Source organism: Pseudomonas sp. HY7a-MNA-CIBAN-0227 (genome assembly GCF_040310325.1).
Lineage (GTDB): Bacteria > Pseudomonadota > Gammaproteobacteria > Pseudomonadales > Pseudomonadaceae > Aquipseudomonas.
Window position 1 is genome coordinate 1 of sequence record NZ_JBEOPT010000009.1, and the last position, 226,313, is coordinate 226,313.

Sequence of the window (226,313 nt, forward strand, 5' to 3'; positions counted from 1 at the left end):
GGGTGATGACGGGATCGAACCGCCGACCCTCTGCTTGTAAGGCAGATGCTCTCCCAGCTGAGCTAATCACCCTTCACTTTCGGTGTGGCGCGCATTCTACGGAGCGACCCAAACTCTGGCAAGCACTTTCTTAAATATTTTTTTCAGGCCTTCCAATGGCTTAGGCGGGGTTGGCCTACGGCGCTACGCGGGGAATAATGCCCCCCTTTGTATAAAGGAGAGACTCACCCCATGTGGTTCAAAAACCTGCTTATCTATCGCCTGACCCAAGATCTGCCTGTTGATGCCGAGGCGTTGGAAACTGCACTGGCCACCAAACTGGCGCGTTCCTGTGCAAGCCAGGAGTTGACCACTTACGGCTTCGTCGCCCCGTTCGGCAAAGGCGAAGACGCGCCATTGGTACACGTCAGCGGTGACTTCCTGCTGATCGCTGCGCGCAAGGAAGAACGTATCCTGCCGGGTAGCGTGGTGCGTGATGCGCTGAAGGAAAAGGTCGAAGAGATCGAAGCCGAGCAAATGCGCAAGGTCTATAAAAAAGAACGCGACCAGATCAAGGATGAAATCATCCAGGCCTTCCTGCCCCGCGCCTTTATCCGTCGTTCGTCGACCTTCGCCGCCATCGCGCCGAAACAGGGCCTGATCCTGGTCAACTCGGCCAGCCCAAAGCGTGCCGAAGACCTGCTGTCCACCCTGCGTGAAGTGATCGGCACCCTGCCGGTACGTCCGCTGACCGTGAAAATGGCCCCGACCGCCACTATGACCGACTGGGTCACCACGCAAAAGCCAGCCGATGACTTCTTCGTCCTCGACGAATGCGAGTTGCGCGACACCCACGAAGACGGCGGCATCGTGCGCTGCAAGCGCCAGGACCTGACCGGCGAAGAAATCCAGCTGCACCTGAGCACCGGCAAGGTGGTGACGCAACTGTCCCTGGCCTGGCAGGACAAGCTGTCCTTCATGCTGGATGACAAGATGGTGGTCAAGCGCCTGAAGTTCGAAGACCTGCTGCAAGACCAGGCAGAACAGGACGGCGGCGACGAAGCCCTGGGCCAGCAGGACGCAAGCTTTGCCTTGATGATGCTGACGTTTGGCGACTTCCTGCCGGCGTTGGTTGAGGCTTTGGGCGGCGAAGAAACCCCGCAGGGGATCTAAAAATGCTGATAGCTAGGGGGCAGGTTCGGTTGAGTACATATCCGTTGCTGCGGTAACGGCGGCTTAGGGTTACGCCCTTACGGCGTGTCACTTTGCAAAAGCGGCAAAGTGACGGATATGTACCCATACCCAACCCACCCCAAAACATATAGATACCTATAGCTATCGCAAGCAAGCCACACACATTCGATCGGATTACCGCCTCGGATTTTCTGTCACTCGACAAACCGCTCTCCAATAACAAGGACCACCCCATGCGCGCACTCACCGCTTTAAGCCGCTTCGTCGGCAACACCTTCGCCTACTGGGTGCTGATTTTTGCCGTGGTCGCGTTCCTGCAACCAAGCTGGTTTATCGACCTGAAGAGCGCCATCGTCCCACTGCTGGGGCTGGTGATGTTCGGCATGGGGCTGACCCTCAAACTTGAAGACTTCGCCGAGGTCGCCCGTCACCCGTGGCGTGTAGCGCTTGGCGTGGTCGCGCATTTTGTGATCATGCCCGGCGTGGCGTGGTTGCTGTGCCAGGCCTTCCAGCTACCGCCGGAAATTGCCGTCGGCGTGATCCTGGTGGGTTGCTGCCCCAGCGGCACCTCGTCCAATGTCATGACCTGGCTGGCCCGTGGCGACCTGGCGCTGTCAGTGGCCATCGCCGCCGTCACCACCCTCCTCGCCCCGCTGCTCACCCCGGCGCTGATCTGGCTGCTGGCCTCGGCCTGGCTGCCGGTGTCGTTCATGGAGTTGTTCTGGTCTATCCTGCAGGTGGTGTTGCTGCCCATCGTGCTCGGTGTGCTGGCGCAACGGTTGCTGGGCGATCGGGTGCGCCATGCCGTGGACGTGTTGCCGCTGGTGTCGGTAGTCAGCATCGTGATCATCGTCGCCGCCGTGGTGGCCGCAAGCCAGGCGAAGATTGCCGAGTCAGGCCTGCTGATCATGGCCGTGGTGATGCTGCACAACAGCTTCGGTTACCTGCTGGGTTATTTCACCGGCCGCGTGTTCAAGCTACCGCTGGCACAACGCAAGTCGTTGGCGCTGGAAGTAGGCATGCAGAATTCAGGGCTGGGCGCCGCCTTGGCGAGTGCGCACTTTTCGCCGTTGGCGGCGGTGCCAAGCGCGCTGTTCAGCGTCTGGCACAACATTTCCGGGGCGTTGCTGTCGACGTATTTCCGCCGGATGAGCGAGAAGGAAGATCGCGAACTGTTGGCGCAACAGCAGACCGACTGACGGTTGAAACTTGATCACACGATCAAGTTTCGGCACTCTATCGAGCTTCGCGGGGACGACCTCGCGGCTCGATCAAGGTACTCACTGGGGACGACCCCTTCTATCGATGGAGGTTTTCATGTCCTGGATCATTCTGTTTTTTGCAGGTCTCTTTGAAGTCGGCTGGGCCGTTGGCCTGAAATACACCGACGGCTTCAGCAAACCCATGCCAACAGCCCTGACGATTGCCGCCATGGCTGTCAGCCTGGGCTTGTTGGGATTGGCCATGAAAGAACTGCCGCTGGGCACCGCCTATGCCATCTGGACCGGAGTCGGTGCAGTGGGCACGGTGATTGCCGGGATTATCCTGTTTGGGGAATCCATGGCGCTGTTCAGGCTGGCCAGTGTGGCATTGATTATTGCCGGGCTAGTGGGGCTCAAGATCAGCGCTTGAACCCCGGATCGTTCCCGCGAAAGCGGGAGCGATCAACCTACCTGACACTCCCCCGCAACTGCCCCACCAACTCCTGCAATGCTTGCGGCGTCGCCGTCTCCAGCGTCACTGGCGGCCCTGCCACCAGCGTCACTCGCGACCACAACCGACGGAACATCCCCTTGGCCGGGTCACGGCTGAAGAAGCTTCCCCACAACCCCTGCAAAGCCAACGGAATCACCGGCACCGGCGTCTCCTCAAGAATCCGCGTCAACCCGCCCTTGAACTCATTGATCTGGCCATCGCCCGTCAACTTGCCTTCCGGGAAGATGCACACCAGTTCGCCATCCTTGAGGTACTGGGCAATCCGCTGGAACGCCTTGTCGTAGATCTGGATATCCTCATGCCGCGCGGCAATCGGAATCGCCCCGGCAGTGCGGAAGATAAAGTTCAGCACCGGCAAACGGTAGATCTTGTAGTACGTGACAAAGCGAATCGGCCGACGCACCGCGCCGCCAATCAACAATGCATCGACAAACGACACATGGTTGCACACCAGTAGCGCCGCACCTTCGTCGGGAATCAGTTCCAGGTTGCGATGTTCAACGCGGTACATGGAATGGCTGAGCAGCCAGATCATGAAACGCATGGAGAACTCGGGAACGATCTTGAAGATGTAAGTATTGACCGCGATGTTGAGCAGCGACACCACCAGGAACAACTCGGGGATCGACAGCTTGGCCACGCTCAGCAGCAGGATCGAGACAATTGCCGAGACCACCATGAACAGCGCATTGAGAATGTTGTTGGCCGCGATTACCCGCGCCCGCTCTTTTTCGACGGTGCGCGACTGGATCAGCGCATACAGCGGCACGATGTAGAACCCGCCAAACACACCAAGGCCGAGGATATCGATCAACACCCACCAGGCTTGACCATAGCTGAGCATAGCGATCCAGTCGTTGGCCTGGACGTTCTGCGGGAAACCGCCGGAATGCCACCACAGCAGCAGGCCAAACACCGTAAGACCAAAGGAGCCAAAGGGCACCAGGCCGATTTCCACTTTACGCCCGGAGAGTTTCTCGCAGAGCATCGAACCTAGCGCGATACCTACCGAGAATACGGTCAGGATCAGCGTGACCACGGTCTCATCGCCGTACAGCCACTCCTTGGCATAGGCCGGGATCTGCGTCAGATAGATCGCACCGACAAACCAGAACCACGAGTTGCCGACAATCGAACGGGACACAGCCGGCGTTTGCCCCAGGCCCAGGCGCAAGGTGGCCCAGGATTGGCTGAAGATATTCCAGTTCAGGCGCATCTCAGGGCTGGCGGCGGCTGCGCGAGGAATGCTACGGCTGGCCAGGTAGCCCAACACCGCAACGCCGACGATGGCGGTAGACACTACCGGCGCGTAATGGCTGGAGGACATCATGATCCCTGCGCCGATGGTCCCCGCCAGAATCGCCAGGAATGTGCCCATCTCCACCAGGCCATTGCCACCCACCAACTCATCTTCATGCAACGCCTGGGGCATGATCGAGTACTTCACCGGGCCGAACAGCGCCGAATGAGTGCCCATGGCAAACAGCGCCAACAGCATCAGTTCAAGGTGGTTGAACATAAAGCCGACGGCGCCCACGGCCATAATCACGATCTCGCCGAGCTTGATCATGCGGATCAGCGCGTCCTTGTTGAACTTCTCGCCAAATTGCCCGGCCAGGGCCGAGAACAGGAAGAACGGCAGGATAAACAGCAAGGCGCAGAGGTTGACCCAGATCGAGCGGTCGCCCTCGATGGTCAGCTTGTAGAGAATCGCCAGGATCAACGATTGCTTGAAGATGTTGTCGTTGAATGCACCCAGGGACTGGGTAATGAAAAATGGCAAAAAACGCCGTTTGCGCAGCAAGGTAAATTGCGAGGGGTGACTCATCGTCCATGTTCCTGCGTGGCCTGAAGGCTGTTGTTGATCTGACGCTTGGGACTTTGCACTTGAGAGCCAGGCCACGACTTTACCTAATCCTGATTACTTATTCCCTCGTCCCGCAATGCACGGTGAAACAAAAAGCTCACCTTTCCAGGCCCCCTGCACCGTGCGCTTGGCGACGATCAGCCACATCAGGGCCAGGGCAGCCACCAACACACAACCGAAGACGCTGAAAAAACCCAGGTGCAAGGTGCCTGCCAGCTTCAAGGTGGTTAGGGCATAGACCCCCAGCGGAAAGGTGAAACCCCACCAGCCCAGGTTGAACGGGATACCGGCCCGCAGGTAGCGCAAGGTGATCAGCACCGCGATCAGCATCCACCACAACCCCAGGCCCCACAGGGTAATACCAGCGATCAGGCCCAGGCCTTCAGCAATCTCGCCGATACCTGGGAAGCCGTTGGCGGCAAAGATTGCCGGGGCGTCGTTGCCCAGCAGCAACATGCCAAGGGCACCGGTGCCGATGGGACCGAGGGCCAGCCAGCTCGACGCAGCCATGTTGGCGTGAGGCAGTTTATGCAAGGCCATGCGCAACATCAGGATGGTCAGAATGCTGAACGCCACCGGTAGGGAAAACGCCCACAGCACGTAGCTGGTCACCAGCATAACCAGTTGCGAATGGGCGTCGACCAAGTGCGGTGCCAGCAGGCCACCGCTGGCGGCGGCGACTTCGGCGGCAACCACCGGCAACAGCCAGACCGCAGTCATCTGGTCGATGCTGTGTTCCTGGCGAGTGAACATCATGTAGGGAATCAGCACCCCGCACGCCAGGGACATTGCCACGTCCAGCCACCACAGCACTTCGGCCAATTGCACCACGCCCTCGCCCCAGCGTGGCAGGCCAAACAGCAGAAAACCGTTGATGATGGTCGCCAGGCCCATGGGAATGGTGCCGAAGAACATCGAGACCGTGGAATGGCCGAAAATCCGCCGCGCCTCATGGAAAAACATCACCCAGCGTGCGGCGTACAGGCCACTGAACAAAACAAACAGAAAGATCGTGAGCAGCCACAGCGCCTCGGCGATGGCATGCAACCCAGGCAGGTTGACCGGCACTTGCGCCAAGGCCAGCGCCAACACCCCGGTGCCCATGGTGGCGGCAAACCAGTTGGGGGTGAACTGGCGAATGACTTCCCGAGGACGGGCCAGGTGGCTGAACGGTTTGTAACCGGTGGTGATGCTGTTGGGGCAGGTCATGGGTAATCCTCTTCCTCGTATCAGGTTGAGGCCATGGTAGAAGCCGATCGAATATCTATAAAACGGGTAATATCTCTAACTGTTATCTGTTTTACCAATACAAGGCTATTCGCTGCCCTCGGATTCGATCACTAGAATTCGCGCCGCCCCCTGCGGATGGGCCACATGCTCGGTGCCGATGCTGGCGTAGAAGATGTCGCCGACTTCAAGTGACACCCTTTTTTCTGTACCGTTTTCGCGATAGTGCATCTGCACCTGACCATCCAGCACCACAAACACCTCCTCGCCATCGTTGATGTGCCAGCGATAAGGCTGATCGGTCCAGTGCAAGCGGGTAGTGATGCCGTTCATCCTGGCGATGTCCAGTGCCTCCCAGGCACGGCTACCGGTGAAGTCCTTGCTGCGGATGATCTTCATGCTTGAATCTCGATTCTGGGTTGCACGGAGCGCGGATTATTACCGATCAACCGCCCGACGTCGCCCTGGCCTTGGCAGAGTCCTGCATCATCAAACCGACCAAGGCACTGAGCGCCAACACGATCAGCACGAGCCCATAACCATCAGTGGTGGCTATCAGGCCAAAGGTGCGAGTGAGGTGGCCCGCCAACAGCGACGGCAAGCAGAACGCCAGGTAGCTCAGCACGTAGAACGCCGATATCAAGCCGGCACGCTCGTGAGGCAATGCCAACGGTACGACGCTGCGCAATGCGCCGAGGAAGCCCGCGCCAAACCCGCTGCCGGCGACCAGAGTGGCGAAGAAAAACAGCGGCAGGCTGGCGCTGTGGACCGCCGCGAGAATCAGCGCCACGCCCACGGCGAGCAAGCTCGCTCCCAGCCGCAGGACTTTGTCCGCCGGGCGATTGCGCAAGCTGAAAATCATCACCGCGCCGCTCAACGTCAACACTGCCACCAGGCCGCCGCCGATCAGATTGGAGGTCGAACCAGTCGCCGCCCGCACCAGCGAAGGCGCCAGGGACAGATAAAAGCCACTCATAGCCCACACCGCGATATCCACCGGCAGCGAGAGCCACAAGGCTCGTCGCGCCTGGGGCGGTACATGCAAGGTCGGCCACAGGGATGCCAGCGCACCGGGTATGCGACTCACTGTTTCCGGCAGGCGCCAGACATACAGGCACTGCAACGCCAACAGGGCGAACAGCGTCCAATAGATCAACTGTGTGGGCAGCGGCGCGAACTCCACCAACAAACTGCTGCCCATGGCGCCACACGCCATGCCCAATAGCGGCGCAACGCTGTTGACCAGCGGGCCCCGCTGACGGTCAGTGTCGAGCAACGCTGCACCCAACACCGCCGTGGCCATGCCGGTGGCGAAACCTTGCAGCGTGCGGGCGGCAATCAGCCAGGCAACACTGTCGGCATTGATAAACAGCAACATCGCCAGCATATCCAGGACCAGCGCGACAAAGATCACTGGCTTGCGCCCCAGGTGATCCGACAGCGAACCGACGGTCAACAGAGCCGCCAGCAAGCTCAGGGCATACACGCCGAAGATCAGGGTGAGCACGCCAGCGGAAAAATGCAGGTCTTCCTGGTAGAGGTGATACAACGGCGTCGGCGCGCTGGAGGCGGCGAGAAATGTCAGCAAGGTGATTGCCAGGAACACCAGGCTGCAACGATGAGAAGTGACAATTGCCATGAGCACGCTCCGCTAAAGCTAATATTTTGCTTTTGTGGAGTGTGCTACTCCGTCGCCCTTAAAGCAAATTCTTTGTGTTAAGGTTTTAAGCATGGCTATAAAAGAAGGCCTCCGCCCGGGGGGCCGCAGTGCCCGGGTACAAGAGTCGGTTCATTCGGCGGTGCGTCAATTGCTGCAAGAGCAGGATCGCGCCAGCGTGACCGTACCGCAAATCGCTACTCGTGCGGGAGTGACGCCGTCGACGATTTACCGACGCTGGGGCGACCTGTCCGCCCTCCTCGCCGACGTCGCCCTGGCCCGCATGCGCCCAGACAGCACACCTGCCAACACCGGCAGCCTGCGTGGCGATTTACGAGCGTGGGCCGAGCAATACCTGGACGAGATGAATTCGCAGCCGGGGCGCAACATGATGCGTGATGTGCAGTGCAGCCAGACGCCGGGGTATTGCGTGAGCATTCTGGGTGGGCAGTTGCAGGCTATCCTTGATCGTTATCAGGGCAGCAGTGACGTATTGCCCAGCGTGGACCGGCTGATTAACCTGCTGGCGGCACCGACGGTATTTCGGATTTTGTTCTCCTCCGTGCCGTTGCAGCTTGAGGAGTTGCACGAGTTGATCGAGATCGTGTTGCGAGGGTAACCCCATAAAAAACGGCCTCATCTAGAGGCCGTTTTGCTATCCCACATCACTGTCACGTGCGCATCCCACGCCCACTCACCAGCAACCGCGCACAGCCCAGATACAGCACCACGGTCGCTACGAGCATGAAGGTGATCGCCACACCGATCTTGATATCCGAAACCCCAAGAATCCCGTAGCGAAACGCGTTGACCATATGCAACACCGGGTTGGCCAACGACACCGTCTGCCAGAACGGCGGCAGCAGGGTAATCGAGTAAAACACGCCGCCTAGGTAAGTCAGTGGCGTTAGCACAAAGGTCGGGATAATGGAGATGTCATCAAAGTTGCGCGCAAATACCGCATTGATGAAGCCCAGCAGCGAGAAGATCGTCGCCGTCAGTACCACCACCAAAATGGTAACGCCCAGGTGATGCACCTGCAGATCGGTAAAGAACAGCGACAGCAGGGTCACGATCACCCCGACCATCAAACCGCGTAGCACGCCGCCCACGGTGTAGCCAATCAGAATGGTGTGGGGCGAGACCGGCGAGACCATCAATTCCTCAATGGAGCGCTGGAACTTGCTGCCGAAGAAACTGGAGACCACATTGCCGTAAGAGTTGGTGATCACCGACATCATGATCAGCCCCGGCACGATGTATTCCATGTAGGTGAAACCACCCATATCACCGATCTGCCGGCCGATCAGGTTACCGAAGATCACGAAGTACAAAACCATGGTGATCGCCGGCGGCAGCAGGGTTTGCGGCCAGATCCGGGTAAAGCGCTTCACTTCGCGGTAGACGATGGTATTGAGGGCAACAAGGTTGGGTTGCAGTTCGGAGTTCATACCGCCACCTTCGCCAGATTTTTCTCCACCAGGGACACAAACAACTCCTCAAGGCGATTGGTTTTATTGCGCAGGCTCAGCACTTCGATGTTCTGGGTAGCCAGTTGGCCGAACAACGCGGTGATGCCCACGGCTTTATCCACCTGGACTTCCAGGGTGTGGCTGTCCACCAGGCGATTGGGGTAGCCGATCAACAGCGGTGGCACCGTCATGTCGTACTTCAGGTCCAGCAGAAAAGTCTCGACATGCAGCTGGCCGAGCAACTGACGCATGCTAGTGTTTTCGACAATGGTGCCGTGGTCGATGATGCCGATGTTGCGGCACAACTGCTCAGCCTCTTCCAGGTAATGGGTGGTGAGGATGATGGTGATACCTTTCTCGTTCAGCTCGGTGAGGAAGGTCCACATCGAGCGACGCAGCTCGATGTCTACCCCCGCCGTCGGTTCGTCGAGGATCAGCAGGCGCGGTTCGTGGACCAGGGCGCGGGCGATCATCAGGCGGCGCTTCATGCCGCCGGACAAAGAGCGTGAAGGTACGTCGCGCTTGTCCCACAGGCCCAGTTGCGTCAGGTACTGCTCGGCGCGCTCCTTGGCAATTTTCGGTGGGATACCGTAGTAGCCAGCCTGGGTCACGACGATATCGAAGGTCTTTTCAAACTGGTTGAAGTTGAACTCCTGGGGCACCACGCCAATGCAGCGCTTGAGCGCGGCCGGGGATTTATCCAGGTCGTGGCCAAAGATATTCACCGTGCCACTGGTCTTGTTCACCAGTGTCGAGAGAATGCCGATGGTGGTGGATTTGCCGGCGCCGTTGGGGCCGAGCAAGGCGAAGAAGTCACCTTCGGCGACATCCAGATCGATACCACTCAGGGCCTGGAAACCGTTGCCGTAGGTTTTGGTTAGCTGCCGGATGGACAGAGCGGAACTCATATCGGATTACGCACCAAGAAGAAGGAAGTTACTTATTAAATAAGGACGGGCGGCCGACAATACAACGGCGGCGCATGACAGCCATGGTGCGTGCCTGCGCCGCACAAGTACAGTCACCTGTATTAATAGTCAGTATTAAGTCAACGCGGTCATAACCGCTTTTTGATAGGCCGGACGCTGGCAAAGACGCTGGTACCAGGCCTCTAGATTGGGCATTGCGGGCCGCTCGATAGGCATCTCGAACCAGGCGTAAATAAAGCTGCCCAAGGGGATATCGCCCATGCCGATCTCGGCACCCGACAGGTAGGGTTGCGTGGCCAGGGCCTGGTCCACCGCCTGCAATACGTCGATGCAGGCTTGGCGCCCGGCGTGGATGCTGTCCCAGTTTTGCTTTCCGGCTGGGGTACGCAACACGCCCCAGAATACGATCTTGAACGGTTCAGCGAAGGTGGACGTGGTCCAGTCCATCCATTTTTCGGCGTTGGCTCGCGCTTGCAGATCGCCGGGGTACCAGTTCGAATCCGCAGCATGGCGCGCGGCCAGATAACGCACGATGGTGTTGGATTCCCACAACACAAAATCGCCATCTTCGATCATCGGCACCCGGCCATTCGGATTCAACGCCCGGTATTGCGGCGTATCGACCACACCAAAAGCCCCGCCCGCATCAATTGCCTCATAGTCCAGGCCGAGTTCCTCGGCGCACCACAGTGCCTTCCTGACATTTGACGAATTTTTACGACCCCAGATTTTCAGCATGACCGCCCCTGACTTGATGAACATGGTGGATGAATGCCGAGGCAGCATACGCCGGTTCACGCCTTGCTCAAATCGCTCTGCATATCCCCCAGCAGCATCGGCATTTGCTCGCCAAACAGGTGTGGGTAACACTTCTCCAGATGAGCGAAGAAAAATTTCTCGGGCACATCGGCAAATTGCCCGTGGTCCACCACGTACTCCATGGAGCGTTGGCCCTTACGGTTGAACGGGTGGAAAACACTGTCGTTGATACCGTCGAAATCCAGCGGCGGCACGTCGAACAATTCACACAGTTGCTGGTTGAACGCCGGCGTGGCCTTGACCCAGCGCCCCTGCAAATACAACTCGGTGTAGCCGTGCATGGCGAACACGTCGCTTCTGAGCAATTCGATCAAACGCGGCGTCGACAGGTGATTGCGCACGTCGGCCAGGCCGATGCGCGACGGTATGCCGCAATGCCTGGCGCAGGCAGCAAGCAGGGTGGCCTTGGGCACGCAATAGCTTTGGCCGGCAGCCAAGGCGTAACTGCCACTCAGGGTTTGCGGATCGCGGCTGAAGGTGTAAGGGTTGTAGCGCACCGCCTCGCGGACGGCGTAATAAAGACTGACTGCCTGGTCACAGGGGTCAGCACTCGAACCGCGGTGTTTTTCGGCGAACTCCACCACCGCTGGGTGGTCACTATCGATGAAGCGGCTGGGACTCAAGTACGCATTCATGGGGTTAATCTCCGAGGCAAGCCTGGAGTCTAACCACAGGTCCGGCCCTGGGATAACGACGATTCGGCCAAATGTCGGCGCCTGATACCCATGCATTAACAACATGGCCCGGCACACCACGTAACACCCTGATCACCCGTTTGTTCGGATGCCGACTAAGCTCTGAGGTGATTTCGCCCCTGGTTTCACGGAGGATTGAATATGCTGTTGTTGTGGATACTGGTTCTGGTGGTCGGCATTGCCTACCTGGCACACCGCCGCACCGCGCCCCTGCCCGCCCTGGGTGTGGTCGCCGTCTACCTGTTGGCCATGGGCGCCTTCAGCCATGCGCCGGGCTGGTTGCTGCTGGTCTTCTGGGTGCTGATCGCCGTCGTGGCCGCTCCCCTGCTGCTGCCGGACCTGCGCCGCAAGTACTTCACCGCGCCGCTGTTCAACTGGTTTCAGAAAGTTCTGCCGCCAATGTCCGAGACCGAGCGCGACGCCATCGACGCCGGCACTGTGTGGTGGGATGGCGAACTGTTCAGCGGTCGCCCCGACTGGGACAAACTGCTGGCCTACCCCAAGGTGCAGTTGACCGAAGAAGAGCAGGCCTTTATCGACGGCCCTACCGAAGAACTTTGCGCCATGGTCAGCGACTGGGAAATCGGCCAGGCCATGGACTTGCCGCCCGCCGCCTGGGAGCACATCAAGCAGCACGGCTTTTTTGCCCTGATCATCCCCAAGGAATTTGGCGGCAAGGGCTTCTCGGCCTACGCCCACTCCCAGGTCGCCATGAAGCTGGCGACCCGTAGCGGCGACCTCGCCTCCACCGTGATGGTCCCCAACTCACTGGGCCCGGCCGAACTGCTGCTGCATTACGGCACCGATGAACAACGCAACCACTACCTGCCGCGCCTGGCCCGTGGCGATGATATTCCGTGCTTCGCCCTTACCGGCCCGCTGGCCGGCTCCGATGCCGGCGCCATGCCCGACACCGGCGTCATCTGCAAAGGTGAATGGGAAGGCCAGGAAACACTGGGCCTGCGCCTAAATTGGGAAAAACGCTACATTACCCTCGGCCCGGTCGCCACCTTGCTGGGCCTGGCCTTCAAGGCCTACGACCCGGATCACCTGCTGGGCGATGAAGAAGACCTGGGCATCAGCCTCGCGCTGATCCCCACCGAAACTCCCGGCGTAGAGATTGGCCGCCGTCATCTGCCGCTGGGTGCGGCATTCATGAACGGGCCTAACTCCGGCAAGGATGTATTCATCCCGCTGGAATTTCTTATCGGCGGCCAGGAAATGCTCGGCAAGGGCTGGATGATGCTGATGAATTGCCTGTCGGTGGGCCGTTCGATTTCCCTGCCGGCTGTCGGCACTGGCGCAGCCAAGTTCACCAGCCTGGTGACTGGCCAATACGCCCAAGTGCGGGAACAGTTCAACGTACCACTGTCGGCCTTTGAAGGTATCCAGGAAGCCCTGGCCCGTATCGGCGGCAACGCCTGGCTGATGGACAGTGCGCGCATGCTCACCGCCAACGCGGTAGACCTGGGCGAAAAACCCTCGGTGCTGTCGGCAATCCTCAAGTACCACCTGACCGAACGCGGTCGCGAGTGCATCAGCCACGCCATGGACGTACACGGTGGCAAGGGCATCATCATGGGCCCCAACAACTACCTGGGCCGCAGCTGGCAAGGCGCGCCGATCTTCATCACCGTGGAAGGCGCAAATATTCTGTCACGTAACCTGATGATCTTTGGCCAGGGGGCCATTCGTTGCCATCCATTCGTGCTCAAGGAGATGGCCTTGGCCGGTCGAGAAGACCATGACCAGGCGCTGAAAGAGTTCGATGGCCTGTTGCTGCAACACATCGGTTTTGCCGTGAGTAACGCTGCCAGTACCCTGGTGCTGAACCTGGGCTTCGGGCATTTCGAAAAAGCGCCTGGCAACCGTTTGAGCCAAGGCTATTTCCGCGCCCTCAATCGTCAGGCAGCTGCGTTTGCCCTGCTGGCGGACCTGAGCATGATGCTGCTGGGCGGCGAACTTAAACGCCGCGAACGCCTGTCGGCGCGCCTTGGGGATGTGCTCAGTCATATGTACCTGGCATCGGCGGCGCTCAAGCGTTACCACGACCTCGACTCACCCGATCATCTGCGTCCGTTGTTCGCCTGGGCCATGGAAGAAAGCCTCGGCCATTCGGAGCGGGCACTGGATGAACTGCTGACCAACTTCCCGAACAAGGTGCTGGGTTGCCTGCTGCGGGTGATCGTGTTCCCGTTCGGTCGTCGCCACAAGGGTCCGTCCGACGCTCTGGATGCCGAAGTCGCCGCTGTGATTGGCCGTGCCAAGGGCGATCCAACCCTGGAAGAATTGCTGGCTGGCTGCTATCGCCCGCAATCGGCCGAGGACCCGGTGGGCGCGCTGCAACATGCCTACGACCTGCTGGCCGTCAGCCATCCATTGCAGAAAAAACTCCACTTAGCCCTCAAGAGCGGCCAGCTCAAGCCAGCCGCCGGGGAACATGCCATCGACGCCGCGCTGCAAGCCGGCGTGCTGCAACCGGCCGAAGCGCAGACCCTGCGTGACGCCGAAGCGGCACGACGCAAGGTGATCGACGTGGATGACTTCAGCAAGGAAGAGCTGGCCCAGACGGAAGGAAAAGTCCGCTGAGTCCAACGGTCATATAAAAGCGGGCGCTAGAGCTATATACTCTCGCGCCCGTTTTGCTCTTGAGGACTTATCTCGTGTCCAACGTCGTTGCCGATCATCTCGCCTTGCTCGACCACCTGCGCAGCATCCTGGTTGCCGTCGGTGAAGCCGAACAGGTTCCCGAGGAAAGCCACGCGCTGTTCCTGGAGCGTTTCGACGAACTGCGCGCCCTGCTGCCCATCGACCCGATCGAAAGCCAATACCTGGGCCAGGACATGATGAGCCAGGTCATCCTGCGCTACCCGCAAATTGCCCATCTGGTACCGCGTGACCTGCTGTGGTTCTTCGGCGGTGATTGCCTGCACTTCATGCCGGACGACGAACTGGACCTGTACCAGGCCCTGGAAGAGCGTCGCTTCGAAGCTGAGCAGAATGACGAACCGTTTGACTGGAACCAGGAAAAGCAGTTGTTGGCCATGTCCAATGACCAGCCCAAGCACTGATTAGCGATCAACTGTAGGAGCGAGCACGCTCGCTCCACAATTAACGTAACGTCGGCTCCCTCGCCATGCACTCCACCAGATAATCAATAAACACCCGCAACTTCGGCGGTAGATACCGCGTGGGTGAATGCAGCAACCACGCATCGCCGTGGTACGACGCAATAAAATCCCAGTCCGGTAATACCTGCACCAGCGCCCCCTCGTCTAAGACATGGCGCGCCGTGAAATACGGCAAGCTGCCAATCCCCACATGCTGCAACACCGCATCCAGCCGCACCCCCGTGTGATTGGCCGCATAACGCCCGCGCACGCCGATCGTCACTGCCTTGCCACCCTGGCGGAATTTCCAGCGTGCATCCCCCGGCGTTTCGCCCAGATAGATGCAGCTGTGCTCCAGCAAATCATGGGGATGCCTTGGTATGCCGTGTTGCGCCAGGTACTGCGGCGTAGCGCAAAGCAGATGCTCGATAGGCAACAACTGCCGCCCCACCAACCCCGGCGGCGGGCTATCGGTGATGCGGATGCTCAGGTCGACGTTATCGTCGATCAAGTCCACATGCCGATCTTCCAGGATCAACTGTACATCCACCTTGGGATAACGCCGTAGAAACTCCGGCATATGCGGATGCACCACAAACCGCTCACTGCCTTGGGCACGCCGACCCGCACCAGCCCTTCGGCTTCATGGGTGTACTGGCCGCTGATTTGCATCACCGAGCGCGCCGCGTTGAGCATTTCCCGGCAACGCTTGAACACCTCCTCACCGCCCTCGCTCAGGCGCAGCTTGCGAGTGGTGCGTTGCAGCAGGCGAGTAGCCAGGGCCTTTTCCAGACGCGAGATGCTGCGACTCACCGCCGACGGTGAAACCGCCATCTGCCGGGCCGCCTCGGAGAAGCTGCCGGTTTCCACCACTTTTACGAAAGTCGCCATTTCACCCAACAACGGCAAAGGAAGATTGATGCTCATGACGCACAGATCCATTGAAATCTGAATGGATTATCACCTATCAACGCACTACCTATACTACCGAGCAGAACCTTGATGCGGATGTAGACAATGACCCAGCGCCTGTTTTTCACCCATGACCACCTGATTGCTGACGTTGAAGTGCTGGCGTGCACGCCTCACGAAGAGCAGTTTGCCGTGGTCCTGCAGTCGACGATCTTCCATCCCCTGGGTGGCGGCCAACCCTTCGACACCGGTTGGCTGGGTAACAGTACCGTGCTGAAGGTGGCACAAGAGGCGGATCGCATCGTGCATTACGTCGATCAGCCGGTCGCCCTCGGCCCCTTACAGGCGCGCGTCAATGAAGAGCGGCGCGCCTGCACACGCACCTGCACTCGGCCGGGCATTTGATCGGCAATGTCGGTGAGACCTTGGGCTGGATGCCGATCAAGGCCCATCACTGGCCGGGCGAAGGGAAGATCACGTTTATACGGGGAGAATCAGCGCAAGCCATGGATGCCGACACCATTGAAAACCAGGCCAATCAGTGGATCGCCGCCGACTTGCCACGCCATATGGGGCTCGAAGACGGCACCCGTGAAGTCGGCTTCGGCGACCTGCCGGCTTACGCCTGCGGCGGTACTCACGTGCAGGCCCTGAGAGAAGTGGGCAAGGTGACAATCCTCGCCCTGGCCGAGAAAAAAGGCGTGCTGTCGGTGCGCTACAGCATTGACTGAACCGCTTCCTGTCAACGACAGGCAACAGCGCCGAGGACCGACGGAGGGCTGCGGTACATCCAGGCGCACCATGAACCCTTACCTATAAAAAACGCACAAACAAAAACGCCGCTCATTACTGAGCGGCGTTTTTGTTAAATATGGAGCGGGAAACGAGACTCGAACTCGCGACCCCGACCTTGGCAAGGTCGTGCTCTACCAACTGAGCTATTCCCGCAATGGCGTCCCCTAGGGGACTCGAACCCCTGTTACCGCCGTGAAAGGGCGGTGTCCTAGGCCACTAGACGAAGGGGACACGCGTACAACATTCACTACTCAACTGCGCTTTGCTGTGTGCTTTACGCTGTAAGTGGCGCGCATTGTATGGATGGACTTGGATGTCGTCAACCCCCAAGGATAAATTTATTTAAATCAATGACTTCGCGGCCCTATACCGGCCCTGTCGGGCATTTTTGCCGCCCAGGGTTTGGCGCCTATATTCTGGCGCCCGACAAGACGCTATAGTTCGCACCAACAAATGATGGCAATGTGCATCCATACAGGCACCACTTACTTATATAGAGGAAAGGACTGACTCAGCTCGTCGATCACTCCTATCCGCCACATGCACCAATCACTACACTTCAACACACATCCAATAAAGAGGTCACACCGGTGACACCACTCATGATCACCCTGCTGGTAATAGCCGGGATCGTAATACTGATCGCCATTGGCTACATGAACCACGTGGTGGAAAACAACAAGCTGGAAAAGGCCCGGACCCAGATCGAGCTCAATGACCGTCTGCGGCGCTGTGGCGAAATCACCGAGACCTTTCCTGGCCAATTGATGACCCCGGCGCTCAAGCTGTTACTGACCCGCCTGGAACTGAACGCCAATCAACGCCTGCTGCACCTGAGTAAATCCAGCGCCGCCCTCAAGGCACGCATTGCGGAACTGAACGCGCTGGTGGCTCAGGGCGAATCGATTCCGGTGAATAACCCGCCAGGGCCGATTCAGACCGAGGCCAAGGCCAAGGACGTGCGCTTCCTGCTGGAAGCTCTGCACGGCCAAGTCACGCGCGCAGCCCAGGACGGCTTTTTGCCGACCAATGAGGCCAAGCACTGGATCAAGGAAATTCGCCACATCCTGGTGCTGCTGCACATTGAGTTCTTCAACAACCTCGGCCAGCAGGCCTTGCAACAGGCCCAACCGGGTCAGGCGCGCTTGGCGTTTGAACGCGGAGTCCAGTATCTGCGCAAGCAGCCTGAGCCTGCCATCTACAGCCAACAACTGCAGTCCCTGGAAAAGCAACTGGCCCGCGCCAACTCTATGGTGCTGACCAACATCCAGCCCGCCGAAGATGAGGTCAATGAGTTGACCGAAGGCTTGAAAGTCGTGGATGCCGATGCAGACTGGAAGAAGAAGGCGATTTACGACTGACACCCTCCCTGATCGCTGTGCCCGCGCAGCGATCAAAGGCGGAAGTGCCCGACCATCCCCTTGAGTTCTGCCCCCAAGTGCGCCAGCTCAATGCTCGACGCGGCATTGCCCTGCATGCTCAATGCCGATTGATCGGCACTGGCACGAATGCTGGTGACGCTGCGATTGATCTCTTCGGCCACCGAGCTTTGCTCCTCAGCCGCCGCCGCGATCTGTTGGTTCATCTGCTGAATCAACGACACCGCTGCCGCAATACTGCCCAGGGCACTTTCCGTTTCGAGGGCGTCGCTCACGGCCAGCTTGACCAACTCACCGCTCTGCTTGATTTGCTGCACCGAAGACTGCGCCGCGCTGCGTAATGTACTTACCAGCCGCTCGATTTCTTCGGTCGATTGCTGGGTCCGCTTGGCCAACGCCCGAACCTCATCGGCCACTACTGCAAATCCGCGCCCTTGCTCGCCTGCCCGTGCAGCTTCGATGGCCGCATTGAGCGCCAGCAAATTAGTTTGTTCGGCCACGCTTTTGATCACACCCAGCACAGTGCCGATGTTCTGGATTTCTGCACTCAAGCTCTCGATGCTGGTACTTGCGGACGTCGCAGAATTGGCCAGCAGCTCGATGCGCTGCAGACTCTGGCGCACCACTCGCTGACCACTGTCAACCTTATCGTCGGCTGTCTGCGCCGCCTGGGCCGCCTCCTCGGCGTTGCGCGCGACGTCGTGCACCGTGGCAGTCATTTGGTTCATCGCCGTGGCGACTTGTTCGGTTTCTTCTTTCTGGCTGCTGACTTCGATATTGGTCTGCTCGGTCACGCTGGACAGCGAATGGGCAGAACTGGCCAATTGCTCGATACCGGCCTGCAAGCCGCTGACCATGCTGCTCAAACCATTGCCCATCTGCTGCATCGCTAGCATGAGCTGGCCGATCTCATCGCGGCGGCTCACTTCCATGCGACCGCTGAGATCCCCTGCGGCAATTTGCTGGGCGACGGCGATCACGCTGCGCAACGGCGCGACGATCAACCGGGTGATCACCCACGCGGCAATCAGCCCCACCAGCAAGGCCAGGGCCGAAGAACCGATGATCAGCAACGCGCTTTTCTTTAGTTGCCCCTGCATCGATTGATCTTCGGCGTCGTAGGCCTGGTTGACCCGTGATACCACCTGGTCGGCGCGCTCATGCAGTTGCTGGTACACCACTTTTTCCTGGGTCAGCAGGACGGTGTATTCCCCGAGTTTTTCGCTGAAGGCGGCGATATGCCCAGCCACTTCATTGAGCACCGTTTGATAACCGGGGTCCTTGACCGTGGTTTTCAGTTGCTCGGCCTGGGCCAAGGCCTGGTCGGCCTGCTCGATCTTACCTTGCCCGGCATTCTCCTCATCGCCCTTGCGGCTTTGATCCAGGCGCACATGCGCTTCGTTCATGGCTTGCAACATCAAGCGCGAGACCTGGCCGACTTGACCCGCCTGCTCGATAAAATCGGCGCCCTCCTTGCCCTGGCTTTCCTTTAGGCCATAAGCGCCATCATCGGCCAGCCCGGCCTGCAGCACATCGAGGTTATTGGAGACGCTGGAGACGGACCAACTGGCCATTTCCAGCGCCAGGTCCTTGGCCTGGGTCAGTTCGACAAACTCGTCAAACGCCTTGCGATAGGCACCCAGAGCCTGCTCCACGTCAGTCATTACCGGCACATTGGCGGCAGACTGCTCCTTGAGAATCTGCGCCTGGGCCAACAACGCATCGACGCTTTCATGCAAGGCGTCAACGGACTTGGGGTCGGCGTGCAGTGCGTAGTCCTGCTCGATCAGGCGCACCTTCAACAGGCCACTGTTGAGCGAGGACATGGCCTTAAGGCCTTCGAACCGCTGCCCGATGGTTTGCAGGGACCACACCCCAATGGCAGCCACCAAGGCCGTCAGCAGCAGCACCAAGGCAAACCCCAGGCCCAGTTTCCTTGCCATACCGAGGTTGGCAAAACGTCGTTGCACGGCCGAAATCATTGCACTGAATCCTCTTGGAGTGGCGAATGCCATCAAGCCCACTGTCCATACAGCGAGATTCGCAACGAGAGGCCCCGGTGCACAAGACGTTGGCGCCGGAATAATGGCAAAAAGCTACATTCCCGTCGTTTTCAGAATGGTGGAGGTCGATCCTGCAGGGCCCATGGCCTTGAACAGCGCCAGGGCACATTGATCAGAAGCATAGGCCACATTGATGCGCAGCCAGTCGCTGTTTTCTCCCGTCGGGCTGAACAACGTCCCTGGTGAAAGCAACACCCTTAATTTGCGGGCCCGCGCCTCCAGCATGGACCTGTCGCTTGTGCCCGGCCTGGCCCAGAGGAACATCCCTCCCGCCGGCACGGCAAAGACCTCCCACTCCTCATCCTCCAGCACCTGCAAGGTCATCGCCATTCCCGTGCCCAATCGTCGACGCAGGCGCTGTAGCCACTTGCGGTAGGTACCATTGGCCAGAAGGCTGGCCACCACCGCCTCGGCGAACCGCGAGGTGCCGATGCCGGTCAGGGTTTTGACCTTGAGCAGTTGAACAATGATCGCCGCGCTGGCGGTGAGATACCCCACCCGCAGGGCGCTGCTCAGGGTCTTGGAAAAACTTGAGACATAGATGACCCGGCCCTCATGAGGCAACGCCGAGAGCCGGGTGCAGCTGGCATGTTGCAGATCGCCGTAGACATCCTCCTCAATGATGAAGAAGTCCCGAACATGGGCCAGATGCAGCAAGCGCTCAGCTACTGCCTGGGAAAGGCTGGTACCGGTCGGGTTGTGATAAAGGCTGGTGATGAACAGGCACTTGGGACGATGATCAAGCAACAACGCTTCCAGTGCCGGGATATCCGGGCCGCTGCGGGTCCTGGGGACCTCCAGCAGTTTGACGCCATGGAACGCCAGCATGCGATACAGGTTGCCGTGTCCCGGTTTTTCAATCACCACGGTGTCGCCAGCCTTGAGCAGCGTGCGTATCAACAGATCCTGGGCATGGCTGGCGCCGTGGGTGGTCAGGATGCGGTCGGCGCTGGTGACCACCTGAATGTGAGCCAGACGCTTGAGCAGTTGTTCACGCAACGCCGGCAAGCCGAGGGGCGTGCTGTAGTTGAACACCCCGGCGGTGTCGGTGCGAGCGACTTCACGAATCGCATAACTGATGTCATCGCTCTCGCGCCAGGTGTCGGGCAGCCAGCCGCATCCCAGTTTCAGCTCACCCAGTTGGTTATCGGTAAAGCGCCCCCAACCCAGCTCCGCCCCCTCATACCATTGGCTCTCGCCCCTGAGGCTGCCGGCGGCAGGTTGCTGGGCGACGAAAAACCCGAACCGTGCCTTGAGGCCAGCAACCCTTCGGCCACCATTCGTTCGAATGCCTCGACCACGCTGGATTGGCTGAGCAGGTTGTCATGAGCCAGCTTCCGTATGGAGGGCAAGCGTGTCCCGGGGCTCACTGCGCTCTCGCGAATCCACACGGCCACCGCACTGACGATTTGCTGCACTACTGGTACAAGGGCTTGTCGATCGATCCCTAAATCCATGAGCCACTCACTTCACTGTTTGTCATTCAACCCAAAACAGTTAAGCACAGAAGCTTGCGAGCGCCCCATCCAGCGACTCATTAACACTTTGATTTTATTGAATTATTTATCTATCGAAACACATCTTGACGAGGCATCTTGCCATCTACGGAAAAGTCTCACAGCACCCTAAATGACGTTCTGAGCAGCAAGCGCCATCTGATTCCTAAATGGCAGTCGCACCACCGTCGACTGCGAGCGCCTGACCTGTGGTGAACGCAGCACCGTCGCTGCACAAATAGAGGACCGCACTGGCGATTTCCTCGACCGTACCGATACGCCCGACCGGATGCATGGCCGCCGCAAACTCGGCTTTTCTCGGGTCGGCTTCATAGGCGCGGCGAAACATGTCAGTGTCAATCACTGCCGGGCACACGGCATTGACGCGAATTTTCTTCTTCGCATACTCAATCGCTGCCGATTTGGTCAGCCCAATCACCGCGTGCTTGGAAGCTGCATAGATACTCATCTTTGGCGCCGCACCCAACCCGGCAACCGAGGCCGTGTTGACGATCGCCCCGCCGCCCTGGGCCAAGAGCAGAGGTAACTGGTATTTCATGCACAACCACACGCCCTTGACGTTGACGTTCATGATGGCATCGAACTCATCCAGGCTGCCGTCGGCCAGCTTGCCTTTTTCAATCTCGATACCGGCGTTGTTGAAGGCGTAATCCAACCGACCATAGGTAGCCATAGCCTGCTGCATAAGCTGCTGCACGTCAGCTTCCAGGGTGACGTTGCAACGCACGAAGACCGCTTCGCCTCCGGCCTGGTGGATCAGCGCGACCGTGCCCTCGCCGCCCGCCGCGTCCAGATCGGCGACCACCACTTTCAAGCCTTCTGCGGCAAAAGCCAGGGCCGTAGCGCGGCCTATACCCGCAGCCGCACCGGTCACAAGGGCGACCTGGCCGGAAAATATCATGCTCATGGTGATGTCCTTAGATGAATACCTGTTGGCCCAGTCTAGTCAGTGGCAGCAACCGCGCGTCAGCACTATCAGAAGGCCGGTTATGTACTCATGAGTGGTAGTGATAAGCCAGCATGGATCACTATCAGCGCAGTGTATCTACGGCCATTCGCACCCTCGGCACCGCTTGCCCCTCAGGCCGAGAGGGTCTATCAATCAAGGTTCATTTATTGAGAGTCCCTGCCATGACTGCCCAGACCAACCGCCAATTTCTGCTCGCCAAACGTCCGGTCGGCGCGGCCACCCGGGAAACCTTTACTTACCAGGAAGTGCCGGTGGGTACTCCTGTGGACGGCCAGGTTCTGGTGCGCAATGAATACCTGTCCCTCGACCCGGCCATGCGCGGCTGGATGAACGAAGGCAAATCCTACATTCCACCGGTAGGCATCGGCGAAGTAATGCGGGCACTGGGCGTCGGCAAGGTCATCGCCTCGAACAATCCGAAATTCGCCGTCGGGGACTACGTCAACGGCGCCTTGGGTGTACAGGATTACTTCCTGGGAGAGCCCCGTGGTTTCTACAAGGTCGACCCAAAACTGGCACCGCTGCCACGTTATCTGTCAGCGTTGGGCATGACCGGCATGACCGCCTACTTCGCCCTGCTCGACACCGGTGCGCCCAAGGCCGGGGAGACCGTGGTCATTTCCGGTGCGGCCGGTGCGGTCGGCAGCATTGCCGGGCAAATCGCCAAGATCAAAGGTTGCCGCGTGGTGGGGATTGCCGGCGGTGCAGACAAGTGCAAATTCCTGGTGGATGAACTGGGCTTCGACGCCGCCATCGACTACAAAAACGAAGACGTCCACGCCGGACTCAAACGCGAATGCCCGAAAGGTGTGGACGTGTACTTCGACAACGTCGGCGGCGACATTCTCGACGCAGTACTGAGCCGCCTGGCGTTGAAAGCACGGGTGGTGATCTGTGGCGCCATCAGCCAGTACAACAATAAAGAGGCCGTGAAAGGGCCAGCCAACTACCTGTCATTGCTAGTCAATCGGGCGCGTATGGAAGGTTTTGTGGTGATGGATCATGCGGCGAACTTTGCCGCCGCTGGGCAGGAGATGGCCGGCTGGATGGCGCAGGGCAAGCTCAAGAGCAAGGAAGATATCGTCGAAGGGCTGGAGACGTTCCCTGAAACGTTGATGAAATTGTTCAACGGGGAGAACTTTGGGAAGTTGGTGCTGAAGGTCAACTGATACACCGCCCCAACCCTGTGGGCATGGTCAGTGTGGGAGCTTGACTTGTCGGATCGCCGCATCGCGGCGATAGCATCGCCTAGGTGTTACTGAAAGACCGGGTCGCCTGCATCGCGGGCAAGCCCGGCTCCCACATTGACCGAGCCCTCCTTGAGATCGAGTGAATCAGGCGATCTCGGCCACCACCGCCGCCAGGGCCTTGGCTGGGTCGGCCGCCTGGCTGATTGGGCGACCGATCACCAGGTAATCGGAGCCGGCATCCAGCGCCTGACGTGGGGTCAGGATACGGCGCTGGTCGTCCTGGGCGCTGCCCGCTGGGCGAATCCCTGGAGTGACCAATTGCAGCGATGGGTGGGCGGCTTTCAACGCCTGGGCTTCCAGTGCCGAGCAAACCAGACCGTCCAGACCCGCTTTTTGTGCCAATGCAGCCAGGCGCAGCACTTGCTCCTGTGGCTCGATATCCAGGCCGATCCCGGCCAGGTCTTCACGCTCCATGCTGGTCAGTACGGTCACGCCGATCAACAGCGGCTTGGGACCGCTGCGCTGATCCAGCACTTCACGGCAGGCGGCCATCATGCGCAGGCCGCCGGAGCAGTGCACATTGACCATCCACACACCCATTTCGGCGGCGGCCTTGACCGCCATGGCGGTGGTGTTGGGGATGTCGTGGAATTTAAGGTCCAGGAACACCTCAAAACCTTTGTCACGCAGAGTACCGACGATTTCCGCGGCGCAACTGGTGAACAGTTCCTTGCCGACCTTGACCCGGCAAAGCTTGGGGTCCAACTGGTCAGCCAGCTTCAGTGCGGCGTCACGGGTGGGGTAATCCAGGGCGACGATGATAGGAGTCTGGCAGACGGACATTGGAATGGGCTCTCAGGCAAGTCGAAATCGGCGCGGATTGTAGCGCAAGTAGCGCCTTTGCGGGATCCGATGATCGGTAAATCCTCAGGTTGCGCGCATTGATGGGCAATATTATCGGTCGTCGGGAATATATTTCAAAGCTGATACATTCATGACATGCCTGCAACACCCCCGCAGCTTAGCCTCCCTCGCAAGACCCGAAAGTCCAGCACTTCCAGCCATCGGGCTGGGCGCCTATGCTGAACGCAACAACCTAGCCGCCGTCTCTGCGCGTGGCGGCCAACCAGGCAGATGATCGCACCATGCATACCCCTTCCGTTCTGCTGAATAACGAGCAAAAAGGCGCGGTTCCCGCTGATGAAAAACGCTGGAACACCCGCGCGCTGATCGTCGACGACGATGTGCCGATCCGCGAACTGCTGATCGATTACCTGGCGCGCTTCAATATTCTCGCCAGCGGCGTGACCGACGGCACTGCCATGCGCCAGGCCATGCAAGCCGAAACCTTCGACGTGGTGGTACTCGACCTGATGCTGCCCGGCGAAGACGGCTTGTCGCTGTGCCGCTGGCTGCGGGCCGAGTCAGACATCCCGATCCTAATGCTCACCGCCCGTTGTGAACCCACCGACCGCATCATCGGCCTGGAACTGGGGGCCGACGATTACATGTCCAAGCCCTTCGAACCCCGGGAGCTGGTGGCGCGCATCCAGACCATCCTGCGCCGGGTACGCGATGACCGCACTGAACAGCGGGCCAATATCCGTTTCGACAACTGGCGACTCAACAGCGTGCTGCGCCAACTGGTGGCCGATGACGGCCTGGTGGTGCCGCTGTCCAACGCCGAGTTTCGCTTGCTGTGGGTATTCATCGAACGCCCGCGCCGGGTATTGAGCCGCGAGCAACTGCTGGATGCGGCCCGTGGTCGCTCCATCGAAGCCTTTGATCGCAGCATCGACCTGCTAGTCTCGCGCTTGCGGCAAAAACTGGGCGATGACCCCAAAGCCCCGCAATTGATCAAGACCGTGCGCGGCGAAGGCTACCTGTTCGACGCCCGGGATATCGGCTGATGCGCAACGCCTTCAACACCCTGTTCGGCCGGTTGTTCGGTGTGTTGCTGGTGGCCATCGTACTGGCCCATGTGCTCGCCATCTTCTGGTTTCACCACTATGGCCAGCCTCCGCCGCCGCCAGAGTCAGCCGAGGTGACGCTGGAACAAGCAGACGGCACGACGCCAACCCTGCTGCGCAAGCACCCTACGCGTCCCTGGTTCGGCGGCCCGCTGGTGCCGCTGACCTTTCAGTTTATCTCTCTGATCATCGCGGCCTGGTACGGCGCCAAGCTGCTCAGCCGGCCGATCCAGCGCTTGAGCGCGGCGGCCGAGCGCTTGAGCCTTGATCTGAACAGCCCGCCACTGAGCGAATCCGGCCCTCGGGAAGCCCGACAAGCGGCGTCGACGTTTAACATGATGCAAAAACGTATCCGCGAGCAGGTCAGCCAACGGGCACGCATGCTTGGCGCCGTCTCCCACGACCTGCGCACCCCGCTATCACGGCTCAAGCTGCGCCTGGAACAGGTCGAGGACACAAAGTTGCAGGGCCAGATGCGCCAGGACCTGAACGACATGATCGGCATGCTCGACGCCACCCTCAGCTACCTGCACGAACAACGCACCGGCGAAAGCCGACAGTGGCTGGACGTCCAGGCGCTGGTGCAGTCGCTCAGCGAAAACGCCCAGGACCAGGGCTCGGACGTTCAATGCAGCGGTGAATCCGTGCCGTTGCAGGTGCAGCCGATGGCCCTGCGCTCATGCCTGAATAATCTGCTGGATAACGCGCTGCGCTATGCCGGCACTGCCCGCATCGAGCTGACGGACAGTCCCCAGGCGCTGGTGATCAGAGTGATCGACCATGGGCCGGGAATTGCCACTGACAAGCGCGAAGCAGTGTTTGAACCGTTTTATCGCCTGGAAGGCTCGCGCAACCGCAACTCCGGCGGCGTAGGGCTGGGGATGACCATCGCCAAGGAAGCGGTGGAGCGGCTCGGTGGAAAGCTGGGCCTGGAAGAGACGCCAGGCGGTGGGCTGACGGCGGTGATGTGGTTGCCCCGCGCCTGATCATTCACCATCAGGCTGACCAAGCTTGTCTTCCCGCCGCGCCTGAGCCTGCGTCGTACTCCAATCGGTCAATAGGCTATAAGCCACCGCCAACAACGTCGGCCCGATAAACAAACCGATAAAGCCGAACGCAATCAACCCGCCGAACACCCCCAGCAGCACGATCACCAATGGCAGGTTGCCGCCGCGGCTGATCAGGTACGGCTTAAGCACGTTGTCGACGCCGCTGATGATAAAAGTGCCCCAAACACCGAGGAATACCGCGTAGGTGTAATCGCCCTTCCAGGCCAGCCAGGCCGTGGCCGGAATCCACACCAGCGGCGGGCCCATGGGGATCAGGCTGAGCAGGAAGGTGACGACCCCCAGCACCAGCGCCCCGGGTACACCTGCGATCATGAAGCCGATCAGTGCCAGCACCGCCTGAGCCGCAGCGGTGCCGATCACGCCGTTGACCACCCGCTGCACCGTACCCGCCACCAATTCGATGTAGTAACCGGCGCGGTCGCCGATCAGGCGCTCCAGCAAGCGATGGATGAACATTGCCAGCCGTGGCCCATCGCGGTAGAAAAAGAACACGAACACCAGGCTCAGGGTCAGCTCCAGTATCCCGCCGCCAATCTGCGCACTGCGGGCCAGCAGCCAGTTGCCGACCTGCCCCAGGTACGGTTTGAGGGTCACCATCAAGGCAGCGCCCTGCTGGTCGATGCTGTCCCACAGGCCCACCAGCCGCTCGCCGACAAAGGGAAGTGAGCCCAGCCAGGTTGGCGCTTCGGGCAAGCCGTCGACCTGGATGTCCTTGATAAGCACCACGGCATCACGCACATGGTCGGCCAGGTTGAATCCCAGCCAAACCAGAGGCACAGCGACCAGCAGCATCCAGCCCAGCGTCAGGACCCCGGCAGCCAGGGATTCTCGGCCCTTCAGCCAGCGGGTCAGCAGGCGCATCAACGGCCAACTGGCAAAGGCCAGCACCGCGCCCCAGAACAGCGCCGACCAGAACGGCGCCATCACCCAGAAGCTGGCACCAAACAGCACCAGGAGCAGGATCTGCACCAGCAGGCGATCGTTGTTGAGCATGTGGTTTCTCGAAAAGAAGTCTGTAAGAGGAGAGCTTAGGCGAACGGCGCGGGTCCGTTCGCCCTGAAACGGTCAGCGCAGCAATTGCAGGTGCAGGCCCTTGGCCTCGGCGGTCCCGGTTTCCATCCGCGCGGCACGCACGCCCTTGTCGATCAAGCCCTGACGCCAGGCTTCGGCATTGGGGCCTGTCAGACTGACCCGCAAGGTGGCGTCCAGGTTCAATCCACGGGAAATCAAGGTCAGCCACGTGGCGTCAAGATCGGCCCCCAGAGCGGGAAAGTCCAGCTCGCCCGTACTTTTAAGCTCGCGCAACAAGGTTGCCGAGGTCGGCAGCAAATCTCCCAATGGCGCACTGGCGTCGAGTTGCTCGACATGCAGATAGGCCCGACGATTGCCACGGGTGATGCCATACAGCGCCACCAGGGAGTTGTCCTGGGGGGCCGCCAGGCGTAGCAGCAGATATTCCTGCTGGCTGTCGGCGCCGACCAGCTTCGCATTGCCGAAGACCTCATTGGCCCACAGGCTGCTTTCCCCGCAATCACGTGCCTGGCACCAAAACAGCAACTGCGCGCCCTGCTCCTGCAACGCTTCGCGCGTCGCGGTGAAGGCGGCACTGGAGGTGTGTTCGGCGGGCAACTCATAAGTGATGGCGGTGGCCTGGCCGCGAGCAGTGGCCTGGCCTTCGTAGCGCAACTGGCCGCTGATCTTGCGGATCGAACCCATCGGGTAGATGCGTTCCTTCTCTTGCGCCGGGCGGTAATCGACGATCTGTGCATCGGCCTGACGGGCCACGGCTGGCAAATCCTGGCTTCCTGGCAAGTCGGCAGCGAACACCAGCGGGCTGAAACAGCACAGACCCAAAATACGGATAAATCCTTTCGGCATACTCATCGGCTCAGCAAGCCCTGGCCATTCGGGGTCGCTGCGGTGTTGAAATCGTTCATGGTTGACTCCCTTTCAATCCGCCCAGCCTCGGCAGTTGCCCCCGCCAAGTCAAGGCATGGTGAAGAACCGATTGAAACAGTCTGCAACAAGGGCAGCTCCGGATGCGTCGTTCAAGTGCAAATGATGGCCTCCGGGCAACCGCGCCACATTGAACGGAAGCTGGGAAAACAGTTCGGGATGTTTCGCCAGCATGCCGTCTTCGGCGACCACCAACTGTGTAGGACAGGCGACTCTGCGCACGAACGCCATGGCCTGTTCTTCCGTCAGGCGCATCGGCGAAGCCAGGGTCAAGCGGCTGTCGCTGCGCCAGGTATAACCACCCGGCACCGGCATCAGCCCCCGCTGGGCCAGGAGTTCTGCGGCTTCACGGCTGACCGCCACCACGCCTTTCATCCGCGCTTCGATGGCACGATCAAGGGTGCTGTACACCGGTTTGCGCTTGTCTTGCAGGTTCAACTGCGCCTGCAACGCCATTCCCAGGCGCTCGGCGGCATTCTCGCCGGTGGCGGTCGGCGGGATCACGCCGTCGATCAACCCCAGGTGCGTCACACGCTCGGGCAAGGCGCCGGCCAACACCAGGGAAACGATGGCGCCAAGGGAGTGGCCAAGTAATGCAAAACGTTTCCAGCCCAGTTGTTCGGCCACTTGCAGCACATCGTGGACATAGTCCCACAAGGCATAACCGGCCCCCGCCGGCCGATGGGCCGAGTGACCGTGGCCGGCCATGTCCAGGGCAATGATGCGCAAGCCACTGAGTTGGGGGGCCAGGCGGGCGAAGCTGTTGGCGTTGTCCAGCCAGCCATGCAGGGCGATAACCGGCAGACCGTCTTCAGGCCCGAACAAATGCGCGGCCAGCTCAATATGCGGCAGGCTGAGGCGAACCTCTTCGACGGGTGTGGTCATGCGCAACTGCGCTCGCGTTGGCGGGTTTCCCAGCGGGCAAACAGGTTCTTGATCAAGGTCGCGGTGTCCTGGGGGCGCTCAAGGGGAAACATGTGGCCGCCGGGCATGGTCAGCATCTCGCCCATGGGCAGACGTGCCACACCACTGGCATGGTGGCGCATGACTACCCGGCTCTGCCGGCCGCGCACCACCGCCAGCGGCACTTTTAATTGCCGGGTCTGCCCGGGACTGGTGTGGGGCACTCCGCGGTAGATGCTGATCTCGGTAGCGGGGTCAAAACACAGGCGCAGGCGGTCGCCCACCTGGTGCAAACCATGTTGCAGATAGGCTTCCAGGCATTCAGGGTCAAAGCCGCGAAACAGGGTCTTGCCGGAAAAGTAACTGCGGGCGGCGTCGAGGTCGGCGAACTCTTCGCGCCGACCCAGGGTACGACCGGCCGGAGTCAAGCGGTCGATAAAGCCAAAACGCTTGGCCGCGCGAATTACCCAGCGGTCGGCCAGGGTCAGCACCGGCGAGTCCAGCATCACCACCCCGCGATACAGCTGCGGGCAGCGCATGGCGGCGTGCAGGTGCAGCACGCCACCCAGGGAGTGGCCCACGCCCCACACAGGCTCCGGTTGCTGTTCGAGGTGGTGGATCAACTCGTCCACCAGGTTCTGCCAGTTGTCGTCCACCGGAAACCTGGGGTCATGACCGTGCTGCGGCAAATGTGCGACGACGTACTCCGGGGCCAGGGCGGCAAACAACTTGCCGTAGGTCGCCGAAGGAAAGCCATTGGCGTGAGCAAAAAACACGTGCTGCGACATACCGGTTCCATCACTAAAAACAGAGGTTGATTGTCACCATGCGCGGCACCGACAGCAATGACTGTAACTGCCAGGAATGATGACACTCATGCTACGCCTATCGAGCCGGCGGACTCTCGCCCAAAGGCACCACCGCCATCGTCAGGCGCGATACACAACTGGTCTTGCCTTCATCGCTGGTCAGGCGAATGTCCCAGACATGGGTAGTGCGACCGATATGGATAGCCTTGGCCACCGCCGTGACACGCCCGGAACGCAGGCCCCGCAGGTGGTTGGCGTTGATTTCCAGGCCCACGCAATAGAACTTGCTGGCGTCGATGCACAGGTAGCTGGCCATGGAGCCCACGGTTTCCGCCAGCACCACCGAGGCACCGCCGTGCAGCAGGCCATAAGGCTGATGGGTGCGGTGATCGATCACCATGCTGGCGGTCAGGGATTGATCGTCAAACGCTTCGAAGCGAATATCCAGCACTTCACCGATGGTGTTTTTCTGGATGCCATTCAATTGCTCGATATTGGGAAGGGTGCGCCACAGGCTCATTAACGTGTCCTTATTGATTTTATGAGTGCTCAATCCTGCCACAGCACCGCCTCGGAACGCTCGCTCCAGGCCTGGAACTGTGACCCGTACTTTGATTCGATCACATTGCGCTTGATCTTCAGGGTGGGGGTCAGAAAACCGTTTTCCACTGCCCAACTGTCTTTCACCACCACCAGTCGATGCAAGCGCTCATGTTTATCCAGGACTTGGTTGACCTCCTCCAGCAGGCGCTCCAGGCTGCCTTGCAAGGCATGACGTGCAGCACCGGCCGCCTCTTGCACGCCCACCGCCGATAACACACACAGACCCATCGGGGCAGCCATACCATCACCCACGACGCACACCTGCTCGATCCGCCCATGCTCCGCCAGGCGGTTTTCAATGGGCGCTGGCGCCACGTATTTGCCCTTGCTGGTCTTGAATATTTCCTTGAGGCGCCCGGTGAGCCGCAAACGGCCTTCACCATCCTGCTCGCCCTTGTCGCTAGTACGCAGGAAACCGTCCTCGGTAATCGTCTCGGCCGTTTTGACCGGGTCCTTGAAGTAACCGAGCATGGTCGCACCGCTGCGCACCTGGACTTCCCCGGCGGGATCAATGCGCACCTCAACCTGCGGACACGGCAGGCCAATCCAGCCGATTTTCTGTTGGCCGGGACGACAGACATGGGAGTAGCCGCAGCCTTCGGTCATGCCGTAGACCTCCAGTACATCCAGGCCCAGGCGCCGGTACCAGCGCAGCAACGCCTCGGGCACCGGTGCTGCCCCGCAAAGCGCGACACGCACCGCGTCCAGCCCCAGCCCGACGAGCACCTTGTGGCCCACGTGCTTGCCGATAAACGGTAGGCTCAACAACCGCTCCAGGCGCTTTTCCGGGATTTTGCTGTAGACGCCCATCTGGAATTTGGTCCAGATCCGTGGCACACCGAATAAAGCCGTCGGCCGGGCCCGCTGCAGATCCGTAAGAAAAGTGTCGAGGCTTTCGGCGAAAAATACCGTCTGCCCGGTGTAGATCGAGGCCATCTCGACAAACATTCGCTCTGCCACATGGCACAGCGGCAAGTAGGACAGCAGGCGATCGCCCTCCCCCAGGCCGAACAATTGGGTACCGCGCACGGCGGCAAATCCCAGCGCGGCAAAACTGTGCATCACGCCCTTGGGCAGCCCAGTGGTGCCGGAGGTGTAGATAATGGTGGCCAAATCAGACGCCGCAGGCGCCGGGTCGTCCTGGATCGGTGAACAGCCCTGCAGGTCGGCCCAGGTGTAATCAAAGTCACCCTCGGGGCACAACGGCAGACTGATGGTGGGCAAGCCAGCCTTGAAGCCGCAGGCCATGGCCGGCCAGTCGTCCAGTTTGCCGATAAACGCCAGGGCCGCCTCGGAATGCTCCAGGACATGGGCGACGGAATCAGCAGTGAGGTTGGGATACAGCGGCACCGAAACATGCCCGGCCATCCAGATCGCCAGGTCGGCGATGATCCAGTGGGCGCAGTTTTTCGAGATCAGGGCAATATGCGAACCCTGGGGCAGTTCACGCGAACGCAACCAGTGCGCGGCGCAGCGGGCCTGATGGCCGACCTCGCCCCAGGTGAGGGTCTGCACTTGACCGCCGCCGATGGGCTGGACCAGAAACCGTTGGCGCGGATGGCGCGCTTCACGTTCGAAGAAGACCTGCAGCGGCAAACGAAAAGCGACAGACATGGGACGCGCTCCTGTGTGTTCCGACGATAGCCAACCAAGCACTTGCTTGGTTGACTATATATCACACACAAATGGAGCGCGATGGGTCAGGGATTCTTGACGCTATTGAGGCTCATCAACCCCGCCAACGGGAAATCCCCTTCCAGCTCCGCCAGGCTCGCGGTGCTCATGGGATGCGGCTGGCGCAGGTGCCCATGTTGCAAGAAGCTGATCAAACTCCCCACCAACGGCTGGTGACTGACCAACAGCACATTGTCATCGGTGTCGAGCTTATCCAGCACCTGAAGCGGACTGCAATCGGGGGTCAACCAGGGCTCCGTGCGTACTCCCGGCTCAAATCCCAACGCCTCACGCACCAATTGCGCCGTCTGCTGCGCCCGTACATAAGGGCTGGCAATGATGGCTTTGATCGGTTGGCCGATCAGATGGGCCGCACTGCGCAATACTTCTTCGCGGCCATGGGCGGTCAGGTTGCGCTCGGCATCACTGCGGGCATGACTCTCGGCTTCACCGTGACGCAATACCCACACTTTCATAGCTTCGGTTCCTCATCACGCACTGGATGCGGTGCCGGCGGCACGCTGTGGGCAGCTTCGCCTTCCGGAGCACGGGGGGTTGGCCAATCGGCGAACGGCCAAGGCTTCTGCTCGCTGTGGAAGCTGCCGAAACGGCCGATCTGCGCCAGAAACTGGCTGAGGCTGTCGCCAACGTTCATCAGGCTCAGGTTCGGGGCGCCATAGACCAGGCGGTAGATCAGTTGCACCACCACCAGCGCGCCCAGGAGGAACTGCGCTACTTGCCACACCAGGGCAAACACCAGCATCCACAGGATGCGCAGGACAATGGATTCATATTTGGGTGCTGTTTTCGGATCGTTCATCGCGCGTTCCTCAGTTGAAACCACTGGTGGAAATAAAATCGACATCGGTTTTCGGCTCGGCGCGCATCAGCAGCTCGATGACCTGGTTCAAGGTGCGCCCTTCGAACAGAATCGCATGCAAACCGGCGACCAACGGCATATAGACACCAACTTCCTGGGCCTTGGCTTTCAGCACTTTCAGGGTGTTGACCCCTTCGGCCACTTCACCCAGGCGCGTTACCGCGTCTTCCAGGCTCAAACCCTGGCCCAGGGCGAAGCCGACCTGATAGTTGCGGCTTTTCGGCGACGAGCAGGTGACGATCAGGTCACCCACGCCGGCCAACCCCAGGAATGTCATCGGGTTGGCACCCTGATTGACCGCAAAACGGGTCATTTCCGCCAGAGCACGGGTAATCAGCATGCTCTTGGTGTTTTCCCCCATGCCCAGCGCCACGGCCATACCGGCAATAATCGCGTAGACGTTTTTCAGCGCCCCGCCCAACTCCACGCCAAAACGATCGGCACTGGCGTAGACGCGAAAGGTGCGGCCATGCAGCACTTTCTGGACCCGCTCACACAGTTCCTCGTCCTCGCTGGCGACCACCGTTGCGGTCAGCGCGTGCTCGGCTACTTCCCGCGCCAGATTCGGCCCGGACAGCACACCGATACGCGCTTGAGGGGCGATCTCTTCGAGGATTTCGCTCATCAGCTTGAAGGTGTGGGCCTCAATGCCTTTGGTCAGGCTGACCAGCAGCTTGCCGGCCAGGCGCTCGGCGTGGGGCGCCAGCACCGAACGCAAGGCGCTGGACGGCAGGGCGATGAAGCATAAGTCGCACGCGTCCAGAGTCGCCAGCAGGTCGGTGACCGGCGTGACAGCGGGATGAATCTTGATGCCTTTGAGGTAACGAGGGTTTTCCCGGTTAACTCGAATGGCCTCGGCCTGCTCGGGATCACGCATCCACTGACGTACCTGATGACCGTTTTCAGCCAGCAGATTAGCCACGGCGGTACCAAAACTTCCGCCTCCCAGGACCGCAATAGGGCGCTGTTCAGTCATATGCAATCCGTTAATCCATACCAGTGGCGATGACGGCATTATACGGGCCGACCTGCTGGCGGCCAGCCCCCGTGTGATTTCCCGCGCTTGTCGGAAAAAGACCGAGTGAGGCACTGTAATTGCGATGGCAGCGACTGGCAAAAGCCCCCGCCTCAGTTAACATGGGCGGCTATTCGTAATTATCAAGGCCGTGCCGTGTATTTGGGCCCTCCTCCTCGCTCATCCTTCTTTCTGGCGCTGTTGTTCAGCACCCCGCTGCTTGCCGACGATCTTTTCCTCGACAGCCAACCGCTGCCGCAAGTCCTGACCGCCACCCGGCTCAAGCAGTCGGCTGCTGCCGTACCTGGCAGCATGACGGTGCTCGACAGCGAACTGATCAAGGCCAGCGGCGCGCGGGACATCGCCGAGCTGCTGCGGCTGGTACCGGGAATGATGGTCGGCTACACCACGGGCAACCAGGCCGCCGTCAACTATCACGGCACCAATGCCAGTGAAGCGCGGCGCATGCAGGTGCTCATCGACGGCCGCTCGGTGTACCGCGCTGGCCTGGCCACCGTGGACTGGAGCGACATCCCGGTGGCCATGGAGGATATCGAACGCATCGAAGTGTTCCGTGGGCCCAACACAGTCAGCTACGGCGCCAACGCGCTGATGGCAGTGGTCAACATCCTCACCCGCTCACCGGCCAACAGCCAGGGCACGCGGATGAAAGTCATCCGGGGCGAGCGCGGGATCAACGACTGGTACGCCAGCCAGGGCATGGGCTGGGAAACCGGCGACCTGCGACTTTCACTGTCCGGGCAACAGGACGATGGTTTTGACAGCGACCGTGTCGGCGCCGACCGCCGCGACAGCAGGCGCCTGAGTCGCTTCAGCCTGGCTGTCAGCCAGACCTTGAACCAGCAACAAAGCATCGATTGGCAATTGAGCGCCAAGGAAGGGACCAACCAGCGCCCCTACACCTACACACCCGTGTTTGACGGGATTACCGAAAACGGCACCAATTCCGACGTCACTGCCAAGGACTATGCCGGCTCGTTGCGCTGGAATTTCGATTTCAATCCCGACCACAGCCTGTATATCCAGGGCTCGGCCCAGCAATGGGATCGCCGGCAAATCTGGAAAGCCTGCGATGCCAAAGTCTCGTTCAGCCCCGAACTGACGCAACTGTGGCAGCTCAATCCCAACTATGCCGAGAAGTTGGCGCGGCATATGGACGCATTCAGCCAGAATGGCGCGCCACCGGGCAGTGCGGCCGAACAGGCCCTGGGCAACCAAGTCCTGGGTCAATGGGAAAACGGCGGCAAAGACAGCGTCTGCGGCAACATCGACCAAAGCACCAAGGAAAGCCGCTACGACCTGGAGCTGCAAGACACCCTGAGCCTGTCCGACAGCCTGCGCCTGGTCAGTGGCCTGAATTACCGCTATGACCGCGCCGACTCCGACACCTACTTTAACGGCACCCTCGACGACACCACCTGGCGCCTGTTCGGCCACCTGGAGTGGCGCGCCAGCGAGCACTGGTTGCTGCAGGGCGGCGCGATGTACGAAAACACCCACCTGAGCGGCAACTCACTGACGCCAAGGGTCGCGGTCAACTACCTGATCAACCCGCGCCACGGCTTGCGCGCCGTGTACTCCGAAGCCATCCGCTCGCCGGACATGTTCGAGAACAACGTCAACTGGAGCTACCGAGTCACCAACCTCAGTTCCCCTGCCTATGGGCAGACCTCAGGCCAGTACTTCGTCAAGACACGCGGCCCGGGTAATCTCGACAAGGAGTTGATGCGCTCCCGTGAGCTGGGCTACAACGGCTTTTTCGCCGACATCGGGCTAAACCTCGATGTGAAGCTGTTCTATGACGAAATCACCGGCATGATCAGCGAACCGTTGCGCAACAATCAGTACATTGCCAGCAACACCAACAGCTCGCGTTTTATCGGTACTGAAACTCAGCTCGACTGGCACGTAAGCACTGCCGACCGCCTACGGCTGACCTATGCTTACGTCGACGCCAGCGCCAGCAACCCGCTCGACCAGCAACAAACAGCCCGCAACAGCGGCTCGGCCGGCTGGATGCGTGAGTGGGGCGCCGGCTGGTCCAGTGCGTTGTTCTATTATGGCGACGATGCACTCAACCAATATCGCTTCCAACGGGTCGACATGCGGGTGGCCAAACGCATTGCCCTGGGCAAAGCCAACCTGGAGCTGGCCGGCATGTTGCAACAACGGCTCGATAACCAGCCCACCACCTGGCCCAACAATAACTACGACCAGCGCCACGTGCTCTACTTCAGTGCGGAGTTAGAGTTCTAGCATGAACCATGCTCAGTCACGGATGACCGCCCCCTTTTCCTCAAGTTTCTGGAGGCGTTGCCTGCTGCTTGTCAGTCTGATGTTTGCTGCCCCCGCCTGGACCGCCGAGATCCTGCTGATCGCCGCCGAAGATGGGCCCGGCGTACAGGCATTCGCCCAGGCACTCAGCCAGCAGCGCCCCGAGGACAAGGTCGACTTCAAGCCACTGAAAGACCTGCCAGCTCCCGGCCAGTTGCCCGCCAGCACCCGCCTTATCCTGCTGGACTTGCAAAGCCTGGACTGGCGTTTGCAGGACGCCCAGGGACCGCCGACTCTGGTGCTGCGCATCAGCCGCCTGCAAGCCCGACAACGCCTGGGCAATGTCCTGCCAAACAAGATCAGCCTGCTGTGGAGCGATCCACCGCTGGACCGGCAATTGCACTTGATCGCCAACATCCTGCCCCAGGCCCGGCGCATTGGTGTGCTGTATGGCAACGACAGCGAGTTCCTGCTGCGTGAACTGCGCCAGTACGCCAGCCCGCTGGGCCTGGAAATCGTCCCCCAGCACTGGGACGACATTAACGACAGCCGGCCGCTGCAAGCCTTGTTCAAAAACAGCGATGTGTTGCTGGGGCTGGACGATCCGCAGCTGTACAACCCAAAAACCGTGAAAAACCTGCTCTTGAGCAGCTACGCCAGGCAGTTGCCGCTGATCGGGCCCAACGCCGGCTTCGTTAGGGCCGGCAGCCTGGCCAGCACCTACAGCGACCAGAACGACTGGCTAAACGTCCTCGACCGCTTGCTGGACCATGCACCGTCCCGTTGGCCGCGATCGCTGTACCCGGAACACTTCAAAGTCGTGGGCAACGCGCAGGTGGCGCGCTCGCTGGGGATCGAACAGGTGAACGAAACCAACGTTGCGACCCGATTGGCCGAAGGAGAAAAACGCCCATGACGTTGCGTCGACGTTGGGACATCAACACCCGCACCCAGCTCATCACCCTGGGCCCGGCCCTGTTGCTGACGTTGCTGTTGATCAGCTTCTTCACCTTCGTGCGGATTCAGGACCTGCGCCAGGAACTGGATCACACCGGCCAACTGATCGCCAACCAACTGGCTCCGGCCACCGAGTACGGGGTGATCTCCGGCAACAACGACGTACTGGAAAGCCTGTTGCGGGCGACCCTGGCCACACCTCATGTGCGCTTCCTGGAAATCCAGGACAGCACAGAAAACATCCTGATCTACGTCGAACAACCCTCGGAAAAACACGACCGTTCGCTGACGGTGAAAGTGTTCCAGGCGCCAATACGGCTGCAACATATCCAACTGGGCAATGATTTTTTCCAGGACAGCACCGCGCAGCCCAAGGCACCACGCGCTGACTATCTGGGCCGCGTGATCGTCGGCATGTCCAACGATGCCTTCAGCCAGCGTCAACAGGAAATCCTCTTCAAGGCAGGGATTCTCGCGTTGTTCGCTTTGCTCTTCACCTTCCTGCTGGCGCGGCGCCTGGCTGCCAGCCTGTCGCAACCGATCAGTGCCATGGGCAACGCGGTCAAGGCCATCCAGCAAGGGGACTACAAAACCCCGCTGCCCATTGTCGATGACTCCGAGCTGGGCGACCTGTCGCGCCACATCAACAACCTTGCCGAAGGCCTGCACCAGGCCAGCCGTGAACAGCAGCAGGCCATGGCCCAGTTGATCCAGACGCGCGAAGAGGCCGAGCGGGCCAACAATGCCAAATCCGATTTCCTGGCAATGATGAGCCACGAACTGCGCACGCCGATGAACGGTGTGCTGGGCATGCTGCAACTGCTCGAAACCACCACCATGACCGAAGAGCAGACCGAGTACGCCGCCCTGGCTTGCGAGTCCACAGAGCACCTGCTTAAAGTCATCAATGACATCCTCGACTTCTCGCGCATCGAGCGCGCAGCCCTGGAGCTGGAGCACATTCCGTTCAATCTGGTGGAGTTGATCAACAGCTGCGCCCAGGCCTTCCAGCACAACGCCGTGCAGCGCGGCCTGTTGCTGGAGTTACGAATTGCGCCTGGCATGGATGCATTGCGCGTGCAGGGCGACCCGACGCGCATCCGGCAGATTCTGGTAAACCTGATCGGTAATGCGCTGAAGTTCACCGAGCACGGCACCGTCACCGTCGAGCCCCACTGGCAAAACCTGGACCATGAACTGCTGTGGTTCACCTGCACCGTGCGCGACAGCGGGATTGGCATCTCGGCGGAGCGCCTGGAGCTGATGTTCGACGCCTTTCAGCAAGCGGACAGTTCCATTTCAAGACGTTACGGCGGTACCGGCCTGGGCCTGCCTATTGCCCGCACCCTCGCCGAACGGATGGGCGGCACCTTGCGGGCCCAAAGCGAAGAAGGCCAAGGTTCGGTGTTCACCCTTGAAATCCCCTTGGCGATCTACCAACAGAGCCTGCCGGTCATCGCGCCGAATGCCGAAGGCAAAGCCAGTGCGGGCGGCGGGCGCAATGTCCTGCTGGTGGAGGATAACCCCGTCAACCGCACGGTGGTCGAAGCCATGCTGCGCAGCCTGGGGTTTGAGGTCAGTATCGCCACTGATGGCGCCGAGGCGATTCGCAGTGCCGAGAGCCTGATTTTTACTGCGATCCTGATGGACTGCCGGCTGCCGGTGATCGACGGTTACGAGGCCACCCGGCAGATTCGCCAATTGCCCGGATGCGCCGACCTGCCCATCATCGCCCTGACCGCCAACGCCTTGCAGGGTGATCGGGAAGCCTGTTTGGCCGCGGGAATGAACGATTACCTGTCCAAGCCGTTCAAACGCACGGATTTACAGCAAATCTTACAACGGTGGGTTCATTAGATCGGCATCGTCAGCCAACTGCGACTGGCGTGAAAGGCGAAAGTGCGGCAGTCTTAGGCACCCGAACGGGCCCGTAAACCGGCCCGGTTTAAAATTTCAGTGCACAAGTGTACATTCATGACCTTGACGCTGTGACTTTCACTACAACGCAATAGTCTATGTGTAGGCTGCCGATGTGAGGCATGAACGCTTCAGTCGGTCGGGAAGATTTGCCCTACCCTGCCGCATGGGACTATTGAGGAGCTCGCATGACCAAACAAAACGCCTTTACTCGGGAAGACCTGCTGCGCTGCGGTCGCGGTGAGCTATTCGGCCCAGGTAACGCGCAACTGCCCGCCCCGAACATGTTGATGGTGGATCGCATCACCCATATCAGCGAAGAAGGTGGCAAGTACGGCAAAGGTGAATTGGTCGCCGAGCTGGATATCACCCCTGACCTGTGGTTTTTCGCCTGCCATTTCGAAGGCGATCCGGTCATGCCAGGTTGCCTGGGCCTCGACGCCATGTGGCAGTTGGTCGGGTTTTACCTCGGCTGGCAAGGTCTGCCGGGCCGTGGTCGCGCCTTGGGTTCGGGCGAAGTGAAGTTCTTTGGTCAGGTCTTGCCGACCGCCAAGAAGGTCACATACAACATTCACATCAAGCGCGTCCTCAAGGGCAAGCTGAACCTGGCTATTGCCGATGGTTCGGTGACTGTCGACGGTCGCGAGATTTATACTGCCGAAGGCCTTCGGGTCGGCGTATTTACTTCCACTGACAACTTTTAAGGGTTATCCGCATGCGCCGCGTCGTTATCACTGGTCTGGGCATCGTTTCGTGCCTGGGCAATGACAAAGAGACCGTCTCCGCTAACCTGCGTGCAAGTCGCCCTGGCATCCGTTTCAACCCGGAATATGCCGAAATGGGTCTGCGTAGCCAGGTTTCCGGCTCCATCGACCTGCCCCTCGAAGAGCTGATCGATCGCAAGATCTATCGCTTCGTCGGCCACGCCGCCGCCTATGCCTATCTGGCCATGAGGGATGCGATCACCGACTCCGGTCTGACCGACGAGCAGGTTTCCAACCCGCGCACCGGTCTGATCGCAGGTTCCGGTGGCGCATCGACCTTGAACCAGATGGAAGCGCTGGACATCCTGCGCGAGAAAGGCGTCAAGCGCGTTGGCCCGTACCGCGTCACGCGGACCATGGGCAGCACCGTTTCCGCCTGTCTGGCCACGCCGTTCAAGATCAAGGGCGTGAACTACTCGATCTCCTCCGCTTGTGCCACCAGTGCTCACTGCATTGGTAACGCGGTCGAGCAGATCCAGTTGGGCAAGCAGGACATCGTGTTCGCCGGCGGCGGTGAAGAAGAACATTGGAGCCAGTCGTTCCTGTTCGACGCCATGGGCGCCCTGTCCACCCAGTACAACGATACCCCGCAAAAGGCCTCCCGTGCCTATGACGCCAAGCGTGACGGTTTCGTCATCGCCGGCGGCGGCGGCATGGTGGTGGTCGAGGAGCTGGAACACGCTCTGGCCCGTGGCGCGAAGATCTACGCGGAAATCGTCGGTTACGGCGCTACTTCCGATGGCTACGACATGGTTGCGCCAAGCGGCGAAGGCGCCATCCGCTGCATGCAGATGGCCATGGCTACCGTTGACGGCCCGATCGACTACCTGAACACCCACGGCACCTCGACTCCAGTCGGCGACGCCAAGGAAATGGAAGGCGTACGTGCAGTGTTCGGCGACAAGGCTCCCGCCATCAGCTCTACCAAGAGCTTGTCGGGTCACTCCCTGGGCGCCGCCGGCGTTCACGAAGCGATCTACTGCCTGCTGATGATGGAAGGCAACTTCATGGCAGGTTCTGCCAACATCGAGGAACTGGACCCGGAAGTGGCTGACATGCCGATCCTGACCAAGACCCGTGAAAATGCAACCATCAACACCGTGATGAGCAACAGCTTCGGCTTCGGTGGCACCAACGCCACACTGGTGCTGAAACGCTGGCAGGGCAAGTAAGCCCCGCAGCTTGATCATATGAAAACGCCCCGACTGATTCGGGGCGTTTTTTATTGTGGTAAATGAATCACACCGAAAACCGCGCCACCATCGTATTAAGATCCACCGCCAACCTCGACAACTCCTGACTCGCCTCGCTGGTCTGATTGGCCCCCGCCGACGTCTGCTGCGCCAAGTCGCGGATGTTCATCAAATTGCGATCCACCTCCCGCGCCACCGCCGCCTGCTGCTCCGAGGCACTGGCGATTACCAGATTGCGCTCGTTGATCAGGGTAAACACCGAGGCAATCTCCTCCAGTGCCATGCCCGCCGACTTGGCAATATCCAGGGTTGAACGTGCCCGGCTGTTGCTCTGCTGCATGGAGCTGACGGCCTGATCGGTGCCCTGTTGAATCCCGCTGATCATCTGCTCGATTTCCTGGGTCGACTGCTGGGTGCGATGGGCCAGCGCCCGCACTTCATCGGCCACCACGGCAAACCCGCGCCCGGCATCCCCGGCCCGCGCCGCTTCGATGGCGGCGTTGAGCGCCAGCAGGTTGGTCTGTTCGGCAATCGAACGGATCACGTCCAACACCTTGCTGATGCCATAGACCTTTTGCGCCAGATCCTCGACCTGCGTGGCGTTGGCGGCTACGTCGTCAGCCAGGGACTCAATGGACAGCACGGTCTGATGCACCTGTTCGCGCCCCTGCTGGGCAATGCGATCAGACTCGCGGGACGCTTGGGAAGTCGCCACCGCATTGCTCGCCACCTCCTCCACCGCCGCCGTCATCTGGTTGACCGCAGTGGCCGCCTGTTCGATTTCCTGGCTTTGCTGATGCAGGCCACGGGTTGCGTCTTCAGGGACACAACTGAGCTCTTCGGAGGCGCACGCCAACTGATTGGATGAGTCCAAGATGCGCCGGATGGTTTCCCGCAGGTTCTCCTGCATGCTCTTGAGCGCCTGTTGCAAGCGCGCCGGCTCGCCCTTGCCGCTGACGGTAATCTCAGCTGTGAGATCGCCACTGGCTACGCCCTGGGCGACTTTCAACGACTGGGAGAGTGGCAGCACAATACTGCGAGTCAACAACAACGCCAGGCCGATCGTGATCAGGGTCGTCGCGGCAATCATGCCGATCACCCAGCCTCAGGATTGGCTGAACATGTGCTGGGCCAAAGTCGCCGCCTGATTGGCGTTAACCTTGTTGAGATTGACCAGTTCGCGCAGGGTGCCGGCCATTTCATCGGCCACGTGATTCATCTCACCATTGGCGACCTTGATCGCATCTTCCAACTGGTTTTGTCGGGAAAACGCCATGACTTGCTCTTGGCGTTGCAGGTATTGCTGCTGCTCGGTTTTAAAGCGGTCGAACAGCACCGTCTCTTCGGGCAGAACAATCAACCCTTGATACAGCGACTGAGCGGCGTGCAGGCCGTTTTTAATGTCGATGATTTTCTGTTCATTTTGCGCCAGCACCAGGGGGTCGCGATTGATCAGCAGGCGCAAGGTCAAGGCCCGCACCCGCAGCAGGTCCTGACTCATGTCCCCGACAGCCATCACACTGGGCAGCCAGTTGGTTTCCACCTGACTCGACTGTTCACGCATATTGGCCATCTGCTGCAAGGCGAGTCCGCCCAGGGCAAACACCATCAACGCCAGCAAACCAAACCTCAGACCTGCCCGGGGGGCGATATTCAGACTTCTGATACTCATCATTGGCTCCTTCCAAAAGCGCTGCATCTACCTGCAGCGGGTTGCTCTTGAAAGGTATCGGCGCCTTGTGAACTTTGCGTAAGACGAAAACGCGATATCAAAACGCATTAGCCGCTCGCGGCCAATGCTGTGGCGACTCAGCGGACGGTAAAGCTCTTTTGCGTCAGCAGGCGGTCACCCTGGAACACCATGAAACGCCATTCTCCCGGCACCACTTCGTGGCTCTCGGTGAACTCGTAGGCCATCACATCCTGAGGTGCACCGGGCACCAGTTTCTGCGTGACTTCAAACTTGTCATGGAGAACACCGTCGGGCGTACGGATGCCGGGGGTGAAGTAGAGCAGGGTCAGCGGCGTGTCTTCAGCCACTTTGCCGACCAACTGATAGCGCAGGCCGAACTTGGTGCCCAGCTTGGCGGGGACCACTTCGCTGGATTGGATCTGTTCGTTGCTGCGGCGCAACACGCGCTCCCCCGATTGCAGCGCGGCTTTTGGGCCGTCAAACACGCCGTATTCCACCGGGCCTTCGATACGGACTTCGGCACTGGCCAGGCTGCTGATCATCATCAGCGCCGCCAGGGCGCTTGTACGGGTGAAATGCATGGTGCGCTCCTTGATTAAGATGGCGGGAGCTTATGACACGGGTGTGACGGGAAGATGACCAAGGAGCTGTCAGCCTCGCTAAGGCTCGACAGCTCCCACATTGGGCAAAATCGCCAGGAAGTTATCTCGGGCGACCTTTCTCGCAACGTCTTCAGGCAGTGCATCAAGAAACGGATCAAAGCTGCGCATCTTCTTACCCAGTTTGCTGAAGCGCCCTACCACGTCGGAACCCAGCATGAAGCGCTCCGGGAAGCGCTCCACCAGCTTTACCCACTCTGGACGTGGCTTTCCCGCGCCATCCAGCAAGTAAGGCGTGAGCACGCTCCAGGATAGGTCAATGTACAGATTGGGATACGCCTCCAGCATCCGAGTCAGGGTCGGCAGGAGGAACTCCAACTGCGTCTGGTGGCGATGGATCTCCATGCTGGTGCCAGCGTGGGCCCAGATAAACCGTGTATGGGGGTGATTGCGCAGCGGTTCTTCCATTTCCGCCAGGTACAGCGGATTGCGCTCACGTTTGGAAGTGATATTGGAATGCAGCATCACTGGCAGATCATTTTCGGCGGCCAAATGATAAATCCGAGTCATGGCTTCGTTGTTGGCCCGTGGGGTATCGCCCGATGTCAGGGCGGTCAGGTCATCGTGGCGAGTGAAGACTTCCCCAATGCCCTGCCACAGGCCGGGATTGAGGTCGAGCATGCGCTGGATATGGGAGGCGGAATTCTTGTCGTTGGGGTTGAACCCTGTAAGGAACGGGTGGAAATACTGGCGTTGTTCGGGTGTCAGTTTATTCACTGCCGCCGCGACGATTACATCCGTGGCGCTGTACCAGTAGGCATCGGCGTCGTCACCAGCGTAGTAGCGCGGACGTTTGGGCTCGTCTTCGTGCCATTTCTTTGCCACTGGGACGCCGGAAATCATCACATGCTCAATACGATTCTCAGCCATGGCCTTGAGCAACTTGTCCATGCCTGCCGTCTCCTGGAAGAAGTCGACGTAATGCAGGTGCGCGTCGCTGTAGCTGTAGTCGCGCGCTTGGGTGGCAACGCTGATGGTGGCCAGCAACAGGGCAATACTCAAGCGGGTCCAGGGCACGGGAAAACCTCGATAAGGACGAATACAGGTAGACCCCTGGCCGCCCGTCCGGGTTCAGCGACAAAAAAGCAGGGAACACCCGGGTGCCAGCATGCTCTATAACTGCATGACCTTCATCCTGCCACCTAATGAGGTTCGCCATGCCTGTTACCGTGAATACCGAATCCGACAAAGGCTTTCGCCACAGCATCGAGATTGCTGATGGCAATGAAAAGCATGAGTTGTTTACCGACCTGCCCAAGAGCCTGGGCGGCGAAGACTCCGCGCCCTCCCCTCATGACTACTTCGACGCGGCCCTCGGCGCCTGCAAGGCCTTGACCCTCAAGCTCTATGCGCAGAAAAAGGACATCCCGCTGACCGGCGTCACCGTCGAAGTCACCCATGACAGCAGCGAAGAGCAAAAGGGCAAATACAAACTCAACGTCAAGCTGACCCTCAAGGGCGTGCTGACCGACGACCAACGCGACGAACTGCATCGCGTAGCCGATCGCTGCCCGGTACACAAGCTGATGACCACTACCGACGTCATCATCGAGACCAAGCTCTCGGAAGGTGCCTTCAGCCAATAGAGCCAACATCCCATCGAGCGGGTTATGCTCAGCCTCATCAACCCCGCTCAGATTGGGATGTACCATGACCACTGTGACCGTGATTCGCCCTCGCGCCGAGGATGTCGAGGGCCAACCGATCCTGCGCCCGCTGCCTTCAAGGCAATGCCGTAGCGTCGGTCCTTTCGTGTTCTTTGACCATATGCTGGAAACCCGCTACGCACCGGGCAGCGGCATGAATATTCGGCAGCATCCCCATATTGGTCTCTCCACCCTCACCTACCTGTTTGAAGGCGAACTCCTGCACAAGGACAGCCTGGGTTCCGATCAAGTGGTCAAGGCCGGAGATGTCAGCTGGATGACTGCCGGCAGCGCCATTGCCCACGTTGAGCGCACGCCAGAAGCCCTCAAGGCCAGAGGTTTCAGCCTGCATGGGCTACAAGTGTGGCTGGCCTCTCCCAAGGAACACGAACAAGGGCCGGGGCATTACAGCCATCACTCGGCCGCCAGCCTGCCCATGAGTGACAACCTTGGGGTAAAGATCCGCCTGATTGCTGGCAGCGGCTTCTGCCTGGAGTCGCCGGTGCCGGTGTTGTCGCCAACCCTGTACGCTGAGGTGCAGATGCAGACGGCCACGACCTTGCTGATCCCCCACGAGCATGAGGAGCGGGCGGTGTATGTGCTGGAGGGTGAGGCGCAGCTTGATGGCGAGGCCTTGGAGGTCCATAGCCTGGTGATTTTACCGGCAGGCGAAACAATGGCGCTGTTTGCCGAAACTGCTTGCCATCTCGTGGTATTCGGTGGCGCGCCGCTGGATGGGCCGAGGCGAATCAATTGGAATTTTGTCGCCAGTGATCCGGCGCTGATCGAACAGGCTCGGCAGCGCTGGGCGGCCGGGGATTGGCCGACGGTGCCGGGGGAAAGTGAGCGGATTGAGTTGCCTGGGAACAAGGCTTGAAAAATTTGTGGCTGCTGGTGGGCTGGGTACATATCCGTTATTTCGGTAACGGACATGTACTCAATCGCCCCCTAAAACCTGCCCTCCAGCTATCAGCAACCTCAACAGATGTGTAGATACCTGTACCGCGATAAGGCCAACGATCAGCCCTTGAACACTTCATCCAGCAAGTTATGCATCGACAAAAACGCGCGGCCAGCCGTCTTGGCGTCATACATCATCTTGCCCGGCACATTCGCATCGGGATCGGTAAAGGAATGCACCGCCCCACCGTAGCTCAGCAGTTGCCAATCCACACCCGCAGCGTTCATTTCATCTTCAAACGCCGGCAGTTGCTCTTTGGGCACCAAAGGATCGGATGCACCATGCATTACCAGTACCGAGCCCTTGATGTTCTTCGCATCGGCTGGATTCGGCGTGTCGAGGGTGCCGTGGAACGAAACGGCGGCCTTCAACGACGCGCCGGTACGGGCCAGCTCCAGGGAGCAACACCCACCAAAGCAGAAACCAAACGTCGCCAGCCTTGAGGTATCTACCGCCACTTGCGCCTGCCCTTGCAACTGCTCAAGGGCCGCCTGCATACGCTTGTTCAGCAATGCCCGGTCATTTTTCAACGGCATCATCGCTGCACCGGCTTCATCGCCGTTTGAAGGGCGAACGCTTTGCCCGTACAGGTCTGCGATCAGCACCACATAGCCCTTGCCGGCCACGGTCTTGGCGATCTCCTCGGCACCCGCACTGACACCCATCCAGTTCGGTGCCATCAACAGGCCCGGCAGCGGCCCCTTGTGGCTGGCATCAAAGGCCAGACGGCTTTCATAAGACTGGCCATCAATCTGATAGACCACGGAACGCACGGTGACTTGGCTCATCATTTACTCCGGTTGGTAGGCACTAGAACGAAAAACCCCGCCGAAGCGGGGTTTTCTAACAACGGTGTTAAACCGACAGTTCAACCAACAGCTTGTTCAGTCGGCGCACATAGGCGGCCGGATCTTTCAAGCCGTCCCCAGCAGCCAGGGCTGCCTGGTCGAAGAGGATGTGCGACAGGTCGCCAAAACGTTCTTCGCTCTGCTCGGCATCGAGCTTCTCGATCAGCGGGTGCGCCGGGTTAAATTCGAAGATCGGCTTGGAATCCGGAACCTTCTGACCGCTGGCTTCCAGGATCTGACGCATCTGCATGCCCAGGTCCTGCTCGCCAATGGCCAGGATCGCCGGGGAATCGGTCAACCGGTGGGAAACCCGCACTTCGCTGACAGCATCGCCCAGGGCGGTCTTGATCCGCTCAACCAGACCTTCTTTGGTCTTGGCAACTTCCTCGGCGGCCTTCTTGTCTTCTTCCGAATCCAGGTTGCCCAAGTCCAGGTCGCCACGGGCCACGTCGACAAAGCTCTTGCCGTCGAAATCGCTGAGGTAGCTCATCAGCCACTCGTCGATACGGTCGGTGAGCAGCAGCACTTCGATGCCTTTCTTGCGGAAGACTTCCAGATGCGGGCTGTTCTTGACCTGGGCGTAGGTTTCACCGCTCAGGTAGTAAATCTTGTCCTGACCTTCCTTGGCGCGTGCCAAGTACTCGGTCAAGGAAACATTCTGCTCGCCGTCATCGCCCTGGGTGGAAGCAAAACGCAGCAGGCCGGCAATTTTTTCCTTGTTGGCAAAATCCTCTGCCGGGCCTTCTTTCATGACCTGGCCGAAGTTTTTCCAGAAGCCCTGGTATTGCTCAGGCTCGTTCTTCGCCAGTTTTTCCAGCATGTCGAGTACGCGCTTGGTCAGCGCCGACTTCATGGAGTCGATGATCGGGTCTTTCTGCAGGATTTCCCGCGACACGTTCAGCGACAGATCGTTGGAGTCGACCACGCCTTTGATAAAGCGCAGGTACAGCGGCAGGAAGGATTCCGCCTGATCCATGACGAACACGCGCTGCACGTACAGCTTCAGGCCTTTGGGCGCTTCGCGTTGGTACAGGTCAAACGGAGCTCGGGCCGGTACGTAGAGCAACGAGCTGTATTCCAGCTTGCCTTCGACCTTGTTGTGGCTCCAGCTCAGCGGGTTCTCGTAGTCATGAGCGATGTGCTTGTAGAACTCCTGGTATTCCTCGTCTTTGACTTCGGTACGAGAACGGGTCCACAGGGCACTGGCGCGGTTAACGACCTCCCACTCCTGGGCAGGAGCGTCGTCACCTTCGGCCGCTGCTTGTTCTTTCGGCAACTCGATCGGCAGGGCGATGTGGTCGGAGTACTTCTTGATGATGTTGCGCAGACGCCAGCCATCGGCGAACTCGTCTTCAGCGGACTTCAGGTGCAGGACGATGCGGGTCCCACGGTCAGCCTTGTCGACGGTGGCGATTTCAAACTCGCCCTCGCCCTTGGAAGACCAGTGCACGCCTTCGCTCGCCGCAAGGCCAGCACGGCGGCTGAACACTTCGACCTGGTCAGCAACGATGAAGGCCGAGTAGAAGCCCACGCCGAACTGGCCAATCAGGTGCGAGTCTTTCTTCTGGTCGCCCGACAGGTTCTTCATGAAATCAGCGGTGCCGGATTTGGCGATGGTCCCCAGATGGGTGATCGCATCGTCGCGGCTCATGCCAATACCGTTGTCTTCGAGGGTGACGGTTTTCGCGTCCTTGTCGTAGCTCACACGGATTTTCAGTTCCGCGCCGCCTTCCAGCAACTCTGGCTTGGACAGGGCTTCGAAACGTAATTTGTCGACAGCGTCAGAGGCGTTCGAGATCAATTCGCGAAGGAAAATTTCCTTGTTGGAATACAGCGAATGGATCATGAGGTGCAGCAGTTGCTTCACCTCGGTCTGGAAGCCCAGGGTTTCCTTTTGAGTTTCCACACTCATGGTCATCAAACTCCAACTTGGATGGCAGTGGCCGCGCCCTTGAGGGTTGGCGGCGGGTTGTCATCAAAGTTGGGGGCTAAGAGCAGGATTTCAAGGGCAGTCATGCTCCTGGATCTTGAAATGGGCCCGGGCGGTGGCGATGGGTTCGGCTTGGGTACTTTGCCAAGCGGTAATCGCCACATTGGCCACCCGTCGACCCTGGCGCCACACCTGGCATTTGGCGTAGGTGTCGCGAAACTGCCCGGCACGCAGGTAATCGAGAGAAAAATCGATGATTTTCGGTATGTTTTTTTCAAGGCAGGGCGCACCGGTAAACACCAGTAAATGCAGCGCCGCCGACAGCTCCATAAAGCCTGCGATCACGCCGCCATGGATCGCCGGCAATATCGGGTTACCAATGTTGTCCTTGTTGGCGGGCATGCGGAACAACAACTCGTCCCCCAAGCGGGTGCATTCGATGCCGATCAGTTTGGCGTAGGGAATCAGGTTGAGCAGCGCCTCGTAGTCGCCGCGCTTGTAGGCCTGTTCCATCCGAGTCCTGAATTGGTAGGTCATGCCTGTTCTCCCTTGATGGTGCTACCAAGGCCTTGAGTGCCCTTGAGCCGCTTGCCCATGCGCATATAGGTGCCCACCACATGGGCAATCGGTTGCTGCGGGTCACCCTGATAGGCAAAGCCACGGGTGAAGATCACGTCGGTGGTCACCCGGTAACATTGGGCAAAGCCGAAAACCGGTTGGTGGGGCTCAGCCGGGTGCATGTAGTCGATGCGCAAGTCCAGGGTCGGACACACCTCGAACTCCGCAAGAACGCACAAAGTGGCCATGCCACAGGCCGTGTCCATCAAGGATGTGAGGGCACCACCATGGATCACACCGGTTTGTGGGTCCCCGACAATGTGCGCGCTGTACGGCAGGAGCAGGGTCATGCCGTCCGCGCTGGCGTCATGAACCTCGATACCCAGCACCTGACAATGGCGCAAGGCTGAAACAAAGCGTACCGCACGCTCTAAAATAGGGTTGTCGGTCATTCGATAGAGACTCTTATTAGTGTTGATCCGGCGGAGTTTTTCTCCCCGAAGAAAGTTCCTTTGCGACGCGGCTTATATATCTGTGGGATTAAAGGAACTAATACGTACACCTTAGGCTCGAAAGGCCAGTAGATATCTTCACTAAGGAGAAACACCCATGCGCAAGACTTTAGCTGTTTCCTTGATGTTGGCCGCTGCCCTTGGCCTCGCTGCCTGCGATAAAAAATCCGAGGACAAAGCTCAGGATGCCAACCAACATGCTGAACAAGCTCAAGAAAAAATGAGCGAAGCTCAGAATAAAGTGAACGACGCTGCAAAAGAAAACGCTGAAGCCGCCAAAGCCAAAGCTGAATCTGACGCAGCAGCGGCCAAAGAAAGTGCTCCTGCTACGCCTGCAACCGGTTCTTGAGTCTGACGACTTGAATGCCGTGGTTTGAAAAGCCATGTTGCAAAAGAAAGCCCGCCTTAGAGCGGGCTTTACTTTGCCTGGTGCTTTTTTCTCAGAGGAGAAAAGTACGAAAGGTCGGACTAAGCATCAGTAATAGCGAACAGAGTAAACCGACGAACCAGACCAGGCTGCGCTGCCACGCCAGATCGGCCCAATAGCACAGTAAATAAACCACTCGCGCGACCACAAAGATGATCGCTAGCCAGTCAATCAGGTAGCCCTGGGTCTGAGTGGTATGGGCCATCAACACCCCCATCGCAAACAACATGAACGCTTCAAAGCTGTTTTGATGAGCGGCCACTGCCCGTGCACCAAACCCGGTCAATTGCGCCTGCTGACGACGCGGTTCGCGATTGTCGTAACCGCCCTGCTCTTTCATGGCCCTGGCCACGGGCACGCGCGCCACGAAGATCAGCAGCGCGCTGATAAAAACACACCAGAACGGAATACTCACAACGTCGCCTCCTTGGAAGATTCAGGCAAGGGTGCCTCTGTAGGGGTATAGACCATGACTTCCAATACGTCGGAATGAAATTCCCGGCGGTACAGCACCAACACCACTCCAGTGCTCATCAGCATGAACAGCCACGGACTGACGAACCACGCCAGCATGGTCATGCCGAAGTAATAGGAGCGCAGGCCAAAGTTGAACTGGTTAGCCGCCATCGAAATCACCCGAGCAGCCCTCAAGGCAAACGCCTTGCGCTCCTGCTCGGAGACATACCGCTCGCCGACCATGGGGGCCGAACCGATCAGGATCGCCGCAAAGTTGTACTGGCGCATGCACCAACTAAAGGTGAAGAAGGCGTAGACAAACACCAGGGCCAGGCACAACAGTTTGATCTCCGACATGCCCTGGGACGCTTGCTGGATGATGGGAATATCCGCCAGCAACGAGACCGCTCGCTCCGATGCGCCAAGCACGGTCAGGATACCGGCGAGGATAATCAGGGTGCTGGAAGCAAAAAACGAGGCGTTGCGCTCAAGGTTGCCGATCACGCTGGCGTCGGCGATACGATTGTCCCGCAACAGCATGCGGCGCATCCAGTCTTCGCGATACAGGTGCAGGACACTGGCCAGACACGCCGTATCACGGGCTTTCCAACTGGCGTAACGAGTATAACCACCCCAGCAAATGGCAAACCAGAGCGCGGCAAGCAGATGGATCAAGTTGGCTTCGACAAACGACATGCGGGTCCTTGTAAGGCATTGGCGAAAAGTGCCTTGTGCCTGTTCGACGTTAGCTCACGGAAAAAGACACTGCCTGACGCCCATAAAAAATGCCCCGGATCGTTTGATACGGGGCATTTCGATTTCAGCGTGTAACAAAGCGTTTTAGGCGATGGCTTCGCTGCGCTTGCCCAGCAGACGGTCAATCACCACCGCTACCACCAGGGTCATCACCGACGGCACCAGCCACGCCAGGCCCTGCTCACTCAGCGGCAGATTGGCAAGTTGCGACGGCAGCCAGTTCGCCAGCCCGGCACCTTTCAAAGCGTCGATGGTGCCGAAGATGAACGATACCAGCATCACTGGGCCGACAATCCGGCCCTGCTCCTGCCAGAAGCCCTTGCAGAAGCTCAGCGCGACCAAGACGATGCACGGCGGGTAGATCGCGGTCAGGACCGGAATCGAGAAGGCAATCAGATTAGTCAGGCCCAGGTTCGACACCAGCAGCGAAAACGCGGCAAGGATGACCACCAGGGTTTTGTAGGACAGCGGCAGTACACGGCTGAAATACTCCGCGCAGGCACAGGTCAGGCCTACTGCAGTCACCAGGCACGCCAGGGAAATCAGCACCGCAAGGAAGCCGCTGCCCAGGGAACCGAAGGTATGTTGAACGTAGGCGTGCAACACCGCGGCACCGTTGGCGGCACCAGCAGCCACTTCATGGCTGCCCGAACCGAGGCGGAACAGGCTGATGTACACCAACGCCAGGCCCACGCCGGCAATCAGCCCGGCAATGATCGCGTAACGGGTAATCAACTGTGGCGACTCGACGCCACGGGAACGAATGGCGTTGACGATAACGATGCCAAACACCAGGGCGCCCAGGGTATCCATGGTCAGGTAACCATTGATAAAGCCCTGGGAGAACGGCGCGGCGGCGTACTCAGGCGTGGCGATACCGACATCTCCGGCGGGCAAGGCAAAGGCTGCGATGCCCAGTGCCGCGAGGGCGATGATCTTCAGCGGCGCCAGGAAACGGCCAACGGTGTCCAGCAGACGCCCTGGATACAGGGAGATGAAGAACACCAGCAGGAAATACACCGAGCTATAGAGGAACAACGCCAGCGGGCTTTCACCGGTCAGTGGCGCCAGGCCGACTTCGAAGGACACCGTCGCGGTACGTGGCGTGGCGAACAAAGGACCCACTGCCAGGTAGCACGCCGCGGCCAGGATGCCACCGGCGACCTTGCCGATGGGGCTGCTCAACGCGTCCATAGCACCACCGACCTTGGCCAGGGCGATGACGGTAACCACTGGCAGTCCTACTGCGGTAATCAGGAAGCCCAGCGCCGCCATCCAGACATGAGGCCCGGACTGCAAACCAACGATAGGCGGAAAGATGATGTTACCGGCGCCCACGAACAAGGCAAAAGTCATAAAGCCCAACGCCAGGATGTCCTGGCTTTTCAACACTTTCATTTGAGGAAATACCACACTACTGAATCGGAATTTAGAGAGGGGCTTCCCTATGGATGAGGGAAATGCTATCAGCCCGGATGGGGACCGACCGGTCTAGCGCGGAACTTCCTTGTGGGGAGCGGACGCATAAAGAGGCAGCTAGCCTAACGAATTTGTCTGACAAACGCACTATTGCAGGGCGAACTGTCCGATAAGCGACATTTATATGTCGCATCCGTATATCTAAATATTGAAATGCACAAAGGCCACCCGAAGGCGGCCTTTGCGTGGTGAAGCGTCAGTTAAGCGCGAGGCTTACTTGACAGCCCAACCGGTCAGCTCGGACAAAGCCTTGCCGATGTCTGCCAGCGAACGCACGGTTTTCACGCCTGCGTCTTCCAGGGCAGCAAACTTCTCGTCTGCTGTGCCCTTGCCGCCAGAGATGATTGCGCCAGCATGGCCCATGCGCTTGCCTGCAGGGGCAGTCACACCAGCAATGTAGGAAACAACCGGCTTGGTCACGTGTGCCTTGATGTAGGCCGCCGCTTCTTCTTCAGCCGAACCGCCGATCTCACCGATCATGACGATCGCTTCGGTCTGCGGGTCTTCCTGGAACAACTTCAGGATGTCGATGAAGTTGGAGCCCGGGATCGGGTCACCGCCGATGCCGACGCAAGTCGACTGACCGAAACCGGCGTCAGTGGTCTGCTTAACAGCTTCGTAGGTCAGGGTGCCGGAACGGGAAACGATACCGACTTTGCCTGGCAAGTGAATGTGACCGGGCATGATGCCGATCTTGCATTCGCCTGGAGTGATCACGCCAGGGCAGTTAGGGCCGATCAGGACCACGCCCAGTTCGTCGCACTTAACTTTAGCGTCGAGCATGTCCAGGGTAGGAATGCCTTCAGTGATGCAAACGATCAGCTTGATGCCGCCGAACGCTGCTTCAAGGATGGAATCCTTGCAGAAAGGAGCTGGAACGTAGATGACGCTAGCGGTGGCGCCAGTGACTTCTACGGCTTCTTTCACAGTGTTGAAAACAGGCAGGTCCAGGTGAGTGGTGCCGCCTTTGCCTGGAGTTACGCCGCCAACCATCTTGGTGCCGTACTCGATGGCTTGCTGGGTGTGGAAACTACCTTGCGAACCGGTAATACCCTGGCAGATAACTTTGGTGTCTTTATTGATCAGGACGCTCATTATTTGCCCTCCGCAGCTTTGACAACTTGTTGAGCAGCGTCGGTCAGGCTGGTAGCAGCGATGATGTTCAAACCGCTTTCTGCCAGTACTTTAGCGCCCAGTTCAGCGTTGTTGCCTTCAAGGCGAACAACAACCGGGATTTTAACGCCGACTTCTTTCACTGCACCAATGATGCCTTCGGCAATCATGTCGCAACGAACGATGCCGCCGAAGATGTTGACCAATACTGCAGCGACGTTGGAGTCGGACAGGATGATCTTGAACGCTTCGGTAACGCGTTCCTTGGTAGCACCGCCGCCCACGTCGAGGAAGTTGGCTGGTTTGCCGCCATGCAGATTGACGATGTCCATGGTACCCATGGCCAGGCCAGCACCGTTGACCATGCAACCGATGTTACCTTCCAGGGCTACGTAGTTCAGCTCGAACTTGGCAGCGTGCGCTTCACGCGGATCGTCTTGCGACGGATCGTGGAAAGTCTTCAGCTTAGGCTGACGGTACATGGCGTTGGCGTCGATGTTGATCTTGGCATCGAGGCAATGCAGATCGCCGTCAGCCTTGATCACCAGCGGGTTCACTTCCAGCAGGGCCAGGTCGTGATCCTTGAACAGCTTGGCCAGACCTACGAAGATCTTGGCGAACTGAGCAACTTGCTTACCTTCCAAACCCAACTGGAATGCCAGCTCGCGACCCTGGAATGGCTGAGCGCCAACCAGTGGATCGATAGTGGCCTTCAGAATTTTTTCTGGGGTTTCGTGAGCGATCTTCTCGATGTCCACGCCACCTTCGGTGGAAGCCATGAACACGATGCGACGGCTCGAACGGTCAACGACAGCGCCCAGGTACAGCTCTTTAGCGATATCAGTGCACGATTCAACCAGGATCTTGGTGACTGGCTGGCCATTGGCATCAGTCTGGTAAGTCACCAGACGCTTGCCCAACCACTGTTGAGCGAAGGCCTTGGCGTCTTCTTTGCTGCGAACCAGCTTCACGCCGCCCGCTTTACCGCGACCACCAGCGTGGACCTGGGCTTTGACAACCCACTCGGTGCCGCCGATTTTGTCGCAAGCTTCTGCTGCTGCTTCCGGGGTGTCTACTGCGTAACCCTTGGATACTGGCAGGCCGTACTCAGCGAACAGCTGCTTACCCTGATACTCATGAAGATTCATGCTTATTACCGTCTTCGTTAGGTACTGCGCATTCGGTGCTGCACTAGTGTTAGTGCCGCACCACCTGTGACTGCTGCTTGCACAACTTCGCAGCCCTTAGGCTTGCAAAGCTGCGCAAGACTGCGTCCAGCGGATATTCCGCGGTGAGTCTTGCGCACAAGGCTCACGACGGGCAACCGCCGTGGTTTCTTATTATCTTGCTTAGCGCTTCTTCTTGTTGGCGATGTGGATGGCATGGCCATTCACTGCCAACGCAGCTTCGTGCAGCGCTTCGGACAGGGTCGGATGGGAGAAGACCATCATACCGATATCCTCGGCGCTGGTGCCGAATTCCATACCGATTGCGCCCTGCTGAACCAGTTCTGCTGCGCCTGGACCAATCACGTGGACGCCCAATACGCGGTCAGTCTTGGCATCAGCGATGACTTTGACGAAACCACCGGTGTCGTTGGCTGCCATGGCACGGCCAGAAGCGGCAAACGGGAAAGTGCCGACGTTAACTTCAACGCCTTCAGCTTTCAACTGCTGTTCGTTCTTGCCGACCCATGCAATTTCTGGATGGGTGTAGATAACCGACGGGATCAGGTCGTAGTTCATCTGGGTCTTGTGACCCTTGATGCGCTCGACAACCATGATGCCCTCTTCGGAAGCCTTGTGCGCCAGCATCATGCCGCGAACCACGTCGCCAATGGCGAAAACGCCCGGTACGGTGGTGGCGCAATGATCGTCAACGTGCACAAAACCGCGCTCGTCGAGGTTCACGCCGCTGTCGGCAGCCAGCAGATCAGTGGTCACCGGACGGCGACCAACGGCTACGATCAGCTTGTCGAAAGTGATGGTCTGTTCGCCATTCTTGTCGGTGTAGGTCACAACGACTTCTTCGCCATTGACCTTGGAACCGGTCACGCGTGCGCCCAGCTTGATGTCCAGACCTTGTTTGGTCAGGGTCTTCAAGGCTTCTTTGGACACTGCGCTGTCGGCAGCCAGCAGGAACGTGTCCAGGGCTTCCAGGACGGTCACTTGCGAGCCCAGACGCGACCAGACCGAACCCAGTTCCAGACCGATCACGCCAGCGCCGATCACGCCCAGACGTTTTGGAACCGATTGGAATTCCAGGGCGCCGGTCGAATCAACGATCACGTTCTGGTCAACTGGAGCGGGTGGAATGTCGATTGGACGCGAACCTGGAGCCAGGATCACGTTCTCGGCTTCGATGATTTCGACCGAACCGTCAGGCTTGGTGATTTCAACTTTCTTGCCGGCCAGCAGTTTGCCGTGACCTTGCAGGGAAGTGACGCCATTGGCCTTGAACAAGGTTGCAACGCCGGAAGTCAGGCCTTTAACAATGTTGGCCTTGCGGCCGACCATTGCGGGTACGTCCATGGTCACGCCAGCGTGGTTGATGCCGTGGATGGCAAAACCGACTTGGGCTTCATGGAATTTCCAGGAGCTGTCCAGCAGCGCCTTGGAAGGAATGCAACCGACGTTCAGGCAAGTACCGCCCAGGGCCAGTTTGCCTTCCTTGTCGGTGTATTTTTCGATGCAAGCAGTCGAGAGGCCCAGTTGCGCGGCCTTGATGGCGGCAACATAGCCGCCAGGGCCTGCACCAATCACTACAACGTCAAATTTCTGAGACATGAAAATAGATCCTCTATTTAGCTTCAAGCTTCAAGCGATAAGCTGCAAGCCAAGCTGCTTTTTCTTGCAGCTTACAGCTTGCAACTTGCAACTTGACGCTGCTTCTATCAAATATCCAGGAGCAGACGAGCCGGGTCTTCCAGCAGGTTCTTGATGGTCACCAAGAAAGTCACGGCTTCTTTACCATCGATCAGGCGGTGATCGTAGGACAGCGCCAAGTACATCATCGGACGGATGACCACTTGACCGTTGATCGCCATAGGACGCTGCAGAATGTTGTGCATGCCCAGGATTGCAGCTTGTGGCGGGTTGACGATCGGGGTCGACATCATCGAACCGAAAGTACCACCGTTGGTGATGGTGAAGGTACCACCGGTCATCTCATCGATGGTCAGCTTGCCGTCACGAGCCTTCTTGCCGAAGGTGGCGATGCCGCCTTCGATTTCAGCCAGGCTCATCAGTTCGGCGTTACGCAGAACCGGCACCACCAGGCCACGCTCGCTGGAGACGGCAACACCGACGTCAGCGTAGCCGTGGTAAACGATGTCGGCGCCGTCGATGGAAGCGTTGACTGCCGGGAAGCGTTTCAGCGCTTCGGTAGCCGCTTTTACGAAGAACGACATGAAGCCCAGGCGCACACCGTTATGGCTCTTCTCAAAGAGATCCTTGTACTTCGAACGCAATGCCATGACTTCGGTCATGTCGACTTCGTTGAAGGTAGTCAGCATCGCCATATTCGACTGGGCTTCAACCAGACGCTTGGCCACGGTGGCACGTACGCGGGTCATCGGCACGCGCTTCTCGGTGCGATCGCCTGCGGCGAACACAGGAGCGGCAGCAGCAGGTGCTGCAGCCTTGGCAGGCGCGGTAGCCGGTGCGGCTTTCTTGGCAGCAACAGCAGCGACTACGTCTTCCTTGGTCACACGACCGCCTTTGCCAGTACCGGCAACGGAAGCGATATTGATGCCGTTTTCTTCAGCCAGCTTGCGAGCAGCCGGTGCAGCAACAGGATCGTCTTCGCCAGCGTCGGCTGGAGCAGCAGCTTGTGCGGCAGCCGGAGCAGCAGCGGCTGGAGCGGCAGCAGCGCTACCCTCTTCGATCGAGCCCAGTACCTGGTTGGACAGAACGGTGTCGCCTTCATTGGCAACGATAGCGCCCAGGACGCCGTCGGCTTCGGCCAACACTTCCAGCACAACCTTGTCGGTTTCGATGTCAACGATCAAGTCGTCACGCTTGACAGCGTCACCTGGTTTCTTGTGCCAGGTGGCAACGGTGCCATCGGCAACCGATTCCGGGAATGACGGGGCTTTGATTTCGATAGCCATTATCTGTGGGTCCTTAAAATTCGGTTTCAGTCAGCGCGAAGGCGTTAAACAGTGAAAGCATCTTGCAGCAGTTTTGCCTGCTGCTCGGCGTGCATCGATGCATAACCACAAGCAGGTGCAGCAGAAGCGTCACGGCCCGCGTACTCAAGTACGAGCGACTTGTCGTGACCGCCAATGATGCGGCGCATGTGATGCTGGCTGCAGTACCAAGCACCCTGGTTCATCGGCTCTTCCTGACACCAAACGATATGTTTGAGGTTGGAGTAACGAGCCAGGACTTCAATCAAGTCGTCCTCAGGGAATGGGTACAGCTGCTCAAGACGCACGATGGCGATGTCGTCACGACCTTCGGCACGGCGTTTTTCCAGCAGGTCGTAGTAGACCTTGCCGCTCGCCAGTACGATACGCGTGACCTTTTTCGGGTCATGGGCATCGATTTCCGGAATAACGGTCTGGAACGAACCTTCGGCCAGATCTTCCAGGGTCGAGATGGCCAATTTATGACGCAACAGCGACTTTGGAGTCAGGACTACCAGTGGTTTACGCAGGGGACGAATCACCTGGCGTCGCAGCAAGTGGTAGATCTGAGCCGGCGTAGTCGGTACACACACCTGAATGTTGTGCTCGGCGCACATCTGCAGGTAACGCTCCAGGCGAGCCGAAGAGTGCTCCGGACCCTGACCCTCATAACCGTGCGGCAGCAGCATGGTCAGACCGCAGAGACGGCCCCATTTGTGCTCGCCGCTGGTGATGAACTGGTCGATAACCACCTGGGCACCGTTGGCGAAATCGCCGAACTGGGCTTCCCAGATCACCAGCGCCTCAGGCGTGGTGGTCGAGTAACCATATTCGAACGCCAGTACCGCTTCTTCGGACAGGAACGAATCGTACAGATCGAAACGTGGTTGGCCCTTGTACAGGTTTTGCAACGGGATGTAGGTGCCCGCGTCTTTCTGGTTGTGCAACACCGCGTGACGGTGCGAGAACGTACCACGGCCGATGTCCTGGCCGGTCATGCGAATCGGGTGACCTTCAAACGCCAGGGTCGCGTATGCCATGGTTTCGGCATAACCCCAGTTGATCGGCAGGCCACCGGCTTGCATTTTCTGACGGTCTTCGTAGATCTTCGATACTTGACGCTGAACTACAAAGCCATCCGGGATTTCCAGCAGCTTGGCGGACAATTCCTGCAAGGTCTTCAGATCAAACGTGGTGTCGTGACGCGCAGTCCAGGCGTGACCCAGGTACGGACGCCAGTCAACGAACAGCTCTTTGTTCGGTTCCTTGACCAGGCTTTTTACAACATGCAGACCGTTGTCCAGCGCGTTGCGGTACTCGTCGATTTTGCCTTGAACACGCGCATCATCTACCACACCGGCCAGGGTCAGGCGCTCGGCGTACAGCTCACGGGTGGTGCGTTGTTTGGCGATTTGCTGGTACATCAACGGCTGGGTGCCGCTCGGCTCATCTGCTTCGTTGTGACCGCGACGGCGGTAGCAAACCAGGTCGATTACCACGTCACGCTTGAACTGCATGCGGTAGTCGATGGCCAACTGGGTCACGAACAATACGGCTTCCGGATCATCACCATTTACATGGAGGATCGGCGCCTGGATCATTTTCGCAACATCAGTGGCGTACTCGGTGGAACGCGAGTCTTCCGGGTTGCTGATGGTGAAGCCAACCTGGTTGTTGATGACGATGTGAACGGTACCGCCAGTCTTGAAGCCGCGGGTCTGCGACATCTGGAAGGTTTCCATGACCACGCCTTGACCGGCGAATGCCGCATCACCGTGGATGGAAATAGGCAGAACCTTTTCACCGGTCGGATCGTTACGACGATCCTGACGGGCACGCACAGAACCCTCGACCACTGGCGAAACAATTTCCAGGTGGGAGGGGTTGAACGCCATGGCCAGGTGGACTTCGCCGCCTGTGGTCATCACGTTGGACGAGAAGCCCTGGTGGTATTTAACGTCACCGGAACCCAGCTCGACCTTCTTCTTGCCTTCGAACTCATCGAACAGATCGCGCGGATTCTTGCCGAAAGTGTTAACCAACACGTTCAGACGACCACGGTGGGCCATGCCGATGACGATTTCCTTGGTGCCGTAGGAACCGGAACGCTGGATCAACTCGTCGAGCATCGGAATCAGGCTCTCGCCGCCTTCCAAACCGAAACGCTTGGTACCCGGGTATTTGGTACCCAGGTATTTTTCCAGACCTTCAGCTGCAGTGACGCGCTCAAGCAGGTGGCTCTTGAGGTCGGAGGAGATCACCGGACGGCTGCGCACGCTTTCCAGACGCTGCTGGAACCAGTGGCGCTGTTCGGTATCGACGATATGCGTAAACTCAGCGCCAATGGTGCGGCAATATGTCTGCTGCAACGCTTCGTGAATTTCGCGTAGGCTCGCTTCCTCCTTGCCGAGGAACAGGTCGCCGGCACGGAAGGTCGTATCAAGATCGGCATTGGTCAAGCCGTAATGATTGATCGACAGGTCTGCAGGTGCAGGACGCTGCCACAGCCCCAGCGGGTCAAGCTGGGCTGCTTGGTGGCCACGCATACGGTAGGCCTGGATCAGTCGCAGTACTTCAACTTGCTTCTTTTCATGCTCACTGCTCACGCTTGCGGCGGAAACCGGCTGGGCGCGGCGCTGGTTCTTTGCCAGCAGCACGAAATGATCGCGAATCGTCGAGTGCGATACATCGGTGGCAGCGTTGCCGTCAGCGGGCAACGTCTGAAATTTGGTGCGCCATTCTTCTGGCACAGCGTTAGGGTCGTGCAGGTAGAGCTCATAAAGCTCTTCCACATAGGCAGCGTTACCACCTGAAAGATAGCCGCTGTTCCACATGCGCTGCATCACGCTTTCTTGCATGCTTGGTCACCCTCGGTTAGGGGACACCACCGGCGAAGACACCGAGCCTGCTTGCAAAGTCCGAGTGCAGCGACCAAAACAAGCCACTTAGGATCACGCTGATAGTCCGGGTACCAACCCGGATGCCCCTGCTTGTCTCATTTCTTCAAAATAAGAGCCGCGCTTTGTAAGTCGCTGCTCAGGTTAAGACTACGGCGCCGGTTGAAGCCTGCGCCGTAGCATCTACGGGCACAACGGTTCTGCTTTTACTACAACGTCAGTTACACGCCGCTTTGCAGCAACATGCTACGTACGTGACCAATGGCCTTAGTCGGGTTCAGGCCTTTAGGACATACGTTGACGCAGTTCATGATCCCGCGGCAGCGGAATACGCTGAACGGGTCATCCAGTGAAGCCAGACGCTCGGACGTTTGGGTGTCACGGCTATCTGCCAGGAAGCGATACGCTTGCAGCAGTGCAGCCGGACCCAGGAACTTGTCCGGGTTCCACCAGAAGGACGGGCAGGAAGTCGAGCAGCAAGCGCACAGGATGCACTCGTACAGACCGTCCAGCTTCTCGCGTTCTTGCGGGGTCTGCAGACGCTCGATGGCCGGAGCCGGCGTGTCGTTCTGCAGGAATGGCTTAACCTTCTCGTATTGCTTGTAGAAGATGCTCATATCGACGACCAGGTCACGGATTACCGGCAAACCTGGCAGTGGACGAACGATCAGCTTGTTGCCTTTGACGACAGCGGACAGCGGCGTGATGCACGCCAGGCCGTTTTTGCCGTTGATGTTCATGCCGTCGGAACCGCAGACACCTTCACGGCAAGAGCGACGATAGGAGAAACCTTCGTCCTGCTCTTTGACCAGCGCCAGCACGTCCAGCACCATCAGGTCTTTACCATCGGTATTGACCTGGAATTCCTGCATGAACGGCGCAGCGTCCTGATCAGGGTTGTAGCGATAAACACTGACTTTCAACATGGCGGCCACCCTTAATAAGTCCGAATCATTGGTTCAAACGTAGGGACTGTTTTTGGCGAGAAGTTCACGGCACGCTTGGTTACGCGCTTGTCACCCGGGAAGTACAGGGTGTGGCATAGCCAGTTAACGTCGTCGCGCTCTTCGAAGTCTTCACGGGCGTGAGCGCCGCGGGACTCTTTGCGAACTTCTGCGGCGATGGCAGTTGCTTCAGCCACTTCCAGCAGGTTCTGCAATTCAAGGGCTTCGATACGAGCGGTGTTGAACGCCTGACTCTTGTCGTTGATCTTGACGTTGGCGATACGGCCACGCAGATCAGCGAGCTGGGCGATACCCTTCTGCATGTATTCGCCGGTACGGAACACACCGAAGTAGTTCTGCATGCAGCTTTGCAGCTCTTTACGCAGGGTAGCAACGTCTTCACCGTCAGTGCGCGAGTTCAGGCCATCGAGACGTGCCAGGGCAGCGTCGATGTCGGACTGGCGAGCACGTGTGTAATCGACGCCTTCCTTGAGAGTCTGCTCCAGGAACAGGCCGGCAGCACGACCGAACACCACCAGGTCGAGCAGCGAGTTGCCACCCAGACGGTTGGCGCCGTGAACCGATACGCACGCCACTTCACCTACGGCGAACAGACCAGGAATGATCTGATCAACGCCATCGGCGTCCTGGGTGATCGCCTGGCCGTGAATGTTGGTGGCAACACCGCCCATCATATAGTGGCAGGTTGGAACAACCGGGATCGGCGCAACAGCCGGATCGACGTGGGCGAAGGTTTTGGACAGCTCCATGATGCCCGGCAGACGGCTGTGCAGTACTTCTTCACCGAGGTGATCGAGTTTCAACATCACGTGGTCGCCATCAGGACCACAGCCGTTGCCGGCGATGATCTCTTTAACCATGGAACGGGCTACAACGTCACGACCGGCAAGGTCCTTGGCGTTAGGAGCATAACGCTCCATGAAGCGCTCGCCGTTCTTGTTGATCAGGTAACCACCTTCACCACGGCAACCTTCGGTCACCAGTACACCGGCGCCGGCGATGCCAGTCGGGTGGAACTGCCACATTTCGATGTCTTGTACCGGAACGCCTGCACGCAGGGCCATGCCGATACCGTCACCGGTGTTGATCAGGGCGTTGGTGGTGGACGAGTAGATCCGGCCTGCACCGCCGGTCGCCAATACGGTGGCGTTGGCGCGTACATAGGAGGTTTCGCCGGTTTCGATGCAGATGACGATCATGCCGACAAAGGCACCATCTTCGTTCTTCACCAGGTCGACGCCGTAGTATTCGTTGAGGAATACGGTGCCTGCCTTCAGGTTGGCTTGATACAGGGTGTGCAACAGCGCGTGACCGGTACGGTCGGCTGCAGCGCAGGTACGGGCGGCCTGGCCACCTTTACCGAAATCTTTCGACTGACCGCCGAACGGACGCTGGTAGATGCGGCCCTGTTCGGTACGGGAGAACGGCAGACCCATGTGCTCCAGTTCGAAGACCGCTTCCGGGCCTACGGAACACATGTATTCGATAGCGTCCTGGTCACCGATATAGTCGGAACCCTTGACGGTATCGTACATGTGCCAGCGCCAGTCATCGTTTGGATCGGCGGAGGCGATGGCGCAGGTGATGCCACCCTGGGCCGAAACGGTATGGGAACGGGTCGGGAACACCTTGGTGATCACGGCAGTCTTGTGACCGCCCTGGGCCAGTTGCAGCGCAGCACGCATGCCGGCACCGCCGCCACCAATGATGATGGCATCGAATGAAAGTGTATTAACTGTGTTAGCCATGAATCAGATACCCCAAAGAATCTGCACACCCCAGACGAAGTAAGCGAACATCGCGACGCCGCATACTGCCTGGAAGAGGAAACGTACTGCAGTCGCGGACTTGCCCAGCGCCATCGGCGTCAGGTAGTCGGTCGCGATGGTCCACATGCCGACCCAGGCGTGAGCGCCCAGGGCCACAAGGGCCAGCAGACTGAAGATACGCATCCCGCTGTGGGAGAACAGGCCGTGCCATTGGGCATAGTCGATACCCGGATTGGCAACGAGATATCCGATCAGGAAGATGAAATAAGCCGCGAGAACGACCGCAGACACACGCTGCGCCATCCAGTCATAGAGGCCCGAACGCGACAGGTTCGTAACGCTGGTTACCATATCCAAACTCCCGCCAGAACGATCATCACCAAGGAAATGGCGATAACGATTTTCGAGCCCAGCTTGCCGCCTTCCAGCGTCTCACCGATACCCATGTCCATGATCAAGTGGCGAACACCGGCCACCAGGTGATACAGCAAAGCGGACAGGAGGCCCCACGCCACGAACTTGGCCAGCGGACTGGTCATACATGCCTTCACCTCGGCGTATCCCTCTTCCGAACCCAGGGATTTGCTCAATGCATAAAGCATGATGCCCAGGCCGAGAAACAGGATGATGCCGGAAACACGGTGCAGGAATGACGTCACGCCGGTGATGGGGAGTTTGATGGTCCTTAGGTCTAGGTTTACAGGTCGTTGGCTATTCACGGCTTTTTTTCACACTGAAGAGCCCCTAACAATCAGGGCAAAGTTGTTGGGGGGAGCACTGGTCAGGTAAGCACCACCCAGGGAGTGCGACCCCCAATGAAAACAAGCCCAAAAGCCCTTGGCGGTCGGTGGTCGAGTATAGACAGTTAGGCAACTAATGACAACGCGCGCACCTCACCCTAATAGCTGATTGCGCTGTTGGGATAAAAGGCGTAAACGGCAGGTAATTTCGAGGAAAAAGTACGGTTAAAGCCTTCTGGAGCAAGACTTTAGGCAAATTGACATTCGAATTTATCTCACTATAGTGGTGCGGGCCCTGCGTGGGGGGTCTGTCTGATGATTTGAAGCATAAATAGGAGGCCACATGGCTGACAAAAAAGCGCAGTTGATCATCGAGGGCGCAGCCCCCGTCGAGCTGCCCATTTTAACCGGCACCGTTGGTCCTGATGTTATCGACGTACGGGGCCTGACGGCCACGGGCCGTTTTACATTCGACCCAGGCTTCATGTCGACCGCTTCTTGCGAGTCGAAGATCACCTATATTGATGGTGATAATGGCATCCTGCTACATCGGGGCTACCCGATCGAACAGTTGGCCGAGAAGTCGGACTACCTGGAAACCTGCTACCTGCTGCTAAATGGCGAATTGCCAACAGCCGAGCAGAAAGCCCAGTTCGTCAGCACCGTGAAGAATCACACCATGGTGCATGAGCAGTTGAAGACATTCTTCAATGGCTTTCGCCGCGACGCCCACCCGATGGCCGTCATGTGCGGCGTGGTTGGCGCCCTGTCGGCCTTCTACCACGACTCCCTGGACATCAATAACCCGCAGCATCGCGAAATTTCCGCGATCCGCCTGGTTGCCAAGATGCCGACCCTCGCAGCGATGGTTTACAAGTACTCCATGGGCCAACCCATGATGTACCCGCGCAACGACCTGACGTACGCGGAAAACTTCCTGCACATGATGTTCAATACCCCGTGCGAGATCAAACCGATCAGCCCGGTGCTGGCCAAGGCAATGGACCGGATCTTTATCCTCCACGCCGACCACGAACAGAACGCCTCGACTTCTACCGTGCGCCTGGCGGGCTCTTCGGGTGCCAACCCGTTCGCCTGTATCGCTGCCGGTATCGCCGCACTGTGGGGCCCTGCCCACGGCGGCGCGAACGAAGCCGTATTGAGCATGCTCGATGAAATCGGCGATGTGTCGAACATCGACAAGTTCATCGCCAAGGCCAAGGACAAGAACGATCCGTTCAAGTTGATGGGCTTCGGTCACCGGGTCTACAAGAACCGCGACCCGCGCGCCACTGTGATGAAGAAGACCTGCGACGAAGTACTGAAGGAACTGGGGATCAACAACGATCCGCAACTCCAACTGGCCATGCGCCTGGAAGAGATCGCCCTGACCGACCCGTACTTCATCGAACGCTCGCTGTACCCGAACGTCGACTTCTACTCCGGGATCATCCTCAAGGCCATCGGCATTCCAACCAGCATGTTCACCGTGATCTTCGCCCTGGCGCGGACCGTGGGCTGGATCTCCCACTGGAAAGAAATGCTCTCCAGCCCGTACAAGATTGGCCGTCCGCGCCAGCTGTACACCGGCTACGAGCAGCGTGATATCTCCAAGCTGGAAGACCGCAAATAAGCAGTGTCTTGCGATAACCGCTTAGCTGCACCGAATACGGCCTCCTCTTGGAGGCCGTATTTTTTTGTGCAGGATTTGTGTTGGGGAACAATTGTGGCGAGGGGGCTTGCCCCCGTTGGGCTGCGCAGCAGCCCTAAAACAGGCGCAGTGTTATCCCTGAAAACCGCAACCTTCCTTCTGGGGCCGCTTCGCAGTCCTGCGGGGGCAAGCCCCCTCGCCACAAAAAGCCCGGCTACCACAAATTGACCACCCATAAAAAATGCCCCGATCTCTCGACCGGGGCATTTTTATGGGTGCAGCTTATGTAGCTGTCTTTCGACAACCCTTAGTGAGAAACCGCCCCACTCGCCCCCAGACCGGTCTGCGAACGCACAAACTGCGGGTAGAATAGCGCCCGCTCTTTTTCCGCTGCCGCCGACTTGTCGGTGATGGAGAAGAACCAGATCCCGACGAACGCAATGATCATCGAGAACAGTGCTGGATACTCGTAAGGGAAGATGGCTTTTTCATGGTGCAGGATCGAGACCCAGATGGTTGGACCAAGGACCATCAGGCCAACGGCACTGATCAGACCCAACCAGCCACCAATCATCGCACCGCGAGTGGTGAGATTTTTCCAGTACATGGAAAGCAGCAACACCGGGAAGTTACAGCTGGCAGCAATGGAGAACGCCAGACCGACCATGAACGCGATGTTCTGGCTTTCGAACAGGATGCCCAGGCCAATAGCCAGCACCGCCAGGGCGATGGTGGTGATCTTCGAGACGCGAATTTCATCCTTCTCGTTGGCCTTGCCTTTCTTGATCACGCTGGCATACAGGTCATGGGACACCGCCGAAGCACCGGCCAGGGTCAAACCGGCAACCACCGCGAGAATGGTGGCGAAGGCCACGGCTGAGATAAAGCCCAGGAAGATGCTGCCACCCACCGCGTTGGCCAGATGCACCGCCGCCATGTTGTTGCCGCCCAACAAGGCACCTGCCGCATCCTTGAAGGCCGGGTTGGTGCTGACCAGCAGAATCGCGCCGAAGCCGATGATAAAGGTCAGGATGTAGAAGTAGCCGATAAAGCCAGTGGCATACAGCACGCTCTTGCGAGCTTCCTTGGCATCGCTCACGGTGAAGAAGCGCATCAGAATGTGAGGCAGGCCAGCGGTACCGAACATCAGTGCCAGACCGAGGGAGAATGCCGAAATCGGATCTTTCACCAGGCCGCCCGGGCTCATGATCGCTTCACCTTTAGGGTGAACCTTGATCGCCTCAGCAAACAGCATGTTGAAGTCGAAGTTGACGTGTTTCATTACCATCAGCGCCATGAACGAGGCACCGGACAGCAGCAACACCGCCTTGATGATCTGCACCCAAGTGGTCGCCAACATGCCGCCGAACAGCACGTACATGCACATCAGGATACCCACCAGGATCACCGCCACATGGTAATCAAGGCCGAACAGCAGCTGAATCAGCTTGCCGGCGCCAACCATCTGCGCGATCAGGTAGAACGCCACCACTACCAGGGAGCCGCAAGCCGACAGGCTGCGGATCTGGGCTTGCCCGAGGCGATAGGACGCCACGTCGGCAAAGGTGTATTTACCCAGGTTACGCAGGCGCTCGGCGATCAGGAACAGAATGATCGGCCAGCCCACCAGGAAGCCGATCGAGTAGATCAGGCCGTCGTAGCCGGAGGTGAACACCAGCGCGGAAATCCCCAGGAAAGACGCCGCCGACATGTAGTCGCCGGCAATCGCCAAACCGTTCTGGAACCCGGTGATCTTGCCGCCAGCCGCATAGTAGTCAGCCGCCGACTTGTTACGCTTGGACGCCCAGTAAGTAATGCACAACGTCGCGCCAACAAAGGCTACGAACATCAGGATCGCTGCAACGTTCAGCGGTTGTTTATGCACTTCACCAGTCAACGCTTCCGCCGCCCAAACAGCAGGAGCAAAGACCGAAGCGCCGAATACAGCCAATAGACGACGGATCATTGCGCAGCCTCCTTGAGAATCGCATTGTTCAGCTCGTCGAATTCGCCGTTGGCGCGTCGTACATAGATGGCGGTGAGGACGAAAGCTGAAACAATCAGCCCGACCCCGATCGGGATTCCCCAGGTAATGGACGAACCGGGGCTGATCTTGCCCCCCAGTATTTGTGGCCCATAGGCAATCAACAGGATGAATCCAGAGTACAGCCCAAGCATGATCGCCGAGAGAATCCAGGCGAACTTTTCCCTTTTACTAACCAGCTCCTTGAAGCGCGGGCTGTTTTGAATCGAGAGGTAAATGCTGTCGTTCATTGTTTTTATCCTCGCAGCACAGATTATTGTTGGAACGTATCTACTTTATGCAGCTGCGGGACAGGTTCCAGACGACCTTAGTATTAGAACGACTTGGACTTTGTCGCCAACTTTGCCACCATTAAATATCGGGCTGCAAAGCCAGAAACAACAAAACCCGCCTGACGAAAACGCCAGACGGGCTTGCAGAGTGCGAACTAGACGCCTTGCTTGATTACGGAGCGGTCCACTCAGCAACACGCTCAGGGTGCTTGGCGACCCAATCCTTGGCCGCTGCATCAGGCTTGGCGCCCTCTTGGATGGCCAGCATCACTTCGCCGATTTCATCCTTGGAGGCCCACTGGAATTTTTTCAGGAAGGCCACGACTTCAGGCGCTTTCTTCTCCAGGCCCTTGCTGCCGATGCTGTTCACAGTTTCGGCAGCACCATAAATCCCTTTTGGATCGTCAAGGAAACGCAGTTTCCACTTGGCGAACATCCAGTGTGGCACCCAGCCGGTGACCGCAATGGACTCCTGCTTGTCTTCGGCACGGGTCAGTTCGGCGATCATGGCGGCGCCGGAGCTGGCTTGCAGCTTGTAGTCCAGGCCATAGGCCTTGATGGCTTCGTCGGTCTTGAGCATCACGCCTGAACCGGCATCGATGCCGACGATCTTGTTCTTGAAGGTAGTGTCATCCTTGAGGTCGGCAATGGACTTGGCCTTGACATACTCCGGCACGATCAAGCCAATCTTGGCGTCCTTGAAGTTGGGGCCGTAGTCGACCACTTTGTCCTTGTTTTTAGCCCAGTATTCACCGTGGGTCACCGGCAGCCAGGCCGAGAGCATGGCGTCGAGTTTGCCGGTGGCCACGCCTTGCCACATGATCCCGGTGGCGACCGCTTGCAGTTTCACGTCATAACCGAGCTTTTGCTTGATCACTTCTGCCGCCACGTGGGTGGTAGCGACACTGTCCGACCAGCCATCCACATAGCCGATGCTCAGGGTTTTGCTGTCGGCGCTGGCCAGTGTGGAGTTCATCGCAAGCACCAGTGCGGCACCTGCGCCCAAGAGTCGTCGCATCTTCATCGTTACTTCCCCGAAAGTGCTGCGCCCGACGGATGCCGAGCGACGTCAACCTATTGTTATGTGGTGCACCGCGCCCCCTTCACGCGCATCGATCATGCTGTCGCGACATCAGTGGAGTGCTGACACTTCGATCATCAACCTGCTGCCACGAGCGACCTGCTCTGACTGCGACCTCAGGTAAGCAGGAAACGACATCACATCGCCAGCAGGTCGAGTTATAGGACACCTGGTAACAATCCCGCCCGAACTTTGCATGTCAAAATTATGCAGCCCCACTGGCGCCGACCAAATACGGGTAAGATGCGCGGCTTTGCCCCCAGACGGCCAGACCATGCCCGCGACCGCCCGCTTCCCTGCCCTGCCCTATTTATTCGCCTTGCTGCTGGGCCTCTTTGCCCTCGGTGGCTATTGGTACGGCCTCGGCCAACCGGTGCTGCTGCCGGATGTCGCCAGCGCCAGTCACAAGTTACAATGTGCGTCCTATACACCGTTCGACAAAGACCAATCACCCTTCGACCAGCCGTTCAAACTGCGTCCTGAGCGCATGGACGCCGACCTCGCGCTGCTGTCCACCCGCTTTGAATGCATTCGCACCTACTCGATGACCGGCCTTGAAGCCCTGCCGGATCTGGCGCGCAAGCACGGCTTGAAGCTGATGATCGGCGCCTGGGTCAACAGCAACCCGGTGGATACCGCCAAGGAAGTCGACCTGCTGATTGCCTCCGCCAATGCCAACGCCGACGTCGTCACGTCGGTGATCGTCGGTAACGAAACCCTGCTGCGTAAGGAAATCACCGCCACCCAGCTGGTGAAGCTGATCCAGCGGGTCAAGAGCCAGATCAAGCAGCCCGTCACCTACGCCGATGTGTGGGAGTTCTGGCTACAACACCCGCAAATCGCTCCAGCGGTAGATTTCCTGACCATTCACTTGCTGCCGTACTGGGAAGATGACCCGGCGGGGATCGACCAGGCACTCCGGCATGTCGGCGATATCCGCCAGACCTTCGGCAACCGCTTCGCCCCCAAGGACGTGATGATCGGCGAGACCGGTTGGCCGAGCGAAGGCCGCCAGCGCGAAACCGCCGTGCCTAGCCGAGTCAACGAAGCCAAGTTCATCCGCGGCTTTGTTGCCATGGCCGAATCGAATGGCTGGCACTACAACCTGATCGAAGCCTTTGACCAGCCATGGAAGCGCGCCAGCGAAGGTGCGGTGGGCGGTTACTGGGGTTTGTTTGATGCCGATCGCCAGGACAAGGGCGTGCTGGCCGGGCCGGTCACCAATGTGCCGTACTGGCCGATGTGGCTGGGCGTTGGCGGGATAATCCTGTTGGGCACACTGGTGTTGGGCGGGCGCGTTCGCAGCACACGCGCCGCCCTGCTGTTGCCGTTGCTGGGCGCGGTGGCGGCTTGCTCGATGGGTAGCTGGAGCGAGTTGACCCGTGTCACCGCGCGTTTTACTGATGAATGGATCTGGGCTGCGTTGCTGGTGGCCTTGAACCTGCTGGTGCTGGCCCATGCAGCCCTGGCCCTGAGCACACGTGAAGGTTGGCGCGCACGCAGTTTCAACTGGCTGGAACAGCGCGCCGGCTGGCTGGTGGCGCTGGCTGGCTTTGCCGGTGCGGTAATGATGCTGGCGCTGGTGTTTGACCCGCGCTATCGCAGCTTCCCGAGCGCGGCATTGCTGCTGCCGGCACTGGTGTATCTGGTGCGTCCGGTCACTGGGCCGCGTCGGGAGATTGCCTTGCTCGCGTTCATCATCGGTGCCGGCATTGCGCCGCAGCTGTATCGCGAAGGCTTGATGAACCAGCAGGCCCTGGGTTGGGCGCTGGTGAGTGTATTGATGGTCGCGGCGTTGTGGCGTTGCTTGCGGGTTCGCAAATAAGGCTTCTGTGGCGAGGGGGCTTGCCCCCTCGCCACAGGTTACTCGGCGGCCCGCGGCGCCCTGACCAAGCGCAATCCGGCAATAACTACGGCGAACACTGCAAACGTGGTGTTGTACAACGCCAACGCCGCAAACCCGAACACCAATCCCAGCACCGCCAAGCCCCACCCGGCACGCCCCGGCACAAAAAACGCCAGCACCGACGTTACCAGCGCCGCCCAGCCCATCACTTTGAAGTGAATCATCAGGCCCAGGTTCGAGCGCACCTGGCATTCCCAGCGGCTGGCCTCATCAGCGCAAATGCCGACCCACTGCCCGTCCTCCATAAAGCCGTAACGAGCCCCATAACAGGCGGCCAGCCATAACGGTAGGGCAATAAGCAGCAGAATCAGCGGCAAGCGGCGGGACATGGGGCACTCCGATAGGCGAAAACGGCGCCCAGCTTAATCGCCCGGTAGCGGTTGGCAAGGCTTGTACGCAGATAAGTGTTCAACAAAACGTGCCAAAGTGTATCGTCTAGCTACTATTATTCTGACTCTCGCTGTTTTTACCGACTTTTTGTGCCGACGGCTGGCACTTCGGTGGCAACGCCGTGGTCATAGCCTGCGAACTTCATTCAGCACGTTTCCTCTTAGGGATTAAGTCATGCTCCGTTCCTTACGCTGTGCGGCCCTGTTGGGCGGCCTTTTTTTAAGTGCGTCAGCACTGGCGGTCGATGTCGACCCCGCCAGCTATGGCTACCCTTTGACCAACCCGTTCGAAGCGACCATCGCCACCACGCCCCCTCATCTTCGACCTGAACTGCCGACCGATGACGAGATCGATCAGTCTGACTACAGCCTGACGATGCGCCCGGAACGTGAATTCAGCCTGCCCGACAACTTCTGGGCGGTAAAGAAACTCACCTACCGCATGGCCAAGCAAGACCATGCCGCGCCGCTGATTTTCCTGATCTCCGGCACTGGTGCGCGCTACGACAGCACCATCAACGAATACCTGAAAAAGCTCTATTACAAGGCCGGTTACCATGTGGTCCAGTTGTCGTCGCCCACCAGCTTCGACTTCATCAGCGCTGCGTCGCGCTTCGCCACACCGGGCATCACCAGTGAAGACGCTGAGGACATGTACCGGGTAATGCAAGCCGTGCGCGCGCAACACCCGCGCCTGCCGGTCACCGAGTACTACCTCACCGGCTACAGCCTGGGGGCCCTGGACGCAGCATTCGTCAGTAAGCTGGACGAGACCCGGCGCAGCTTCAATTTCAAGAAAGTGCTGCTGCTCAACCCTCCGGTCAACCTCTACACCTCGGTCACCAACCTCGACAAGCTGGTGCAAACCGAGGTCAAGGGCATCAACAACAGCACCACGTTCTATGAACTGGTGCTGAACAAGCTGACCCGCTACTTCCAGCAAAAGGGCTACATTGACCTCAACGACGCCCTGCTTTACGACTTCCAGAACTCCAAGCAGCACCTGTCCAACGAACAAATGGCGATGCTGATCGGCACCACGTTCCGCTTTTCGGCGGCCGACATTGCCTTTACCTCAGACCTGATCAACCGCCGCGGCCTGATCATCCCACCGAAATACCCAATCACCGAAGGCACCAGCCTCACGCCGTTCCTCAAGCGTGCGCTGCAATGCGACTTCGACTGCTACCTGACCGAACAAGTGATCCCGATGTGGCGCGCCCGTTCCGATGGCGGCAGCCTGTTGCAGTTGATCGACCAGGTCAGCCTCTACGCCCTCAAGGATTACCTGCGCGACAGCCCGAAAATTGCGGTCATGCACAACGCCGATGATGTAATCCTCGGCCCTGGCGACCTCGGCTTCCTGCGTAAAACCTTCGGCGATCGCTTGACCGTCTACCCACTGGGCGGCCACTGCGGCAACCTCAATTACCGCGTCAACGCCGACGCTATGCTGGAGTTCTTCCGTGGCTAAATATCTCCTGCTTATTGCTGCGTTACTCTGCACAGGCGCCGCCAATGCCGATAACAGCAAGGCCCACACACCCACCATGGTCGATGAAGACGGCTTCAAGGAACCGCTGAGCAAGCTCAAGTTCAACCCTGGCCTGGACCAGCGTGAATTCGAACGCTCGACGCTGAACGCCCTCAACGTCTACGACCCGATGGAGTCGTGGAACCGTCGGGTGTACCACTTCAACTACCGCTTCGACCAATGGGTGTTCCTGCCGGTGGTCGACGGTTACCGCTATGTCACCCCAAGTTTCCTGCGTACTGGCGTCAGCAATTTCTTCAACAACCTGGGTGACGTACCCAACCTGATGAACAGCCTGCTGCAGCTCAAGGGCCATCGCTCCCTGGAGACCACCGGGCGCCTGCTGCTCAACACCACCCTCGGCATCGCCGGCCTGTGGGACCCTGCCACCGCCATGGGCCTGCCGCGCCAGAGCGAAGACTTCGGCCAGACCCTGGGTTTCTATGGCGTGCCGGGCGGTGCCTATGTGGTGCTGCCAATTTTCGGCCCGTCGAACCTGCGGGACACCGGCGGTCTGCTGGTGGACTACAGCGCCGAATCCCAGATCAACTTCCTCAATGTGTCCAAGGTCAGCGAAAACCATCCGGAAATCTGGGCCCTGCGCGCCGTCGACAAGCGCTACCAGACCAGCTTCCGCTACGGTCAGATGAACTCGCCGTTTGAGTATGAGAAGGTGCGCTACGTGTACACCGAGTCGCGCAAGTTGCAGATTGCCGAGTAACGGCAAGCGCGCACAAAAAAGGCCATTCGATTGAATGGCCTTTTTTATTGCGGCGAAGTCCTAGGCTTTCACTGCTTTCCAGGTCTTGCCGACAACGCTGACAACACCCAACACCACCGCCCCGGCAATAATCCCCGCCACCGCATTGAGCAAGGTCGGCATCAACCAGGCCAAACCGCCGGTGCTCTGGCTGACGGTTTCAATCCAGTGATGCACCACCGGCACACCATGGGTGAGGATGCCGCCGCCGACCATGAACATTGCAGCCGTGCCGATCACCGACAGGCTTTTCATCATGTAGGGCGCGGCGCGCAAAATTGCCCCGCCAATACTGCGGGCCACCTGGCCGGGCTTTTGGGTGAGCCACAGGCCTAGGTCGTCGAGCTTGACGATGCCGGCTACCAGCCCATACACGCCGACAGTCATGACGAGGGCGATGCCCGACAAGACGATGACTTGCTGCATCAGCGGCGCATCGGCCACGGTGCCCAGGGTGATGGCAATGATTTCTGCCGAGAGGATAAAGTCAGTGCGGATTGCGCCCTTGATCTTGTCCTTCTCAAAGGCCACCAGATCAGTGGCCGGATCGGCGACGGCCTGCACCAGTTGTGCATGTTCGGCGTGGTCTTCAGCCTTGCTGTGGAGGAACTTGTGGGCCAGTTTCTCAAAGCCTTCGAAACACAGGTAAGCGCCACCGAGCATCAATAGCGGCGTGACGGCCCAAGGCACGAAGGCGCTGATGAGCAACGCAGTAGGCACCAGGATCAGTTTGTTGACAAACGAGCCCTTGGCTACCGCCCATACCACCGGAATTTCGCGCTCGGCGCGTACACCGGAAACTTGCTGGGCGTTAAGGGCCAAGTCATCGCCCAATACGCCAGCAGTTTTCTTGGCGGCCATTTTTGTCATCAGCGCGACGTCGTCGAGAACGGCGGCGATGTCGTCTATCAGTACTAGTAAGCTGCTTCCTGCCATGAATCAGGCGTCCTTAATGTGGGATAGTGGCGAGCATAGCGCGGCGCAAGGCATTGCGGGCACATTCTTGAGGCTCGCGGATAGCCGGTGCTACCATGCGCAACCGCCTGTCTTGGCAAGGAAACTCCTGGTCTATGAGCACCATTCGCGAGCGCAACAAAGAACTGATCCTGCGGGCTGCCAGCGAGGAGTTTGCCGACAAGGGGTTCGCCGCAACCAAAACCAGTGACATAGCCGCCAAAGCCGGCCTGCCCAAACCCAACGTCTATTACTACTTCAAGTCCAAGGACAACCTCTACCGCGAGGTGCTCGAAAGCATCATCGAGCCGATCCTTGCCGCCTCCACGCCATTCAATCCCGACTGCGACCCCAAGGAAGTGTTGACGGCGTACATCCGCTCGAAAATCTGTATCTCGCGCGACCTGCCCTTCGCCTCCAAGGTCTTCGCCAGCGAAATCATGCACGGCGCGCCACACCTGAGCCCCGACCTGGTGGAACAGCTCAACGCCCAGGCCAAACACAACATCGCGTGCATCCAGACCTGGGTAGATCGCGGACAGATCGCCGCCATCGACCCCAACCACCTGATGTTCAGCATCTGGGCCGCGACGCAGACGTATGCCGACTTCGACTGGCAAATCTCGGTGGTGACCGGAAAAGAAAAGCTGGACGAAGCCGACTATGAAGCGGCAGCCCAGACGATTATTCGGTTGGTGCTCAAGGGCTGTGAGCCCGACTGATGGACCGCAGCGCCTGCGCCAGTCGCGAGTAAGTCGAATCGTCGCACCGCCGCTCCCACATTTTTGATCTGTGAACACATTCAACATGTGGGAGCGGCGGTGCGACTTGCTCGCGATGGGGCCCTTCCAGTCACCTCAAGTCAGGCTGACACCCCCGCATCCGCCAGCAATCCTACCCCCTCGATCGCACTGATTGCACACTGCTCATCGATGTCCGAAGTATCCCCGCTGATCCCAATCGCCCCCAGCACCACCCCATCCCGATCCTTGATCAACACCCCTCCCGGCGCCGGCACCACGCTGCCCTGCCCCAGGCTGTTCAACGCTGCAATAAACGCTGGCCGCTGCTGCGCATCCAACGCCAACAACCGCGAGCCCTTGCCCAGGGCAATCGCCCCCCAGGCCTTGCCGATGGCGATCTGTGGGCGCAGCAGGCTCGCACCGTCTTCGCGCTGCAGGGTGATCAAGTGCCCGCCGCTGTCGAGCACCGCGATGGTCAGTGGTGCAGCGGCAATGGTGCGGCCTGCGGCGATGGCCTGGCTGGCCAGGTTGACTGCGACTTTCAAGGTTAAAGCGCTCATGGGTGCCGTCCTTATCTTGTTATTGGGAAAGCCGTGGGGCTCTGAATGATCAGAAGCCGGACAAAACAAATAGAACACAATAGATTAGTTTTTTGTATACAATATTTACAAACATACGCACCACGCGTCGAAATAACCCCGTCTAAAAGGCTTCCGACGAACGTAAAGGTCAACGAATAAAATGGATTGACCTGCGCCGCTCGCCGTGAATACACTTTGACTAAACACCACTTGTATACAATTACAAAACGCAAGAGGCACCAAAACAATGAGCAAAATGAGAGCAATCGAAGCCGCCGTTCTGGTGATGCGTCGCGAAGGGGTCGACACGGCCTTCGGCATCCCGGGCGCCGCGATCAACCCGCTGTATTCAGCCTTGCAGAAGCTCGGCGGCATCGATCACGTCCTTGCTCGCCACGTTGAAGGCGCCTCGCACATGGCCGAGGGTTACACCCGCACCAAGGCGGGCAACATTGGTGTGTGCATCGGCACTTCGGGGCCGGCCGGTACTGATATGGTCACTGGGTTGTACAGCGCCTGGGCCGACTCGATCCCGATACTCTGTATCACCGGCCAAGCCCCGCGTGCACGGATGCACAAGGAAGACTTCCAGGCCGTGGACATCACCAGCATCGTCAAGCCGGTAACCAAGTGGGCGACCATGGTGATGGAACCCGGCCAGGTGCCCTACGCCTTCCAGAAAGCCTTCTATGAAATGCGTTCCGGCCGCCCAGGCCCGGTGCTGATCGACTTGCCGTTCGACGTTCAAATGGCCGAGATCGAATTCGACATCGACGCCTACCAGCCGCTGCCCCTGTCCAAGCCATTGGCGACCCGCATCCAGGTGGAAAAAGCCCTGGCCCTGCTGGATCAGGCTGAGCGCCCATTGCTGGTCAGCGGTGGCGGCGTGATCAACGCCGACGCCAGCGACCTGCTGGTGGAGTTCGCCGAATTGACCGGCATTCCGGTGATCCCAACCCTGATGGGCTGGGGCACCATCCCCGACGATCACCCGCTGATGGTCGGCATGGTCGGGCTGCAAACTTCCCACCGCTACGGCAACGCAACGATGTTGAAATCGGACGTGGTGCTGGGCATCGGCAACCGCTGGGCCAACCGCCACACCGGTTCGGTGGAGGTGTACACCGAGGGCCGCAAATTCATTCACGTCGATATCGAGCCCATGCAAATCGGCCGTGTATTCACCCCGGACCTGGGCATCGTTTCCGACGCCGGCTGCGCCCTGACCCTATTTATTGAAGTGGCCCGCGAGTGGAAAGCCGCCGGCAAGCTCAAGGACCGCAGCGCCTGGCTCCACGATTGCCAGCAGCGCAAAGCCACCCTGCACCGCAAGACTCACTTCGACAACGTGCCAGTCAAGCCGCAACGGGTGTACGAAGAAATGAACCAGGTGTTCGGCAAAGACACTTGCTACGTCAGCACCATCGGCCTGTCGCAGATTGCCGGCGCGCAGTTCCTGCATGTCTACAAGCCTCGGCACTGGATCAACTGTGGCCAGGCAGGCCCGTTGGGCTGGACCATTCCGGCAGCGCTCGGCGTGGTCAAGGCTGATCCGACCCGCAAGGTCGTGGCACTGTCCGGCGACTATGATTTCCAGTTCATGATCGAGGAGCTGGCGGTGGGCGCGCAGTTCAAACTGCCGTACATCCACGTAGTCGTGAACAACTCCTACCTGGGACTGATTCGCCAGGCCCAGCGCGGTTTCGAAATGGACTACTGCGTGCAGCTGTCCTTCGACAACCTCAACGCACCGGAACTCAACGGTTATGGCGTCGACCACGTGGCTGTCGCCGAAGGCCTGGGTTGCAAGGCCCTGCGGGTATTCGAACCAGATCAGATCCAGCCGGCCTTGCGCCGCGCCCAGGAAATGATCGAAGAATTCAAAGTGCCGGTGATCGTTGAGATTATTCTGGAGCGGGTGACCAATATTTCCATGGGCACCGAGATCAACGCCGTCAATGAATTCGAAGACCTGGCGCTGGTGGGCAATGACGCGCCCACCGCGATTTCGCTGCTCGATTAATGATTGTTCGTTCCCGCGTAATCCGCGGGAACGATGACGCTTTTGAGGAAACCACCATGCCGCGTTTTGCTGCCAACCTGTCCATGCTGTTCACTGAACAGGACTTCCTTGCCCGCTTCAAAGCGGCTGCCGACGCCGGCTTCAGTGGCGTGGAATACTTGTTCCCCTACGAATTCAGCTCCGCCGAAATCAAGGCGCAACTGGATGCCAATGGCCTGACCCAAGTGCTGTTCAATCTGCCGGCCGGTGACTGGGCCAAGGGCGATCGGGGCATTGCCTGCGATCCGGGTCGGGTCGAGGAATTCCGCGCCGGTGTGAGGCTGGCCATCGCCTACGCCCAAGTGCTGGGCAACACCCAGATCAACTGCCTGGCGGGGATTCGTCCACAAGGTGTCGATGAGGTCACGCTGGAAACAACCTTCGTCGCCAACCTCAAATACGCCGCCGACAGGCTGCAAGCGGTGGGCATCAAGCTGGTGATGGAAGCCATCAACACTCGCGATATTCCCGGCTTCTACCTCAACAACACGGCGCAAGCCTTGTCGATTCGCGAGCAGGTGGGCAGCGCCAACCTGTTCCTGCAATACGACATCTATCACATGCAAATCATGGAAGGCGACCTGGCCCGGACCATGGCCGCGCACCTGGGCGAAATCAACCATATCCAGCTGGCAGACAACCCTGGGCGCAATGAACCGGGCACCGGTGAGATCAACTACCGGTTCCTGTTTGAACATTTGGATCGCATTGGTTATCAGGGGTGGGTGGGCTGTGAGTACAAGCCGTTGACCACTACCGAAGCGGGTTTGGGTTGGCTGAAAAGCCACAATGCCATCTAACTGATCGTTCCCGCCCTCCGCATGGGAACAATCAACATCGAATAAAAAGAGGATTTCTTCATGGCTAAAATCGGATTTATCGGCACCGGCATCATGGGTCAGCCCATGGCCGCAAACCTGCAAAAGGCAGGTCATCAACTGTTCCTTTCCGAGCACTTCGGCAAAGCGCCAGAAGAACTGATCGCCGCGGGTGCCGTGGCCCTGGCCAACCCGCAGCAAGTGGCCCAGGAAGCTGAATTCATCATCGTCATGGTGCCCGACACCCCGCAGGTCGACGACGTGTTGTTCCGCGCCGACGGGGTGGCCGCAGGTTTGGGGCCGAACAAAGTCGTCATCGACATGAGCTCGATTTCGCCAACGGCCACCAAGGCCTTCGCCGCAAAAATCAACGAGACCGGCGCGCAATACCTCGACGCCCCAGTGTCCGGCGGTGAAGTCGGTGCCAAGGCCGGCACCTTGAGCATCATGGTCGGTGGCGAGCCACAAACCTTTGAACGGGCCTTGCCGCTGTTCCAGAGCATGGGCAAGAACATCACCTTGGTAGGCAGCAATGGCGACGGCCAGACCGCCAAGGTGGCCAACCAGATCATCGTTGCCCTAAACATCCAGGCGGTGGCCGAAGCGTTGTTGTTCGCCTCGAAAAACGGCGCCGACCCGGCCAAGGTGCGTGAAGCGCTGATGGGCGGGTTTGCCTCCTCGAAGATTCTGGAAGTGCATGGCGAGCGGATGATCAAGGGCACCTTTGATCCGGGCTTTCGCATCAGCCTGCACCAGAAGGATCTGAACCTGGCCCTGGCCGGTGCGAAAGAGTTGGGGATCAACCTGCCCAACACCGCTGGCACCCAGCAAGTGTTCAGCACCTGCGCGGCCATTGGCGGTAGCAACTGGGACCATTCGGCGCTGATCAAGGGGCTGGAGCATATGGCGAATTTTTCGATTCGTGAGTAGGCGCTAGCTTGCTCGCGATGGCCGTCAACGATGACGCTGGGTGCCTGAATAAACCCGGCGTCCTCAGGTTTTTCGCGAGCAAGAACTAGGCGTCCCCCTCGCGCCTACAGGTGGTCGTGTTTGCGCCTGAAGTTTGTGCACCCCTAATAACAAAAATTCCCGGGAGCCCGCTTATGTCGGTCGATCCGCAACACCTGCTTCGCGAGCTGTTTGCCACAGCCATCGACGCTGCCCACCCCCAGCAAGTCCTCGAACCTCATCTGCCCGCCGACCGCACCGGCCGCATCATTGTCATCGGCGCGGGCAAGGCTGCCGCCGCCATGGCCCAGGTTGTCGAAAATTGCTGGCAAGGTGAAGTCTCAGGCCTGGTGGTCACCCGCTACGGCCACGGCGCACCCTGCAAAAAAATCAAAGTAGTCGAAGCCGCCCACCCAGTGCCGGACGCCGCCGGCCAAGCCGTCGCCAAGCGCGTGCTGGAACTGATCAGCAACCTGGAGGAAGACGACCGCGTCATCTTTCTGTTGTCCGGCGGAGGCTCTGCTTTGCTGGCCCTGCCCGCCGCGGGTATCACCCTGGCCGACAAGCAATCGATCAACAAGGCCCTGCTCAAATCCGGCGCCACCATTGGCGAGATGAATTGCGTGCGCAAGCACCTCTCGGCGATCAAGGGCGGGCGCCTGGCCAAGGCATGCTGGCCGGCGACGATCTATACCTACGCGATTTCCGATGTGCCGGGCGAGCAGGCCACGGTCATTGCTTCCGGCCCCACAGTCGGCGACCCAAGCACCTCGCAACAGGCCCTGGCGATCCTCAAGCGCTACCAGATTGAAGCCCCCGTCTCGGTGCGCAGTTGGCTGCAAAACCCCGAGTCGGAAACCGTCAAACCCGGCGATCCGTGTCTGGCCCGCAGCCATTTCCAACTGATCGCCCGCCCGCAACAATCCCTGGAGGCGGTGGCGGTAAAAGTACGCCAGGCCGGGTTCAGCCCACTGATCCTCGGCGACCTGGAAGGCGAAGCGCGGGACGTGGCCAAAGTCCACGCCGGTATCGCCCGGCAAATCGTCCAGCACGGCCAGCCGCTGGCGGCGCCGTGCGTGATTCTTTCCGGCGGCGAAACCACCGTCACCGTGCGCGGCAATGGCCGTGGCGGGCGCAACGCCGAATTCCTCCTGAGCCTGACCGACAGCCTCAAGGGCCTGCCCGGTGTCTACGCCCTGGCCGGTGACACCGATGGCATCGACGGTTCCGAAGACAATGCCGGGGCGATCATGACCCCCTGCAGCTACGCCCGTGCCGAAGCCCTGGGCCTGAGCGCCAGCGATGAGCTGGACAACAACAATGGCTACGGTTACTTCGCCGCGCTCGACGGGCTGATCATCACCGAGCCGACCCGCACCAACGTCAACGATTTTCGCGCCATTGTGATCCTTGAAAGCCCTGACAGAGAGTCTCCTGACCATGACGCCTGACAAGAAGGTCAAAATCCTCGCCACCCTGGGGCCGGCTACCCACGGCATCGATGACATCCGCGAGTTGGTGGAAGCTGGGGTCAACATCTTTCGCCTGAACTTCAGCCACGGCGATCACGCCGATCATGCCCTGCGCTACCAGTGGATTCGCGAGGTGGAGAAACAACTCAACTATCCCCTCGGCATCCTCATGGACCTGCAAGGACCGAAGCTGCGAGTCGGGCGTTTTGCCGAGGGCAAGGTGCAGTTGATTCGTGGCCAGGCCCTGCGCCTTGATCTGGACAGTACTCCCGGCGATCAACGTCGGGTCAACCTGCCCCACCCGGAAATCATCGCGGCCCTGGAGCCCGGCATGGACCTGTTGCTGGATGACGGCAAGCTGCGTTTACGGGTGATCACCAAGTACGCCGATGCCATCGACACCACCGTGCTCAACGGTGGCGAACTGTCGGACCGCAAAGGCGTGAACGTGCCACAAGCCTTGCTGGAACTGAGCCCGCTGACCGCCAAGGACCGCCGCGACTTGAGCTTCGGCCTGGAGTTGGGGGTGGACTGGGTGGCGCTGTCCTTTGTGCAGCGTCCGGAAGACATCCGCGAAGCCCGTGAACTGATCGGCGACAAGGCCTTCCTGATGGCCAAGATCGAGAAGCCCTCGGCAGTGCAGCGCTTGCAGGAAATCGCCGAACTGAGCGACGCGATCATGGTCGCCAGAGGGGATCTGGGGGTGGAGGTGCCGGCTGAGAGTGTGCCGCAGATCCAGAAAGACATCATCACCACCTGCCGCCAACTGGGTAAGCCCGTGGTGGTGGCCACGCAGATGCTCGAATCCATGCGTTTCTCACCAGCGCCGACCCGCGCCGAAGTCACCGACGTGGCCAACGCCGTGGCCGAGGGCGCTGATGCGGTGATGTTGTCGGCAGAAACCGCCTCCGGTGAATACCCGCTGGAAGCGGTGCAGATGATGAGCAAGATCATCCGCCAGGTGGAAAACGGCCCGGATTACCAGACGCAACTGGACGTCAGCCGGCCCAAGGCCGACGCCACGGTATCGGACGCCATCAGCTGCGCGATCCGCCGTATCAGCAGCATCCTGCCGGTGGCGGTGCTGGTGAACTACAGCGAGTCCGGCACCTCCAGCCTGCGGGCGGCTCGGGAGCGGCCATCGGTACCCATCCTCAACCTGACACCAAACCTGTCAACGGCGCGGCGCTTGAGCCTGGCCTGGGGCGTGCATTCGGTGGTCAACGATCGGCTGCGGCAGGTGGATGAGGTGTGTTCCACGGCACTGGAGATTGCCCAGGCACAAGGGATGGCGAAGCGTGGGGATACGTTGGTGATTACCGCGGGGGTGCCGTTTGGGCAGCCGGGGTCGACCAACTCGCTGCGTATAGAGACGTTGATCTAATCACCCTGTGGAGAGGCTTTCCCTGTGGCGAGCGGGCTTGCCCGCGCTGGGGTGCGCAGCGGCCCAAGAACCTGACACTGAGTTCTGCCTGAAAGAACCCAGCGAATTCTTTGGGGTTGCTACGCAACCCAACGCGGGCAAGCCCGCTCGCCACAATAAGCCCGCTCACCACAGGTTCAGTGCCCTCTTCTAGATTAATACTGATGTCCAACCATCCTCAACACTGTTCCGACTGGGCCGAAGCCCTGCTCAACGGCTTCAGCCAGATCTTCCTCCAGCGCCACCCACTGTGTGGCTTGCTGTGCCTGCTGGCGATCCTGTCGGGCGCCCCGAGCCTGCTCGGCGGCGCGTTGCTGGGCGGTGTCGCGGGCCTGCTGACGGCCCAGCGCCGGGGCTATCCCAAGGCCGAACGCCAAGCCGGACTCTACAGCTATAACGGCGTGCTGCTGGGTTTACTGATCAGCCAGCATTTCGTCTGGTCAGCCCTGTTGCCGCCGTTGATTCTGGCCTGTGGCGGCCTCAGTGCGATCCTCACCCGGCAATGGCTCAAGCGCGCGGCGAATCCCGATGACCTGCCGGCCTACACCGCACCCTTTGTTGGGCTGGGCTGGCTGTTGCTAGGCACTACTGCGCCAACGACTGTTGCATGGAGTGAACCCGACACTTGGGCATTGCTCAGTGCACCGTTTACAGGACTTGCGCAAATTATCCTGCTGGATCAACCCCTGGCTGGTCTGTTAATCCTGCTCGGTCTATTGCTCGCCAATCGTCGCGTCGCGCTGTGGGCATTGATCGGCGCCAGCGCTGGCGTGGTACTCGCCCTGTTGCTGGACGAATCCGCCAGCGCCCTGCTTGGCCTGCACAGCTATAACCCGGCGCTAGCGGCTTTAGCATTGAGCCAGCAGCGTCGCCAACCCTGGCTGCCACTGATGGGTATCCTCCTGGCAATCGTCCTCACCCCAGGCTTTGCGGCCCTGAATCTGCCCCCCCTGACCGCGCCATTTATCCTCGCCTGCTGGCTGGTGCACGCCAGTCGCAGGGTTATACAAAGGGCCAGCGTGGACAGCCCGTTCGAATCCCCCTAGGCTTCGCTGAATATTGATTCAGGCGACCTCCATGGACAGCAACAACAACTGGCGTCAGCGGCTCTACGTCATGGTTTTCCAAAGCGACACCGCAGCCGGGCGCCGTTTCGACAGCATCCTGCTGCTGATCATCCTGGCAAGCCTGGTGGTCATAATCCTCGACAGCATCGACGAGGTGCACCAAAACTACGCGAGCGTGCTGGCCTACATTGAATGGGGCTTCACCATCATCTTCGCCATCGAGTATGTGTTGCGGCTGTATTGCTCCCCCAAGCCGTTGCGCTATGCCTTCAGCTTCTACGGGCTGGTGGACTTGCTGGCCATCGTCCCCGGCATCCTCGCCCTGTATTACAGCGACGCCCAGTTCCTGCTGATCATCCGCATCATCCGCATGCTGCGCATCTTCCGGGTGCTCAAGCTCAGCCCCTACCTCATGCAAGCCAATTACCTGATGTCGGCGCTGCGCGGCAGCAAGCAGAAAATCGTGGTATTTCTGCTCAGCGTCTGCACCCTGGTGACAGTATTTGGCACCTTGATGTACGTGATCGAAGGGCCAGAGCATGGTTTTACCAGCATCCCCAAGGGCATCTATTGGGCGATCGTCACCCTGACCACCGTGGGCTTTGGCGACATCGTGCCCAAGACGCCGTTGGGCCAGGTGATTTCGTCGCTGGTAATGATCACCGGTTATTCGATCATCGCCGTGCCCACCGGGATTTTCACCGCGGAACTTGCCAACGCCATGCGCGGCGAACAGCTGCAACAGGACTGCCCGGTGTGCAAGAAAAGCAGCCATGAACCCAACGCGGCGTTTTGCTCACGCTGCGGCAATAGCCTTTTCAAAAAAATGGAATAAGCAAAGTTCTTTTTAATCTTTAAGCGTCTATGCCGCCCCGGCTATAGTCGCTGGCATATTGCCCTTACTTAACAAGTCGACTTCACCCTACAACAAGGAATGAGCAGTGAAAAAACTCGTTAGCGCCTCCCTTCTGGCCGCCGGCCTCGCACTGGCTGGCGTCGTCCAGGCTGCACCGACCACCCTGCTCAACGTCTCCTACGACGTGATGCGCGATTTCTACAAGGACTACAACGCTGCCTTCCAGAAACATTGGGAAGCCGAGCACAAGGAAAAGATTACCCTGCAGATGTCCTTCGGCGGCTCCAGCAAACAGGCGCGCTCAGTGATCGACGGCCTGCCGGCTGACGTCATCACCATGAATATGGCCACCGACATCAACGCCCTCGCAGACCACGGCAAACTGGTGCCGGACAACTGGGTCACCCGCCTGCCGAACAACAGCGCGCCGTTCACCTCCGCCACCGTGTTTATCGTGCGCAAGGGCAACCCCAAGGCCCTGAAAGATTGGCCGGACCTGCTCAAGGATGGCGTGCAAGTGATCGTGCCCAACCCGAAAACCTCCGGCAACGGCCGCTACACCTACCTGTCGGCCTGGGGTTACGTGCTGAAAAACGGCGGTGACGAGAACAAGGCCAAGGCCTTTGTCGGCAAGCTGTTCAAACAAGCGCCAGTGCTCGACACCGGCGGCCGTGCAGCCACCACCACCTTCATGACCAACCAGATCGGCGACGTGCTGGTGACCTTTGAAAACGAAGCGGAAATGATCGCCCGTGAATTCGGCCGTGATCAGTTCGAAGTGATCTACCCAAGCGTCTCCGCCGAAGCCGAGCCGCCAGTGTCGGTGGTCGACAAAGTCGTCGACAAGAAAGGCACTCGCGCCGCTGCCGAGGAATACCTGAAGTACCTGTGGTCGCCAGAAGGCCAGGAAATCGCCGCCAACAACTACCTGCGTCCACGTGACCCGGCAGTGCTGGCCAAGTACACCGACCGCTTCCCGAAAGTCGACTTTTTGTCGGTTGAGAAGACCTTCGGCAACTGGCGCGATGTGCAGAAAACCCACTTCAATGATGGTGGGGTGTTTGATCAGATCTACACCGGGCAGTAATCCGCTCTAACTGAAGAAATACAGACAAGTGTGGGAGCTGGCTTGCCAGCTCCCACACTTCTTCTGCGCCAGGCAGTTACATCGGCGGCGTCACGCCATCCTTGCCTGCCGAAACAGCCTGCGCGGTAATGGTTGCGTCTACCCCCTGTGACGCAAACAACACCACCTTGACCCCCGCCTTCAACAAACTCCGATCACCCGGTTCCAGGTTGACGGTCGGCACATCATCCGGCACGACGATCTTCTGCTCACTGCCCTTGTATTTGACGGTCAACGTCCGGCCTTCATGGCCGTCGACTTCCTGTTTTTGCAGTTGCAACTAAATGTATCATTGACATTCGGCCCGAAAGTTAACGTTTCAGTCATTAATACCCGGCATGAGTGTTATCACCGTAAACAGCCTACTCCCGCCTGAGCCTTGTCTTTATTCTCGCACGCCACTTTCCTTCGCTTTTATGAGAACGCCATGAACGCTACTTCGCAAAGTACAAACACCATGACCCGAGGCATGGTGATGCTGTTTGCGTTCTGTTGCGGCGCCATCGTCGCCAACATCTACTACGCACAACCGATCATCGAGCTGATCGCCCCGGACATCGGCCTGACGCCGGCCATGGCCAGCCTGATCGTGTCCCTGACCCAAGTCGGTTACGCCTTGGGCCTGTTCTTTCTGGTTCCCCTGGGCGACCTGCTGGAAAACCGCCGGCTGATGATCATCACCACCGTGGTGGCCATTGCCAGCCTGCTGGGCGCGGCGTTCACCGAACAGCCGAACCTGTTCCTGCTGGTGTCGCTGCTGATCGGCTTCAGCTCCGTGTCGGTGCAAATCCTGATTCCATTGGCCGCACACCTGGCGCCGGCCGAGTCCCGTGGCCGGGTAGTCGGTAGCATTATGGGCGGCCTGCTGTTGGGCATTTTGCTGGCACGGCCGGTGTCCAGCGTGGTGGCCGATCACTTCGGCTGGCGCGCGATGTTCATCGTGGCCGCCGCACTGATGGCCGCCATCAGCGTCGTGCTGCTGTTGACCGTGCCCAAGCGCCAACCGGATCACTCTGCCAGCTATGGCCAGTTGCTGCGCTCCCTGGGCACCTTGCTGCGCCAGCAACCGCTGCTACGTCAGCGGGCGTTCTACCAGGGGTGCATGTTTGCCACGTTCAGCCTGTTCTGGACCGCAGTGCCCCTGGAACTCTCACGCAACCACGGCCTGACCCAAAGCCAGATCGCCCTGTTCGCCCTGGTCGGTGCCCTGGGCGCCATCGCCGCCCCCATCAGCGGCCGCCTGGCGGATGCCGGCCACACCCACCGGGCCTCGCTGCTGGCGATGGTGTTTGCCGCGTTGAGCTTCCTGCCAGCCTTCGTACACCCGATCTACAGCGTGATTGGCTTGGCGGTGACGGGTGTGGTCCTGGACTTCTGCGTGCAGATGAACATGGTCCTCGGCCAACGCGCCATCTACGCCCTCGACGCCAACAGCCGCAGCCGCCTGAATGCGCTGTACATGACCAGCATCTTCATCGGCGGCGCCTTCGGCTCGGCGATTGCCAGCAGCGTGTATGAACATGGCGGCTGGCTGGGGGTGGTGCTGGTGGGCAGTGCGTTCCCGCTGGTAGCGCTGTTGCGGTTTTTGAGTGCCTCCAGGCAAGGGGTTGTAGCGGCGGCGTAAGCCCTTACAACCGAACCAACTTCTCCAACGCCGCATCCGCCAGAAATGACGAGCGGCTTTTGACCTTATGCTCACGCACATACCGGTCAATGCGCTGGATGACATAACCGGGCAAGGTCACGTTGACCTTCTCGGTCTTGCCCAGATAAGGCGTGATATCCAACTCCAGCATCCCCCAGCCCATCCCCGCGTATTGCTCATTGCTGTGGTGCGCGGCAACCGACGTCGGCATGGGAATGGCCCGGCCTTCTGCGGCGATCTCTTGCAGCATGATGTGCGCCACTTCAATTGCGGCGTTGTAAGCCTCTTCAAAACTGTCCCCGGCCGTTACCGCACCTGGGATATCGGGGATCTGAATACCGGTGGCGATATGATCGTCGCCCCATTCGATACAGATTGGGTATTGCATGAAAAACCTCCTGAAAAACCGACCTAAAACGAAAACAACCCGGCGCGCTTCCTGATACTCCTGACGGTACCCAAGGGAAGATCCTTCTTGGGATGGGGCACCGGTATCGTGTACGGGCTATAGCGGCGGGTGAAAACATGATGACTGCCCGTGACCCGATCCAGCACCCAGCCTGCCTCTTGCAACTCCTTTATCAATAGCCTGCTTTGCACCACAGCCTCCTTGCTTCCGGCCGAATAAAAGTAACCCTAGAGTTACTTTTACTCAAGCACAGAAATCATCAGACCGACTGGCGGCTGTTTTACTGATTGTTAAAATGGCGCTGATAAAGGAGGGACGATTTATTTAAAACTGGAGTTGGCCGGCAGGTTTAGAATTGAGGCGTGCGGCTAAACCACCCGTCCATCCCACCCGACCGTCACGTGGCGCGGCAACTCACTTCGATGCTGCAACAACCAGGCATCCAGGGTATGCCCCACATGGGTCAATACCCCCAGTTGCGCACCCACTTCATCAATGCACTGCAACGCCAGCGTCAGATCATTGTGATTACGCGGCGCCAGGGGTTGCGGCGGCATGGAGCAGTCGAGCACCAGCACATCCAGGGGCGCACGCTGTAGCCAGGCGCTAGTGGCGGGTGGCAAGCCAACAGTGTCGGTCAGATAGGCGATGCGGCGGCCTTCCCCTTCAAGCAGATAACCAAGGGTCGGTTTGGAGTGTTGCAGCGGCAACGCGGTGACGGTCAGCTCACCAAACTGGCGGGTTTCGAACTCGGCAAACGGCTGGCTGAAATCGAGGATGCCGGGGTGTTTGTAGAGATCGGACAGGCCTTGCGAATCCATCGGCCCATGCACCGGAATCACCAGACCCTGGCCCCAGCGCAGATGCAGCAGGCCTTGGGCGTGATCGGCATGGTAATGCGTCTGGAAAATCCCGTTGAAGCTGCGTGGCGGGAAGCGTTCGGTGAGGTCGGGCAAACCGCTGTCGATCAGCCAACGCTGGTCACCGCATTCGATCAGCGCGCTGCACGGCCGGCGACGCAGGCTTTCATCGCTGCCGGCAAGACCGCAGGCGGCGCATTCGCAGCCATAAACCGGGACTTGGCGGGCGTCGCCGGTGCCCAGCAGGGTCAGGCGCATGCGGGCTGTCCGTCGAGGCAGCCCAGCAGGCGCTCGACCGTGTGGTCCAACTGGCCGGAATTATCGAGCAGGAACACCCCCGGTGCAGCGATCAAGCCCTCACTGAATCGGGTATTACGCGCCAGCCGCTCGTCAATGTCGGCCAGGGATTCGCGCCCCCGCGCCAGTAAACGCTGGCGCAACACCGCTTGATCAACCGTCAGCAACACCACCAGCAGCGTCGGATAACGTAGCCGGGTTTGCGCCAGATGAGCACGAGAGCCGTTGACCAGCACGTCCTCCCCCGCCGTCAGCCAATCGTCGATCTCCCGTGGGATGCCGTAAGACAAACCGTTGGCGTGCCAACTGAGGGCAAACGCGCCCTCGGCTTCAAGGGCAGTGAACTGTTCAGGGCTGACGCCTTGGGCGGCTTCACCCACGGCTTCTGCCGAGCGGGTGATGACGCGGCGCACGATGCGGCAGCCGCGTTCGGCCAACCGCGTTCGCGCGGCATCCAGCAGGCTGTCCTTGCCCGAACCCGATGGTCCGATGAGATAGATCAACCTGCCTGCCATCAAAACACCCTCTTCGCTTGTCGCCAGACTTGTTGGACCACTGGCAGCCCGTCTTGCGTCCTGGCTTGCACCAGGTCTGCCCGCAGGCCAATGGCAATTTCGCCGCGATCGCTCAAGCCTGCCGCTCGTGCAGGCGCCAGGCTGATCATCTTGACCGCCTGGGGCAGATCGCAGTCGTTGTCCAGCGCGGCCAGTGCAAAGGCCGCTTGCAGCAGACTGGCCGGGTAGTAGTCACTGGAAAGTATATCCAGCAATCCCTCGGCGGCCAGGCCAGCGGCGGCCACATTACCCGAGTGGGAACCGCCGCGCACAATGTTCGGTGCGCCCATCAGCACCTTCATGCCCACTTGCTGGCAGCCACGAGCCGCTTCCAGGGTGGTGGGGAATTCAGCGATGGTCATGCCGTAGCGTGCCGATTCCTCGACATGGGCCAGCGTGGCGTCGTCATGGCTGGCCACCGACAGGCCGCGAGCCAGGCAATGCTCGACGATGGCGGCGCGGTAGCGGTCGCTGTACTCCCGTGAGTTGGCCATTTGCAGGATGATGAAGGCGTCCATCGTCTCGTCGTTCAAATGGTACTTGCCCATGTAGTACTCACGGTACTTGGATTGCAGCACGAACTGGCGCTGGCCCGGCGAGTGGTCCATCACCGACACCAGTTGCACCAGCGGGTTTTCCACCAGGTCGCGGAACACACTCAACGTATCGGGATGGCACAGCTCGCAGCGCAGGTGCAGCCGGTGTTCGGCGCGGGTCAGGCCGGCGCTTTCAGCCGAGGCAATGGCGTCGAGCATCGCCGGCAGTTTCTGCATGCGGTTGCCCTTGGGATTGACGTCGCCGATGGACACCGCGTCGAATACCGTGGTGATGCCGGCGGCGATGATCTGCGCGTCGTGGCTGAGCACCGCCGAGGTGGATGGCCAGTCCACGCCGGGACGCGGGGTCATGTGTTTTTCCAGGTTATCGGTGTGCAATTCCACCAGCCCCGGCAACAGGAAATCGCCATTCAAATCCTGGGCCTGAGGCAACTGGCTGCGGCCTTCGGCGATGTCGACAATCACCCCGTCACGCAGCACCAGGGAGCCGAGGAACACCCGGTCAGCGCTGACCAAGCGAGCATTGCTGAGGATCTGTTCAGCGAGCATGGGCGTATTCCTCTTCGGCGACGGCGGTGGGGGTCATATCGAAATGACGGTCGGCCACTGCTTCACGGGCGGCGCGGTCATGGAAGATGCCGATCAGCGCAGCGCCGCCAGCCTTGGCTTCATTCATCAGTTCCAGCACCACCTGGCGATTGCTGTCGTCCAGGGACGCGGTGGGTTCGTCCAGCAGCATCACTGGCCACTCCACCATGAAGCCGCGAGCGATGTTGACCCGCTGCTGCTCGCCACCGGAGAAGGTGCCCGGTGCCAGCTGCCACAGGCGCTCGGGGATGTTCAGGCGAGTGAGCAATAACTCGGCACGCGAGCGCGCCAACGACGTGGACCAGCCACGGGCCAGGGCTGGCTCCATCACCACATCCAGGCACGCCACCCGAGGGATCACCCGCAAGAACTGGCTGACGTAGCCGAGGGTCTGCTGGCGCACCTGGAGAATGTCCCGAGGTGCGGCGCCCACCAGCTCCAGCCACGCACCGGCATGCTGCACACGGATGCTGCCGCCAGCCGGCAGGTAGTTGCCGTACAAGGTGCGCAGCAAGGTGCTTTTACCGGCGCCGGACTGGCCGTGCAGCACCAGGCATTCGCCACTCTTTACGCTGAAATTCACCCCGCGCAGCACGTTGAGGACCACGCCGTTTTGCTGGTGCAAAGTGAAGGTTTTCGAGAGGTCACGGACCTCGATCAAGGCGTTCATCATGGCTGCAGTACCGAAGACACCAGCAGTTGAGAGTAAGGGTGCTGCGGATCATCAAGGATCTGGTCCGTCAGCCCGGTTTCCACCACCCGTGAGCGGCGCATCACCATCAAGCGGTCGGCCAGCAGACGCGCCACCGCCAGGTCGTGGGTGACAATCACCACCGCCAGGTCCAGCTCGCGCACCAGGCCACGCAGCAGGTCGAGCAAGCGCGCCTGCACAGAAACGTCGAGGCCGCCGGTGGGTTCGTCCATAAACACCAGCCGCGGGCTCGAAACGAGGTTGCGGGCGATTTGCAGGCGCTGTTGCATACCGCCGGAAAACGTTCGGGGTAAATCGTCGATGCGCAGCGGGTCGATTTCAACCTGGCTCAGCCAGTCGAGGCCGGCGCCTCTCAGTTGCTGGTAATTGCGCACGCCTTGGGCCATCAGACGCTCGCCGATGTTGGCGCCAGCCGAGACGCCCATGCGCAGGCCGTCCCGTGGATTTTGTTCGACGAAGCCCCATTCGGTACGCAGCAAAGTGCGCCGCTCAGCTTCACTGGCGCTGTACAAGTCGAGCCATTCGCCGCCCTTGCCGCGGCTCTCTTTTAAGCGATAGGCAATGCTCCCGGCCTGCGGCGGCAAGCGCCCGCTGAGCAGCGAGAGCAAGGTGGATTTGCCCGAGCCGGACTCGCCGACAATCCCCAGCACTTCGCCGGGATACAGGTCGAAGCTCACGCCCTGGCAGCCCTTTTGCGGGCCATACAGCAGCGACAAATCGCGCACTTGCAACAGGGGTTCGACAGGTTGTGGTTTCATCATGGGTTGATTCATTGGTTGCTCTCCTTGACCCGTTGGGCGCAGTACCAGGTGTCGGAACAGACAAAACTCTGGGTACCGGCGTCGTCGAGAATCAGCTCATCGAGGAAGGAATCGCGGCTGGCGCAAATGGCGCAGCACTGCTCCCACTTCTGCACCTCAAACGGGTGATCCTCAAAGTCGAGGCTGGTGACTTGGGTGTACGGCGGCACCGCGTACAAACGCTTTTCCCGACCTGCGCCAAACAGCATCAGCGCCGGGCTCATGTCGAGTTTCGGGTTGTCGAATTTGGGGATCGGAGACGGGTCCATCACGTAGCGTTCGTCGACCATCACCGGGTAGGCGTAGCTGGTGGCGATATGGCCGAAGGTGGCGATATCCTCGTAGAGTTTTACGTGCATCACCCCGTAATCGTTGAGGGCATGCATGGTACGGGTCTCTGTTTCCGAGGGTTCGATAAAGCGTAGCGGCTCCGGAATCGGCACCTGATAAACCATGATCTGGTCGGCCTGCAACGGGGTTTCCGGGATGCGGTGGCGGGTCTGGATCACCGTCGCGTCCGGCGTGCTTTCGGTGGTGGCGACGCCAGCGGTACGGGCGAAAAAGCGGCGAATGGAGACAGCGTTGGTGGTGTCATCGGCGCCTTGGTCGATGACCTTAAGCACGTCGTCAGCACCCAAGATCGCGGCGGTCAATTGCATGCCGCCGGTGCCCCAGCCATAAGGCAACGGCATCTCGCGCCCGCCGAATGGCACCTGGTAACCGGGGATCGCCACGGCCTTGAGCAAGGCGCGGCGGATCATGCGTTTGGTCTGTTCGTCGAGGTAGGCGAAGTTGTACGCCGGGTCACGCACGGGTGTCTGGGTCAGGTCATTCATGGCGGGTGCCCTCGGCCGGTTGGCGCAGTTTGCGGATCAATTCCAGCTCGGACTGGAAGTCCACGTAGTGAGGCAATTTGAGGTGCGAGACAAAACCTGCGGCCTCGACGTTGTCGCAGTGGGCCAGCACAAACTCTTCGCGCTGCGCCGGTGAGACGATTTCTTCGTTGAACTCCTCGGCCCGCAACGAGCGGTCCACCAGCGCCATGCCCATGGCCTTGCGCTCGGCGTGACCGAAAGCCAAACCGTAGCCGCGGGTGAACTGCGCCAGCTCCGTGGCCGAGCCAACGAACTGATTGACCATCTCGCACTCGGTCACTTCGATGCTGCCCAGGCAGATGGCGAAACCCAGCTCTTCGGGCTCGATCCACACCTCCACGTCGCCGATGCGAATTTCCCCGGCAAACGGGTGATTACGGCCGTAACCGCGTTGGGTCGAGTAACCCAGGGCCAGCAGAAAACCTTCGTCGCCACGGGCCAGGGCCTGCAGGCGTTGGGCCCGATTGGCCGGGTATTCCAGTGGGTCGCGGGTGATGTCGGCGACGGTGCCTTCGTTGTCGGACTCGTTTTTGATCAGGCCTTCTTTCGCCAACAATCCCAGCACTCGCGGGCAAGGTTCCAGGCTCGCGCCAGGAGTGGTCTGCGGCCCCGGATACTCACCTTCGGCCAGCAATGCGAAGTCCAGCAGGCGATGGGTGTAGTCAAACGTCGGACCCAATAATTGACCGCCGGGCACATCCTTGAACGTCGCCGACAAGCGCCGACTGAGTTGCATCGCCGAGGTATCAATCGCCAGGCTCGGGCTGAAGCGTGGCAACGTGGTGCGGTAGGCCCGCAGCAGGAAGATCGCTTCCACCAGATCCCCCGCCGCTTGCTTGATCGCCAGCGCGGCCAGTTCTTCGTCGTACAGTGAGCCTTCGCTCATCACCCGAGCCACGGCCAGGGGCAGTTGCTGGCGGATCTGCTCGACGCCAAGTTCGGTAATAGTGGTATCGCCCCGGCGTTTTTTCGCCAGCAGGCGGTGGGCATTGTCGATGGCCTGTTCGCCACCTTTGACGGCTACGTACATCAGGCAAGCTCCTCTGCGATTCGGGTGCTGCGGGGCAGGCCGATCAGGTGGTGACCGGCGGCGAACAGCACGTCCAGGCCACGGGGGAAGGCCTCGCGACGCTGGCGTTCCAGCCAGAAGCCGTGGGGCAGCGGCAGGCTGACCCGGCGCTGGCTCTTGATCCCCGGACCGCGCCAATTCAGCGGGCGACCGGCCTCCAGTTCGGGCAACTGGACCAGCAGCGTGCAGGACTGGTCGGGGTAGCGATCATTACCGTGATCAAAACCGCTCAGGTCCAGCAGCTCCTGGGCATCGAGCAAGGCAAACGATGCTTCTTCCCGGCGCGCAGTCAGCGGGCAACCGCAATGGAACGCTAGGTTGGCGCGAATCAGCGGCGTGTCGAAGGACGGCGCCAGCCACAGCGGCGTGTCCACATCCAATAAAGCCAGGCACAAGGCGTAAGTAGCGGGCGCCAGGCCGTCGAGGCTCGGTGCGGTGGATAAGGCCTGGATCATGCCCGGTTCGGCCAGGGCCTTGAGCGCCCCACGAAAACCCTGCTGGGCATCCAACACAGGATCAACAAACGCCGGTTGCAACAGTTGGGCATTCATCAGCTTTCTCCTCGGACCAGGGTGAAGAACTCCACCTTGGTGGCAGCGGTTTCTGCCTCTTTCTGCGCCCGACGTGTGGCCTGGGCATTGGCTAAAGAGGTGATCAATTCACTGAGCCAAAGGCTCGGCTGCGCACCCTGCAAATGCGCGTCGGCCAGGGCCGCCAACTCGGCGTGGAGCTTGTCGCGCCCCGCCAGATAGCTGTAGCCGGTACGGCCATCGGCCAGGCGCACCACGCAGCGGGTCACGCTCATTTCGCCGACGTTGAATGGCGCGCCATTGCCACCCATGCGGCCACGCACCAGGGTCATGCCGACTTCGGGAGCGCGGATCAGTTGGTAGTCCACATCACGCAAGGCGTCTTCGTGAGGTTGCAGTTCACAGAGGCGCGCGCGGGCGAGCACGCCGATCCAGTATTGTCGCTTGGACGGGTTCATCTGGGTCTCCATCAGGTCACTACCTGGTACTGGAAGCGATCCGAACGGCTGGTGGACTGCGCAAGCTCCACCGGGTGGCCGTCGCGATCGCGGGAAAGGGTGAACACACTCAGCGCGGGTAAATGCCGAGGCATCATCAGCAGCGCGGCTTCGTCGCGGCTGGGCAAACGGGCACCGATCAGACTCAGGGTGCGGGTCAGCGGCAGGTCGCGTTCACGCAAGTAATGGCGCAGGGAGCCGCCGACGTAGTCCGCCAGCAGCGGTGCGCGGCTGGCGCAGTAGCGATGGCGGATCAGGCTGACGGGCTGGTGATCGAGCTTGCGCAGGGTTTGCAACTCGATCATCGGCGCCATCTCGGCGATGCCCAGATGCTCGGCTTCTTCGCGGCTGGCGAAGCAATAGCGACGCTTGAGCAGCACCGCTTCCACGCCCAAGCCTTGGGCCGACAGTGACTGGCTGTAAGCGGTGTCGGCGCCCATCGGGTAAATCAGCGGCCGCTCCAGCACCTGGGTGCCTTTGCCTTGGCGGCGCAACAGGCTGCCTTCGAACACCAGTTCATCAATGGCGCGGCGCAGGGTGTGACGGTTGACGCCGAAGCGTTCGGCCAACTGCACCTCGGCGGGCAGGAAGTCGCCGGCCAGGTAGTCACTCAGCTCGCGGCGCAGGATGTCTGCGAGTTCGCGGTACACCGGTTCATCTTGTCTAGACAACTGCATGGTTAAAAAAAGCGCCCAAGGGCACCCCTCCGGAGTCAGATGAACCGCTTGCGCAGGCGTTGGGAAAGGACGTCGATCATGCTCACCACCACGATGATCACCAGCAGCACCGCGCAGGTCTGCACGAACTGGAAGGCGCGGATATTTTCCCAGAGGATCACGCCGATCCCGCCAGCACCGACCATCCCCACCACCGTCGCCGAGCGCACGTTGGCTTCAAAGCGGTAGAGCGCGTAGGACACCCACAGCGGCATCACTTGCGGGATCACGCCATAGATCACCTCTTGCAAGGCACTGGCACCGGTAGCCCGAACGCCTTCCACCGGACCTGGGTCGATGGCTTCGACGGCTTCGGCAAACAGCTTGGCGAGAACGCCGGTGGTGCTGATCCACAAGGCCAGAACACCGGCAAAAGGACCGAGGCCGACCGCCACCACAAACAACATGGCGAAGACCATTTCATTGATCGAGCGGAAGGCGTCCATCACCCGGCGCAGCGGCTGGTGAATCCACCATGGCGTGATGTTGTCGGCGCAGAGAATACCCAGCGGCACCGAGCAGACAATCGCCAGCACCGTGCCCCATAGGGCAATTTGCACGGTGACGATCATCTCCTTGAGGTAAGAGCGCCATTCATGGAAGTCCGGCGGAAAGAAGTCGGAGGCGAAGGTCGCCATGTTTCCGGAATCGCGGTACAGCGCCAGCGGGTTCATTTCGGCGCCGCGCCAGGCCCAGGCCAGCACGATCAGGAACAAGCCCCAACCGAGGTACTGGGGCCAGGTGCGCTTGCCGACAGCTTCAGCGTGCAGAGTGGTCATGGGTCTCTCTCAGAAGGAGGCGCGGCGTTTTTTTTGCGCCGCGCCAGGGGATCAGCCGTTGGCTGCGGTCTTCTTGTCCAACTCGGTAATGCGCTGCTGCAACTTGGCAAGGTCGGCGTCGATATCGGCGAGTTTCTTGGCCTTGTCGGCGGCTTCCAGCTTGGTATCGGCGGTGATGGTGGTGCGTTGTTTGAACAGTTCCAGCTGGCGGATCGGCAACAGTTGGTCATCGCTGGAGGCAAGGAACTTGCCCAGTTGCATGTTCTTCAGCACGACCTTCTCTTCATCGGTGTCGCCGTAGTTGAAGATGAAGTCGCGGATCTTGGTTCTCTCGCTGTCGGTCAACGCCTTGCTCCACACCAGCGGGTCGGCAGGGATCAGCGGCGACTTCCAGATCACCTTGAGCAGCGCGGCCTTGTCCGGCTGGGTTGCTTCCAGGCGGCCCCAGCTCTCGGTGTTGAAGGTGGCAACGTCCAACTGCCCCTTGGCAACGCTCAAGGCGTTGACCTCATGGCTGGAGTTGAGGGTGCGTTTGAAGGCAGTAGCGGCGTCGACGTGGTTCTTGGCGAACACGTAGTAGCCCGGCACCAGATAGCCCGAGGTGGAGTTCGGATCACCGTTGCCGAAGGTCAGGTTCTTCGCATTCTTGAGCATGTCTTCCACAGAGTTGATCGGGCTGTCCTTGCGCACGATCAGCACACTCCAGTAACCGGCGGCACCGTCGGCGGCGGCGGTCTGGGCGAAGATCTCGCCATTGGAGCGGTCCACCGCTTCCATGGCGGCCTTGTTGCCCAGCCAGGCAACGTCGACCTTGTTGAAGCGCATGCCCTGGATCAGGCCGGCGTAGTCGGAGGCGAAGGTGGCGTTGATGGTCAGGCCGGTCTTCTTGTGCATGTCATCCAGAAACGGCTGCCAGATGCTCTTGAGGTTTTGCGAAGACTCAGTGGACATGATGCCGAAGTTGATGGCTTTGTCGGCCGCCTGGGCATTGCCCATCGCGACACTTGCCAACAAGACGGCGGACAGAAATACGTGGCCGATGCGGTTCAACATGGAAGGGATTCCTGTGGGTCGTGGATGGGCTTTCAAGCGCGCGCCAGCGCCAGCCGAGGGGTGATCTCGGTGCGGCGGGACTGGTCGGAAAACATCAGGCTGGTGTCGACGTCGGCACCGTACAAATCATTGAGGAACTGGCTGCTCATCTGCGAGGCTTGCCCATCGAAATGAACCCGCCCGCCCTTGAGCGCCACGGCTCGCGGGCAATAACGCATGGCGTAATCGACTTGATGCAGGGTCACCACTACGGTCTTGCCGTCGCGGCGGTTGATATCGGCGAGAATCTCCATGACCTTGCGCGCTGACTCCGGGTCGAGAGAGGCGATGGGTTCGTCGGCGAGGATCACTTCGGCACGCTGGGTCAATGCACGGGCAATCGCCACACGCTGCTGCTGGCCGCCGGACAGGGTGGAGGCGCGCTGAGCGGCCAGATCGGCCAGGCCGACGCGGGCCAGGGATTCCATGGCGAACTGTTTTTCCTCGGCATTGAACAAGCCGAGGTTGCCTCGCCAGCGCGGCATGCGGCCCAGGCAACCGAGCAGCACGTTGTCCAGCACGCTCAGGCGGTTGACCAGGTTGAACTGCTGGAAGATATAGCCGATATCAGCCCGCAACCGCCGCACCTTGCCATTCAACCGCCCGCTGGCCTGCACTTCCCGACCCAGTACCTTGACGCTGCCGCCGTTGCTCTTGTCGCAACAGGCCAGGCCCGCGAGGTGGCGCAGCAACGTGGATTTGCCGGAACCGGAAGCGCCAATCAGCGCGACCATCTCACCGGATGCGATGGTGAGTTCGAGGTCGACCAATGCGGACTTCTTCGCAAAGGTCTTGTTCAGATGATCGACATGGATAGCTGTAGTCATGGGCTTCTCTGTCTGGTTGAACAGCCGTCCGTGGCTGTATTTGAGTTCAAACGACAGTAAGCGCGGGGTGTGTCAGGCCTATGACTTGCACATGACGGGGGTGAAACGGTTTGGTTAAGGTTTGATGAAAGGTTGGGATGGGGAGCCAGGAACCTGTGGCGAGGGATTTGCCCATCATCAGGTTGCACTCCAGCCAGTAATGAAAAAGGCGACCCGAAGGTCGCCTTTTTTCATTGTGCGTATTGCTTACTCAACCCCGGCGGCACGCCGTGGATATCAGTCTCTTCCCAAGGCCCGTTCGGGCTGATAGAGCGGCTCCAGCCGTTGCTCCAGCGGTAGTAGGTGCGCTGGCGATAGAACGTATCTGACTGCTCTTCCAGCACATATACCTGCATCTTCCCGTCCCAATGGCTCGCAGCCCCAGGCGGCGGCGCGAAGGTCGCGGACGTGCTCGGCGGCGCCTTGGGCGGTGCAATTACTGGCCCGGAAGGTTTGGTACCAGATTTAGTGCCCGGCTGGGTCGACGGCCCCGACGGCGGGATGGTCGGGCCGGTAGGCGCGGGAGGCCGATGAACCGCGCAAGCGCTCAACCCCAGAACCAGGCTGAGCAGGGTGATACGAGCGATGGCGGTCATGGGCGTTTCCTCGAAATTACTTATCCGGACTGTCGATGGTCAACTGCTGCGTCGCCGTGGTGCTGCTGGCCAAGGGTTGGCTGCGGCCGATCCACTCGCCGGCAGTCGGTTGACCGGCCCGGGAGATGCGCGCAACCAGTTGGACTTCGGGAAAGTTGGACAGTTTCAACTGCGGCATCATCGCGTCGGCGTCGCCCAGTTCGACGGTGATCGGCAGGTCGGCCACGGTGACACGCTTGGCGGCCAATGGCGCAGGCGGGCCTTTGACGGCGCGTGCGAAGATGAACACGCTGTCGCCCGGCAAGGCCTTGGCCTTCACATCAGCAGATAGATCGACGCGAACCTTGAGCACCGCGCCAACCTTGACCGGTGCCACGGCCCCGCCGCCCTCTTTCAACTTCTGCGCCGCGCGATCAATCCCACCTTGCAGCGCCGCACGGGAGTTGTCTTGCGGTGGCAGTTGGGCCAGCAGGCGGTTCCAGTAATCCATCGCCTCCTGATAACGCTGGCCTTCAAAGGCGGCGATACCGAGCAGGCCGAGGCTGGTGACTTCCTTCGGATCCAGCTTCAACGCTTCATCGGTCAAGGCCTGAATCTTGGGCGACCATTGTTTGTTGTCGGCAAAGTACTGCGCCTGAGCCCATTGCCCCAGCAATTCCGGCTGACGGCCCGCCAATGCGACGGTACGTTCGAAGACTTTCGCGGCATCTGCCGAACGGTCCTGGGCCATGTAGGCGCGGCCGAGGAAGTACAAGCCTTCCGGCGAATCCGGCTGCGCTTCGGCAGCCCGCTCCAGGCGCTGGATCATGTCTTCCATGGACACCGGTGGCTGGGAAAATTCGCGGGTCAGTTCGACCTTGTCGCTGGCGCCGTAATGCAAGTACAGCGCAACGCCCAACACCGGCACGAGAAAAGCGGCCAACAACGGCAACGGCTTGCCCAGACGCGATTCCCGAGGCTTTTCCACGCCCTCGGTATCCGCCAGCAACTCACGGGCAGCTTCAGCGCGACCGGTATCCAGTTGCGCCGCATTGAGCACACCTTCGTCCTGCTGAGTTTGCAGTTCCGCTACGCGTTCCTGATAGAGCGCCACGTTCAGCGCAGTACGGTCCTCTTCACGCTGGGCACGGCGGCCGCGCAAAACCGGGATCAACAGGAAGCTCAAGGCAACCAAAAGCAACAGACCTGCTGCGAGCCAGAAATCAATCATCAGTTTTTTTGTCCAGCAGTTGGTCGAGGCGTTGACGCTCATCGACGGAAAGCGTGTCCGACCCTTTGGCCGGGGCGGCGCGACGGCGGCGGATGATCACGGCAATGATCACCAGCCCGCCCAGCAACAGCCCGGCAGGGCCGAACCAGAGCAGCGCGGTCTTGCCGGTGAGGGCCGGCCTGTAACGCACGAACTCACCGTAGCGGTCGACCATGAAGTCGATGATCTGCTGATTGTCCTTGCCCTCGCCGAGCATGCGGAAGATCTCTTTGCGCAGGTCGGCAGCGATTGGCGCGTTGGAGTCGGCGATGTCCTGGTTCTGGCACTTGGGGCAGCGCAGTTCCTTGGTCAGTTCGCGAAAGCGCTCGCGGTCGCCGTCCTTGGCAAATTCGTAGGTATCGATGGCTGCGTGGGCCACGCCGGCCATGCTCAAGCCCAATACAGCAGCGGCTAACCAACGCTTCATGGCTTAGCCTCATCCACCAGCGCCTGGTATTTGGCGGCCAGTTGTTCGCGCCAGACCACTTCGTCGATCACGCCGACGAACTTGTCGCGGATCACGCCCTTGGCGTCGATGAAGAAGGTTTCCGGGGCACCGTAGACGCCGAGGTTCAAGCCGAGATTGCCATCTTCGTCGCGTATATCCATCTGGTACGGATTGTGGAACTCTGCCAACCACTTCAAGGCCGCCGCGTTGTCATCCTTGTAGTTGACGCCGTAGATCACCACGCCCTGCTCGGCCAGTTTGTTCAGCACCGGGTGCTCGACACGACAGGAAATGCACCAGGTGGCCCAGACATTGACCAACGCTGGCTTGCCTACCAGGTCGACCTGGGTCAAGGTTTTGTCGCCCTGCACCGTAGGCAACGAGAACGCCGGGAACGGCTTGCCGATCATCGCCGAAGGCAACTCGGTCGGGTCCAGATACAGCCCGCGATACAGGAACACCGCCACCAGCAGGAACACTGCCAGCGGCAACACCATCAACCAACGCTTCATACTGCTGCTCCCTGCATACCAAGAGCTTCACGCACCTGGCTCTTGACCTTGACTCGGTAACGCCGGTCCATCGCTGCCAGCAAGCCACCGATCCCGGTGAGCAGGGCGCCGAACCAGATCCAGCGCACGAACGGTTTGACGTGAACCCGCACGGCCCAGGCGCCATCGCCCAACGGCTCGCCCAGGGCGACGTAGAGGTCACGGGTGAATCCGGCGTCGATCCCTGCCTCGGTCATCACCGAATTTTGCACGGTGTACAAGCGTTTTTCCGGGTGCAGTACCGAAATTTCCTTGCCGTTGCGAATGACGCGCACGGTGCCCTTATCGGAGGTGAAGTTTGGCCCTTCGAAGTGCTTGGCACCCTCGAAGACAAACTGGTAACCGCCCAGGTCCATGGATTCGCCCGGCGCCAGGCGCAGGTCGCGCTCGGCACTGTTCTGGCTGGACAACACCACGCCCAGGGCGCAAACGGCGATGCCAATGTGCGCGACCTGCATGCCCCAGTAGCTGCGGGTCAAGCTTGGCAAGCCTTTGATCAGGCCTTTGTGGCGGGTCTTGTCGAAAATATCGCGTACGCCGGCCAGCAATACCCAGGCGGCGAGCATGAAGGTCGCCAGTACCGCCCAGTTGAAGTCGCCGTAGGCAATCCCGGCCACCACTGCCAGCGCGGCGCTGCCCAGCAGCACCGGGGTCAACATGCCCACCAGCCATTTCACTGGGGTGTCTTTCCAGCGCACCAGCATGCCGACCGCCATCACCACCATCAGCAGGCCCATCAACGGGATGAACAACGCGTTGAAGTACGGCGGGCCGACGGACAGCTTGGCGCCGGTCAGGGCGTCGAGCACCAGCGGGTACAGGGTGCCCAGCAGGATCATCGATGCTGCTACCACCAGCACCAGGTTGTTGCCTAGCAATAGGGTTTCCCGCGACCAGAGGTTGAAGCCGACGTGGCTCTTGACCACCGGCGCGCGCAGGGCAAACAGGGTCAATGAGCCGCCGACCACGAACAGCAGGAAGATCAAGATGAACACGCCGCGCTCGGGATCGGATGCGAAAGCGTGGACGGAGGTCAGCACACCGGAACGCACCAGGAAAGTCCCCAGCAAGCTCAGGGAGAACGCGGCGATGGCCAGCAACACGGTCCAGCTCTTGAACACACCACGTTTTTCAGTGACGGCCAACGAGTGAATCAGCGCCGTGCCCACCAGCCAGGGCATGAAGGACGCGTTTTCCACCGGGTCCCAGAACCACCAGCCGCCCCAGCCGAGTTCGTAGTAGGCCCACCAGGAGCCCAGCGTAATGCCGATGCCGAGGAAGGCCCAGGCGACGATGGTCCATGGCCGCGACCAGCGCGCCCAGGCTGCATCGAGACGCCCGCCCAAGAGTGCGGCAATGGCGAAGGCGAAGGCCACAGAGAAACCGACATAACCCATGTAGAGCATCGGCGGATGGACGATCAGGCCGATGTCTTGCAACAGCGGGTTGAGGTCGTTCCCGTTCGTCGGAATTTGCGGCAGGAGTCGCGTGAACGGGTTGGAGGTCATGATCAAAAACAGCAGGAAGCCGATGCTGATCATGCCCATCACCGCCAGCACCCGGGCCAGCATCACTTGGGGCAACTGCCGGGAGAATATCGACACGGCAAAGGTCCAGCCGCCGAGGATCAGTGCCCACAGCAGCAGAGAGCCTTCGTGGGCACCCCACACAGCGCTGAACTTGTAGTACCAGGGCAAGGCGGTGTTGGAGTTACTGGCGACGTAGGCGACAGAAAAGTCGTCAGTCATGAACGCGTAGGTCAGGCAGCCAAAGGCAAAGGCGAGAAAGGCGAACTGGCCCCAGGCGGCTGGCTGGGCCAGGCTCATCCACAGACGATCACCGCGCCAGGCGCCCAGCAACGGGACGATGGCCTGAACCACGGCGAAGCACAGGGCGAGGATCATCGCCAGTTGGCCCAGCTCTGGAATATAAAGTGCTGACGTCATCGCTTAGCCCTCCTTGGCAGGGGTTGGGGCCGATTGACCGCTGTCTTTCAACGCTTTGGTCACTTCCGGCGGCATGTACTTTTCATCGTGCTTGGCCAGCACTTCATCGGCCACCACCACGCCGTCGGCGTTGAGCTTGCCCAGGGCAACGATGCCCTGGCCTTCGCGGAACAGGTCCGGGAGGATGCCGCGGTAGGTGATGGTTACAGACTTATTGAAGTCGGTGACCACGAACTGGACGTCCAGGGAGTCGCCAGTACGTTTCAGGGAGCCGGCCTCGACCATGCCACCGGCGCGGATGCGGGTGTCCTGCGGCGCTTCGCCGTTGGCAATCTGGGTCGGGGTGTAGAACAGATTGATATTCTGCTGCAAGGCACTCAGGGCCAGGCCGACGGCAGCGCCGACGCCTACCAGAATGGCAAGGATGATCAAAAGACGCTTTCTACGCAGCGGTTTCACTTATCGGTCTCCCGGCGCAGACGACGCGCCTCTTGTTGCAGGTAACGCTTGCGGGCCAGGATCGGCGCGACGACGTTGAGGGCCAGAACCGCCAGGCAGATGCCATAGGCCGTCCAGACATACAGGCCGTGATGGCCCATGGCGAGAAATTCACTGAAAGAGGCGAAACTCATCCACGGGCTCCCAGGCTATTTTGTACATGGGCCTTGACCCAACTGGCGCGGGGTTCACGCTTGAGCACTTCCAGGCGCATGCGCATCAGCAGCACGGCGCCGAAAAAGCAGTAGAAACCCAGCAGCATCAGCAGCAAAGGTGCCCACATTTCCACAGGCATCGCCGGCTTTTCGGTAAGGGTGAAGGTAGCGCCCTGGTGCAGGGTGTTCCACCACTCCACCGAATACTTGATGATCGGGATATTGATCACGCCAACAATCGCCAGCACCGCGCAGGCCTTGGCGGCGCTGTCACGATTGCTGATGGCGTTGCCCAGCGCAATAAGACCGAAGTACAGAAACAGCAGGATCAGCATGGACGTTAGTCGAGCATCCCACACCCACCACGAGCCCCAGGTCGGTTTGCCCCAGATCGCTCCGGTGACTAGCGCCACGGCGGTCATCCAGGCGCCGATGGGCGCAGCGCATTGCAGGGCGACGTCGGCCAGTTTCATCTTCCACACCAGGCCGACAATACCGCACACCGCTAGCATCACATAGCAGGACTGGGCCAGCATCGCGGCAGGAACATGAATGTAGATGATGCGAAAACTGTTGCCTTGCTGGTAGTCCGGCGGCGCGAAGGCCAGGCCCCAGACCAGGCCGGTGCCAATGAGCAAAACGGCGGCGACGCTGAGCCATGGCAGCATTTTGCCACTGATGCCATAGAACCACTTGGGCGAGCCGAGCTTGTGAAACCAGATCCAGTTCATTGCTGTGTCCATCACGGTTGCTTCAAGGCAGTGCAAGAAGCCAAGGGTCTTTACTGGCTAAATATTAGCCAGACCTCATTATTCGCCGACGCTTATTTTCAGGCCGGCGGCTATAGCAAAAGGTGTCAGGGTTACCGCCAGAGCGGTCAGGCTACCAAGCCACAAGAGGTAACCGGTTGCCGGCATGCCCATGAGCGCAGCTTGCAAAGCACCGCTGCCCAGGATCAACACCGGGATATACAAAGGTAAAATCAGCAGGGCCAGCAGCAGGCCTCCCCGTTTCAGGCCGACGGTCAATGCCGCACCGACGGCTCCCAAAAGACTCAATACCGGCGTGCCAAGCAACAATGACATGAGCAACACCGGCAGGCACTCGGCGGGCAATCCCAGCATCATCGCCAGCAGTGGCGCGAGCAAAACCAACGCCAGGCCGGAAAACGCCCAGTGTGCCAGTACCTTGGCCAGAACCAGAAGAGGCAGGGGGTGCGACGAAAGGACCCACTGTTCCAGGGAACCATCCTCGAAATCACTGCGAAACAGCCCGTCCAGCGAGAGCAGGACGGACAAAAGGGCTGCTACCCAGACCAGTCCCGGAGACAAGGTTTGCAACAGTTTAGTCTCGGGTCCGACCGCCAACGGGAACAAGGCAATGACAATCGCGAAAAACACCAGCGGGTTGGCCAGTTCTGCCGGGCGGCGACACAACAGCCGCGCTTCACGGGCGACCAACAGGGCGAAGACCCTCATACCGACCACCGTCCCAGGTCCAGGTCACGGTAACCAGACGGCATCCGCGTCAGCGTATGGTGGGTGGTCAGGATCACCATGCCGCCCAATTCACAGTGGTTGGCCAGGTGTTCTTCCAGTTGCGCCACGCCCTGTTTATCGAGGGCAGTGAAGGGTTCGTCGAGAATCCACAGCAGCGGGCCGTCCAGATACAGGCGGGCCAGGGCCACGCGGCGCTGCTGGCCGGCGGACAGGGTATGACAGGGAACATCTTCAAAACCCTTCAGGCCAACAGCGGCCAGGGCCTGCCAGATCGACTCGCGGGTTGCCGGGTGATGCAGGGCGCTGAGCCAACTGAGGTTTTCCTCGGGCGTCAGCACGTCCTTGATCCCCGCAGCATGGCCAATCCACAACAGATTGCGGGCCAGCTCTGTACGTTGCTCGGCCAAGGGTTTGCCGTTGAGCCGCACTTCGCCCGCCGTTGGCGCCATCAACCCGGCCAACAGGCGCAACAGGCTGGTCTTGCCGCTGCCGTTGGGTCCGCTGATCTGCACCATGTCGCCGGCCGCCAGACGCAGTTCGAGGTGTTCGAAGAGCATCCGCAGGTCGCGCTCACAAGCGAGCGCTACGGCTTCTAGAAGAGGGCTGGTCAAGAGATCGCGGGCCTTTACGGTTCAAGTCGGCAATGGATCGGCCGTTATAGAGATGCAGAGTAAATGCATTGGCCGCCTGTTTTAGAGAGTTGGATCAATCAGTTGTGATGTTTTTGACACTCTCTTTGAAGACGGGCGGCATTATACATGCGATGCCCTACTCTAAAGAGGGCAATTTCCTTGAGACGGCGCGTGCGATGACCGGTGACATCAACCTTCCAACGCTTCCTCCAGCGGCCCCGGCCGGGCCTCGCCCTGCCCCGGCGGTCGGTGAGTTGCTGAAACTGCTGGAGCCCCAGGCCGGGCTGATAGATGCCGGGAAAACTGTGAACGCCGAGGTCCTGGCCCTCAAGCAAGGTGGCGAAGCCTTTCAGCTGTTGCTCAAGTTGACCCTGGAAGGCGGCCGACAAACCCTAGTGCAGGCCAACAGCACCCAACCGCTGCCGCTGGGCAGCAATGTGGCAGTGAGCCAGACCTCATCGGGCGACCTGGCCATCAGCCTGCAACAGGCCCTCAGCGCCAACGTCGCCGCCCTCACCCGCATCGACACCAACCAATTGCCAGTAGGCACACTGCTGCAAGCCAAGGTGCTGACCAGCCAGGCCTTGCCCCAGGGTGCCGGGCAGCCTGCGCTCTTTCGTTCGCTGATCTCGGTGCTCAACAATGCCCTGAACGGCGCGACCCTGACCCTCGAAAGCCCGCAGCCGCTACGGGTTGGCAGTCTGCTCAGCGCCGTGATCCAGGATGCTCAGACCTTGAGTTTCGTGCCCCTGAGCAATCGCCGGGATCAACTGGCCGTCAGCCAACAACTCGCCACCCAGCAGAGCCGCCAGGGCTCCCTGGAGGGCGTGCTCAAGGCCCTGCAAAACCTGCCCCGCAGCGACGACACGCCGGTGGAGCTGCGCGCTGCCGTGGAGCGTTTACTGGCCGGGTTGCCGGACTTGGCGCAAGTCAGCAATCCCAAGGCCTTGGCTCAGTTGCTACAGAACAGCGGCGTGTTTCTGGAAGCCAAATTACTGGCGGGACAAAATCCACAGGTGCCGCCCCTCGACATGAAAGGCAGCCTGCTGCGGCTGGTGGCAGAGTTGATGCCCGCCCTGCCCGCCAGCACCAGCCTCAATGCGATCCTGGCGGCCAACACGCTGGCCCAAATGCTGCCCAGCTTCGTACGCAGCCCGCTGGGCACCCTCGGCCAGGTTGGTGCGAAGCCCTCCCCCGGCGGCTTTCCCTTGCCTGAACGGTTGATGCAACGCCTGGAGGGCGAAGGCAGCCTGGAAAACCTGCTGCGCCTGGCCGCCGGCGCCATCTCCCGCTTGCAGAGCCATCAACTGTCGAGCCTGGAACAAACCGGCACCACCGCCGATGGGCGGCTGCAAACCACCTGGCAACTGGAAATCCCCATGCGCACCTTGCAAGACATCGTGCCCTTGCAGGTCAAGTTCCAGCGTGAAGAACCGGCGCCAGACAAAGAACAGCCCGAACGCAAGATCGAACGGGACGCGAAAAAGATGCTCTGGCGCGTGGAACTGGCCTTTGACATGGAGCCCTTGGGCCCGTTGCAGGTCCAGGCGCAACTGACCCAGGGCAAACTCTCCAGCCAGCTCTGGGCCACCCGCCCCTACACCGCCAGCCTGATCGAAAGCCACTTGGGCAGCCTGCGCGAGCGCCTGGTGTCATCTGGGCTCAACGTCGGCGACCTCGACTGCCACCTCGGTACCCCGCCCCGTGGCCCGAAAACCGGGCTTGAGCAACGTTGGGTGGATGAAACCGCATGAAAAACCCCACCCCGCCGCGCCAGGCCATCGCCCTCAAATACGACGGCAAAGCCGCGCCAACCCTGACCGCCAAGGGCGACGACGCCCTCGCCGAAGCCATCCTCAGGTTGGCGCGAGAAAATGAAGTACCGATTTATGAAAATGCCGAACTGGTCAAATTGCTGGCGCGGATGGAGTTGGGCGACAGCATCCCCGAGGAGTTGTACCGCACCATCGCTGAGATCATTGCGTTTGCCTGGACGTTGAAGGGCAAGTTCCCGGTGGGGTACGACCCGGATGCGAGGCCGGTAGAGCGGGATGTGACGGAGCGCGGGGACGATTATTGAGGTTGCGCAGGTATACGGGGCCGTCTGCATATCTACTTATCATGACGGAAAAACGTCCCGTAACAGTTGTCGAGCCCCAGCGAGGCTACGTAAGCCGCACCACAGCCATCAGATCAGACCCCAACACCGAGTCGCCCCCAACGCAGCCTCGTTTTACTCGACAGCTGCTACGAAGGAAATATCTACACAAATCACCGTAGCAGTTGTCGAGCTTTAGCGAGGCTACGTAGGCCGCACAATAAGCAGTCTGAGCAGGCCTCAAAAAAAACCGCTGCCTTCGTCAGGTCAGCGGTTTTTTTTGGGCCAGGATACGTCAGCTCTTGTGCAACTTACTCATCAACTGTGCCTCAGCCTGGGTCAAGCCGCAGGACTGGGTCAGCTCATCGACCGTAGCGCCCATGCCCACCAACTTCGCCGCTTGGGCAAAAGACAGGTTCGACGGATCGCGCTGTTCAAGCGCAGCCAGTTTGTCCGGCAATGGCGCCAGCACTGAACGCAACTCGTGCACGTCCTCCCCGACGCGCACAGCGCTTTGCTGGTAGTTGTCGACTCGCTTGGCCAGTTCACGCATGCGCTGGTCGCGCACAGCATCGCGCTCGGCCTGTTGCAGGGTCAATTCGCGTTGCTGGCGCATGTAGCGCAGCAAAATAACCAGTGTCCCGACCCACAGCAGGGCCAGGACGATCACCGCTACCTCAAGGATCAATCAGATGTTCTCCAGATCCGACCATTCTTCTTCGCTCATCATCTTGTCCAGCTCAACCAGAATCAGCAGTTCGCCGTTCTTGTTGCACACGCCCTGGATGAACTTGGCAGATTCTTCGTTACCGACGTTCGGCGCAGTTTCCACTTCCGATTGACGCAGGTAAACCACCTCAGCGACGCTGTCGACCATGATCCCGACCACTTGCTTGTCGGCTTCGATGATGACGATACGGGTGTTGTCGTTGACTTCGGTCGGGACCAAGCCGAAGCGCTGGCGGGTGTCGATGACCGTCACCACGTTGCCGCGCAGGTTGATGATGCCCAGCACGTAGCTTGGCGCGCCCGGCACCGGAGCGATTTCAGTGTAGCGCAGCACTTCCTGCACGCGCATCACGTTGATGCCGTAGGACTCGTTGTCCAGTTTGAAGGTAACCCATTGCAGGATCGGATCATCCAAACCCTGTGCGGACGCTGACTTGTTCATACCCTGACCCCTTCAAGAACCGTTGATAACGGTGTGTGTTCGTAGGCAGCACAACGGTGCTGCACTTTTTTATTCAAGTACGTTTGTTGCCCGGCATAGCTTTAACCGCGCCGCTGGCAATCAGCTCCGCCAGTTCGGCGACATCCAGCAACGCGCACATGTGTTCGATCACGGTGCCCGCCAGCCACGGCCGCTGGCCACGGTGGCTGCGCCATTTGATTTCGTTGGGGTCCAGACGCAGCGAGCGGCTGACTTGATGCACCGCCAGCCCCCACTCGTAGCCCTGGACCGAGATCACGTATTGCAGGCCCTGGCGAAAATCATCGCGATACCGGTCAGGCATGACCCAGCGCGCGGTGTCCAGCACCTTCAGGTTGCCTGCCTGGCTCGGCAAAATGCCGAGGAACCATTCCGGCTGACCGAATAGCGGTGTCAGCTCCTGGCCTTCCAGCGAGTAAATCGAACCCAGGCACACCAACGGCACCGCCAGGGTCAAGCCAGCCACGTCAAACAGCAGGCATTCGAACGGCTCGGCAGCCCAGGCTGGCCGGCCATCGCCCTCCACTGGCGGCGGGGTGATGCTCGGTGGCAGGTGAACATCAGCCACCGGTGTCACCACAACAGACGGCACCAGTGCCAAAGGCGCAGGCACCTCCTTGACAGGTTTCGTCACTGGATCCGGAACCGGAACAACCAGGGCATCACGGGCCTGCTCTTCCAATACGGCCAGTTGAAACTCATCCAGGGCGGTTTCCGGCTCAACGCTTGGCAGCTCGACGACTTCGTCCAACACCAGGATCGGCTCAGGCAGTTCATCCTCGGTCGCATCCTGCAACAACGCGTCCAGATAGGACTGCAAAGCCAGCTGCGGCCGGGTCTTGAGGTCGACAGGACGATTCATTTGTATGCCCACGCGCAAGCCCCGTTAACCCTATATTTAGAGGTTATCGGCACAATAGCCCGCAGACTTGAATTCACGGTCATCTCACGCCACCTGCGCAACAAGCTGCTGCGACAGCAAGTGCTTGAGCAATGCCCGATATGCCAGCACGCCACGGCTTTTACCGTCGAACTGCGAAGGTACAAGCCCGGCACGGCTGGCATCGCGCAACCGGGTGTCCACCGGGATATAGCCTTGCCAGATGGTCTCTGGATAGGCATCGCGTAAAACGCGCAAGGTGCCGAGGGACGCCTGGGTGCGACGGTCAAACAACGTCGGGACGATGCTGTAGGGCAGCGCCTGTTTGCGCGAACGGTTGATCATCGCTAGGGTGCTGACCATCCGCTCCAGGCCTTTGACTGCCAGGTGCTCGGTCTGTACCGGAATCACCAGTTGCTGGCTCGCCGCCAGGGCGTTGACCATCAGCACGCCAAGCAACGGCGGGCTGTCGATAATGGCGTAGTCGAAGTCTTGCCACAGTTGCGCCAGGGTCTTGGCGATGACCAGGCCCAGGCCGCTCTGCCCCGGCGACTGGCGCTCAAGAGTGGCCAGGGCGGTGCTGGACGGCAACAGGGAAACCTTGTCATGACTGGTGGGCAGCAGCAATTGCCCCGGCAAGCCGGTGGGTACGCTGCCCTTGTGCAGGAACAGGTCGTAGCAGCTGTGCTCCAGGGCGTCAGGATCGTAGCCGAAATAGCTGGTCATCGAGCCATGGGGATCCAGGTCGATCACGACCACACGCTTGCCCGCCTCGGCCAGCAAGCCGGCTAAGGCGATGGAGGTGGTGGTCTTGCCGACTCCACCCTTTTGATTGGCAACTGCCCAGACTCTCATTCGGATTGTTCCTCCCGGCAGGCACAGGCTCTACCGAGAAATAGCATGGGGTTATAGAGCCGGTGACGGAGAATTGACGGCACTCTCTCGACCCGGCGGCTTTACTGGCGTCGGTGCAGTTTGTGTGCCAGCCCGCTTCAATGCGGCATCCGGTCGCGCATTGGCGGTGCCGGTGCCGGTCAAGCTGCGGCGCACATCCAGGTTGCGCGACACCACCAACACCACCCGGCGGTTGCGCGCGCGACCTTCGGCAGTGGCGTTATTGGCCACTGGCTGGAACTCGCCATAACCCACCGACGCCAGGCGCCCAGGGTTTACACCCTGCATCGCCATCATGCGCACGATACTCGCCGAGCGGGCCGAGGACAGTTCCCAGTTGGTCGGGTACTGCGCCGTGCTGATGGGCAAGTTATCGGTAAAACCTTCGACGTGGATCGGGTTATCGAAAGGTTTCAAAATCGTCGCCACCTTGTCGATGATGGTGAAGGCCATATCGCTGGGCATGGCGTCGGCGCTGGCGAACAGCAGGCTGGAGTTGAGCTCGATCTCAACCCACAATTCGTTGCCACGAATAGTCATCTGGTTGGAGCTGATCAGGTCGCCAAAGGCAGCGCTGATGTCATCGGCGATGCTTTTGAGCGGATCGCTACCGCCACTGACGCCGGCGTCGGTTTCATCGCTGTCCTTGACCAGGGGCTTGGCCGGGGTCACGGTCTTCGGGCGTTCGTCACCAATGGGGATGGGCTTGAGGGCACGGTCCGAGTCGCTGAACACACCCACCAGCGCTTCGGAGATAACTTTGTACTTGCCTTCGTTGATCGACGAGATGGAGTACATCACCACGAAAAAGGCGAACAGCAAGGTGATGAAGTCGGCGTAGGACACCAGCCAGCGTTCATGGTTGACGTGTTCTTCAGGCTCGCGGCGACGACGACTCACAACACATACCTCCCATCAATCCATGAAGCCCTGGAGCTTCAATTCGATGGAGCGCGGGTTCTCGCCCTCGGCAATCGACAGGATGCCTTCAAGCAGCATCTCGCGATAACGGGACTGGCGCATGGCGATAGACTTGAGCTTGCTGGCCACCGGCAACAGCAGCAGGTTGGCGCTGGCCACGCCATAGATGGTGGCGACAAACGCCACGGCGATACCGCTGCCCAGTTGCGAAGGGTCGCCCAGGTTGCCCATCACATGGATCAGACCCATGACCGCACCGATGATGCCAATGGTCGGCGCGTAGCCGCCCATACTTTCAAAGACTTTGGCGGCGTTGATGTCGCGGCTTTCCTGGGTGTAGAAGTCCACTTCCAGGATGCTGCGAATGGCTTCCGGCTCGGCGCCATCCACCAGCAATTGCAGGCCTTTGCGCGCGTAGCTGTCGGGCTCGGCATCCGCCACGCCCTCAAGGCCCAGCAGGCCTTCCTTGCGCGCCGTGAGACTCCAGTTGACCACCCGATCGATGCCGCCTGGCAAATCCACACGCGGCGGAAAAATAATCCATATAAGGATCTGCATGGCGCGCTTGAACGAACTCAGGGGCGACTGCAACAACGCCGCCCCCACGGTACCGCCTATCACGATCAACGCCGCCGGGCCGTTGGCCAGAGCGCCGATATGGCCGCCTTCCAGGTAGTTGCCACCGATGATGGCGACAAATGCGAGGATGATGCCCAACAGGCTCAACACATCCATCAGAGACAGGCCTCCACCAAGTGCTTGCCGATGTCGTCCAGGCTGTAGACGGCGTCGGCCAGGTCGGCCTTGACGATGGCCATGGGCATGCCATAGATCACGCAGCTGGCTTCATCCTGGGCCCAGATCGCACTGCCGCCCTGTTTGAGCAGGCGCGCACCTTCGCGACCGTCGGCGCCCATGCCGGTGAGCACCACCGCCAGAACTTTGTCGCCGTAGGACTTGGCGGCGGAACCAAAGGTGATATCCACGCAGGGCTTGTAGTTCAGACGCTCGTCACCAGGCAGGATTTTGATCGCGCCACGGCCGTCGACCATCATCTGTTTGCCGCCAGGGGCCAGCAGGGCCAGGCCAGGGCGCAGGATGTCACCATCCTCGGCTTCCTTGACGCTGATGCGGCACAGCTTGTCCAGGCGCTCAGCGAAGGCCTTGGTGAACGCGGCGGGCATGTGCTGGATCAGTACGATAGGTGTCGGGAAGTTCGCCGGCAGTTGAGTCAACACCCGTTGCAGAGCTACCGGACCGCCGGTGGACGTACCGATGGCAACCAACTTGTAAGCCTTGCGCTTGGGGACCGGCGAATGGGTGCTGGGTGCCGCTGTACGAGCCGGCGCCACGGCAGCGCGCGCAACTGGTGCAGGTGCCGCGCGACCGAACGTGCTCGGCGCTACGGGAGGGGCTGCTACCGGGGCAGGCGCCGCAGCCCTGAAACTGCTGCGATTACTGCGCGAGATGCTGTGCACCTTCTCGCAGAGCATCTGCTTGACCTTCTCGGGGTTACGCGAGATGTCTTCGAAATTCTTCGGCAGGAAGTCCACGGCGCCAGCGTCCAGCGCATCGAGGGTCACTCGCGCGCCTTCGTGGGTCAGCGAGGAGAACATCAACACCGGGGTCGGGCAGCGCTGCATGATGTGCCGCACAGCGGTGATGCCATCCATCATCGGCATCTCGTAGTCCATGGTGATTACGTCCGGCTTCAACGCCAGAGCCTGATCGATCGCCTCTTTGCCGTTGGTGGCCGTACCGACCACCTGGATATTGGAATCCGCTGAAAGAATTTCCGAGACGCGGCGGCGGAAGAAACCCGAATCATCCACCACCAGAACCTTGACTACCATAACCACTCCGTTAGGCGAGGCGAGGGACAACCGCCCCACCCAGCCAGAATCAAATACGCCGTGCGGCGTAACGCTTGAGCATGCTCGGAACATCGAGAATCAGTGCGATCCGACCGTCACCGGTAATGGTCGCACCCGACATGCCCGGGGTTCCCTGCAGCATTTTGCCCAAAGGCTTGATGACCACTTCTTCCTGGCCTACCAGTTGATCGACGACAAAGCCGATACGCTGGGTGCCCACGGAGAGAATCACCACATGGCCTTCACGCTGCTCTTCATGTTTGGCCGAGGCCACCAGCCAGCGCTTGAGGTAGAACAGTGGCAACGCCTTGTCGCGCACGATCACTACTTCCTGGCCGTCCACCACGTTGGTGCGCGACAGGTCGAGGTGGAAGATTTCGTTGACGTTGACCAGCGGGAAGGCGAAGGCCTGGTTACCCAGCATCACCATCAGGGTGGGCATGATCGCCAAGGTCAACGGCACCTTGATGACGATCTTCGAGCCCTGGCCCTTGGTCGAGTAGATATTGATCGAGCCATTGAGCTGGCTGATCTTGGTTTTCACCACGTCCATGCCCACGCCACGGCCGGACACGTCGGAAATCTCGGTCTTGGTTGAGAAACCCGGTGCAAAAATCAGGTTGTAGCACTCGGTGTCCGTCAGGCGGTCGGCGGCGTCCTTGTCCATCACGCCGCGCTTGACCGCGATGCCCCGCAGAATGTTCGGGTCCATGCCTTTGCCGTCATCAGAGATGGACAGCAGGATATGGTCGCCTTCCTGTTCCGCCGCCAGAATCACCTTGCCGCCACGGGTCTTGCCCGTTGCTTCACGTTCTTCCGGGGTTTCGATGCCGTGGTCAACGGCGTTGCGCACCAAGTGGACCAGCGGGTCGGCCAGGGCCTCGACAAGGTTTTTGTCGAGGTCGGTTTCTTCGCCCACCAGTTCCAGGTTGATCTCTTTCTTCAACTGCCGAGCCAAGTCGCGAACCAGGCGCGGGAAGCGGCCGAAGACTTTCTTGATCGGCTGCATCCGGGTCTTCATGACGGCGGTTTGCAGGTCAGCGGTGACCACGTCGAGGTTCGATACGGCCTTTTGCATGGCTTCATCGCCACTGTTAAGCCCCAGGCGCACCAGACGGTTACGCACCAGCACCAGCTCGCCGACCATGTTCATGATGTCGTCCAGCCGTGCGGTATCAACCCGTACGGTGGTTTCGGCTTCACTGACGGGTTGCTTGTCCGGGGTGGGGGCAGCAGGTGCTCGCGCTGGGGCCGGGGCAGGCACAGGTTTCGCAGCCACTGGTGCAGCGGCCTTGGCAGCAACCGGAGCCGGTGTGGCAACAGCGGCCGTGGCCGTGGCAGCAGCGGCAGGTGCGACATCGGAGAACTTGCCCTTGCCGTGCAGGTCATCGAGCAGGGATTCGAACTCGTGATCAGAGATCAGGCCATCGGCAGAGGGTGCGGCTGGCGCAGCAGCAGCCGCAGCGACTGCCGGCAGCGCTTCAGCGGCAAACGAGCCTTTGCCATGCAACTGATCCAGCAATGCTTCGAATTCGTCGTCGGTGATTTCATTGCTGGCAGGTGCAGCCGCTTTCACTGGCGCGGGCGTCGCCGCCACGGCGTCGGGGGCAAACTGGCCCTTGCCATGCAACTGGTCGAGCAACGACTCGAACTCGTCGTCGGTAATGTCTTCGGTAGTCGGCACCATTGCTTGTGTAGCGGCTACCGGAGCCTCAGCCTGGGCCTTGACGGCATTGAGCGAGTCCAGCAGTTGTTCAAATTCGCTGTCAGTGACATCACCTGCGGGCTCGGCCACAGGTTCAGCCACTGGTGCCGGTGCATTGGCAGCCGGTTCTGCCAGGCGCGCCAGAGCGGCCAGCAGTTGCGGGGTGGCGGCAGTGATCGGTGCACGTTCGCGCACTTCACTGAACATGCCGTTGACCGCGTCCAATGCTTCCAGAATCACGTCCATCAATTCCGAGTCGACGTGCCGCTCACCCTTGCGCAGGATGTCGAACACGTTCTCGGCGATGTGACAGCACTCCACCAGCTCATGGAGCTGGAGGAAGCCGGCGCCCCCTTTTACAGTGTGAAAACCGCGAAAAATTGCATTGAGCAGGTTCGCATCATCCGGTCGGCTTTCCAGCTCAACCAGTTGCTCGGACAGTTGCTCCAAAATTTCGCCGGCCTCTACAAGAAAATCCTGAAGGATTTCTTCATCGGCGCCGAAGCTCATGTACGTGTGCTCCTAAAATCCAAGACTGGACAGCAAATCGTCTACGTCATCTTGCCCTGACATAACGTCTTCACGTTTATCGGCATGAATCTGCGGACCTTCACCCTTGGCGAGGTGTTTTTGTGGATCTTTTTCCGAGAGGATCGCTTCGCGGTCATGTTCAATACCGGCAAAACGATCCACCTGCCCGGCCATCAGCACCAGTTTGAGCAAATTGCTTTCCACTTCAGTGACCAGTTGGGTCACCCGTTTGATCACCTGGCCGGTGAGGTCCTGGTAATCCTGGGCCAGCAGAATGTCGTTGAGGTTGCTGGAAACCGTGCGGTTTTCCTGCTCACAACGCGACAGAAATCCTTCGACCCGACGCGCCAGCTCACGAAATTCTTCGGCGCCCACTTCCCGGCGCATGAAACGGCCCCAGTCGGTGCTCAGCGCCTTGGCTTCATTGGCCATGCCGTTGACCAGGGGCGTGGAGTTTTCCACCAGGTCCATGGTGCGGTTGGCCGCAGCCTCAGTCAGCCTGACCACATAGGACAGGCGTTCGGTGGCATCGGTGATTTGCGAGATTTCTTCGGCCTGGGGCATGTGCGGGTCAATCTGAAAATTGACGATTGCACTGTGCAGCTCACGGGTGAGTTTGCCCACTTCCTGGTACAGGCCGCGATCACGGGTCTGGTTAAGCTCATGAATCAACTGCACCGCATCGCCGAACCGGCCTTTTTCAAGGCTTTCGACCAACTGGTGAGCATGTTTTTTCAGGGTCGATTCGAAATCGGCCTGCGATGATTCGTTATGCTCCATAGCTCCCCCGTGGCGACATCAATGGTTGATGCGTTCGAAGATTTTTTCGATCTTCTCTTTCAAGGCCAATGCGGTGAATGGCTTGACCACGTAGCCGTTGACCCCGGCCTGGGCGGCTTCGATGATCTGTTCACGCTTGGCTTCGGCGGTCACCATCAGCACGGGAAGGCTGCGCAGTTTTTCATCAGCGCGCACATGACGCAGCAAATCGATACCGGTCATGCCCGGCATGTTCCAGTCGGTTACCAGAAAGTCGATGCTCCCGCTGTTGAGGATCGGAATCGCTGTAATGCCGTCATCCGCCTCGACCGTATTTGTGAACCCAAGGTCACGCAACAGGTTTTTTATGATCCGCCGCATCGTTGAGAAGTCATCAACGATGAGGATTTTCATGTTCTTGTCCAATTCGACCTCCAAGCAGTCTTAAACGCGTCCAGCACCTGGGCGCGCCATTTCAATCAACAGGCGTTACACAAAAAGGACTGCAGGGGTACACCACGGGCTAACCCGTCCACACCAAGAGCATGGACGGTGTCGTTCGCAGTGTCCCCACACTGCCTGTCAGCGCGCTCGCCACTCTCCCAAACGCCCCCGCAAGCGGGCCGCGCACTGGCTGTGTAACTGGCTGACCCGCGATTCGCTGACCCCCAGGACCTCACCGATTTCCTTGAGGTTCAGCTCTTCGTCGTAGTACAGCGCCAACACTAGTCGCTCACGCTCCGGCAAATTGGCAATCGCGCCCGCCAGTGCGCCCTGAAAGCGTTCATCTTCCAGATCGCGCGACGGTTCGAGATGAGCACTCGCGCCGTCCTCGTGCAGCCCTTCATGTTCGCCGTCCTGCAACAGGTCGTCGAAACTGAACAAGCGACTGCCCAAGGTATCGTTCAAAATCCCGTAGTAATCGTCGAGACTCAATTGGAGTTCGGCCGCAACTTCGTGATCTTTAGCGTCACGACCGGTTTTTGCTTCAATTGAGCGAATTGCGTCACTTACCATGCGGGTATTACGGTGGACCGAACGCGGCGCCCAATCACCTTTACGCACTTCGTCGAGCATCGCGCCACGGATACGGATACCCGCATACGTCTCGAAACTCGCACCCTTGCTCGCGTCATATTTGGTCGACACTTCGAGCAAGCCGATCATGCCTGCCTGGATCAGGTCTTCGACCTGAACGCTGGCGGGCAAGCGTGCCAGCAAGTGGTAGGCAATGCGCTTGACCAAGGGCGCATAGCGCTCAATCAATTCGCCTTGGCTATCACGAGCCGAACTCTTGTAAAGGTTGTAGCCGCTGGCTGTCATAACACCGGTCCTGCACTCGTCTGATGCACCAATCGCTCGACGAAAAACTCCAGATGCCCCCGCGGATTGGCGGGCAACGGCCAAGTATCGACCTTCTGAGCAATAGCCTTGAACGCCAGTGCGCACTTCGAACGAGGGAATGCTTCATAGACTGCACGCTGCTTTTGCACAGCCTTGCGCACACACTCGTCATAGGGAACTGCGCCAACATATTGTAAGGCGACATCGAGGAAGCGATCCGTGACCTTGGTCAACTTGGCGAACAGGTTGCGTCCTTCCTGCGGGCTTTGGGCCATGTTGGCCAGCACGCGGAAGCGGTTCATGCCGTAGTCGCGGTTAAGCAGTTTGATCAGGGCGTAGGCGTCGGTGATCGAGGTGGGCTCGTCGCAGACCACCAGCAACACTTCTTGCGCTGCGCGCACAAAGCTGACCACGGACTCACCGATCCCGGCGGCGGTGTCGATCACCAGCACGTCGAGGTTGTCGCCAATATCGCTGAAGGCCTGGATCAGGCCCGCATGCTGCGCCGGGCTCAGATGCACCATGCTCTGGGTGCCGGAGGCAGCCGGCACGATGCGAATCCCGCCGGGACCCTGCAACAGCACGTCGCGCAGCTCACAGCGGCCCTCGATGACATCGGCCAATGTATGTTTGGGCGTCAGTCCCAGCAGAACATCAACGTTCGCCAGTCCCAGGTCGGCATCCAGCAGCATGACGCGGCGGCCAAGCTCTGCCAGGGCCAGGGACAAATTCACTGACACGTTAGTTTTCCCGACGCCACCTTTGCCGCCGGTCACCGCGATCACCTGTACGGGATGCATGCTGCCCATTTTATTTCTTTACCTTGTCTTGCTTAGACGCAGGCTACATGAGGTGGTTGCGCGAACTGCTGGCAGACCATCGATGTAGGTACTTTGCACTGTCATTTTATATTGAAGGCCATGTTGCCCTCAGCCGACCCGTTTGGCCGGACTGTGGTAGAGATCCGCGAACATGTCAGCCATCGCTTCCTCACTGGGTTCTTCCTGCATTTGCACGCTGACGGCACGGCTGACCAACTGATGACGGCGCGGCAGATGTAAATCATCCGGGATCCGCGGCCCGTCGGTCAGGTAGGCGACCGGTAATTCATGACTGATTGCCAAACTCAGCACCTCGCCCAGACTCGCCGTTTCGTCAAGTTTAGTCAGGATGCAGCCGGCCAGCCCACAACGCTTGTAACTGTGGTACGCAGCGGTGAGAACCTGTTTCTGGCTGGTTGTTGCAAGCACCAGATAATTTTTTGACTTGATCCCGCGCCCAGCCAGGCTTTCCAGCTGCATGCGCAGGGCCGGATCGCTGGCTTGCAGGCCAGCGGTGTCGATCAACACCACGCGCTTGCGCAGCAGCGGATCGAGGGCGTTGGCCAACGACTGGCCTGGATCGACATGGGTCACCGGCACGTTGAGGATGCGGCCCAGGGTCTTGAGCTGTTCCTGGGCGCCAATGCGGTAGCTGTCCATGCTCACCAGCGCGATGTTCTGCGCGCCGTACTTGAGCACGTATCGGGCTGCCAGCTTGGCCAGGGTGGTGGTCTTGCCCATGCCGGCAGGGCCGACCATGGCAATCACGCCACCTTCTTCCAGAGGTTCGATTTCAGGGGTAACAATCATCCGCGCCAGATGGGCCAGCAACATGCGCCAAGCCTGGCGAGGCTCTTCAATTTCGGTGGTCAGCGCCAGCAGGTCGCGGGACAACGGGCCGGACAGGCCGATGCGTTGCAGGCGGCGCCAGAGGTTGGCCTGTTGCGGTTTGCTGCCCTGCAATTGGTTCCACGCCAACGAGCCAAGCTGCACTTCCAGCAACTCACGCAGGCCGTTGAGTTCAAAACGCATAGAGTCGAACACGCGCTGATCGACCGGGGCCGCCTGTGCGGGCGCCGCAGGCCGTGGTGGCTCGACAAAGGTCGGCTCCACCAGCGGCTCGGAGGCGGTCAGCGGCAGGCCGGCGAACAGCTGGCGATTGGTGGTGGCGTCGCTGTCGCCGCGCATGCTCAATTCGGCCTGGGCCGAGACAATGCGCGAGGCGGTCTTGCGCAGCTCGTCTTCCAGTTCCATGTTCGGTACGCGCGGCGCCAGCGCCGAGGGTTGGTAATCCAGGGCAGCCGTCAGCTCGACACCGCCGGCAATGCGACGGTTACCGATAATCGCGGCGTCGGCGCCCAGCTCATCACGAACCAGTTTCATGGCCTGACGCATATCGGCGGCGAAAAAACGCTTCACTTGCATAACCCACTACCTCAGCCGTTGGGGCCTACTGTCGCGACGATAGTCACTTGCTTATTGTCAGGAATTTCCTGATAAGCCAAAACGTGCAAATTCGGTACTGCCAGGCGTCCAAACCGCGACAACATCGCCCGAACGGGGCCTGCCACCAGCAGAATCACCGGTTGGCCCTGCATTTCCTGGCGCTGTGCGGCGTCAATCAACGAACGCTGCAGCTTTTCAGCCATGCTTGGCTCCAGCAGAACGCCCTCTTCCTGGCCTTGCCCTGCCTTCTGAATACTATTGAGCAATATTTGTTCCAACCTTGGTTCCAAGGTGATCACAGGCAGCTCGGAGTCAAGCCCTACAATGCTTTGGACAATGGCGCGGGACAATCCGACGCGCACCGCGGCGACCAGCGCGGCAGTATCTTGACTCTTGGCGGCATTGTTGGCGACGGCTTCGGCAATGCTGCGAATGTCCCGCACCGGCACCTGCTCGGCCAACAGCGCTTGCAGCACCTTGAGCAGTTGCGACAGCGACAGTATTCCCGGCACCAGCTCTTCAGCCAGTTTCGGCGAGGCTTTGGCCAGTAACTGCATGAGTTGCTGGACTTCTTCGTGGCCAATCAGCTCGTGGGAGTGCTTGTAGAGAATCTGGTTAAGGTGGGTGGCGACCACCGTGCTGGCATCCACCACGGTGTAGCCCAGGGACTGCGCCTGGTTGCGCTGACTGGCTTCGATCCACACGGCCTCCAGGCCAAAAGCCGGATCTTTGGCGGTTATGCCGCTGAGGGTACCGAAGACCTGGCCGGGGTTGATCGCCAACTCCCGGTCCGGGTAGATCTCGGCTTCTGCCAGGGTCACGCCCATCAAGGTCAGGCGGTAGGCGCTGGGGGCCAGGTCGAGGTTGTCACGAATGTGCACAGTGGGCATCAGAAAGCCCAGGTCCTGGGACAGCTTCTTGCGCACGCCCTTGATCCGCGCCAGCAATTGCCCGCCCTGGTTACGGTCCACCAGGGGAATCAGGCGGTAGCCCACTTCCAGGCCAATCATGTCGATAGGCGTCACGTCGTCCCAACCCAGCTCCTTGGTTTCCTGGGCACGGGACGGCGATGGCAGCAACTCCTGCTGACGTGCAACTTCTTGCAGCGCCTGGACCTTGACCCCGCTCTGCTTTTTCCAGAACAGGTAGGCCGCGCCCCCCGCGAGGGCTGCCATGGAAAGAAAGGACACATGGGGCATGCCAGGCACAATACCCATCACCGCCATGATCCCGGCCGCCACCGCCAGAGCCTTGGGCGAGGAGAACATCTGCCGATTGATCTGCTTGCCCATGTCTTCGGAGCCCGAAGCACGGGTCACCATGATCGCGGCAGCGGTGGACAACAGCAGTGATGGCAATTGCGCCACCAAACCGTCACCGATGGTCAGCAAGGCGTAGACCCTGCCGGCGTCGCCGAAGGTCATGCCATGCTGGAAGATACCGACCGCCATGCCGCCGATCAGGTTGATGAACAGAATCAGCAGGCCGGCGATGGCGTCACCGCGCACGAACTTGCTCGCACCGTCCATGGAGCCGTAGAACTCGGCTTCCTGGGCCACTTCCAGGCGACGGTTCTTGGCCTGGTTCTGGTCGATCAGGCCGGCGTTGAGGTCGGCGTCGATAGCCATTTGCTTGCCGGGCATGGCGTCGAGGGTGAAACGCGCGCTCACCTCGGAAATCCGCCCGGCGCCCTTGGTCACTACCACGAAGTTGATGATCATCAGGATCGCGAACACCACGATACCGACCACATAGTTACCGCCGATCACCACCTCGCCGAAGGCCTGGATCACCTTGCCCGCAGCGGCGTGGCCGTCCTGGCCGTGAAGCATGACCACCCGCGTGGAGGCGACGTTGAGCGCCAGCCTCAGCAAGGTGGCGACCAGCAAAATAGTGGGGAAAACCGCGAAATCCAAGGGCCGCAGGGCGTAGACGCACACCAGCAGCACGACGATGGACAGGGCAATGTTGAAGGTGAAGAACACGTCGAGCAGGAACGGCGGCATCGGCAACATCATCATTGCCAGCATGACCAACAGCAACAACGGTACGCCCAGATTGCCTCGTGAAAGGTCTGTCAGCGTGCCTCGGGCATTGTTGAGCATTTGAGAACGATCCACCGGTATTCCTCGTTTCCTTGAAGCAAACTTTTGACGCCAGAAGGCGACGTGAAGGCGTCATTGCAAGAAGCCTTCCAACTTTTGCTTGAAGGCGCAGATCGTTCTCTCGCCCTGCGTGGGAATGATCGGCATGCCCCGCTCTCCCGATATCAATGTCCCGTAGCAGCTGTCGAGTGGAACGAGGCTGCGTTGGGGGCGACTCGGTGCTGGGGGCTGATCTGAAAGCGGTGGTGCAGCCAACGTAGCCTCACTTAGGCTCGACAACTGCTACGACGGGGGGCCTGACTTCGAAAGGGTCATTGCTGGCAACATAAGCCTTAGGAATCGCGACGCAAATCCGGCGGGATCGGCAGGTCCTTGAGGGGGTCTGGGCGCTTGCCCTTGCCAGCGCGGTATTGGCGGATCTGATAGACGTAAGCCAACACTTGGGCCACCGCCAGATAAAGACCGGCAGGAATTTCGTGATCCAGGTCGGTGGAGTAGAAAATCGACCGGGCCAGTTCTGGCGATTCCAGCAGCAGGATATCGTTGGCCACGGCGATTTCGCGGATTTTCAGGGCGGTAAAGTCGCTGCCCTTGGCCAGCAGCATCGGTGCGCCGCCCTTCTCCGGGTCGTACTTGAGGGCCACGGCGTAGTGAGTCGGGTTGGTGATGACCACATCAGCATCGGGAACCGACGACATCATCTTGCGCTGGGACATCTCGCGCTGCAGTTGGCGAATGCGCTGCTTCACTTCCGGCCGGCCTTCCTGGTCCTTGTGCTCGTCGCGCACTTCCTGCTTGGTCATCAGCAGTTTCTTGTGGCTTTCCCACAACTGCACCGGGACGTCGACGGCGGCGATCAACAGCAGGCCGAGGGCCATCCACAGTGAACTCCAGCCCACTACCTGGACGCTATGGATGATCGCCAGCTCCAGCGGTTCATGGGCAATGCGCTGCAAATCGTCGATATCCGCTGACAACACCGCCAGCGCCACAAACAAAATAATGAAGAACTTGGCCAGGGCCTTGAGCAACTCAATCAGCGCCTTGGCCGAAAACATCCGCTTGATCCCGGCACCAGGGTTCATCCGGCTGAATTTAGGCGCCAGGCTGCCGGCGGCAAACAGCCAGCCACCGAGGGAAATCGGCCCAATGATTGCTGCCAGCAGCAACGTGACCAGCACCGGCTGCATCGCGAGGATGGCAATTTTCCCCGAGTGCAGCAGGTAGATGCCCATGGAGCGCTGATCCAGCAGTACCTCGCGAGGCAAGGAGAAGTTCAGGCGCATCAACTCCATCAGATCAATCGCCAGGCCACCGCCGTAGATCAGCAGGCCACCGGCACCGGCAAGCATCACCGCAAGGGTATTGAGCTCTTTGGAGCGGGCAATCTCGCCCTTTTCCCTGGAGTCCTTTTTTCGTTTGTCCGTGGGGTCTTCTGTCTTGTCCTGACCACTCTCGCTCTCGGCCATGGCTCAGCGCGCCCGTGCCAGATCACGTAAAAACTGCAAGGCGTCACTGGCCAGCGGTTGATACTGATTGAGAATGTCGGCCATGCCGATCCAGAAAATCCCCATGCCCAGCACCAGGGTCAGGGGGAAACCGATGGAGAAGATGTTCAACTGCGGCGCCGCCCGGGTCATCACGCCAAAGGCGATGTTGACCACCAGCAGCGCGGTGATCGCCGGCAGCACCAGCAGCAAGGCGGCGCCCAGCACCCAACTGAGGCGGCCCACCAGCTCCCAGAAGTGACTGACCACCAGCCCCTCACCCACCGGCAAGGTGGTGAAGCTTTCGGTGAGCACTTCGAACACCACCAGGTGGCCGTTCATGGCCAAAAACAGCAAGGTCACCAGCATGGTCAGAAATTGCCCGATTACCGCCACCGACACGCCGTTGGTGGGGTCGACCATGGAGGCAAAGCCCATGCCCATCTGGATCGAGATCACCTGCCCGGCAATCACAAAGGCCTGGAAAAACAGTTGCAGGGAAAACCCCAGCAGCGCGCCGATCAGGATCTGCTCGGCAATCAGCAGCAACGCACTCAGGTCCAGGGCACTGACGGTGGGCATCGGCGGCAAGCCAGGGACAAGCACCACTGCGATCGCTACCGCAAAAAACAGGCGCACTCGCTTTGGAACCAGGGTAGTACCGAACACCGGCATGGTCATCAGCACGGCGGCGATGCGAAACAGCGGCAGCATGAATGAGGCCACCCAGGTGCCGATCTGCGCGTTGGTCAACTCCAGCAGCGGGCTCATCAGCCGATCAGCTGCGGAATACTGCCATACAGCTGCAGGATGTATTCCATGAAGGTTTGCACCAGCCAGGGACCTGCGACGATCAGGGTGACCAGCATCACCAGCAGACGCGGGAGGAAGCTCAAGGTTTGTTCATTGATCTGGGTCGCGGCCTGGAACATCGCCACCAGCAGGCCCACCAATAGGCTGGGCACCACCAGCACGGCCACCATCATGGTGGTCAGCCATAACGCTTCGCGAAACAGGTCGACTGCGACTTCTGGGGTCATGAGGCGTTACCTATCGAACTAAACACCACCAAAACTGCCAGCCAGGGTGCCGATAATCAGCGCCCAACCATCCACCAGCACAAACAGCATGATCTTGAACGGCAAGGAAATGATCAGCGGCGACAGCATCATCATACCCATTGCCATAAGCACACTGGCCACCACCAGGTCGATGATCAGGAACGGGATGAAAATCATGAAGCCTATCTGGAATGCCGTCTTCAGTTCCGAGGTGACGAACGCCGGCACCAGAATGGTCAGCGGCGCCTGGTCAGGGCTGGCAATGTCGGTGCGCTTGGACAGGCGCACGAACAGCTCAAGGTCGCTGGAGCGGGTCTGGGACAGCATGAAATCCTTGATCGGGCCCTGGGCCTTGTCGATCGCGTCCTGGGCCGTCATTTTCTCGGCCAGGTACGGTTGCAGGGCTTGCTGGTTCACCTTGTCAAACACCGGGGCCATGATGAACAGCGTCAAAAACAACGCCATGCCGGTAAGGATCTGGTTCGACGGCGTCTGCTGCAGGCCCAGGGCCTGGCGCAGGATCGAGAAGACGATGATGATGCGGGTGAAGCTGGTCATCAGCATGACGAACGCTGGGATAAAGCTCAGCGCAGTCATGATCAACAGGATCTGCAGGCTGACCGAATACTCCTGCGCCCCGGCAGCGTTGGTGCCCAGGGTGATCGCCGGGATCGACAACGGGTCGGCCCCCAGTGCCAGAGGCGCAGCCAGCAACAGCATGAGCGTCAATAAAACGCGCATCACTTCTTATCCTTCTGGTCCTTGCCCAACAACTCCATCAGGCGCTGGGCGAACTCCGGCGTAGCCGTTTGGGTCTGGGCCACGTGCACCGGCTGCTTGAGTACATGCAGCGGGGTGATGCGCCCGGGAGTGATGCCCAGCAGAATCTGTTCTTCACCCACTTGCACCAGTACCAGCCGGTCACGCGGGCCAAGGGCTCGCGACCCCACCACTTCAATGACCTGGGCATTACCCGGACCGATGCGCTGCACCCGGCGCAATAGCCAGGCCAGGACAAAAATCAGCCCGACCACCAGCAACAAGCCCAGTACCAGTTGGGTCAGTTGCCCGGCCATGCCACTGCTGACAGCAGGCGCTGCCGCTTGAACCACCGGTTCAGCCGCCAAGGCGCTTAATGGCAGCGCCCACAACAGTCCCACCACCAAGCGCTTCATGTCAGCGCAACTTCTTGATGCGTTCGCTTGGGCTGATCACGTCCGTCAGGCGGATGCCGAACTTTTCGTTGACCACCACCACTTCGCCGTGGGCGATCAGCGTGCCGTTGACCAGCACATCCAGCGGCTCACCGGCCAGGCGGTCGAGTTCGATCACCGAACCCTGGTTGAGTTGCAGCAGGTTGCGGATGTTGATTTCGGTGCTGCCCACTTCCATGGAAATCGACACCGGAATGTCGAGGATCACGTCCAGGTTCGGACCGTCCAGGGTCACCGGCTCGTGGTTCTTCGGCACGCTGCCGAACTCTTCCAGGGGCAGGCGATTGCCCGCCGGTGCGGTGGCGGCATCGGCGGCCAGCAGCGCGTCGATATCGTCCTGGCCGACATCACCGGTTTCCTCCAGGGCCGCTGCCCATTCGTCAGCCAGGGCCTGGTCTTCGGCGGAAGTGTTCTCGTGTTCGGTAGCCATTACATGTCCTCGGCGGAGCAAACATTCATAAATTAGGGGTGGATCAGCGACGGTTGATCGGTTCGATCACTTGCAACGCCAGGTTGCCCTTGTGGGAACCGAGCTTGACCTTGAACGACGGCACACCATTGGCGCGCATGATCAATTCTTCCGGCAGCTCGATGGGAATCACATCCCCCGGCTGCATGTGCAAAATGTCCCGCAGGCGCAACTGGCGACGGGCTACCGTAGCGCTTAACGGCACATCGACGTCCAGCAGGTCTTCGCGCAGGGCCTTGACCCAGCGTTCGTCCTGGTCGTCCAGGTCGGACTGGAAACCGGCGTCGAGCATTTCCCGTACCGGCTCGATCATCGAGTACGGCATGGTCACGTGCAGGTCGCCGCCACCGCCATCGAGTTCGATGTGGAAGGTGGAAACCACAACGGCTTCGCTGGGGCCGACGATGTTGGCCATGGCCGGGTTCACTTCCGAGTTGATGTACTCGAAATTGACTTCCATGATCGCCTGCCAGGCTTCTTTCAAATCGATGAAAGCCTGCTCCAGCACCATGCGCACCACCCGCAATTCGGTGGGGGTGAATTCGCGGCCTTCGATCTTGGCGTGACGGCCGTCACCACCGAAGAAGTTATCCACCAGCTTGAATACCAGCTTGGCGTCGAGGATGAACAGCGCGGTACCGCGCAACGGCTTGATCTTCACCAGGTTGAGGCTGGTGGGCACGTACAGCGAGTGCACGTATTCGCCGAACTTCATCACCTGCACGCCGCCCACCGCCACGTCCGCCGAGCGGCGCAACATGTTGAACATGCTGATACGGGTGTAACGAGCGAAACGTTCGTTGATCATTTCCAGGGTCGGCATGCGTCCACGGACAATGCGATCCTGGCTGGTCAGGTCGTAGCTTTTGACGCTGCCGGGCTCGGCAGCCATTTCGGTCTCTACCAGACCGTCGTCGACACCGTGGAGCAACGCATCGATTTCATCCTGGGACAGCAGGTCCTGCACGGCCATGTCGTGATCCTACTGCAATACGAAATTAGTGAAGAGCAACTGCTCGACCACGACTTTGCCGATTTCCTTCTGAGCCACTTCCTGCACGCTGGCAGTCGCTTTCTGGCGCAACATCTCCTGGCCCACCGGAGTGATCAGGCTGTCGAAGCTCTGTGCGGAGAACAGCATCACCAGGTTATTACGGATAACCGGCATATGCACTTTGAGGGCATCCAGGTCCGCCTGGTTACGCGCCAGCAGGGTAATGCTCACCTGCAAGTAGCGTTGACGGCCGTTCTGGTTGAAGTTGGCGACAAAGGCCGGGAGCATCTGCTCGAAGATTGCCGGTTGCTTGACGTTGCTGTTGGCCTCGACGACAGACACCGGCTTGCTCTGGGCGCTGTGCATAAAGTACCAGGTCGCGCCCACCGACAAGCCGATCGCCAGGAACAAGGCCAGGACAATCAGCAGGATAAGCTTGAGCTTGCCCTTGCCTGCCGGTGCGGGTGCTGCTGTTGCTGCGTCGTCACTCTTCGCCATGCCAATAATCCGTCACTATTCGGGTTTTCACAGATCCACGGCAAGGCAAGAGCAAGTGTTATGCCAGAGTTGTCTGATCGAACTGAAGTGTGTGGGTACGGGCTTATTGTGGCGAGCGGGCTTGTCGGATCGCCGCACCGCCGCGCTGGGCTGCGAAGCGGCCCCAATAAGACCGCCGCATTCCTTCAGGCAGAACGAGGTGGCAGGTTTTAGGGCTGCTTCGCAGCCCAACGCGGGCAAGCCCGCTCGCCACAGAGGAAGCTTTCCCAGCCAGATCAGGCGTAGTAATCCACGGCACTGGAACCGATCACTGTACGGACAGCCGGCGCGGCGACTTCGGCCACGTCACCTGCCCCGCCCCCCTCATGCCCATCACCGCGCTCGCCGCTGCCACTGACGCCACGGCTCTGATTCTGCTGTTGCTCCTGACCCTGTCCCTGCCAACCGCGAGACTGGTCGGAAACATTGACGTCCACTTGCCCCATGCCCTGCTGGGCGAACATTTCCCGCAGCCGCCCCGACTGGCTTTCCAGGGCTTCACGCACCACCGCATGGCTGCTCATGAAGTTGACCTGGGCCTGCTGGTCCGCCGTGATGTTCACGCGAATATCCAGGCGACCCAGTTCCGCTGGTTGCAGCTGAATTTCTGCCGACTTGAGGTTGGCGCTGGACAGGTACATGACCCGGTTCACCACTTCCTCGGTCCAGCCGCCCTGGTGCATGGCCAACGGCTGGTTGTTGAGGGGCAAGGCATTGGCGGTTTTCGGCGTCGCTGCCTGGGTCAATGCCGCCAGGCGATTGGCGAAGTCGTCGACACGGGTGTCGCTGCTGGCGTTCTTAAGGTCTTTGAGGCCGTCTTCGATCAAGCCACTGAAAGCCTTGTCACCGCCCTGGTCAGTGCTGTCCTTGGCCGCCTGCTGATCCACCATGGCCGCCAGGCCGTTGGCGAAATTTTGTGCGGCGGTGGGCTCAGCCTGGGTCGGGGCGGCTTTTTGTGAGGCCTGACTGCTGGCCGAGATGTGCCCACCCTGCTCCATCGCCAGGCGTACGGCCGGCAATGCATCCAGTGGATCGGCTTCTGGATCGAAGGCCGGCTTGACCTCTTCAGAGACAACCGGCAGCGCAACAACGGCAACCGGCTTGGCAGCGTCGTCCACAGGTACTGGAGCGGGAAGCGGCACTGGCGTGACTGCAGCCGCCAGCGCCGGGTCAACGACCGGGTCGACCGGTGGCTGCTGAACCAGCGCAGGGTCCTTGGTCGTATCGTCATCGGTGCTGGCCGCTGCGTCGGTCTTGCTCGGCGAGCCAGGCAAGTTCTTGCCGCTATCGGCAACCGCTGGAGTACCAGCGGCAGGCTTGTCATTGCTGAAATCTTTCTTGGCGCTGGTGTCGGCGGGCTTGTCGCGGTTTGGTTTGGGCGCCATGTCCGTGGACTTGGTCGGCGTTACCTGCGACTCCTTGGCGTACATCTGAGCGAAGCCCGGCCCCTTGGCACGCGGGTCCGCGACCACTGCCGGAGCATTGGCGGAGGAAGCTTTAGGCTTGACCGCAGGGGCAGCCTGAAGGAGCGAGTTCGGGGCAAGAGGCATAAGTGAGGTCTCCACTGCACAGGGTCGAGGGCGCAGTAAGAAGAGGTAGAGCAAGAGCCGGGCCAGGTTTATGCAAGGCTTCGACTCTCGCGGGGATCAGAGCTGGAAGCGCTGACGCTCGTGCTCATATAACGGCCGTATAAAGGCAAACTCATGATCAATCTCGTCCACCAGCGCCCCCAAGCCAACCTGCGCCTGCTTCGCCGATTCATCTTCCAATCGCCGACACAGCTCCGCCAGGCGTAAAGCCCCGAGGTTGCCACTGCTGCCTTTGAAACTATGGGCAATCTTGCCCAAGGTGTTGGCATCATTGCGAGCATCACGCAGCGCTTGTACGCGTTTTTGCGAGTCATCCAAAAACGTATCCAGCAGTTTCGGATACTCGCCTTCCATTACTTCCTGCAAACCCATCAACACATCAGGGTCCAAATGAATCTCTGCCACTTGCTCGCTCCTTGATCAAGAATCGGCGCGATTATGCCAGAGCCTCCCAGGAAAACTCTACGCAGACACTGCGCCCACCGTCCGACCAGCGTACATCGCCACTGAGCTGGCGGACCAGGCTCAGGCCGCGGCCGGACAGACGGTCGACGTCCAGCGGCCGCGCCAGCACCTGCTCTACGTCAAAGCCTGGCCCACTGTCTTCGATACGCAGGGTCAGGCAACCACCCACCGGCGTCGGCACCACGTTGACATGCACTCGCACAAAGCCGCTGTCCAACTGCCCCAGGCGCTCGTTGCGCTGGCGGTAATAGTTGGCGAAACCCTGGGCGTCACGCTTGAGGCGCGAGTCCAGGCCCAGCACGCCGTGCTCCAGAGCGTTGGAATACAGCTCGGCCATTACGCTGTACAGCGCCCCGCTCTGCCCCCGCAAGCCGTGGATTTCCAGCAGCAACTGCAGCAAATACGGCAACGGGTTGTAACGCTTGAGGGTCTCGGCGCGAAACTCGAAGCTCACCGACCAATCCAGCGGGCACGACTGGCCGCTGTCGGAGTAGACCATGGTCGGCGACCGCAAGGGCTGGTCGGGCAGCAGGCTGACTTCCACCATGCTGATGTCGTCCCGCACCTGGCCGCGAAAACCGGCGAGGGCCTGTTCGATTTCTTCGAACAGCTGTTCAGGCTGGCGATTGGCAGCAAATACCTGCAGTAACCGCTCGGCACCAAACAACTGTTCATTGGCGTCGGCGGTATCGAGCACACCATCGGACAACAAGAAGACCCGGTCGCCCAACGCCATCGGCCAGACCTCGGTGCGATCACTAAAGGACTCGGCCGCCAGCACCCCCAAGGGTAAATGCCGCGACACCAGCGGCGTGCGCCGGCCGCTGGCTACCTCATGCACATAGCCGTCGGGCATGCCGCCGTTCCATACTTCCACCATCCGGCGCTGGGCGCTCAGGCACAACAACGTCGCGCAGCAGAACATATCCACCGGCAGGATACGTTTGAGCTTGGCGTTCATTTCCCGCAGGGTTTGCGCCAGGCCGTAGCCCTTGGCGGTCATACCGTAGAACACTTCCGCGAGCGGCATCGCGCCGATAGCTGCCGGAAGGCCATGGCCGGTAAAGTCGCCCAATAAAACGTGCATATCGCCAGAGGGCGTATAGGCCGCCAGCAACAGGTCACCGTTGAACAAGGCATAGGGCGATTGCAGATAACGAATATTCGACGCTGCATTGAGGCAGCCGGAATGGGCAACCTTGTCGAACACCGCCTTGGCCGCCCGCTGCTCATGGAGCAGGTAGTCGTTGTGCCGAGCAATTAGGTCGCGCTGCTGCAACACCGTGGCCTGCAAGCGGCGCAGACGATCCATGGCGTTGATCTTCGCCGCCAGGATCACTTGGTTGTAAGGCTTGGCCAGGAAGTCGTCACCACCGGCGTCCAGGCACCGGGCCAGGGCTTCGCTCTCGCGCAGGGAGGTGAGGAAGATGATCGGCACCAGCGCCTCCCCCGCCAGGTGCTTGATCTGCCGGGCAGCCTCAAAGCCGTCCATCACCGGCATCAGCGCATCCATCAAGACCAATTGCGGGCGCTCGCGAGCGAACACCTCCACGGCTTCCTGACCATTGCTGGCGGTAAGCACCAAATGGCCCTGGCGGCGGACGATGGTCGACAGCAACAGACGGTCGGCGGCGCTGTCTTCGGCGATCAGGACGGTCAGGGCTTCGAGCACCGGGGCCAAGGTGCTCAACTGATGTCGAACAGTTTGTCGAAGTTGGAGATGGCGAGGATTTTACGTACGTCGCAGCTGCTATTGATTACACGCACGTCAGGCTCCCGGCCCTGGCCCTCGGCGTAGTCGCGCAGCAGCAGAAGCATGCCCAGCGCGGAGCTGTCGAGGTAGGTGGCTTCTTTCAAATCCACGACGTAAGTCTCGGGCTTCTTGGCGATGTGTTCGTAGGAATCGCGAAACTCTTGATGCTTGCCGAAATCGAATCGCCCCTTGATCGAAATCGTCACCTTTTGCCCGTCTGCGGATACTTCTGTAGCAACTGACATACAACTGCTTCCTTGTCATTGGCAATGTGCAACAAGGTTTAGCAGGTGAAGGGGATGTGGGCAAATCCATGTAGGAGTCGGTGCAATAGCTAATAGACGTCTTGGCGCGGCAAGCGCTGGGACAATTCATCCAGCAGCTTCTGCTCGCGCTTGTCTTCCAGGGTGCGGGCTTCTTCGATGTAGCGCCGCACCAGCTTGCGCAGGCCTTCGACCCGGGCGTAGGCCTGTTGCCAGCCTTCGCGGGCCTTGTCGAGGTTGTTCTGGTGCCAGACCAGGCTTTGGCGCTGCTGGCCGACAGCCGTTTCCAGTTGGTTAAGGAAGTACTGGTAATTCATCAGCCACTGCCCGGAAACCCCGTGGCTGCCGCGGGCGATCCATTGCTGCTGGTATTCGCCGCGAAAGCGCTCCAGGTCGCCCAGCTTGCTTTCCGCCAGGCGCACCTGGCCCTGGAAATGCCCCAACCGCTGGACGGCGGTGCGTTCGGCGCTTTCGGCCATCTCCACCACTGGCGCCAGGCGGGCTGCGCGACTTGTAGCCACGGCTTAACCGCCGGGCGCAGGTGCGAACACCGACGCCAGGTGCCCTTCGCTCTCGGCCATGCTGATGTTGTCGTTGAGGCCCTGGCGCAGGTAGGTGACCAACTGCGGTTGCAGGGCAATCGCCAGGTCAGTCTCGCGATCACCGCCGGGCACGTAGGCGCCAACGCTGATCAGGTCGCGACTCTGCTGATAGCGCGACCACAATTGCTTGAACTGCTGGGCCCGGGCCATATGTTCAGGGCTGACCACCGACGGCATCACCCGACTGATGGACGCTTCGATGTCGATGGCCGGGTAGTGTCCTTCCTCCGCCAAGCGCCGGGACAACACGATGTGGCCGTCGAGCACGCCCCGGGCCGAGTCGGCTATTGGGTCCTGCTGGTCATCACCTTCGGACAGCACCGTGTAGAACGCCGTGATCGAACCACCACCGGCCTCGGCATTACCGGCGCGTTCCACCAGCTTGGGCAGCTTGGCGAACACCGATGGAGGATAACCCTTGGTGGCCGGCGGCTCGCCGATGGCCAGGGCGATTTCCCGCTGGGCCTGGGCGAAACGCGTGAGGGAGTCCATCAGTAACAGGACATTCTTGCCCTTGTCGCGAAAATATTCGGCGATACGCGTGCAGTACATCGCTGCGCGCAAGCGCATCAGCGGCGCATCATCCGCCGGCGAGGCAACCACCACGGAGCGCTTGAGGCCTTCTTCGCCGAGAATGTTCTCGATGAATTCCTTGACCTCGCGGCCCCGCTCACCGATCAGCCCGACCACGATAATGTCGGCCTCGGTAAAACGGGTCATCATGCCCAGCAGCACACTCTTGCCCACGCCGGTACCGGCGAACAGGCCCAGGCGCTGGCCGCGGCCCACCGTCAATAAACCGTTGATGCAGCGAATGCCCACGTCCAGCGGCTGGCTGATGGGGTTGCGCTTGAGGGGGTTGATGGTGGGACCGTCCATCGGCACCCAGTCTTCGGCTTTCATCCCGCCCTTACCGTCGAGGGCGCGACCGGCGCCGTCGAGTACCCGGCCAAGCATGCCCATGCCCATGGGCAAGCGGCCGGTGTCGGCCAATGGCACGACCCGCGCCCCGGGAGCGATACCGGCGAGACTGCCAACGGGCATCAGGAAAATCTTGTTGCCGGAGAAGCCCATCACTTCCGCCTCGACCTGCACCGGGTGATAGCTGTCGTCGTTGATCACCATGCAGCGGCTGCCCATGGCAGCGCGCAGGCCTTCGGCTTCCAGGGTCAGGCCGACCATGCGCAGCAGCCGACCTTCGAGGATTGGCTGGCCCGGCAATTCGGCGACTTCGACATAGCCGCCCAGGCGCTTGGCGAAGCTGGTGCGATCAAGGCGCATCAGAAGCGTCCAGGTCGTCGTTTAATTCAAGATGCAGATCAGCTGCCGCCGGGTGCAGCGCCTGCTCGTGCAACTGGTCAAAAAGTTTGGCCATGATCTGGCTGATACGCGTCTCGACGGTGGCATCGATACGGCTGTGTTCGGTCTCGACCCGGCAACCGCCCGGCTGCAGCGCGGCATCTTCAACGATGCGCCAGGTTTCCTCATGGCGTTCGCGCAGGCCTTTGACCTGCTCGAAATCCTGGGGATTGATGTACAGGCGCACATTGCCCACGCCCAACGGCAGCAACTTGAGGGCTTCGCGCATGACGCTTTCGATCTGGGTCGAGTCCATCTTCAGCTCGCGCTGGATCACCTGGCGAGTGATCTGTTCCACCAGGCCGACCATGGCCTTTTCGATCTGCGAATCCTGGTCGGCGATGGGCGCAAACAAGTTGCCCATCAACCGTTCCAGGCTGGCCAGCTTGGCGCTCAGGGCGGCGTCAGCTTCCTGGCGGACCTTGAGAGTGGTGCTATGGAAGCCTTCTTTCTCGCCGGTGGCAAAGCCTTCGTTGTAAGCCTCCTGACGAATGCTTTCCAGCTCTTCCAGGGTCAGTGGCTGGACTTCGTCCAGGGGCACTTCTTCCATTTCCACCGGGGTTTCTTCAACAGGTTCCGGCTCGGGCTCGGGCCGGTGCGGGTCGAAGCTGGGCAGCGACCAGACGTCAAACCCGCCGACATCCCGGGCGCGAATCAAATCACTGGGCGTCTCATCTTTGTTCGACATGTGCGGCGCCTTAGATCATTTCTTCGCCGCCCTTCCCGCCGAGAACGATTTCTCCGGCTTCGGCCATACGGCGGGCAATGGTGAGGATTTCCTTCTGCGCGGTTTCCACATCGCTGACGCGTACCGGGCCCTTGGCCTCCAGGTCGTCGCGCAACAGTTCGGATGCCCGCTTGGACATGTTCTTGAAGATCTTTTCCTTGACGCCCTCATCCGAGCCTTTAAGGGCAAGTACCAGCACATCGGAGGAGACTTCGCGCAGCAGCGCCTGGATGCCACGGTCGTCGACATCCGACAGGTTGTTGAAGACAAACATAAGGTCTTCGATCTGCACGGACAGGGTGTCGTCGATCTCGCGGATCGAGTCCATCAACTGGCCCTCGATGGAGCTGTCGAGGAAGTTCATGATGTCCGCCGCACGCTTGATGCCACCCAGGGTGGTGCGCGAGGCGTTGGAGTTGCCCGAGAATTGCTTCTCGAGAATGGTGTTCAGCTCTTTCAAGGCCGCCGGTTGCACGGTGTTCAACGACGAGACCCGCAGGATGATGTCCAGACGTACCTTGTGGTCGAAATGACCAAGCACTTCGCCAGCCTGGTCCGGGTCCAGATACGCCACGACAATGGCCTGGATCTGCGGGTGTTCGTAGCGGATCACGTCCGCCACGGCACGGGGTTCCATCCACTTCAGGCTGTCGAGGCCGCTGGTGTTGCCGCCCAGCAGGATGCGGTCGATCAGGCCGTTGGCCTTGTCCTCGCCGAGGGCTGAGGTGAGCATCTTGCGAATATAGCTGTCGGAACCGACGCCCAGGCTGGTCTGGTCGCCGACGATCTCGACGAACTCGCTCATCACCTGTTCGACCTGCTCGCGGTGCACATTGCGCATTTGCGCCATGGCCACGCCAACACGCTGAACCTCTTTGGGCCCCATATGTCGCAGCACTTGGGCGGCGTCGGTTTCCCCCAGGGACAGCAGCAGCACGGCGGCTTTGTCGACCTTGGAGAGTTTGGCTACAGCAGCTCGACTATCACTCATCTGCGTTAATCCACTCTTTCACGACCTGGGCCACACGACCCGGATCTTCTGCCACCAAACTCTTGATTGCGTTCAACTGTGCGTCATAGCCTTCGCTCGGGCTAGGCAGCAAGATGCTTTGCGGGCCGCCGAGGCTGACTCGGTCGTTGGCCAGTTCACCATCCAGGCCGCCCATGCCACCCAACTCGACATCGCTACCGCCAAAGGGTGCCAGTTGCTTCTTGCCGTGGCCGGTGATGTTGTTGAGCACCGGGCGCAGCACGCCGAACACCAGCACCAGGATGAACAGCACACCCAGTACTTGTTTGACGATATCCCAGAACCATGGCATCGAGTAGAACGGGGTCTCAGCGATCACTTCACCGCGCTCCAGGGAGAACGGCATGTTGATCACGCTGACGCTGTCGCCACGGCTGGCATCAAAGCCCACGGCGTCCTGCACCAGGCGGGTGAAGCGCGCCAATTCGTCGGTGCTCCACGGTGCGCGGCTGGTTTCGCCGTTGGCGGCGTTGATCTTGACCTGATCATCCACCACCACCGACACCGACAGGCGATTCAAGCGACCTTGTTGCTGCTTGGTGTGGCTAATGGAACGGTCCAGCTCGAAGTTCTTGGTGGACTGTTGACGTTTGTCCGCAGGGTACGGCGCAAGCATCGGCTGGCCGGTGGCTGGGTCCATAATCTGCTGGCCGTTGGCGTCGAGCAGCGGCTGGCCGGGCTGGATCGCGGCAGCGGTAGCCGCAGCACCACCTGTGGTTTGCGGGGCCGAAGCCGGGGCTGGCGGCTGATTGCTCAGGGCGCCGGGCACGCCTTGCGGGCCACTGCTGGCGGTGCGTTGTTCGCTGGTCGATTGCTCACTGCGCAGCGCCGGCTGGTCCGGGTTGAACTGCTCGGACGTCGACTCGATCGCGCTGAAGTCCACGTCGGCGGACACTTCAGCCTTGTAGCGATCATTGCCCAACACCGGTTGCAGGATGTTATGCACCCGCTGGGTCAGCATGCTTTCCATACGACGACTGTAGTCGAACTGCTTGCCGGCCATGGTCAGTGCGGAGTTTTCCGCCTGGTCGGAGAGCAGGTTGCCCTTCTGGTCGACCACGGTGATTTGCGACTTGCTCAACTCGGGAACGCTGGTGGCCACCAGGTTGATGATCGCCAGGACCTGGCCAGGCTCAAGGGAGCGGCCGGAAAACAGCTCAACCAAGACCGAGGCGCTGGGTTTGCGTTCATCGCGCACAAACACCGAGCTTTTCGGAATCGCCAGGTGCACGCGGGCACCCTTGACATTATTCAGGCTGGAGATGGTGCGTGCCAGCTCGCCTTCCAGGCCACGACGGTAGCGGGTGGCTTCCATAAACTGGCTGGTACCCAGGCCCTGGTCCTTGTCGAGGATTTCAAAACCGATATTGCCGTCGGTGGGGGTGACGCCGGCTGCCGCCAGTTTCATCCGCGCACGGGATACGTCATCGGCTTTTACCAGCAACGCGCCGGAATTGGGCTCGACGGTGTAGGCGATGTCGGCGGTGGCCAGGGTTTCCATGATCTGCTTGGCGTCCATACCCGCCAGGCTGCCGTAGAGCGGCCGGTAATCGGGTTGCTGGGACCACAGCACCACGGCAAAACCAATCGCCACGCTGGCAGCCAGGCCGACCATCAGGCCTACCTGACGCAACATGGTCATCTCGGAAAGGTTTTCCAGGAACGACAGGCCAAACAGCGGCGGTTTGCCGTCTGTCTTAGCGGGTGCGTTATCCACGACTGCTTCTGCCATGACTCAAATCGTCCTTAAACCGGCATCTGCATGATGTCTTGATAGGCCTGAACCAGCTTGTTGCGCACCTGGGTCAAGGCCTGGAAGGAAACGCTGGCCTTTTGCGAGGCGATCATCACGTCGGTCAGGTCCACGCCGCTCTTGCCGATCTCGAAGGCAGTCGCCAATTGGCTGGAAGCCTGTTGGGTATCGCTGACCTTGTTGATGGCTTGACCGAGCATGTCGGCAAAGTTGCTCTTGCCCAATTCCGGCACTTGCGTGACGGATTTCGAGCTAGCCATGGCATCCATTTGCATGGAGCGCATATCCAACATCAACCGATTGAACTCAACACCTTGGCTCATGAACTTCTCTCTCCGACGGCCCGCAATTTTTTGACACTACGTCTGCGGTTAGTAGGGTGGTAGCAACAAGGGTGCCAGCTCCGTGGCTACCTGTAAGAAAAGACGACTAATCCTGTCGCCCCCAAGGTTTTCATGTGGGGAATTTTCAGGTGGCGAAAAGGTAGGCTTCCACGTCCATCCCGGCATCGCGCATTTGCGCCAGCTTGTAGCGCAAGGTCCGCGGGCTGATGCCCAGCCGCTCGGCAGCCTCTTTGCGACGGCCGCGCTCGGAGCGCAGGGTGTCGATGATCATCTGGAATTCGCGGCGGCGCAGGTCGTCGCCCAATGCGCCAGCCGATTCGGCGGGAGCGGCTTCAACCGGCGGGACAGCCAGGCTGGGTAGCGGCGCAGCGCCACTGCTGCTGTTACCCAACACCAGGCAAAAGTCCTGAGGCTGGATCAAGCCGCCCTGCTGCAAAATCAATGCACGCTGGATCGCATTGTCCAGCTCGCGCACATTGCCCGGCCACGGATAGCTGATCAGGCACGCCTGGGCTTCGGCCGACAACCGCGCCTGGGCATGCTTCATTTTATTAACGTACTTGCTCAGCAGACGCTCGGCCAGCGGGATGATATCCGCCGGGCGCTCGCGCAAAGGGCGCCAGGCCAGAGGGAACACCGAGAGCCGGTAGAACAAGTCTTCACGAAAGCGCCCCGCCGCCACTTCGCCCGACAGATCACGGTTGGTGGTGGCGACCACGCGGATATCCAGCTGAATCGGCTTGCGTGCGCCGACCCGCTCCACTTCGCGTTCCTGCAGCACCCGCAGCAACTTGGCTTGCAGGCCCAGGGGCATTTCCGAAATTTCATCGAGCAGGATGGTGCCGCCGTCGGCCTGTTCAAACTTGCCGGCTTGTGCAGCGATAGCACCGGTGAAGGAGCCTTTTTCATGGCCGAACAAGGTGGCTTCGAGCATGTTGTCGGGGATCGCCGCACAGTTGATGGCGATAAACGGCTGGCTGGCGCGGTGGGATTGCTGGTGGATATAACGCGCCAGCACTTCCTTGCCAGTGCCGGACTCGCCAGAGATCAGCACCGTGGAATCACTGCGCGCCACACGGGCCGCCAGTTCCAGCAATTGAGCACTGGCCGGTTCAAAGGCAATCGGGCCTTCACCATCGGCGGCACCGAGAGTGCCAAGGGCGTGACGGGCGACCAGTTCGATCAAGGCCTTGGGCTCGAAGGGTTTTACCAGGTAGTCCGCCGCGCCCTGACGCATGGCATCCACAGCGCGCTCGACGGCGCCGTGGGCAGTCATCAGCAGCACCGGCAATTGCGGTTGGCGGGCGCGCAACAGGCTGAGCAACTGGTGGCCGTCCATGCCCGGCATGTTGACGTCGCTAACCACCAGGCTAAAGGATTCGTGCTCTACAGCCTCCAAGGCTTCCTCGGCAGAACCGACCGCCCGGTAGTCATGGCCCGCCAACAACAGCGTGTCAGCCAATGCTTCACGCAGGGCGCGATCGTCTTCAACCAATAAAACCTTGATAGCCATTTACCTTTACTCCGCGCTTGGCGCGCTTGAAAACAGCGGCAGCGTCATCAGCGCACAGGTGCCGCGACCCAACCGGGAACGCAGCTGCAATTCTCCCTGATGCGCACGCGCCACTGCCTTGACCACGGTCAGGCCCAGGCCGGTACCGTTGGTTTTAGTGGTGAAAAAGGGCTCGCCCAGGCGTTGTAACACCAGCGGCTCGATCCCGCTGCCGCTGTCGCTGATACACAGCCGCAAGGTGCCGGCGCGGGTGTACAGGTGCACCTTGAGCCGCGCACCGGGGCCGCTGGCCTGGGTCGCGTTTTCAATCAAGTTGAGCAGCGCACCCACCAGCGTGTCGCGATTGCACAGCAACTCCCCCAGATGGCTGTCGCACTGCCAACGTACCGACACATCTTGAATATGGGTGGCCGCAGCGGCTTGCAGGGACTGCATCAGCGCCGACGGCGTGACGCGGTCGGTCAGCGGCAACTCGCCGCGGGCAAATACCAGCATGTCGCGCACCTGATGCTCAAGCTCGTGCAGACGCTCCTTGAGCCGACCGGCAAAACGCTGATGAGTGGCCGCCGGTAATTGCTCGTCAGTCAAATGACTGGCGTAGATCAGCGCGGCCGACAGCGGGGTACGAATCTGATGCGCCAGAGAAGCGACCATTCGCCCCAGGGACGACAGGCGTTCATGGCGCGCCAGTTGATCCTGCAGGTGACGGGTTTCAGTCAGGTCGTTGAGCAAGACCAATTGGCCGGGCTCGGCGTCCAGGGAACGGGTGGCGATGGACAGCCGGCGACCGTCCTTGAGGGAAATTTCATGACCGTCGTCTTCGCGCGGCGCAAAGCAGCGGGCAATGACATGGCGCCATAGCTCGCCTTCCAGTGGCAAACCCAGCAAGTCGCAGGCCGCCGGGTTGGCTTCACGCACGCGGCCCTGATCGTCAATGACGATAACGCCACCGGGCAACAGGTCGAGGAGGTTTTGCAGACGGTTGGCCAAGCGCTCTTTCTCGGCCAGCTCTGCCATGCGCTGGGCACTGACCACCGCCAACTCGCCTTTGAGCTCAGAAACCCGGGCCTCCAGCAGGCTGTAGGAATCGGTCAACTGACTGGACATCTGGCTGAACAGCGAGAACGCCTGCTCAAGCCCAAGCCGGCTGATCTGCTCTACGGAAGGCCCCTGAGTGTCAGGGACTGAAGATAGTTGGGCGACGTGGGGCATCGTGCTCTCTCGCTTGGCTGACCGTCAGTTAAACGGAACGTTGCGAGAGCTGTAGCAATACCCGTGCCTAAAAAAAACTACTTATATATCAATGCATTGAAAAACAGGCGTCAATCATCCGCCTGTTCATCACCTTCACGACGGCTCATGCCGTACTTGCGCATCTTCTCCACCAGGGTGGTGCGACGGATGCGCAGGCGCTCGGCGGCACGGGCAACGATACCATTGGCGTCGTCCAGCGCCTGTTGGATCAGCCCTTGTTCCAGGCTGCCGAGGTAGTCCTTCAAGTCCAGGCCTTCGGGCGGCAGCATGGCGGTGGCGCCGAAGTCCGGGGTGTGGCCGTTGATGGCCACCCGCTCTTCGAGATCGCTGCGCAGGCTGTCCACCAGTTGCTCGTCTTCGTCGTCGACGTAGCGGAATTTCTTCGGCAACTCGACCACGCCGATGACCCCATACGGGTGCATGATCGCCATGCGCTCCACCAGGTTGGCCAACTCGCGGACGTTGCCCGGCCAGCCGTGGCGGCACAGGGACATGATCGCCGCCGAGTTGAAACGGATGGAGCCGCGTTTTTCGTGCTCCATGCGCGAGATCAGCTCATTCATCAGCAACGGGATGTCTTCCACGCGCTCACGCAGGGGTGCCATCTCGATGGGGAATACGTTGAGGCGGTAGTACAGGTCTTCGCGGAAGCTGCCGACCTCGATCATGCTTTCGAGGTTCTTGTGGGTCGCGGCGATGATGCGCACGTCGGCATTCTGGGTCTTGTTGCTGCCCACGCGCTCGAAGGTGCGCTCTTGCAGGACTCGCAACAGCTTGACCTGCATCGGCAGCGGCATGTCGCCGATTTCGTCGAGGAACAGGGTGCCGCCATTGGCCAGTTCAAAACGCCCGGCACGGCTGGTGATCGCCCCGGTAAAGGCGCCCTTTTCGTGGCCGAACAGTTCGCTTTCCAGCAGCTCTGCAGGAATCGCCCCACAGTTGACCGGCACAAAAGGCCCGTCGCGGCGTTTGGAATGGTAATGCAGGTTTCGCGCGACCACTTCCTTGCCGGTACCCGACTCGCCGAGGATCAGTACGCTGGCATCGGTATCAGCCACTTGCTGCATCATCTGGCGCACATGCTGGATGGCACGGCTGGTGCCGACGAGGCTGCGGAACAGGTTGGGTTCGCGGTGACGTCCGCGCTCGCGGGCCTGGTCGTACATCTCGCGATAGACCTGGGCACGGTGCAGGGAGTCGAGCAATTTGCTGTAGCTGGGGGGCATTTCCAGGGTGGAAAGGACGCGGCGGCGCTGGTCTTCCGGAAGCTCGACAGAAGAAATATCACCCATTAGCAACACTGGAAGGAACTCATCCCAGGTTGAGAGTGTCTTTAACAAGCCCAGAATTGCGCCAGGAGCGTTTACCGTCCCGATCAGCACACAAATGACTTCACGGCTCGACGACAAAGAGCTGACCGCCTGCTGCCAATCGTGGCTGCCGCAGGGCAGATTTTCTTCGCCAAGAAAATTCAAGATCACCGCCAGGTCGCGGCGGCGAACGCTATCGTCATCGATCAGCAGAATTTTGGTTTCACGCCACATGCAATAACAACTTCCCTAGTAAAACTCAAATGCCCTCGATTCGGGGCAATCTAGATAGCTGTAGGCATTTTCTGCGCTACGGCCACCTGACGTCTGAAATAGCACTAGTTAAGTCAAAAAAATGTGCACAGTCAAATTTATGACGCGCTAGTTCGGATTAACTGAGCCAGATCAACCGAACAGATGGTAAACCTTTGACGCACTCTTCGCTCGATTGATCTGCGACATCTCTTCGAAAATCGCCTGGCGCTCCCCGGTCGTCACCTCAAGCAACTGCTGGTAAACCACCAGCAGGCTCTCCAGTTTTTCCCGCAGGGCATCCTCGTCGACCGGCGCCTCGCTGAGCACGTCGTCAATCACGTTACGGCAGCCCAGGTCCAGTTCGCCAATGGCGTCCCAGTTACGCTCTGCCAACGCGTCGATCAAGGCTTCGCGGGTTTCATCAATGCGTTGCAGTGCATGGCTCATGACGTGTACCTCAAGGCCTCAGGCCTTATTGTGTTGCGATGGCATCCCAGCCTTCTTTTACGGTAATCAGCAGACGAGCGACTTCGTCGATAATTTCCGGGTCGTTGCTCACATTGGCTTGCGCCAGGCGTGTATTCATATAGTCGTACAGGCTGGCGAGGCGCTGGATCGCGGCCGGGTCTTCAGCCTTCTCTTCATCCAGGCCCTGACGCAGGCCGGTAATGATGTCGATGGCCTTGGACATCAGCAGGCACTTTTGCGGGATATCGCCACGCGCCATTGCACCCTTGGCCTGGGCCAGACGCTCCAGGCCGCCTTCCATCAGCATCTGGATCAGGCGATGAGGACTGGCCTCGGACACCTGCGCATGGGAATTGACCTTCTGGTATTGGCGAAGGGCTCTCATAGGGTTCATGTTGTTACCTCAGTTACAGGCCACAGTCGAATAGGTTTGCTTAACCAGTTTTTCGACTGCACCGCAAAAAACTTTAATCCAGACTTCAAGACCCGGACCACCGGCATATGCTTTTTCGGGGCGTTAAACGCCTCGAAAAATCAGCTCGACTTCGGATTGTTCAACGAGTTGAGGGTGGTCATGATGCTGGAGCTGCTGGCGTTGATCTGGGCGATCATCGTATCCATCGCCGTGTACTTGGCGCTCAAGGATTTCTGCAAGGCCTCCATGCGCCGATCCAGGTCGGTCTTCTGGGTGGTCAGGTCGGTTAGCTTGGTGTTGAGGTCCGTTACCCGCGACGCCAGAGTGCCGGTGGTGCCGACATAGCTAGCAGTTGTCTTGTTCATGCGGGAAATCAAACCGGTATCACCGGTGAACAGCTTGGCAATATCGCCAGCACCTTTAACCACCGCCTTGTCCCACGTTTTGTCTTCCAGGCTCAGCAACCCGGTTTTCTGGTCGGTGGTGATACCCATCTGGGCCAGACTGCTGATGGTGCCCGCCCCCGATCCGTTGACCAGCTCACTGCGCAAGCTGGCAACCAACTGACGCATCGACGCATCGCCGGTCAAGGCGCCCGCCGTGGTAGTGGAGGCATCGCCCGTGGCGGTGACCTTGGTCTGGGTATTGATGGAGGTCATCAGGGCGTTGTAAGCGGTGACGAACGACTGCACCGAGGTCTTCAGCGTGTCGGTGTTGCTGGCCACGGTGATGGTGGTCGGTTTGTCCTTTTCAACAGCCACCAGATCCAGGGTCACACCACTGATGGCGGAAGTCACCTTGTTGCTGGTGGACTCCATCGCGATGTCGTCGATGGTGTACTTGGCGTTCTGCGCCGGCTTACCCGCGTCGTAACCGGTGGCCAGGTCCGAGTCACCGCTGAGGGTGATGTCGGTGCCTACGCCACTGGTGTTGGAGCCGATGACCAGACGTGCGCCATTGGCATCACTCAGCACGTTGGCGCTGATGCCTTGGGCGGAAAGCTGGGTATTGATGGATTCGCGCAACTGCTGCAGCGTCGCACCACCCGGAACCAGCACGTCGTAACTTTTACCCGACTGGTTAATGGTCAGCGTCTGAGTTTCATCGCTGGCATTGGCCTTGCCCGAAGCACCGCCCTCGATCACCTTGCTGGTGACTTTCGAAGAAGTTGCCAGGTCCGTGACCTGCACAGTGTATTTACCGCTGGACGCGCCTTCACCCAGGGTGACCTTGACGTTTTTTTCTTCAGAGGTAGTAGCGGCCAGCCCGTTGAACGAGGCCACGTTGTTCAACTTGGTGATCGCCGCCCGGTAAGTTTCCAGCGCGCTCTTCACCGAACCGACAGCCGACAGCTGGATGGTCGTGTCTTTTTGCTGAGCGGTGATCTGGGCCAGCTTGGGCGCCTGCTCAGCACCCACCAACGCCTTGACGATGGCTTGCGTGTCGTAGCCCGAACCTGGGCCGGAAATCGTTGAACTAGCCATTTGCTATTCTCCTTGCCCTGCGGCTGCCGCTTTATTGGCGTACTAACGCCCAAGCAGCAATCAGAAACATGTTTCGTGCCAACTCAAGCCTTTGCTTCAAACAGCAGGCTGCTGGCATCGCTCAGGTTCTGCGCCAGCTTCAGCGCGGTCTCCGATGGAATCTGTCGAATCACTTCACCGCTGTCGGTGGCGATGACTTTGACGACCACTTTGCCGGTGCTGTCATCGATGGAGAAGTCCAGGTTACGTTGGGTCGCCTGCACAAACTCACGAATATCGGTTACAGCCTTTTCCAGTGCCATGCGTTGCGGCTCCTCGGCGGAGGCCGGCTCAGTCTCAACCGCAGGCTTGGCCTGAGCAGTAGAGACATTATTGGCCTGATTGGCCGGGGTTGCGCCAGCCGGGTAAGACGCGTTCAGCTTGATGCTCATGTCCATTTCATCACCTCCAAACTGAAAAAACGGAAGGGCACGTATACGCGCCCTTCCGTTATTTAACCGCTAGCCGAGATTACTGAAGCAGCTTCAGTACAGCGGATGGCAGTTGGTTAGCCTGGGACAGGATCGCGGTGGAAGCCTGTTGCAGGGTTTGTTGCTTAGTCAGTTCAGCGGCTTCGGAAGCGAAGTCAGCGTCTTCTACACGGCCTTTGGCGGCAGTGGAGTTCTGCGAAATGCTCTGCAGGTTGGCCACGGTGCTGGCGAAACGGTTTTGCACCGCACCCAGCTGCGAACGCTGGCTGTCAATCTGCTGCATGGCATCGTCCAGAGCCTGAACTGCTTGCTGCGAAGTGGCAGACGACAGGATGTTCAAGTCAGAAACGGTGGTTTCCATGGTCACAGCAGCCTTGGTGCCAGCAGCGGAGACAGCTTTCAAGCCCAATGCTGCCAGACCGGTACCAGCGCTGCCGTCCTTGACGGTGATGTCTTTGTCAGCGAACAGATTCAGAGTACCGTCAGCGTTTTTGCTGGCGTTTACACCGGTGCTGGCGCTGTTGATCGAAGCCACGATCGCATCGGAGGTATCGCCCTTCTTGAACTTGACTTCAACACCGTTGACATCAATGGAGGTGTCGTCTTTCAACTTGGCTTGGGAAGTGCCAGCCGACAGGCCCAACTGAGACAGCGAGCCGCTGGAAGTATTGGCCAGCTTGATGTCTTTACCGTCGCCCGAAGTGAGGGTCACACGACCTTCTTTAACGGTTGCGGTAGCGCCTGTGCCTGCTGAAGCCGCGAGATCAGACAGTACGGTTTTCATTGTGGAAGCTGCAGTCCACGATACATCCTTGCCGTTAACAGTGATGGCACCAATGCTTCCCATTACCTCTTTATCCCATGCACCAGTGGTCGAAGCCGTCAAGCCAACCGTAGCCAGCTTGGCGGTAGCGCCACTAATGGTGATGTCTTTCATTGAGGTCAGGGTCAGAACACCAGTAGCGTTGGCAGTAGCTGTAACGCCGGTCTCAGCCGTTTTCTTGTTGATCTCGGTTACTGCTGCGTCACCAGCAGCCTTGCCAATAAGTGCAGCAGTCAGCGTGATGTCTGTACCGTTGATGGTGATTTGGTCGCCAGCGGTAGTCGCCGTGTTCGCAGCGCCCGTTACGCTAGCTTGTGGGGCCCTAGGTGTAGTACCAACCGCCAAGCCAGTCTTGGCCAGCATACCGGCAGTCGCTTCAGAAAGAACGATGTCACTCTTCGAAGTTAAGGTCAGAGCGCCGGTTGTAGCATCAGCAACAGCAGTAACGCCGGTAGTAGCCGTTGCACCGTTGATATCAGCAGCAGTGGCGATACCTGAAGCAGTACCAGCAGCACCACCAGTCAGGGTAATTTGTGTACCGTTGATGGTGATCTTGTCGGTGTTGGCAGTCAGCAGGGGCGCCGAACCCGTTACGCTAGCCTCCGGAGGCAATGGCAACACCGAACCTGTAGCAGTAGCGCTCAAACCAGCCAAGGCAGCACTGTTGACGGTAGCTTCGCTGAAGTTACCCTTCAGGCCAGTAGCGCTGATGTCAGTCATACCGAACGAGATGGTTTCGTTGGCGTTGGCGCCGATCTGGAAGCCAACGTTGTTGAACGAGCCATCCAGCAGGTTACGACCACCGAAAGTAGTGGTGTTGGAGATACGGGTCAGCTCGCCCACTTTCGCGGTGAACTCTTGCTGCAGGGAAACACGGTCAGCGTCGCTTTTATCACCGTTAGCAGACTGCAGGGCGAGTTCACGCAGACGCTGCAGCAGGTTGGTGGATTCTTGCATCGCGCCTTCAGCAGTCTGGGCGATGGAAACACCGTTGTTGGCGTTGGCGATGGCTACGTTCAAGCCTTTGACCTGGTTGCCCAGACGGTTGGCGATCTGCATGCCGGCGGCGTCGTCTTTGGCGCTGTTGATTTTCAGGCCGGAGGACAGACGGTTCATCGAAGTGCTCAAAGCGTCGGATGCTTTGTTCAGGTTCTTCTGGACGCCCAGGGAAGTGATGTTGGTGTTTACGGACATTGCCATGACGAAATCCTCGAGAGTTGGATACTGCGGCTTCCGGCCCTGGCAACCGCCGGGTGTGGCCTAGAGAACCTTCGTAATAGTTATCGTCGTGAATGCAGGTTGCTTGAGGTTTTTTTTGAAATTTTTTACTAGCCCCGTGCCATTCCTTGCAATTCAAGGCCTTACAGAGGCAGGAAAGCCCAGCATTCATAGGCTGCTGACACCTGCACCCCCTCTCAAGCCCGACTCTTGTGGCAAGCCCGTTTCCTGTGAGGAGCAGGCTGTTGTGGTAAGTGAGCGTGTTGTGGCGAGCGGGCTTGCCCGCGTTGGGCCGCGAAGCGGCCCTAAAACCAGCCACTGCAATCTTTTTGATAGATCGCAGCGACCTTAATTGGGGCTGCTGCGCAGCCCAACGCGGGCAAGCCCGCTCGCCACAATAAAAAACGCCCAGGCTCTTTCGAACCTGGGCGTTTTTTTGTGCAGCGCTATTAAGGCATCACGGCCGATAGATAATCGCCGAGCCCCATGACAGGCCCACGCCGAAGCCACTGATGGCCACGCGCTTCCAGTCGGAGCCCATCGCGTGCTTTTCCAGCAACAGAGGAATGCTCGACGACACGGTATTGCCGGTCTCGACCATATCTTTGATGAACTTCTCTACCGGCGCGTCTTCGAAACGCCGAGCCACGGCGTCGACAATCGCCGCACTGCCTTGGTGGATGCAGAACGCATCAATCTCGTCGGCCTTGAGGTCCGACTCGTTGAGCAGCTCGTGCAGGTGCGCCGGCACCTTGAGCAGGGCGAAGTTGAAAACCTGGCGGCCATTCATGAAGAACACACCGTCGCTGACCTTCAGATGCGGTGCGCCGGAGCCATCGGTGCCGAACTTGGCCTTGCCCAGCTGCCACGGCGCGTCTTCGCCCATCCAGGTGGCGGTGGCGGCGTCGCCGAAGAGCATGGTGGTGTTGCGGTCTTCGGGGTCGACGATCTTCGAGTACGGGTCGGAGGTCACCAGCAGGCCGTTTTTCAGGCCGGTGGCTTCCATAAAACCTTTCATGGCGTAGATGCCGTAGACGTAGCCGGAGCAACCCAGGGAAATATCAAAGGCCGCCACGTGGGTCGGCAGGCCCAGCTTGTCCTGGACGATGGCGGCGGTATGAGGCAGGCCTTCTTCATCACCGTTCTGGGTGACGACAATCAGCACGTCGATGGATTCGCGCTTCAAACCTGGGTTGTTGGCAAACAAGGCATTGACTGCCTCGACACACAGATCGGAGGTTTCCTGCGCGGCATCCTTGCGCGGCAGAAAAGCTGAACCGATCTTGCCAATGATGAACTCTTCATCCTTGGCGAATTTGGCACCCTGGGCGTAGTTATCAAGCCCATCTACTGGCACGTAACTGGCGATGCTTTTTATGCCAATCATTGTGGCTTCCCAATACTAAATAGCTGGAGAACACCCCTGAATGCATTCAGGAGTGCTGACAATAAAGGGGATAACCCCGCAAAAAACACGCCGAAAGCGGCCATCCATTCACTGACCAAAGCCCCTAAATCCAACTCGGCGGAGGTCTGGCGGTGGCCTATCCTTTTCACACGATACAGTGAAGATGCGCTTTATGACTCATAGGTCACTCAATTTTGTGCGCTTTGTGCAAAACCCTGGAAGTTGCGCACGCCTAAAACGACAACGGCCCACCCTGTTTCCAGGGTGGGCCGTTTTGTGCCAGCGCCCATTACATCTTGTTGAACAGGCTCAACTGGGAGATTTTCACGAACGCCAGTTGCGAGGCTTCCAGCATCGCCTTCTGGAAGGCCAGGTCAATCGACACCGTGGCTACGTCCGTGTCGCCAATGGACGAGATGGTCGACTTGTTGGCCAGTACCATGCTGGTGTTTTCCGATTCCTGGATCTGCAGTGAATTCAGTCGCGCACCAATGGAGCCACGCACCATGTCCACCTGGGCATAAGAGGCCTGCAGGTTGGTGATGGTGGCGTTGACCACATCGGTCAGCTTGCCCTGGGCGACCGGATCGCCATCGGACGGTGTTTCCAGGGCCTGACGCAACTGGCTGAGGGTATCCAGCGCGCTTTGGGTCTTGTGGGTGCTGGAACCCACTGCAAACTGATCGCCAATGCCCGGTGCGCCGCTGACCTCAAAGGTCACCCCGGCGGCGGTGATTTTGGCGGGGACCGCGGGGATGACCGGAGGGCCGAGAATAGCCGGCGTACCAGGAACCATGGTGCCGTTGGACACCGGCTTGCTGTCGGTATTTATTGGCTGGGCGTACACCTCGTAATCGGTCGCCGAGGTGAACTTGATCACCGCCCCTTTGTTCGGGAAGGTGCTTGAGTAGTCTGCCTGGCTGGTGACCTGGCCCGCCGCCAACTGCGCGGTGGAGGTATTACTCGGCGTGCGCGACACGTTGAAGCTGTCCGGCTTGCCTTCCAGGGTGTAGACCCGGTCCTGGTACACCGCATCAGTGTCGGCGCCGGGCTTGATGTCCTTGAGGTTCTGGCTGACGTCGAAGCTCACGCCCCGCAGGCTGATGGACGAACTGCCTTCCTTGGTCGCATCGAATACGCCGTTACCGGCGGTCTCGGAGGTAATGTCCTTGCCCGCCGAATCGCTCACGGTGTACTGGGTGCTGCTGATGAAGGTCAGTTTGTACGGCTGGCCTTCGGTGAAGCTGCTGTCATATTTTGACTGCGACGTCACCGCGCCGGCCGACACCCAAACCTTGCCATCATTGACCGCTGGCGGCTGCAACGTCGCTTGAGTACGCCCGGCGTTGGCCGTGCCTTCCAGGACGCTCTTGCCGGTGTCGTTCGCCACCATCGACAACGTGTCGGATATCTTCATGCTCAACGGTGTTTCATCACCCTGATAGCTGTAGGTACCATCGCTGTTGCGGGCATACGGCGGCGTATCGCTCTTGCCACCGGCAAACAGGTAGTGGCCGGACGAATCCTTGCTGTTGAGTAGGCTAAACACCTGCTTTTCAATCTCGCCGATCTCCGAAGCCACTGCCTTGCGGTCATCATCGCTGATACCGCCACCGCCCTTACCAGCCACTTTTAGCGCCAATTCACTGGCACGCTGCAAGGCCGTATTGATGCCTTCGAGCACACTTTCCTCGCTGTTGAGCGAGTTCTTCATGCTGCTCATATTGCCGGCGTACTGGCCCAGCATGTCTTGCTGTTGTTGCAACAGCAGCAAGCGCGCAGCGCCCACCGGATCATCCGCGGCAGTCTGGATACGCACGCCAGAGTCAATCTTTTGCTGGGTATTGGTGACGTTGGAAAAGTTGTTCGAATAACGCGAAGCACTGGTATTGAAATACTGTTCAGTCGAGATGCGCATCGTCTCAATCTCCCTTAAAGACTGTTGATCAGCGTGCTGAAGGTTTCTTGCGCAGCCTTGATGATCTGCGACGACGCGGTGTAGTACTGCTGGAATCTGATCATGTCGCCCGCCTCTTCATCCAGGTTGACCTGGGACACCGAACTGCGACTGGCCTTGGCGGCGTCCAGCATGGCGCCGGTGGCACTGTTGTCAACATTGGCCTGGCTGGCCTTGCCGCCCACCGCGGACACCAACTGGCTGTAGGCGGTGGTCATGCTCACGCCTGCGTTGTCGTCGGTAGCACCCACGGTTTTCTTGGTTTGCAGGCCAAGCAGTTGCAGGGCATTGCGGTTGTCCAGGGCAGCACCGGTATTGAACGACACGCTGAAGTTGTCGCCATCTTTCGGCGCGCCACTGATAACAGTGTCTACGCCAAAGGTCATGGGATTGTTGGCAGCGTCCTTGATCACGTTGCCGGCCGAATCCAGCATCGGCACCTTGATCGTCAGTTTGTTGTCCTGACCCGGAATGACGGTGCCGTTGCCGATGACATTGCCTTTGGCGTCGTTAACCACATAGCTCTGGGTGCCGTCGGCGGCCGGTTTGCCGAAGACCATTTTAACCGGCATCGACTGCTTGATCGCCGCTTCCAGCTGGGCCGTGGTGGCGCCACCGTGGATGTCCAGTGGCAAGGACAGGGTCGGTGCGCCGAACACACCGGTGCCGCTGTTGTTTTTATTGCCTTCGGCCAGCAACGGGCCCGAGAACGCCAACTTGTTCGGGTCGGTCATCACAACCTTGAGATCCGTCGCACCATTGGCGGTGGGGCTGACCTTGAACGTGTCGCCGTTGGCCATGGCACCCTTGCCGTCCAGGGCCAGGGTGATACCGTCGATAACCGGAGGCGGCGTCGTGGTGGTGTTGAAAGAGCCCATGGCCTTGCCGTCCGAGCGCACCACGGTGTAATTGTTGGCGTCGGAGAAGGTCACTTTGTAATCGAGTGTCGACAGCTTGCTGGCGTCGGCGATGGTCACATTCAGGTTGCCGGCGCTGCTGTTGTTCGGGCCGCCGACACTGCGCTGGCTAATAGCCGTCGCACTGTTGATGTTATTGAACAGCAAGTTACCGAACTGGCCATTGGCGTCCAGGCCCTGGCCCAACTGACTGTTGATGCTTTCGGAGACCACCAGGGCAGTTCGGCCCAGGTCGTTGATGGCCGGCATCAGCACATCGCTGCGATAACGCAACAAGCCACCGATGGTGCCGCCGCTGATGACCGAACTGACGTCCATCTGCTGCGAGCCGCTGGCCAGCATGACCGAGTACTGGCTCTTGTCGTCCTGGCTCGGCACCGCCGACAACTTGTTGGAAATACCGTCCGACACCAGGGACTGACCGGTGCCCAGGCTGACGTCGAAATGACCGTTGGCCTCAGTAACCCTCACGCCCACGAGTTCATTAAGCGAACGCACTGCTTCATTGCGCGCATCCAGCAGGTTCGCAGGTTCAGCGTTGCCCGTACCCTTGGCCTGGCTGATCTGCTGGTTGAGGGAGGCGATGGAGGACGTCAGCTGGTTGACCTGGCCGGTCAAGGTTTCCAGCTGACTGTTGATGCCTTCCTTCTGCTTATTCAACTCGGAAGCAATGGAATTGAAGCGGTTGCCCAAGGTCTGGGCGATGGTCAGCACCAGTTGGCGCGCAGAGTTGTCGCTCGGGTTGGAGGACGAGGTCTGCAACGCGGCGAAGAAGCTGCTGAGGGCAGCGCCGACACCGGTGGTCTTGTCCGAGAGCAGCTTGTCCACCGAACCGATCTGATCCAGATACGCCTTGGCGTCGCTGTTGAGCGAGGTGGTGGTCTGCAACTGGGTGTCCAGGTACTGGTTGTAGACCCGGCGTACATCCGCCAGGGTCGTGCCGGTACCGACAAATACGCCATCGAACCCCGTGCTGCCGTTGGCATTCTGGGTGGTCTGCTGACGCGAGTATCCCGGGGTCTTGGCGTTGGCAATGTTGTTACTCAAGGTCGCTAGCGACCCTTGGGACGCATTGAGCCCCGACATCCCGATATTGAGCAAACCCATGGTTCAGACCTTATAAATGAGTGGAAGCGCCCGCGGCAGCGTAGTTCTGGTAGCCGTTCATCGTTTTGGCTATCTGCGAAATCTTGCTGGCGTAGTCCGGATCGGTTGCATAACCGGCTTTTTGCAATTCGCGCACAAACTGTTCCGGCTTATCGGCCGACTTCAGGACTTCTTTATATCTTTCATTGCTTTGCAGCAATGTTACGAGGTCATGGAAGCTGTCCTGGTAAGAATCGTAGGAGCGAAATTGCGCCGTTTCCTTGACCATCTCGCCATTACGAAACTCGCTGGTGATCGCCCGCGCCTGAGCACCCTGCCAACTCTGACCGGCCTTGATGCCGAACAGGTTGTGGCTGCTGGTGCCGTCTTGCTGACGCATCACCGATTTACCCCAACCGGTTTCCAGGGCCGCCTGGGCCACCAGATAGCGTGGGTCGATGCCAATGCGCTCAGCGGCCTGCTTGGCCATCGGCAGCATGGTGGCGACAAATTCATCCTGTGAGCTGAAGGCTTTCTTCGCCGGCGCCAGCGGTGGCTGGGCCATGGCACGGCCGTAGACCTGCATGCGGCTGCTCGGCACGGCAAAGGTGCGAGCCGCGCCATTGATCACACCATCTTCGGCGGCACTGTTACGCAGTGGCGCGGCCTTGGCGGTGCTGGCGACGTCCGCGCCAGGCACGATGCCGGCCAGCAGTCGGTCAGTCAGCTTGCTCGGCAACGAGATGCGCCGCTGGTTCATCAGGGCCATGTCATTGCGCACGGTGCCGTCGTCGACCCGTTCCGCTACCGCCACGCGAGAGGCCCACAATGGACGCTGGCCATTGGAGCGACCCAGCGGGCCATCCGCCAGGGTGCCAGCAGCAATCGGAGTGGGTACGTCGACTTTCTTCGGCGCCTGTTCCGGGCCTTGCAAGGTCGAGGCAGCAGCAGCCTCCACCGGTTTGTTCTTTTGCATCTGGCGCATCAGCACGTCCGCCAGGCCAATACCACCGCCCTCCCGGGACAGCGACACCGCCAGTTGCTGGTCGTACATTTCCTGGTACTGCTTGGCCGCCGGGGTATTCATCGGGTTGTCTTTGCCCAAGGCCTCGGTGGCCGAGCGCATGGACTTGAGCATCTCGTTGAGGAACAGCGACTCGAATTCCTGCGCAACCTTGCGCATGTTGCCTTCGCTGTTCTTGTCGCCGACCTTGAGCTGGTTAAGCCGGTTGAGGTCGGAATAGGAACCCGAGTCCGCCGTACTGGTTAAACCGCTCTTACGCATGTCCATGGCTACGGCCTCAAATCACGATCAGGTCGGCTTGCAAGGCGCCGGCCTGTTTCAGGGCTTCGAGGATCGCCATCAAGTCACCTGGGGCGGCGCCCACTTGGTTCACCGCACGGACAATTTCATCCAGGGTGGTGCCGGGACCGAACTTGAACATCGGCTTGGCTTCTTGCTGGGCATTCACGCGCGAGCGCGGAACCACGGCGGTCTGGCCGTTGGACAGCGCCCCCGGCTGGCTGACAATCGGGTCTTCGGTAATGGTCACGGTCAGGCTGCCGTGGGTCACCGCTGCCGGCGAGACCTTGACGTTCTGGCCGATCACGATGGTACCGGTGCGCGAATTGATGATGACCTTGGCCACTGCCTGGCCCGGATCGACTTCGAGGTTTTCCAGGATCGACAAATAGTCGACGCGCTGGCTCGGGTCCAGTGGCGCGGTGACGCGAATCGAGCCGCCGTCGATGGCCTGGGCCACGCCTGGGCCGAGCAGGTCATTGATTTTGTCCACCACGCGCTTCGCGGTGGTGAAGTCGGAGCGATTGAGGTTCAGGGTCAGGCTGTTGCCCTGGTTGAAACCGCTGGGCACGGTACGCTCCACCGAAGCACCGCCAGGAATCCGTCCGGCCGAGGGCACGTTGACGGTGATCTTCGAACCGTCGCGGCCTTCGGCGTCAAAACCGCCCACCACCAGGTTGCCCTGAGCGATGGCATAGACGTTGCCGTCGATACCTTTCAACGGCGTCATCAGCAAGGTGCCGCCCCGCAGGCTTTTCGAGTTACCGATGGAGGACACGGTGATATCCACCACCTGGCCCGGCTTGGCGAACGCCGGCAAGTCGGCACTGATCGACACGGCCGCGACGTTTTTCAACTGCACGTTGCCCGAACCTGCCGGCACCTTGATGCCGAACTGCGAAAGCATGTTGTTGAAGGTCTGCAGGGTGAACGGGGTCTGGGTGGTCTGGTCACCGGTACCGTTGAGCCCCACCACCAGGCCGTAGCCGATCAACTGGTTGGTGCGCACGCCGGAAATGCTGGCGATGTCCTTGAGCCGCTCAGCCTGGACGCCTGCGCTCAGGGCCAGCAACAACACCGCTGCCATCAGCTGTTTGAGTTTCAAAGCATTCACCTTGAGGACCACCTAGAAAGGGAACAGCGGGCTAAGGAAGAAACGGTCAAACCAGCCCGGCTGACTGGCGTCAGCAAACGAACCCGTACCCGAGTAGGTAATGCGTGCATCGGCAATCCGCGTCGATGGCACAGTATTGTCGGTGGCGATATCGTCCGCCCGCACCATGCCGGCAATGCGCACCAGTTCGTCACCGGTGTTGAGGGTCATCCACTTCTCGCCGCGCACGGCAATGATGCCGTTGGGCAATACGTCGGCGACGGTCACAGTGATCGAGCCAACCAGGCTGTTGCCCTGCCCGGCCTTGCTGCTGCCATTGGTGGCGCGGTCGCCGCTGTAGCCAACGTCCAGGCTCAAATCACCACTGCCCAACGGGTTGTTGGTGTTCAAGCCGCCGCCGAACAACGAACTCAGGCCGATACCGGTCTTGCTGTTTTTCGCCACCTGGGAGTTGGCATTCTTGCTGGCCGTGGTGCGCTCGTTCAGGGTGATGGTGATGATGTCGCCCACACGGAACGCCTTGCGGTCGCTGTACAGGTTCTGTTCGAAGCCGGCCTGGTAGATCGAGCCATTGTTGGCGGCCGCAGGCAGCGGCGTGCGCGGCAGCACCGGCGCGTAGTACGGGTCATTGGGCTTTGGCGTCGGCGCGACACAGCCCGCGAGCACGGCGATCCCACTCAATGCCAGAACAGAAACAAAGCGATTCATGACCCTTACCTCACGGTGTTGCAGGCGCCATCAGGCCGCCCCATAGACTTGATTACAGATTCTGCGTTACGAACGAAAGCATCTGGTCGGCGGTGGAAATCACCTTGGAGTTCATCTCGTAGGCACGCTGAGTGGTGATCATGTTGACCATCTCTTCAACAGTGCTGACGTTGGAGGTTTCCAGGGTGTTTTGCAGGGTGGTACCAAAACCGTTTAGCCCCGGCGTACCCACTTGCGGCGCGCCGCTGGAGGCGGTTTCCAGGAACAGGTTGTTACCGGAGGCTTGCAGGCCGGCCGGGTTGATGAAGTCAGCGGTCTGCAGGTTGCCGATCACTTGCGACGCCGGGTTACCGGCGATGGTGACGGACACGGTGCCATCGGTGCCGACCGTGAAGGTCTGGGCATCGTTGGGCACGACAATCGCCGGCTCCAGGGCAAAACCGTTGGCGGTGACGACCTGGCCATTGGAATCCAGGTGGAACGTACCGTCACGGGTATAGGAGGTGGTGCCGTCCGGTTGCAGGATCTGGAAGAAGCCGCGACCGTTGAGCGCCAAGTCCAAAGGCTGGCCAGTTTGCTGCAGGTTGCCGGCGCTGAAGTTTTTCTGGGTGCCAACAATGGACACACCAGTACCCACTTGCAGACCCGACGGCAAGGCGCTGTCCTGGGTCGACTGGGCGCCAGGCTGACGCTTGATCTGATAGAGCAAGTCCTGGAATTCGGCGCGATCACGTTTGAAACCCGTGGTCGAAACGTTCGCCAGGTTGTTGGAGATCGTGGTCAGGTTGGTGTCCTGGGCGGACAGACCTGTTTTGGCAACCCATAGAGCCGGAAGCATGCTGTTCTCCTTCGTGCGCCTGTTTTATGGCGCCGCGTTACGAAATTAGTAATCAGTGGGTGGCGATCAGGTCATCTGCAGGACGCGAGTCATTGCCTGGTCGTCTTCCTTGGCGCTGTTCATCATCTTGATGTGCAGCTCGAACTGCTTGGACAGGGCCAGCACCGCCGTCATTTCTTCGACAGCATTGACGTTGCTCGACTGCAGGAAGCCCGACACCAGCTTGACGCTGGCATCCGCTACGGCAGGCTGGCCGTCATTGGTGTGGATCGCGCCGTCCAGGCCTTTGCTCATGGTCTTTAAATCAGGGTTGACCAGCTTGATCCGGTCCACTTCAGCCATCACCCGCGGGCCTTCGCCCATGGCGCGGATGCTGATGGTGCCGTCTTGGCCTACTTCGATCTTCTGCTCAGGCGGCACGGAGATCGGCCCGCCGTTGCCCATGATCGGCATCCCGTTGCCGGCCCGCAGCATGCCGAGGGCATCGACGTTCATGCTGGCAGTGCGCACGTAGGCTTCGCCGCCGTCTGGGGTTTGCACGGCAATCCAGCCGTCACCGCCGACAGTGACGTCGAGGTCGCGGCCAGTTTCGAGCATGGAGCCGGCGGAGAAATCCGTCGCCGGCCGTTCGGTCAAGGCAAATGCCCGCGCCGGAAAGCTGTCGCCAAATACCGGCATTGAGCGGGCCTGTTCCAGGTCACGCTGAAAACCGTTGGTGGAAATGTTCGCCAGATTGTTGGCATGAGCCTTCTGCGCCAGTGCATTCTGGCTGGCGCCGGTCATTGCCACATAAAGGTACTTGTCCACGCTCATTCCTCTCTCTGACGGACGCTTGCCGTCCACCGCTGTACTAAAGAGTCTTTAGCAATTTGCGCACCAACTTTTGAAAACGGAGGAAAATCCAGGCGGGGCAAGGGTTTGCGAGTAAATGAAGGAAAACGGGGATTTGCGATAAGTCGAAAAAACGGCGGAGTTATGCCGCTTCCGGCAAATGCGGGTCGTAGGTAGTCAATAAGCTGAGTCGCCGCTTCATGTAACCCTGGGCAGCGGCGCTACGCAGAAAACTTCCCCTCCCCGTAAGCCCAATCTGATTTTCCGGACCACTCGTCCAGCCCCTCTTTTGCTGTTGCAGACTCCGACGCCTCCTTCTTGCAGAGACGTCACGGATGACTGCTTCTTCCTCTCGCATCACCTTTATCGAACATGAGCTGGATGGTTTTCATCAGAGCCTGGCGGTCTATCGCCAGCAGGTGGGCGCCTGGTATTCGCAAGCTCTGGATAAGGTCAGCCATGCAGCGGATTTGCCATCGTTGCTGGGGATGGATCAGGTGCTGCGGTTTGGGGGTTCGCAAGTATCGGTGAGCCTTTCCGATGATAACTTTTCGACGGTGGCGCGCTGTCCGGCAGGCGGCCTGCTGGAGATCGAGAGCAAGTTTGAGTCGGTGTATGACGTGCCGTTGGGGAACCTCTCGGTTGAGGTGATTGGGCTGGATGACGGTAGCTCTACGGTAGTCATGCTGGATGAGCAGGGCAAAGGCTCTCACCACTGTGTGGCCGGCGGGCGTTATCAGGTACGGGTGCAGGGCGGGGTTTCGGCGGAACAGGTCGATGCGCTGTTCTCTTCTTACGACGGTTTGACGAACGACCTCGAAGCTTGGCTGCGTGGTCAATGGGACGGTTTCAAACCGCATTGGCAGGCGTCGACTGCAAGCGCGATCGGCAGCGGATTGCTGGCGGGGAGTTGGTCGGCGATTTCCGGGGTGTGGGATAGCATTTCGCTGGTCCAGGACATTCTGCAAGACCCCGCCAAACATATCGAACGTTTGGGTGCCCAGGCCAGTGAATTGGCGGAGTTAGCCCGTACCGCGCCTCAGGTGATGGAGCAGGCCATGCTGTTGGCCAGTGACGAGGCGGCGCTGTACTTGATATTGCGTACGGCAATGGTTTGGCTGTCGGCGTTGCCGCCTAGCCAAGTTGCCGGCAAGGCGGCTGAGATCGTTGCCAGGGTTGTAGTGTCGCTGCTGATTGACCTATTAATCGCAGTGGTGCTGACCATTGCCCTGCAAGGTGCAGGCATCGCCTATCTGGGGCTGCGTCTGGCCAAGTACGGAGCGCAGGTTGTTGAAGCTGCCATCGATCTTGTTAAAGGCATCTTCACCATCATCAAAAGCTTCATGGGGGCAGTGAGTCGCTACAAGACGGTGGCTGTTCGTGGCGTGGTCAGCGGCCTGAAAAAAGGGGGCATGCAGATGCGCTGGGGCGCGCGTCAGAACACGGTGATCAGGCACAAAGAGCCTGTCGACGATGTGCCCTCTTCTGCGAAAAACCCTAACGGCGATGCAGCGGCCAGTGCCGATAAAACGGCGACCAATGGTTGCCCGGTGTCGATGGTTACCGGTGAGGAACTGCTGACCCTCACGGACGGTGAGCTGGACGGGCTTCTGCCGTTTGCCTGGACAAGGGTGTACCGCACCAGTGCGGTGGAAGTGGATTGCGGACTGGGGTTTGGCTGGAGCCATTCGCTGGCTCAGCGGCTTTCTGTGATTGGCGAGTCGGTGGTGTGGACCGATCATGAGAACCGCAGCACGACGTTTGCGTTGCCCTCTGTTTCGCGACCGGCGATCAGCAATAGCTTGGCGGAGGCGGCGATTTATCTGGGTTCTTCGCCAGATGAACTGGTGCTGGCTCAAGACTCCCGTTTCTATCATTTTCGCGACGGTTTGCTGACATCGATCAGCGACGCGTATGACAACCGCCTGCGTATCTCCCGCGACTATTCAGGACGGATTCAACGGCTGGATAACGGCGTCGGGCGGGGGTTGCTGCTGCGCTATGACCGGGGCCATATCGTTGCAGTCGACTACCAGGTACAGCGCGCCGAGGAGTATCAGGAGTACGTCTGGGTTACCGAGCTGAACGTTGTTTCCTACCGCTATGACGACGCTGGGCGGCTGATTGAGGCAACCAATGCTGTAGGCGAAAGCGAGCGGTATCGGTACGACGATCAGCAAGTGATTCTGGAACGGGAACTGGCCGGTGGGGCGAGTTTCTTTTGGGAGTGGGAACGGTCCGGCAAGGCTGCACGCTGCGTGCGGCACTGGGCCAGTTTTTCGCAGATGGACACGCGTTATGTTTGGGACGACAACGGCTGTGTCACCGTCCATAACGCTGATGGCAGTCAGGAAGTCTACGTCCACGACCAGCGTGCGCGGCTGGTGCAGCGGATCGACCCGGACGGCGCGGAGCACTTCAAATCCTACGACGATAAGGGCCGGCTGACGGTCGAGCAGGACCCGCTCGGGGCGGTGACGGCGTATCAGTACGACGAAGCCGGTCGGCTGATTACGCTGTTTCCAGGGGACGATGAGCCGACATCCTACGAGCATGACAACGGTTTCGTTCGGGTCGTACGCCGTGGCGACGCGGTCTGGAAATACCAGCGTAACGATCAGGGCGATATCACCCGTAAGACTGACCCTGACGGCAATTACACCGACTACAGCTACAACAAACACGGCAAGCTCACCGGCGTCTGGCATCCGGATAACAGCAGTCAGCGCCTGACCTGGAATGAGCGTGGCCAACTCACCGAGGAACAGCTGGCTAATGGCGGTGTACGGCGTTATCGCTATGACGACCTGGGGCGGCAGGTTGCGGTAGAGGATGAGCATGGCGCGCTGACCCAGTACCAGTGGGACGCCGTAGGTCGCTTGCTGAAAGTGATCCAACCAGGAGGCGCCACCCGCGAATTCAGCTACAACCCCTACGGCAAAATCACCGCCGAGCGCGATGAACTCGGCCGTGTCACCCGTTACGAGTACGCCGACGGCCTGCACCTGATCAGCCGACGCATTAACCCTGATGGCACACAACTCAAATACCGCTACGACAACACCCGGTTACTGCTGACCGAGATTGAAAACGAGGTTGGCGAAACCTATCAGCTCGTCTATCACGCCAACGGCCTGATCCAGCAGGAGATCGGGTTTGATGGTCGGCGCACTGCCTACGCCTACGACCTTAACGGCCATCTGCTGGCAAAGACCGAATACGGCGATGACGATAGTCAGCTGGTTACTGACTATCAACGGGACACAGCCGGTCGACTGGTACGAAAAACCCTGCCCGACGGCAGCCGTGTCGATTACACCTACGACCGCCTCGGCAATCTACTCAGCGTCGACGACGGCCACTGGCCGCTCAATTACGAATATGACATTCAGAACCGCCTCACGGCCGAGCACCAAGGCTGGGGCACCTTGCGCTATGGCTACGACCACTGCGGCCAGCTCAAAAGCCTGCGCCTGCCGGACAACAATCGTCTCGTTTTCCAGCACGACAAAGGCGGCCACCTCGCCACCATCGAACTCAACGGCAAAACGCTCACCTCGCACCTGTTCAAATCAGGCCGCGAACACCAGCGCCAGCAAGGCCAACTCCTCAGCCACTACCACTACGACGACCAAGGCCGCCTGCACGCCCACGCCCTGACTCAACAAGAACAACGCCACTACCGCCGCCAATACGATTACGACAAGCGCGGCAACCTGACCCGCATCCTCGACACCCGCAAAGGCCAGCACGACTACCACTACGACCCGCTGGGCCGCCTGAGCCGCGCCAACCACTCACAAGACCTGCAAGAACGCTTCGCCCACGACCCGGCCGGCAACCTGCTGATGCAAGACCGCATGGGCCCCGGCGTGATCAAAGGCAACCGCCTGCTGATGCAAGGCGATCGCCACTACGACTACGACGCCTTCGGCAACCTCCTGCGCGAACGCCGAGGTCGCGCCCAGCAACTGGTCACCGAATACCGCTACGACTGCCAGCATCGGCTGATCGCCGTCACTCAATCGGATGGCCGACAAGCCAGCTACCGCTACGACCCGCTTGGCCGGCGCATCAGAAAAACCATCGATGAGAAGAGCACCGAATTCTTCTGGCAAGGCGACACCCTGATTGCCGAACACTCAGAGGAACAACACCGCAGCTACGTCTACGAACCCGACAGCTTCCGCCCGTTAGCCTTGCTGGAAGGCTTTGGCCCGGAAAACGTCAAACCCTTCCATTACCAACTCGACCACCTCGGCACACCCCAGGAACTGACGAATCCCGACGGCGAAATCGTCTGGTCCGCCCACTACCGCGCCTACGGCCAAATCGCGAAGCTTGACGTTAACACCGTCAACAACCCGCTGCGCTTCCAGGGCCAGTACTTCGATCAAGAAAGCGGACTGCACTACAACCGCCATCGCTACTACAATCCGGACAACGGTCGCTACCTGACGCCCGACCCGGTGAAACTGGCGGGCGGGCTGAACGGATACCAGTACGTGCCCAACCCTACGGGGTGGGTGGATCCGTTGGGGTTAGCATGTGCACCTACAGACTGCCCACAGGCCGCTGGCGGAACATGGAAATTTAATTCCGATGTGGATCTTGATTGGAGAACAGTAAAGGGGAGTTCTTATCAACAAATGCGTAAAGCGCTGGACGAGGCATTTCACAGGACAGGCATATCAAAGGATGACTACACCGTGACTAAGTGGGGAAAAGACCAATATGGTAAGTCGTGGCCGGCAGAGTGGAGAGTATTAAGAGGTCCGAATAAGGGAGCAGAGGTAAACATCGACGATCCGGCGCTGATCCCAACTACTAAAGGTCCTGCCTCACCACATGCCGGTTACCAGACAGCAGGAAAAAGAGGCTATGGCGGAGCCAAAAGAGGGCATATATTGCTTGAACTACTTCCTGTTAGCCGTTCAAAAATTGGCACATCTCAATGAATTATTTAGAAGAAGAAATCGATGAAACTTTAATAGCTTTAGACATTGAGGGCAGAAAGCTAGACTCGAACGAGCTCAGCGCCCTGATCACATCTCTTAGTGAGAGTTTTTTTAAAACCAAACAAAAAACACTTAACCCTATTGATCTCAACATAAAAAGCGAGGAACACAATCCAAATTTTTGGAAAGAGATACAATCCCATATTCATAGTGAGAGGCTGATTTTTATTGTTTTCGACTCAGCCCACAGAGCTTGGGAGATATGTAGCTCCAAAAATCTTGCTCGTATTTTATCTGAAACAACGGGCTATCCTTTCTGGGTAACTGACCGAGACCTAACGTTCTTAGTCCACATGGATGACCATGACTGCGTAAGCTGGGCATAGACTACCTCTAAGAAGCAGCAATGGATGATGTAATTAGTTTTGTGCAAACGAAAAAAGGGACGAATCCTGAAGCCCCCCCACAAATCTACTCCAATGCAAGCGCCTGTTGATGCACATCGGTTCGCAACGTGCGTTCAAGTGGAGCTCACATAAACGTTTGGTATGGGAAGAAAAAAGGATCTCACTACCTTTTCGAAGGCCCACCAGAGCTTGTACTTAGGATAAATAGAAGGTTTTCAAAAAAATGAGTTACTTCGATGAACATTTGATATGCACGCTAAAGAAATAATGCATTCACCATATGCAACTGTCGAGCAGTGACCAGGAGCTCTTTGTCAATGAACTACAAAAAAAAGTCACTTTTATCGGGAATAAAATCCATTGGGCAACTCTGCAAAATCCAATCAGTCTTAGCACCTTAGAAAAAGACAGCGCTTTAACCGAAACATCAAAAAGACTGAGCAGCCTGACTATTCAGAATGTGATTTTCTTGGGCGACGCAGCTATTGATCACGCTTACTCCATCAACATCACCGACATCAAAAAAGCAATTGAGATTTTTTCAGAGGTCCCTCAACATACATATATCTTCCCTGAAAACCTATGCTGGATAGGCTGTTTAGCATTTGAGGGCTACATGGATTACGCAGACCTTCAGTAAGGCCCCGTACTAAACGACCCCAATTATTTAACAAAGGTTTTAGGTGCCCCCCAAAGCCTCTACAACAAAACACGGCACCCAAAGAATGGAATGGCGGCCTAATACCGATACTCTAATACGCTTTGAAAGCCACCCAGGAGACTTAGGCCCTTTCAGTCCAAGACATCACGGGGAGCACTATCACATCGAACTTAAGCCAAATAATTTGAGCTGGAAGCAAGCCAAAAAACAAAAACTGCTCTTGAAAGTAAAACCCGAAAACTATCAACCCGGACATGGAACTGGTTTCTTGCCAGGCGAAAAGCACCCAGGAACTTAAAATGAAAAAATTTCCCGTTTCAGACGGAACAATCGAAAAAATAACGTGCAACCGAAACACATTGCTAATGGAGTTTACAGATTGGCAAGAGCAATCATGGATCATATCTTTTCAAGATTTGATTGCCTTCCAAGGTATTGGCGCCGTTGGTTCTGAAATATCTGAAATGTACGAAGCATCCGAGACAAGTCTCTCTGGAGAAGCGATGAGAGTTAATTCAAATGAGACTGGAAAAAACTACTGCTTCACTTCGAGTCGCGGAGGAGAAGTGATCTTCATAGTAGTGGCAGGTGACTATGACGCTGAAAAGATATAACCAAATCCGAGAACCAATTACTTTGGATAAATAATAAAGGGGACGAGAGGTAAAGTGCAGACAAGTCCGCCCACACACTTTGATCTTTATCAGGTCAACTGCCCAAGCGCTGCGCAGCCACAATCAACATCATCGGCCGCTCCTGCTCTTGCGCCAACTCCGGGCGGGCCTTGAGGTCCGCCTCACTTGGCCCCCACTCCTCGACATGACTCAAGGTAAAACCTGCCTTGATCAACAGGTTGATCAAGGTGCCCAAGGTGCGGTGCTGCTTGATCACACCCTCCGCCAGCCAATGGGTGACCCGCGGCCCTTCCTGCTGATAGCCGTTCACCGGCCAGCTCTTGCGCCCCTGGTCATCAATCAGCCAACCCGGCTCACGAGGCGCCATGAAGATCGGGTGTTCGATGGAAAACACCAGCCAACCACCAGGAACCAGCGACTCATGGACACGAGCGAACAGGCCCTTGAGGTCGACGATATAGTGCAAGGCCAGCGAGCTATAGGCCAGGTCGAAGGTAGCGACAGGAAGGTCCAGTTGCTCAAGGTCGGCAATGGCGTAAGTAATGGCTGGCGATGAAGTCATCTCGGTTGCCCGCGCCAGCATCTTTTGCGAGACATCCAGCCCCAATACCTGATCAGCGCCCTGCTCCTGGGCCCATCGGCTGAACCAGCCATAGCCGCAGCCCAGATCCACCACTTTCAAGCCTGGCATGGGCGGCAGCAATGCCTACAAGGCGGGCCACTCCGGCGCGCCGGCGAGGCCTTCCACTGAGCGACCCATTTTGCTGTAGCCCTCGAAGAAGGCCGGGGTGTCGTAGATGTTCTGAGTCATGGGATCGCTCCGTACTGAGTGGTGCCTATTCTGCCGACTCAGGCCCCCGCCAACAACGCATCCACTTCAGCGGTACCCGGTGAAGTTGCCGGCCCCCAACGTGTGACCGCCAGTGCCGCCGCCGCATTCGCTCGGCGCGCCGCCGCGGCTGGCGTCAATCCATTAGCCAGGCCGGCGATAAACACCCCGGCATGAGCATCGCCCGCACCGTTGCTGTCCACCGCCTTAACCTTGAACCCTGACACATGCTCGGTCTGCCCGTTACGGCCGATCCAGCAGCCGTTGGGCCCATCGCGCACCACCAGCAGCGTTTGCGCAGGCAGGTGGTCGTTGAGTTTGAGCAGCGCGTCAGCGATAGCCCCGGTGCCGGTAAAGGCCAGTGCCTCTGGACCGTTGCTGGTCCAGATATCGATACGGGGCAGCAAGACGGCCATCAGCGATGAGCCCGGCGCATTGACCAACGGGCCCGGATCGAACACCACCGCGATCTCCCTCGGCAACCCCAGCAACCAATCGAGCAAAGGCTGAGCCTTGCCCTCAAGCAACAGGCTATAGCCGCTGACGTACACATAGTCGTCGGTGCGGGGGACCGTACGGGCCAAGTCCTCGGTGCTTAGTTCACCTTCGGCGCCCATATGGGAAATGAAGGTGCGCTCAGTGGTCGCTTCGGTCAGTGCCACGCACAGGCCGGTGTCCTCGCCCTCGCTGGCGGCCAGGGCCATTTCGATGCCTTGCGCCTGCATCGCCGCACGGGCCAGGTCGCCGAAACGCCCCTTGCCGTGCCGTCCTAGGTACACCACCGGCAAGCCGTTGCGCTGGGCGGCTGCCATCACGTTAAAGCCGCCACCGGTTTCGAAGCTGGCGGATTGCGCCAGCACATCGCCGCCTGACGCGGGCAGCTTGTCGAGGGACATGACCAGGTCGACGATGACCTGGCCTGTGTGAAGCAATCTAGACATTAGCGTTCTCTAACAAAGCAGGGCGACGATCCGCAGCGCCACCCAATACCGCATAAATTCCGCCGGCCACCAGGAAAGTGACGATCCAGCCCAGGCCGTTATGCCCCAACCAGGAATCGGACAGCGGCCCGGAGAACCAGATGTTCTCGGCAGTGGTGCCGATGGTGGTGAAGCTGAAGCCCAGCACAATCGCGATCACCCAGGCACCCAATGCGCGCCATTCGATACCGCCGCGATACCAGTAGGCACTGCTGGGTGTGACGTCCAGCAAATCCTTGGGGCTGTAGTAATGGCGATGGATCAGATCGACGACAAAGATCCCCACCCAGGCGGTGATTGGCACTGCCAGCAACGAGATAAAGGTGATGAATGGGCCGTAGAAGCTGTCGGCGATCAGCATGAAGTAAATCGAACCGGCGAAAATCGCGACGATGTCGACAATCACGGCATGCACGCGTTTGACCTTCAAGCCGAGGGTCAATGTGGTCAGGCCTGCCGAATACACCGACAGGTTGTTGGACAGCAATAGCCCGCCAAACGCGGTGATCAGGTACGGCACGGCCATCCAGGTCGGCAGCATGTCGCGGATCGCGATGATCGGGTCAGTGGCCGAGGCCAGGTCATTGTTGCCCACCGACAGCAGGCCACCTAGGGTAATCAGCAGCACCAGCGGAATCCCTGCACCGAAGGCTGCGGACGCCACCAGGCGCACGGCCTTGACGCTGCGATGCTGGTAGCGGGACATGTCGGCACCGGCATTGGCCCAACCAATCCCGGTGCCGGCGGCCATGGTGCCGACGCCGATGATCATCGCGCTCAGCGGTGCCGGGGTGGCGTTGAATACGGCGCTCCAGTCGATGGTGGCGCAGAGGAAACCACCCACCAGGATATTCAACGCGCCGAACACGTAGGTCGCCCACTTCTGGATCACCAACAAGGTGGCATGGCCCAGGCCCGAGACGGCCAGGGTCAGCAGTACGAAAATGCCGATAAACAGCAAGGTCAGCAGCGGTGCGCTTTTTGCGGCCACCGGCGAGTTGAACAGGATCGAGCACAACGACAGCAGCACGAACGCGGCGGTGGTGGTGTTGACGGTTTCCCAGCCCAGGCGCGACATCAGCGACACCAGTGTCGGGCCGATATTGCCGCGTACACCAAAGATCGCCCGGGACAGGGTCAGGCTCGGTGCGCGACCACGACGGCCGGCGATGGAGATGATGCCCACCACCGCAAACGAGCCAGCAGCGCCGAGGATCGCAACGATGATTGCCTGCCAGATGGCCAGGCCGCGAAACGCCACCAGAGTCGCTCCCAGCGGCAAGCCGAGAATGCTGATATTAGCGGCGAACCAGACCCAAAACAGTTGCAGCGGATGACCGTTGCACTCGCCTTCCGGGACCGGCTCGATACCGCGCGCTTCCAACTGCCCGGCGCTTTGGCCGGAAGATGTCGAACTCATGACGGGGTGCTCCTGATGCCTGTTTTGTTGTGGTTGTGGCAGTTTCGCAAGTTGAATCAACATCCCGGCATTCCTGTGGGAGCAGGCTTGTCGGGTCGCTGCAGCGCTGCGATGGCATCATCTCGGTATCCCTTAGAGACCGAGTCGCCTGCATCGCGGGCAAGCCCGGCTCCCACATGGAACCGGATACTGCATGGGGTCTGTGGCGCTCAGCGCAACGCCAGCAGCCCCTGGACCAGCGGCTGCAAGTCCAGGCCGTTAACCTGCTTGACCTGCTCAATCAGCGACTCAGGCCAGCACTGCATCCCCAGGCAAGCGCCAAGCATCGCGCCGAGAATCGCGGCAATAGTGTCGGTGTCGCCGCCGAGGCTGGCGGCCATGCACAGGGCTTCGAAAGCATCCATCTCGCCCACTGCCACTTGCTGTGCGAGGGCAAAGGACACCACCACCGATTCCTGGGAGGCAACGGAGGTACCGATCAATTCGTAGAGCAGGTCGGCGAACAGGCCCTTGTCGCTACTGCCGACACTCAACGTCCGCGCCCAACTGATGCGGGTGGCGATACGTCCGCCGGCGACCCAGTTACCGTGACTTTCGGCCTGTTGCGCGATCTGCGTGCCGATGTTCAGTGCCTCACCCAAATCAACGCCGTTGATGCCGGCCGAAACCACCGCTGCCACTGCGGCGGCACTGGCGATACCCAGGGTGGTGTTGTGCGTGACCTGGCATGCCTGGATCACCGACTGGATAAAGGCTTGCGGGTCAGTGACATCCGCCGCAATACCCACCGGCGTGATGCGCATCGCCGCGCCATTGGTGGTGCCGTAGCGTCCGGATTCTTGCGGGGTGTGGCCGGCCAGGATCATATCGATGGCCCGCTTGGTCGACGGACCCAGCAGGTCCTGGGAGCCTTTGGCGCGCATCACCGCTTCCCAGTCGATCAGGCGTTGAGCGAGTTCGGTCGGGTCGATTTTGCCCTGGCCGTCCACCAGCAGTTGACCTACCAGAATCGCCTGCTCGGTGTCATCGGTGATTGAGCCCTTGGGCATGTTCGGCGCAATCGGCTGATCAGCGCCGGCATCTTCCAGGGCGGTGATTGCTCCGAAGCGGGCCTTGACCTGTTCACGACTCAGGGACTGGGTAGGCATGCCTAAGGCATCGCCCAATGCCAGGCCATAGAAAGCGCCGAGGGCGCGGGTATGCGGGGTCATTACGAACCTCAAAATTGAAGGTGCAAACGAAAATGCAGAGGGTCGAGCCAGCTTTCGACGTACTCCATGAAACGGTCCTGACGGTCGTAGGTAGTGCGCAGGGTCTTGAGGAAAACCGTGCCGGCAGGACGACCCAGTAACTGGGCGTCGGTGTCGCTCAAGGGCTCGGCGCCGATCCATTGATCGCCGCCAGCACCCACATAGCCGTAAGCCGCGAGGGTGATGGTCAGGGAGTTGTCGATCAGACCGACCCGAGGAAGGCCTTCCAGGCCACCGGAGGCGGGCATCAACGAACGCTCCAGGGACACGGCGGTGCCATCAGCGGTGCGTCGGCGGCGGTCGAGGGCGATGAACTGATCGCTGCCGTAGCGGCTGAGCAGATCCGGGCGGGTTACCGCTTCCAGGCGCAGGACGTCGGTGGTCACAAAGGCACCGGTATCGGCCAGGGCCTGGGCCCAGCCGCTGCGCTGGTCAAGGACCATGCCGTCAAAGGTGACGATGGAGCCGACACCACTCTGGGTGGCGATGTAGCTGCGACGCTTGAGCTCGGCGAGGGCCTCACGCAGCGTGCCGCGACTGACCGAAAACTCTTCGGCCAGTTGATGCTCACCTGGCAGCAGGAAACCGTCGGCCATGACTCCGCCCTCGATACGGCGGATCAGTTCGTCGACGACGCGTTTTTTCTTATCAAATCGTACATGTCTAATCATGTACAAACTGATAACCGAAAGCGCCTCGCTGCAGCAAGCAAATTATTTCAAGGGAAAGGGGAAATCGGTCTCAGGGTTCCAGGCCGATGGGGAAAAATACCCCGCCACTCCATACGCCAAGCCAGTTCTGACCGTTGATCGGACGAGACACCGCCAGCTCCACCAACTGGTAGAAAGCGTTGCGATGAACCAAGGCTTCTAGGTTGGTGCGCACCCGCAAATAAGGTGCCGGCTCTTGAGTATCTGGATCAATCACCACCCGCAGCGGATGCTCTAGGCCAGCCTCGACCTGATCCTCAACGTTAGTGGTAAAGCGCAGGACCTGGCTTTCGCCCTGCCCTTCAACTTCCAGGGTCAAGGCGATGAAGGGGGCATCGTCGACCTTGATCCCGACCTTTTCCACCGGGGTAATCAGGAAGTAATCATCGCCATCGCGGCGGATGATGTTGGAGAACAGCTTGACCATGGGTTTACGGCCGATGGGCGTGCCCATGTAGAACCAAGTACCGTCACGGGCAATTCGCATGTCGATATCGCCGCAAAAATCCGGGTTCCACAGGTGAACCGGCGCCGGTCCCTTGCCCTTGGGCAGTTGTGCCAACAGGTCGTTGGCCTTGGCCGAATCGCTCATGCTGTCTCCTTTGACTTACTGATCACTCATGCCCAACAGGCTGCGAGCGTATTGCGCAAGCGGCGGCCCAAGCAGATCTTCGGGTTTGTTGTCGTGCAACGTCAGTAAACCGCCACGACTGCGAATCCGTGCAGTATCAATCAAATACTGGGTGCTGGTCTCGATCAACATGATCTGGATGACGCCGCTGTCGATCCCCAGCCGGTCCACGGCCTGCTGGTCGGTCCATTCGTCGGCATTGCCGATCCGGTCGTCGGCCTTGGCAAAGCGCGTATACAGCAGGTAATGGGCGCCGACGCTGCGGGCTTCGGCCATCGCCTCCTCCAGACCTTCCGGCGAGCGGGCGCGGCGGACCATGGGGAAGTATTCGATAAAGCCGTTGAACGCTTCTTCGGCCACCACGTTGGGGCGTGGATAGGCGCTGCCCGGCGGGGTGAATGCGCCTTGGGCGATAAAGATAAAGGAGTCCGGCTGTATGCGGATCGAGTTGGAACGGCGGGTATTGCTGTGATCCAGCAACCCGGCATCGCTCATCTGATAGCGAGTGCCTTCGGCCATATCGCTGACTGTCATGCAGCCGCCCAGCGCTAACGACGCCAGCAACAAAACCAGACTACGCATCCTATCCTCCAGAGGCCGGTGACGGAAAACCGGCGAATAGGCACGAGATGCAGATTTTGCGCCAGCTTGAGCGACTAGCCGCCAATGATCTTCATGATCGTGGCCCCGCCGGAAAACGCCACTTCCTGCTTGTCACCCAAGGCCTTGACCAGCAAGCGCTGCAAGGCCGGCAAAGCCTGGTGACGCGGCTTGTCCAACAGGTCGCCGACATAGTGGCGATTGCTCGACGACAGGCAGCCATGCAGCCAACCGGTGGACGACAGGCGCAACCGTGAGCAGGTACGGCAGAACGGCACGCTTTCGTTGGCGATCACGCCGAAGAAGCCTTTGCCGGGCACTTCATAACGTACCGCGGTGGCATCCACCGGAGCGTCGGCTTGCAGGTAGTCGTGATGGGCGCCAATCAGGCTCAGCAACTGCTGCAGGCTGACGAACTGCTGGAGGAAGGCATTGGAGTCGCTGGCCAGGTGGCCCATGCGCATCAATTCGATAAAGCGCAGCTCGTAGCCACGCTCCAGGCAATAGTCGAGCAGCGGCAGAACCTGGTCCAGGTTCTGCCCGCGCAACGGCACCATATTGACCTTGATTTTGATCCCTGCGGCGCGCGCCTGGTCCATGCCATCGAGCACGGTGGCCAAGTCGCCGCCACGGGCGATGCTGCGAAAGGCATCAGCGTCCAGGGTATCGAGAGAAACGTTGATCCGGCGAATCCCTGCATCCACCAACAACGGCAGCTTGCGGGCCAGCAGTTGGCCGTTGGTAGTCAGGCTGATATCACTCAGGCCCATCTTGCCTACCGCGCCCATAAAGGCTTCAAGCTTGGGGCTGACCAGCGGCTCGCCACCGGTAATACGCAGGCGATCGATGCCGGCAGCCTCGATCAGATAGGCGACGCCCCGCGCCATGGCCTCGGCCGAGAGTTCGTCCTGCGCAGCCACCAGCCGCTTGCCGTTTGGCACGCAGTAGGTACAGGCGTAGTTGCAGGCTGAGGTCAGGCTGATTCGCAAATTGCGAAAACGCCTGCCTTGACGATCAACGATCATGGATCACTCCGGCAGAGGATAATTCGGGCACACTAAAACCTGACTGATAAATCAGATTTTAGCAAGAACCTTACCTGAGTATATTCCTGGGTTACTGCACCTAGCAGTAAATTATCTGGCAATTGACTTAGGCGGCAGGCGTTTCGGCACTCGGCAGCTCGGTGCTGTGCTTGCGCTTGTTGCCCATGCGCACGCCGATGTCCATCAGGAACTGGAAGAACCCTTCCTGATCTTCCAGCACGTTGCTCCAGAACGGCGAGTGGTACAGCGCCACGGCGCCGTGCACCAACGCCCAAGCGGCGCAGTAATGGAAATATGGCGGAACGTCTTCGAGCTTGCCTTCGCTGATGCGGCCCTTGATCAACAGGGTCAGGCGTTCGAAGTTCGAGGCACGAATCTTGTGCAGTTCCTCGACCATCTCGGGCACCTGGTTGCCCTTGACCACCTTCTCTTCCAGACGATCAAACAAGCGGTAGCGTTGCGGGTCGCGCATGCGGAATTCGAAATAGGCTCGGGACAAGGCTTCCTTGTCCTTGTCGACATCGGCCGAGTGCAGCAACTCATTCAAATCCCGCTCGTAGTCGAGCATCAGGCGCAAATAGATCTCGGCCTTGGACTTGAAGTGCTTGTAGATCGTGCCTTTGCCGATACCCACGGCATCCGCAATCATCTCGACAGTGACGCTGTCTTCACCCTGTTCGAGGAACAGCTTGAGTGCGATGTCGAGAATTTCCTGCTCGCGGCGGCGAAACTCACGGACCTTACGGGGTTCTTTGTGCATAAGAAAAAGGTCTGCAGAGGTCAGTAATGGAAGGGTTACGTACCGCATGCTTCGATTGGCGATGCGTGACGGAACGTTTTACCCGGTCCGAGGGATTATCCGGACTGTACGGTCGTTGGGCAACGTCTATATGAACAACCCTTGCACTTAACTTACAGCTCGCCAACGATTGGAGCTATATGGGTCAGAAATAATACGCACCACCCTGCAGCGTGCATCGTCTCAATGAGAACTCAACCGAAGCGGGCGTATTCCAAATCTGTTTAAAAAACGATCAGATGCGGCTGGACTGAACGGGATACTGATCAATACTTGAAATGTCGGCGTGACATCTCCCCCAAGTGACGCGCCGATATGGGCACCGACGGACTGTGTGCCCTTGTTTTACTCCTAATGGTCTTAACCCGGATTCACCCCCCAGAACCCGGGTTTTTTTTGCCTGGGATTTAACCCGCGCGCATTAACCAACGTGAGCCTGCGCAAACAGGCGCTTGAAGTTCTCTGTGGTCTGCTCGGCAAAGCGCTCGTAGGACTCGCCCCGCAACATCGCCAGATAGTCCGCCACATCCCGCACGTATTCCGGCAGGTTCGGCTTGCCACGATGAGGGATAGGCGCCAGGTAAGGCGAGTCGGTTTCCACTAGCAGGCGGTCCGCCGGTACTTGGCGTGCCACATCCCGTAGGGCGTCGGCATTGCGAAAGGTAACGATACCCGACAAGGAGATGTAGAAGCCCAGGTCCAAGGCAGCCTTGGCCATGTCCCAATCTTCAGTGAAGCAATGCAGCACACCGGCCTGGGGCAGCGCGGCTTCCCGTAACAGTGCCAAGGTATCGGCACGGGCGCCACGGGTGTGAACGATCACCGGTTTGCCGGTCTGTTGCGCGGCTTGCAGGTGCAGGCGAAACGACGCTTGCTGCAACTCGGCCGCTTCCGGTTCGTAGTGATAATCCAGGCCTGTCTCGCCGATCGCGACTACTCGGGGGTGATTGAGCTCACCCAGCAGCCAATCCAGGGCCGGCGCTTCGCCGGGCTTGAGGTCCAGGGGATGGATACCCACCGAGCAATCGACATCGGCATAGCGCTCGGCCAAGGCTTTGACGTCGGCGGCGTTTTCGGCGCTGACGCCAATGCACAGGAAGTGCCCTACCCCGCGCTGGCGAGCAGCGTCGAGAGCGGCGTCCAGGGAACCGTTGTGTGCAGTAAGGTCGAGACGGTCAAGGTGACAATGGGAATCTACGAGCATAGGAAGTTACAACTTGCGTCACAGGGAGTGTCTGACCAACGGTAAACCCGTGGGCCCCGAAAAAATCAGCGGCGGCCGAGCAACCCGACCCATTGCACCAGCAACGCCTCAAGCAGCAGCACCCGATTGAGGTTGGCCTTGCCCAGGACTTTCTGGCGCTGGGCGAGTATCCAGTCCTGAATATTCAAGACCTTGTCCTGAGCGCTCTTTTGCGCCAGGTATTGCACAACCTTACGCATATCCATCAAGCCCAGACCGCTTTCATCCTGGGTCAGTTGGTAGCGCAGAATCAGGCTGGACCAGTCGCAGAACCAGTCGAACAGCAGCAGCAGTGGAATATCTTTCCAGGCTGTTTCGGCCAGTTGCGTGGCGGATAGCTCTTGCTTGAGCAGTTTTTTCACGCCATCGACCACCAACGCCCGTTGCTCGCGCACGCCCTGAGCCTGCAACTTGACTGCGGCCAATGGCGAGCCGGCAGCCAGGGTCAGCAACTCGATACGCGCTTCTGCACTGCACTCCGGCAAGGCTTGGCCCAACCACTGCAAACTCATGGCCTCGCTCGGCAACGGGCAAGCCTGTTGCACGCAGCGACTGCGAATGGTCGCCAACAAACGGCTGGACTGGTGACTGACCAACAGCAGCACGGTGTTGCCAGACGGCTCCTCCAGGCTTTTGAGCAAGGCGTTGGCAGCGTTGATGTTCATCGACTCTACCGGCTCGATCAACACCACCTTGCGTCCACCCATCTGTGCGGTCTGCACCACAAAGCTGACCAGGTCACGAACCTGATCGACCTTGATTGCCTTGTCGGCTTCTTCCGGTTCCAGCACGTAGTTGTCCGGATGACTGCCGGCCTTGAGCAGCATGCACGATTTGCACTCGCCGCAGGCTTCCAGGCCATGCGGACGCTGGCACAGCAGGCTGGCCATCAAGCGCTCGGCCAACGCCCGCTTGCCGATGCCCACCGGCCCATGGAGCAAATAGGCATGGGCGTGCTGGGCACGACCGGCCAGTTGCTGCCACAGACTGTCCTGCCATGGGTAGGCTTCAGCCACGGTAAAGCTCCAACAGTTTCGGCATCAGGGCATCCAGTGCCCGCTGAACCTGAGTCAGAGGCTGCGCCGCGTCCACCAGGCAATAGCGCGCCGGGTCTGCCTTGGCGCGCTTGAGATAGGCACTGCGCACGGCGTCGAAAAATACCCGGCCTTCCAGCTCGAAGCGGTCAAGGCGCCCACGAGCGCTGGCTCGGGCCAGACCGACTTCCACCGGCAGGTCGAACACCAGGGTCAAGTGTGGGCGCAAGTCGCCCTGGACAAAGGTTTCCAACGTCGCGATACGTTCAAGGGACAAGCCACGGCCGCCGCCCTGATAGGCGTAAGTGGAATCGGTAAAACGGTCACAGATCACCACTGCGCCACGGGCCAGGGCCGGGCGAATCACTTCGCCCAGGTGCTGGGCGCGGGCGGCAAACACCAGCAGCAGCTCGGTGTCCGGGTTCATCTGCTCGTCGCCCGGAGCCAGCAACACCTCGCGGATCCGCTCGGCCAGGGGCGTACCGCCCGGCTCGCGAGTCAGCAATACCTCGATGCCTTCGGCCCGCAGGCGTTCGGCCAAGTATTCGCGGTTGGTGCTTTTGCCTGCGCCTTCCGGGCCTTCCAGGGTAATAAACAAGCCAGTCACAGGCAGTCCTTAGTCAGAGTCATTGCGGGCTTTGTGGCGCAGCGGCGTCAGGTGCCGGGGATTGCTCCGCCGGGACTTCGGGCGGTGCGTCAGCAGGGAGCGGCGTACTGTCCACCGGCTTCGCTGCCGGCGCAGGGCTGGAACGATAATCGGCGCGGCGCTTGATCTGGTACTCACGCACAGCAGAATTATGCGCATCCAGGTTGTCGGAGAAAATATGGCTACCGTCGCCACGGGCAACAAAATACAGGCTACTGCCAGGCACCGGGTTCAGTGCAGCATGAATCGCTTCGCGGCCGACCATGGCAATCGGCGTCGGCGGTAAACCGGGAATCGTATAAGTATTGTAGGGCGTAGGCTCCTTGAGATGAGCGCGGGTCAGCTTACCGTTGTACTGCTCGCCCATGCCGTAGATCACGGTCGGGTCGGTTTGCAGCGGCATGCCGATTTTCATGCGTCGCACAAACACTCCAGCAATCTGCCCGCGCTCTTCAGGCACTCCGGTCTCTTTTTCCACCAGAGAAGCCATGATCAGCGCTTGATAAGGTTCGGTGTAGGGAACAGCCGGGGCACGCTTGCTCCATTCCTGGGCAAGGACATCGTCCAGACGGCTGTAGGCCTTCTTCAGCAGTTCGGCGTCAGTCATGCCACGCACGAAGCGGTAGGTATCGGGGAAGAAGCGCCCTTCCGGAAAGACGCCCGGATGGCCGAGCTTGTCCATCACCTCGCTGTCACTCAAGCCTGACAGGGTCTGCTCGATCTTTTCATGCTTGGCCAGGGCGGCGCGCACTTGGCGGAAGTTCCAGCCCTCCACCAGGGTCAAGCTGTATTGCACCACCTCACCGCGCTGCCACAGGCCGATCAGGCCCTGCGCAGTCATGCCGGGAGACATGCGGTACTCACCACTGTGCAGTGGCTGACCATCAAGGTTGAAGCGCCAGTAGAGACGCAACCAGAACGCGTCCTGGATCACACCATCAGCTTGCAGGCGATTGAAGGTGCCTGTCGGTGTCGATCCGGCGGGCACATCCAGCAACTGCTCTTGCGTCAGGCTCAAGGGCTGCTCAAGGGCGCTATTGAGCTTCCAGGCCGAAGCACCCAGCAGCAAACCTGCCAGGACCAGACCAATCTCCAGCAGCAGTACAAATTTACGTCTCAAATCAAATATCCAATAGCGCGCGAACAATGCCTTGCAGTTTACGGGTGAGTGGCCCAATCGACCAGCTCATCACCCCACACCCATGCACCGGCCAAATGCCATATACGCTGTTGCAAACAAAGACTTCGTCCGCCTGCTGCAACTGTTCAAGGCTGATATCGGTGACATTCACCGGGATACCCAACGTACCCGCCTGGGCCAACACCTCGGCCCGCATGACGCCGGCGACACCGCAGCGATTCAGATCAGCGGTCAGCAACATGCCGTCACGAACCAGGAACAAATTGCTGAAGACGCCTTCGATGACTCGACCGGAGATATCCAGCATCAAACCTTCGGCGTGATCGGCATCCTGCCACTCGGAACGGGCAATCACCTGTTCCAGGCGGTTGAGATGCTTGAGACCCGCGAGCACGGGTTGCTCGGACAAACGGGTGGCGCACGGAAACAGGCGTATGCCCGATAAAGCATGCGTGTCTGGATAAGTAGCGGGCGGATTGCCCTGCAGAATACGGCGCGCTGTTGCGCCAGGTTGAATGCCATAACCGCGCTGGCTGTCGCCTCGGGTCAGGATCAGCTTGAGTACACCATCGCCCAGTGCGGCGGCATAACTCAGCAATTCGCTGCGGATCAGGTTCTGATCCGCAACAATCGCCAAACGCCTGCAGCCTTCGGCGAGGCGCTGCAGGTGGCGGTCGAGCAGCACGGGGCGCCCAGCCTTGACGGCAATGGTTTCAAACAAGCCATCGCCGTATGCCAGGCCGCGATCTTTCAGAGGCACTGTGTCCGCTGGCTGACCGTCGACCCAGCTGTGCATCACTCGGCGAACCGGCGGAACACCAGAGAACCGTTGGTGCCACCAAAACCGAACGAGTTGGACAACACCACATCGATCGGCATCTTCTGCGGCTCGTGAGGCACGAAGTTCAAGTCACAGCCTTCGTCTGGCTCATCAAGGTTGATGGTCGGCGGTGCGACCTGATCCTTGATCGCCAGCACGCTGAAGATCGCCTCGACCGCGCCCGCCGCACCTAACAGGTGACCGGTCATGGACTTGGTGGAGCTGACCGCCAGGTTGTAGGCGTGCTCGCCGAACACCGACTTGATGGCCTCGGCTTCCGCCAAGTCGCCAGTCAGCGTCGAAGTGCCGTGGGCGTTGATGTATTGCACCTGGTCGACGTTGATCTTCGCATCCCGCAGCGCATTGGTGATGCAGCGCGCTGCACCCGCACCGTCAGCCGGTGGCGACGTCATGTGGTAGGCGTCACCGCTCATGCCGAATCCGATCAACTCGGCGTAGATGGTAGCGCCACGGGCCTTGGCGTGCTCCAGCTCTTCGAGGACCAGCGCACCGGCACCGTCGGACAGCACGAACCCATCACGGCCCTTGTCCCACGGACGGCTGGCACGGTCCGGCTCGTCATTACGAGTCGACAGCGCACGGGAAGCACCGAAGCCGCCCATGCCCAGCCCGCAGGCGGCCATCTCGGCGCCACCGGCGATCATCACGTCCGCCTCGTCATAGGCGATATTGCGCGCCGCCATGCCGATGCAGTGAGTACCTGTGGTGCAGGCTGTGGAAATGGCGTAGTTAGGCCCCTGCGCACCCAGGTGGATGGACAGGAAACCAGAAATCATATTGATGATCGAACCTGGCACGAAGAATGGTGAAATTCGACGAGGCCCGGATTCGTGCAGGGTGCGGCTGGTTTCTTCGATATTGGTCAGACCACCAATACCCGAACCCATAGCCACTCCGATGCGCTCACGGTTGGCGTCGGTTACTTCCAGGCCGGCATTTTGCACCGCCTGAAAACCTGCTGCCAAACCGTATTGAATGAACAGGTCGAGTTTACGGGACTCCTTGATCGAGAGATATTCCTCGACATTGAAGCCCTTTACCGAGCCGCCAAAACGGGTGGAATAGGCAGAAAGGTCCCTATGTTCAATCAGACCAATACCACTGCGGCCAGCCAGAATGCCCTGCCAACTGCTCGGCACATCCGTGCCCAGTGGCGATAACATACCCATACCGGTGACTACGACGCGTCTACGCGACACAGCACTCTCCTTTTTCTAATGACGACACTTTGCATCAGGCCTAAAGGAAAAAACCGCACGCCATAGGGCAGTGCGGTTTTTCCATCACAGCAAGCGACGATTACAAATTACTTGCTATCGTGAGCAGTAACGTAGTCGATAGCAGCTTGAACGGTAGTGATTTTTTCAGCTTCATCGTCAGGGATTTCGGTCTCGAATTCCTCTTCCAGAGCCATCACCAGCTCAACGGTGTCAAGGGAGTCGGCACCCAGGTCTTCAACGAAGGAAGCGCTATTGGTCACTTCTTCTTCTTTAACGCCCAGTTGCTCGGCAACGATTTTCTTGACGCGCTCTTCGATGGTGCTCATACCTTGTTTTCACTCCTAATGGACAAATTCAGGCAGCTGGCCAGTGGGTAAGTGTATAGAAAGGCTTTTCAGTTTTTCAACTGAAAGCTTCACCCTCCTACCCTATCGGCCATCTGACTATAAATAGATTGCAGCTTTATAACGGATTTTAGACAGCACGTATGACATTTTTTTGAAGCAATCCGTCACAATTTAACTCATGTACATCCCGCCGTTCACCGGAATTGTAGCTCCAGTCACGTATGCCGCACCGTCGGATGCCAGGAAAGCGACCACATTCGCGATCTCTTGAGCCTGGCCCAGACGGCCCAGCGGAATCTGCGTCAGCAAGGCTTCACGCTGTGCTTCAGGCAATTCGCGGGTCATATCGGTATCGATGAACCCAGGGGCCACCGAGTTGACCGTAATCGACCGCGAGCCGACTTCACGCGCCAATGCACGACTGAAACCTTCCAGACCTGCCTTGGCGGCTGCGTAGTTTACTTGGCCTGCGTTGCCCATGGCACCTACTACCGAGCCAATATTGATAATTCGGCCCCAACGCGCCTTGGTCATGCCACGTAAAACCCCCTTGGACAGGCGAAACAGACTGTTCAAGTTGGTGTCGACAACGTCATGCCACTCGTCGTCTTTCATGCGCATCATCAGGTTATCGCGGGTGATACCGGCATTGTTGACCAGAATAGCCGGCACACCGAATTGCGCCGATATTTCGGCCAATACCGCTGCGACTGATTCGTCACTGGTCACATTGAGCTCAAGGCCCGTGCCTTGAACGCCGTTTTCCTTCAAGGTCGCGGCGATACGCTCGGCGCCGGCGGCGGAGGTCGCGGTGCCGATGACTACAGCGCCCAGGCGCCCCAACTCCAGGGCGATAGCCTGGCCAATCCCGCGGCTTGCGCCGGTCACCAGTGCAACTTTACCTTGCAGACTCATGCAGGCTTCTCCTTATTTCAGGCCTGTGCCGCAAGAGCGGCAGCGAAGGCATCCGGGGTATTGAGATTGGAAGTCGACACGCCTTCGGCGCAGCGCTTGTTCAGGCCGGCCAGGACTTTGCCTGGACCACATTCGACCAACTGCGTGGCACCTTGAGCAGCCAAGGCCTGGATCGATTCAACCCAACGGACTGGCTTGTACAGCTGCTCAAGCAAGTCACGCGTGAGGGTTTCCAAGTCTGGGGCAACAGCAGCGCTAACGTTTTGCACCAGCGGGATCTGTGGCGCCTGCCAGTTGATCGCGGCGACTGCCTGCGCAAAGCGCTCGGCAGCCGGGCGCATCAATTCGCAGTGGGACGGCACACTGACTGGCAGCGGCAGCGCACGCTTGGCACCACGAGCCTTGCAGCCTTCGATGGCGCGCTCGACAGCGGCCTTGGCACCGGCGATCACCACCTGGCCTGGCGAGTTGAAGTTGACGGCGCTGACCACTTCGCCCTGGGCCGCTTCGGCGCAGGCTGCAATCACGTCAGCATCTTCCAGACCGAGAATGGCAGCCATGCCGCCCTGCCCAGCTGGAACAGCCTCTTGCATCAGTTGGCCGCGACGCTCTACCAGCTTGACCGCTTCACCGAGGGTCAGGCTTCCAGCCGCCACCAGGGCGCTGTATTCGCCCAAGCTATGGCCAGCGACGTAGGCCGGGCGCACACCACCTTCAGCCAGCCAAAGACGCCACAGCGCGATAGAGGCGGTGAGAATGGCCGGCTGGGTCTTGTCAGTTTGATTGAGCTGCTCTTCCGGCCCCTGCTGGGTCAGCGCCCAAAGGTCGTAACCCAGGGCGTCGGAAGCTTCCTTGAAGGTTTCCAGAATCAGCGGATATTGCGCGCCCAACTCGGCCAACATGCCGAGGGACTGCGAACCTTGCCCTGGAAAGACGAATGCGAGGGATGTAGACATGTAACAAGCCCCTAATGATCTGGTCGTCGGAGAATTGACGCCCCACAGGTGGGAGCGCAAGAAACTGACAAATTGGATGGTCAATTGAACTGGCCGGTCACATTGTAAGCATTCCCGGACCAATTCGCCTAAGGCAGCAGATCCTCAAGACGGCCGTGCAAGCGTTGCGGCAGGCTTTCCTGGATTTCGATCAATGCACGCTGAATGGCACTTTGAAAGCCCTGCACCCCTGCTGAACCGTGACTTTTCACCACTATCCCCTGCAAGCCAAGAAAACTCGCGCCATTATGCCGCGCTGGCGCCAGGTCTGCCTGCAGTCGCCGCATCAACGGCAGCGCCAAGGCGCCCACCAGGCGCGAAGCCAGGTTCCTCCTGAACAACGTCTCGATGCGCGCGGCAATCATGGTGGCCAGCCCCTCGCTGGACTTGAGCAGGATATTGCCGACAAAACCGTCGCACACCACCACATCCGCTTCGCCGCGATACAAACCGTCACCTTCGATAAACCCGATGTAGTTCAAGCCCCGCGCGCGCTGCAGGAGGCTGGCGGCCAGCTTGACTTGCTGATTGCCCTTGATGTCCTCGGTGCCGATATTCAGCAAGGCAACCCTAGGCCGGACAACACCCAGCGCTTCGGCCGCCACTGAGCCCATCACAGCAAACTGCAACAGATTCTCGGCACTGCAATCGACATTCGCCCCCAGGTCCAGCAATTGGCAATAGCCACGCTGAGTCGGAATCGCCGCCACCATCGCCGGTCGATCAATCCCTGGCAGGGTCTTCAGCACATAGCGCGACAAGGCCATCAAGGCCCCGGTATTGCCGGCGCTGACTACGGCCTGGACCTTGCCATCACGCAACAACTCAAGCGCTACGCGCATGGAAGAGTCAGGCTTGCCACGCAAGGCCTGCGCAGGTTTTTCATCCATGCCGATGGTTTCGCTGGCGGCCGTAATCGTCAGGCGCACGCGATCCACAGCCGAATGGCTGGCAATCAGTTCTTCAAGTAGGGAGGGTTGACCGACGAGGGTCAGGTGCAGCGAGGGCGTGGCAGACAGGCAAGCAATGCTGGCCTGAACAATGCTGCGGGGACCGAAGTCCCCGCCCATTGCGTCAATCGCGATGACTTGAGCAGACAAGTGATTACTCGTCAGCGCCCTTGTCGATCACTTTACGGCCACGGTATACGCCTTCTGGCGATACGTGGTGACGCAGGTGAATTTCACCGGTGGTTTTTTCTACAGACAGAGTGCTAGCCGTCAGGGCGTCGTGCGAACGACGCATGTCACGGGCAGAGCGGGATTTTTTGTTCTGCTGAACAGCCATAATTGATTAACTCCTAAACGTTTGGGTCACGCTTTAACTGCGCCAATACACTGAACGGGTTGGACCGCGTTACCTCGTCCTCGCTCGGTTCGGGCTCATCGAGACCCGCCGGCTGCTGGCATTCTTCCGGATGATGAGCAGGCACAATGGGCAAGGCAAGCAAAAGCTCCTCCTCAACCAGTGACTGCAGATCCAAAGGATCTTCGCCCAGTTCCAGAACGTCATAACCTTTCGGCAACGACTGGGTATTCGCACCCTCTTTCACCACAACATAACTGCATTCGCTGTGGATCGGCAGGGTGACCAGCTCAAGACAACGCTGGCAAACCATTTTGACCTCGGTGTCGATAAAGCTGTGGATCACCACAGACTTACGTTCATCTCGCTCAAAAATAAATTTAGCCTGCACCGTACCGACAGTGTCGGAAAGCGGGTCGCAGAGTCTCTCCAAATCGGCCAGCAGCAGTTCACCTTGAAGGGTGGTGCCACGATCAGCCAATTTGCGCGGGTCAACGTGAGGTGGAATCGGGTCATTCAACATAGGCGCAGCATTATAGGGATGCACCCAGCCATGTCAAAGGAAATTCAGCCCTGTGCGTCACCCGACCACCTCGCTAGAATCCGCGACTGCCTTGAGGAGACGCCCATGCTGCCTTTATTACTTGCTTCAAGCTCGATTTATCGCCGGGAATTGTTGAACCGCTTGCACCTGCCGTTCATCTGCAGCTCGCCCAATATCGACGAAAGCCACCGACCGGACGAGTCCGCCGCAGAGTTGGTCAAGCGCCTGGCCGAAGAAAAAGCCCGCGCCCTTGCTGGCAGCCATCCAGGCCACTTGATCATCGGATCGGACCAGGTAGCTGCACTCGACGGAAAAATCATCGGCAAGCCCCACACCTTCGAAAACGCCCGCGAGCAACTGCTGGCAGCCAGTGGCAAGCGCGTCAGTTTTCTCACCGGCCTAGCCGTACTGAACAGCAACACCGGCCACTGCCAGGTCGACTGCATCCCCTTTACCGTACACATGCGCACGCTCGACGCAGCACGCATCGAGCGCTACCTGCGCATTGAACAGCCCTACGACTGCGCTGGCAGCTTCAAGGCCGAAGGCTTGGGGGTAAGCCTGTTTCAAAGCACTGAAGGCCCTGACGCGACCAGCCTGGTGGGTTTGCCGCTGATTCGACTGGTAGATATGTTGCTGGCCGAAGGCATACAGATTCCGTAACCCGCCAAAACAGAAAACCGGCCACAAGGGCCGGTTTCCATTAAGCGGTGTCAATCAGCGCAAGGTCGGCCCTTGAAAGCCCATCCACATCGCCAACTGCTCAGCCACACTAGCGCCGAGCTTTTTCGAGAAGCGATCAAACGGCGACTCCTGGACGGTGAAGTCCACTAGCTCTTTCTCGCCAATCACATCGCGCGCTACTGAACTGGCACTGCCCAGGCCATCGATCAAGCCCAGCGGTAGCGCCTGCTCACCCGACCAGACCAACCCCGAGAACAGCTCCGGATGATCTTTATCCTTGAGCCGATCACCGCGCCCTTGCTTGACGCTGGCAATGAACTGCCGATGAGTGGTATCCAGCACGCCCTGCCAGAACTGAGTTTCGTCAGCCTTTTGCGGCTGGAACGGATCCAGGAACGACTTGTGCTCGCCAGACGTGTAGGTGCGGCGCTCAACACCCAGCTTCTCCATGGCGCCAACAAAGCCGTAGCCGGCCGCCGTCACACCAATGGAGCCCACCAGGCTAGCCTTGTCGGCGTAAATCTGATCAGCGGCACTGGCGATGTAGTAGGCACCAGAAGCCCCCAAGTCGGAAATAACCGCGTACAGCTTGATGTCCGGGTGCAAGGCGCGCAGGCGACGAATTTCGTCATACACGTAACCCGACTGCACCGGACTACCACCCGGACTGTTGATGCGCAGAATCACGCCCTTGACCTTGGAGTCCTCGAAAGCCGTCCGCAGGCTGCTGACGATGTTGTCGGCGCTGGCAGACTCCTTGTCGGCAATCACCCCGCGCACTTCGATCAATGCTGTGTAATTACCGCTACGGGTGGCGCTTTTCTCCATATCCACCAGCGGACTGAACAGCGCCAGCATTCCCAACAGGTAAATAAAGGTCAGGAGCTTGAAAAAGATCCCCCAACGCCGGGAGCGACGCTGCTCCTGGACACTGGCCAGCAAGGTTTTCTCCAGCAGCTTCCAACTTTTGTCATCGCCGCTATCGGCACTGGCCTTCTCAGGCGCTTTCCACTCATCGGTCATGCCATCTACCCCAGCAAATACTTAACTAGCCCGACTGAGCCAGGCCTGCAATTCAGCAAAACGGTCAATCGTCAGCCTTGGCTCATACGCCTGCAAGGCTTGGCCAGACTGGGCGCCGTAGCTGACCGCCACGGAATCCATCCCGGCATTACGCGCCATCATCAGATCGAACGACGCATCACCCACCATCAACGCCTGACGGGGCGACACGCCACAATGAGCGAGGATCTGCTCAAGCATCAGAGGATGAGGCTTGCTGGCGGTTTCATCCGCAGCACGAGTGACATCAAAATAATCTTCCCAACCATGCGCCTTGAGCACCCGATCCAGGCCTCGACGGGCCTTGCCGGTGGCCACCGCCAAGTGATAGCCCTCGGCACGGAACGCTTCCATGGACTGCACCACCCCCTCAAACAGCGGCGAAGGCTGGGCATCCAGAGCCATGTAGTGATCGGCATAGCGCTGACGAAACGCTACCAGCTCATCGTCGCCAATCTCCGGGTACAGGGTGCGGATTGCTTCCGGCAAGCCCAGGCCGATGATGCCCTTGACTGCCAGGTCGCTGCACAGCTCATACCCAGAACGCGCCGAAGCCGCATGCATCGACTCCACAATCCGACCAATGGAATCGCACAGAGTGCCATCCCAATCAAAGATCAGCAGCTTGTAGTCAAGGCGCGACACTCAGGCGCTCCACGGTCTTGGCCCACATTTCATCGACAGGCGCTTGTAGCTTCAATTCGCCACCATCGGGCAGCGGCACAGTCAGCATATAGGCGTGCAGGAACAAGCGCTTGCCGCCCAGGTCACGGATTTCCTTGGAGAAACCCTCGTCACCGTACTTGGTATCGCCGGCAATGCAGTGACCCGCATGCAGGGTATGAACGCGAATCTGGTGGGTACGACCCGTAATGGGCTTGGCCTCAACCATCGTTGCGAAGTCACCAAAGCGACGCAGCACCTTGAACAGGGTCAGCGCTTCCTTGCCCTCCTCGTTCACCTCGACCATGCGCTCGCCGGAGCGCAGGTTGCTCTTCTGCAACGGCGCTCGCACGCTCTTGATCGACGTCGCCCAGTTGCCACGGACCAGGGCCATGTAGCGTTTATCGATACCGTCACCGCGCAGGGCGGCGTGCAGGTGGCGCAACATGCTGCGCTTTTTCGCGATCATCAGCAGGCCGGAGGTGTCACGATCCAGGCGATGGACCAACTCCAGCTCCTTGGTATCAGGGCGCAACTGACGGAAGGCTTCGATCACCCCGTAGTTGAGGCCGCTGCCCCCGTGCACAGCAATGCCGGCAGGCTTGTTGATCACGATCAGCGCCTTATCTTCGAAGATAATCGACGCCTCAAGGCGCTGCAACAGCCCCTGAGCCAAGGGAACGGGCTCGTCGCGCTCAGGCACCCGTACCGGCGGCACACGGATGATATCGCCCGCCTGCAACTTGTACTCGGGCTTGATTCGGCCCTTGTTCACGCGCACTTCGCCTTTACGCAAAATGCGATAAATCAAGGTCTTGGGCACGCCTTTGAGCCTGGCAAGAAGAAAGTTGTCGATGCGTTGGCCGGCATATTCCGGCGAGACCTCAAGCAGCTGGACGCTGGGGGTCTGGGGGGCGGTAGTCGTCATGGCGAGAATGATAACAATTTTTTATGGAATTGAAGCACTTAATCATTGCTGCTATAGTCGCGAACGTCGCCAAAAGCGGCCTGGACAGAGGACTAACGGCAAACAGCCGGCCCTGACCATCGCAATTCATCAGGACGCGAGGCCGTCCTACGGGGCTTTCGCCACCTTGGAAGGCTCAAGATTGTAACAAGCGCAGGTGACATGAGGCCTGAAGCGAGTGCAAAGAGCAGAGCAATTACTCGCCTTTTGCGCCGATATTTACGGCCAGTTCACAAAGTGCAGTCAGTCTTGAACCAGACCACGGCGAATGCTTCGGAAACAACGCCTGTTACGAGCTGAGTGAGAGCACAGTTGCCCACACCCGGTCTTGTTTAGCCATGAGCGTGGTCTCCCCATTGGAGAACACGGTAAATGCCAACCCGCTGCGGATTCTGCGCGCGGCAGCACCCGATTTATCAGGGATACGTGTAGGGTGGAGATGCACAACCGTCGGACTGTGTAGCACTAGGCTTATATTTAGACGCTTCATCTCGTCCACAGTCGCCGGTTGATTCCTCCTCCTGACCTTAGCTTTTGTTTAAGTGGTGCGTTAGTCACCACAGCAAACAAGCAGGACGCGTCCGTCGCGACTTTGTCCCATTGGACAGATGTCGCTGGACACTGGAGTGGCCAACCACTCTTGACGCACCTGACACCGACCGTGAGAAGTCGTGTGTGCCGAACGCCGTTTCCGGCAGCCCGGAAACCGACGGTATAACATGAAAAGAATGCTGATTAACGCAACTCAACCCGAAGAGTTGCGTGTTGCACTGGTAGACGGCCAACGCCTCTACGACCTGGACATCGAGTCCGGTGCACGCGAGCAAAAGAAGGCCAACATCTATAAAGGCCGGATTACTCGTATCGAACCAAGCCTTGAGGCTGCCTTTGTCGATTTCGGCTCCGAGCGCCACGGCTTTCTGCCCCTCAAAGAAATCTCCCGCGAATACTTCAAGAAAGCCCCTGAAGGCCGCGTGAACATCAAGGACGTCCTGAGCGAAGGCCAGGAAGTCATCGTTCAGGTGGAAAAAGAAGAACGTGGCAACAAGGGCGCCGCCCTGACCACCTTCATCAGCCTGGCTGGCCGCTATCTGGTTCTGATGCCGAACAACCCACGTGCTGGTGGTATTTCCCGCCGCATCGAAGGTGAAGAGCGCAACGAACTGCGTGAAGCACTGAACGGCTTGATCGCTCCGGCCGACATGGGCTTGATCGTGCGCACTGCCGGCCTGGGCCGCAGCAGCGAAGAAATGCAGTGGGACCTCGATTACCTGCTGCAACTGTGGACCGCTATCAAAGAAGCGTCCCTGGATCGTTCCGCGCCGTTCCTGATCTATCAGGAAAGCAACGTGATCATCCGCGCCATCCGCGATTACCTGCGCCAGGATATCGGCGAAGTGCTGATCGACAGCGTTGAAGCCCAGGACGAAGCCCTGACCTTCATCCGCCAGGTGATGCCGCAGTACGCCAGCAAGATCAAGCTGTACGAAGACAGCGTCCCGCTGTTCAACCGTTTCCAGATCGAAAGCCAGATCGAGACCGCTTTCCAGCGCGTCGTTGAACTGCCTTCCGGTGGTTCCATCGTTATCGATCCGACCGAAGCCCTGGTGTCCATCGACATCAACTCGGCGCGCGCCACTAAAGGCAGCGACATCGAAGAAACCGCACTGCAGACCAACCTTGAAGCCGCCGAAGAAATCGCCCGTCAGTTGCGCCTGCGCGACATCGGCGGCCTGATCGTCATCGACTTCATCGACATGACCCCTGCCAAGAACCAGCGCGCCGTGGAAGAGAAAGTCCGCGAATGCCTGGAAGCCGACCGTGCCCGCGTACAGGTTGGCCGCATCTCGCGCTTCGGCCTGCTGGAAATGTCCCGTCAGCGCCTGCGTCCTTCGCTCGGCGAAAGCAGCGGCATCGTTTGCCCGCGCTGCAACGGCACCGGCATCATCCGTGATGTTGAATCGCTGTCCCTGGCGATCCTGCGCCTGATCGAAGAAGAAGCCCTGAAAGACCGCACTGCCGAAGTCCGCGCCCAGGTGCCGATCCCGGTTGCAGCCTTCCTGCTCAACGAAAAACGCAACTCGATCACCAAGATCGAACTGCGCACCCGTGCCCGCATCGTCATCCTGCCGAACGATCACCTCGAAACGCCGCACTTCGAAGTGCAGCGCCTGCGTGATGACAGCCCGGAAGCACACGTCAATCTGTCCAGCTACGAAATCGCTGCTGCCGCTGCCGAAGTGGAAGAAGTCCAGCCAGCCGCCGCGACCCGCACCCTGGTTCGTCAGGAAGCGGCCGTCAAGACCGCACCGGCCCGTGCCAACGCACCGGTTCCGGTTGAAGATGTCGCCCCGGTTGCAGCACCTGCCGCCCTGCCGGAGCCAAGTCTGTTCAAGGGCCTGGTGAAGTCGCTGGTCAGCCTGTTCGCCACCAAGGAAGAGCCTGCTGCTCCAGTTGTCGTCGAGAAGCCGGCCACCGAACGCCCTGCTCGCAATGAAGAGCGTCGCAACGGTCGCCAGCAGAGCCGCAACCGTAACGGTCGCCGTGACGAAGAGCGCAAGCCTCGCGAAGAACGTGCTCCGCGTGAAGAACGCGCACCACGTGAAGAGCGCCAGCCACGTGAAGCCCGTGAAGAAACTCCGGTCGTAGCCCGCGAAGAACGTGCGCCTCGTGAAGAACGTGCACCGCGCGCACCTCGTGCACCTCGTGAAGACCGCAAGCCTCGTGGCGAGCGTGAAGAACGTGTGCGTGAACTGCGCGAACCGCTGGATGCCGCTCCGGCCGTCGCCGCTGTTGCTTCGACCGAAGAACGCCCAGCTCGCCAGCCGCGTGAAGAACGTGCTCCACGTGCACCGCGTGAAGAGCGTCAACCTCACGCCGAGCAGGCTGTTACCGCCAGCGAAGAAGAAGAACTGCTGTCCAACGAAGAGCAACTGCAGGAAGACGGTCAGGACAACGCCGAAGGCGATCGTCCACGCCGCCGCTCCCGTGGCCAGCGTCGTCGCAGCAACCGTCGCGAGCGTCAACGTGATGCCAACGGCAACGTGATCGAAGGCTCCGAAGAAACCGGCGAGGCTAACGAAGCCAACGACGACGACAGCGAACCAACCAGTGCCGAACTGGCCGCTGGCCTGGCCGTTACCGCTGCCGTTGCCCGCTCGGTCATCAGCGCACCCGCTGAAGCCCAAGCCAACGAGCAGGCTGAACGCGCCACTGCTGCCGTACAGGAAAACGCTGTAGTTGAGACGCCAGTCGTCGAAGCGCCAGTCGTTGAAGCCTCGACGCCTGCGGCTACTGAAGTGGAAGTTGCGCCAATTCGCGAAGTTCGCGAGCCTCAGCCTGAAGCCGAAGTGGTATCCGAGCCTACCGTTGTTGTTGAACAACAGCCGGCCGTTGAAGCCGCTGTCGAAACGCCAGTGGTCGAAGCAACCCCAGAAGTGCGTGAAGTTCGCGAAGAACAGACTGCCTTCCAATGGACTGCCGAACCCGCCGCCGCTTTCGAAGCACCAGCGCCTGCCCCGGTAGAAGAAACTCCAGCGCCAGTTGCTGAAGTCATCGCCGCCGAGCCAGTAGTTGTTGCAGCTCCGGTCGTCGAAGAAGCGCCAGTGGTTACCGAAGTTGCCGCTCCGGTGATTGAAGCTCCGGCCAGCGCCCTGACCGAAAATGGCCGTGCACCAAACGACCCGCGTGAAGTGCGTCGTCGCCGCAAGGAAGCCGAACTGGCTGCCGCTGCTGCTCCAGTAGCTGCACCGGTTGTCGCTGAAGTGGTCGAGGCTCCTGCCCCGGCAGCCGAAGCCGTGGTTGAGCACACTACCCCCGCCATCGACGAGAACCTGCGTTCCGTTGAGGAAGTGGTAGAGCACAACCCACAAGCCCTGGAAGAAGAGCACGAGCCTAAACCCCTCGCCTGATTCCATCGGCCACTAAAAAGCCCCGCCTGAGTGATCAGGCGGGGCTTTTTTATGTCTGGCGATTGTTACCGGAAATGCAGCAACCCTGGCACATCTACATCCCACAATACCCCAGGATCATCGACCGGCACTTCTCGCACTAATGCCTGGGCAAACAGCGGTTTCGCCCCACGATCGCCAGTCAATGCCATTAATGCAGGACCAAAGGAGCGACCAAAGCCAACCGGGTGACCGTACTCACCGCCCTGAACGGGAACACTGATGCCATCTTGCCCAAGTCCCGTAACCACCTGCTCGATACTCGACGGCAGGATAAACGGCATATCCCCCAACACCACCAGCCAGCCAGTGGCTGAAGCACTGGCCGACACCGCCGCTGCGATGCTGTCGCCCATGCCTGCTGAACGCAAAAGGAGCACCTCACAACCATAAGCCTGTGCCAGACGAATAACCTCGCTTCGATCCGGCGACGTCACCACCCAACGCCTTGCAACGCTGGGCGGTAGATTTACCAGCACCTGCTCAATCATCGGTCGTATCACCCCATCACGACCCACGCAAGGCGCCAGCAACTTGTCCTGATCCGCCACAGCCCGAAATCGGCTGCCTTGTCCTGCTGCCAGGACAATGGCTGTGATTGAGCCCGTCAACTGACTGCCACCTGCAACGGTTTCTTTTGCAACAAATCAATCCCGTTCTTGATGGAGACAATCTCCGCCATCAACGACAAAGCGATCTCCGCCGGGGTATGGCTACCGATATGCAAACCGATAGGGCCATGCAGGCGAGCGATCGCATCCGTCGTCAACCCCAGGGCTGCCAAATTGTCCCGACGCTTCTGACTGTTGACCCGCGAACCCAAAGCACCAATGTAGAACGCCCTAGAGTTCAGCGCCGTGAGCAGCGCCATATCGTCCAGGCGCGGATCGTGGGTCAGCGCGACGATGGCCGTGCGCTCGTCAGTCTGGATATTGAGCACCGCGTCATCGGGCATACCTGGCACGAAGCGCCCGTGCTGTTCTTCCCAGCCATAGACGAACTCCTTGCGCGGATCGCAGATCAGCACTTCGAAATCCAGCAACCGAGCCATTTCTGCCACGTAGCGCGACAACTGTCCGGCACCGATCAACAGCAAGCGCCAGCGAGGGCCGTAAATGGCCCGCAGGCGCTCACCGTCAAAACTCACGGTGTCGGTCTTGTCTGCGGGGCTCAAGATGACTTCGCCGGTCGCCAGGTCCAACTCTCTGGCGACAACCTCATGGGCCTCACAGCGTGCCAGCAACTCGGCCACCCAACCCGCATCGGTCACCCGCTCCTGCGTGAGACGCAAGGTTCCGCCACAAGGCAGACCAAAACGTGCTGCGTCATCTCGCGTGACGCCATACGTCACCAGTTGCACTGGCGGCCCATCGTCGGGCAAGCGACCGTCCTGCAAACGGGCGATCAAATCGTCTTCAATGCACCCGCCAGAGACCGAACCAATCACCACCCCATCGCCCCGCAAGGCCAACATGGCCCCCGGTGGGCGCGGCGCACTGCCCCAGGTCTGGACCACGCTGTACAGCACCACCCGCTGCCCAGCCCGGCGCCACTCCAGCACGCTGCGCAAGACGTTCAGATCGACACTGTCCATCAGCCCTTCGTCTCCTGCTGCCAACCCTGCAATTGATAACGGACCGGCAAATTACGGATACGCTTGCCCGTAGCGGCGAAGATTGCATTGCACAGCGCCGGTGCAATCGGCGGCACACCCGGCTCACCGACACCACCCAACGGTACATCGCCTTTTGGCGTGACCAGGTGCACGGCGATTTCCTTGGGCGCCAGGGACATGCGAGCCACTTCGTACATATGGAAGTTGTCCTGCTGGACCTTGCCGTCCTTGAAGCTGATTTCTCCCAGCACCGCATTGCCCAGCCCCATCACGCAAGCCCCCTCGAACTGCGAGCGGATGCGCTCCGGATTGATCTGCGGGCCACAGTCAACGGCAATGTCCGCCTTGTGCACGATCAGGGTGCCGTCGTCTTTGACTTCCACCTCGATCACCGCTGCCACGTAGGTAACGAAACTGTAGTGCACCGCCAGCCCCAGCCCACGACCCTTGGGCAGCTTGCGGCCCCAACCAGCGGCTTTGGCAGCGGTTTCCAGTACGCCACGCAAGCGTGCGGTGTCGATGGGGTAGCGCTCTGGCGATTCGCCATAGTTCCACTCATCACTCAAGGTCTTGGGATCGATCTGACGATCCGGGCCCAGCAATTTCAGCTGGTACTTCAACGGGTCTTGACCCGCATTGTGGGCCAATTCATCTACAAAGCTCTGAATTGCAAAGCCGTGGGGGATATTTGATACCGAGCGGTACCAGCCAACCCGGGTATGGGCCACCGCTTCAGGGTTTTCCAGGCGCACATTGGGAATCGCGTAGGCCATGTTGGTAAATCCCATGCCCAGTTCGAATGCGGCCTCATGGTTCATGCCGGGGGCAAACAGCGCAGTGATGCTCGGCGCCACCGTGCGGTGCAGCCATCCCGACGGCATGCCGTCCTTGTTCAGGCCGGCCTTGAGGTACTCGGCGGACACGGTATGGAAGTAGGAATTGTGGATATCGTCCTCACGCGTCCACTGCACGCGCACCGCCTTGCCAGGAAACGCCTTGGCCAGGATTGCCGCTTCAACGATGAAGTCGGGTTTGGACTTGCGACCAAAACCACCACCCAACAGCGTGACATTCAACGTGACGTTATCGAACGGTAGCCCTAGCCGCTCAGCGATTCGCTCACGACTGACTTGTGGTGCCTGGCTTGGCGCCCAGGCTTCGCACTGCCCCTTGTCGAATCGGGCGATGGCCACCATCGGCTCCATCGGCGACTGAGCCAGGTGCGGCAAGTAGTAAGCGGCTTCGAGGGTGCTGTCGGCGTCGCTCAGGGCCTGATCGATACTGCCGGTGTTGCGCACCACTTTGCCGGGTTTCAACGCGGCCGCTTCCAGCTCCTTGCGGTAGTCGATGGAGTTGTAGCCGGCGTTGATGCCGTCATCCCAAACAATCTGCAAGGCTTCGCGACCCTTGATCGCCGCCCAGGTATTGCTGGCGACAACTGCTACGCCGCCCAAAGGCTGGAATTCCGACGGCAAAGGCCGGCTTTCGATTTCCAGCACGTTGAGCACACCCGGAACCTTCAATGCCGCGCTGGCATCGAAGGATTTGACCTTGCCGCCATAGACCTTCGGACGGGCAATGGTGGCGAACAACATGCCGTCGAAATGCACGTCGGCACCATACACCGCGCGGCCGTTGACGATGTCGGCACCGTCGATGGCTTTGGTGCCTTCCTTGCCGATGTAGCGAAACTCCGACGGCTGCTTGAGCCGCAAACCGTCGCGAGCCGGCACCGCCAGCGCACCGGCGGCAGCGGCCAGGGCACCATAGCCCAGCTCGCGGCCGCTGGGCTGGTGAATGACTTTATGCAATTGCGCGCGGCACTCGCCCACCGGGACTTTCCACTGCTCGGCAGCGGCCTGCTCCAGCATGGTCCGCACGGCAGCGCCGCACCGACGCATTGGCTCATACCAGTGACGCATGCTGCGTGAGCCGTCGGTGTCCTGGTTGCCGAAACGCACTTCGTCACCCGAGGCCTGCTGAACCTTTACGAGCGCCCAATCGGCGTCCAATTCATCGGCCACTACCAGGGTCAGGCTGGTGCGCACGCCCTGGCCCATTTCCGAGCGGTTACAGATCACGGTGACGGTGCCGTCGGTGGCAATACTGACGTAGACCTTGGGGTCGTCGATCACGCCATTGGGCATGGCGTCGCCACCGTATTTCTTCATCGTGTCTTCGGCAAACGCGTCGGGCAAACCCCAACTGGCGGCGATAACCAGAGCACCGGTGACGCCAACGCCTGTGAGGAAGCCACGGCGGCTGAGGTTGTTCAGTTTGAAATCACAGGGTAACTGGCTCATGCCTTGGCCCCCTGCAGGTGCGTGGCGGCCTGGCGGATCGCGGTCTTGATTCGGTTGTAAGTGCCACAACGGCAGATATTGCCGACCATCGCCTCTTCAATCTGCTCGTCGCTGGGATTGGGGTTGGTTTTCAGCAACGCGGTGGCGGACATGATTTGGCCGCCCTGGCAGTAGCCGCATTGGGCCACAGTGGTGTCCAGCCAGGCTTGCTGAACCACTTGGCCAACAGGGTCAGTGTGCAGGTTATCGATGGTGCTGATGTTCTGGCCCTTGACCGCGCCAATCGGGGTGATGCAACTGCGGGCGGGCGAGCCGTCGATATGAATGGTGCACGCACCACACAGGCCCATGCCGCAGCCAAACTTGGTGCCGTTGTAACCGGCCACATCGCGGATGGCCCACAGCAGCGGCATATCCTCGGTGACGTCCAGTTGATGGTCTTGACCGTTGAGCTTCAGGGTAATCATGGGCACGCCCGCATATTTATGGGTTATGGGGTCGAGCAATCTGCCGCCAGGGGTAGAGTAGAGTTGGTACACGCAGATTGACTCAGGCTAGTCAGGCTCTCTTGTGAAGACGGATCTTCACCGGGCCTTTTATAAACAGCGTCTATAGAGCGATAAACAAACATCGTTAGCCAGCTAAGTTAACCCAGCAAGCAGAGCGGTGTGAAGAGTAAAAAAAACCCTGCAATGCAGGGCTTGATTCACTCTTGAAGAAGCGTAGCTCAATAGCGATTGGGCTCCATTTCCAGATCAACCTGGAAGCGCTGGGCAATGTCCTGCTGGATTCGTTGCGCCAGATTGGAAATTTCCAGGCCCGTTGCTGCGCCGTAATTGACCAGCACCAGGGCCTGCAAGCGATGCACGCCGGCGTCGCCGTCGCGAAAGCCTTTCCAACCGGCCTTATCAATCAACCAGCCAGCTGCCAACTTCATCTGCCCGTCCGCCTGAGGGTAGGCCACCAGATCCGGGTACAGTGCCTGCAACTGGGCAGCCAAGGCCTGGGAAACCAAGGGGTTCTTGAAAAAACTGCCGGCATTGCCCAGCACCGCCGGGTCAGGCAGTTTCTCCCTACGAATGCTGCAAATCGCCCGACTGACATCGCTTGGCGTCGCTTGGGTAATCCCCTGCTCGGCCAAACGCTGTTGCACCGGACCATATTCGAGCTTCAAGTGCACAGCGCGACTCAAGGCAAAACGCACCCGCAGGATCAACCAGCGCCCGACTTCATGTTTGAACAAGCTATCGCGGTAGGCAAAATTACATTCGTCCAGGCTGAAATCCCGCAACTCGCCGGTCTGGCGATCCAGCGCGGTGAGGCCGGCAAACATGTCCTTGATCTCCACACCGTAGGCGCCAATGTTCTGCATCGGCGCCGCGCCGACTGTACCGGGAATCAGACTGAGGTTTTCCAGGCCGGAAAAACCGTGCTCCAGGGTCCATAACACAAACGGATGCCAGGCTTCACCAGCTTCGGCTTCGACAACCACATGAACGCCATCATCGTGCACCACCCGAATACCCTGGGTGGCCATGCGCAACACCATGGCCTTAATGTCCTGGGTCAGCAGCAGGTTGCTGCCGCCGCCAATCACCAGCAACGGCAATTGTTGCCCGGCAGCGTAGGCCAGGGCTTCACGGACATCGGCATCACTGCGGGCCTCGGCAAACAACTGGGCACGCACATTGATACCAAAGCTGTTGAATGCCTTGAGCGAAACCTGCGCCTGCACTTGCAAGGTCATAACCGCCCCTTCAATTCAATCACCAACAAATCACAGGCGTGCTCGATCAGGTCCAGGACCCGTTCGAAGCCTTGCTCGCCCTCGTAGTACGGGTCTGGCACCTCGTCCACCGCCGAGTCGTAACGGCGCAGAAACAGGTCCAGATCCGCCTTGCCTTGAGCAGGCTGCATGGCCTTAAGGTTATGCAGGTTGCTCTGGTCCATGGCGAGGATCAGGTCATAGCGGACAAAATCAGCACGCGACACCTGCTGCGCGCGCTGAGCCGACAGGTCGTAGCCCCTCTGTAGCGCCGCGCGCTGGCTGCGCTTGTCCGGTGCCTTGCCAATATGCCATTCGCCAGTGCCAGCCGAGGCGACTTCAACCTGCCCAGCCAGCCCGGCTTCGCGCAATTTATGGCGCAGTACACCTTCAGCGGTGGGCGAGCGACAGATATTGCCCAGACAGACGAACAAAACCTCCATCAGGCCCCCAGCAGGCGGCGGACGCGGTCAAGGTCTTCAAGGGTATCGACACCGGCCGGCGGCGCTTCCAGGGCATCATCCACGTGAATACGCACGCCGTGCCATAGTGCACGCAGCTGCTCCAGGGATTCGGTGCTCTCCAGCCAGCACGGGCCCCAACTGACAAAGTCATGGAGGAAACCGGCGCGGTAAGCGTAGATACCGATATGGCGGCGATACGGCACGCCCGCCGGCAATACGTCACGGCTTTTGGCAAAGTCATCGCGCGCCCACGGCAAGATGGCACGACTGAACGTCAGCGCCAGGCCATTAATGTCGCTGACCACTTTCACCACGTTCGGGTTGAACAGCGTTTCAATGTCTTCGATCGGCTCGGCCAAGGTCGCCATACGTGCTTCAGCGTGGGCCGCCAGGTTGGCCGCCACCTGATCGATGACACCGGGGGGAATCAACGGCTCGTCACCTTGCACGTTGACCACAATGGCGTCAGGCGCCAGCCCCAGGTGCGTGGCCACTTCGGCCAAGCGGTCAGTGCCGGAGTTGTGGTCTTCACGGGTCAGCACCGCTTCAGCGCCGAACGCTTTGCACGCTTCAATGATGCGCACATCATCAGTGGCCACCACCACCCGTTCGGCGCTGCTTTTGCAGGCCTGTTCCCAGACAAGCTGGATCATTGGCTTGCTGCCGATCATCTGCAGCGGCTTGCCCGGCAGACGGGTGGAGGCGTAACGGGACGGGATGACAACGGTGAAGGCGGTGGTCATTTATCCAGGCGCTCGTCGGTGGTCAAGGTACGGGCTTCGCTTTCCAGCATCACCGGGATGCCATCACGGATCGGGTAAGCCAGGCCGGCACCCTTACTGATCAGCTCGGTTTTGTCGGCGCTGAGCTTGAGCGGGCCTTTGCAGATAGGGCAAGCGAGGATGTCGAGCAGTTTGGTGTCCATGAATGTTTCCTGGATAAAAGCGTTTTAAGGCAAAAGGCGAGCAGGCAGCAGACGCATCAATTGCGTATTGAACCAGGCGACGAACGCCGGTGACGGTGCCGCATCCACCGCAAGGTACCACCAGTGGGCTTGCGCAAAGGCGCGGCACTTCACCGCGTCCTTCTCGGTCATGACCAGCGGCAGTGACGGCGTGAAACTCAGAACCTCGGCGCTGTAGGGCGCATGGTCGGCAAAAGCATGGGGTATCGGCAGCCAGTGTAGCGTTTCAAGGGTATTGAAGAAACGTTGCGGGTTACCAATGCCAGCGACAGCGTGGACGCGCTGGCCCAGCGGAAAATGATCCAGCGGCTTGCGCTCGCCGGTTTGCAAATTGACCAGCGCGGTGGGCAGCAGACGGAAGGCAAAACCATCATCACGATCCGAGCCTGCGCCGTTATAAAGAAGCGCATCGACGCTTTGCAAGCGTTCCACCGGCTCGCGCAACGGCCCCGCCGGCAGGCACCGGCGATTGCCCAGGCCTCGGGCCGCGTCGATCAGCACCAGTTCCAGGTCACGGGCCAATCGGTAGTGCTGCAGACCATCGTCGGAAAGAATCAGGTCCAGTGTTTCGCTGGCCAACAGCGCCTGCACGGCGCGACTACGGTCGGGGTCGATCATCAGCGGGACGCCGCTGCGCTGCACGATCAACAGTGGTTCGTCGCCCGAGACCTCGGCGCTGTGGCTAGCTTCAACCCGCCAGGGTAACTGCGGCGGCTTGGCGCCGTAACCGCGGCTGACCACGCCGACCCGCAAACCGCTGCGTTGGCAGTGGTCGATCAACCAGAGAATCAACGGCGTCTTGCCCGTGCCACCGACAGTGATATTACCGACCACCACCAGCGGCACCGGCGACTGGTAGATCTCGCCCTCGCCCGCCAGGAAGCGTTCACGCTTGCGCCGCACAACCCGGCGATACAGCCATTCCAGCGGCTGCAAGAGCTTGAGGGCGGGATGGCCGGTGTACCAGGCACGCAGCAAACGATCGGACATGCTCATCAGGGTTGGCCCGCCGCCTCGACGGTGGTCATGCGCAAATGGCTGAAGCCGAGCTTGCCGGCGGCGTCCATCGCGGTGATCACGGCCTGGTGCTGGGTCTTGCCATCAGCGCTGATGGACAGCGGCAGCTGCGTATCACCGCCGGACTCTTTCTGGAGTGCATCCATCAGGCTGGCCAGATCGTTTTTCTCCAGCAACTGGTTATTCACCGAAAACACCCCATCGACGCTAATGGCAATGTCCAGTTGCTTGGCCTGCGGGTCTGGCGCCGGCGAGCCGCTGACGGCTTCCGGTAGATCGACCCGCAGTTGGGTTTCCCGGGTAAAGGTGGTGGTCACGACAAAAAACAGCAGCAGGATGAACACCACGTCGATCAACGACGCCAGGTTGATATCGACGTTTTCCCGTTGTTTGCGGCGAAATTTCACGCTTTGCCCTCAACCAGATCGACATCACGGTCGCCCTGCACCACTTCCACCAGCTTGATGGCTTCCTGCTCCATGCCCACCACCAGCTCATCGATCCGGCGTTGCAGGAATCGGTGAAAGAACACTGCCGGAATACCGACCATCAGGCCTGCGGCCGTGGTGATCAAGGCCTTGGAGATACCCCCGGCCAGCACTGCAGCGTTGGTGGTCATGCCAGAGCCCATAAAGGAACTGAAGATGTCGATCATCCCCAGCACCGTGCCGAGCAACCCAAGCAGCGGCGCCATGGCGGCGATGGTGCCCAAGGCATTGATGTAGCGCTCCAGTTCATGGATGACCCGGGCAGCAGCTTCTTCGATGCATTCCTTCATGATCTCGCGGCCATGCTTGGAGTTGGCCAGCCCCGCGGCCAGGATCTCGCCCAAGGGCGAGTTGGCCCGCAGCTCCTTGAGCTTGTCCTTGCCCAGTTGCTTGTCTCTGATCCAGCGCCAGACCTGCCCCAGCAGATGGGGCGGGGTCACGCGGCTAGCGCGCAGGGTCCACAAGCGTTCGGCGATGATACCGAGTGCGGCGATGGAGCTCATAATGATCGGCAACATCATCCAGCCGCCGGACTTGACCAATTCCCACACAGTGAACGCCCCTTCGAAAAAGTGCGCCACTTTAGCATATAGGGTTGCGCGCAAGGGCCTACCTGCCCGAGGCCATCATGTCGCAGGCGCCGGTCTTTGGTTACGGTCGATTACCGCTGGCATTGTCGGAACCTCTCGCCAGAACCGGCGCTGGCCGCGAGCGGCTACTGGCTTCTGAAAGGTGCCCAATTGCAGGCGCAGGGCGCCCATTTCGGCACTGTCATAAATGGCACTGCCCAAGACCCGGTAACGCTCCAGCACCTGAGGATGCGGATGGCCAAACGCGTTGCTGCGACCACGAGAGATCAGCACGGCCTTGGGCGCGAGCCGCTGCAATAGAGGCCATGAAGAAGAGCTGCGACTACCATGATGAGGTGCTTGCAGCCAGTCAGTACTGACCGCCAGTGACGTGGCCAGCAGCGCCCTCTCTGCATCGCGGTCGATATCTCCGGTCAGCAGCAGTCTCTCGCCGTTGGCCACTACCTGCAGCACACAGGATTTCTGGTTGCCGCTGCGGGCATCCAGCCACTGCCATAACTCGAACCTCACCCCATCCCATTCCCATTGCTCACCGCTGACACAAGGTTGAGTGCCCAGGAAAGCGGGCAACCCGTTGGTTTCTCCGCCTACCACACGCTTGACGGGTAACCCCTGAGCAACGGCCACCGCGCCACCGGCGTGATCAGCATCGGCATGACTGAGCAGCATCAAGTCCAACTGCGATACACCCATCTTGCGCAGGGAAGGCAGCACCACGCGTGCGCCAAGGTCGAACTCGCCAAACCGAGGCCCGGCGTCATACAGCAGGGTGTGGTTGCGGGTACGCAGCACGATCGCCAACCCCTGCCCGACATCCAGTTGCATCACATCGACCTGCCCGCTGGAGATCGATTCACGGGGTGGGAACACCGCCAACAGCAGCATCGGCCAGCCCAGCAGGCGAAACGGAACGCCTTTGGGCATCAATAACAGCACCGCCCCCACCAGGCTCACCAGCCAATACCCGAAAGGCACCTCGACAGGGACCCAGGCCGCAAAATGCTCCGCCAACAGCGCCAGGGCCCTGAATAGCCAATCAAGGGTGCCACCCGCCAGCCATAAGAGGGATTCGCCAATATAAGGCACTGGCAACAAGACCGTACCCAGTAGTGCCAGGGGTAACACCACCACGCTGATCCACGGTACCGCAAACAGATTAGCCAGGGGCGCAGTCAAGCTGATGGGCAAGCCGAGGATCAGCAACAATGGGAACAGACCGATAGCAATCAACCACTGGGCACGGGTCCAGGCCTGCCAGGCTCGCCAGGGACCCAGCCGCCCGCTGAACGCCAGAACCAGCACCGCCACGGCGGCAAAGGATAACCAGAACCCCGGTTGCAGGCTCGCCAATGGTTCCAGGATCAAGACAGCGTTGAGCGCCAGCAACAGCGGCCACCAGATGCCCAAGTGACGAAACCGCAGGCGCCACAACAATACCAACCCGACCATCACACAGGCCCGTTGCACCGGCACTTCAAAACCCGCCAGCAAGCCATAGGCCAGTGCTGCGGCGAACGCCAGGCCACAAGCCCAGGGCAACCACGGCAATCGTCTCGGCCAACAACCGTAACGGGCCAGCCCGGCGACCAGTCCATAGATCAATCCCGACAATAGCCCGATGTGCTGGCCGGAGATCACCAGCAAATGCACAGTGCCGGTGTCTTGCAATATGCGCCAATCCTCGGGCGCCAACCCGGAACCATCCCCCAGCACCAGTGCAGCCAGCCCTGTTGCACGGCCTTGGGCATCCACGGCCAACAGGCGCTGGCGAATCGAATCGCGCCAGGCATGCCGGGCAGGCGCCAGGCGCTGGCCATCCTTGACCGAACCCGTGGCGCCGATGCGCTGGGCCAATAGCCAGGCTTCATAGTCAAAACCATGGGCATTGAGCAAGCCGGACGGACGCTTGAGAGTGACAGCCAGGCGCCAACGCTCGCCACTGTGAACCGGGGGGCCTCCATGCCAGGCCACGCGAATGAGCTTGGGCAGCTTGTCCTTGCGCGACCGGCTATCGCTCAGTTCAAAGCGCACTACGTCGCCATTTTGTTGCGTCAGCCCGGTGACGCGAGCTTCCAGCCAACGGGTCTGGCCATCCAGTTCCTGTGCAAGCCGGTCATCCAGCGCCCACTGCGCGCTGAAGCTGGCCCAATTCAACCCCAGCAAAAAAAAAGCCAATGGATACGTGCGAAATGGCAGTAGCATCAACGCCAGGACCAGCAGGACCAGCAGCCAACCAACCGGCGGCAACGCCGGCAAGAACCGCAAGGCAAGTAGCCCCAACGCGAGCGCGAACATCCCTGTGCGCATGAGTCATTCCTTGAAAGTGACCCATTGAGTCTTAGCCGAGCCGACTACGCGGAGTATGATCTTTTGTCACAAAGTCTGAATTTCCCGTTCATGGAATACGGGCATACTTGCCCCTCGAACTGACCTGGACCCCTTATGCCACGGCGCTTATTCAAACGGTACATGCCCGATCCGACCAGCATCAGGGAACACAAATCCTTACGCTTTCTTGGCACGCTGCTGCATGACCCAAACCTTTGGCACCTCAATCGGCACTCTGTAGCCCGGGCCATGGCCGTGGGCCTGTTTGCCGCGTTTATCCCCATTCCCTTGCAGATGTTGCTGGCCGCGGTCCTGTCCATTGCCGTGCGCGGCAATATGCCGCTCGCCGTTAGTCTTGTTTGGCTGACCAACCCGATTACTATGCCGGTGGTGTTCTTCTGCACCTACATGACCGGTACCTGGCTGATGAACGTACCGCCGCGCGGCCTTCCCGACGAGTTGACCTGGGAATGGATCAGCGAGCAGTTATCGACGCTTTGGCAACCGTTTCTGCTGGGCTCGGTGGTGTTGGGGTTGGTACTGGGAGCGTTGGCCTATTGTTTGACCATGGCCTATTGGCGGTGGTGGGTTGGCCGCCAGTGGAAAAAGCGCAAACAGCGCAACCTGTAGCCAGGCAAAGATCTCTCCTCGATTCGCTCGCACCCCCTGCACCGTCATCGAGTTTCAATGGCTCGTTCTTCGTCTCGCATATTCATTTTGCAAGATTTGCGGCCCTGCGAATGGCTACACTGCGCAAGTGTCGCGAGCCGGACGCCCGCGAAGAATTTCGATCACCATGTGGTAGCAGGAGAGTGGCGTGTTTAGACGAACGGGGATAAAAGGCCGCGTACTGTTGCTGACATTATTACCTACCAGCTTGATGGCGTTACTGCTGGGCGGTTATTTCACCTGGATGCAACTGTCGGAGCTGCAAACCCAGCTGCTCAATCGCGGCGAGATGATTGCCGAGCAACTGGCGCCATTAGTGGCGCCGGCGTTGGGTAACAAGAACACCGACTTGCTGGAGCGCATTGCCACCCATTACCTGGAGCAACCCGACGTACGAGCCGTGTCTTTCCTGGCGCCGGACCGCTCGCCCCTGGCCCATGCCGGCCCGACCATGCTCAATCAGCCGCCCATCGGTAACAGTTCCCACCTGCTACAGCGTACCGGCAATGACGCTACCCGTTATCTGCTGCCGGTTTTTGGCCGCCATCGCAACCTCGCCGGTGAGCTGATCCCTGATGAATCCGATCGCCTGCTGGGCTGGGTCGAGTTGGAACTGTCCCACAACGGCATGCTGCTGCGTGGCTATCGCAGCCTGTTCGCCAGCCTGCTGCTGATCGCCATTGGCCTGGTCTGCACCGCCTCGCTGGCCCTGCGCATAAGCCGCACGATCACCTCGCCCATCGGCCAGATCAAGCAAGCGGTGGCGCAACTCAAGGACGGCAACCTGGAAACCCGCTTGCCACCTTTGGGCAGCCAGGAGCTGGACCAACTGGCGTCGGGCATCAACCGCATGGCCGAGACCCTGCAAAACGCCCAGGAAGAACTGCAGCACAGTATCGACCAGGCCACTGAAGACGTGCGGCAGAACCTGGAAACCATCGAAATCCAGAACATCGAACTCGACCTGGCCCGCAAGGAAGCCCTGGAAGCCAGCCGCATCAAGTCGGAATTCCTCGCCAACATGAGCCATGAAATCCGCACGCCACTCAACGGCATTCTCGGCTTCACCCACCTGCTGCAGAAAAGCGAGCTATCGCCCCGTCAGCTGGACTATTTGGGCACCATCGAAAAATCCGCCGACAACCTGCTGGGCATCATCAACGAAATTCTCGACTTCTCGAAAATCGAAGCCGGCAAGCTGGTGCTCGACAGCATCCCCTTCAACCTGCGAGACCTGATGCAGGACACCTTGACCATCCTCGCCCCGGCCGCCCACGCCAAGCAGCTGGAACTGGTAAGCCTGGTCTATCGCGATACGCCGCTATCCCTGGTGGGCGACCCGCTGCGCCTCAAGCAGATCCTCACCAACCTGGTCAGCAACGCCATCAAGTTCACTCGCGAAGGCACCATCGTCGCCCGCGCCATGCTTGAAGACGAGCAGGAGGACAGCGTGCAACTGCGCATCAGCGTCCAGGACACCGGAATCGGCCTGTCCAGCCAGGACGTACGGGCGCTGTTCCAGGCGTTCAGTCAGGCCGACAATTCACTGTCACGACAGCCGGGCGGCACCGGCCTGGGGTTGGTGATTTCCAAGCGCCTGATCGAACAGATGGGCGGCGAGATTGGCGTCGACAGCACGCCAGGCGAAGGCTCGGATTTCTGGATCAGCCTGAACCTGCCAAAAACTCGCGACGATGTCGAAGACCTGCCCTCTGCGCCTTTGCTGGGTCGCCGTGTCGCGGTACTGGAAAATCACGAACTGGCACGCCAGGCCCTGCAACACCAGTTGGAAGACTGCGGCCTGGAAGTCACGCCGTTCAACACCCTGGAGAGCCTGACCAACGGCATCACCAGCGCCCACCAGACTGAGCAGGCGATTGACTTGGCGGTATTGGGCATCACCGCCAATGATATTCCGCCGGAGCGCCTGAACCAGCACCTCTGGGACCTCGAACACCTGGGCTGCAAAGTGCTGGTGCTGTGCCCAACCACCGAGCAGATGCTGTTCAACCTGTCGGTCCCCAACCCCAACAGTCAGTTGCAGGCCAAACCGGCCTGCACCCGCAAGCTGCGTCGTGCCCTGTCCGACCTGATCAGCCCGCGTCCTTTGCGCAGCGAGCCCGGCGAGCCATTGTCCAGCCGTGCCCCAAGGGTGCTGTGTGTCGACGACAACCCGGCAAACCTGTTGCTGGTGCAGACACTGCTGGAGGATATGGGCGCAAAGGTCCAGGCGGTGGACAGCGGTTATACAGCCATCGAGGCGGTAAAAAAGGAAACCTTCGACCTGGTGCTGATGGACGTGCAGATGCCAGGCATGGACGGTCGCCAGAGCACCGAGGCGATTCGCCAATGGGAAAACGAGCGCCACGGCACGCCGCTGCCGATCGTCGCCCTTACCGCCCACGCCATGGCCAACGAAAAACGCGCCTTGCTGCAAAGCGGCATGGATGACTACCTGACCAAGCCCATCAGCGAACGGCAACTGGCCCAGGTGGTGTTGAAATGGACCGGCCTGGCCTTGCGCAATCAAGGCCCGGAACGGGGCGCCGAAAGTGTCGGCCAGGCCGCGCAACTGCTGGTCCTGGACCACGAGGAAGGCTTGCGCCTGGCGGCCGGCAAGGCGGACCTGGCGGCGGATATGCTCGCCATGTTGCTCGCGTCCCTGGAGGCCGACCGCGAAGCCATTCGTGTCGCCCGTGATGCCAACGACAACCAGGCCCTGATCGAACGCGTCCACCGTCTGCACGGCGCGACTCGCTACTGCGGCGTACCGCAATTGCGGGCGACCTGCCAACGGGCCGAGACCCTGCTTAAGCAGGACGACGCCAAGGCCATGGCAGCTCTAGATGAGCTGGACATGGCGATTGCACGGCTGGCCAGTGAGGCCCGGGTCAGCACCTAAACCCTATCAATAAAGGAACAATTTGATGCGCGTCATCCTCTTCAGCAGCCAGACCTACGACCGCGACAGTTTTCTTGGCGAGTCGTTGCCGGCAGGCATGGAGCTGCAGTTTCAGCCCGCTCGATTAAACCTCGATACCGTGGCTCTGGCCGACAACCACGAAGTGGTCTGTGCCTTCATCAACGACGATCTCAGCGCCCCGGTACTGGAACATCTGGCCTCAGGCGGTACGCGACTGATTGCCCTGCGCTCGGCCGGTTACAACCATGTCGACCTGACTGCCGCCAAACGCCTGGGCCTGACCATCGTGCGGGTACCTGCCTACTCGCCCCATGCGGTGGCCGAACATGCCGTCGCCCTGATCCTGGCCCTCAACCGCTGCCTGCACCGCGCCTACAACCGTACCCGCGACGGCGATTTCAGTTTGCATGGCCTGACCGGCTTCGACCTGGTGGGCAAGACCGTCGGCGTGGTCGGCACCGGGCAGATCGGCGCCACCTTCGCCAAAATCATGAACGGCTTCGGCTGCACGCTATTGGCCTACGACCCGTACCCCAACCCGCAGGTCGAAGCCCTCGGCGCTCGTTACATGAGCCTTCAGGAGTTGCTGACCCAGGCACAAATCATCAGCCTGCATTGCCCGCTGACCAGCGAAAGCAAACACCTGATCAATGTGCAGTCCCTGGCCCATATGCAGCCCGGTGCCATGCTGATCAACACCGGACGCGGTGGGCTAGTAGACACACCGGCACTGATTGAAGCCCTCAAGGATGGGCAATTGGGTTACCTGGGACTGGATGTTTACGAAGAAGAGGCGCAGCTGTTTTTCGAAGACTGTTCGGACTTGCCGCTGCAAGACGATGTGCTGGCGCGCTTGTTGACCTTCCCCAACGTGATCATCACCGCCCACCAGGCGTTCCTGACCCAGGAAGCACTGGCATCGATTGCCGGAACCACCCTGGCCAATATCACGGCGTGGGCAGACGATCGGCCGCAAAACCAGGTACAAGGCTGATCAGCGGTCACATACCGGGGCCATGATGGGCTGCGGCCCGTGATAGGATGCCGCGCCTATTTGGAGGATCCATGGCCGAACACGATTTCCGCTTCAGCTTGCTGAGCCCGCAACACACCCTAATCGAATGCCGCGCCCTGGTGCCGGGCCGTTATCAAGTCACCGGCAACGGCGGCTCGATCAAGAACGGCGATGTCCTGATCGTCACCCTGCGCGGCAGTAAAACCTTGTCGATGCGCCTGACTGTCGAAGGCGACGCCCGCTACTCTATCAGTCCGGCCGGCCAATGGGTCGCCATGGCCCAGGGCCCGAAGTTTGGCGAACTGGAGATTCACACCTGGAAGGCCAACTGCGACAGCTGTGACACGGTGTTGGAGTTTGAGTTCGCGGTAGAAACCAAGCTGACCAAAGCGCCGCTGCAACCGGCCGCCAACGCGCGGATCACCGAGCTGGGCTGGACCACTGACGGCGACAAACACCGCTGCCCGAAATGCCAGAAGGCTGCTCAATGAAGGCCTTGCTTGTGCTCGCCGTCCTGGGTGCAGGCCTCGCGGGCTGCGCCGGTGAACCCGTCAAGCTCAAGCAGGACCACAGCTACGTGCTGGAGTGGATCGGCGAACGGCCGCTGATGGATTACGCGCATCTAACCGTAACCCTCGGCTCTGACGGCCGGGCCTACGGTAATGGCGGCTGCAATCATTGGTTTGCACCCTACACCCTGGACGGTGACAAGCTCAGCTTCGGCAAGGTCGGCAGCACACGCAAGCTGTGCCCTGAAGCATTGATGGAGCAGGAACACCGCTTCTTCAAGGCCCTGGAAACCGTCGAGCGCTGGGATATTTCGCCCATCGAGCAGACCCGTTTCTGGCCGGCTGAAGGCAAACCTTTGCGGTTGTGGCTGGAAGAAGGCTGAAAGACCTGCAGGAGCCGGTTAACCGGCTCCGACATTAATCAGCCACGCAACGCCTTCAACTTCGCCAACACCCCTTCTGCTGTCTGCTCACCCATCAACTGTTCACGCACCTTGCCCTTGTCATCGATGATATAGGTCACGGGCAAGGCTTCGCTGCGCGGAATGTCGAATATCCCGTCCGGGTTCTGCGCCAGCACGGTGAACTTGATGCCCAGCTTGTCACTGGCGCTCTTGAGTTCTTCGCCCTGCACATTGTCGAAGTTGACCCCGAACACCCCCGCCGACTGGCCTTTGAGCTGCTCGGCCAAGGCATTCAGCTCGGGAATCTCGGTGCGGCACGGGCCACACCATTCTGCCCAGTAGTTGATGACCAACCATTGCTTGTCCAGGCGCTCGGACGCCACTTTCTGGCCGTATTGGTCAACGCCATAGTCATTGCCGCAGCCGCTGAGCAGCAGGGTTGTGATGATCGCCAATGCACCGATCAGTCGCCTTGTCATGGGTAATCCTTCGCAAAAGTGAACGTTGGCTGCGGCCTATCGCCTCTCAAGGTTCAGGACTGGGCGCAGCGCGGGTAGAATACCCGCCACCTTACGCAAGATGCGACCCGCACATGACCGATCTGACGCTTTATCACAACCCGCGCTGCTCGAAATCCCGCGGTGCGCTCGAACTACTGCAAGCCCGCGGCCTGACGCCGACCGTAGTGCGCTACCTGGAAACTCCGCTGGACGCCTCGCAATTGCAGGCATTGCTGGGCAAGCTGGGCATCCGCGCCCGACAACTGCTGCGCACCGGCGAAGATGAGTACAAGGCCCTCAACCTGGCTGACGCCAGCCTCAGCGAAGCCCAGTTGATTACCGCTATCGCAGCTCATCCCAAGCTGATGGAACGGCCGATCCTGGAAACCGCTGACAAGGCTGTGATCGGCCGTCCGCCGGAAAAAATTCTGGAGATTCTGCCGTGAGCACGCCGTACGTACTGGTACTGTATTACAGCCGCAACGGATCAGTCAGTGAAATGGCCCGGCAGATTGCCCGGGGCATCGAGCAAGGTGGGCTGGAAGCGCGGTTGCGCACCGTGCCGGCAATCTCCACCGAATGCGAAGCCGTGGCCCCGAGCATTCCGGCCGAAGGCGCGTTGTACGCCAGCCTCGATGATCTGAAAAACTGCTCGGGCCTGGCCCTGGGCAGCCCGACTCGCTTTGGCAACATGGCGGCACCGCTGAAGTACTTTCTCGATGGCACCAGCAACCTGTGGCTGACCGGTGCCCTCGTCGGTAAACCGGCTGGCGTCTTCACCTCCACTGCCAGCCTGCACGGCGGCCAGGAAACCACGCTGATGTCGATGCTGTTGCCGCTGTTGCACCACGGCATGCTGATCACCGGCCTGCCCTACAGCGAACAGGCATTGCTCGACACCCAGGGCGGCGGCACCCCTTACGGCGCCAGCCATCATTCCGGCGCCGACGGCAAGCGTGCCCTGGATCAACATGAAATCGCCCTGTGCCGAGCCCTTGGCCTGCGCCTGGCGAAAACCGCCTTGAAACTGGAGAGTGGCCGTGGCCAAGAAGCCTAAAGTCCTGCCGCCCCAAGCCTGGCTGGAACCTCGAGTCAGAGTGATGCGGGTACTGAGTCTGGTGAGTTTCCTCGGCCTGATCGGCTTGCTGTGCGCCTATTATCTGGTGTTTGCCGACCTGCACGGCGCCCGGCCCTGGGTGATACTGCTGATCGAACTGGTGCCGTTGCTGTTGCTGGCGCCGGGCATGATCGTAGGCAGCGCTCGCGGGCATTCGTGGATGTGTTTTGTGGTGAACCTGTATTTCATCAAAGGCGCATTGGCCGCCTACGATCCGAACCGGCATTGGTTCGGTGTGCTGGAAATGCTGGCGAGCCTGGCGGTGTTCTGCACGGCGCTGCTGTATGTGCGCTGGCGATTCCAGCTGGATCGGCGGTTGTCGGGGGAAGGTCAGCCGGCCTGATGGAATTGTCGGGCTGAAGAGGCTTTTTGTGGCGAGGGGGCAAGCCCCCTCGCCACAGTGTCAGTGGTTGACTGTGTAGGCCAACATCATCGACAACTGACACATCGGCCGACCACTCTGCGTGTGCCACTGGTTGAACGCGTCCTGCACCGTTGCCAGGTCTCGCAGACTGGTGGGCACCTTGTCGATGATCTTCTGCGCACTCAACGCCGCCACCACGTCATAGCTCGGCACAAAGGTGTCCTTGCCGACCATGCGCAAAAAACGCGGTGCCGACAGCCCGCCCAACTGGTGGCCGTGCTTGCTCAAGTACTTCCACAGGCTAACGATATCGGTCACCGGCCACTCGGCGATCAACGCGCCAAAGCTGCCCTTCTCTTTCTCGATATCCAGGATCATCTGCGCATTGCGCGGCACGCTCTTGAGCTTGCCCAGGTGGCGGATGATTCGCGTGTCCTGCATCAGCCGCTCAAGGTGCTCGGCCCCCATCAGCACCACTTTTTCCGGATCGAAACCAAAGAACACCTGCTCGAACGCCGGCCACTTGGCGTCCACTACGCTGTGCTTGAGCCCGGCGCGGAACACCCGCAGCGACAAGGTCGACAGGTAGCGGTCATCGCTGATCTCACGCAATTGCGCCGGGGTCTTGGGGACAGGCAGATGGGCTTGCAGCTCGGCCGCCGAACCGAAACGGTTCAGACAGTATTCGTGCAGCCACTTGTAATCGCGCATGCCCTCTCCTAAGAATTGAAATGAAAACGGCGCCCGCAAGCGCCGTCAATCAGAGCGTTGAAAATGCTCAGAGATTCACTACGTTGACGAAGCGCGAAGCGGCGCTTTCGTCGATCCGCAGGCTGGTGAAGTCGAACAGGTTGCGGTCGGCCAGTTGCGACGGCTGCACGTTCTGCAAACTGCGCAAGATGCTATCAATGCGCCCCGGCGTCTTGCGCTCCCAATCCTGAAGCATGTCCTTGACCACCTGGCGCTGCAAGTTTTCCTGGGAGCCGCAGAGGTTGCAGGGAATGATCGGGAATTGCTTGAAGTCGGAGTAAGCCTGGATGTCCATCTCGTTGCAATACGCCAGCGGGCGAATCACCACGTTGCGCCCGTCATCGGCCCTCAGCTTGGGCGGCATGGCCTTGAGGGAACCATTAAAGAACATGTTGAGGAAGAAGGTTTCGACGATGTCATCACGGTGATGACCGAGGGCCATCTTGGTCGCGCCTATCTCGTCGGCAAAGGTGTAGAGCGTGCCACGGCGCAGGCGTGAACACAGTGAACAGGTGGTCTTGCCTTCCGGGATCAGTTCCTTGACCAGCGAATAGGTGTCTTTCTCGACGATGTGGTACTCGACCCCCAGTGTCTTGAAGTAGGCCGGCAGCACTTCCTCGGGAAAACCAGGCTGTTTCTGGTCCATGTTCACGGCAACGATGTCGAACGTGATCGGTGCGACCTTTTGCAGGTGCAGCAACACGTCGAGCAGGGTGTAGCTGTCCTTGCCACCGGACAGGCAGACCATGACCTTGTCGCCCTCCTCGATCATGTTGAAATCGGCGACTGCTTCACCAACCTGGCGACGCAGGCGTTTTTGCAGCTTGTTCTGGTTGACCGTAAAAGTGCCCATGGCGCTTGGACCCGTGAAAGGTGTGTGACGAAAAGCGGGGTATTTTACGCAAAAATCCAGGCACAGTGGCGAGCGCGCTTGTGTGGTGAGCCATTTACAGAAGTCATTGCGATTAACCTCTGTGTTTACAGCGCGATTTGCTCTAAAGCTCCACCCTTTTTCCGGTCATCACTTCCTATACTCCGACATAAGGTCGCGCACATATATCCAGACCTTTCAGGCCAATTGGCCCGTGGGCGCTCCGTTGGGGGGCGATGGTAATAACAACAGGAGTGACTGGCATGATCCATCACGTCGTGGGACTTTTCACCCACCCCGATCAGCAATGGCGGGAAATTCGTGGCGATAAAGAAGAAAGCATCAGCCGCATGTACCTCACTCACACGCTGATTCTCGCGGCGATCCCCGCCGTAGCAGCCTTTATCGGTACCACCCAGGTCGGCTGGGTCATCGGCAATCGGTCCCCGGTCATGCTGACCCAGGAAAGCGCGCTGTGGATGACCATCATGTCGTACCTGGCGATGCTCGGCGGCGTTGCGGTGATGGGCGCCTTCATTCATTGGATGGCGCGCACCTACGACGCCAACCCGAGCATGGCGCGCTGCGTGGCGTTTGCCACCTACACCGCGACACCGCTGTTTGTCGGCGGGCTGGCGGCGCTCTACCCGCATATGTGGCTGGGGATGGTCGTCGGCACGACCGCCATCAGCTACACGGTGTACCTGCTGTATGTCGGGTTGCCGACCTTCATGAACATCAACCCGGACGAAGGCTTTCTGTTCTCCAGCTCGGTGCTGGCCGTGGGCCTGGTGGTGCTGGTGGCGATCATGGCCTTTACCGTGATCGTCTGGGGCCTGGGCATCGGCCCGATCTACACCAGCTAGCCCTCTCCAAATTGCAGGAAAAGCCACCGCAAGGTGGCTTTATGCGTTCTGCATGACCATTCGGCGCCTGACAGATTCGGAAACACCCAGGTTTGCGGCATACTGGACGTCTCTGGAGATATGTACAGCATGCCCGAGCAACTCAATACTCGCGTCGAAGATTGTTTCCAACAAGCCGAATCCTTTTTCAAACGAAGTTTCAAACGCCCCCACGTCAGCCTCAAGCTGCGTGGCCAGAAGGCCGGTGTCGCGCATTTGCACGAGAACCTGTTGCGCTTCAACCCGCAGCTGTACCGGGAAAACAGCGAAGACTTCCTCAAGCAGACCGTCGCCCATGAAGTGGCGCACCTGATTGCCCACCAATTGTTCGGCGAGCGCATCCAGCCCCATGGCGAGGAATGGCAGTTGATCATGCGCGGGGTCTACGAACTGCCGCCCAACCGCTGCCACACCTATGAGATCCAGCGGCGCCGGGTTACCCGGTATATCTACCGTTGCCCGTGTGCGGACAGTGATTTCCCGTTTTCGTCCCAGCGCCATGGGCTGGTGAGTCAGGGGCGGCGGTATTTGTGCCGGCGGTGTCGGGAGACGCTGGTGTTTACCGGGGAGACTCGGGTGGAGTGAGGTAGTGTGGTGCCTGCGATGACCATAGGTATCTACACATTTCTTGAGGTTGCTGATGGCTGAGGGCCCCGGCTCTAGGGGGGCTGTTGAGTACATATCCGTTGTTGCGGTAACGGCTGCTGGCGGTTTCGCTCTTACAGCGACTCACTTTCGAAAGGCGCGAAAGTAAGCAAAGCGCTCCTGCCCTACCTATCGGCGCCTCGCTGTGGCTCGGCGTACCCGAACGAAGGCATGCCGAGCCACAGCGAGGCACCAAGTGGTGGGGCAAGAGCCTTTGGTTACTTTGGGCTTTTCAAAGTGACACGCCGTAAGGGCGTAACCCTAATCCGCCCTGACCAAAATAACGGATATGTACCCAACCCAGCCACAGCCCACAACCCCAGAATCCTGCCCGCAACAATATGTAGATCCTCATAACGCAATAACGGCAGACCAGCCCCTAACCCACCACCTTGGCACCCCGCAATTGTGCAATCCGCTCGGTGCTGAACCCCAACTCCCCCAACACCTCATCACTGTGGGCTCCGAGCCCTACCCCGATATGCCTGGGCGCCGGCAACCCTTCTGAAAACTTCAACGGGCAGGCCATTTGCGCCTGACTGGAACCATCCCCCCGAGGCACTTGGCTGACCAGATCCCGAGCCTTGAGCTGTGGATGTTTCAAAGCTTCACCAAGGCTGAGGACCGGTTCGACACAAGCATCCACCCCCGCAAACAACCCACACAACTCCTCAAAGCTGCGCTTCTCAAACTCGACCTGCAGCGCCTGCTTAAGCGCTTTCTGCTGCTCAGCCTTGGGCGACAACCCCAGGGGCGCCAGTTCCGGACACCCGAGGGTCGTACACAGGTGCTGCATAAAACCTGGCTCCAGGCTGCCCACCGACAGCCAGCGCCCGTCCCGCGAGCGGTAGTAATCGTAAAAACTGCCGCCATTGAGCATCTGGTCTTCCCGCGCAGGCTCCACGCCACAAGCCAGGTAACCGGCACCGGCCATGGCGTTAAGGCTGAAGGCGCAGTCGGTCATGCTCACGTCCAGGTACTGACCCACCCCGCTCTGCTGCCTGGCGATGACCGCCGCCAGCAGCCCGATCACCGCGTGCAATGAGCCGCCACCGACGTCCGCCAGTTGAACGCCCAACGGCAACGGCCCACTGTCCTGGCGCCCGGTGTAGCTGGCGACCCCAGCCAGGGCGAGGTAGTTGATGTCGTGGCCGGCGCGATCCTTGTAGGGGCCGGTCTGGCCGTAGCCGGTGATGGAAACGTAGATCAGCTTCGGATTGATGGCCTTCAAGGCCTCGTACCCCAGGCCCAGACGGTCCATGACGCCAGGGCGAAACTGCTCCAGAACGATGTCGTAGTCCTTCACCAACTGCCGGACAATCTCCAGCGCCTCGGCCTGCTTGAGGTCCAGGGCCAGGCTGCGTTTGTTGCGATTGAGGTAGGCGTGGCTGGCCGATACTCCCCGATCATGGGGCGGCAACACCCGCAGCAAATCCATACGCGTGGGGGATTCGATACGCAGCACTTCGGCGCCCATGTCCGCCAGCAGCAATGAGGCAAACGGGCCAGGCAGCAAGGTGGAGAAATCCAGCACTTTGAGGGATGCCAAGGGACCTGACATGGGAGCTCCGATTCCGATTCGATTGGGCACAGAGTAGGCAGGCTTGGGGGTAAGCGGCAATTACATAAACCATCATCGACAGTGACCGTTGTGATTTCAGGGACTGCTGCGCAGCCCAACGGGAGCAAGCTCCCTCTCCACAAAAAAAACCCATCCGAAGATGGGTTTTTCATGAGCGGTGCAGTGTTACTTGACGCCAGAGGGTGTCGGGCCTTCAGCCACACCCAGGTCGTCTTCTTCACGGGTGTCGGAGATACCGCGACCACCGGAAGCCAACTCGATTTGCAGGGTGTCTTCGTCCAGTTCCTTGACCCACTTGGCAACTACCAGGGTAGCTACGGCGTTACCGACCAGGTTGGTCAGTGCGCGGGCTTCGGACATGAAGCGGTCGATACCCAGGATCAGCGCCAGGCCGGCAACCGGCAGGTGGCCAACAGCCGACAGGGTGGCGGCCAGTACGATGAAACCACTACCAGTCACGCCAGCAGCGCCCTTGGAGGACAGCAGCAACACCAGCAACAGGGTGATCTGGTGGGTGATGTCCATGTGGGTGTCAGTCGCCTGGGCGATGAACACGGCAGCCATGGTCAGGTAGATCGAAGTACCGTCGAGGTTGAAGGAGTAGCCAGTCGGGATAACCAGACCTACTACCGACTTCTTCGCACCCAGGCGTTCCATCTTGATCAGCATGCGTGGCAGGGCCGATTCCGAGGAGGAAGTACCCAGCACAATCAGCAGTTCTTCACGGATGTAGCGGATCAGTTTCAGTACGCTGAAACCGTGGGCGCGGCAGATGCCGCCCAATACCACCAGGACGAACAGCAGGCAGGTGATGTAGAAGCAGATCATCAACTGGCCCAACTGCACCAGCGAACCTACGCCGTAGGCACCGATGGTGAACGCCATGGCGCCCAGGGCACCGATTGGCGCGAGCTTCATGATCATGTTGATGATGTTGAACATCACGTGGGCGAAGCGATCGATGAAGTCCAGGACCGGCTTGCCGTAGGCACCCAGGCGATGCAGGGCGAAACCGAAGATCACCGAGAACATCAGCACTTGCAGGATATCGCCGTTGGCGAAGGCGCCAACGATAGTATTGGGGATCACGTTAAGCAGGAAGCCAACGATGCTCTGGTCTGCACCCGCGGTCACGTAGGCCGCCACTTTGGAAGCGTCCAGGGTCGCTACGTCGATGTGCATGCCGGCGCCCGGTTGCACGACGTTGACCACGATCAGGCCGATCAGCAGGGCGATGGTGGAAACGACTTCGAAGTACAGCAGCGCGTAGCCGCCGGTTTTGCCGACCGATTTCATGTTCTGCATGCCAGCAATACCGCTGACGACTGTACAGAAGATGATCGGGGCGATGACCATTTTGATCAGCTTGATAAAGCCGTCACCCAGGGGCTTGAGGGCCACACCGGTCTGCGGGTAGAAGTGACCGAGCAGGATGCCGATAACGATGGCAACGATCACCTGGAAATACAGGCTTTTATAGAACGGCTGACGAGTCGTCATTGCAAAGTTTCCTCAAGAGCCTCGTGTGGCAAATATCCGCCATTGCCCACGACACTTGAATTGCGAACCCTCCTGCACTGGAGGGATTTGTTTTGGCGAGCTGCGCTGGGCAGATCTGCGTTTCCTATCGCAAACGCCATGCCACTTTACTGAAAACCGCTAAAGGCCTTTAGAGATCAGGCCCTGTGGTTTTCGGGCACCATTCAAACGTTGGTACAAGTGGCGGATTTCCGCCCACTGCCCGAGCCTCGTCCTACAATTTGGCGGATATCCGCCTTGTCGCTTCTCTGTACGATGGCTACCATTCGCCACTTAATGGACGAGGCCCCTTCATGCGTGAACGTACCATTGCCAGTCACTATGCCCGCGCCGCCCTGGGTGGTGCGCACCGGGCCGGCTACGATTACTCGGGGTTGTTGCAGCAACTGGGCATCACCCCCGAACTGCTTAGCGAACCTCGTGCCCGTATCGCGCCGGAACAGTTCACCCAGCTGTTGCAGATGCTGTGGCTGGCGCTGGACGACGAATACCTGGGCTTCGCCGATGGCCCGAGCAAACGCGGCACCTTCGCCATGATGTGCCACGCGCTGATCCACTGCCGCACCCTGGAGAAGGCTCTGGAACGCGGCTTGTTATTTTATGGCCTATTCCCGCAGGGGCCGCGCTGGCACCTGACACGGGAAGGCGATATGGCCCGCTTGAGCCTGGACGATTCTCAACTGTGGGACCCGGATCACTTTTTGAGTGAGTGCCTACTGGTGATCTGGCATCGCCTCGGCAGTTGGCTGATCGGCCAGCGTATTCGCCTGGAGCAGGCAACGTTCAGCTACCCGATGCCGGCCCATAGTGGCGAATACGATTTGCTGTTCCCCTGCCCCCACGTATTTGCCGCGCCTGTCAGCAGCCTGGTGTTCCACAGCCGCTACCTGAGCCTGCCGCTGTTGCAGGACGAGCGCACCCTCAAGCATTTCCTGGAGCGTTCACCCGCCGACCTGCTGTCACGCCCGGACGAAGGCGACAGCTTGAGCAGCCAGTTGCGCCGTTTGTTAAGTCGCGACCGCACGCCCTGGCCGGACCTGGAAGCCGTCGCCCAGCATTTGCATATCAGCCCGCAAACACTGCGCCGGCATTTGCGCGAAGAAGGCACCAGCTTTCAGGCGCTCAAGGATGAACTGCGCCGAGATATTGCGATTTTTCACTTGGGCCGGGCGGATTTGTCACTGCAGGAGATCGCCGAGCAACTGGGGTTTTCCGAGCCTTCGGCGTTTCATCGCGCGTTCAAAAAGTGGACGGGGCTGACGCCCGGTGCTTATAGATCGCAAGAAAGCTAAGGCCGAACACTGTCCTGAGACAAGAGTGATTAATGTGGCGAGGGAGCAAGCTCCCTCGCCACAGAAAGCTCACTGACCATAGAAGTATTTAGACTGCCGAAAAGTGGATCTTGAACGCCGCCCCGCCCAAGGGTGAATCCCCCAGGGTCAGCCGCGCGCCGTAGCTTTCGATGATGTCCTTGACCACTGCCAACCCGATCCCCTGCCCCGGATGCTGACGGTCCAGCCGCTCGCCCCTTTGCAGAATCCGCGCACGCTGGTCCGGCGGTACGCCAGGGCCATCGTCTTCAATGCACAGCTGGGTGCCTTCGAGGCTTTCATACAGGGTGATGCGCACTTCGCTCAGACACAGGCGATAGGCGTTTTCCAGCAGGTTGCCGAGTAATTCGAGCAGAGCGCCCCGCTCGATGGGCACGTCGCATTCTTCCGGCAGGTCAAAGGACACTCGCACGCCCTTGTCGCGGTAGACCTTGTCCAGTGTGTCACACAGGCTTTGCAGCACCGGCCGCAACCGTACCTGGTGGCGCACCAGGCCGCTTTTGCGCAGGCTGGCGCGCTGCAACTGGTAGCTGATTTGCTGGCTCATGCGCTCGATCTGCGATTGCAGCACCCAGGCTTGCTCGCGGTCCTCGGGGCGCTGGGCCATGTCTTCGCTCACGCCCTGCAACACCGCCAGCGGGGTTTTCAGGCTGTGGGCCAGGTCGTCGAGGGAGTCGCGGTAACGGGTGCGCTGCTCACGCTCGCTGTGGAGCAAACGGTTGAGGGAGCCGGTCAGCCGCAGCAGCTCCCGCGGGTGTTGTTCACTGAGGCTTTCGCGGGTACCGCCTTCGATCTCGTCCAGTTCCTGGCTCAGGCGACGCAGGGCTTGTAGGCCCCAGGTCAGGCCGAGCCAGAGCAGGGTCAGCAGCACCAGCAAGGCGGCGCCGAAGCCCAAGTAGAGGTTTTCCCGCAGACCTTCGAGGGTCAGTTGGTATTCGCGCACCGGTTGCAGGGCGACAATACTGAATGCCGCGCTCTTGCCCCCCAGCAGCTTGACCTCGACGTCATAGGCAAAAAATTCCTGGCCGTTGGCCTCGCGAATCTTCGCGAACTCGTTGCCGCGCCCGTCGTAGCGCGGCTTGTAGTTGATGTTTTCTTCCTGGGTCGCCCGCGAGCGCCAGACCAGGTGGCCTTCACGGTCATAGATGTAGCCCAGCAGACGGCTGTCGGTGAGGTTGAAGCGCTCGTCCGGCAATTGCGCCGGCATCAGCAGGCGGTTTTTTTCGACCCGCGCCGCAGAGATCAGCGTCGTCACGTCTGACGCCAGGCGCTGCTCGATAGCGTCCTGCAAGGCCAGGCTGAACGCGCCCTGCATGGCCGGTAGCAACGCCAGCATAAACAGCACGGCCAGGGTGGTGGCCGCCAGCATCAGGCGCACACGTAACGAGCGAATCAACGGCAGCGCTCGTTAAACAGGTAGCCCAGGCCTCGCACGGTGTCGATCGGTTTGAATCCCGCAGGCCCTTCCAGCTTGCGGCGCAGGCGGCCCACCAGCACTTCGATCACGTTTGGATCGCGCTCGTCGTCATCGGGGTAGAGCTGTTCCATCAAGCGGTCCTTGGCCACCACTTGTTGATGGTGACGCATCAGGTATTCGAGGATTCGGTACTCATAGGCGGTCAGCGCCAGGGGTTGTTCGTCGAGGGAAGCCTGTTTGCGATTGAGGTCCAGCAGCAACGGGCCCGCAACAATGGTCGACTGGGTAAACCCGCTGGAACGACGCAGCAATGCATTCATCCGTGCTTCCAGCTCTTCGAACTGGAACGGCTTGACCACGTAGTCGTCGGCGCCGGCTGCCAGGCCTTCGACCTTGTCCTGCCAGTTGCCGCGCGCGGTGAGAATCAGGATCGGGAAGGTCTTGGCCTCGGTGCGCAACTGGCGGATCAGGTCCAGGCCGCCCATGCCCGGCAGGCCCAGGTCGATGATCGCCAGGTCATGGTTGAATTGCCCAGTCTGGTACAACGCTTCTTCAGCATTGGCCACGGCTTCAACCACGTGACCGCTGTCGGTGAGTCGGGTCAGCAAGTGATGACGCAGCAGCGCCTCATCTTCGACAACCAGCAGTTTCATAAAGCTCTCCAAGGCAAATCAACTTTCCAGCTGGGTACATCATAGCGGCCCTGCAAGTCTTGCTCGCTCAGTTTAACGCCGTTAAAACGGGCAGATATGTTTTCGTAGTCCCAGACTACGCAGGCGCCCCTGAACTTCTCCTGAACACTCTCTGAATCTGGGCTGAACCGGATCGTCCAGTCTGTAACACGCCAGTTAAGTCGAGCCTGTTCCAGGCTACCCATGCTCGCGGTAACCGGTGCAAAATACCCGGTATGAATCCGCTCCCCGCCTGCTGCACCCCACTCGACGCCCATTGGCCGCTGCCCGTCCCCTTGCCGGGCACGGTATTTCTGAGCACCCGCTTCGATCCGACATTGCTGGTCGCCGGCGACTTCCAGCGCTGCGCCGTACCGCCCCCGGCCAGCATCCAGCGTTCGGTAGCCAAGCGTCAGGCCGAATTTCTCGCCGGGAGGCTATGTGCCCGTGCTGCCTTGCAACAGCTTGAAGGGCTGGACTGCATTCCAGCCATTGGCGAAGATCGAGCACCGGTATGGCCGGCCCATATCAGTGGCTCGATCACCCACAGCACCGGCCACGCGGCGGCTATCGTCGCCCATAAGGCGCAGTGGCGCGGGCTGGGGATGGATCTGGAGAATGTGCTGGCGCTGGAGCGAGCCGAACGTCTGGCAGGGGAAATCCTCACGCACAATGAGTTGCAGCGCATGGCCGCAGGGCCTCGGGAGCAAATCGCGCAACTGGTGACCCTGACCTTTTCGGCCAAGGAGAGCTTGTTCAAGGCGCTCTACCCCATCGTGCAAAAGCGCTTCTACTTTGAACATGCCGAGCTGTTGGATTGGTCTGAGACAGGGCATGCGCGATTGCGGTTGCTGACGGACCTGTCCAGCGAGTGGCGCCACGGCAGCGAGTTGGATGCGCAGTTTGCCGTGCATGAGGGGCAGTTGTTGAGCCTGGTGGCGATCAGCGCCTGACAGATCCCTGTGGCGAGCGGGCTTGCCCGCTCGCAACAGGGTCTCAAGGTTTCTCTTGATCCCTCGGCCAACTCAAGCTGAAACAGGCCCCGCCCAGGTTGTTGCTCTTGCTGATCAACGCCCTCCCGCCGTGCCAATTGATAATCCTGCGCACAATCGAAAGCCCCAGGCCATGCCCACCCGAGGCCCTGGTACGGCTGTCGTCCAGGCGCAGGAACGGGGTGAAGACCCGTTCCCAGGCATTTTCCGGCACGCCGGGGCCATCGTCTTCGACGTCGATGCGACAACGTACCTGGCCCACCTGATAACTGATCAACACCTGTGACTGCGCGTGACGCATGGCATTGCTCACCAGGTTTTGCAGGGCCCGGTGCAGGTAGCGCGGCTCAGCCTCGACCCAGGCGTCATCCAAGTGGGCCGATGACAGGCAAATCCCTCGCGCCACATTGATTGCCGGGCGCAGCGGCGCTAACTCACCAATGACCTGATCGAGCAAGGCATTGAGGTCGACCCGTTGGAAGTTCAGTGCCGGCGAACCCTGCTCCAGCCGCGCGTAGGTGAGCATCTCGTCCACCAGGCCATCGAGGTCCTGGATATCGCTGTCCATGCCTTCCATGTATTTACGCCGGGCTTCAGGGGTGGCGGCGTCGCCGATCATCTCCAGGCCAAAGCGCAGGCGCGCCACCGGGGTGCGCAGCTCGTGGGACACCGCTCGCACCAATTCGCGCTGGATCGCCAGCAACCGCTGCAGATGCTCGGCCATACCGTTAAAGGCCGCCGCCAGGCGCCCTACCGAGTCAGCACCGCGCGCTGGCACCCGCGCCTCCAGGTTGCCTTTGGCGATGCGCGTAGCGGCGGATTCAAGGCCGTGCAGGCGACGCTCCAGTTGCCGCACCAGCAGGTAGACAATCAAGCCGATCAGGGTCAGACCGATCAGCGCAATCAATATCAGCCATTGCGCCGGATAAGGATTCATCTGGTACAGCGGGCCGATTTCCAGGACCCACGGCGTGCCAACCATGCCGGCAAACACGCGGATCGAATCACCACCCTTGCCCAGCGCCATCACCGTATCGCCTTCCGCTACTCGGCGGCGCTGGTCTTCGTCCATATCGGCCTGGTCGAGGGTAATCAGGTGCAGTTCGAAGCCAAAGCCCTTGGCTTCTTTAAGGTCTGCCAGGCGTTTGGGCTGCTCGGCCACCGGGTAGCGCACCAGTTCATCGGCCAGTAGGTAGATAGTCGCCCGGGCCAGTTGTTCGCTGATTTGCTGCACTTCCCCGGTGAGCAACAATTGCTCTTTTTCACTGACCAGTCGCAGAACCTTGGCGGCATGGGGCCCGGTCTGCTCTACCAACACCTGACCCCGTTGCAGGCGATTACGCTGGCCCAAGTCGAGCTGGGCATCGGCCACGGCCTGCAATTGCAGGGGAATCCCCAGCAAGCGCTCCCACACCGCCAGGGCTCGGCGGCGCTCGATGGCGCTCATCGGTTGCAAGCTGTCGCCCATCAGGGCAAAGGTGCCGTGGGCCAGGCGCTCACGGTACTGGTCACTGCGCACCTCGTTGAGCAGGTGCAATGCCAGAACGCCGAGCAGCGCCACCAGGATCAGCGCCGCACACATGCCGCCGTAGATGCGCAGGAAGATCGAGTTCACGGTTGCAGGTCGGCGGCAGCTTCAGGGACGAACAAATAACCTTTGCTGCGGATGGTCTTGATCAGGCGCGGATGGATCGGGTCATCGCCGATTTTCGGACGTATCCGCGAGATGCGTACGTCGATGGAGCGGTCCTGACCGTCATAGCCGATACCGCGCAAGGCGGTGAAGATTTCTTCCCGAGACAGGATGCGCCCGGCATTGGCGACCAGCAGCCACAACAGGTCGAATTCGGCGCTGGTCAGTTCGATGCCTCCGTCGTGCAGCCAAGCTTCGCGCAGGGCGTTGTCCACCACTAACGGGCCGAATTGCAGGCGTCGTTGTTTTTCGGGGATCGCCGGCTCGACGTTTTCGCTGCGTCGCAGCAAGGCCTGGATTCGCGCCAGCAGCAACCTCGGGCGCACCGGCTTGCAGACATAGTCGTCAGCACCCATGTCCAGGCCCTGCACTTGGTCCATGTCGTCGGTGCGGGCGGTCAGCATCAGGATCACCCCGTCGTAGCGCTCACGCACCTTGCGGCAGATGCTCAGGCCGTCTTCGCCGGGCAGCATCAGGTCGAGAATCACCAGGTCGGGCTGCTCGGCAATGATCCGTGCCGCCGCCAGGGCACCGTTGCCCTCTATCGACACCCGCAGGCCGTTGCCTTCCAGATAATCACGGGTCAATTCAGCCAGGCGCTGGTCGTCCTCGACAATCAATACCTGCCAGGCTTCATGCTCCATGCGTTACCTCTATTCAAATAATGTAGGCGCAAGCGTGCTCGCGATGGTGGTTAACGATAACGCGTAAAATTTGACACCCAGCGGCGCTCTGCCGTTTTTCGCAAGCAAGAACTAGGCGTCCCCCCTCGCCCCTATATTTGTCATGTGGAGAGGGCATAACACAGCGTGTATCCAAGCCGATTGTAGCAACGGGCCAGCCCTCGAACACAAGCCTGGAAATGCATTCGGTAATCGCGTTTTTTTGTGATAGGGTTCGCGCCCTCAAAAAACCAACCGGGTGTTTTCACCTTTGAATATTCGGTGACAAGCGGTGTAATGCCGCAGTACTGCGGCCTACACGGCGATTCGCTCTTTCATACACATTTTACCCACAGCGTTATCCACAGGTAGTGCGTTGCTAAGCCCCCCAAAACGCATTATCTTGTAGCTCGCCGCAAAAAAAACCCTACATGTAGGGTTTTCGGCAAAAAGACCAAACACAAATCAGACAAGAAACTCAAGCCCTTTCTTGCTCCTGTTTGGTTGAACTTAAGACGTTTTCAGAAGACCAAACCGCGCACGCGGATGGCAGCCGTTTCAGCCCACACCGGGAGAAACGGTACGGGTGTTGCAGTACAAAACTGTCACCCATCAGGAATACGGTTTAGAGCCAAGGCTCTGCACCGAAGACTTCGGCATGGAAGCGGCGCGATCAGCTCCCTTCCTCCTGTCCCGAAGTTGTTATGCCAGGCCCAGGCCTGCTGTAAGTGCTTCAGGACGGAACGGTGGGCACCGTGATGGTGCCCAAATAAATATAGAATGTGGAGACAACCCCCCATGCAAACCGACACAACTCGCGAGAACCCGCAGGGCTCCGTGCAGCAGGCCGCCGATTCGAATCTGGATCTGTCCGCCACCGCACCCGGCCAATTGCGCGTGATCAAGCGTAACGGCACTGTCGTTCCTTACACCGATGACAAAATCACCGTCGCCATCACCAAAGCGTTTCTCGCAGTTGAAGGCGGCACCGCTGCTGCCTCGTCGCGAATCCACGACACCGTTGCCCGCCTGACCGAACAAGTCACTGCAACCTTCAAGCGTCGCATGCCATCGGGCGGCACCATCCACATCGAAGAAATCCAGGACCAGGTCGAACTGGCTCTGATGCGTGCCGGCGAGCAGAAAGTGGCTCGCGACTACGTGATCTACCGCGACGGTCGCTCCAAGGAACGTGCGACCCGCGCTCCGACCGAGGAAGCGGTAAACGCTCACCCGTCGATCCGCATCACCCTCGCCGACGGCACCTTCGCGCCGCTGGACATGGGCCGCCTGAACACCATCGTCACCGAGGCCTGTGAAGGCCTGGAAGAAGTCGACGGCGACCTGATCCAGCGCGAAACCCTGAAGAACCTGTACGACGGCGTGGCCCTGAGCGACGTCAATACCGCCCTGGTGATGACTGCCCGTACCCTGGTCGAGCGTGAGCCGAACTACTCGTTCGTCACCGCCCGCCTGTTGATGGACACCCTGCGCGCCGAAGGCCTGAGCTTCCTGGAAGTCGCCGACAGCGCGACCCACCACGAAATGGTCGACCTGTACGCCAAGGCCCTGCCTTCGTACATCGCCAAGGGTATCAAATACGAATTGTTGAACCCGATCCTGGCCACCTTCGACCTGGAAAAACTCGGCAAGGCAATCAACCACGAACGTGACCAGCAGTTCACCTACCTGGGCCTGCAAACCCTGTACGACCGTTACTTCATTCACAAGGACGGTATCCGCTTCGAACTGCCGCAGATCTTCTTCATGCGCGTGGCCATGGGCCTGGCGATCGAAGAGAAGAACAAGGAAGACCGTGCGATCGAGTTCTACAACCTGTTGTCGTCCTTCGACTACATGTCCTCGACGCCAACCCTGTTTAACGCCGGCACCCTGCGTCCACAGCTGTCGAGCTGCTACCTGACCACCGTGCCGGATGACCTCTCGGGCATCTACCACGCGATCCACGACAACGCCATGCTGTCCAAATTCGCTGGCGGCCTGGGCAACGACTGGACGCCAGTGCGCGCCTTGGGTTCGTACATCAAGGGCACCAACGGCAAGTCCCAGGGCGTCGTCCCGTTCCTCAAAGTCGTGAACGACACCGCCGTAGCGGTCAACCAGGGTGGCAAGCGCAAAGGCGCTGTCTGTGCCTACCTGGAAACCTGGCACATGGACATTGAAGAGTTCATTGAGCTGCGCAAGAACACCGGTGATGACCGTCGTCGTACCCACGACATGAACACCGCCAACTGGATCCCTGACCTGTTCATGAAGCGCGTCTTCGATGACGGCCAGTGGACCCTGTTCTCGCCGTCCGAAGTACCGGACCTGCACGACCTGACCGGCAAGGCCTTCGAAGAGCGTTACGAGTACTACGAAGCCCTGTCCCAGTACCCGGGCAAGATCAAGCTGTTCAAGACCATTCAGGCCAAAGATCTGTGGCGTAAAATGCTCTCCATGCTGTTTGAAACCGGCCACCCATGGCTGACCTTCAAAGACCCGTGCAACCTGCGCAGCCCGCAGCAGCACGTGGGCGTGGTCCACAGCTCGAACCTGTGCACCGAGATCACCTTGAACACCAACAAGGACGAGATCGCCGTTTGCAACCTGGGTTCGATCAACCTGCCGAACCACATCAAGGACGGCAAGCTGGATACCGCCAAGCTGGAGCGCACCGTCAACACCGCAGTACGCATGCTCGATAACGTTATCGACATCAACTACTACTCGGTGCCACAGGCGCAGAACTCCAACTTCAAGCACCGTCCGGTTGGACTGGGCATCATGGGCTTCCAGGACGCTTTGTACCTGCAGCACATTCCTTACGGCTCCGACGCAGCCGTCGAGTTCGCTGACAAGTCCATGGAGGCGGTCAGCTACTACGCGATCCAGGCTTCCTGCGACCTGGCTGACGAGCGCGGCGCCTACGAGACGTTCCAGGGTTCGCTGTGGTCCAAAGGCATCCTGCCGCTGGATTCGCAACAG

Annotated in this window: 216 protein-coding genes, 3 tRNA genes and 7 pseudogenes (1 of these 226 running past the window's edge); 54 read left to right on the forward strand and 172 right to left on the reverse strand. The window is 59.7% G+C overall.

Annotated features, from left to right (window positions below):
* Window positions 1-72: transfer RNA gene (locus AAEZ06_RS16100), tRNA-Val, on the reverse strand.
* Between the two features lie 159 nt (window positions 73-231).
* Here AAEZ06_RS16100 and rdgC point away from each other — a divergent pair.
* The 3 genes from rdgC (at window position 232) to sugE (ending at window position 2,805) form a co-directional block, all read left to right on the forward strand.
* On the forward strand, window positions 232-1,152 hold the full coding sequence (rdgC, locus tag AAEZ06_RS16105) for a recombination-associated protein RdgC (protein WP_350615189.1): 921 nt from the start codon (window positions 232-234) through the stop codon (window positions 1,150-1,152).
* A 254-nt stretch (window positions 1,153-1,406) separates the two neighbouring features.
* Window positions 1,407-2,372 carry a bile acid:sodium symporter family protein gene (locus AAEZ06_RS16110; protein ID WP_149411494.1) on the forward strand — a complete coding sequence of 322 codons (966 nt, stop codon included), beginning with the start codon at window positions 1,407-1,409 and terminating at the stop codon, window positions 2,370-2,372.
* A gap of 118 nt (window positions 2,373-2,490) precedes the next feature.
* Entirely contained in the window at window positions 2,491-2,805 is a 315-nt protein-coding gene (sugE, locus tag AAEZ06_RS16115; RefSeq protein ID WP_133099016.1) for a quaternary ammonium compound efflux SMR transporter SugE, read from the forward strand.
* A 37-nt stretch (window positions 2,806-2,842) separates the two neighbouring features.
* On the opposite strand, the gene AAEZ06_RS16120 is transcribed toward sugE, so the two are convergent.
* The 4 genes from AAEZ06_RS16120 to AAEZ06_RS16135 all read right to left on the reverse strand — a co-directional run bounded on the left by AAEZ06_RS16120 (window position 2,843) and on the right by AAEZ06_RS16135 (window position 7,622).
* Complete coding sequence (locus tag AAEZ06_RS16120) at window positions 2,843-4,717, reverse strand: MFS transporter (RefSeq protein ID WP_350615191.1); 1,875 nt, start codon at window positions 4,715-4,717, stop codon at window positions 2,843-2,845.
* Between the two features lie 93 nt (window positions 4,718-4,810).
* Window positions 4,811-5,965, reverse strand: coding sequence for a TDT family transporter (locus tag AAEZ06_RS16125; RefSeq protein WP_149411492.1), 1,155 nt, complete (start codon window positions 5,963-5,965; stop codon window positions 4,811-4,813).
* Window positions 5,966-6,070: 105 nt separating this feature from the next.
* On the reverse strand, window positions 6,071-6,382 hold the full coding sequence (locus tag AAEZ06_RS16130; protein WP_149411491.1) for a cupin domain-containing protein: 312 nt from the start codon (window positions 6,380-6,382) through the stop codon (window positions 6,071-6,073).
* Between the two features lie 46 nt (window positions 6,383-6,428).
* Complete coding sequence (locus AAEZ06_RS16135; RefSeq protein WP_149411490.1) at window positions 6,429-7,622, reverse strand: MFS transporter; 1,194 nt, start codon at window positions 7,620-7,622, stop codon at window positions 6,429-6,431.
* A 91-nt stretch (window positions 7,623-7,713) separates the two neighbouring features.
* Between AAEZ06_RS16135 and AAEZ06_RS16140 the strand changes: the two genes are divergently transcribed.
* The gene (locus AAEZ06_RS16140) at window positions 7,714-8,259 is read left to right on the forward strand and encodes a TetR/AcrR family transcriptional regulator (RefSeq protein ID WP_149411489.1); all 546 of its coding nucleotides are present in this window, start codon (window positions 7,714-7,716) and stop codon (window positions 8,257-8,259) included.
* A gap of 52 nt (window positions 8,260-8,311) precedes the next feature.
* On the opposite strand, the gene AAEZ06_RS16145 is transcribed toward AAEZ06_RS16140, so the two are convergent.
* The 4 genes from AAEZ06_RS16145 to AAEZ06_RS16160 all read right to left on the reverse strand — a co-directional run bounded on the left by AAEZ06_RS16145 (window position 8,312) and on the right by AAEZ06_RS16160 (window position 11,495).
* On the reverse strand, window positions 8,312-9,091 hold the full coding sequence (locus tag AAEZ06_RS16145; protein WP_149411488.1) for an ABC transporter permease: 780 nt from the start codon (window positions 9,089-9,091) through the stop codon (window positions 8,312-8,314).
* Window positions 9,088-10,020 (reverse strand): ABC transporter ATP-binding protein, encoded by a 933-nt coding sequence (locus AAEZ06_RS16150; protein ID WP_350615195.1) that lies wholly within the window; start codon window positions 10,018-10,020, stop codon window positions 9,088-9,090. The genes AAEZ06_RS16145 and AAEZ06_RS16150 overlap by 4 nt, the downstream gene beginning before the upstream one ends.
* A 135-nt stretch (window positions 10,021-10,155) precedes the next feature.
* Window positions 10,156-10,779 carry a glutathione S-transferase family protein gene (locus AAEZ06_RS16155; protein ID WP_149411486.1) on the reverse strand — a complete coding sequence of 208 codons (624 nt, stop codon included), beginning with the start codon at window positions 10,777-10,779 and terminating at the stop codon, window positions 10,156-10,158.
* A 56-nt stretch (window positions 10,780-10,835) separates the two neighbouring features.
* The gene (locus tag AAEZ06_RS16160; RefSeq protein WP_149411485.1) at window positions 10,836-11,495 is read right to left on the reverse strand and encodes a transglutaminase-like domain-containing protein; all 660 of its coding nucleotides are present in this window, start codon (window positions 11,493-11,495) and stop codon (window positions 10,836-10,838) included.
* A gap of 201 nt (window positions 11,496-11,696) precedes the next feature.
* Between AAEZ06_RS16160 and AAEZ06_RS16165 the strand changes: the two genes are divergently transcribed.
* On the forward strand, window positions 11,697-14,144 hold the full coding sequence (locus AAEZ06_RS16165) for an acyl-CoA dehydrogenase (protein ID WP_149411484.1): 2,448 nt from the start codon (window positions 11,697-11,699) through the stop codon (window positions 14,142-14,144).
* A gap of 74 nt (window positions 14,145-14,218) precedes the next feature.
* Window positions 14,219-14,626 (forward strand): PA2817 family protein, encoded by a 408-nt coding sequence (locus AAEZ06_RS16170; protein WP_149411483.1) that lies wholly within the window; start codon window positions 14,219-14,221, stop codon window positions 14,624-14,626.
* Window positions 14,627-14,666: 40 nt separating this feature from the next.
* Here AAEZ06_RS16170 and AAEZ06_RS16175 read toward each other — a convergent pair.
* Window positions 14,667-15,592 (reverse strand): annotated as a pseudogene (locus tag AAEZ06_RS16175) (LysR family transcriptional regulator).
* A gap of 90 nt (window positions 15,593-15,682) precedes the next feature.
* Here AAEZ06_RS16175 and AAEZ06_RS16180 point away from each other — a divergent pair.
* Window positions 15,683-16,308: pseudogene (locus AAEZ06_RS16180) on the forward strand (alanyl-tRNA editing protein).
* 141 nt (window positions 16,309-16,449) lie between these two features.
* Here the strand turns inward: AAEZ06_RS16180 and AAEZ06_RS16185 are convergent.
* Both AAEZ06_RS16185 and AAEZ06_RS16190 read right to left on the reverse strand, forming a co-directional pair.
* Window positions 16,450-16,525, reverse strand: a tRNA-Gly gene (locus AAEZ06_RS16185).
* A 2-nt stretch (window positions 16,526-16,527) separates the two neighbouring features.
* Window positions 16,528-16,603: transfer RNA gene (locus AAEZ06_RS16190), tRNA-Glu, on the reverse strand.
* Between the two features lie 359 nt (window positions 16,604-16,962).
* Here AAEZ06_RS16190 and AAEZ06_RS16195 point away from each other — a divergent pair.
* Entirely contained in the window at window positions 16,963-17,733 is a 771-nt protein-coding gene (locus AAEZ06_RS16195) for a hypothetical protein (protein ID WP_149411482.1), read from the forward strand.
* Between the two features lie 32 nt (window positions 17,734-17,765).
* Here the strand turns inward: AAEZ06_RS16195 and AAEZ06_RS28570 are convergent, their stop codons facing one another.
* The 4 genes and pseudogenes from AAEZ06_RS28570 to AAEZ06_RS16210 all read right to left on the reverse strand — a co-directional run bounded on the left by AAEZ06_RS28570 (window position 17,766) and on the right by AAEZ06_RS16210 (window position 22,238).
* A complete protein-coding gene (locus AAEZ06_RS28570; protein ID WP_502948037.1) occupies window positions 17,766-18,647 on the reverse strand; it encodes a methyl-accepting chemotaxis protein in 882 nt (293 codons plus the stop codon).
* A pseudogene (locus AAEZ06_RS28575) lies at window positions 18,627-19,766 on the reverse strand (HAMP domain-containing protein); the annotation flags it as partial. The gene AAEZ06_RS28570 and the pseudogene AAEZ06_RS28575, both read right to left, overlap by 21 nt.
* Window positions 19,767-19,847: 81 nt before the next feature.
* Window positions 19,848-21,271, reverse strand: a pseudogene (locus AAEZ06_RS16205) (aminotransferase-like domain-containing protein).
* 205 nt (window positions 21,272-21,476) lie between these two features.
* On the reverse strand, window positions 21,477-22,238 hold the full coding sequence (locus AAEZ06_RS16210; protein WP_149411480.1) for an SDR family oxidoreductase: 762 nt from the start codon (window positions 22,236-22,238) through the stop codon (window positions 21,477-21,479).
* 224 nt (window positions 22,239-22,462) lie between these two features.
* Here AAEZ06_RS16210 and AAEZ06_RS16215 point away from each other — a divergent pair, with 224 nt between their 5' ends.
* A complete protein-coding gene (locus tag AAEZ06_RS16215) occupies window positions 22,463-23,470 on the forward strand; it encodes an NADP-dependent oxidoreductase (RefSeq protein WP_133099032.1) in 1,008 nt (335 codons plus the stop codon).
* Window positions 23,471-23,635: 165 nt separating this feature from the next.
* Here the strand turns inward: AAEZ06_RS16215 and pyrF are convergent, their stop codons facing one another.
* Window positions 23,636-24,334 (reverse strand): orotidine-5'-phosphate decarboxylase, encoded by a 699-nt coding sequence (gene pyrF, locus AAEZ06_RS16220; protein ID WP_149411479.1) that lies wholly within the window; start codon window positions 24,332-24,334, stop codon window positions 23,636-23,638.
* 302 nt (window positions 24,335-24,636) lie between these two features.
* On the opposite strand from pyrF, the gene AAEZ06_RS16225 reads away from it, so the two are divergent.
* Both AAEZ06_RS16225 and AAEZ06_RS16230 read left to right on the forward strand, forming a co-directional pair.
* The gene (locus AAEZ06_RS16225; RefSeq protein ID WP_149411478.1) at window positions 24,637-25,401 is read left to right on the forward strand and encodes a response regulator; all 765 of its coding nucleotides are present in this window, start codon (window positions 24,637-24,639) and stop codon (window positions 25,399-25,401) included.
* Window positions 25,401-26,447 (forward strand): sensor histidine kinase, encoded by a 1,047-nt coding sequence (locus tag AAEZ06_RS16230; RefSeq protein WP_149411477.1) that lies wholly within the window; start codon window positions 25,401-25,403, stop codon window positions 26,445-26,447. The genes AAEZ06_RS16225 and AAEZ06_RS16230 overlap by 1 nt, the downstream gene beginning before the upstream one ends.
* Here the strand turns inward: AAEZ06_RS16230 and AAEZ06_RS16235 are convergent, their stop codons facing one another.
* The 9 genes from AAEZ06_RS16235 to AAEZ06_RS16275 all read right to left on the reverse strand — a co-directional run bounded on the left by AAEZ06_RS16235 (window position 26,448) and on the right by AAEZ06_RS16275 (window position 34,332).
* Complete coding sequence (locus AAEZ06_RS16235) at window positions 26,448-27,524, reverse strand: AI-2E family transporter (RefSeq protein ID WP_149411476.1); 1,077 nt, start codon at window positions 27,522-27,524, stop codon at window positions 26,448-26,450. It lies immediately after the preceding gene.
* 72 nt (window positions 27,525-27,596) lie between these two features.
* On the reverse strand, window positions 27,597-28,415 hold the full coding sequence (locus AAEZ06_RS16240) for a DUF4892 domain-containing protein (protein ID WP_149411475.1): 819 nt from the start codon (window positions 28,413-28,415) through the stop codon (window positions 27,597-27,599).
* A gap of 102 nt (window positions 28,416-28,517) precedes the next feature.
* Entirely contained in the window at window positions 28,518-29,372 is an 855-nt protein-coding gene (locus AAEZ06_RS16245; protein WP_149411474.1) for an alpha/beta hydrolase, read from the reverse strand.
* Window positions 29,369-30,178, reverse strand: a complete 810-nt coding sequence (locus tag AAEZ06_RS16250) for an alpha/beta fold hydrolase (RefSeq protein WP_149411473.1) — start codon at window positions 30,176-30,178, stop codon at window positions 29,369-29,371. Before AAEZ06_RS16250 ends, AAEZ06_RS16245 begins: the two co-directional genes overlap by 4 nt.
* A 97-nt stretch (window positions 30,179-30,275) precedes the next feature.
* Window positions 30,276-30,719 carry a hotdog fold thioesterase gene (locus tag AAEZ06_RS16255; protein WP_149411472.1) on the reverse strand — a complete coding sequence of 148 codons (444 nt, stop codon included), beginning with the start codon at window positions 30,717-30,719 and terminating at the stop codon, window positions 30,276-30,278.
* A 29-nt stretch (window positions 30,720-30,748) separates the two neighbouring features.
* Window positions 30,749-32,416 (reverse strand): AMP-binding protein, encoded by a 1,668-nt coding sequence (locus AAEZ06_RS16260; protein WP_350615202.1) that lies wholly within the window; start codon window positions 32,414-32,416, stop codon window positions 30,749-30,751.
* 86 nt (window positions 32,417-32,502) lie between these two features.
* Entirely contained in the window at window positions 32,503-32,952 is a 450-nt protein-coding gene (sixA, locus tag AAEZ06_RS16265; RefSeq protein WP_350615204.1) for a phosphohistidine phosphatase SixA, read from the reverse strand.
* Entirely contained in the window at window positions 32,949-33,296 is a 348-nt protein-coding gene (locus tag AAEZ06_RS16270) for a DUF4389 domain-containing protein (protein WP_149411469.1), read from the reverse strand. Before AAEZ06_RS16270 ends, sixA begins: the two co-directional genes overlap by 4 nt.
* Before the next feature lie 10 nt (window positions 33,297-33,306).
* Complete coding sequence (locus AAEZ06_RS16275; protein WP_149411468.1) at window positions 33,307-34,332, reverse strand: NAD(P)H-dependent glycerol-3-phosphate dehydrogenase; 1,026 nt, start codon at window positions 34,330-34,332, stop codon at window positions 33,307-33,309.
* 195 nt (window positions 34,333-34,527) lie between these two features.
* Between AAEZ06_RS16275 and AAEZ06_RS16280 the strand changes: the two genes are divergently transcribed.
* The 5 genes from AAEZ06_RS16280 to fabB all read left to right on the forward strand — a co-directional run bounded on the left by AAEZ06_RS16280 (window position 34,528) and on the right by fabB (window position 41,476).
* Complete coding sequence (locus AAEZ06_RS16280) at window positions 34,528-36,648, forward strand: TonB-dependent receptor plug domain-containing protein (protein WP_350615206.1); 2,121 nt, start codon at window positions 34,528-34,530, stop codon at window positions 36,646-36,648.
* Between the two features lies 1 nt (window position 36,649).
* Entirely contained in the window at window positions 36,650-37,582 is a 933-nt protein-coding gene (locus AAEZ06_RS16285) for an ABC transporter substrate-binding protein (protein WP_371923867.1), read from the forward strand.
* Entirely contained in the window at window positions 37,579-39,480 is a 1,902-nt protein-coding gene (locus tag AAEZ06_RS16290) for an ATP-binding protein (protein WP_149411466.1), read from the forward strand. Before AAEZ06_RS16285 ends, AAEZ06_RS16290 begins: the two co-directional genes overlap by 4 nt.
* Before the next feature lie 248 nt (window positions 39,481-39,728).
* Window positions 39,729-40,244 (forward strand): 3-hydroxyacyl-[acyl-carrier-protein] dehydratase FabA, encoded by a 516-nt coding sequence (gene fabA / locus AAEZ06_RS16295; protein WP_133099048.1) that lies wholly within the window; start codon window positions 39,729-39,731, stop codon window positions 40,242-40,244.
* 11 nt (window positions 40,245-40,255) lie between these two features.
* Complete coding sequence (gene fabB, locus AAEZ06_RS16300; protein ID WP_149411465.1) at window positions 40,256-41,476, forward strand: beta-ketoacyl-ACP synthase I; 1,221 nt, start codon at window positions 40,256-40,258, stop codon at window positions 41,474-41,476.
* Window positions 41,477-41,543: 67 nt separating this feature from the next.
* On the opposite strand, the gene AAEZ06_RS28580 is transcribed toward fabB, so the two are convergent.
* The 5 genes and pseudogenes from AAEZ06_RS28580 to AAEZ06_RS16315 all read right to left on the reverse strand — a co-directional run bounded on the left by AAEZ06_RS28580 (window position 41,544) and on the right by AAEZ06_RS16315 (window position 44,890).
* Window positions 41,544-42,407: a methyl-accepting chemotaxis protein gene (locus AAEZ06_RS28580; RefSeq protein WP_502948038.1), complete on the reverse strand. Its 864-nt coding sequence runs from the start codon at window positions 42,405-42,407 to the stop codon at window positions 41,544-41,546.
* Window positions 42,399-42,587: pseudogene (locus AAEZ06_RS28585) on the reverse strand (HAMP domain-containing protein); the annotation flags it as partial. The gene AAEZ06_RS28580 and the pseudogene AAEZ06_RS28585, both read right to left, overlap by 9 nt.
* 15 nt (window positions 42,588-42,602) lie before the next feature.
* Window positions 42,603-43,169 carry an MCP four helix bundle domain-containing protein gene (locus tag AAEZ06_RS28590; RefSeq protein ID WP_371923865.1) on the reverse strand — a complete coding sequence of 189 codons (567 nt, stop codon included), beginning with the start codon at window positions 43,167-43,169 and terminating at the stop codon, window positions 42,603-42,605.
* Window positions 43,170-43,306: 137 nt separating this feature from the next.
* The gene (locus tag AAEZ06_RS16310) at window positions 43,307-43,771 is read right to left on the reverse strand and encodes a DUF3859 domain-containing protein (protein WP_149411464.1); all 465 of its coding nucleotides are present in this window, start codon (window positions 43,769-43,771) and stop codon (window positions 43,307-43,309) included.
* 78 nt (window positions 43,772-43,849) lie between these two features.
* Window positions 43,850-44,890, reverse strand: a complete 1,041-nt coding sequence (locus tag AAEZ06_RS16315; protein WP_371923869.1) for an amidohydrolase family protein — start codon at window positions 44,888-44,890, stop codon at window positions 43,850-43,852.
* A gap of 116 nt (window positions 44,891-45,006) precedes the next feature.
* Here AAEZ06_RS16315 and AAEZ06_RS16320 point away from each other — a divergent pair, with 116 nt between their 5' ends.
* Complete coding sequence (locus AAEZ06_RS16320; protein WP_149411462.1) at window positions 45,007-45,435, forward strand: OsmC family protein; 429 nt, start codon at window positions 45,007-45,009, stop codon at window positions 45,433-45,435.
* Between the two features lie 64 nt (window positions 45,436-45,499).
* Window positions 45,500-46,372 (forward strand): pirin family protein, encoded by an 873-nt coding sequence (locus AAEZ06_RS16325; RefSeq protein WP_149411461.1) that lies wholly within the window; start codon window positions 45,500-45,502, stop codon window positions 46,370-46,372.
* A 143-nt stretch (window positions 46,373-46,515) separates the two neighbouring features.
* Here AAEZ06_RS16325 and AAEZ06_RS16330 read toward each other — a convergent pair whose 3' ends face one another.
* The 4 genes from AAEZ06_RS16330 to AAEZ06_RS16345 form a co-directional block, all read right to left on the reverse strand.
* A complete protein-coding gene (locus tag AAEZ06_RS16330; RefSeq protein ID WP_149411460.1) occupies window positions 46,516-47,244 on the reverse strand; it encodes a dienelactone hydrolase family protein in 729 nt (242 codons plus the stop codon).
* A gap of 67 nt (window positions 47,245-47,311) precedes the next feature.
* Window positions 47,312-49,216, reverse strand: a complete 1,905-nt coding sequence (htpG, locus tag AAEZ06_RS16335; protein WP_149411459.1) for a molecular chaperone HtpG — start codon at window positions 49,214-49,216, stop codon at window positions 47,312-47,314.
* A 90-nt stretch (window positions 49,217-49,306) separates the two neighbouring features.
* Window positions 49,307-49,771, reverse strand: a complete 465-nt coding sequence (locus tag AAEZ06_RS16340) for a PaaI family thioesterase (protein ID WP_149411458.1) — start codon at window positions 49,769-49,771, stop codon at window positions 49,307-49,309.
* Window positions 49,768-50,244: a PaaI family thioesterase gene (locus AAEZ06_RS16345; protein WP_149411457.1), complete on the reverse strand. Its 477-nt coding sequence runs from the start codon at window positions 50,242-50,244 to the stop codon at window positions 49,768-49,770. The genes AAEZ06_RS16340 and AAEZ06_RS16345 overlap by 4 nt, the downstream gene beginning before the upstream one ends.
* A gap of 157 nt (window positions 50,245-50,401) precedes the next feature.
* On the opposite strand from AAEZ06_RS16345, the gene AAEZ06_RS16350 reads away from it, so the two are divergent.
* Complete coding sequence (locus AAEZ06_RS16350) at window positions 50,402-50,653, forward strand: hypothetical protein (protein ID WP_149411456.1); 252 nt, start codon at window positions 50,402-50,404, stop codon at window positions 50,651-50,653.
* A 91-nt stretch (window positions 50,654-50,744) separates the two neighbouring features.
* Here the strand turns inward: AAEZ06_RS16350 and AAEZ06_RS16355 are convergent, their stop codons facing one another.
* The 12 genes from AAEZ06_RS16355 to sdhC form a co-directional block, all read right to left on the reverse strand.
* The gene (locus tag AAEZ06_RS16355) at window positions 50,745-51,146 is read right to left on the reverse strand and encodes an MAPEG family protein (RefSeq protein WP_149411455.1); all 402 of its coding nucleotides are present in this window, start codon (window positions 51,144-51,146) and stop codon (window positions 50,745-50,747) included.
* Entirely contained in the window at window positions 51,143-51,883 is a 741-nt protein-coding gene (locus tag AAEZ06_RS16360) for a DUF599 domain-containing protein (RefSeq protein WP_149411454.1), read from the reverse strand. Before AAEZ06_RS16360 ends, AAEZ06_RS16355 begins: the two co-directional genes overlap by 4 nt.
* Window positions 51,884-52,027: 144 nt before the next feature.
* Entirely contained in the window at window positions 52,028-53,341 is a 1,314-nt protein-coding gene (brnQ, locus tag AAEZ06_RS16365) for a branched-chain amino acid transport system II carrier protein (protein WP_149411453.1), read from the reverse strand.
* Between the two features lie 294 nt (window positions 53,342-53,635).
* Window positions 53,636-54,517, reverse strand: a complete 882-nt coding sequence (gene sucD / locus AAEZ06_RS16370; RefSeq protein WP_149411452.1) for a succinate--CoA ligase subunit alpha — start codon at window positions 54,515-54,517, stop codon at window positions 53,636-53,638.
* Entirely contained in the window at window positions 54,517-55,683 is a 1,167-nt protein-coding gene (sucC, locus tag AAEZ06_RS16375; RefSeq protein ID WP_133099064.1) for an ADP-forming succinate--CoA ligase subunit beta, read from the reverse strand. The genes sucD and sucC overlap by 1 nt, the downstream gene beginning before the upstream one ends.
* Window positions 55,684-55,884: 201 nt before the next feature.
* Window positions 55,885-57,321 carry a dihydrolipoyl dehydrogenase gene (lpdA, locus tag AAEZ06_RS16380; RefSeq protein WP_149411451.1) on the reverse strand — a complete coding sequence of 479 codons (1,437 nt, stop codon included), beginning with the start codon at window positions 57,319-57,321 and terminating at the stop codon, window positions 55,885-55,887.
* A gap of 107 nt (window positions 57,322-57,428) precedes the next feature.
* Window positions 57,429-58,646 carry a 2-oxoglutarate dehydrogenase complex dihydrolipoyllysine-residue succinyltransferase gene (gene odhB / locus AAEZ06_RS16385; RefSeq protein WP_149411450.1) on the reverse strand — a complete coding sequence of 406 codons (1,218 nt, stop codon included), beginning with the start codon at window positions 58,644-58,646 and terminating at the stop codon, window positions 57,429-57,431.
* 44 nt (window positions 58,647-58,690) lie between these two features.
* A complete protein-coding gene (locus tag AAEZ06_RS16390; protein ID WP_149411449.1) occupies window positions 58,691-61,522 on the reverse strand; it encodes a 2-oxoglutarate dehydrogenase E1 component in 2,832 nt (943 codons plus the stop codon).
* 260 nt (window positions 61,523-61,782) lie between these two features.
* Window positions 61,783-62,487, reverse strand: coding sequence for a succinate dehydrogenase iron-sulfur subunit (locus AAEZ06_RS16395; RefSeq protein WP_149411448.1), 705 nt, complete (start codon window positions 62,485-62,487; stop codon window positions 61,783-61,785).
* Window positions 62,488-62,498: 11 nt separating this feature from the next.
* Window positions 62,499-64,274, reverse strand: coding sequence for a succinate dehydrogenase flavoprotein subunit (gene sdhA, locus AAEZ06_RS16400; protein ID WP_133099069.1), 1,776 nt, complete (start codon window positions 64,272-64,274; stop codon window positions 62,499-62,501).
* Between the two features lie 3 nt (window positions 64,275-64,277).
* The gene (gene sdhD, locus AAEZ06_RS16405; RefSeq protein WP_133099070.1) at window positions 64,278-64,646 is read right to left on the reverse strand and encodes a succinate dehydrogenase, hydrophobic membrane anchor protein; all 369 of its coding nucleotides are present in this window, start codon (window positions 64,644-64,646) and stop codon (window positions 64,278-64,280) included.
* Complete coding sequence (sdhC, locus tag AAEZ06_RS16410) at window positions 64,640-65,014, reverse strand: succinate dehydrogenase, cytochrome b556 subunit (RefSeq protein ID WP_133099071.1); 375 nt, start codon at window positions 65,012-65,014, stop codon at window positions 64,640-64,642. Before sdhC ends, sdhD begins: the two co-directional genes overlap by 7 nt.
* A gap of 364 nt (window positions 65,015-65,378) precedes the next feature.
* Here sdhC and gltA point away from each other — a divergent pair, with 364 nt between their 5' ends.
* Entirely contained in the window at window positions 65,379-66,668 is a 1,290-nt protein-coding gene (gene gltA, locus AAEZ06_RS16415) for a citrate synthase (RefSeq protein WP_133099072.1), read from the forward strand.
* A gap of 325 nt (window positions 66,669-66,993) precedes the next feature.
* Here the strand turns inward: gltA and AAEZ06_RS16420 are convergent, their stop codons facing one another.
* The 3 genes from AAEZ06_RS16420 to AAEZ06_RS16430 form a co-directional block, all read right to left on the reverse strand.
* The gene (locus AAEZ06_RS16420; RefSeq protein WP_149411447.1) at window positions 66,994-68,652 is read right to left on the reverse strand and encodes a cation acetate symporter; all 1,659 of its coding nucleotides are present in this window, start codon (window positions 68,650-68,652) and stop codon (window positions 66,994-66,996) included.
* Window positions 68,649-68,960, reverse strand: a complete 312-nt coding sequence (locus AAEZ06_RS16425; protein WP_149411446.1) for a DUF485 domain-containing protein — start codon at window positions 68,958-68,960, stop codon at window positions 68,649-68,651. The genes AAEZ06_RS16420 and AAEZ06_RS16425 overlap by 4 nt, the downstream gene beginning before the upstream one ends.
* 214 nt (window positions 68,961-69,174) lie before the next feature.
* Window positions 69,175-70,026 carry a glycine betaine ABC transporter substrate-binding protein gene (locus tag AAEZ06_RS16430; RefSeq protein ID WP_149411445.1) on the reverse strand — a complete coding sequence of 284 codons (852 nt, stop codon included), beginning with the start codon at window positions 70,024-70,026 and terminating at the stop codon, window positions 69,175-69,177.
* Window positions 70,027-70,357: 331 nt separating this feature from the next.
* Between AAEZ06_RS16430 and AAEZ06_RS16435 the strand changes: the two genes are divergently transcribed.
* On the forward strand, window positions 70,358-71,908 hold the full coding sequence (locus tag AAEZ06_RS16435) for a glycoside hydrolase family 17 protein (RefSeq protein WP_350615217.1): 1,551 nt from the start codon (window positions 70,358-70,360) through the stop codon (window positions 71,906-71,908).
* 38 nt (window positions 71,909-71,946) lie between these two features.
* Here AAEZ06_RS16435 and AAEZ06_RS16440 read toward each other — a convergent pair whose 3' ends face one another.
* On the reverse strand, window positions 71,947-72,318 hold the full coding sequence (locus AAEZ06_RS16440) for a hypothetical protein (RefSeq protein ID WP_149411442.1): 372 nt from the start codon (window positions 72,316-72,318) through the stop codon (window positions 71,947-71,949).
* A 235-nt stretch (window positions 72,319-72,553) separates the two neighbouring features.
* Here AAEZ06_RS16440 and mlaY point away from each other — a divergent pair, with 235 nt between their 5' ends.
* Complete coding sequence (mlaY, locus tag AAEZ06_RS16445; protein ID WP_149411441.1) at window positions 72,554-73,852, forward strand: lipid asymmetry maintenance lipase MlaY; 1,299 nt, start codon at window positions 72,554-72,556, stop codon at window positions 73,850-73,852.
* Complete coding sequence (locus AAEZ06_RS16450) at window positions 73,845-74,633, forward strand: MlaA family lipoprotein (protein ID WP_149411440.1); 789 nt, start codon at window positions 73,845-73,847, stop codon at window positions 74,631-74,633. The genes mlaY and AAEZ06_RS16450 overlap by 8 nt, the downstream gene beginning before the upstream one ends.
* A gap of 60 nt (window positions 74,634-74,693) precedes the next feature.
* Here the strand turns inward: AAEZ06_RS16450 and AAEZ06_RS16455 are convergent, their stop codons facing one another.
* Window positions 74,694-75,608 carry a DUF808 domain-containing protein gene (locus AAEZ06_RS16455; protein ID WP_149411439.1) on the reverse strand — a complete coding sequence of 305 codons (915 nt, stop codon included), beginning with the start codon at window positions 75,606-75,608 and terminating at the stop codon, window positions 74,694-74,696.
* Between the two features lie 134 nt (window positions 75,609-75,742).
* Between AAEZ06_RS16455 and AAEZ06_RS16460 the strand changes: the two genes are divergently transcribed.
* Complete coding sequence (locus AAEZ06_RS16460; RefSeq protein WP_133099083.1) at window positions 75,743-76,348, forward strand: TetR/AcrR family transcriptional regulator; 606 nt, start codon at window positions 75,743-75,745, stop codon at window positions 76,346-76,348.
* A 140-nt stretch (window positions 76,349-76,488) separates the two neighbouring features.
* Here AAEZ06_RS16460 and AAEZ06_RS16465 read toward each other — a convergent pair whose 3' ends face one another.
* Window positions 76,489-76,929, reverse strand: coding sequence for a GlcG/HbpS family heme-binding protein (locus AAEZ06_RS16465; protein WP_149411438.1), 441 nt, complete (start codon window positions 76,927-76,929; stop codon window positions 76,489-76,491).
* A 268-nt stretch (window positions 76,930-77,197) separates the two neighbouring features.
* Between AAEZ06_RS16465 and gcl the strand changes: the two genes are divergently transcribed.
* The 8 genes from gcl to AAEZ06_RS16505 all read left to right on the forward strand — a co-directional run bounded on the left by gcl (window position 77,198) and on the right by AAEZ06_RS16505 (window position 86,683).
* Window positions 77,198-78,973 carry a glyoxylate carboligase gene (gene gcl, locus AAEZ06_RS16470; RefSeq protein WP_350615220.1) on the forward strand — a complete coding sequence of 592 codons (1,776 nt, stop codon included), beginning with the start codon at window positions 77,198-77,200 and terminating at the stop codon, window positions 78,971-78,973.
* Between the two features lie 56 nt (window positions 78,974-79,029).
* Window positions 79,030-79,812 (forward strand): hydroxypyruvate isomerase, encoded by a 783-nt coding sequence (hyi, locus tag AAEZ06_RS16475; protein ID WP_350615222.1) that lies wholly within the window; start codon window positions 79,030-79,032, stop codon window positions 79,810-79,812.
* 60 nt (window positions 79,813-79,872) lie between these two features.
* Entirely contained in the window at window positions 79,873-80,760 is an 888-nt protein-coding gene (locus AAEZ06_RS16480) for a 2-hydroxy-3-oxopropionate reductase (protein WP_350615224.1), read from the forward strand.
* Between the two features lie 173 nt (window positions 80,761-80,933).
* Entirely contained in the window at window positions 80,934-82,229 is a 1,296-nt protein-coding gene (locus AAEZ06_RS16485) for a glycerate kinase type-2 family protein (protein ID WP_350615226.1), read from the forward strand.
* Window positions 82,219-83,634: a pyruvate kinase gene (pyk, locus tag AAEZ06_RS16490; RefSeq protein WP_149411433.1), complete on the forward strand. Its 1,416-nt coding sequence runs from the start codon at window positions 82,219-82,221 to the stop codon at window positions 83,632-83,634. The genes AAEZ06_RS16485 and pyk overlap by 11 nt, the downstream gene beginning before the upstream one ends.
* 203 nt (window positions 83,635-83,837) lie before the next feature.
* The gene (locus AAEZ06_RS16495; protein WP_350615228.1) at window positions 83,838-84,719 is read left to right on the forward strand and encodes an urea transporter; all 882 of its coding nucleotides are present in this window, start codon (window positions 83,838-83,840) and stop codon (window positions 84,717-84,719) included.
* A 31-nt stretch (window positions 84,720-84,750) separates the two neighbouring features.
* Window positions 84,751-85,575, forward strand: a complete 825-nt coding sequence (locus AAEZ06_RS16500) for an ion transporter (RefSeq protein WP_350615230.1) — start codon at window positions 84,751-84,753, stop codon at window positions 85,573-85,575.
* Window positions 85,576-85,681: 106 nt separating this feature from the next.
* Entirely contained in the window at window positions 85,682-86,683 is a 1,002-nt protein-coding gene (locus AAEZ06_RS16505; protein ID WP_149411430.1) for a sulfate ABC transporter substrate-binding protein, read from the forward strand.
* Window positions 86,684-86,759: 76 nt separating this feature from the next.
* On the opposite strand, the pseudogene AAEZ06_RS16510 reads toward AAEZ06_RS16505, so the two are convergent.
* Window positions 86,760-86,966 (reverse strand): annotated as a pseudogene (locus tag AAEZ06_RS16510) (hypothetical protein); the annotation flags it as partial.
* A 183-nt stretch (window positions 86,967-87,149) separates the two neighbouring features.
* Here AAEZ06_RS16510 and AAEZ06_RS16515 point away from each other — a divergent pair.
* Window positions 87,150-88,346 (forward strand): MFS transporter, encoded by a 1,197-nt coding sequence (locus tag AAEZ06_RS16515; RefSeq protein ID WP_149411429.1) that lies wholly within the window; start codon window positions 87,150-87,152, stop codon window positions 88,344-88,346.
* A 4-nt stretch (window positions 88,347-88,350) separates the two neighbouring features.
* Here AAEZ06_RS16515 and AAEZ06_RS16520 read toward each other — a convergent pair whose 3' ends face one another.
* From AAEZ06_RS16520 to ccmA, 25 genes are all read right to left on the reverse strand, one after another.
* A complete protein-coding gene (locus tag AAEZ06_RS16520) occupies window positions 88,351-88,755 on the reverse strand; it encodes a type II toxin-antitoxin system HicB family antitoxin (protein WP_149411428.1) in 405 nt (134 codons plus the stop codon).
* 23 nt (window positions 88,756-88,778) lie between these two features.
* Window positions 88,779-88,967 carry a type II toxin-antitoxin system HicA family toxin gene (locus AAEZ06_RS16525; protein WP_350615233.1) on the reverse strand — a complete coding sequence of 63 codons (189 nt, stop codon included), beginning with the start codon at window positions 88,965-88,967 and terminating at the stop codon, window positions 88,779-88,781.
* A gap of 177 nt (window positions 88,968-89,144) precedes the next feature.
* A complete protein-coding gene (phnP, locus tag AAEZ06_RS16530; RefSeq protein ID WP_350615235.1) occupies window positions 89,145-89,894 on the reverse strand; it encodes a phosphonate metabolism protein PhnP in 750 nt (249 codons plus the stop codon).
* Window positions 89,885-90,448, reverse strand: coding sequence for a phosphonate metabolism protein/1,5-bisphosphokinase (PRPP-forming) PhnN (gene phnN / locus AAEZ06_RS16535; RefSeq protein WP_149411425.1), 564 nt, complete (start codon window positions 90,446-90,448; stop codon window positions 89,885-89,887). Before phnN ends, phnP begins: the two co-directional genes overlap by 10 nt.
* Window positions 90,448-91,593, reverse strand: coding sequence for an alpha-D-ribose 1-methylphosphonate 5-triphosphate diphosphatase (locus tag AAEZ06_RS16540; RefSeq protein ID WP_149411424.1), 1,146 nt, complete (start codon window positions 91,591-91,593; stop codon window positions 90,448-90,450). The genes phnN and AAEZ06_RS16540 overlap by 1 nt, the downstream gene beginning before the upstream one ends.
* Complete coding sequence (gene phnL, locus AAEZ06_RS16545; protein WP_350615336.1) at window positions 91,583-92,302, reverse strand: phosphonate C-P lyase system protein PhnL; 720 nt, start codon at window positions 92,300-92,302, stop codon at window positions 91,583-91,585. The genes AAEZ06_RS16540 and phnL overlap by 11 nt, the downstream gene beginning before the upstream one ends.
* The gene (gene phnK / locus AAEZ06_RS16550; protein WP_149411423.1) at window positions 92,302-93,117 is read right to left on the reverse strand and encodes a phosphonate C-P lyase system protein PhnK; all 816 of its coding nucleotides are present in this window, start codon (window positions 93,115-93,117) and stop codon (window positions 92,302-92,304) included. Before phnK ends, phnL begins: the two co-directional genes overlap by 1 nt.
* The gene (locus tag AAEZ06_RS16555; RefSeq protein ID WP_350615238.1) at window positions 93,114-93,980 is read right to left on the reverse strand and encodes an alpha-D-ribose 1-methylphosphonate 5-phosphate C-P-lyase PhnJ; all 867 of its coding nucleotides are present in this window, start codon (window positions 93,978-93,980) and stop codon (window positions 93,114-93,116) included. The genes phnK and AAEZ06_RS16555 overlap by 4 nt, the downstream gene beginning before the upstream one ends.
* Window positions 93,973-95,049, reverse strand: a complete 1,077-nt coding sequence (locus AAEZ06_RS16560) for a carbon-phosphorus lyase complex subunit (protein WP_350615240.1) — start codon at window positions 95,047-95,049, stop codon at window positions 93,973-93,975. The genes AAEZ06_RS16555 and AAEZ06_RS16560 overlap by 8 nt, the downstream gene beginning before the upstream one ends.
* Window positions 95,049-95,639 (reverse strand): phosphonate C-P lyase system protein PhnH, encoded by a 591-nt coding sequence (phnH, locus tag AAEZ06_RS16565; RefSeq protein WP_350615242.1) that lies wholly within the window; start codon window positions 95,637-95,639, stop codon window positions 95,049-95,051. The genes AAEZ06_RS16560 and phnH overlap by 1 nt, the downstream gene beginning before the upstream one ends.
* A complete protein-coding gene (gene phnG / locus AAEZ06_RS16570; RefSeq protein WP_149411419.1) occupies window positions 95,639-96,076 on the reverse strand; it encodes a phosphonate C-P lyase system protein PhnG in 438 nt (145 codons plus the stop codon). The genes phnH and phnG overlap by 1 nt, the downstream gene beginning before the upstream one ends.
* An 11-nt stretch (window positions 96,077-96,087) precedes the next feature.
* Window positions 96,088-96,792 carry a phosphonate metabolism transcriptional regulator PhnF gene (gene phnF / locus AAEZ06_RS16575; protein ID WP_178114422.1) on the reverse strand — a complete coding sequence of 235 codons (705 nt, stop codon included), beginning with the start codon at window positions 96,790-96,792 and terminating at the stop codon, window positions 96,088-96,090.
* A 35-nt stretch (window positions 96,793-96,827) separates the two neighbouring features.
* On the reverse strand, window positions 96,828-97,610 hold the full coding sequence (gene phnE, locus AAEZ06_RS16580) for a phosphonate ABC transporter, permease protein PhnE (RefSeq protein WP_149411417.1): 783 nt from the start codon (window positions 97,608-97,610) through the stop codon (window positions 96,828-96,830).
* A gap of 51 nt (window positions 97,611-97,661) precedes the next feature.
* Complete coding sequence (gene phnD / locus AAEZ06_RS16585; RefSeq protein WP_149411416.1) at window positions 97,662-98,663, reverse strand: phosphonate ABC transporter substrate-binding protein; 1,002 nt, start codon at window positions 98,661-98,663, stop codon at window positions 97,662-97,664.
* A gap of 32 nt (window positions 98,664-98,695) precedes the next feature.
* The gene (phnC, locus tag AAEZ06_RS16590) at window positions 98,696-99,529 is read right to left on the reverse strand and encodes a phosphonate ABC transporter ATP-binding protein (RefSeq protein ID WP_350615245.1); all 834 of its coding nucleotides are present in this window, start codon (window positions 99,527-99,529) and stop codon (window positions 98,696-98,698) included.
* A 230-nt stretch (window positions 99,530-99,759) separates the two neighbouring features.
* The gene (locus AAEZ06_RS16595) at window positions 99,760-100,164 is read right to left on the reverse strand and encodes a hypothetical protein (protein ID WP_149411414.1); all 405 of its coding nucleotides are present in this window, start codon (window positions 100,162-100,164) and stop codon (window positions 99,760-99,762) included.
* Between the two features lie 16 nt (window positions 100,165-100,180).
* Window positions 100,181-101,374 (reverse strand): c-type cytochrome biogenesis protein CcmI, encoded by a 1,194-nt coding sequence (gene ccmI, locus AAEZ06_RS16600; protein ID WP_149411413.1) that lies wholly within the window; start codon window positions 101,372-101,374, stop codon window positions 100,181-100,183.
* Window positions 101,367-101,840, reverse strand: a complete 474-nt coding sequence (locus AAEZ06_RS16605) for a cytochrome c-type biogenesis protein (RefSeq protein ID WP_149411412.1) — start codon at window positions 101,838-101,840, stop codon at window positions 101,367-101,369. Before AAEZ06_RS16605 ends, ccmI begins: the two co-directional genes overlap by 8 nt.
* The gene (locus tag AAEZ06_RS16610) at window positions 101,837-102,373 is read right to left on the reverse strand and encodes a DsbE family thiol:disulfide interchange protein (RefSeq protein ID WP_350615248.1); all 537 of its coding nucleotides are present in this window, start codon (window positions 102,371-102,373) and stop codon (window positions 101,837-101,839) included. The genes AAEZ06_RS16605 and AAEZ06_RS16610 overlap by 4 nt, the downstream gene beginning before the upstream one ends.
* A complete protein-coding gene (locus tag AAEZ06_RS16615; protein ID WP_350615250.1) occupies window positions 102,370-104,358 on the reverse strand; it encodes a heme lyase CcmF/NrfE family subunit in 1,989 nt (662 codons plus the stop codon). Before AAEZ06_RS16615 ends, AAEZ06_RS16610 begins: the two co-directional genes overlap by 4 nt.
* A 3-nt stretch (window positions 104,359-104,361) precedes the next feature.
* Window positions 104,362-104,817, reverse strand: a complete 456-nt coding sequence (ccmE, locus tag AAEZ06_RS16620) for a cytochrome c maturation protein CcmE (RefSeq protein WP_149411409.1) — start codon at window positions 104,815-104,817, stop codon at window positions 104,362-104,364.
* The gene (gene ccmD / locus AAEZ06_RS16625) at window positions 104,814-104,990 is read right to left on the reverse strand and encodes a heme exporter protein CcmD (RefSeq protein ID WP_133099115.1); all 177 of its coding nucleotides are present in this window, start codon (window positions 104,988-104,990) and stop codon (window positions 104,814-104,816) included. Before ccmD ends, ccmE begins: the two co-directional genes overlap by 4 nt.
* The gene (locus AAEZ06_RS16630; RefSeq protein ID WP_133099116.1) at window positions 104,987-105,742 is read right to left on the reverse strand and encodes a heme ABC transporter permease; all 756 of its coding nucleotides are present in this window, start codon (window positions 105,740-105,742) and stop codon (window positions 104,987-104,989) included. Before AAEZ06_RS16630 ends, ccmD begins: the two co-directional genes overlap by 4 nt.
* Before the next feature lie 78 nt (window positions 105,743-105,820).
* Window positions 105,821-106,489, reverse strand: a complete 669-nt coding sequence (gene ccmB, locus AAEZ06_RS16635) for a heme exporter protein CcmB (RefSeq protein ID WP_149411408.1) — start codon at window positions 106,487-106,489, stop codon at window positions 105,821-105,823.
* Complete coding sequence (gene ccmA / locus AAEZ06_RS16640; protein ID WP_149411407.1) at window positions 106,486-107,121, reverse strand: cytochrome c biogenesis heme-transporting ATPase CcmA; 636 nt, start codon at window positions 107,119-107,121, stop codon at window positions 106,486-106,488. Before ccmA ends, ccmB begins: the two co-directional genes overlap by 4 nt.
* Before the next feature lie 197 nt (window positions 107,122-107,318).
* Here ccmA and fliK point away from each other — a divergent pair, with 197 nt between their 5' ends.
* Together fliK and AAEZ06_RS16650 are read left to right on the forward strand one after the other, a co-directional pair.
* Window positions 107,319-108,896 (forward strand): flagellar hook-length control protein FliK, encoded by a 1,578-nt coding sequence (gene fliK / locus AAEZ06_RS16645; RefSeq protein ID WP_350615253.1) that lies wholly within the window; start codon window positions 107,319-107,321, stop codon window positions 108,894-108,896.
* Entirely contained in the window at window positions 108,893-109,222 is a 330-nt protein-coding gene (locus AAEZ06_RS16650) for an EscU/YscU/HrcU family type III secretion system export apparatus switch protein (RefSeq protein WP_149411405.1), read from the forward strand. The genes fliK and AAEZ06_RS16650 overlap by 4 nt, the downstream gene beginning before the upstream one ends.
* Before the next feature lie 313 nt (window positions 109,223-109,535).
* On the opposite strand, the gene AAEZ06_RS16655 is transcribed toward AAEZ06_RS16650, so the two are convergent.
* From AAEZ06_RS16655 to AAEZ06_RS16890, 48 genes are all read right to left on the reverse strand, one after another.
* Window positions 109,536-109,928, reverse strand: coding sequence for a DUF2802 domain-containing protein (locus tag AAEZ06_RS16655; protein ID WP_149411404.1), 393 nt, complete (start codon window positions 109,926-109,928; stop codon window positions 109,536-109,538).
* Window positions 109,929-110,411, reverse strand: coding sequence for a chemotaxis protein CheW (locus AAEZ06_RS16660; RefSeq protein ID WP_003236843.1), 483 nt, complete (start codon window positions 110,409-110,411; stop codon window positions 109,929-109,931). It abuts the gene before it with no gap.
* 73 nt (window positions 110,412-110,484) lie between these two features.
* A complete protein-coding gene (locus AAEZ06_RS16665; protein WP_149411403.1) occupies window positions 110,485-111,312 on the reverse strand; it encodes a CheW domain-containing protein in 828 nt (275 codons plus the stop codon).
* Between the two features lie 84 nt (window positions 111,313-111,396).
* On the reverse strand, window positions 111,397-112,185 hold the full coding sequence (locus AAEZ06_RS16670; protein ID WP_149411402.1) for a ParA family protein: 789 nt from the start codon (window positions 112,183-112,185) through the stop codon (window positions 111,397-111,399).
* 51 nt (window positions 112,186-112,236) lie between these two features.
* Entirely contained in the window at window positions 112,237-113,124 is an 888-nt protein-coding gene (motD, locus tag AAEZ06_RS16675) for a flagellar motor protein MotD (RefSeq protein WP_133099127.1), read from the reverse strand.
* Window positions 113,125-113,139: 15 nt separating this feature from the next.
* Window positions 113,140-113,880: a flagellar motor protein gene (locus AAEZ06_RS16680; RefSeq protein WP_133099128.1), complete on the reverse strand. Its 741-nt coding sequence runs from the start codon at window positions 113,878-113,880 to the stop codon at window positions 113,140-113,142.
* Complete coding sequence (locus AAEZ06_RS16685) at window positions 113,880-114,998, reverse strand: protein-glutamate methylesterase/protein-glutamine glutaminase (RefSeq protein ID WP_149411401.1); 1,119 nt, start codon at window positions 114,996-114,998, stop codon at window positions 113,880-113,882. The genes AAEZ06_RS16680 and AAEZ06_RS16685 overlap by 1 nt, the downstream gene beginning before the upstream one ends.
* A 49-nt stretch (window positions 114,999-115,047) precedes the next feature.
* Entirely contained in the window at window positions 115,048-117,234 is a 2,187-nt protein-coding gene (locus AAEZ06_RS16690) for a chemotaxis protein CheA (RefSeq protein ID WP_149411400.1), read from the reverse strand.
* Window positions 117,235-117,246: 12 nt separating this feature from the next.
* On the reverse strand, window positions 117,247-118,035 hold the full coding sequence (locus tag AAEZ06_RS16695) for a protein phosphatase CheZ (RefSeq protein WP_149411399.1): 789 nt from the start codon (window positions 118,033-118,035) through the stop codon (window positions 117,247-117,249).
* Window positions 118,036-118,053: 18 nt separating this feature from the next.
* A complete protein-coding gene (locus AAEZ06_RS16700; RefSeq protein WP_178114421.1) occupies window positions 118,054-118,428 on the reverse strand; it encodes a chemotaxis response regulator CheY in 375 nt (124 codons plus the stop codon).
* Window positions 118,429-118,596: 168 nt separating this feature from the next.
* On the reverse strand, window positions 118,597-119,337 hold the full coding sequence (gene fliA / locus AAEZ06_RS16705) for an RNA polymerase sigma factor FliA (RefSeq protein WP_350615258.1): 741 nt from the start codon (window positions 119,335-119,337) through the stop codon (window positions 118,597-118,599).
* Window positions 119,334-120,167 (reverse strand): flagellar synthesis regulator FleN, encoded by an 834-nt coding sequence (fleN, locus tag AAEZ06_RS16710; RefSeq protein ID WP_003192912.1) that lies wholly within the window; start codon window positions 120,165-120,167, stop codon window positions 119,334-119,336. Before fleN ends, fliA begins: the two co-directional genes overlap by 4 nt.
* A gap of 120 nt (window positions 120,168-120,287) precedes the next feature.
* Entirely contained in the window at window positions 120,288-121,604 is a 1,317-nt protein-coding gene (gene flhF, locus AAEZ06_RS16715; protein ID WP_149411398.1) for a flagellar biosynthesis GTPase FlhF, read from the reverse strand.
* 11 nt (window positions 121,605-121,615) lie between these two features.
* Window positions 121,616-123,730, reverse strand: coding sequence for a flagellar biosynthesis protein FlhA (flhA, locus tag AAEZ06_RS16720; RefSeq protein ID WP_371923868.1), 2,115 nt, complete (start codon window positions 123,728-123,730; stop codon window positions 121,616-121,618).
* Between the two features lie 332 nt (window positions 123,731-124,062).
* Complete coding sequence (flhB, locus tag AAEZ06_RS16725; protein ID WP_149411396.1) at window positions 124,063-125,199, reverse strand: flagellar biosynthesis protein FlhB; 1,137 nt, start codon at window positions 125,197-125,199, stop codon at window positions 124,063-124,065.
* 3 nt (window positions 125,200-125,202) lie between these two features.
* Complete coding sequence (fliR, locus tag AAEZ06_RS16730; protein WP_178114428.1) at window positions 125,203-125,979, reverse strand: flagellar biosynthetic protein FliR; 777 nt, start codon at window positions 125,977-125,979, stop codon at window positions 125,203-125,205.
* Window positions 125,980-125,987: 8 nt separating this feature from the next.
* Complete coding sequence (gene fliQ / locus AAEZ06_RS16735) at window positions 125,988-126,257, reverse strand: flagellar biosynthesis protein FliQ (RefSeq protein ID WP_003175300.1); 270 nt, start codon at window positions 126,255-126,257, stop codon at window positions 125,988-125,990.
* An 18-nt stretch (window positions 126,258-126,275) separates the two neighbouring features.
* Window positions 126,276-127,019, reverse strand: coding sequence for a flagellar type III secretion system pore protein FliP (gene fliP / locus AAEZ06_RS16740; protein WP_149411394.1), 744 nt, complete (start codon window positions 127,017-127,019; stop codon window positions 126,276-126,278).
* On the reverse strand, window positions 127,019-127,453 hold the full coding sequence (gene fliO, locus AAEZ06_RS16745) for a flagellar biosynthetic protein FliO (RefSeq protein ID WP_149411393.1): 435 nt from the start codon (window positions 127,451-127,453) through the stop codon (window positions 127,019-127,021). The genes fliP and fliO overlap by 1 nt, the downstream gene beginning before the upstream one ends.
* A gap of 1 nt (window position 127,454) precedes the next feature.
* Window positions 127,455-127,922 carry a flagellar motor switch protein FliN gene (gene fliN / locus AAEZ06_RS16750; RefSeq protein ID WP_133099140.1) on the reverse strand — a complete coding sequence of 156 codons (468 nt, stop codon included), beginning with the start codon at window positions 127,920-127,922 and terminating at the stop codon, window positions 127,455-127,457.
* Window positions 127,923-127,965: 43 nt separating this feature from the next.
* A complete protein-coding gene (gene fliM / locus AAEZ06_RS16755; RefSeq protein ID WP_149411391.1) occupies window positions 127,966-128,934 on the reverse strand; it encodes a flagellar motor switch protein FliM in 969 nt (322 codons plus the stop codon).
* Between the two features lie 9 nt (window positions 128,935-128,943).
* Window positions 128,944-129,453, reverse strand: coding sequence for a flagellar basal body-associated protein FliL (gene fliL / locus AAEZ06_RS16760; protein WP_149411390.1), 510 nt, complete (start codon window positions 129,451-129,453; stop codon window positions 128,944-128,946).
* Between the two features lie 275 nt (window positions 129,454-129,728).
* Complete coding sequence (locus tag AAEZ06_RS16765; RefSeq protein ID WP_350615263.1) at window positions 129,729-131,042, reverse strand: flagellar hook-length control protein FliK; 1,314 nt, start codon at window positions 131,040-131,042, stop codon at window positions 129,729-129,731.
* A 96-nt stretch (window positions 131,043-131,138) separates the two neighbouring features.
* A complete protein-coding gene (locus tag AAEZ06_RS16770) occupies window positions 131,139-131,486 on the reverse strand; it encodes an Hpt domain-containing protein (protein ID WP_149411388.1) in 348 nt (115 codons plus the stop codon).
* Between the two features lie 31 nt (window positions 131,487-131,517).
* Complete coding sequence (locus AAEZ06_RS16775; protein WP_350615266.1) at window positions 131,518-133,236, reverse strand: ATP-binding SpoIIE family protein phosphatase; 1,719 nt, start codon at window positions 133,234-133,236, stop codon at window positions 131,518-131,520.
* Complete coding sequence (locus tag AAEZ06_RS16780; protein WP_149411386.1) at window positions 133,233-133,544, reverse strand: STAS domain-containing protein; 312 nt, start codon at window positions 133,542-133,544, stop codon at window positions 133,233-133,235. The genes AAEZ06_RS16775 and AAEZ06_RS16780 overlap by 4 nt, the downstream gene beginning before the upstream one ends.
* An 89-nt stretch (window positions 133,545-133,633) precedes the next feature.
* Window positions 133,634-134,083: a flagellar export protein FliJ gene (fliJ, locus tag AAEZ06_RS16785; protein WP_133099146.1), complete on the reverse strand. Its 450-nt coding sequence runs from the start codon at window positions 134,081-134,083 to the stop codon at window positions 133,634-133,636.
* Between the two features lie 3 nt (window positions 134,084-134,086).
* Window positions 134,087-135,445: a flagellar protein export ATPase FliI gene (gene fliI / locus AAEZ06_RS16790; protein ID WP_149411385.1), complete on the reverse strand. Its 1,359-nt coding sequence runs from the start codon at window positions 135,443-135,445 to the stop codon at window positions 134,087-134,089.
* Window positions 135,435-136,211 (reverse strand): flagellar assembly protein FliH, encoded by a 777-nt coding sequence (fliH, locus tag AAEZ06_RS16795; protein WP_149411384.1) that lies wholly within the window; start codon window positions 136,209-136,211, stop codon window positions 135,435-135,437. The genes fliI and fliH overlap by 11 nt, the downstream gene beginning before the upstream one ends.
* 10 nt (window positions 136,212-136,221) lie before the next feature.
* On the reverse strand, window positions 136,222-137,241 hold the full coding sequence (gene fliG / locus AAEZ06_RS16800; RefSeq protein WP_133099149.1) for a flagellar motor switch protein FliG: 1,020 nt from the start codon (window positions 137,239-137,241) through the stop codon (window positions 136,222-136,224).
* On the reverse strand, window positions 137,234-139,012 hold the full coding sequence (gene fliF / locus AAEZ06_RS16805) for a flagellar basal-body MS-ring/collar protein FliF (protein WP_350615270.1): 1,779 nt from the start codon (window positions 139,010-139,012) through the stop codon (window positions 137,234-137,236). Before fliF ends, fliG begins: the two co-directional genes overlap by 8 nt.
* A gap of 14 nt (window positions 139,013-139,026) precedes the next feature.
* Entirely contained in the window at window positions 139,027-139,356 is a 330-nt protein-coding gene (fliE, locus tag AAEZ06_RS16810; protein ID WP_133099151.1) for a flagellar hook-basal body complex protein FliE, read from the reverse strand.
* Window positions 139,357-139,501: 145 nt separating this feature from the next.
* Window positions 139,502-140,890, reverse strand: a complete 1,389-nt coding sequence (locus AAEZ06_RS16815) for a sigma-54-dependent transcriptional regulator (protein WP_350615272.1) — start codon at window positions 140,888-140,890, stop codon at window positions 139,502-139,504.
* Window positions 140,891-140,896: 6 nt separating this feature from the next.
* Window positions 140,897-142,102 (reverse strand): sensor histidine kinase, encoded by a 1,206-nt coding sequence (locus AAEZ06_RS16820; RefSeq protein ID WP_350615274.1) that lies wholly within the window; start codon window positions 142,100-142,102, stop codon window positions 140,897-140,899.
* Between the two features lie 110 nt (window positions 142,103-142,212).
* A complete protein-coding gene (locus tag AAEZ06_RS16825) occupies window positions 142,213-143,688 on the reverse strand; it encodes a sigma-54 dependent transcriptional regulator (RefSeq protein ID WP_149411380.1) in 1,476 nt (491 codons plus the stop codon).
* Between the two features lie 171 nt (window positions 143,689-143,859).
* The gene (gene fliT, locus AAEZ06_RS16830; protein WP_149411379.1) at window positions 143,860-144,156 is read right to left on the reverse strand and encodes a flagellar protein FliT; all 297 of its coding nucleotides are present in this window, start codon (window positions 144,154-144,156) and stop codon (window positions 143,860-143,862) included.
* 25 nt (window positions 144,157-144,181) lie between these two features.
* Entirely contained in the window at window positions 144,182-144,571 is a 390-nt protein-coding gene (gene fliS, locus AAEZ06_RS16835; RefSeq protein ID WP_350615277.1) for a flagellar export chaperone FliS, read from the reverse strand.
* 140 nt (window positions 144,572-144,711) lie between these two features.
* Window positions 144,712-146,076 (reverse strand): flagellar filament capping protein FliD, encoded by a 1,365-nt coding sequence (gene fliD, locus AAEZ06_RS16840; RefSeq protein ID WP_350615279.1) that lies wholly within the window; start codon window positions 146,074-146,076, stop codon window positions 144,712-144,714.
* 83 nt (window positions 146,077-146,159) lie between these two features.
* Window positions 146,160-146,513, reverse strand: coding sequence for a flagellar protein FlaG (locus AAEZ06_RS16845; RefSeq protein ID WP_350615281.1), 354 nt, complete (start codon window positions 146,511-146,513; stop codon window positions 146,160-146,162).
* Window positions 146,514-146,586: 73 nt separating this feature from the next.
* Window positions 146,587-148,569 carry a flagellin N-terminal helical domain-containing protein gene (locus AAEZ06_RS16850; RefSeq protein WP_350615283.1) on the reverse strand — a complete coding sequence of 661 codons (1,983 nt, stop codon included), beginning with the start codon at window positions 148,567-148,569 and terminating at the stop codon, window positions 146,587-146,589.
* Between the two features lie 475 nt (window positions 148,570-149,044).
* Window positions 149,045-149,974 (reverse strand): ketoacyl-ACP synthase III, encoded by a 930-nt coding sequence (locus tag AAEZ06_RS16855; protein WP_350615285.1) that lies wholly within the window; start codon window positions 149,972-149,974, stop codon window positions 149,045-149,047.
* Between the two features lie 310 nt (window positions 149,975-150,284).
* Complete coding sequence (locus AAEZ06_RS16860; RefSeq protein WP_350615287.1) at window positions 150,285-151,913, reverse strand: flagellar hook-associated protein 3; 1,629 nt, start codon at window positions 151,911-151,913, stop codon at window positions 150,285-150,287.
* Between the two features lie 14 nt (window positions 151,914-151,927).
* On the reverse strand, window positions 151,928-153,976 hold the full coding sequence (gene flgK, locus AAEZ06_RS16865) for a flagellar hook-associated protein FlgK (protein ID WP_350615289.1): 2,049 nt from the start codon (window positions 153,974-153,976) through the stop codon (window positions 151,928-151,930).
* A 10-nt stretch (window positions 153,977-153,986) separates the two neighbouring features.
* Window positions 153,987-155,246 carry a flagellar assembly peptidoglycan hydrolase FlgJ gene (gene flgJ, locus AAEZ06_RS16870; RefSeq protein WP_149411372.1) on the reverse strand — a complete coding sequence of 420 codons (1,260 nt, stop codon included), beginning with the start codon at window positions 155,244-155,246 and terminating at the stop codon, window positions 153,987-153,989.
* A gap of 10 nt (window positions 155,247-155,256) precedes the next feature.
* Window positions 155,257-156,345 (reverse strand): flagellar basal body P-ring protein FlgI, encoded by a 1,089-nt coding sequence (locus AAEZ06_RS16875; RefSeq protein ID WP_133099453.1) that lies wholly within the window; start codon window positions 156,343-156,345, stop codon window positions 155,257-155,259.
* Between the two features lie 39 nt (window positions 156,346-156,384).
* On the reverse strand, window positions 156,385-157,080 hold the full coding sequence (gene flgH / locus AAEZ06_RS16880) for a flagellar basal body L-ring protein FlgH (protein WP_133099164.1): 696 nt from the start codon (window positions 157,078-157,080) through the stop codon (window positions 156,385-156,387).
* A gap of 52 nt (window positions 157,081-157,132) precedes the next feature.
* Window positions 157,133-157,918, reverse strand: a complete 786-nt coding sequence (gene flgG, locus AAEZ06_RS16885) for a flagellar basal-body rod protein FlgG (protein ID WP_133099165.1) — start codon at window positions 157,916-157,918, stop codon at window positions 157,133-157,135.
* Window positions 157,919-157,984: 66 nt separating this feature from the next.
* Window positions 157,985-158,725 carry a flagellar basal body rod protein FlgF gene (locus tag AAEZ06_RS16890; RefSeq protein WP_133099166.1) on the reverse strand — a complete coding sequence of 247 codons (741 nt, stop codon included), beginning with the start codon at window positions 158,723-158,725 and terminating at the stop codon, window positions 157,985-157,987.
* 359 nt (window positions 158,726-159,084) lie between these two features.
* Between AAEZ06_RS16890 and AAEZ06_RS16895 the strand changes: the two genes are divergently transcribed.
* The 4 genes from AAEZ06_RS16895 (at window position 159,085) to AAEZ06_RS16910 (ending at window position 165,389) form a co-directional block, all read left to right on the forward strand.
* Window positions 159,085-163,707 (forward strand): polymorphic toxin type 47 domain-containing protein, encoded by a 4,623-nt coding sequence (locus AAEZ06_RS16895; protein WP_350615292.1) that lies wholly within the window; start codon window positions 159,085-159,087, stop codon window positions 163,705-163,707.
* The gene (locus AAEZ06_RS16900; RefSeq protein ID WP_149413485.1) at window positions 163,704-164,093 is read left to right on the forward strand and encodes a hypothetical protein; all 390 of its coding nucleotides are present in this window, start codon (window positions 163,704-163,706) and stop codon (window positions 164,091-164,093) included. The genes AAEZ06_RS16895 and AAEZ06_RS16900 overlap by 4 nt, the downstream gene beginning before the upstream one ends.
* A gap of 301 nt (window positions 164,094-164,394) precedes the next feature.
* Window positions 164,395-164,754 (forward strand): hypothetical protein, encoded by a 360-nt coding sequence (locus tag AAEZ06_RS16905; RefSeq protein WP_149413486.1) that lies wholly within the window; start codon window positions 164,395-164,397, stop codon window positions 164,752-164,754.
* A 320-nt stretch (window positions 164,755-165,074) separates the two neighbouring features.
* Entirely contained in the window at window positions 165,075-165,389 is a 315-nt protein-coding gene (locus AAEZ06_RS16910) for a hypothetical protein (RefSeq protein WP_149413487.1), read from the forward strand.
* A gap of 94 nt (window positions 165,390-165,483) precedes the next feature.
* On the opposite strand, the pseudogene AAEZ06_RS16915 reads toward AAEZ06_RS16910, so the two are convergent.
* The 21 genes and pseudogenes from AAEZ06_RS16915 to AAEZ06_RS17015 form a co-directional block, all read right to left on the reverse strand.
* Window positions 165,484-166,221: pseudogene (locus AAEZ06_RS16915) on the reverse strand (class I SAM-dependent methyltransferase).
* Between the two features lie 38 nt (window positions 166,222-166,259).
* On the reverse strand, window positions 166,260-167,180 hold the full coding sequence (locus AAEZ06_RS16920) for a PfkB family carbohydrate kinase (protein ID WP_350615295.1): 921 nt from the start codon (window positions 167,178-167,180) through the stop codon (window positions 166,260-166,262).
* A complete protein-coding gene (locus AAEZ06_RS16925; protein ID WP_350615297.1) occupies window positions 167,173-168,639 on the reverse strand; it encodes a purine-cytosine permease family protein in 1,467 nt (488 codons plus the stop codon). Before AAEZ06_RS16925 ends, AAEZ06_RS16920 begins: the two co-directional genes overlap by 8 nt.
* A gap of 209 nt (window positions 168,640-168,848) precedes the next feature.
* Window positions 168,849-169,850: an ADP-ribosylglycohydrolase family protein gene (locus AAEZ06_RS16930; protein WP_350615299.1), complete on the reverse strand. Its 1,002-nt coding sequence runs from the start codon at window positions 169,848-169,850 to the stop codon at window positions 168,849-168,851.
* A gap of 8 nt (window positions 169,851-169,858) precedes the next feature.
* Window positions 169,859-170,560: a GntR family transcriptional regulator gene (locus AAEZ06_RS16935; RefSeq protein WP_149413492.1), complete on the reverse strand. Its 702-nt coding sequence runs from the start codon at window positions 170,558-170,560 to the stop codon at window positions 169,859-169,861.
* A 70-nt stretch (window positions 170,561-170,630) separates the two neighbouring features.
* Window positions 170,631-171,191: a DUF1285 domain-containing protein gene (locus tag AAEZ06_RS16940; RefSeq protein WP_149413493.1), complete on the reverse strand. Its 561-nt coding sequence runs from the start codon at window positions 171,189-171,191 to the stop codon at window positions 170,631-170,633.
* A gap of 15 nt (window positions 171,192-171,206) precedes the next feature.
* Window positions 171,207-171,812, reverse strand: coding sequence for a DUF4823 domain-containing protein (locus AAEZ06_RS16945; RefSeq protein WP_149413494.1), 606 nt, complete (start codon window positions 171,810-171,812; stop codon window positions 171,207-171,209).
* A gap of 74 nt (window positions 171,813-171,886) precedes the next feature.
* Window positions 171,887-172,855 carry a GTP 3',8-cyclase MoaA gene (locus AAEZ06_RS16950; protein ID WP_149413495.1) on the reverse strand — a complete coding sequence of 323 codons (969 nt, stop codon included), beginning with the start codon at window positions 172,853-172,855 and terminating at the stop codon, window positions 171,887-171,889.
* A 127-nt stretch (window positions 172,856-172,982) separates the two neighbouring features.
* The gene (locus AAEZ06_RS16955) at window positions 172,983-173,636 is read right to left on the reverse strand and encodes a TetR/AcrR family transcriptional regulator (protein ID WP_149413496.1); all 654 of its coding nucleotides are present in this window, start codon (window positions 173,634-173,636) and stop codon (window positions 172,983-172,985) included.
* Window positions 173,637-174,096: 460 nt separating this feature from the next.
* Window positions 174,097-174,879, reverse strand: a complete 783-nt coding sequence (locus AAEZ06_RS16960; protein ID WP_133099176.1) for a TatD family hydrolase — start codon at window positions 174,877-174,879, stop codon at window positions 174,097-174,099.
* A gap of 65 nt (window positions 174,880-174,944) precedes the next feature.
* Window positions 174,945-175,934, reverse strand: a complete 990-nt coding sequence (locus AAEZ06_RS16965; protein WP_133099177.1) for a DNA polymerase III subunit delta' — start codon at window positions 175,932-175,934, stop codon at window positions 174,945-174,947.
* Window positions 175,927-176,559, reverse strand: a complete 633-nt coding sequence (gene tmk, locus AAEZ06_RS16970) for a dTMP kinase (RefSeq protein ID WP_149413498.1) — start codon at window positions 176,557-176,559, stop codon at window positions 175,927-175,929. Before tmk ends, AAEZ06_RS16965 begins: the two co-directional genes overlap by 8 nt.
* 19 nt (window positions 176,560-176,578) lie before the next feature.
* A complete protein-coding gene (gene mltG / locus AAEZ06_RS16975; protein WP_149413499.1) occupies window positions 176,579-177,718 on the reverse strand; it encodes an endolytic transglycosylase MltG in 1,140 nt (379 codons plus the stop codon).
* Window position 177,719: 1 nt separating this feature from the next.
* Complete coding sequence (gene pabC, locus AAEZ06_RS16980) at window positions 177,720-178,535, reverse strand: aminodeoxychorismate lyase (RefSeq protein WP_350615304.1); 816 nt, start codon at window positions 178,533-178,535, stop codon at window positions 177,720-177,722.
* Complete coding sequence (fabF, locus tag AAEZ06_RS16985; protein ID WP_149413501.1) at window positions 178,535-179,779, reverse strand: beta-ketoacyl-ACP synthase II; 1,245 nt, start codon at window positions 179,777-179,779, stop codon at window positions 178,535-178,537. Before fabF ends, pabC begins: the two co-directional genes overlap by 1 nt.
* Before the next feature lie 107 nt (window positions 179,780-179,886).
* Window positions 179,887-180,126, reverse strand: coding sequence for an acyl carrier protein (gene acpP / locus AAEZ06_RS16990; protein ID WP_133099182.1), 240 nt, complete (start codon window positions 180,124-180,126; stop codon window positions 179,887-179,889).
* A 192-nt stretch (window positions 180,127-180,318) separates the two neighbouring features.
* The gene (gene fabG, locus AAEZ06_RS16995) at window positions 180,319-181,062 is read right to left on the reverse strand and encodes a 3-oxoacyl-ACP reductase FabG (RefSeq protein ID WP_133099183.1); all 744 of its coding nucleotides are present in this window, start codon (window positions 181,060-181,062) and stop codon (window positions 180,319-180,321) included.
* A gap of 17 nt (window positions 181,063-181,079) precedes the next feature.
* Entirely contained in the window at window positions 181,080-182,018 is a 939-nt protein-coding gene (gene fabD / locus AAEZ06_RS17000; protein ID WP_149413502.1) for an ACP S-malonyltransferase, read from the reverse strand.
* Window positions 182,019-182,146: 128 nt separating this feature from the next.
* Window positions 182,147-183,157 carry a phosphate acyltransferase PlsX gene (gene plsX, locus AAEZ06_RS17005; protein ID WP_149413503.1) on the reverse strand — a complete coding sequence of 337 codons (1,011 nt, stop codon included), beginning with the start codon at window positions 183,155-183,157 and terminating at the stop codon, window positions 182,147-182,149.
* Between the two features lie 4 nt (window positions 183,158-183,161).
* Window positions 183,162-183,344 carry a 50S ribosomal protein L32 gene (gene rpmF, locus AAEZ06_RS17010; protein WP_008152339.1) on the reverse strand — a complete coding sequence of 61 codons (183 nt, stop codon included), beginning with the start codon at window positions 183,342-183,344 and terminating at the stop codon, window positions 183,162-183,164.
* 13 nt (window positions 183,345-183,357) lie between these two features.
* Window positions 183,358-183,885: a YceD family protein gene (locus tag AAEZ06_RS17015; protein ID WP_133099186.1), complete on the reverse strand. Its 528-nt coding sequence runs from the start codon at window positions 183,883-183,885 to the stop codon at window positions 183,358-183,360.
* 105 nt (window positions 183,886-183,990) lie between these two features.
* On the opposite strand from AAEZ06_RS17015, the gene AAEZ06_RS17020 reads away from it, so the two are divergent.
* Window positions 183,991-184,569: a Maf family protein gene (locus AAEZ06_RS17020; protein ID WP_149413504.1), complete on the forward strand. Its 579-nt coding sequence runs from the start codon at window positions 183,991-183,993 to the stop codon at window positions 184,567-184,569.
* 54 nt (window positions 184,570-184,623) lie between these two features.
* Here AAEZ06_RS17020 and AAEZ06_RS17025 read toward each other — a convergent pair whose 3' ends face one another.
* From AAEZ06_RS17025 to rluC, 3 genes are read right to left on the reverse strand one after another with little or no spacing between them, the layout of a single operon-like run.
* Window positions 184,624-185,613, reverse strand: a complete 990-nt coding sequence (locus AAEZ06_RS17025) for a S49 family peptidase (RefSeq protein ID WP_350615308.1) — start codon at window positions 185,611-185,613, stop codon at window positions 184,624-184,626.
* Window positions 185,614-185,634: 21 nt separating this feature from the next.
* Window positions 185,635-186,297, reverse strand: a complete 663-nt coding sequence (locus tag AAEZ06_RS17030) for an HAD-IA family hydrolase (protein ID WP_149413506.1) — start codon at window positions 186,295-186,297, stop codon at window positions 185,635-185,637.
* A complete protein-coding gene (gene rluC, locus AAEZ06_RS17035; RefSeq protein ID WP_149413507.1) occupies window positions 186,284-187,243 on the reverse strand; it encodes a 23S rRNA pseudouridine(955/2504/2580) synthase RluC in 960 nt (319 codons plus the stop codon). Before rluC ends, AAEZ06_RS17030 begins: the two co-directional genes overlap by 14 nt.
* 767 nt (window positions 187,244-188,010) lie before the next feature.
* On the opposite strand from rluC, the gene rne reads away from it, so the two are divergent.
* Window positions 188,011-191,193: a ribonuclease E gene (rne, locus tag AAEZ06_RS17040; RefSeq protein WP_149413508.1), complete on the forward strand. Its 3,183-nt coding sequence runs from the start codon at window positions 188,011-188,013 to the stop codon at window positions 191,191-191,193.
* A gap of 65 nt (window positions 191,194-191,258) precedes the next feature.
* Here the strand turns inward: rne and AAEZ06_RS17045 are convergent, their stop codons facing one another.
* The 12 genes from AAEZ06_RS17045 to AAEZ06_RS17100 all read right to left on the reverse strand — a co-directional run bounded on the left by AAEZ06_RS17045 (window position 191,259) and on the right by AAEZ06_RS17100 (window position 202,745).
* Window positions 191,259-191,843: a nucleotidyltransferase family protein gene (locus AAEZ06_RS17045; protein ID WP_149413509.1), complete on the reverse strand. Its 585-nt coding sequence runs from the start codon at window positions 191,841-191,843 to the stop codon at window positions 191,259-191,261.
* On the reverse strand, window positions 191,840-192,826 hold the full coding sequence (locus AAEZ06_RS17050; RefSeq protein WP_149413510.1) for an XdhC family protein: 987 nt from the start codon (window positions 192,824-192,826) through the stop codon (window positions 191,840-191,842). The genes AAEZ06_RS17045 and AAEZ06_RS17050 overlap by 4 nt, the downstream gene beginning before the upstream one ends.
* Entirely contained in the window at window positions 192,826-195,150 is a 2,325-nt protein-coding gene (locus tag AAEZ06_RS17055; protein WP_350615311.1) for a xanthine dehydrogenase family protein molybdopterin-binding subunit, read from the reverse strand. The genes AAEZ06_RS17050 and AAEZ06_RS17055 overlap by 1 nt, the downstream gene beginning before the upstream one ends.
* On the reverse strand, window positions 195,147-195,617 hold the full coding sequence (locus AAEZ06_RS17060; RefSeq protein ID WP_350615313.1) for a (2Fe-2S)-binding protein: 471 nt from the start codon (window positions 195,615-195,617) through the stop codon (window positions 195,147-195,149). The genes AAEZ06_RS17055 and AAEZ06_RS17060 overlap by 4 nt, the downstream gene beginning before the upstream one ends.
* Window positions 195,618-195,877: 260 nt before the next feature.
* Window positions 195,878-196,897, reverse strand: a complete 1,020-nt coding sequence (gene murB, locus AAEZ06_RS17065; protein WP_350615315.1) for a UDP-N-acetylmuramate dehydrogenase — start codon at window positions 196,895-196,897, stop codon at window positions 195,878-195,880.
* Window positions 196,894-197,358, reverse strand: a complete 465-nt coding sequence (locus AAEZ06_RS17070; protein ID WP_149413514.1) for a low molecular weight protein-tyrosine-phosphatase — start codon at window positions 197,356-197,358, stop codon at window positions 196,894-196,896. The genes murB and AAEZ06_RS17070 overlap by 4 nt, the downstream gene beginning before the upstream one ends.
* On the reverse strand, window positions 197,358-198,122 hold the full coding sequence (gene kdsB / locus AAEZ06_RS17075) for a 3-deoxy-manno-octulosonate cytidylyltransferase (protein ID WP_350615317.1): 765 nt from the start codon (window positions 198,120-198,122) through the stop codon (window positions 197,358-197,360). Before kdsB ends, AAEZ06_RS17070 begins: the two co-directional genes overlap by 1 nt.
* On the reverse strand, window positions 198,119-198,304 hold the full coding sequence (locus AAEZ06_RS17080; protein ID WP_003174668.1) for a Trm112 family protein: 186 nt from the start codon (window positions 198,302-198,304) through the stop codon (window positions 198,119-198,121). Before AAEZ06_RS17080 ends, kdsB begins: the two co-directional genes overlap by 4 nt.
* 24 nt (window positions 198,305-198,328) lie before the next feature.
* Window positions 198,329-199,339, reverse strand: a complete 1,011-nt coding sequence (lpxK, locus tag AAEZ06_RS17085) for a tetraacyldisaccharide 4'-kinase (RefSeq protein ID WP_149413516.1) — start codon at window positions 199,337-199,339, stop codon at window positions 198,329-198,331.
* Complete coding sequence (pocB, locus tag AAEZ06_RS17090) at window positions 199,339-199,767, reverse strand: flagellar polar localization protein PocB (RefSeq protein WP_149413517.1); 429 nt, start codon at window positions 199,765-199,767, stop codon at window positions 199,339-199,341. The genes lpxK and pocB overlap by 1 nt, the downstream gene beginning before the upstream one ends.
* A complete protein-coding gene (pocA, locus tag AAEZ06_RS17095; RefSeq protein ID WP_178114498.1) occupies window positions 199,764-200,399 on the reverse strand; it encodes a flagellar polar localization protein PocA in 636 nt (211 codons plus the stop codon). The genes pocB and pocA overlap by 4 nt, the downstream gene beginning before the upstream one ends.
* A 75-nt stretch (window positions 200,400-200,474) precedes the next feature.
* Window positions 200,475-202,745 carry a DNA internalization-related competence protein ComEC/Rec2 gene (locus tag AAEZ06_RS17100; protein ID WP_149413518.1) on the reverse strand — a complete coding sequence of 757 codons (2,271 nt, stop codon included), beginning with the start codon at window positions 202,743-202,745 and terminating at the stop codon, window positions 200,475-200,477.
* 135 nt (window positions 202,746-202,880) lie between these two features.
* On the opposite strand from AAEZ06_RS17100, the gene AAEZ06_RS17105 reads away from it, so the two are divergent.
* The 5 genes from AAEZ06_RS17105 to AAEZ06_RS17125 all read left to right on the forward strand — a co-directional run bounded on the left by AAEZ06_RS17105 (window position 202,881) and on the right by AAEZ06_RS17125 (window position 208,265).
* Window positions 202,881-203,396, forward strand: a complete 516-nt coding sequence (locus AAEZ06_RS17105; RefSeq protein ID WP_149413519.1) for a DUF2062 domain-containing protein — start codon at window positions 202,881-202,883, stop codon at window positions 203,394-203,396.
* A gap of 187 nt (window positions 203,397-203,583) precedes the next feature.
* Window positions 203,584-206,337, forward strand: a complete 2,754-nt coding sequence (locus AAEZ06_RS17110; protein WP_149413520.1) for a response regulator — start codon at window positions 203,584-203,586, stop codon at window positions 206,335-206,337.
* A 25-nt stretch (window positions 206,338-206,362) separates the two neighbouring features.
* Window positions 206,363-207,352 (forward strand): 2-hydroxyacid dehydrogenase, encoded by a 990-nt coding sequence (locus AAEZ06_RS17115; RefSeq protein WP_149413521.1) that lies wholly within the window; start codon window positions 206,363-206,365, stop codon window positions 207,350-207,352.
* 71 nt (window positions 207,353-207,423) lie between these two features.
* Window positions 207,424-207,864, forward strand: coding sequence for a hypothetical protein (locus tag AAEZ06_RS17120; RefSeq protein WP_149413522.1), 441 nt, complete (start codon window positions 207,424-207,426; stop codon window positions 207,862-207,864).
* A complete protein-coding gene (locus AAEZ06_RS17125) occupies window positions 207,861-208,265 on the forward strand; it encodes an META domain-containing protein (RefSeq protein ID WP_133099206.1) in 405 nt (134 codons plus the stop codon). Before AAEZ06_RS17120 ends, AAEZ06_RS17125 begins: the two co-directional genes overlap by 4 nt.
* Window positions 208,266-208,303: 38 nt before the next feature.
* On the opposite strand, the gene AAEZ06_RS17130 is transcribed toward AAEZ06_RS17125, so the two are convergent.
* The gene (locus AAEZ06_RS17130; RefSeq protein WP_149413523.1) at window positions 208,304-208,765 is read right to left on the reverse strand and encodes a TlpA disulfide reductase family protein; all 462 of its coding nucleotides are present in this window, start codon (window positions 208,763-208,765) and stop codon (window positions 208,304-208,306) included.
* Window positions 208,766-208,878: 113 nt separating this feature from the next.
* Between AAEZ06_RS17130 and arsC the strand changes: the two genes are divergently transcribed.
* From arsC to AAEZ06_RS17145, 3 genes are read left to right on the forward strand one after another with little or no spacing between them, the layout of a single operon-like run.
* Window positions 208,879-209,232, forward strand: a complete 354-nt coding sequence (gene arsC / locus AAEZ06_RS17135; RefSeq protein WP_149413524.1) for an arsenate reductase (glutaredoxin) — start codon at window positions 208,879-208,881, stop codon at window positions 209,230-209,232.
* Entirely contained in the window at window positions 209,229-209,843 is a 615-nt protein-coding gene (gene wrbA, locus AAEZ06_RS17140) for an NAD(P)H:quinone oxidoreductase (protein WP_149413525.1), read from the forward strand. The genes arsC and wrbA overlap by 4 nt, the downstream gene beginning before the upstream one ends.
* The gene (locus AAEZ06_RS17145; protein WP_350615323.1) at window positions 209,827-210,246 is read left to right on the forward strand and encodes a DUF2069 domain-containing protein; all 420 of its coding nucleotides are present in this window, start codon (window positions 209,827-209,829) and stop codon (window positions 210,244-210,246) included. Before wrbA ends, AAEZ06_RS17145 begins: the two co-directional genes overlap by 17 nt.
* 60 nt (window positions 210,247-210,306) lie before the next feature.
* Here the strand turns inward: AAEZ06_RS17145 and AAEZ06_RS17150 are convergent, their stop codons facing one another.
* Both AAEZ06_RS17150 and ttcA read right to left on the reverse strand, forming a co-directional pair.
* A complete protein-coding gene (locus AAEZ06_RS17150) occupies window positions 210,307-210,978 on the reverse strand; it encodes a DNA-3-methyladenine glycosylase I (protein ID WP_149413527.1) in 672 nt (223 codons plus the stop codon).
* 67 nt (window positions 210,979-211,045) lie between these two features.
* Window positions 211,046-211,870 (reverse strand): tRNA 2-thiocytidine(32) synthetase TtcA, encoded by an 825-nt coding sequence (gene ttcA, locus AAEZ06_RS17155; protein WP_149413528.1) that lies wholly within the window; start codon window positions 211,868-211,870, stop codon window positions 211,046-211,048.
* Window positions 211,871-212,151: 281 nt separating this feature from the next.
* Here ttcA and AAEZ06_RS17160 point away from each other — a divergent pair, with 281 nt between their 5' ends.
* Together AAEZ06_RS17160 and AAEZ06_RS17165 are read left to right on the forward strand one after the other, a co-directional pair.
* Window positions 212,152-212,754 (forward strand): Yip1 family protein, encoded by a 603-nt coding sequence (locus AAEZ06_RS17160; protein ID WP_149413529.1) that lies wholly within the window; start codon window positions 212,152-212,154, stop codon window positions 212,752-212,754.
* A 129-nt stretch (window positions 212,755-212,883) separates the two neighbouring features.
* Window positions 212,884-213,378 (forward strand): SprT family zinc-dependent metalloprotease, encoded by a 495-nt coding sequence (locus AAEZ06_RS17165; RefSeq protein WP_149413530.1) that lies wholly within the window; start codon window positions 212,884-212,886, stop codon window positions 213,376-213,378.
* 439 nt (window positions 213,379-213,817) lie between these two features.
* Here AAEZ06_RS17165 and AAEZ06_RS17170 read toward each other — a convergent pair whose 3' ends face one another.
* Together AAEZ06_RS17170 and AAEZ06_RS17175 are read right to left on the reverse strand one after the other, a co-directional pair.
* The gene (locus AAEZ06_RS17170; protein WP_350615326.1) at window positions 213,818-214,999 is read right to left on the reverse strand and encodes a CaiB/BaiF CoA transferase family protein; all 1,182 of its coding nucleotides are present in this window, start codon (window positions 214,997-214,999) and stop codon (window positions 213,818-213,820) included.
* Window positions 215,000-215,185: 186 nt separating this feature from the next.
* Window positions 215,186-216,520: a dicarboxylate/amino acid:cation symporter gene (locus AAEZ06_RS17175; RefSeq protein WP_149413532.1), complete on the reverse strand. Its 1,335-nt coding sequence runs from the start codon at window positions 216,518-216,520 to the stop codon at window positions 215,186-215,188.
* Between the two features lie 332 nt (window positions 216,521-216,852).
* Between AAEZ06_RS17175 and AAEZ06_RS17180 the strand changes: the two genes are divergently transcribed.
* A complete protein-coding gene (locus AAEZ06_RS17180; protein ID WP_149413533.1) occupies window positions 216,853-217,851 on the forward strand; it encodes an AraC family transcriptional regulator in 999 nt (332 codons plus the stop codon).
* An 88-nt stretch (window positions 217,852-217,939) separates the two neighbouring features.
* On the opposite strand, the gene AAEZ06_RS17185 is transcribed toward AAEZ06_RS17180, so the two are convergent.
* Window positions 217,940-219,286 (reverse strand): ATP-binding protein, encoded by a 1,347-nt coding sequence (locus AAEZ06_RS17185; RefSeq protein WP_149413534.1) that lies wholly within the window; start codon window positions 219,284-219,286, stop codon window positions 217,940-217,942.
* On the reverse strand, window positions 219,283-219,960 hold the full coding sequence (locus AAEZ06_RS17190) for a response regulator transcription factor (protein ID WP_149413535.1): 678 nt from the start codon (window positions 219,958-219,960) through the stop codon (window positions 219,283-219,285). The genes AAEZ06_RS17185 and AAEZ06_RS17190 overlap by 4 nt, the downstream gene beginning before the upstream one ends.
* Before the next feature lie 254 nt (window positions 219,961-220,214).
* On the opposite strand from AAEZ06_RS17190, the gene AAEZ06_RS17195 reads away from it, so the two are divergent.
* On the forward strand, window positions 220,215-220,931 hold the full coding sequence (locus tag AAEZ06_RS17195; protein ID WP_149413536.1) for a 4'-phosphopantetheinyl transferase family protein: 717 nt from the start codon (window positions 220,215-220,217) through the stop codon (window positions 220,929-220,931).
* A 43-nt stretch (window positions 220,932-220,974) separates the two neighbouring features.
* Here AAEZ06_RS17195 and AAEZ06_RS17200 read toward each other — a convergent pair whose 3' ends face one another.
* Entirely contained in the window at window positions 220,975-222,585 is a 1,611-nt protein-coding gene (locus AAEZ06_RS17200; RefSeq protein WP_149413537.1) for an ATP-binding protein, read from the reverse strand.
* Window positions 222,582-223,307, reverse strand: a complete 726-nt coding sequence (locus tag AAEZ06_RS17205; RefSeq protein WP_149413538.1) for a response regulator — start codon at window positions 223,305-223,307, stop codon at window positions 222,582-222,584. Before AAEZ06_RS17205 ends, AAEZ06_RS17200 begins: the two co-directional genes overlap by 4 nt.
* 816 nt (window positions 223,308-224,123) lie before the next feature.
* Here AAEZ06_RS17205 and AAEZ06_RS17210 point away from each other — a divergent pair.
* On the forward strand, window positions 224,124-226,313 hold the 5' portion of the coding sequence (locus AAEZ06_RS17210) for a ribonucleoside-diphosphate reductase subunit alpha (RefSeq protein ID WP_133099226.1). 702 nt of this gene lie beyond the right edge of the window; the window shows 2,190 of its 2,892 coding nt (coding positions 1-2,190); its start codon is at window positions 224,124-224,126; the stop codon falls past the right edge of the window.

Excerpts from the sequence above, each read along its gene's own strand:
- rdgC (WP_350615189.1), top strand. The coding sequence starts at position 232 with ATGTGGTTCAAAAACCTGCTTATCTATCGCCTGACCCAAGATCTGCCT.
- AAEZ06_RS16110 (WP_149411494.1), top strand. The coding sequence starts at position 1,407 with ATGCGCGCACTCACCGCTTTAAGCCGCTTCGTCGGCAACACCTTCGCC.
- sugE (WP_133099016.1), top strand. The coding sequence starts at position 2,491 with ATGTCCTGGATCATTCTGTTTTTTGCAGGTCTCTTTGAAGTCGGCTGG.
- AAEZ06_RS16120 (WP_350615191.1), bottom strand. The coding sequence starts at position 4,717 with ATGAGTCACCCCTCGCAATTTACCTTGCTGCGCAAACGGCGTTTTTTG.
- AAEZ06_RS16125 (WP_149411492.1), bottom strand. The coding sequence starts at position 5,965 with ATGACCTGCCCCAACAGCATCACCACCGGTTACAAACCGTTCAGCCAC.
- AAEZ06_RS16130 (WP_149411491.1), bottom strand. The coding sequence starts at position 6,382 with ATGAAGATCATCCGCAGCAAGGACTTCACCGGTAGCCGTGCCTGGGAG.
- AAEZ06_RS16135 (WP_149411490.1), bottom strand. The coding sequence starts at position 7,622 with ATGGCAATTGTCACTTCTCATCGTTGCAGCCTGGTGTTCCTGGCAATC.
- AAEZ06_RS16140 (WP_149411489.1), top strand. The coding sequence starts at position 7,714 with ATGGCTATAAAAGAAGGCCTCCGCCCGGGGGGCCGCAGTGCCCGGGTA.
- AAEZ06_RS16145 (WP_149411488.1), bottom strand. The coding sequence starts at position 9,091 with ATGAACTCCGAACTGCAACCCAACCTTGTTGCCCTCAATACCATCGTC.
- AAEZ06_RS16150 (WP_350615195.1), bottom strand. The coding sequence starts at position 10,020 with ATGAGTTCCGCTCTGTCCATCCGGCAGCTAACCAAAACCTACGGCAAC.
- AAEZ06_RS16155 (WP_149411486.1), bottom strand. The coding sequence starts at position 10,779 with ATGCTGAAAATCTGGGGTCGTAAAAATTCGTCAAATGTCAGGAAGGCA.
- AAEZ06_RS16160 (WP_149411485.1), bottom strand. The coding sequence starts at position 11,495 with ATGAATGCGTACTTGAGTCCCAGCCGCTTCATCGATAGTGACCACCCA.
- AAEZ06_RS16165 (WP_149411484.1), top strand. The coding sequence starts at position 11,697 with ATGCTGTTGTTGTGGATACTGGTTCTGGTGGTCGGCATTGCCTACCTG.
- AAEZ06_RS28570 (WP_502948037.1), bottom strand. The coding sequence starts at position 18,647 with ATGCTAGCGATGCAGCAGATGGGCAATGGTTTGAGCAGCATGGTCAGC.
- AAEZ06_RS16210 (WP_149411480.1), bottom strand. The coding sequence starts at position 22,238 with ATGAGCATGATATTTTCCGGCCAGGTCGCCCTTGTGACCGGTGCGGCT.
- AAEZ06_RS16215 (WP_133099032.1), top strand. The coding sequence starts at position 22,463 with ATGACTGCCCAGACCAACCGCCAATTTCTGCTCGCCAAACGTCCGGTC.
- pyrF (WP_149411479.1), bottom strand. The coding sequence starts at position 24,334 with ATGTCCGTCTGCCAGACTCCTATCATCGTCGCCCTGGATTACCCCACC.
- AAEZ06_RS16225 (WP_149411478.1), top strand. The coding sequence starts at position 24,637 with ATGCATACCCCTTCCGTTCTGCTGAATAACGAGCAAAAAGGCGCGGTT.
- AAEZ06_RS16230 (WP_149411477.1), top strand. The coding sequence starts at position 25,401 with ATGCGCAACGCCTTCAACACCCTGTTCGGCCGGTTGTTCGGTGTGTTG.
- AAEZ06_RS16235 (WP_149411476.1), bottom strand. The coding sequence starts at position 27,524 with ATGCTCAACAACGATCGCCTGCTGGTGCAGATCCTGCTCCTGGTGCTG.
- AAEZ06_RS16240 (WP_149411475.1), bottom strand. The coding sequence starts at position 28,415 with ATGAGTATGCCGAAAGGATTTATCCGTATTTTGGGTCTGTGCTGTTTC.
- AAEZ06_RS16245 (WP_149411474.1), bottom strand. The coding sequence starts at position 29,372 with ATGACCACACCCGTCGAAGAGGTTCGCCTCAGCCTGCCGCATATTGAG.
- AAEZ06_RS16250 (WP_149411473.1), bottom strand. The coding sequence starts at position 30,178 with ATGTCGCAGCACGTGTTTTTTGCTCACGCCAATGGCTTTCCTTCGGCG.
- AAEZ06_RS16255 (WP_149411472.1), bottom strand. The coding sequence starts at position 30,719 with ATGAGCCTGTGGCGCACCCTTCCCAATATCGAGCAATTGAATGGCATC.
- AAEZ06_RS16260 (WP_350615202.1), bottom strand. The coding sequence starts at position 32,416 with ATGTCTGTCGCTTTTCGTTTGCCGCTGCAGGTCTTCTTCGAACGTGAA.
- sixA (WP_350615204.1), bottom strand. The coding sequence starts at position 32,952 with ATGAAAGTGTGGGTATTGCGTCACGGTGAAGCCGAGAGTCATGCCCGC.
- AAEZ06_RS16270 (WP_149411469.1), bottom strand. The coding sequence starts at position 33,296 with ATGAACGATCCGAAAACAGCACCCAAATATGAATCCATTGTCCTGCGC.
- AAEZ06_RS16275 (WP_149411468.1), bottom strand. The coding sequence starts at position 34,332 with ATGACTGAACAGCGCCCTATTGCGGTCCTGGGAGGCGGAAGTTTTGGT.
- AAEZ06_RS16285 (WP_371923867.1), top strand. The coding sequence starts at position 36,650 with ATGAACCATGCTCAGTCACGGATGACCGCCCCCTTTTCCTCAAGTTTC.
- AAEZ06_RS16290 (WP_149411466.1), top strand. The coding sequence starts at position 37,579 with ATGACGTTGCGTCGACGTTGGGACATCAACACCCGCACCCAGCTCATC.
- fabA (WP_133099048.1), top strand. The coding sequence starts at position 39,729 with ATGACCAAACAAAACGCCTTTACTCGGGAAGACCTGCTGCGCTGCGGT.
- fabB (WP_149411465.1), top strand. The coding sequence starts at position 40,256 with ATGCGCCGCGTCGTTATCACTGGTCTGGGCATCGTTTCGTGCCTGGGC.
- AAEZ06_RS28580 (WP_502948038.1), bottom strand. The coding sequence starts at position 42,407 with ATGCAGGAGAACCTGCGGGAAACCATCCGGCGCATCTTGGACTCATCC.
- AAEZ06_RS28590 (WP_371923865.1), bottom strand. The coding sequence starts at position 43,169 with ATGAGTATCAGAAGTCTGAATATCGCCCCCCGGGCAGGTCTGAGGTTT.
- AAEZ06_RS16310 (WP_149411464.1), bottom strand. The coding sequence starts at position 43,771 with ATGCATTTCACCCGTACAAGCGCCCTGGCGGCGCTGATGATGATCAGC.
- AAEZ06_RS16320 (WP_149411462.1), top strand. The coding sequence starts at position 45,007 with ATGCCTGTTACCGTGAATACCGAATCCGACAAAGGCTTTCGCCACAGC.
- AAEZ06_RS16325 (WP_149411461.1), top strand. The coding sequence starts at position 45,500 with ATGACCACTGTGACCGTGATTCGCCCTCGCGCCGAGGATGTCGAGGGC.
- AAEZ06_RS16330 (WP_149411460.1), bottom strand. The coding sequence starts at position 47,244 with ATGAGCCAAGTCACCGTGCGTTCCGTGGTCTATCAGATTGATGGCCAG.
- htpG (WP_149411459.1), bottom strand. The coding sequence starts at position 49,216 with ATGAGTGTGGAAACTCAAAAGGAAACCCTGGGCTTCCAGACCGAGGTG.
- AAEZ06_RS16340 (WP_149411458.1), bottom strand. The coding sequence starts at position 49,771 with ATGACCTACCAATTCAGGACTCGGATGGAACAGGCCTACAAGCGCGGC.
- AAEZ06_RS16345 (WP_149411457.1), bottom strand. The coding sequence starts at position 50,244 with ATGACCGACAACCCTATTTTAGAGCGTGCGGTACGCTTTGTTTCAGCC.
- AAEZ06_RS16350 (WP_149411456.1), top strand. The coding sequence starts at position 50,402 with ATGCGCAAGACTTTAGCTGTTTCCTTGATGTTGGCCGCTGCCCTTGGC.
- AAEZ06_RS16360 (WP_149411454.1), bottom strand. The coding sequence starts at position 51,883 with ATGTCGTTTGTCGAAGCCAACTTGATCCATCTGCTTGCCGCGCTCTGG.
- brnQ (WP_149411453.1), bottom strand. The coding sequence starts at position 53,341 with ATGAAAGTGTTGAAAAGCCAGGACATCCTGGCGTTGGGCTTTATGACT.
- sucD (WP_149411452.1), bottom strand. The coding sequence starts at position 54,517 with ATGAGCGTCCTGATCAATAAAGACACCAAAGTTATCTGCCAGGGTATT.
- sucC (WP_133099064.1), bottom strand. The coding sequence starts at position 55,683 with ATGAATCTTCATGAGTATCAGGGTAAGCAGCTGTTCGCTGAGTACGGC.
- lpdA (WP_149411451.1), bottom strand. The coding sequence starts at position 57,321 with ATGTCTCAGAAATTTGACGTTGTAGTGATTGGTGCAGGCCCTGGCGGC.
- odhB (WP_149411450.1), bottom strand. The coding sequence starts at position 58,646 with ATGGCTATCGAAATCAAAGCCCCGTCATTCCCGGAATCGGTTGCCGAT.
- AAEZ06_RS16390 (WP_149411449.1), bottom strand. The coding sequence starts at position 61,522 with ATGCAAGAAAGCGTGATGCAGCGCATGTGGAACAGCGGCTATCTTTCA.
- AAEZ06_RS16395 (WP_149411448.1), bottom strand. The coding sequence starts at position 62,487 with ATGTTGAAAGTCAGTGTTTATCGCTACAACCCTGATCAGGACGCTGCG.
- sdhA (WP_133099069.1), bottom strand. The coding sequence starts at position 64,274 with ATGGCTAACACAGTTAATACACTTTCATTCGATGCCATCATCATTGGT.
- sdhD (WP_133099070.1), bottom strand. The coding sequence starts at position 64,646 with ATGGTAACCAGCGTTACGAACCTGTCGCGTTCGGGCCTCTATGACTGG.
- gltA (WP_133099072.1), top strand. The coding sequence starts at position 65,379 with ATGGCTGACAAAAAAGCGCAGTTGATCATCGAGGGCGCAGCCCCCGTC.
- AAEZ06_RS16420 (WP_149411447.1), bottom strand. The coding sequence starts at position 68,652 with ATGATCCGTCGTCTATTGGCTGTATTCGGCGCTTCGGTCTTTGCTCCT.
- AAEZ06_RS16425 (WP_149411446.1), bottom strand. The coding sequence starts at position 68,960 with ATGAACGACAGCATTTACCTCTCGATTCAAAACAGCCCGCGCTTCAAG.
- AAEZ06_RS16430 (WP_149411445.1), bottom strand. The coding sequence starts at position 70,026 with ATGAAGATGCGACGACTCTTGGGCGCAGGTGCCGCACTGGTGCTTGCG.
- AAEZ06_RS16435 (WP_350615217.1), top strand. The coding sequence starts at position 70,358 with ATGCCCGCGACCGCCCGCTTCCCTGCCCTGCCCTATTTATTCGCCTTG.
- AAEZ06_RS16440 (WP_149411442.1), bottom strand. The coding sequence starts at position 72,318 with ATGTCCCGCCGCTTGCCGCTGATTCTGCTGCTTATTGCCCTACCGTTA.
- mlaY (WP_149411441.1), top strand. The coding sequence starts at position 72,554 with ATGCTCCGTTCCTTACGCTGTGCGGCCCTGTTGGGCGGCCTTTTTTTA.
- AAEZ06_RS16455 (WP_149411439.1), bottom strand. The coding sequence starts at position 75,608 with ATGGCAGGAAGCAGCTTACTAGTACTGATAGACGACATCGCCGCCGTT.
- AAEZ06_RS16460 (WP_133099083.1), top strand. The coding sequence starts at position 75,743 with ATGAGCACCATTCGCGAGCGCAACAAAGAACTGATCCTGCGGGCTGCC.
- AAEZ06_RS16465 (WP_149411438.1), bottom strand. The coding sequence starts at position 76,929 with ATGAGCGCTTTAACCTTGAAAGTCGCAGTCAACCTGGCCAGCCAGGCC.
- gcl (WP_350615220.1), top strand. The coding sequence starts at position 77,198 with ATGAGCAAAATGAGAGCAATCGAAGCCGCCGTTCTGGTGATGCGTCGC.
- hyi (WP_350615222.1), top strand. The coding sequence starts at position 79,030 with ATGCCGCGTTTTGCTGCCAACCTGTCCATGCTGTTCACTGAACAGGAC.
- AAEZ06_RS16480 (WP_350615224.1), top strand. The coding sequence starts at position 79,873 with ATGGCTAAAATCGGATTTATCGGCACCGGCATCATGGGTCAGCCCATG.
- AAEZ06_RS16485 (WP_350615226.1), top strand. The coding sequence starts at position 80,934 with ATGTCGGTCGATCCGCAACACCTGCTTCGCGAGCTGTTTGCCACAGCC.
- pyk (WP_149411433.1), top strand. The coding sequence starts at position 82,219 with ATGACGCCTGACAAGAAGGTCAAAATCCTCGCCACCCTGGGGCCGGCT.
- AAEZ06_RS16495 (WP_350615228.1), top strand. The coding sequence starts at position 83,838 with ATGTCCAACCATCCTCAACACTGTTCCGACTGGGCCGAAGCCCTGCTC.
- AAEZ06_RS16500 (WP_350615230.1), top strand. The coding sequence starts at position 84,751 with ATGGACAGCAACAACAACTGGCGTCAGCGGCTCTACGTCATGGTTTTC.
- AAEZ06_RS16515 (WP_149411429.1), top strand. The coding sequence starts at position 87,150 with ATGAACGCTACTTCGCAAAGTACAAACACCATGACCCGAGGCATGGTG.
- AAEZ06_RS16520 (WP_149411428.1), bottom strand. The coding sequence starts at position 88,755 with ATGCAATACCCAATCTGTATCGAATGGGGCGACGATCATATCGCCACC.
- phnP (WP_350615235.1), bottom strand. The coding sequence starts at position 89,894 with ATGCGCCTGACCCTGCTGGGCACCGGCGACGCCCGCCAAGTCCCGGTT.
- phnN (WP_149411425.1), bottom strand. The coding sequence starts at position 90,448 with ATGGCAGGCAGGTTGATCTATCTCATCGGACCATCGGGTTCGGGCAAG.
- AAEZ06_RS16540 (WP_149411424.1), bottom strand. The coding sequence starts at position 91,593 with ATGCTCGCTGAACAGATCCTCAGCAATGCTCGCTTGGTCAGCGCTGAC.
- phnL (WP_350615336.1), bottom strand. The coding sequence starts at position 92,302 with ATGAACGCCTTGATCGAGGTCCGTGACCTCTCGAAAACCTTCACTTTG.
- phnK (WP_149411423.1), bottom strand. The coding sequence starts at position 93,117 with ATGAATCAACCCATGATGAAACCACAACCTGTCGAACCCCTGTTGCAA.
- AAEZ06_RS16555 (WP_350615238.1), bottom strand. The coding sequence starts at position 93,980 with ATGAATGACCTGACCCAGACACCCGTGCGTGACCCGGCGTACAACTTC.
- AAEZ06_RS16560 (WP_350615240.1), bottom strand. The coding sequence starts at position 95,049 with ATGTACGTAGCCGTCAAAGGTGGCGAACAGGCCATCGACAATGCCCAC.
- phnH (WP_350615242.1), bottom strand. The coding sequence starts at position 95,639 with ATGAATGCCCAACTGTTGCAACCGGCGTTTGTTGATCCTGTGTTGGAT.
- phnG (WP_149411419.1), bottom strand. The coding sequence starts at position 96,076 with ATGAACCCGTCCAAGCGACAATACTGGATCGGCGTGCTCGCCCGCGCG.
- phnF (WP_178114422.1), bottom strand. The coding sequence starts at position 96,792 with ATGCAGTTGTCTAGACAAGATGAACCGGTGTACCGCGAACTCGCAGAC.
- phnE (WP_149411417.1), bottom strand. The coding sequence starts at position 97,610 with ATGACCACTCTGCACGCTGAAGCTGTCGGCAAGCGCACCTGGCCCCAG.
- phnD (WP_149411416.1), bottom strand. The coding sequence starts at position 98,663 with ATGTTGAACCGCATCGGCCACGTATTTCTGTCCGCCGTCTTGTTGGCA.
- phnC (WP_350615245.1), bottom strand. The coding sequence starts at position 99,529 with ATGACTACAGCTATCCATGTCGATCATCTGAACAAGACCTTTGCGAAG.
- AAEZ06_RS16595 (WP_149411414.1), bottom strand. The coding sequence starts at position 100,164 with ATGACCGCCATCGCTCGTATCACCCTGCTCAGCCTGGTTCTGGGGTTG.
- ccmI (WP_149411413.1), bottom strand. The coding sequence starts at position 101,374 with ATGATTGATTTCTGGCTCGCAGCAGGTCTGTTGCTTTTGGTTGCCTTG.
- AAEZ06_RS16605 (WP_149411412.1), bottom strand. The coding sequence starts at position 101,840 with ATGAAGCGTTGGTTAGCCGCTGCTGTATTGGGCTTGAGCATGGCCGGC.
- AAEZ06_RS16610 (WP_350615248.1), bottom strand. The coding sequence starts at position 102,373 with ATGAAGCGTTGGTTGATGGTGTTGCCGCTGGCAGTGTTCCTGCTGGTG.
- AAEZ06_RS16615 (WP_350615250.1), bottom strand. The coding sequence starts at position 104,358 with ATGACGTCAGCACTTTATATTCCAGAGCTGGGCCAACTGGCGATGATC.
- ccmD (WP_133099115.1), bottom strand. The coding sequence starts at position 104,990 with ATGAGTTTCGCCTCTTTCAGTGAATTTCTCGCCATGGGCCATCACGGC.
- AAEZ06_RS16630 (WP_133099116.1), bottom strand. The coding sequence starts at position 105,742 with ATGAACTGGATCTGGTTTCACAAGCTCGGCTCGCCCAAGTGGTTCTAT.
- ccmB (WP_149411408.1), bottom strand. The coding sequence starts at position 106,489 with ATGAGGGTCTTCGCCCTGTTGGTCGCCCGTGAAGCGCGGCTGTTGTGT.
- fliK (WP_350615253.1), top strand. The coding sequence starts at position 107,319 with ATGACCGGTGACATCAACCTTCCAACGCTTCCTCCAGCGGCCCCGGCC.
- AAEZ06_RS16650 (WP_149411405.1), top strand. The coding sequence starts at position 108,893 with ATGAAAAACCCCACCCCGCCGCGCCAGGCCATCGCCCTCAAATACGAC.
- AAEZ06_RS16660 (WP_003236843.1), bottom strand. The coding sequence starts at position 110,411 with ATGAACAAGTCAGCGTCCGCACAGGGTTTGGATGATCCGATCCTGCAA.
- AAEZ06_RS16665 (WP_149411403.1), bottom strand. The coding sequence starts at position 111,312 with ATGAATCGTCCTGTCGACCTCAAGACCCGGCCGCAGCTGGCTTTGCAG.
- AAEZ06_RS16670 (WP_149411402.1), bottom strand. The coding sequence starts at position 112,185 with ATGAGAGTCTGGGCAGTTGCCAATCAAAAGGGTGGAGTCGGCAAGACC.
- AAEZ06_RS16680 (WP_133099128.1), bottom strand. The coding sequence starts at position 113,880 with ATGGATGTGTTGAGCCTGTTGGGCATCATCCTCGCATTTGTCGCCATC.
- AAEZ06_RS16685 (WP_149411401.1), bottom strand. The coding sequence starts at position 114,998 with ATGGTAGTCAAGGTTCTGGTGGTGGATGATTCGGGTTTCTTCCGCCGC.
- AAEZ06_RS16690 (WP_149411400.1), bottom strand. The coding sequence starts at position 117,234 with ATGAGCTTCGGCGCCGATGAAGAAATCCTTCAGGATTTTCTTGTAGAG.
- AAEZ06_RS16695 (WP_149411399.1), bottom strand. The coding sequence starts at position 118,035 with ATGGAGCATAACGAATCATCGCAGGCCGATTTCGAATCGACCCTGAAA.
- AAEZ06_RS16700 (WP_178114421.1), bottom strand. The coding sequence starts at position 118,428 with ATGAAAATCCTCATCGTTGATGACTTCTCAACGATGCGGCGGATCATA.
- fliA (WP_350615258.1), bottom strand. The coding sequence starts at position 119,337 with ATGACAGCCAGCGGCTACAACCTTTACAAGAGTTCGGCTCGTGATAGC.
- fleN (WP_003192912.1), bottom strand. The coding sequence starts at position 120,167 with ATGGGCAGCATGCATCCCGTACAGGTGATCGCGGTGACCGGCGGCAAA.
- flhF (WP_149411398.1), bottom strand. The coding sequence starts at position 121,604 with ATGCAAGTGAAGCGTTTTTTCGCCGCCGATATGCGTCAGGCCATGAAA.
- flhA (WP_371923868.1), bottom strand. The coding sequence starts at position 123,730 with ATGCTCAACAATGCCCGAGGCACGCTGACAGACCTTTCACGAGGCAAT.
- flhB (WP_149411396.1), bottom strand. The coding sequence starts at position 125,199 with ATGGCCGAGAGCGAGAGTGGTCAGGACAAGACAGAAGACCCCACGGAC.
- fliQ (WP_003175300.1), bottom strand. The coding sequence starts at position 126,257 with ATGACCCCAGAAGTCGCAGTCGACCTGTTTCGCGAAGCGTTATGGCTG.
- fliP (WP_149411394.1), bottom strand. The coding sequence starts at position 127,019 with ATGCGCGTTTTATTGACGCTCATGCTGTTGCTGGCTGCGCCTCTGGCA.
- fliO (WP_149411393.1), bottom strand. The coding sequence starts at position 127,453 with ATGAAGCGCTTGGTGGTGGGACTGTTGTGGGCGCTGCCATTAAGCGCC.
- fliN (WP_133099140.1), bottom strand. The coding sequence starts at position 127,922 with ATGGCTACCGAACACGAGAACACTTCCGCCGAAGACCAGGCCCTGGCT.
- fliM (WP_149411391.1), bottom strand. The coding sequence starts at position 128,934 with ATGGCCGTGCAGGACCTGCTGTCCCAGGATGAAATCGATGCGTTGCTC.
- fliL (WP_149411390.1), bottom strand. The coding sequence starts at position 129,453 with ATGGCGAAGAGTGACGACGCAGCAACAGCAGCACCCGCACCGGCAGGC.
- AAEZ06_RS16765 (WP_350615263.1), bottom strand. The coding sequence starts at position 131,042 with ATGCCTCTTGCCCCGAACTCGCTCCTTCAGGCTGCCCCTGCGGTCAAG.
- AAEZ06_RS16780 (WP_149411386.1), bottom strand. The coding sequence starts at position 133,544 with ATGTCAGTTGCTACAGAAGTATCCGCAGACGGGCAAAAGGTGACGATT.
- fliI (WP_149411385.1), bottom strand. The coding sequence starts at position 135,445 with ATGCGCCTTGATCGCACCAGCTTCGCCAAGCGCCTGGGCGGCTATGTC.
- fliH (WP_149411384.1), bottom strand. The coding sequence starts at position 136,211 with ATGTCGAACAAAGATGAGACGCCCAGTGATTTGATTCGCGCCCGGGAT.
- fliG (WP_133099149.1), bottom strand. The coding sequence starts at position 137,241 with ATGAGTGATAGTCGAGCTGCTGTAGCCAAACTCTCCAAGGTCGACAAA.
- fliF (WP_350615270.1), bottom strand. The coding sequence starts at position 139,012 with ATGGCAGAAGCAGTCGTGGATAACGCACCCGCTAAGACAGACGGCAAA.
- fliE (WP_133099151.1), bottom strand. The coding sequence starts at position 139,356 with ATGAGCCAAGGTGTTGAGTTCAATCGGTTGATGTTGGATATGCGCTCC.
- AAEZ06_RS16815 (WP_350615272.1), bottom strand. The coding sequence starts at position 140,890 with ATGGCTATCAAGGTTTTATTGGTTGAAGACGATCGCGCCCTGCGTGAA.
- AAEZ06_RS16820 (WP_350615274.1), bottom strand. The coding sequence starts at position 142,102 with ATGCCCCACGTCGCCCAACTATCTTCAGTCCCTGACACTCAGGGGCCT.
- AAEZ06_RS16825 (WP_149411380.1), bottom strand. The coding sequence starts at position 143,688 with ATGTGGCGTGAAACCAAAATTCTGCTGATCGATGACGATAGCGTTCGC.
- fliT (WP_149411379.1), bottom strand. The coding sequence starts at position 144,156 with ATGAGCCATGCACTGCAACGCATTGATGAAACCCGCGAAGCCTTGATC.
- fliS (WP_350615277.1), bottom strand. The coding sequence starts at position 144,571 with ATGAACCCTATGAGAGCCCTTCGCCAATACCAGAAGGTCAATTCCCAT.
- fliD (WP_350615279.1), bottom strand. The coding sequence starts at position 146,076 with ATGGCTAGTTCAACGATTTCCGGCCCAGGTTCGGGCTACGACACGCAA.
- AAEZ06_RS16845 (WP_350615281.1), bottom strand. The coding sequence starts at position 146,513 with ATGGACATGAGCATCAAGCTGAACGCGTCTTACCCGGCTGGCGCAACC.
- AAEZ06_RS16850 (WP_350615283.1), bottom strand. The coding sequence starts at position 148,569 with ATGGCAATGTCCGTAAACACCAACATCACTTCCCTGGGCGTCCAGAAG.
- AAEZ06_RS16855 (WP_350615285.1), bottom strand. The coding sequence starts at position 149,974 with ATGATTGGCATAAAAAGCATCGCCAGTTACGTGCCAGTAGATGGGCTT.
- AAEZ06_RS16860 (WP_350615287.1), bottom strand. The coding sequence starts at position 151,913 with ATGCGCATCTCGACTGAACAGTATTTCAATACCAGTGCTTCGCGTTAT.
- flgK (WP_350615289.1), bottom strand. The coding sequence starts at position 153,976 with ATGGGTTTGCTCAATATCGGGATGTCGGGGCTCAATGCGTCCCAAGGG.
- flgJ (WP_149411372.1), bottom strand. The coding sequence starts at position 155,246 with ATGGACATGCGTAAGAGCGGTTTAACCAGTACGGCGGACTCGGGTTCC.
- AAEZ06_RS16875 (WP_133099453.1), bottom strand. The coding sequence starts at position 156,345 with ATGGCAGCGGTGTTGTTGCTGGCCCTGAGCGCAGGCGTCCAGGCTGAG.
- flgH (WP_133099164.1), bottom strand. The coding sequence starts at position 157,080 with ATGAATCGCTTTGTTTCTGTTCTGGCATTGAGTGGGATCGCCGTGCTC.
- flgG (WP_133099165.1), bottom strand. The coding sequence starts at position 157,918 with ATGCTTCCGGCTCTATGGGTTGCCAAAACAGGTCTGTCCGCCCAGGAC.
- AAEZ06_RS16895 (WP_350615292.1), top strand. The coding sequence starts at position 159,085 with ATGACTGCTTCTTCCTCTCGCATCACCTTTATCGAACATGAGCTGGAT.
- AAEZ06_RS16900 (WP_149413485.1), top strand. The coding sequence starts at position 163,704 with ATGAATTATTTAGAAGAAGAAATCGATGAAACTTTAATAGCTTTAGAC.
- AAEZ06_RS16905 (WP_149413486.1), top strand. The coding sequence starts at position 164,395 with ATGCAACTGTCGAGCAGTGACCAGGAGCTCTTTGTCAATGAACTACAA.
- AAEZ06_RS16910 (WP_149413487.1), top strand. The coding sequence starts at position 165,075 with ATGAAAAAATTTCCCGTTTCAGACGGAACAATCGAAAAAATAACGTGC.
- AAEZ06_RS16920 (WP_350615295.1), bottom strand. The coding sequence starts at position 167,180 with ATGTCTAGATTGCTTCACACAGGCCAGGTCATCGTCGACCTGGTCATG.
- AAEZ06_RS16925 (WP_350615297.1), bottom strand. The coding sequence starts at position 168,639 with ATGAGTTCGACATCTTCCGGCCAAAGCGCCGGGCAGTTGGAAGCGCGC.
- AAEZ06_RS16930 (WP_350615299.1), bottom strand. The coding sequence starts at position 169,850 with ATGACCCCGCATACCCGCGCCCTCGGCGCTTTCTATGGCCTGGCATTG.
- AAEZ06_RS16935 (WP_149413492.1), bottom strand. The coding sequence starts at position 170,560 with ATGATTAGACATGTACGATTTGATAAGAAAAAACGCGTCGTCGACGAA.
- AAEZ06_RS16940 (WP_149413493.1), bottom strand. The coding sequence starts at position 171,191 with ATGAGCGATTCGGCCAAGGCCAACGACCTGTTGGCACAACTGCCCAAG.
- AAEZ06_RS16945 (WP_149413494.1), bottom strand. The coding sequence starts at position 171,812 with ATGCGTAGTCTGGTTTTGTTGCTGGCGTCGTTAGCGCTGGGCGGCTGC.
- AAEZ06_RS16950 (WP_149413495.1), bottom strand. The coding sequence starts at position 172,855 with ATGATCGTTGATCGTCAAGGCAGGCGTTTTCGCAATTTGCGAATCAGC.
- AAEZ06_RS16955 (WP_149413496.1), bottom strand. The coding sequence starts at position 173,636 with ATGCACAAAGAACCCCGTAAGGTCCGTGAGTTTCGCCGCCGCGAGCAG.
- AAEZ06_RS16960 (WP_133099176.1), bottom strand. The coding sequence starts at position 174,879 with ATGCTCGTAGATTCCCATTGTCACCTTGACCGTCTCGACCTTACTGCA.
- pabC (WP_350615304.1), bottom strand. The coding sequence starts at position 178,535 with ATGCACAGCTGGGTCGACGGTCAGCCAGCGGACACAGTGCCTCTGAAA.
- acpP (WP_133099182.1), bottom strand. The coding sequence starts at position 180,126 with ATGAGCACCATCGAAGAGCGCGTCAAGAAAATCGTTGCCGAGCAACTG.
- fabG (WP_133099183.1), bottom strand. The coding sequence starts at position 181,062 with ATGAGTCTGCAAGGTAAAGTTGCACTGGTGACCGGCGCAAGCCGCGGG.
- fabD (WP_149413502.1), bottom strand. The coding sequence starts at position 182,018 with ATGTCTACATCCCTCGCATTCGTCTTTCCAGGGCAAGGTTCGCAGTCC.
- rpmF (WP_008152339.1), bottom strand. The coding sequence starts at position 183,344 with ATGGCTGTTCAGCAGAACAAAAAATCCCGCTCTGCCCGTGACATGCGT.
- AAEZ06_RS17015 (WP_133099186.1), bottom strand. The coding sequence starts at position 183,885 with ATGTTGAATGACCCGATTCCACCTCACGTTGACCCGCGCAAATTGGCT.
- AAEZ06_RS17020 (WP_149413504.1), top strand. The coding sequence starts at position 183,991 with ATGCTGCCTTTATTACTTGCTTCAAGCTCGATTTATCGCCGGGAATTG.
- AAEZ06_RS17025 (WP_350615308.1), bottom strand. The coding sequence starts at position 185,613 with ATGACCGATGAGTGGAAAGCGCCTGAGAAGGCCAGTGCCGATAGCGGC.
- rluC (WP_149413507.1), bottom strand. The coding sequence starts at position 187,243 with ATGACGACTACCGCCCCCCAGACCCCCAGCGTCCAGCTGCTTGAGGTC.
- rne (WP_149413508.1), top strand. The coding sequence starts at position 188,011 with ATGCTGATTAACGCAACTCAACCCGAAGAGTTGCGTGTTGCACTGGTA.
- AAEZ06_RS17050 (WP_149413510.1), bottom strand. The coding sequence starts at position 192,826 with ATGGACAGTGTCGATCTGAACGTCTTGCGCAGCGTGCTGGAGTGGCGC.
- AAEZ06_RS17055 (WP_350615311.1), bottom strand. The coding sequence starts at position 195,150 with ATGAGCCAGTTACCCTGTGATTTCAAACTGAACAACCTCAGCCGCCGT.
- AAEZ06_RS17060 (WP_350615313.1), bottom strand. The coding sequence starts at position 195,617 with ATGATTACCCTGAAGCTCAACGGTCAAGACCATCAACTGGACGTCACC.
- murB (WP_350615315.1), bottom strand. The coding sequence starts at position 196,897 with ATGACCTTGCAAGTGCAGGCGCAGGTTTCGCTCAAGGCATTCAACAGC.
- AAEZ06_RS17070 (WP_149413514.1), bottom strand. The coding sequence starts at position 197,358 with ATGGAGGTTTTGTTCGTCTGTCTGGGCAATATCTGTCGCTCGCCCACC.
- kdsB (WP_350615317.1), bottom strand. The coding sequence starts at position 198,122 with ATGACCACCGCCTTCACCGTTGTCATCCCGTCCCGTTACGCCTCCACC.
- AAEZ06_RS17080 (WP_003174668.1), bottom strand. The coding sequence starts at position 198,304 with ATGGACACCAAACTGCTCGACATCCTCGCTTGCCCTATCTGCAAAGGC.
- lpxK (WP_149413516.1), bottom strand. The coding sequence starts at position 199,339 with ATGAGCATGTCCGATCGTTTGCTGCGTGCCTGGTACACCGGCCATCCC.
- AAEZ06_RS17100 (WP_149413518.1), bottom strand. The coding sequence starts at position 202,745 with ATGCGCACAGGGATGTTCGCGCTCGCGTTGGGGCTACTTGCCTTGCGG.
- AAEZ06_RS17105 (WP_149413519.1), top strand. The coding sequence starts at position 202,881 with ATGCCACGGCGCTTATTCAAACGGTACATGCCCGATCCGACCAGCATC.
- AAEZ06_RS17115 (WP_149413521.1), top strand. The coding sequence starts at position 206,363 with ATGCGCGTCATCCTCTTCAGCAGCCAGACCTACGACCGCGACAGTTTT.
- AAEZ06_RS17120 (WP_149413522.1), top strand. The coding sequence starts at position 207,424 with ATGGCCGAACACGATTTCCGCTTCAGCTTGCTGAGCCCGCAACACACC.
- AAEZ06_RS17125 (WP_133099206.1), top strand. The coding sequence starts at position 207,861 with ATGAAGGCCTTGCTTGTGCTCGCCGTCCTGGGTGCAGGCCTCGCGGGC.
- AAEZ06_RS17130 (WP_149413523.1), bottom strand. The coding sequence starts at position 208,765 with ATGACAAGGCGACTGATCGGTGCATTGGCGATCATCACAACCCTGCTG.
- arsC (WP_149413524.1), top strand. The coding sequence starts at position 208,879 with ATGACCGATCTGACGCTTTATCACAACCCGCGCTGCTCGAAATCCCGC.
- AAEZ06_RS17150 (WP_149413527.1), bottom strand. The coding sequence starts at position 210,978 with ATGCGCGATTACAAGTGGCTGCACGAATACTGTCTGAACCGTTTCGGT.
- ttcA (WP_149413528.1), bottom strand. The coding sequence starts at position 211,870 with ATGGGCACTTTTACGGTCAACCAGAACAAGCTGCAAAAACGCCTGCGT.
- AAEZ06_RS17160 (WP_149413529.1), top strand. The coding sequence starts at position 212,152 with ATGATCCATCACGTCGTGGGACTTTTCACCCACCCCGATCAGCAATGG.
- AAEZ06_RS17165 (WP_149413530.1), top strand. The coding sequence starts at position 212,884 with ATGCCCGAGCAACTCAATACTCGCGTCGAAGATTGTTTCCAACAAGCC.
- AAEZ06_RS17170 (WP_350615326.1), bottom strand. The coding sequence starts at position 214,999 with ATGTCAGGTCCCTTGGCATCCCTCAAAGTGCTGGATTTCTCCACCTTG.
- AAEZ06_RS17175 (WP_149413532.1), bottom strand. The coding sequence starts at position 216,520 with ATGACGACTCGTCAGCCGTTCTATAAAAGCCTGTATTTCCAGGTGATC.
- AAEZ06_RS17180 (WP_149413533.1), top strand. The coding sequence starts at position 216,853 with ATGCGTGAACGTACCATTGCCAGTCACTATGCCCGCGCCGCCCTGGGT.
- AAEZ06_RS17190 (WP_149413535.1), bottom strand. The coding sequence starts at position 219,960 with ATGAAACTGCTGGTTGTCGAAGATGAGGCGCTGCTGCGTCATCACTTG.
- AAEZ06_RS17195 (WP_149413536.1), top strand. The coding sequence starts at position 220,215 with ATGAATCCGCTCCCCGCCTGCTGCACCCCACTCGACGCCCATTGGCCG.
- AAEZ06_RS17205 (WP_149413538.1), bottom strand. The coding sequence starts at position 223,307 with ATGGAGCATGAAGCCTGGCAGGTATTGATTGTCGAGGACGACCAGCGC.